The 229,047-nt window shown below is 71.8% G+C and carries 208 protein-coding genes and 1 tRNA gene (1 of these 209 only partly in view); 95 read left to right on the forward strand and 114 right to left on the reverse strand.

What is annotated here, in order from left to right; translation table 11 throughout:
• Nucleotides 1-165: 165 nt before the first annotated feature.
• From ASH01_RS06925 to ASH01_RS06950, 6 genes are read right to left on the reverse strand one after another with little or no spacing between them, the layout of a single operon-like run.
• The gene (locus ASH01_RS06925; RefSeq protein WP_056773450.1) at nt 166-492 is read right to left on the reverse strand and encodes a DUF4229 domain-containing protein; all 327 of its coding nucleotides are present in this window, start codon (nt 490-492) and stop codon (nt 166-168) included.
• 12 nt (nt 493-504) lie between these two features.
• On the reverse strand, nt 505-1,515 hold the full coding sequence (gene ccsB / locus ASH01_RS06930) for a c-type cytochrome biogenesis protein CcsB (RefSeq protein WP_056773453.1): 1,011 nt from the start codon (nt 1,513-1,515) through the stop codon (nt 505-507).
• Nucleotides 1,512-3,263, reverse strand: a complete 1,752-nt coding sequence (resB, locus tag ASH01_RS06935) for a cytochrome c biogenesis protein ResB (protein ID WP_082619577.1) — start codon at nt 3,261-3,263, stop codon at nt 1,512-1,514. Before resB ends, ccsB begins: the two co-directional genes overlap by 4 nt.
• Before the next feature lies 1 nt (nt 3,264).
• Nucleotides 3,265-4,008 (reverse strand): cytochrome c biogenesis CcdA family protein, encoded by a 744-nt coding sequence (locus ASH01_RS06940; RefSeq protein WP_056773456.1) that lies wholly within the window; start codon nt 4,006-4,008, stop codon nt 3,265-3,267.
• A 7-nt stretch (nt 4,009-4,015) separates the two neighbouring features.
• Nucleotides 4,016-4,630: a TlpA family protein disulfide reductase gene (locus tag ASH01_RS06945; protein WP_056773459.1), complete on the reverse strand. Its 615-nt coding sequence runs from the start codon at nt 4,628-4,630 to the stop codon at nt 4,016-4,018.
• Nucleotides 4,630-5,298: a histidine phosphatase family protein gene (locus ASH01_RS06950; protein ID WP_056773464.1), complete on the reverse strand. Its 669-nt coding sequence runs from the start codon at nt 5,296-5,298 to the stop codon at nt 4,630-4,632. Before ASH01_RS06950 ends, ASH01_RS06945 begins: the two co-directional genes overlap by 1 nt.
• 209 nt (nt 5,299-5,507) lie before the next feature.
• Here ASH01_RS06950 and ASH01_RS06955 point away from each other — a divergent pair, with 209 nt between their 5' ends.
• Complete coding sequence (locus ASH01_RS06955) at nt 5,508-6,125, forward strand: LysE family transporter (RefSeq protein WP_056773467.1); 618 nt, start codon at nt 5,508-5,510, stop codon at nt 6,123-6,125.
• 17 nt (nt 6,126-6,142) lie between these two features.
• On the opposite strand, the gene ASH01_RS06960 is transcribed toward ASH01_RS06955, so the two are convergent.
• The 9 genes from ASH01_RS06960 to ASH01_RS22435 all read right to left on the reverse strand — a co-directional run bounded on the left by ASH01_RS06960 (nt 6,143) and on the right by ASH01_RS22435 (nt 14,974).
• A complete protein-coding gene (locus ASH01_RS06960) occupies nt 6,143-6,763 on the reverse strand; it encodes a hypothetical protein (protein WP_056773470.1) in 621 nt (206 codons plus the stop codon).
• Between the two features lie 210 nt (nt 6,764-6,973).
• On the reverse strand, nt 6,974-8,311 hold the full coding sequence (hemL, locus tag ASH01_RS06965; RefSeq protein ID WP_056773474.1) for a glutamate-1-semialdehyde 2,1-aminomutase: 1,338 nt from the start codon (nt 8,309-8,311) through the stop codon (nt 6,974-6,976).
• Between the two features lie 44 nt (nt 8,312-8,355).
• Complete coding sequence (locus ASH01_RS06970) at nt 8,356-8,841, reverse strand: MarR family winged helix-turn-helix transcriptional regulator (RefSeq protein ID WP_056773476.1); 486 nt, start codon at nt 8,839-8,841, stop codon at nt 8,356-8,358.
• Between the two features lie 35 nt (nt 8,842-8,876).
• A complete protein-coding gene (hemB, locus tag ASH01_RS06975) occupies nt 8,877-9,842 on the reverse strand; it encodes a porphobilinogen synthase (RefSeq protein ID WP_056773478.1) in 966 nt (321 codons plus the stop codon).
• A gap of 12 nt (nt 9,843-9,854) precedes the next feature.
• Nucleotides 9,855-11,504 (reverse strand): uroporphyrinogen-III synthase, encoded by a 1,650-nt coding sequence (locus ASH01_RS06980; protein ID WP_056773480.1) that lies wholly within the window; start codon nt 11,502-11,504, stop codon nt 9,855-9,857.
• Complete coding sequence (gene hemC, locus ASH01_RS06985) at nt 11,501-12,469, reverse strand: hydroxymethylbilane synthase (RefSeq protein WP_056773483.1); 969 nt, start codon at nt 12,467-12,469, stop codon at nt 11,501-11,503. The genes ASH01_RS06980 and hemC overlap by 4 nt, the downstream gene beginning before the upstream one ends.
• On the reverse strand, nt 12,466-13,848 hold the full coding sequence (hemA, locus tag ASH01_RS06990) for a glutamyl-tRNA reductase (RefSeq protein WP_056773485.1): 1,383 nt from the start codon (nt 13,846-13,848) through the stop codon (nt 12,466-12,468). The genes hemC and hemA overlap by 4 nt, the downstream gene beginning before the upstream one ends.
• A complete protein-coding gene (locus ASH01_RS06995; RefSeq protein WP_020145048.1) occupies nt 13,845-14,528 on the reverse strand; it encodes a redox-sensing transcriptional repressor Rex in 684 nt (227 codons plus the stop codon). Before ASH01_RS06995 ends, hemA begins: the two co-directional genes overlap by 4 nt.
• A gap of 143 nt (nt 14,529-14,671) precedes the next feature.
• Entirely contained in the window at nt 14,672-14,974 is a 303-nt protein-coding gene (locus tag ASH01_RS22435; RefSeq protein WP_082619579.1) for a glutaredoxin family protein, read from the reverse strand.
• Nucleotides 14,975-15,139: 165 nt separating this feature from the next.
• Between ASH01_RS22435 and ASH01_RS07005 the strand changes: the two genes are divergently transcribed.
• Nucleotides 15,140-15,895, forward strand: a complete 756-nt coding sequence (locus ASH01_RS07005; protein WP_056773488.1) for an RNA polymerase sigma factor — start codon at nt 15,140-15,142, stop codon at nt 15,893-15,895.
• A 343-nt stretch (nt 15,896-16,238) separates the two neighbouring features.
• The gene (locus tag ASH01_RS07010; RefSeq protein WP_056773490.1) at nt 16,239-17,510 is read left to right on the forward strand and encodes a DUF5667 domain-containing protein; all 1,272 of its coding nucleotides are present in this window, start codon (nt 16,239-16,241) and stop codon (nt 17,508-17,510) included.
• A gap of 62 nt (nt 17,511-17,572) precedes the next feature.
• Here ASH01_RS07010 and ASH01_RS07015 read toward each other — a convergent pair whose 3' ends face one another.
• The 6 genes from ASH01_RS07015 to ASH01_RS07035 form a co-directional block, all read right to left on the reverse strand.
• Nucleotides 17,573-19,408: a 1-acyl-sn-glycerol-3-phosphate acyltransferase gene (locus tag ASH01_RS07015; RefSeq protein ID WP_056773492.1), complete on the reverse strand. Its 1,836-nt coding sequence runs from the start codon at nt 19,406-19,408 to the stop codon at nt 17,573-17,575.
• A complete protein-coding gene (locus ASH01_RS07020; protein ID WP_056775159.1) occupies nt 19,405-20,451 on the reverse strand; it encodes an NAD-dependent epimerase/dehydratase family protein in 1,047 nt (348 codons plus the stop codon). The genes ASH01_RS07015 and ASH01_RS07020 overlap by 4 nt, the downstream gene beginning before the upstream one ends.
• A 305-nt stretch (nt 20,452-20,756) precedes the next feature.
• A complete protein-coding gene (locus tag ASH01_RS22440; protein WP_003792170.1) occupies nt 20,757-20,855 on the reverse strand; it encodes a 30S ribosomal protein bS22 in 99 nt (32 codons plus the stop codon).
• Nucleotides 20,856-21,083: 228 nt separating this feature from the next.
• Nucleotides 21,084-21,284, reverse strand: a complete 201-nt coding sequence (locus tag ASH01_RS07025) for a helix-turn-helix domain-containing protein (RefSeq protein WP_056773495.1) — start codon at nt 21,282-21,284, stop codon at nt 21,084-21,086.
• Between the two features lie 184 nt (nt 21,285-21,468).
• Complete coding sequence (gene aspS, locus ASH01_RS07030) at nt 21,469-22,749, reverse strand: aspartate--tRNA(Asn) ligase (RefSeq protein ID WP_235509559.1); 1,281 nt, start codon at nt 22,747-22,749, stop codon at nt 21,469-21,471.
• 503 nt (nt 22,750-23,252) lie between these two features.
• The gene (locus ASH01_RS07035; protein ID WP_056773502.1) at nt 23,253-24,449 is read right to left on the reverse strand and encodes an acetoin utilization protein AcuC; all 1,197 of its coding nucleotides are present in this window, start codon (nt 24,447-24,449) and stop codon (nt 23,253-23,255) included.
• Nucleotides 24,450-24,499: 50 nt separating this feature from the next.
• Here ASH01_RS07035 and ASH01_RS07040 point away from each other — a divergent pair, with 50 nt between their 5' ends.
• Entirely contained in the window at nt 24,500-25,168 is a 669-nt protein-coding gene (locus ASH01_RS07040) for a potassium channel family protein (protein ID WP_056773504.1), read from the forward strand.
• Between the two features lie 94 nt (nt 25,169-25,262).
• On the opposite strand, the gene ASH01_RS07045 is transcribed toward ASH01_RS07040, so the two are convergent.
• From ASH01_RS07045 to ASH01_RS07060, 4 genes are all read right to left on the reverse strand, one after another.
• Nucleotides 25,263-25,790, reverse strand: a complete 528-nt coding sequence (locus ASH01_RS07045; RefSeq protein WP_056773508.1) for a GNAT family N-acetyltransferase — start codon at nt 25,788-25,790, stop codon at nt 25,263-25,265.
• A 92-nt stretch (nt 25,791-25,882) separates the two neighbouring features.
• Nucleotides 25,883-26,395 (reverse strand): GNAT family N-acetyltransferase, encoded by a 513-nt coding sequence (locus ASH01_RS07050; protein WP_056773511.1) that lies wholly within the window; start codon nt 26,393-26,395, stop codon nt 25,883-25,885.
• 15 nt (nt 26,396-26,410) lie between these two features.
• Nucleotides 26,411-27,217: a pyrroline-5-carboxylate reductase gene (proC, locus tag ASH01_RS07055; RefSeq protein ID WP_056773514.1), complete on the reverse strand. Its 807-nt coding sequence runs from the start codon at nt 27,215-27,217 to the stop codon at nt 26,411-26,413.
• A gap of 13 nt (nt 27,218-27,230) precedes the next feature.
• Nucleotides 27,231-28,181 carry a proline dehydrogenase family protein gene (locus tag ASH01_RS07060; protein ID WP_156415479.1) on the reverse strand — a complete coding sequence of 317 codons (951 nt, stop codon included), beginning with the start codon at nt 28,179-28,181 and terminating at the stop codon, nt 27,231-27,233.
• Nucleotides 28,182-28,367: 186 nt separating this feature from the next.
• Between ASH01_RS07060 and ASH01_RS07065 the strand changes: the two genes are divergently transcribed.
• From ASH01_RS07065 to ASH01_RS07120, 11 genes are all read left to right on the forward strand, one after another.
• Nucleotides 28,368-29,108 carry a hypothetical protein gene (locus tag ASH01_RS07065; protein WP_156415480.1) on the forward strand — a complete coding sequence of 247 codons (741 nt, stop codon included), beginning with the start codon at nt 28,368-28,370 and terminating at the stop codon, nt 29,106-29,108.
• Nucleotides 29,108-29,938 carry a maleylpyruvate isomerase N-terminal domain-containing protein gene (locus tag ASH01_RS07070; protein ID WP_056773520.1) on the forward strand — a complete coding sequence of 277 codons (831 nt, stop codon included), beginning with the start codon at nt 29,108-29,110 and terminating at the stop codon, nt 29,936-29,938. Before ASH01_RS07065 ends, ASH01_RS07070 begins: the two co-directional genes overlap by 1 nt.
• Before the next feature lie 85 nt (nt 29,939-30,023).
• Nucleotides 30,024-31,310, forward strand: coding sequence for a lactate 2-monooxygenase (locus ASH01_RS07075; RefSeq protein ID WP_056773523.1), 1,287 nt, complete (start codon nt 30,024-30,026; stop codon nt 31,308-31,310).
• A gap of 125 nt (nt 31,311-31,435) precedes the next feature.
• Nucleotides 31,436-32,188 carry an SAM-dependent methyltransferase gene (locus tag ASH01_RS07080; protein ID WP_056773525.1) on the forward strand — a complete coding sequence of 251 codons (753 nt, stop codon included), beginning with the start codon at nt 31,436-31,438 and terminating at the stop codon, nt 32,186-32,188.
• On the forward strand, nt 32,185-32,670 hold the full coding sequence (locus ASH01_RS07085) for a nucleoside deaminase (RefSeq protein WP_056773528.1): 486 nt from the start codon (nt 32,185-32,187) through the stop codon (nt 32,668-32,670). The genes ASH01_RS07080 and ASH01_RS07085 overlap by 4 nt, the downstream gene beginning before the upstream one ends.
• 282 nt (nt 32,671-32,952) lie before the next feature.
• Nucleotides 32,953-33,873 carry a hypothetical protein gene (locus ASH01_RS07090; RefSeq protein ID WP_235509560.1) on the forward strand — a complete coding sequence of 307 codons (921 nt, stop codon included), beginning with the start codon at nt 32,953-32,955 and terminating at the stop codon, nt 33,871-33,873.
• Between the two features lie 265 nt (nt 33,874-34,138).
• Nucleotides 34,139-36,757, forward strand: coding sequence for an ATP-dependent Clp protease ATP-binding subunit (locus ASH01_RS07095; protein WP_056773529.1), 2,619 nt, complete (start codon nt 34,139-34,141; stop codon nt 36,755-36,757).
• Between the two features lie 166 nt (nt 36,758-36,923).
• Nucleotides 36,924-37,817: an ABC transporter ATP-binding protein gene (locus ASH01_RS07100; RefSeq protein ID WP_082619580.1), complete on the forward strand. Its 894-nt coding sequence runs from the start codon at nt 36,924-36,926 to the stop codon at nt 37,815-37,817.
• Nucleotides 37,814-39,145, forward strand: a complete 1,332-nt coding sequence (locus ASH01_RS07105) for an FtsX-like permease family protein (RefSeq protein WP_056773532.1) — start codon at nt 37,814-37,816, stop codon at nt 39,143-39,145. Before ASH01_RS07100 ends, ASH01_RS07105 begins: the two co-directional genes overlap by 4 nt.
• 22 nt (nt 39,146-39,167) lie before the next feature.
• The gene (locus tag ASH01_RS07115) at nt 39,168-40,424 is read left to right on the forward strand and encodes an LCP family protein (protein WP_156415481.1); all 1,257 of its coding nucleotides are present in this window, start codon (nt 39,168-39,170) and stop codon (nt 40,422-40,424) included.
• Entirely contained in the window at nt 40,421-40,927 is a 507-nt protein-coding gene (locus ASH01_RS07120; RefSeq protein WP_056773539.1) for an amino-acid N-acetyltransferase, read from the forward strand. The genes ASH01_RS07115 and ASH01_RS07120 overlap by 4 nt, the downstream gene beginning before the upstream one ends.
• Nucleotides 40,928-41,104: 177 nt before the next feature.
• Here the strand turns inward: ASH01_RS07120 and ASH01_RS07125 are convergent, their stop codons facing one another.
• Genes ASH01_RS07125 through ASH01_RS07135 form a run of 3 tightly spaced genes read right to left on the reverse strand, consistent with a single transcriptional unit; the run spans nt 41,105 to nt 43,636 of the window.
• Entirely contained in the window at nt 41,105-42,037 is a 933-nt protein-coding gene (locus tag ASH01_RS07125; RefSeq protein ID WP_056773541.1) for an ABC transporter ATP-binding protein, read from the reverse strand.
• Nucleotides 42,034-42,849, reverse strand: a complete 816-nt coding sequence (locus ASH01_RS07130; RefSeq protein ID WP_056773542.1) for an ABC transporter permease — start codon at nt 42,847-42,849, stop codon at nt 42,034-42,036. The genes ASH01_RS07125 and ASH01_RS07130 overlap by 4 nt, the downstream gene beginning before the upstream one ends.
• On the reverse strand, nt 42,842-43,636 hold the full coding sequence (locus ASH01_RS07135; RefSeq protein ID WP_056773545.1) for an ABC transporter permease: 795 nt from the start codon (nt 43,634-43,636) through the stop codon (nt 42,842-42,844). Before ASH01_RS07135 ends, ASH01_RS07130 begins: the two co-directional genes overlap by 8 nt.
• 103 nt (nt 43,637-43,739) lie before the next feature.
• Here ASH01_RS07135 and ASH01_RS07140 point away from each other — a divergent pair, with 103 nt between their 5' ends.
• A complete protein-coding gene (locus ASH01_RS07140) occupies nt 43,740-44,129 on the forward strand; it encodes a PPOX class F420-dependent oxidoreductase (protein ID WP_056773548.1) in 390 nt (129 codons plus the stop codon).
• 218 nt (nt 44,130-44,347) lie between these two features.
• On the opposite strand, the gene ASH01_RS07145 is transcribed toward ASH01_RS07140, so the two are convergent.
• From ASH01_RS07145 to radA, 3 genes are read right to left on the reverse strand one after another with little or no spacing between them, the layout of a single operon-like run.
• Nucleotides 44,348-45,241, reverse strand: coding sequence for an A/G-specific adenine glycosylase (locus ASH01_RS07145; protein ID WP_056773549.1), 894 nt, complete (start codon nt 45,239-45,241; stop codon nt 44,348-44,350).
• A 26-nt stretch (nt 45,242-45,267) separates the two neighbouring features.
• Nucleotides 45,268-46,344 (reverse strand): DNA integrity scanning diadenylate cyclase DisA, encoded by a 1,077-nt coding sequence (gene disA / locus ASH01_RS07150; protein WP_056773551.1) that lies wholly within the window; start codon nt 46,342-46,344, stop codon nt 45,268-45,270.
• Nucleotides 46,345-46,399: 55 nt separating this feature from the next.
• Nucleotides 46,400-47,815, reverse strand: a complete 1,416-nt coding sequence (gene radA, locus ASH01_RS07155; protein WP_056773554.1) for a DNA repair protein RadA — start codon at nt 47,813-47,815, stop codon at nt 46,400-46,402.
• Between the two features lie 71 nt (nt 47,816-47,886).
• On the opposite strand from radA, the gene ASH01_RS07160 reads away from it, so the two are divergent.
• Nucleotides 47,887-48,105, forward strand: coding sequence for a hypothetical protein (locus ASH01_RS07160; RefSeq protein WP_056773556.1), 219 nt, complete (start codon nt 47,887-47,889; stop codon nt 48,103-48,105).
• A 259-nt stretch (nt 48,106-48,364) separates the two neighbouring features.
• Nucleotides 48,365-48,697: a histone-like nucleoid-structuring protein Lsr2 gene (locus ASH01_RS07165; protein WP_056773559.1), complete on the forward strand. Its 333-nt coding sequence runs from the start codon at nt 48,365-48,367 to the stop codon at nt 48,695-48,697.
• Nucleotides 48,698-48,833: 136 nt separating this feature from the next.
• Here ASH01_RS07165 and ligD (ASH01_RS07170) read toward each other — a convergent pair whose 3' ends face one another.
• A complete protein-coding gene (gene ligD / locus ASH01_RS07170) occupies nt 48,834-49,718 on the reverse strand; it encodes a non-homologous end-joining DNA ligase (protein WP_056773562.1) in 885 nt (294 codons plus the stop codon).
• On the reverse strand, nt 49,718-50,665 hold the full coding sequence (gene ligD, locus ASH01_RS07175) for a non-homologous end-joining DNA ligase (protein ID WP_056773564.1): 948 nt from the start codon (nt 50,663-50,665) through the stop codon (nt 49,718-49,720). Before ligD (ASH01_RS07175) ends, ligD (ASH01_RS07170) begins: the two co-directional genes overlap by 1 nt.
• An 18-nt stretch (nt 50,666-50,683) precedes the next feature.
• Between ligD (ASH01_RS07175) and ku the strand changes: the two genes are divergently transcribed.
• The 3 genes from ku (at nt 50,684) to ASH01_RS07190 (ending at nt 53,968) form a co-directional block, all read left to right on the forward strand.
• Nucleotides 50,684-51,640, forward strand: coding sequence for a non-homologous end joining protein Ku (gene ku, locus ASH01_RS07180; RefSeq protein WP_056773565.1), 957 nt, complete (start codon nt 50,684-50,686; stop codon nt 51,638-51,640).
• A gap of 124 nt (nt 51,641-51,764) precedes the next feature.
• The gene (locus ASH01_RS07185; protein ID WP_056773567.1) at nt 51,765-52,991 is read left to right on the forward strand and encodes an acetyl-CoA hydrolase/transferase family protein; all 1,227 of its coding nucleotides are present in this window, start codon (nt 51,765-51,767) and stop codon (nt 52,989-52,991) included.
• Between the two features lie 206 nt (nt 52,992-53,197).
• The gene (locus ASH01_RS07190) at nt 53,198-53,968 is read left to right on the forward strand and encodes an SDR family oxidoreductase (protein ID WP_056773569.1); all 771 of its coding nucleotides are present in this window, start codon (nt 53,198-53,200) and stop codon (nt 53,966-53,968) included.
• A 117-nt stretch (nt 53,969-54,085) separates the two neighbouring features.
• On the opposite strand, the gene ASH01_RS07195 is transcribed toward ASH01_RS07190, so the two are convergent.
• From ASH01_RS07195 to ASH01_RS07220, 6 genes are all read right to left on the reverse strand, one after another.
• Nucleotides 54,086-54,883, reverse strand: a complete 798-nt coding sequence (locus ASH01_RS07195; RefSeq protein ID WP_056773579.1) for a sugar phosphate isomerase/epimerase family protein — start codon at nt 54,881-54,883, stop codon at nt 54,086-54,088.
• Between the two features lie 70 nt (nt 54,884-54,953).
• Nucleotides 54,954-55,883, reverse strand: a complete 930-nt coding sequence (locus tag ASH01_RS07200; protein ID WP_056773581.1) for a Ppx/GppA phosphatase family protein — start codon at nt 55,881-55,883, stop codon at nt 54,954-54,956.
• A gap of 167 nt (nt 55,884-56,050) precedes the next feature.
• Nucleotides 56,051-56,785 carry an ABC transporter permease gene (locus tag ASH01_RS07205; protein ID WP_056773583.1) on the reverse strand — a complete coding sequence of 245 codons (735 nt, stop codon included), beginning with the start codon at nt 56,783-56,785 and terminating at the stop codon, nt 56,051-56,053.
• Nucleotides 56,782-57,543, reverse strand: coding sequence for an ABC transporter ATP-binding protein (locus tag ASH01_RS07210; protein ID WP_056773586.1), 762 nt, complete (start codon nt 57,541-57,543; stop codon nt 56,782-56,784). The genes ASH01_RS07205 and ASH01_RS07210 overlap by 4 nt, the downstream gene beginning before the upstream one ends.
• 10 nt (nt 57,544-57,553) lie before the next feature.
• Complete coding sequence (locus tag ASH01_RS07215) at nt 57,554-58,180, reverse strand: TetR/AcrR family transcriptional regulator (protein WP_056775172.1); 627 nt, start codon at nt 58,178-58,180, stop codon at nt 57,554-57,556.
• Nucleotides 58,181-58,189: 9 nt separating this feature from the next.
• A complete protein-coding gene (locus ASH01_RS07220) occupies nt 58,190-59,551 on the reverse strand; it encodes a hypothetical protein (protein ID WP_056773590.1) in 1,362 nt (453 codons plus the stop codon).
• Nucleotides 59,552-59,804: 253 nt separating this feature from the next.
• On the opposite strand from ASH01_RS07220, the gene ASH01_RS07225 reads away from it, so the two are divergent.
• From ASH01_RS07225 to ASH01_RS07235, 3 genes are all read left to right on the forward strand, one after another.
• Nucleotides 59,805-60,605: a hypothetical protein gene (locus ASH01_RS07225; protein WP_020145095.1), complete on the forward strand. Its 801-nt coding sequence runs from the start codon at nt 59,805-59,807 to the stop codon at nt 60,603-60,605.
• Nucleotides 60,602-61,300 carry a class I SAM-dependent methyltransferase gene (locus tag ASH01_RS07230; protein ID WP_056773593.1) on the forward strand — a complete coding sequence of 233 codons (699 nt, stop codon included), beginning with the start codon at nt 60,602-60,604 and terminating at the stop codon, nt 61,298-61,300. The genes ASH01_RS07225 and ASH01_RS07230 overlap by 4 nt, the downstream gene beginning before the upstream one ends.
• 162 nt (nt 61,301-61,462) lie before the next feature.
• The gene (locus ASH01_RS07235; RefSeq protein ID WP_056773597.1) at nt 61,463-62,578 is read left to right on the forward strand and encodes a flavin-containing monooxygenase; all 1,116 of its coding nucleotides are present in this window, start codon (nt 61,463-61,465) and stop codon (nt 62,576-62,578) included.
• A 72-nt stretch (nt 62,579-62,650) separates the two neighbouring features.
• On the opposite strand, the gene ASH01_RS07240 is transcribed toward ASH01_RS07235, so the two are convergent.
• The 6 genes from ASH01_RS07240 to ASH01_RS07265 form a co-directional block, all read right to left on the reverse strand.
• Nucleotides 62,651-64,291, reverse strand: a complete 1,641-nt coding sequence (locus ASH01_RS07240; RefSeq protein WP_056773600.1) for a LuxR C-terminal-related transcriptional regulator — start codon at nt 64,289-64,291, stop codon at nt 62,651-62,653.
• 52 nt (nt 64,292-64,343) lie between these two features.
• Nucleotides 64,344-65,228: a carboxylating nicotinate-nucleotide diphosphorylase gene (nadC, locus tag ASH01_RS07245; protein ID WP_056773602.1), complete on the reverse strand. Its 885-nt coding sequence runs from the start codon at nt 65,226-65,228 to the stop codon at nt 64,344-64,346.
• Entirely contained in the window at nt 65,225-67,051 is a 1,827-nt protein-coding gene (locus ASH01_RS07250; RefSeq protein ID WP_056773610.1) for an L-aspartate oxidase, read from the reverse strand. The genes nadC and ASH01_RS07250 overlap by 4 nt, the downstream gene beginning before the upstream one ends.
• A gap of 12 nt (nt 67,052-67,063) precedes the next feature.
• Nucleotides 67,064-67,498, reverse strand: coding sequence for an aspartate 1-decarboxylase (panD, locus tag ASH01_RS07255; protein ID WP_020145101.1), 435 nt, complete (start codon nt 67,496-67,498; stop codon nt 67,064-67,066).
• A 38-nt stretch (nt 67,499-67,536) separates the two neighbouring features.
• Nucleotides 67,537-68,436, reverse strand: a complete 900-nt coding sequence (panC, locus tag ASH01_RS07260; RefSeq protein ID WP_056775173.1) for a pantoate--beta-alanine ligase — start codon at nt 68,434-68,436, stop codon at nt 67,537-67,539.
• Between the two features lie 86 nt (nt 68,437-68,522).
• Nucleotides 68,523-69,431: a Rossmann-like and DUF2520 domain-containing protein gene (locus ASH01_RS07265; protein WP_056773613.1), complete on the reverse strand. Its 909-nt coding sequence runs from the start codon at nt 69,429-69,431 to the stop codon at nt 68,523-68,525.
• A 23-nt stretch (nt 69,432-69,454) separates the two neighbouring features.
• Here ASH01_RS07265 and ASH01_RS07270 point away from each other — a divergent pair, with 23 nt between their 5' ends.
• Nucleotides 69,455-70,447, forward strand: coding sequence for an SAM-dependent methyltransferase (locus ASH01_RS07270; protein ID WP_056773617.1), 993 nt, complete (start codon nt 69,455-69,457; stop codon nt 70,445-70,447).
• Between the two features lie 5 nt (nt 70,448-70,452).
• A complete protein-coding gene (locus ASH01_RS07275; RefSeq protein WP_056773623.1) occupies nt 70,453-70,986 on the forward strand; it encodes a copper resistance CopC family protein in 534 nt (177 codons plus the stop codon).
• Nucleotides 70,987-71,022: 36 nt separating this feature from the next.
• Here ASH01_RS07275 and ASH01_RS07280 read toward each other — a convergent pair whose 3' ends face one another.
• The gene (locus tag ASH01_RS07280) at nt 71,023-71,448 is read right to left on the reverse strand and encodes a VOC family protein (protein WP_056773625.1); all 426 of its coding nucleotides are present in this window, start codon (nt 71,446-71,448) and stop codon (nt 71,023-71,025) included.
• The gene (locus ASH01_RS07285) at nt 71,441-72,688 is read right to left on the reverse strand and encodes a cytochrome P450 (RefSeq protein WP_082619584.1); all 1,248 of its coding nucleotides are present in this window, start codon (nt 72,686-72,688) and stop codon (nt 71,441-71,443) included. Before ASH01_RS07285 ends, ASH01_RS07280 begins: the two co-directional genes overlap by 8 nt.
• A gap of 82 nt (nt 72,689-72,770) precedes the next feature.
• Between ASH01_RS07285 and ASH01_RS07290 the strand changes: the two genes are divergently transcribed.
• Together ASH01_RS07290 and ASH01_RS07295 are read left to right on the forward strand one after the other, a co-directional pair.
• A complete protein-coding gene (locus ASH01_RS07290; RefSeq protein WP_056773627.1) occupies nt 72,771-73,958 on the forward strand; it encodes an NADH-quinone oxidoreductase subunit D in 1,188 nt (395 codons plus the stop codon).
• 8 nt (nt 73,959-73,966) lie between these two features.
• The gene (locus ASH01_RS07295; RefSeq protein WP_056773630.1) at nt 73,967-74,197 is read left to right on the forward strand and encodes a hypothetical protein; all 231 of its coding nucleotides are present in this window, start codon (nt 73,967-73,969) and stop codon (nt 74,195-74,197) included.
• 11 nt (nt 74,198-74,208) lie between these two features.
• Here ASH01_RS07295 and ASH01_RS07300 read toward each other — a convergent pair whose 3' ends face one another.
• From ASH01_RS07300 to ftsH, 6 genes are all read right to left on the reverse strand, one after another.
• Entirely contained in the window at nt 74,209-75,177 is a 969-nt protein-coding gene (locus ASH01_RS07300; RefSeq protein WP_156415484.1) for a hypothetical protein, read from the reverse strand.
• A gap of 116 nt (nt 75,178-75,293) precedes the next feature.
• Nucleotides 75,294-75,785, reverse strand: a complete 492-nt coding sequence (locus ASH01_RS07305) for a DUF3180 domain-containing protein (protein WP_056773635.1) — start codon at nt 75,783-75,785, stop codon at nt 75,294-75,296.
• A complete protein-coding gene (gene folK / locus ASH01_RS07310; RefSeq protein ID WP_056773639.1) occupies nt 75,782-76,669 on the reverse strand; it encodes a 2-amino-4-hydroxy-6-hydroxymethyldihydropteridine diphosphokinase in 888 nt (295 codons plus the stop codon). Before folK ends, ASH01_RS07305 begins: the two co-directional genes overlap by 4 nt.
• A complete protein-coding gene (gene folP, locus ASH01_RS07315; protein WP_235509561.1) occupies nt 76,666-77,592 on the reverse strand; it encodes a dihydropteroate synthase in 927 nt (308 codons plus the stop codon). Before folP ends, folK begins: the two co-directional genes overlap by 4 nt.
• A 46-nt stretch (nt 77,593-77,638) precedes the next feature.
• Nucleotides 77,639-78,211 (reverse strand): GTP cyclohydrolase I FolE, encoded by a 573-nt coding sequence (folE, locus tag ASH01_RS07320; RefSeq protein ID WP_056773646.1) that lies wholly within the window; start codon nt 78,209-78,211, stop codon nt 77,639-77,641.
• Between the two features lie 3 nt (nt 78,212-78,214).
• Nucleotides 78,215-80,317, reverse strand: a complete 2,103-nt coding sequence (gene ftsH, locus ASH01_RS07325; protein ID WP_056773649.1) for an ATP-dependent zinc metalloprotease FtsH — start codon at nt 80,315-80,317, stop codon at nt 78,215-78,217.
• 346 nt (nt 80,318-80,663) lie between these two features.
• Between ftsH and ASH01_RS07330 the strand changes: the two genes are divergently transcribed.
• Nucleotides 80,664-82,829 carry a GTP-binding protein gene (locus ASH01_RS07330; protein ID WP_443081078.1) on the forward strand — a complete coding sequence of 722 codons (2,166 nt, stop codon included), beginning with the start codon at nt 80,664-80,666 and terminating at the stop codon, nt 82,827-82,829.
• A gap of 102 nt (nt 82,830-82,931) precedes the next feature.
• Here the strand turns inward: ASH01_RS07330 and ASH01_RS07335 are convergent, their stop codons facing one another.
• The 5 genes from ASH01_RS07335 to ASH01_RS07355 all read right to left on the reverse strand — a co-directional run bounded on the left by ASH01_RS07335 (nt 82,932) and on the right by ASH01_RS07355 (nt 88,457).
• Complete coding sequence (locus ASH01_RS07335; RefSeq protein ID WP_056773655.1) at nt 82,932-83,756, reverse strand: DUF1028 domain-containing protein; 825 nt, start codon at nt 83,754-83,756, stop codon at nt 82,932-82,934.
• A 15-nt stretch (nt 83,757-83,771) separates the two neighbouring features.
• Nucleotides 83,772-84,323 carry a hypoxanthine phosphoribosyltransferase gene (hpt, locus tag ASH01_RS07340; RefSeq protein ID WP_020145118.1) on the reverse strand — a complete coding sequence of 184 codons (552 nt, stop codon included), beginning with the start codon at nt 84,321-84,323 and terminating at the stop codon, nt 83,772-83,774.
• A gap of 249 nt (nt 84,324-84,572) precedes the next feature.
• On the reverse strand, nt 84,573-85,571 hold the full coding sequence (gene tilS / locus ASH01_RS07345; RefSeq protein ID WP_056773658.1) for a tRNA lysidine(34) synthetase TilS: 999 nt from the start codon (nt 85,569-85,571) through the stop codon (nt 84,573-84,575).
• Nucleotides 85,572-85,592: 21 nt separating this feature from the next.
• The gene (locus tag ASH01_RS07350) at nt 85,593-86,699 is read right to left on the reverse strand and encodes a zinc-dependent metalloprotease (RefSeq protein ID WP_056773660.1); all 1,107 of its coding nucleotides are present in this window, start codon (nt 86,697-86,699) and stop codon (nt 85,593-85,595) included.
• Between the two features lie 123 nt (nt 86,700-86,822).
• Nucleotides 86,823-88,457 carry a D-alanyl-D-alanine carboxypeptidase/D-alanyl-D-alanine-endopeptidase gene (locus tag ASH01_RS07355; RefSeq protein WP_056773663.1) on the reverse strand — a complete coding sequence of 545 codons (1,635 nt, stop codon included), beginning with the start codon at nt 88,455-88,457 and terminating at the stop codon, nt 86,823-86,825.
• 156 nt (nt 88,458-88,613) lie between these two features.
• Between ASH01_RS07355 and ASH01_RS07360 the strand changes: the two genes are divergently transcribed.
• On the forward strand, nt 88,614-89,132 hold the full coding sequence (locus ASH01_RS07360) for an inorganic diphosphatase (protein ID WP_020145122.1): 519 nt from the start codon (nt 88,614-88,616) through the stop codon (nt 89,130-89,132).
• Nucleotides 89,133-89,394: 262 nt separating this feature from the next.
• Here the strand turns inward: ASH01_RS07360 and ASH01_RS07365 are convergent, their stop codons facing one another.
• Together ASH01_RS07365 and ASH01_RS07370 are read right to left on the reverse strand one after the other, a co-directional pair.
• Nucleotides 89,395-90,903 carry an MFS transporter gene (locus ASH01_RS07365; RefSeq protein WP_056773667.1) on the reverse strand — a complete coding sequence of 503 codons (1,509 nt, stop codon included), beginning with the start codon at nt 90,901-90,903 and terminating at the stop codon, nt 89,395-89,397.
• An 8-nt stretch (nt 90,904-90,911) separates the two neighbouring features.
• Nucleotides 90,912-91,151, reverse strand: coding sequence for a hypothetical protein (locus tag ASH01_RS07370; protein ID WP_056773671.1), 240 nt, complete (start codon nt 91,149-91,151; stop codon nt 90,912-90,914).
• 231 nt (nt 91,152-91,382) lie between these two features.
• On the opposite strand from ASH01_RS07370, the gene ASH01_RS07375 reads away from it, so the two are divergent.
• The 4 genes from ASH01_RS07375 (at nt 91,383) to ASH01_RS07390 (ending at nt 94,046) form a co-directional block, all read left to right on the forward strand.
• A complete protein-coding gene (locus ASH01_RS07375; RefSeq protein WP_056773673.1) occupies nt 91,383-91,931 on the forward strand; it encodes a TetR/AcrR family transcriptional regulator in 549 nt (182 codons plus the stop codon).
• A gap of 106 nt (nt 91,932-92,037) precedes the next feature.
• Nucleotides 92,038-92,274, forward strand: coding sequence for a hypothetical protein (locus ASH01_RS07380; protein WP_056773676.1), 237 nt, complete (start codon nt 92,038-92,040; stop codon nt 92,272-92,274).
• An 87-nt stretch (nt 92,275-92,361) separates the two neighbouring features.
• Nucleotides 92,362-92,823 carry a MarR family winged helix-turn-helix transcriptional regulator gene (locus tag ASH01_RS07385; RefSeq protein WP_056773679.1) on the forward strand — a complete coding sequence of 154 codons (462 nt, stop codon included), beginning with the start codon at nt 92,362-92,364 and terminating at the stop codon, nt 92,821-92,823.
• Complete coding sequence (locus ASH01_RS07390) at nt 92,820-94,046, forward strand: MFS transporter (protein WP_056773682.1); 1,227 nt, start codon at nt 92,820-92,822, stop codon at nt 94,044-94,046. The genes ASH01_RS07385 and ASH01_RS07390 overlap by 4 nt, the downstream gene beginning before the upstream one ends.
• Nucleotides 94,047-94,131: 85 nt before the next feature.
• On the opposite strand, the gene ASH01_RS07395 is transcribed toward ASH01_RS07390, so the two are convergent.
• The 3 genes from ASH01_RS07395 to ASH01_RS07405 form a co-directional block, all read right to left on the reverse strand.
• Nucleotides 94,132-94,494: a hypothetical protein gene (locus tag ASH01_RS07395; RefSeq protein WP_056773686.1), complete on the reverse strand. Its 363-nt coding sequence runs from the start codon at nt 94,492-94,494 to the stop codon at nt 94,132-94,134.
• A 128-nt stretch (nt 94,495-94,622) separates the two neighbouring features.
• The gene (locus ASH01_RS07400) at nt 94,623-95,954 is read right to left on the reverse strand and encodes an MFS transporter (RefSeq protein WP_056773691.1); all 1,332 of its coding nucleotides are present in this window, start codon (nt 95,952-95,954) and stop codon (nt 94,623-94,625) included.
• A gap of 17 nt (nt 95,955-95,971) precedes the next feature.
• Complete coding sequence (locus ASH01_RS07405; RefSeq protein ID WP_056773693.1) at nt 95,972-97,420, reverse strand: NAD-dependent malic enzyme; 1,449 nt, start codon at nt 97,418-97,420, stop codon at nt 95,972-95,974.
• A 173-nt stretch (nt 97,421-97,593) separates the two neighbouring features.
• Here ASH01_RS07405 and ASH01_RS07410 point away from each other — a divergent pair, with 173 nt between their 5' ends.
• Nucleotides 97,594-100,089: an HAD-IC family P-type ATPase gene (locus ASH01_RS07410; RefSeq protein WP_056773696.1), complete on the forward strand. Its 2,496-nt coding sequence runs from the start codon at nt 97,594-97,596 to the stop codon at nt 100,087-100,089.
• A gap of 202 nt (nt 100,090-100,291) precedes the next feature.
• The gene (locus ASH01_RS07415) at nt 100,292-101,527 is read left to right on the forward strand and encodes a hypothetical protein (RefSeq protein ID WP_056773700.1); all 1,236 of its coding nucleotides are present in this window, start codon (nt 100,292-100,294) and stop codon (nt 101,525-101,527) included.
• Between the two features lie 152 nt (nt 101,528-101,679).
• On the opposite strand, the gene ASH01_RS07420 is transcribed toward ASH01_RS07415, so the two are convergent.
• The 3 genes from ASH01_RS07420 to ASH01_RS07430 all read right to left on the reverse strand — a co-directional run bounded on the left by ASH01_RS07420 (nt 101,680) and on the right by ASH01_RS07430 (nt 103,701).
• Nucleotides 101,680-102,156 carry a GNAT family N-acetyltransferase gene (locus ASH01_RS07420; protein ID WP_056773702.1) on the reverse strand — a complete coding sequence of 159 codons (477 nt, stop codon included), beginning with the start codon at nt 102,154-102,156 and terminating at the stop codon, nt 101,680-101,682.
• Nucleotides 102,153-103,283 carry a hypothetical protein gene (locus ASH01_RS07425; protein WP_056773706.1) on the reverse strand — a complete coding sequence of 377 codons (1,131 nt, stop codon included), beginning with the start codon at nt 103,281-103,283 and terminating at the stop codon, nt 102,153-102,155. Before ASH01_RS07425 ends, ASH01_RS07420 begins: the two co-directional genes overlap by 4 nt.
• Before the next feature lie 344 nt (nt 103,284-103,627).
• A tRNA-Thr gene (locus tag ASH01_RS07430) sits at nt 103,628-103,701 on the reverse strand.
• Nucleotides 103,702-103,950: 249 nt separating this feature from the next.
• On the opposite strand from ASH01_RS07430, the gene ASH01_RS07435 reads away from it, so the two are divergent.
• Complete coding sequence (locus ASH01_RS07435; RefSeq protein ID WP_200959145.1) at nt 103,951-104,877, forward strand: NADP-dependent oxidoreductase; 927 nt, start codon at nt 103,951-103,953, stop codon at nt 104,875-104,877.
• Between the two features lie 87 nt (nt 104,878-104,964).
• Here ASH01_RS07435 and ASH01_RS07440 read toward each other — a convergent pair whose 3' ends face one another.
• The 6 genes from ASH01_RS07440 to ASH01_RS07465 all read right to left on the reverse strand — a co-directional run bounded on the left by ASH01_RS07440 (nt 104,965) and on the right by ASH01_RS07465 (nt 113,209).
• Nucleotides 104,965-106,722, reverse strand: a complete 1,758-nt coding sequence (locus ASH01_RS07440; protein ID WP_056773713.1) for an alpha/beta hydrolase — start codon at nt 106,720-106,722, stop codon at nt 104,965-104,967.
• Nucleotides 106,653-108,470, reverse strand: coding sequence for an alpha/beta hydrolase (locus tag ASH01_RS07445; protein ID WP_056773718.1), 1,818 nt, complete (start codon nt 108,468-108,470; stop codon nt 106,653-106,655). The genes ASH01_RS07440 and ASH01_RS07445 overlap by 70 nt, the downstream gene beginning before the upstream one ends.
• Entirely contained in the window at nt 108,464-110,017 is a 1,554-nt protein-coding gene (locus ASH01_RS07450) for an alpha/beta hydrolase (RefSeq protein ID WP_056773720.1), read from the reverse strand. Before ASH01_RS07450 ends, ASH01_RS07445 begins: the two co-directional genes overlap by 7 nt.
• 189 nt (nt 110,018-110,206) lie before the next feature.
• Nucleotides 110,207-111,367, reverse strand: a complete 1,161-nt coding sequence (locus ASH01_RS07455) for a DNA polymerase III subunit delta' (protein ID WP_056773724.1) — start codon at nt 111,365-111,367, stop codon at nt 110,207-110,209.
• Nucleotides 111,364-112,023: a dTMP kinase gene (gene tmk, locus ASH01_RS07460; protein WP_056773727.1), complete on the reverse strand. Its 660-nt coding sequence runs from the start codon at nt 112,021-112,023 to the stop codon at nt 111,364-111,366. The genes ASH01_RS07455 and tmk overlap by 4 nt, the downstream gene beginning before the upstream one ends.
• Before the next feature lie 151 nt (nt 112,024-112,174).
• Entirely contained in the window at nt 112,175-113,209 is a 1,035-nt protein-coding gene (locus ASH01_RS07465; protein ID WP_056773734.1) for an aspartate-semialdehyde dehydrogenase, read from the reverse strand.
• Between the two features lie 192 nt (nt 113,210-113,401).
• Here ASH01_RS07465 and ASH01_RS07470 point away from each other — a divergent pair, with 192 nt between their 5' ends.
• Nucleotides 113,402-113,884, forward strand: coding sequence for a hypothetical protein (locus ASH01_RS07470; RefSeq protein WP_156415485.1), 483 nt, complete (start codon nt 113,402-113,404; stop codon nt 113,882-113,884).
• Nucleotides 113,885-113,976: 92 nt separating this feature from the next.
• Here ASH01_RS07470 and ASH01_RS07475 read toward each other — a convergent pair whose 3' ends face one another.
• Nucleotides 113,977-114,759, reverse strand: a complete 783-nt coding sequence (locus ASH01_RS07475) for a MerR family transcriptional regulator (protein WP_235509562.1) — start codon at nt 114,757-114,759, stop codon at nt 113,977-113,979.
• A 146-nt stretch (nt 114,760-114,905) separates the two neighbouring features.
• On the opposite strand from ASH01_RS07475, the gene ASH01_RS07480 reads away from it, so the two are divergent.
• The 9 genes from ASH01_RS07480 to ASH01_RS07520 all read left to right on the forward strand — a co-directional run bounded on the left by ASH01_RS07480 (nt 114,906) and on the right by ASH01_RS07520 (nt 123,102).
• On the forward strand, nt 114,906-115,880 hold the full coding sequence (locus ASH01_RS07480) for a LysR family transcriptional regulator (RefSeq protein ID WP_056773742.1): 975 nt from the start codon (nt 114,906-114,908) through the stop codon (nt 115,878-115,880).
• 48 nt (nt 115,881-115,928) lie between these two features.
• Complete coding sequence (gene ddaH / locus ASH01_RS07485; RefSeq protein WP_056773745.1) at nt 115,929-116,699, forward strand: dimethylargininase; 771 nt, start codon at nt 115,929-115,931, stop codon at nt 116,697-116,699.
• Nucleotides 116,700-116,771: 72 nt separating this feature from the next.
• Entirely contained in the window at nt 116,772-117,611 is an 840-nt protein-coding gene (locus ASH01_RS07490) for a TspO/MBR family protein (RefSeq protein ID WP_056775178.1), read from the forward strand.
• Nucleotides 117,612-117,779: 168 nt separating this feature from the next.
• A complete protein-coding gene (locus tag ASH01_RS07495; protein ID WP_056773747.1) occupies nt 117,780-119,027 on the forward strand; it encodes an NAD(P)/FAD-dependent oxidoreductase in 1,248 nt (415 codons plus the stop codon).
• Nucleotides 119,028-119,146: 119 nt separating this feature from the next.
• Nucleotides 119,147-119,839, forward strand: a complete 693-nt coding sequence (locus ASH01_RS07500; protein WP_056773750.1) for a fasciclin domain-containing protein — start codon at nt 119,147-119,149, stop codon at nt 119,837-119,839.
• 140 nt (nt 119,840-119,979) lie between these two features.
• A complete protein-coding gene (locus ASH01_RS07505; RefSeq protein ID WP_056773755.1) occupies nt 119,980-120,801 on the forward strand; it encodes a DUF4397 domain-containing protein in 822 nt (273 codons plus the stop codon).
• Between the two features lie 30 nt (nt 120,802-120,831).
• Nucleotides 120,832-121,599: a class F sortase gene (locus ASH01_RS07510; protein ID WP_082619587.1), complete on the forward strand. Its 768-nt coding sequence runs from the start codon at nt 120,832-120,834 to the stop codon at nt 121,597-121,599.
• A gap of 29 nt (nt 121,600-121,628) precedes the next feature.
• Nucleotides 121,629-122,195 carry an RNA polymerase sigma factor gene (locus ASH01_RS07515; RefSeq protein WP_235509563.1) on the forward strand — a complete coding sequence of 189 codons (567 nt, stop codon included), beginning with the start codon at nt 121,629-121,631 and terminating at the stop codon, nt 122,193-122,195.
• Entirely contained in the window at nt 122,179-123,102 is a 924-nt protein-coding gene (locus ASH01_RS07520; RefSeq protein WP_056773762.1) for an anti-sigma factor, read from the forward strand. The genes ASH01_RS07515 and ASH01_RS07520 overlap by 17 nt, the downstream gene beginning before the upstream one ends.
• A 3-nt stretch (nt 123,103-123,105) precedes the next feature.
• Here ASH01_RS07520 and ASH01_RS07525 read toward each other — a convergent pair whose 3' ends face one another.
• Entirely contained in the window at nt 123,106-123,549 is a 444-nt protein-coding gene (locus ASH01_RS07525; protein ID WP_235508700.1) for a MarR family winged helix-turn-helix transcriptional regulator, read from the reverse strand.
• A gap of 192 nt (nt 123,550-123,741) precedes the next feature.
• Here ASH01_RS07525 and ASH01_RS07530 point away from each other — a divergent pair, with 192 nt between their 5' ends.
• Nucleotides 123,742-125,844 carry an MMPL family transporter gene (locus tag ASH01_RS07530; protein WP_235509564.1) on the forward strand — a complete coding sequence of 701 codons (2,103 nt, stop codon included), beginning with the start codon at nt 123,742-123,744 and terminating at the stop codon, nt 125,842-125,844.
• Between the two features lie 301 nt (nt 125,845-126,145).
• Here the strand turns inward: ASH01_RS07530 and ASH01_RS07535 are convergent, their stop codons facing one another.
• Entirely contained in the window at nt 126,146-126,745 is a 600-nt protein-coding gene (locus ASH01_RS07535; protein WP_056773769.1) for a GNAT family N-acetyltransferase, read from the reverse strand.
• A complete protein-coding gene (locus tag ASH01_RS07540; RefSeq protein ID WP_156415486.1) occupies nt 126,745-128,151 on the reverse strand; it encodes a serine hydrolase domain-containing protein in 1,407 nt (468 codons plus the stop codon). Before ASH01_RS07540 ends, ASH01_RS07535 begins: the two co-directional genes overlap by 1 nt.
• Nucleotides 128,152-128,319: 168 nt before the next feature.
• Here ASH01_RS07540 and ASH01_RS07545 point away from each other — a divergent pair, with 168 nt between their 5' ends.
• Nucleotides 128,320-130,542, forward strand: coding sequence for an NADP-dependent isocitrate dehydrogenase (locus tag ASH01_RS07545; RefSeq protein ID WP_056773772.1), 2,223 nt, complete (start codon nt 128,320-128,322; stop codon nt 130,540-130,542).
• A 159-nt stretch (nt 130,543-130,701) separates the two neighbouring features.
• Here the strand turns inward: ASH01_RS07545 and ASH01_RS07550 are convergent, their stop codons facing one another.
• Nucleotides 130,702-131,406, reverse strand: coding sequence for a FadR/GntR family transcriptional regulator (locus ASH01_RS07550; RefSeq protein WP_200961776.1), 705 nt, complete (start codon nt 131,404-131,406; stop codon nt 130,702-130,704).
• A 158-nt stretch (nt 131,407-131,564) separates the two neighbouring features.
• Here ASH01_RS07550 and ASH01_RS07555 point away from each other — a divergent pair, with 158 nt between their 5' ends.
• Both ASH01_RS07555 and ASH01_RS07560 read left to right on the forward strand, forming a co-directional pair.
• The gene (locus tag ASH01_RS07555; RefSeq protein ID WP_056773778.1) at nt 131,565-132,095 is read left to right on the forward strand and encodes a gluconokinase; all 531 of its coding nucleotides are present in this window, start codon (nt 131,565-131,567) and stop codon (nt 132,093-132,095) included.
• The gene (locus tag ASH01_RS07560; RefSeq protein WP_156415487.1) at nt 132,092-133,486 is read left to right on the forward strand and encodes a GntP family permease; all 1,395 of its coding nucleotides are present in this window, start codon (nt 132,092-132,094) and stop codon (nt 133,484-133,486) included. Before ASH01_RS07555 ends, ASH01_RS07560 begins: the two co-directional genes overlap by 4 nt.
• Nucleotides 133,487-133,568: 82 nt before the next feature.
• Here the strand turns inward: ASH01_RS07560 and ASH01_RS07565 are convergent, their stop codons facing one another.
• The 5 genes from ASH01_RS07565 to topA all read right to left on the reverse strand — a co-directional run bounded on the left by ASH01_RS07565 (nt 133,569) and on the right by topA (nt 139,552).
• Nucleotides 133,569-134,780 carry an acyl-CoA dehydrogenase family protein gene (locus ASH01_RS07565; protein ID WP_235508702.1) on the reverse strand — a complete coding sequence of 404 codons (1,212 nt, stop codon included), beginning with the start codon at nt 134,778-134,780 and terminating at the stop codon, nt 133,569-133,571.
• Nucleotides 134,781-134,791: 11 nt separating this feature from the next.
• Entirely contained in the window at nt 134,792-135,259 is a 468-nt protein-coding gene (locus ASH01_RS07570; RefSeq protein WP_056773783.1) for an SCP2 sterol-binding domain-containing protein, read from the reverse strand.
• Nucleotides 135,260-135,313: 54 nt separating this feature from the next.
• Nucleotides 135,314-136,105 (reverse strand): PIG-L deacetylase family protein, encoded by a 792-nt coding sequence (locus tag ASH01_RS07575; RefSeq protein ID WP_056773787.1) that lies wholly within the window; start codon nt 136,103-136,105, stop codon nt 135,314-135,316.
• A gap of 12 nt (nt 136,106-136,117) precedes the next feature.
• A complete protein-coding gene (locus ASH01_RS07580) occupies nt 136,118-136,591 on the reverse strand; it encodes a GNAT family N-acetyltransferase (protein WP_056773789.1) in 474 nt (157 codons plus the stop codon).
• Between the two features lie 189 nt (nt 136,592-136,780).
• Nucleotides 136,781-139,552, reverse strand: a complete 2,772-nt coding sequence (topA, locus tag ASH01_RS07585) for a type I DNA topoisomerase (protein WP_056773792.1) — start codon at nt 139,550-139,552, stop codon at nt 136,781-136,783.
• A gap of 293 nt (nt 139,553-139,845) precedes the next feature.
• On the opposite strand from topA, the gene ASH01_RS07590 reads away from it, so the two are divergent.
• The 15 genes from ASH01_RS07590 (at nt 139,846) to ASH01_RS07660 (ending at nt 158,774) form a co-directional block, all read left to right on the forward strand.
• Nucleotides 139,846-140,625: a dioxygenase family protein gene (locus ASH01_RS07590; protein ID WP_056773796.1), complete on the forward strand. Its 780-nt coding sequence runs from the start codon at nt 139,846-139,848 to the stop codon at nt 140,623-140,625.
• A 322-nt stretch (nt 140,626-140,947) separates the two neighbouring features.
• Nucleotides 140,948-142,207, forward strand: a complete 1,260-nt coding sequence (locus tag ASH01_RS07595; RefSeq protein ID WP_056775188.1) for a toxic anion resistance protein — start codon at nt 140,948-140,950, stop codon at nt 142,205-142,207.
• Nucleotides 142,208-142,410: 203 nt separating this feature from the next.
• On the forward strand, nt 142,411-142,971 hold the full coding sequence (locus ASH01_RS07600) for a hypothetical protein (protein ID WP_082619589.1): 561 nt from the start codon (nt 142,411-142,413) through the stop codon (nt 142,969-142,971).
• A gap of 53 nt (nt 142,972-143,024) precedes the next feature.
• On the forward strand, nt 143,025-144,671 hold the full coding sequence (locus tag ASH01_RS07605) for an AAA family ATPase (RefSeq protein WP_056775191.1): 1,647 nt from the start codon (nt 143,025-143,027) through the stop codon (nt 144,669-144,671).
• Entirely contained in the window at nt 144,668-146,005 is a 1,338-nt protein-coding gene (locus ASH01_RS07610; RefSeq protein ID WP_056773800.1) for a hypothetical protein, read from the forward strand. The genes ASH01_RS07605 and ASH01_RS07610 overlap by 4 nt, the downstream gene beginning before the upstream one ends.
• Complete coding sequence (locus ASH01_RS07615; RefSeq protein ID WP_056773804.1) at nt 146,002-146,988, forward strand: glutamate ABC transporter substrate-binding protein; 987 nt, start codon at nt 146,002-146,004, stop codon at nt 146,986-146,988. The genes ASH01_RS07610 and ASH01_RS07615 overlap by 4 nt, the downstream gene beginning before the upstream one ends.
• Nucleotides 146,985-148,223 (forward strand): hypothetical protein, encoded by a 1,239-nt coding sequence (locus ASH01_RS07620; RefSeq protein WP_235509565.1) that lies wholly within the window; start codon nt 146,985-146,987, stop codon nt 148,221-148,223. Before ASH01_RS07615 ends, ASH01_RS07620 begins: the two co-directional genes overlap by 4 nt.
• Nucleotides 148,220-150,628, forward strand: a complete 2,409-nt coding sequence (locus tag ASH01_RS07625) for a serine/threonine-protein kinase (RefSeq protein WP_056773810.1) — start codon at nt 148,220-148,222, stop codon at nt 150,626-150,628. The genes ASH01_RS07620 and ASH01_RS07625 overlap by 4 nt, the downstream gene beginning before the upstream one ends.
• The gene (locus ASH01_RS07630; RefSeq protein WP_056773812.1) at nt 150,625-151,947 is read left to right on the forward strand and encodes a PP2C family serine/threonine-protein phosphatase; all 1,323 of its coding nucleotides are present in this window, start codon (nt 150,625-150,627) and stop codon (nt 151,945-151,947) included. Before ASH01_RS07625 ends, ASH01_RS07630 begins: the two co-directional genes overlap by 4 nt.
• Nucleotides 151,940-153,238 carry a VWA domain-containing protein gene (locus ASH01_RS07635; RefSeq protein WP_056773815.1) on the forward strand — a complete coding sequence of 433 codons (1,299 nt, stop codon included), beginning with the start codon at nt 151,940-151,942 and terminating at the stop codon, nt 153,236-153,238. The genes ASH01_RS07630 and ASH01_RS07635 overlap by 8 nt, the downstream gene beginning before the upstream one ends.
• Complete coding sequence (locus ASH01_RS07640; RefSeq protein WP_056773818.1) at nt 153,235-154,119, forward strand: FHA domain-containing protein; 885 nt, start codon at nt 153,235-153,237, stop codon at nt 154,117-154,119. Before ASH01_RS07635 ends, ASH01_RS07640 begins: the two co-directional genes overlap by 4 nt.
• 72 nt (nt 154,120-154,191) lie before the next feature.
• On the forward strand, nt 154,192-154,755 hold the full coding sequence (locus ASH01_RS07645) for an AAA family ATPase (RefSeq protein WP_082619591.1): 564 nt from the start codon (nt 154,192-154,194) through the stop codon (nt 154,753-154,755).
• Complete coding sequence (gene soxR / locus ASH01_RS07650) at nt 154,756-155,187, forward strand: redox-sensitive transcriptional activator SoxR (protein WP_056773821.1); 432 nt, start codon at nt 154,756-154,758, stop codon at nt 155,185-155,187.
• A 182-nt stretch (nt 155,188-155,369) separates the two neighbouring features.
• Nucleotides 155,370-157,961, forward strand: coding sequence for a hypothetical protein (locus tag ASH01_RS07655; RefSeq protein WP_156415489.1), 2,592 nt, complete (start codon nt 155,370-155,372; stop codon nt 157,959-157,961).
• A gap of 135 nt (nt 157,962-158,096) precedes the next feature.
• On the forward strand, nt 158,097-158,774 hold the full coding sequence (locus ASH01_RS07660) for a peptidoglycan recognition protein family protein (RefSeq protein WP_056773826.1): 678 nt from the start codon (nt 158,097-158,099) through the stop codon (nt 158,772-158,774).
• Between the two features lie 82 nt (nt 158,775-158,856).
• On the opposite strand, the gene ASH01_RS07665 is transcribed toward ASH01_RS07660, so the two are convergent.
• Both ASH01_RS07665 and ASH01_RS07670 read right to left on the reverse strand, forming a co-directional pair.
• Nucleotides 158,857-159,387, reverse strand: a complete 531-nt coding sequence (locus tag ASH01_RS07665) for a hypothetical protein (protein ID WP_056773829.1) — start codon at nt 159,385-159,387, stop codon at nt 158,857-158,859.
• Nucleotides 159,388-159,649: 262 nt separating this feature from the next.
• On the reverse strand, nt 159,650-160,189 hold the full coding sequence (locus ASH01_RS07670; RefSeq protein ID WP_235509566.1) for a murein hydrolase activator EnvC family protein: 540 nt from the start codon (nt 160,187-160,189) through the stop codon (nt 159,650-159,652).
• A 291-nt stretch (nt 160,190-160,480) separates the two neighbouring features.
• Here ASH01_RS07670 and ASH01_RS07675 point away from each other — a divergent pair, with 291 nt between their 5' ends.
• Both ASH01_RS07675 and ASH01_RS22885 read left to right on the forward strand, forming a co-directional pair.
• The gene (locus ASH01_RS07675) at nt 160,481-163,624 is read left to right on the forward strand and encodes an AfsR/SARP family transcriptional regulator (protein WP_056773835.1); all 3,144 of its coding nucleotides are present in this window, start codon (nt 160,481-160,483) and stop codon (nt 163,622-163,624) included.
• 101 nt (nt 163,625-163,725) lie between these two features.
• Nucleotides 163,726-163,881 (forward strand): hypothetical protein, encoded by a 156-nt coding sequence (locus tag ASH01_RS22885; protein WP_156415490.1) that lies wholly within the window; start codon nt 163,726-163,728, stop codon nt 163,879-163,881.
• 103 nt (nt 163,882-163,984) lie between these two features.
• Here the strand turns inward: ASH01_RS22885 and ASH01_RS07680 are convergent, their stop codons facing one another.
• The 3 genes from ASH01_RS07680 to ASH01_RS07690 form a co-directional block, all read right to left on the reverse strand.
• Nucleotides 163,985-166,111 (reverse strand): ABC transporter ATP-binding protein, encoded by a 2,127-nt coding sequence (locus ASH01_RS07680; protein ID WP_056773837.1) that lies wholly within the window; start codon nt 166,109-166,111, stop codon nt 163,985-163,987.
• The gene (locus tag ASH01_RS07685; protein ID WP_056773840.1) at nt 166,111-167,841 is read right to left on the reverse strand and encodes an ABC transporter ATP-binding protein; all 1,731 of its coding nucleotides are present in this window, start codon (nt 167,839-167,841) and stop codon (nt 166,111-166,113) included. The genes ASH01_RS07680 and ASH01_RS07685 overlap by 1 nt, the downstream gene beginning before the upstream one ends.
• 85 nt (nt 167,842-167,926) lie before the next feature.
• Nucleotides 167,927-168,673, reverse strand: a complete 747-nt coding sequence (locus ASH01_RS07690; protein WP_235509567.1) for a TetR/AcrR family transcriptional regulator — start codon at nt 168,671-168,673, stop codon at nt 167,927-167,929.
• A 169-nt stretch (nt 168,674-168,842) separates the two neighbouring features.
• Between ASH01_RS07690 and ASH01_RS07695 the strand changes: the two genes are divergently transcribed.
• The gene (locus tag ASH01_RS07695) at nt 168,843-170,408 is read left to right on the forward strand and encodes an OFA family MFS transporter (RefSeq protein WP_056773843.1); all 1,566 of its coding nucleotides are present in this window, start codon (nt 168,843-168,845) and stop codon (nt 170,406-170,408) included.
• 52 nt (nt 170,409-170,460) lie between these two features.
• On the opposite strand, the gene ASH01_RS07700 is transcribed toward ASH01_RS07695, so the two are convergent.
• Both ASH01_RS07700 and ASH01_RS07705 read right to left on the reverse strand, forming a co-directional pair.
• Nucleotides 170,461-172,047, reverse strand: a complete 1,587-nt coding sequence (locus tag ASH01_RS07700; RefSeq protein WP_056775199.1) for a DUF7059 domain-containing protein — start codon at nt 172,045-172,047, stop codon at nt 170,461-170,463.
• A complete protein-coding gene (locus ASH01_RS07705; RefSeq protein WP_056775201.1) occupies nt 172,044-172,415 on the reverse strand; it encodes an anti-sigma factor antagonist in 372 nt (123 codons plus the stop codon). The genes ASH01_RS07700 and ASH01_RS07705 overlap by 4 nt, the downstream gene beginning before the upstream one ends.
• A gap of 175 nt (nt 172,416-172,590) precedes the next feature.
• Here ASH01_RS07705 and ASH01_RS07710 point away from each other — a divergent pair, with 175 nt between their 5' ends.
• From ASH01_RS07710 to ASH01_RS07740, 7 genes are all read left to right on the forward strand, one after another.
• The gene (locus ASH01_RS07710; protein ID WP_235509568.1) at nt 172,591-174,918 is read left to right on the forward strand and encodes a DEAD/DEAH box helicase; all 2,328 of its coding nucleotides are present in this window, start codon (nt 172,591-172,593) and stop codon (nt 174,916-174,918) included.
• Between the two features lie 200 nt (nt 174,919-175,118).
• Nucleotides 175,119-175,337 (forward strand): DUF5818 domain-containing protein, encoded by a 219-nt coding sequence (locus tag ASH01_RS22890; RefSeq protein WP_056773846.1) that lies wholly within the window; start codon nt 175,119-175,121, stop codon nt 175,335-175,337.
• A gap of 201 nt (nt 175,338-175,538) precedes the next feature.
• Nucleotides 175,539-176,576, forward strand: coding sequence for a sulfate ABC transporter substrate-binding protein (locus ASH01_RS07720; RefSeq protein WP_056773848.1), 1,038 nt, complete (start codon nt 175,539-175,541; stop codon nt 176,574-176,576).
• Nucleotides 176,573-177,541, forward strand: coding sequence for a sulfate ABC transporter permease subunit CysT (gene cysT / locus ASH01_RS07725; protein WP_156415491.1), 969 nt, complete (start codon nt 176,573-176,575; stop codon nt 177,539-177,541). Before ASH01_RS07720 ends, cysT begins: the two co-directional genes overlap by 4 nt.
• Nucleotides 177,538-178,344 carry a sulfate ABC transporter permease subunit CysW gene (cysW, locus tag ASH01_RS07730; RefSeq protein WP_056773852.1) on the forward strand — a complete coding sequence of 269 codons (807 nt, stop codon included), beginning with the start codon at nt 177,538-177,540 and terminating at the stop codon, nt 178,342-178,344. The genes cysT and cysW overlap by 4 nt, the downstream gene beginning before the upstream one ends.
• Nucleotides 178,341-179,351, forward strand: coding sequence for a sulfate/molybdate ABC transporter ATP-binding protein (locus tag ASH01_RS07735; protein WP_056773855.1), 1,011 nt, complete (start codon nt 178,341-178,343; stop codon nt 179,349-179,351). The genes cysW and ASH01_RS07735 overlap by 4 nt, the downstream gene beginning before the upstream one ends.
• 379 nt (nt 179,352-179,730) lie before the next feature.
• A complete protein-coding gene (locus ASH01_RS07740; protein WP_028785748.1) occupies nt 179,731-180,195 on the forward strand; it encodes an RrF2 family transcriptional regulator in 465 nt (154 codons plus the stop codon).
• Nucleotides 180,196-180,276: 81 nt separating this feature from the next.
• Here the strand turns inward: ASH01_RS07740 and ASH01_RS07745 are convergent, their stop codons facing one another.
• From ASH01_RS07745 to ASH01_RS07780, 8 genes are all read right to left on the reverse strand, one after another.
• A complete protein-coding gene (locus ASH01_RS07745) occupies nt 180,277-180,657 on the reverse strand; it encodes an Rv3654c family TadE-like protein (protein WP_056773858.1) in 381 nt (126 codons plus the stop codon).
• Nucleotides 180,654-180,977 (reverse strand): TadE family type IV pilus minor pilin, encoded by a 324-nt coding sequence (locus ASH01_RS07750; RefSeq protein WP_056773860.1) that lies wholly within the window; start codon nt 180,975-180,977, stop codon nt 180,654-180,656. Before ASH01_RS07750 ends, ASH01_RS07745 begins: the two co-directional genes overlap by 4 nt.
• A gap of 41 nt (nt 180,978-181,018) precedes the next feature.
• Entirely contained in the window at nt 181,019-181,222 is a 204-nt protein-coding gene (locus tag ASH01_RS07755) for a DUF4244 domain-containing protein (protein ID WP_056773863.1), read from the reverse strand.
• Between the two features lie 74 nt (nt 181,223-181,296).
• Nucleotides 181,297-182,127, reverse strand: coding sequence for a type II secretion system F family protein (locus tag ASH01_RS07760; protein WP_156415492.1), 831 nt, complete (start codon nt 182,125-182,127; stop codon nt 181,297-181,299).
• Nucleotides 182,124-183,131: a type II secretion system F family protein gene (locus ASH01_RS07765; protein ID WP_056773867.1), complete on the reverse strand. Its 1,008-nt coding sequence runs from the start codon at nt 183,129-183,131 to the stop codon at nt 182,124-182,126. The genes ASH01_RS07760 and ASH01_RS07765 overlap by 4 nt, the downstream gene beginning before the upstream one ends.
• Complete coding sequence (locus ASH01_RS07770) at nt 183,128-184,468, reverse strand: TadA family conjugal transfer-associated ATPase (protein ID WP_082619594.1); 1,341 nt, start codon at nt 184,466-184,468, stop codon at nt 183,128-183,130. Before ASH01_RS07770 ends, ASH01_RS07765 begins: the two co-directional genes overlap by 4 nt.
• On the reverse strand, nt 184,465-185,253 hold the full coding sequence (locus ASH01_RS07775; protein WP_056773871.1) for a hypothetical protein: 789 nt from the start codon (nt 185,251-185,253) through the stop codon (nt 184,465-184,467). Before ASH01_RS07775 ends, ASH01_RS07770 begins: the two co-directional genes overlap by 4 nt.
• A gap of 702 nt (nt 185,254-185,955) precedes the next feature.
• The gene (locus tag ASH01_RS07780) at nt 185,956-186,912 is read right to left on the reverse strand and encodes a Fic family protein (RefSeq protein WP_082619595.1); all 957 of its coding nucleotides are present in this window, start codon (nt 186,910-186,912) and stop codon (nt 185,956-185,958) included.
• Between the two features lie 53 nt (nt 186,913-186,965).
• Here ASH01_RS07780 and ASH01_RS07785 point away from each other — a divergent pair, with 53 nt between their 5' ends.
• The 3 genes from ASH01_RS07785 to ASH01_RS07795 all read left to right on the forward strand — a co-directional run bounded on the left by ASH01_RS07785 (nt 186,966) and on the right by ASH01_RS07795 (nt 189,812).
• On the forward strand, nt 186,966-187,895 hold the full coding sequence (locus ASH01_RS07785) for a hypothetical protein (RefSeq protein WP_056773874.1): 930 nt from the start codon (nt 186,966-186,968) through the stop codon (nt 187,893-187,895).
• 162 nt (nt 187,896-188,057) lie between these two features.
• Nucleotides 188,058-189,218 (forward strand): tryptophan--tRNA ligase, encoded by a 1,161-nt coding sequence (gene trpS, locus ASH01_RS07790; RefSeq protein WP_082619596.1) that lies wholly within the window; start codon nt 188,058-188,060, stop codon nt 189,216-189,218.
• Nucleotides 189,219-189,269: 51 nt separating this feature from the next.
• Nucleotides 189,270-189,812, forward strand: coding sequence for a nucleotidyltransferase domain-containing protein (locus ASH01_RS07795; RefSeq protein ID WP_056773878.1), 543 nt, complete (start codon nt 189,270-189,272; stop codon nt 189,810-189,812).
• Here ASH01_RS07795 and ASH01_RS07800 read toward each other — a convergent pair.
• Nucleotides 189,776-190,639: a lysophospholipid acyltransferase family protein gene (locus ASH01_RS07800; protein WP_082619597.1), complete on the reverse strand. Its 864-nt coding sequence runs from the start codon at nt 190,637-190,639 to the stop codon at nt 189,776-189,778. The genes ASH01_RS07795 and ASH01_RS07800 overlap by 37 nt on opposite strands.
• Before the next feature lie 189 nt (nt 190,640-190,828).
• On the opposite strand from ASH01_RS07800, the gene ASH01_RS07805 reads away from it, so the two are divergent.
• The gene (locus tag ASH01_RS07805) at nt 190,829-191,881 is read left to right on the forward strand and encodes a hypothetical protein (RefSeq protein WP_056773880.1); all 1,053 of its coding nucleotides are present in this window, start codon (nt 190,829-190,831) and stop codon (nt 191,879-191,881) included.
• 101 nt (nt 191,882-191,982) lie between these two features.
• On the opposite strand, the gene ASH01_RS07810 is transcribed toward ASH01_RS07805, so the two are convergent.
• The gene (locus ASH01_RS07810) at nt 191,983-193,647 is read right to left on the reverse strand and encodes an alkaline phosphatase D family protein (RefSeq protein WP_056773883.1); all 1,665 of its coding nucleotides are present in this window, start codon (nt 193,645-193,647) and stop codon (nt 191,983-191,985) included.
• Between the two features lie 299 nt (nt 193,648-193,946).
• Here ASH01_RS07810 and acs point away from each other — a divergent pair, with 299 nt between their 5' ends.
• Together acs and ASH01_RS07820 are read left to right on the forward strand one after the other, a co-directional pair.
• On the forward strand, nt 193,947-195,932 hold the full coding sequence (gene acs / locus ASH01_RS07815; RefSeq protein ID WP_056773887.1) for an acetate--CoA ligase: 1,986 nt from the start codon (nt 193,947-193,949) through the stop codon (nt 195,930-195,932).
• A 292-nt stretch (nt 195,933-196,224) separates the two neighbouring features.
• Nucleotides 196,225-197,433 (forward strand): acyltransferase, encoded by a 1,209-nt coding sequence (locus ASH01_RS07820; protein WP_162263870.1) that lies wholly within the window; start codon nt 196,225-196,227, stop codon nt 197,431-197,433.
• A gap of 70 nt (nt 197,434-197,503) precedes the next feature.
• Here ASH01_RS07820 and ASH01_RS07825 read toward each other — a convergent pair whose 3' ends face one another.
• On the reverse strand, nt 197,504-199,309 hold the full coding sequence (locus tag ASH01_RS07825) for a CotH kinase family protein (protein WP_082619599.1): 1,806 nt from the start codon (nt 199,307-199,309) through the stop codon (nt 197,504-197,506).
• A gap of 251 nt (nt 199,310-199,560) precedes the next feature.
• Between ASH01_RS07825 and ASH01_RS07830 the strand changes: the two genes are divergently transcribed.
• The 10 genes from ASH01_RS07830 to ASH01_RS23910 all read left to right on the forward strand — a co-directional run bounded on the left by ASH01_RS07830 (nt 199,561) and on the right by ASH01_RS23910 (nt 211,460).
• Complete coding sequence (locus ASH01_RS07830) at nt 199,561-200,106, forward strand: NADPH-dependent FMN reductase (protein ID WP_235509569.1); 546 nt, start codon at nt 199,561-199,563, stop codon at nt 200,104-200,106.
• A gap of 273 nt (nt 200,107-200,379) precedes the next feature.
• Nucleotides 200,380-201,435, forward strand: a complete 1,056-nt coding sequence (locus tag ASH01_RS07835) for a trypsin-like peptidase domain-containing protein (protein ID WP_056773897.1) — start codon at nt 200,380-200,382, stop codon at nt 201,433-201,435.
• Between the two features lie 2 nt (nt 201,436-201,437).
• On the forward strand, nt 201,438-202,586 hold the full coding sequence (locus tag ASH01_RS07840; protein WP_056773900.1) for a hypothetical protein: 1,149 nt from the start codon (nt 201,438-201,440) through the stop codon (nt 202,584-202,586).
• Nucleotides 202,583-205,507, forward strand: coding sequence for an AAA family ATPase (locus tag ASH01_RS07845; protein ID WP_056773903.1), 2,925 nt, complete (start codon nt 202,583-202,585; stop codon nt 205,505-205,507). Before ASH01_RS07840 ends, ASH01_RS07845 begins: the two co-directional genes overlap by 4 nt.
• Before the next feature lie 39 nt (nt 205,508-205,546).
• Nucleotides 205,547-206,197, forward strand: coding sequence for a hypothetical protein (locus tag ASH01_RS07850; RefSeq protein ID WP_056773906.1), 651 nt, complete (start codon nt 205,547-205,549; stop codon nt 206,195-206,197).
• Nucleotides 206,198-206,383: 186 nt separating this feature from the next.
• Nucleotides 206,384-206,974, forward strand: coding sequence for a hypothetical protein (locus ASH01_RS07855; protein ID WP_056773909.1), 591 nt, complete (start codon nt 206,384-206,386; stop codon nt 206,972-206,974).
• A 69-nt stretch (nt 206,975-207,043) separates the two neighbouring features.
• On the forward strand, nt 207,044-207,616 hold the full coding sequence (locus ASH01_RS23365; RefSeq protein WP_200961777.1) for a hypothetical protein: 573 nt from the start codon (nt 207,044-207,046) through the stop codon (nt 207,614-207,616).
• 142 nt (nt 207,617-207,758) lie between these two features.
• On the forward strand, nt 207,759-209,528 hold the full coding sequence (locus ASH01_RS07865; protein WP_056775216.1) for a DEAD/DEAH box helicase: 1,770 nt from the start codon (nt 207,759-207,761) through the stop codon (nt 209,526-209,528).
• Between the two features lie 328 nt (nt 209,529-209,856).
• A complete protein-coding gene (locus ASH01_RS23370; protein ID WP_200961778.1) occupies nt 209,857-210,663 on the forward strand; it encodes a helix-turn-helix transcriptional regulator in 807 nt (268 codons plus the stop codon).
• 401 nt (nt 210,664-211,064) lie between these two features.
• Nucleotides 211,065-211,460, forward strand: a complete 396-nt coding sequence (locus ASH01_RS23910; RefSeq protein ID WP_327191913.1) for an AAA family ATPase — start codon at nt 211,065-211,067, stop codon at nt 211,458-211,460.
• Here the strand turns inward: ASH01_RS23910 and ASH01_RS07880 are convergent.
• The 11 genes from ASH01_RS07880 to ASH01_RS07935 all read right to left on the reverse strand — a co-directional run bounded on the left by ASH01_RS07880 (nt 211,454) and on the right by ASH01_RS07935 (nt 222,610).
• Nucleotides 211,454-212,539 (reverse strand): acyltransferase family protein, encoded by a 1,086-nt coding sequence (locus tag ASH01_RS07880; RefSeq protein ID WP_082619600.1) that lies wholly within the window; start codon nt 212,537-212,539, stop codon nt 211,454-211,456. The genes ASH01_RS23910 and ASH01_RS07880 overlap by 7 nt on opposite strands.
• Before the next feature lie 135 nt (nt 212,540-212,674).
• Nucleotides 212,675-213,940, reverse strand: coding sequence for a hypothetical protein (locus ASH01_RS07885; protein WP_156415493.1), 1,266 nt, complete (start codon nt 213,938-213,940; stop codon nt 212,675-212,677).
• Nucleotides 213,941-214,107: 167 nt separating this feature from the next.
• Complete coding sequence (locus ASH01_RS07890) at nt 214,108-215,028, reverse strand: type II secretion system F family protein (protein ID WP_056773919.1); 921 nt, start codon at nt 215,026-215,028, stop codon at nt 214,108-214,110.
• Nucleotide 215,029: 1 nt separating this feature from the next.
• A complete protein-coding gene (locus ASH01_RS07895; protein ID WP_056773921.1) occupies nt 215,030-217,018 on the reverse strand; it encodes a type II secretion system F family protein in 1,989 nt (662 codons plus the stop codon).
• The gene (locus ASH01_RS07900) at nt 217,015-218,412 is read right to left on the reverse strand and encodes a CpaF family protein (RefSeq protein WP_056773923.1); all 1,398 of its coding nucleotides are present in this window, start codon (nt 218,410-218,412) and stop codon (nt 217,015-217,017) included. The genes ASH01_RS07895 and ASH01_RS07900 overlap by 4 nt, the downstream gene beginning before the upstream one ends.
• On the reverse strand, nt 218,409-219,581 hold the full coding sequence (locus tag ASH01_RS07905; RefSeq protein WP_056773926.1) for an AAA family ATPase: 1,173 nt from the start codon (nt 219,579-219,581) through the stop codon (nt 218,409-218,411). The genes ASH01_RS07900 and ASH01_RS07905 overlap by 4 nt, the downstream gene beginning before the upstream one ends.
• On the reverse strand, nt 219,578-220,375 hold the full coding sequence (gene cpaB, locus ASH01_RS07910; protein ID WP_056773929.1) for a Flp pilus assembly protein CpaB: 798 nt from the start codon (nt 220,373-220,375) through the stop codon (nt 219,578-219,580). The genes ASH01_RS07905 and cpaB overlap by 4 nt, the downstream gene beginning before the upstream one ends.
• A gap of 45 nt (nt 220,376-220,420) precedes the next feature.
• Complete coding sequence (locus ASH01_RS22905) at nt 220,421-221,638, reverse strand: hypothetical protein (RefSeq protein WP_235509570.1); 1,218 nt, start codon at nt 221,636-221,638, stop codon at nt 220,421-220,423.
• Between the two features lie 44 nt (nt 221,639-221,682).
• Nucleotides 221,683-222,075, reverse strand: a complete 393-nt coding sequence (locus tag ASH01_RS07925) for a TadE/TadG family type IV pilus assembly protein (protein WP_056773938.1) — start codon at nt 222,073-222,075, stop codon at nt 221,683-221,685.
• A gap of 69 nt (nt 222,076-222,144) precedes the next feature.
• Nucleotides 222,145-222,315 (reverse strand): Flp family type IVb pilin, encoded by a 171-nt coding sequence (locus ASH01_RS07930; protein ID WP_056773941.1) that lies wholly within the window; start codon nt 222,313-222,315, stop codon nt 222,145-222,147.
• 124 nt (nt 222,316-222,439) lie between these two features.
• The gene (locus ASH01_RS07935; protein WP_020145236.1) at nt 222,440-222,610 is read right to left on the reverse strand and encodes a Flp family type IVb pilin; all 171 of its coding nucleotides are present in this window, start codon (nt 222,608-222,610) and stop codon (nt 222,440-222,442) included.
• Between the two features lie 246 nt (nt 222,611-222,856).
• On the opposite strand from ASH01_RS07935, the gene ASH01_RS07940 reads away from it, so the two are divergent.
• Nucleotides 222,857-224,026, forward strand: a complete 1,170-nt coding sequence (locus ASH01_RS07940) for a glycosyltransferase 87 family protein (RefSeq protein ID WP_156415495.1) — start codon at nt 222,857-222,859, stop codon at nt 224,024-224,026.
• Between the two features lie 92 nt (nt 224,027-224,118).
• Entirely contained in the window at nt 224,119-225,417 is a 1,299-nt protein-coding gene (locus ASH01_RS07945; RefSeq protein ID WP_056773947.1) for a hypothetical protein, read from the forward strand.
• On the opposite strand, the gene ASH01_RS07950 is transcribed toward ASH01_RS07945, so the two are convergent.
• Nucleotides 225,414-226,541 (reverse strand): acyltransferase family protein, encoded by a 1,128-nt coding sequence (locus ASH01_RS07950; protein WP_056773949.1) that lies wholly within the window; start codon nt 226,539-226,541, stop codon nt 225,414-225,416. The two genes, ASH01_RS07945 and ASH01_RS07950, sit on opposite strands and share 4 nt — an antisense overlap.
• A 278-nt stretch (nt 226,542-226,819) precedes the next feature.
• On the opposite strand from ASH01_RS07950, the gene ASH01_RS07955 reads away from it, so the two are divergent.
• Nucleotides 226,820-228,097 carry a hypothetical protein gene (locus tag ASH01_RS07955; protein WP_056773952.1) on the forward strand — a complete coding sequence of 426 codons (1,278 nt, stop codon included), beginning with the start codon at nt 226,820-226,822 and terminating at the stop codon, nt 228,095-228,097.
• Between the two features lie 60 nt (nt 228,098-228,157).
• On the opposite strand, the gene ASH01_RS07960 is transcribed toward ASH01_RS07955, so the two are convergent.
• Both ASH01_RS07960 and ASH01_RS07965 read right to left on the reverse strand, forming a co-directional pair.
• Complete coding sequence (locus ASH01_RS07960) at nt 228,158-228,892, reverse strand: methyltransferase domain-containing protein (RefSeq protein ID WP_056773955.1); 735 nt, start codon at nt 228,890-228,892, stop codon at nt 228,158-228,160.
• A 95-nt stretch (nt 228,893-228,987) separates the two neighbouring features.
• Nucleotides 228,988-229,047: the final stretch of a glycosyltransferase family 2 protein gene (locus tag ASH01_RS07965; RefSeq protein ID WP_235509571.1), read on the reverse strand. Its footprint extends 870 nt past the window's final position; 60 of the gene's 930 nt are visible here — the last part of the coding sequence; its start codon lies off the right edge, out of view — the gene reads right to left on this strand; it ends in the stop codon at nt 228,988-228,990.

Below are 229,047 nucleotides of genomic sequence, written 5' to 3' on the forward strand. Positions count from 1 at the left end.
AACTGCTCAACACCCGCCCCCGAGCCACCCTCGGCTTCCACACCCCCGCCCATAAACTCAACGAACTACTCAACGTTGCGCACACGCCCTGAAACCGCCTGGGACCGGTGTGACGGCGCACTCACTCGACTGTGGTTGGGCGCTCACTCGAGTGGGGGTCGGCGCTCAGCGGTCGGCGTTGCGGGGGTCCTCGGTGGCCGCGGCACCCGTGGTGTCGGCGTCGCGGAGCGGGCGCTCGTCCTCGAGGTCCTCGGCGAACTCGTCGCTCGTCGGGTCGACCGCGTGCTTCGCCTCGAGCTTGGCCTCGTGGCGCTCGACGAGCTTGGCCGTGATCTCGTCGCGCATGCCGCGCAGCAGGATGTAGGACGCGGCCGCCGAGGCGATCGCCGAGGCACCGAGCAGGAGCACGGGGTTGTTGCGCAGGCCGATGAGCCAGAAGAGGAAGAGGAACCCGAAGAAGATGAGGATGCGGAGCAAGGAGTAACGGACCATGTCAGATCACCGTCACATGCCCGAGTAGTTGTGCATGCCCACGAAGGTCGAGACGAGGTTGACCAGCGTGAAGTTGATGATGACGGCGACGTAGCCCGCGAGCGCGATGTACATCGACTTGCGGTGGTCGACGCCGGCCGTCGCGCGGCCGTGCATGTAGGCGGCGTAGACCGTCCAGATGACGAAGGTCCAGACCTCCTTGGGGTCCCACTGCCAGTAGGCGCCCCAGGCCTGCTTGGCCCAGATGGCTCCCGCGATGAGCGTGAACGTCCAGAGGATGAAGGCCACCATGTTGAGGCTGTATGCCGTCCGCTCGAGCGAGGCGGACGACGGCAGCGACTCGATGAAGTTCGGCTTGGCCGGCGGCTTCTCCTCACGGCGCAGGCGCACGAGGTAGAGCAGGCCGACCGCGAAGGCCAGCGTGAAGAAGGCGACGGCGAGGAAGGCCACAGAGACGTGGATGCCGAGCCAGTAGGACTTGAGGGCCGGCATGAGCTCGCCGGCCTCGGTGTAGAGCACCGTCAGGGCGAGACCGAGGACGAGGAGGATGGGCGTGACGATGAAGACGCCGAGCCACTGCCAGTTGTTGCGCTTGGCGAGCACGCTGTAGGCGGCACCGACCGCAGCCGTGGCGGCCGTCGCGAACTCGAACATGTTGCCCCACGGCGGGCGGCCCACGGCGAGGCCGCGCATGAGCACCGACGCGACGAGCAGCGCCGACGCGAGGTAGGTGAGCATCAGGGCGATGCTGCCCCGCTGGCGGCTCTTGAGGCTCTCCTCGAAACCCGGCCCGGCAGCGTACGGCGTTGCCGGACGTCGCTCGGCCGGGGTCGGGGCGCCGGCACCGACGAGGACGCCCTCGCGCTCGTTGGCGGCGACCTCGGCACGGGACTCGGCGACGGCCTTCGAGTCGGCCACCTTCGGTGCTCGCGCGGCCAGGTGCCAGGTGAAGGCGAGCATGGCGAGCGTGTAGACGATCATCGACGCGTAGAGCGCGGCGTTGGCGTTGGCTGCGAGGTTCACGAGCGGTCGGTCCGTTCTGCAAGGCGGTCGTGCACGCCGGTCGTGATCGCGGAGACGATCGCGGCGAGCCCGGGGTCGGAGTCCTTCGAGAGGCCACCGATGGTGACCACGGTAGCCGGTCGCCCGTCGGCGCCGGCAGGGCTGTCGAGCGTGCCGCCGTCGGGGCCGTCGCCCGTGGTGGCGGGGGCCGGCCGCACGCGGACGAAGACGCGGCGGCGCTTGATCGTGAGCCCGAGGATCAGGCCGAGCGTCGCGAGGATCGCGCAGACGAGGCTGATCGGGGCGCCGGGGTCGGTGCGCACGGACAGGCCGGCGAAGCGCTTGACGCTGTCGAAGGTGATCGAGCCGCGGTCGCCCGGGAGCTGGTAGGTCTGGCCGGGCTTGAGGCGGATCAGCGCGGGCGAGCCGTCGGCCTTGGTGACCTGCTTCATCTCGTCGGTGTTGAGCGTGTAGACCGACTGCGGCGCGCCACCCGGGAAGAGGTTGCCCTCCCAGACCGAGAGCGCCACCTCGGGGTTTTTGGTGTCGGGGAAGATCGACACCGGCCCGTTGGTGAAGCTCGGCTCGGCGGTCGGCAGGAAGAAGCCGGTGAAGCCGAGCTGCTTCGGCGAGGCCGACGGCACCTTGATGACGCCGACCGAGCGGTAGTTGCCGTCCTGCGGCAGGAACGGCGTCGCCTCGCGGTAGAGCACGGAGCCCTTGGCGTCCTTGACGGTGATGACGGGCGTGTAGCCGTTGCCGAGCAGGAAGATGTCGGCGCCGTCGACGGTGATCGGGTGGTTGACCGAGACGTTCTCGCTGCTCTTCGGGGCGCCGGGCGAGCTCTGCAGCGTCGTCTGCGCGTCGAAGAGGCGCGGCGTGCCGAACGAGCGGCCGGGCGTCTCGTTGAACTCGACGTGGAGCTTGTCGAGCGAGAGGACGAAGGGCGGCAGCGTCTCGGTGTCGACCCACGGGCCGGGCGAGATCGTGTTGTAGGTGCCCGCGGACGACGCGAACTTGTCGCCCTCGGCGAGGATGATGTCGCCGCGCCAGCCGAGCAGGTGGCCGACCGCCATGCCGATGATGATGCCGGTCAGGGCCAGGTGGAAGAGCAGGTTGCCGGTCTCGCGGAGGTAGCCGGACTCGGCGGAGACGCTCGTCGCGTCGTGCGAGTGCAGCCGGAACCGCTTGCGCTTCAACACGGCCCGCGCAGCCGAAAGCGCCTCGTCGGGCGAGAGGGTCGTCGTGATCTCGGCGTGCTCGTCGAGACGCTTGAGCCGGGCGGGGGCGCGCGGCGGCCGCGAGCGCAGGGCCGACAGGTGCACCTTCGTGCGCGGCACGATGCAGCCGACGAGGGAGACGAACAGCAGCAGGTAGATCGCCGAGAACCACGGCGACGCGTAGACGTCGAAGAAGCCGAGCTTGTCGAGCCACGGCGAGCTCGTCGGGTTCTGGGCGATGTAGTCGGCGACCCGGCCGGCGTCGATGTTGCGTTGCGGGAAGATCGAGCCCGGGACGGCGGCGATGGAGAGCAGCAGGAGCAGGAAGAGCGCCGTGCGCATGCTCGTCAGCTGGCGCCAGCCCCAGCGGAGCATCCCGATCGCGCCGAGGGTGGGAAGCGTCGGCTCCTGGCGGTCGGGACGCATCCCCGTGCGTATGCCGTCGCTGGGCGTCGCGCCGGCCGTGGCCTTCCGGGTTGCGGCCGCGTCGACGGACGTGTCGGCCGTGGCGGTGGCCTCGCCGGTGGCGGGGTCGGTGTCGGTGCTCATGTCAGATCGCCACCCGGAAGCCGTTGACGAGCCGCACCTGGAGCCAGACGATGACGTCCTCCCAGACCCCGGTCAGCATGAGCAGGCCCACGGCGACGAGGAGCAGGCCGCCGACGTTCTGGAGGGCGCGGCGGTGCCGACGCAGCCAGTCGCTCGCCGTGCCGGCGCGCTCCCACAGCGCCGCCATGAGCACGAACGGCAGACCCAGCCCGATCGAGTAGACGGCGGCGAGCGCGAGGCCGCGTCCGATCGAGCCGGACTCGGCCGAGATCGGAGCAGCCATGGCCTGGATGGCCCCGAGCGTCGGGCCCATGCACGGCGACCAGCCGATGGCGAAGGCGGCGCCGAGCAACGGTGCCCCCGCGAGTCCGGCACGCGGTCGCCAGCTCACCGGGGCGGCATACGAGCGGCCGAGCCCGAGGAAGAGCAGACCCATGAGCAGGACCACGGCACCGCCGACGCGCAGCAGCGCGCTCTGGTGCTCGCGGAAGGCGAGGCCGACGGCAGAAACGGCAGCGGCCGCGATGAGGAAGACGACCGTGAAGCCGAGGACGAAGAGCAGCGCCCCGACGACGAGCCGTCCGCGCGACCGCTTCTCCAGCGACACGTCGGACAGACCGGTGACGTAGCCGAGGAAGCCGGGCACGAGGGGCAGCACGCACGGTGAGGCGAACGAGACGAACCCGGCCACGAGGGCGACGAGCCCCGCGGCGAGGAGTGACCCGGAGGCGAGCTCGGTACCCACGAGGACCTCAGGCCTTCTCGGCGAGGACGTCGTCGATGAGGCCGAGCAGGGTCGTCGTCGAGACAGGACCGGAGACACGCGCCGCGATGCGGGCCCGGTGGTCGAGCACGAGCGTCGTCGGGGTGGCGGAGGCCTTGCCCTGGAGGGAGAGGATCGGGACGCCGCCGTCGTAGGCCAGCGACGGGTAGGTCACCTTGTTGGCGGTCTGGAAGGCGAGCCCGGTCTCGGGGCCCTCGAGCTTGTCGAGGCCGATGAACTCGACCTTCTTGCCCTTCGACTGCACGGTCTCCCAGGCCTTCTGCAGCGCGGGCGTCTCCTCGATGCAGGGTGGGCACCACGAGCCCCAGACGTTGACGACGAGGACCGTGCCGGCGCGCTCGGCGCTGCTCCACGGCTTGCCCTCGAGGGTCGTGCCGTCGAGCTTCACCGGCTCGCCGCGGTCGGTGGCGGGCAGCTGCTCGATGGAGCCGTCGCCGGCGACGTAGCCCTTGCGGTCACCCGAGCGGGCTTGGTCCGCAACGGAGTTCGGGTCGGACGAGCAGGCGGCCGCGAACGTCACGAGGCCCCCGGCCATGGCCACGGCGCCCCACCGCAGTGCGGTGCGTCGGTCGAGGTGGTCCATCAGGCGCCCACGCTCTTGCTCGCCCTCGCGAGCAGCTCGGCGGCCGGCTCGGAGTACGTGATCGAGGCGAGCTCGTCGCCCCGGTAGGTCAGCGACGTCAGCGAGGCGAGCGTGCACTCGCGCTTGCGCGGGTCGTGCCAGAGGCGCCGTCCCTCGAGCTTGTTGCGCACGGTCCAGACCGGCAGCTGGTGGCTCACGACGACGGCCTCGTGTCCGCGGGCGGCGTCGCGCGCGTCGGCGACGGCCGCGAGCATGCGGGTCGCGATGTCCTCGTAGGGCTCGCCCCAGGAGGGCTTCGTGATGTCGCGGAAGAGGTGCCAGTTGCGCGGGTGGAGCAGGTCCTTGGGGCTGACCGACCGGCCCTCGAACTGGTTCTCGGACTCGATGACGCGTGTGTCGGTGGCGATCTCGACGTCGTGGTCGACCGCGATGGGGGCCGCGGTCTCCTGGGCGCGTTCGAGCGGTGAGGCGACGACGTGGGTGATGTCGTTGGCTCGGAGGTGGGCCGCGACGAGACACGCCATCTCCCGGCCGAGATCGGAGAGGTGGAAGCCGTCGAGGCGCCCGTAGAGCACGCCGTCGGGGTTGTGGACCTCACCGTGTCGCATGAGGTGCACGACCGTGAGGTCGTCGGCGCCCGGCGCCACCCCGCTCGTGCTCTCACCCATGGGCGACAGTCTCTCAAACGTCGTGCTCAGGACCGAATCCGCATCCGAGCCTGTGCACCCCCTGTGACGTGCAGCGACACCGAGCGGTGCCCCGCTGACATGGCCCCACGCGTACGCCGTCGGTGGCGGTCCCCGACACCGGTGGCCGAGGTCACGCCGTCCGTGGGACGACCGGCGCCACGGACGGGGGCCGACCTACACTCCGTGACGTGTCGTGGTCACTCTGGCTGACGCTCGTCGCGACGGGCGCGCTCATCTCCTTCACCCCCGGGGCCGGCGCCGTCAACACGATGGCCAACTCGCTCGGGTCCGGCTGGACCCGCTCGATCTGGGGCATCCTCGGCCAGCAGGTCGCGCTGCTCGCCCACATCGCCGTCGTGGCCGCCGGCGTCGGCGTCCTCGTCGCGGGCTCACCGGTGCTCTTCAACCTCATCCGGTATGCCGGCGCCGCCTACCTCGTCTACCTCGGGATCCGCCAGTTCCGGTCGCGCGCCGCGGCGGCACGGGTGGGTGAGGTGCAGCGGGAGCCGGCGTGGTCGATGTTCCGCCGCGGTCTGCTCGTCAACCTCACCAACCCGAAGGCCGTCGTCTTCTTCCTCGCGTTCACGCCGCAGTTCATCCGGCCGGAGCAGCCCCTGCTGCCGCAGTACGCCGTGCTCGCCGCGACGGTGATCGCCATCGACGTCATCGTCATGTGGTTCTTCTTCGCCGCGGCGGCACGCGGGCTGGGGCGACTGACCCAGCGCGAGTCGGGCCAGCGCACGCTCAACCGCGTCTTCGGCGGGCTCTTCGTCGGCGTCGGGGTGCTCCTCGCCGCCGTCCACTAGCGCCCGGACGACCGGCGTCAGACGAGCTCGGGCACGTCGAGGTGCGCGATGGCGAGGGAGAACTCGCCGATCTGGGTGATCCTCATGCCGGTCTCCTGCACGAGGTCGGCCCGCAGGCCCATCGCCGCGTTGCGGGTCGCCATCATCGCCTGCGGTGAGTCGTACGTCGCGGTGACGCACGTCCGTCCCGCGGCCCGGTCGACGAAGAGGCTGGCGCTGCAGAAGCCCTCGAGCTGCTCGACCCGCGGCATGATGCCCATCCGGAAGGCGTCGAGCATCCGGTCGACCATGGCCGGGTCGCCGTCGGTCCACGTCACCCGGGCGGCGCAGCCGTCGGCCACGCGGTGGTCACGGTGGAGGTAGGCGATCTCCCACTCCTCGACGGTGGCCTCACCGCCGAGCAGGTCGGCCGCCTGCCGTCGGAGCGGGACGACGGTGTCGGCGGTGGCGCGCATCGCGGCATCGTCACGCCAGGCCGTCGTGACGATGCACTGGCCGCTGATGCGGTCGGCGACCATGGACAGGCCCACGCAGCCGTCCATCGCCCTGACCTGCGGCATCACCACGTCCTGCACGTGTGCGATGCCGCTCTCGATCATGCCGGGACGGCCCAGGACCGTCGTGGAGCGTGCGTGCACGACCCCACCTCCCTCGGTCGGGGCGGCACCCCGACGGCGCCGCCGTCACCGACCAGCGTCCTCCTCGTGGGTCGAGCCCACAATCCCCGCTTGCCGTATGCCGTGTCGCCCGGTCCCCACGCCCGTTCGAGGTGATCGCGGGCTGGCCCGTGGCGGCCGCGATCACCTCGAACCGGGGCCGCGCGAGGCGCCGGGTCGGCGGTCCGCAGGTCAGTCCGAGGTCGCGGCGGCCCGCGCTGCGGCCGGTAGGGCCGCGAGCACGTGGTCGACGGCCTCGTCGTCGTGCGAGGCCGAGACGAACCACGACTCGAAGGCGCTCGGCGGGAGGTGCACGCCCTGGCTCAGCATCGAGTGGAAGAACCGGCGGAAGGCGTCGCTGTCCTGGTCCCTGGCGTCGTCGTAGTTGGCGACGGCCCCGTCGCGGAAGAAGACCGAGAACATCGAGCCGGCCCACTGGATCGTGTGCGGCACCGAGGCCGCGGAGAGCTCGCTCGCGACGGCGTCGGCGATCGCGTGCGAGACGACGTCGAGGCGCTCGTACACGGCAGGCGTGCAGCCCTGGAGCGTCGCGAGGCCGGCAGCGGAGGCGACGGGGTTACCGGACAACGTGCCGGCCTGGTAGACGGGCCCCTGCGGGGCGAGGAGCGCCATGACGTCGGCACGACCGCCGAAGGCCGCGGTCGGGAAGCCGCCGCCCATCACCTTGCCGAAGGTGAAGAGGTCGGGCGCCCCTGTGGCATAGGGTCCCTCGAGGCCGTAGAAGCCTGACGCGCTGCACCGGAAGCCCGTCATCACCTCGTCGGAGACGAGGAGGGCGCCGTGCGCCCTGGTGACGCGGAGCAGTGCCTCGGTGAAGCCGGGAGCCGGCGGGACGACGCCCATGTTGCCGGCCGCGGCCTCCGTGATGACGGCGGCGATCTCGTGGCCGCGCTCGGCGAACGCGGCCTCGAGGGCCGGGACGTCGTTGTAGGGCAAGACGATCGTCTCGCCGGCGCTCGAGCGCGGCACACCGGCGGAGTCGGGGAGGGCGAAGGTCGCGACACCCGAGCCCGCCGAGGCGAGGAGGGCGTCGACGTGACCGTGGTAGCAGCCGGCGAACTTGACGATGACGTCGCGGCCGGTGAAGCCGCGGGCGAGGCGGATGGCCGACATCGTCGCCTCGGTGCCGGAGTTGACGAGGCGCACCTGCTCGACGGGCTCGACCCGCCGGACGATCTCCTCGGCGAGGCGCACCTCGTTCTCGCTGGGCGTGCCGAACGAGAAGCCGTGAGCGGCCGCCTCGGTCACGGCGGCGAGGACGTCGGGATGCGCGTGGCCGAGGATCATCGGGCCCCACGAGCAGATCAGGTCGACGTAGCGCTTGCCGTCGACGTCGGTCAGCCACGGACCGGTCCCGCTCGCCATGAAGCGCGGCGTGCCGCCGACCGCCCGGAAGGCGCGCACCGGCGAGTTGACCCCACCGGGGATCACCTCGCTGGCCCGTGCCAGGAGCGCGGCGGACGCCGGGGCGTCGGTGGTCGTCTGGACGGTGACGGGCTGCGAGCTCATGCACCCAGTCTCTCAACCGATGCTGGGTGCGCCCCGCCGGGTCGTCAGTGGCCGCTCGTGCCGTTCGGGTCGAGGTGGTCACGCACGATGGCCATGGCGTCGCCGATCGCCGTGAACTGCGTCGCCGTCATGATGTCGACGAGGTTGGCGCGCACGCTCTGCACGTGGACGCGCGCGATGTCGCCGACTGCAGCCAGACCGCCGGTCGTCAGGACGAGCTCGACGCCGCGCTTGTCGTCGGAGCACTGCTCGCGCGTCACCCAGCCGCGGTCCTCGAGCCGCTTCGCCGTGTGCGTCAGCCGGCTGCGCGACTGGACGACCATGGCCGCGAGCTCGGACATCCGGAGCCGGTGGTTCGGGCTCTCGGAGAGCATCGAGATGATCTCGTACTCGCTCAGCTGCAACCCGGCGTCGCCGAGCGCGTCGTCGAGCGCGCGCTCGAGCAGCCTCGTGCCGCGCAGGATGGCCCGCCACGACGCCTGCTCGGCGTCACTGAGCCACCGCACGCCGTCATCCCCTGTACCTGACATGTCAACCTCCTGCGATTGCACAGATGGTAGTGGTGTCAGGCGGTCCATTCGGCCACGTCGAGCGCGAAGTACGTCAGCACGACCTGCGCACCGGCGCGGCGGATCGAGGTGAGGGACTCGATCGCGGCGCTCCGGAGGTCGATCCAGCCGTTGGCCGCGGCCGCGTGGATCATGGAGTACTCGCCCGACACCTGGTACGCCACGACCGGCACCGACGCCCGCTCGGCAGCGGCCGCGACGACGTCGAGGTAGGACATCGCCGGCTTGACCATGACCATGTCGGCGCCCTCGGCGATGTCGAGGTCGATCTCGCGGAGGGACTCCACGATGTTGGCCGGGTCCTGCTGGTAGGTGCGGCGGTCGCCCTGCAGGCTCGACTGGACGGCCTCGCGGAAGGGCCCGAAGAAGGCCGAGGCGTACTTGGCGGAGTAGGCGAGGATCACGGTGTCGGTGAGGCCTTCGGCGTCGAGCGCCTCGCGGATGACGGCGACCTGCCCGTCCATCATCCCGGAGGGCGCCACGACGTGGGCGCCCGCGCGAGCCTGCGCGACGGCCATCTCGGCGTAGAGGAGGTTGGTGGCGTCGTTGTCGACGCGACCGTGCTCGTCGAGCACGCCGCAGTGCCCGTGGTCGGTGAACTCGTCGAGGCACGTGTCGGCCATGACGACGAGGTCGTCACCGACGGCGTCGCGGACGGCACGCAGGGCGACGTTGAGGATGCCGTCGGGGTCGACGGCGCCCGAGCCGGTCGCGTCCTTCTCCTGCGGCACCCCGAAGAGCATGATCCCGCCGAGTCCGGCCGCGACGCAGCGGTGGGCGACCTCGACGACGCTCTCGAGCGTGTGCTGGTCGACGCCCGGCATGCTCGTGATCGGGCGCGGCTCCGTCAGGCCCTCGCCGACGAAGACGGGCAGCACCAGGTCACGCGGGTGCAGCCGGGTCTCGGCGACGAGGGATCGCAGGACGGGGGTCTGGCGCAGGCGACGGGGACGCTCGATCATCGGGGCCTCGTCTCAGCGGGCGCGGCGGCGCGAGGCCGGACGCTTGTCGCTGGGACGCTGCACCGACTGGCCCGCCTCGGCCGCCGCGACGGCGAGCCCGACGCCGTGGCCGGCGAGCGCGTCGACGAGGCTGAGGGCCGAGGCCTCGGGCGCGAGGACGTCGACCCGGAGGCCGTGCTCCTGCGCCGTCTTGGCCGTGGCCGGCCCGATGCATGCGACGACCGTTGCGGCGTGGGGCTTTCCGGCGATGCCGACGAGGTTGCGCACGGTCGAGCTCGACGTGAAGAGCACGGCGTCGTAGTCGCCGCCCTTGATGGCGTCGCGGATCGACGCGGCCGGCGGGGCGGCGCGGACCGTCCGGTAGGCCGTGACGTCGTCGACCTCCCAGCCCATGTCGCGCAGGCCGGCGACGAGCGTCTCGGTCGCGATGTCGGCGCGGGGCAGCAGCACGCGGTTGATCGGGTCGAGGACCTCGTCGAACTCGGGCCACGACTCGAGCAGCCCGGCAGCGGACTGCTCGCCCGCGGGCACGAGGTCGGGGTTGATGCCCCACTCGCGGAGAGCGGCGGCGGTGACGCCACCGACCGCGGCGACCTTGAGGCCGGCGAAGGCCCGGGCGTCGAGCCCGAACTCCTCGAAGCGCTCGCGCACGGCGCGCACGGCGTTGACCGAGGTGAAGCCGACCCACTCGTAGCGTCCGGTGACGAGGCCCTTGACGGCCTTCTCCATCTGCTGCGGCGTGCGCGGCGGCTCGACGGAGATGGTCGGCACGACGTCGGCCGTCGCGCCGTAGCCGGCGAGCCGGTCGACCATCGAGCCGGCCTGGGCCTGGGTGCGCGGCACGAGCACCTTCCAGCCGAAGAGCGGCTTGGACTCGAACCACGAGAACTCGTCACGCAGCCCGACGTTGGGAGACACGACGGCGAGCGACACCTGCAGCGGCTCCTTGCCACCGAAGATCCCGTCGGCGTCGCCGAGGGTCGTCGCGACGGAGGACTGGCGCACGGTGGTGCCGTATGCCGTCAGCGCCACGAGGGCGTGCGCCGGACGTCCTGCAGCGCGCAGCGCAGCGAGGGCGGCCCGGATGCCTTCCGTGCCGCCGAGCAGCACGAGGGTGTCGGTGTCGGCCGCGTAGGCGGACCAGTCGACGCCGGAGCGGTCGACGCCAACGACGTGGACGGCCCCGGTCGACTTCGAGGTCAGGGGCACTCCGGCATACGTGGGCCCGGCGGTGAGCGCCGACACCCCCGGCACGACGTCGTAGGTGATGCCGGCCTTGCGGCAGGCACGCACCTCCTCGACGAGGCCGTTGAAGGTCGCGGGGTCACCGTCCATGAGGCGCACGACGAGACCGCCGGGGGCGACCGACTTCGCGGCCTTGACGACGAGCTTGGCGCGCACCGCGTGGGTGAGCTCCTGGCCCTGCTCGCCGTGGCCGGCGTCGATGATCTCGACGTCGGGGCGGGCGTGCTCGAGCACGACGTCGTCGCGGGCGATCCGGTCGAGGATCACGACGTCGGCGGCGGCGAGCAGGTCGCGGCCGCGCAGCGTCATGAGGCCGGGATCGCCCGGTCCGGAGCCGACGAAGGCGACACACGCCGGCGTCGTCGCGTGGGTGGGAGTCGAGTCCGTCTGCTCTGACGGCTGGCGGGAAGGAGTCACGAAACTTGCTCCGGTTGGTGTGGGGCGTGGTCTGGGACAGGTCCAGCTGACGTGGCGACCTGGAGGTCGGCGGCGCCGTCCTCCAGCAGGATCCGGGCGAGGCGCGAGCCGAGAACCACCGGCTCGTCGTAGGGCCCGACGAGCGAGCGGCGCAGCGGGGCGGTGCCGTCCTCCGCGCCGGCGAAGGCACGCAGCGACAGCTCGAGGCCGTCGTCGCCCTCGACGACCTCCGCGAGCGCCCCGACGGGTGCGGTGCAACCGGCCTCGAGCGTCGCGAGCAGCGAGCGCTCGGCCTCGACGCAGGCTCGCGTGTCGGGGTCGTCGAGGACGGACACGGCGGCCACGACGTCGTCGCGGTCGGACCGGCACTCGACGGCGAGGGCGCCCTGACCCGGTGCCGGCAGCACCTGGATCGGGTCGATGACCTCGGTGGCCTCGTCGAGACGGCCGAGCCGGGCGAGACCGGCGCGCGCCAGCACGACTGCGTCGAGCGCACCCGAGGAGACGAATCCGATTCTGGTGTCGACGTTTCCGCGGATCGGCCGGATCTCGATGCCGAGCCCGAGCGCCGCGATCTGTGCCGTGCGACGCGGCGAGCCGGTGCCGACGACGGAACCGGCGGGCAGCTCGCCGAGCGTCAGCCCGTCGCGCGCCACGAGCACGTCGCGGCTGTCCTCGCGCACCGGCACGGCGGCGACGACGAGACCCGGCTCGGGCGCCGTCGGGAGGTCCTTGAGCGAGTGCACGGCGACGTCGATGCGACCGTCGAGCAGGGCTCGTCGGATGGCCGCGGCGAAGACGCCGGTGCCACCGATCGCGGTGAGCAGCTCGCCCGAGACGTCGCCCTCGGTCGTGATCTCGACGAGCTCGACCTCGTGGCCGGCCTCGCGGAGGCGGTCGGCCACCCACCCGGACTGGGTGGTGGCGAGGGCCGATCGGCGCGTGCCGAGACGCAGGGCGGTCATGGCTGGGCCCGCTTCGGCGGCGTGGACACGTTGGCGACGTCCTTGGGCTCGAGGTCGAAGAGCTCGCGCAGGGCGGCGGCGTAGTCGTCGCCGCTGCCCTCCATCGCGAACTCCTTGACCCGCATGGTCGGCGTGTGGAGCAGCTTCTCGACGATGCGGTGCACGGCGAGGCCGACCTCGGCACGGGTGGCCTCGTCGAGGCCGGGCAGCCGCTGGTCGAGCCGCTCCATCTCGGTCGCGACGAGGGCGGCGGCACGAGCGCGCAGCGCGGCGACGGTGGGCGCCACGGACTTCTCCATGCGGCGCGTCAGGTAGTCGGCGACCTCACCGGTGACGAGCTCGCGCACACGGACGACCTGGGTCGTGTCGGCGCGGCCCTCGAGCAGGAGTCCCAGCGACTGGAGGTCGACGAGCGAGACGCCCGGGACGGCGTGCGGCCAGGAGACGACGGGCTCGACGTCGCGCGGGAGGGCCAGGTCGACGACGACCTGGGGTCGACCCCCGCGGCGGCTCGCGCTCGCGGCCAGCATGTCGGCCGTGATGACGTGGCCGACCGCCCCGGTGCACGTGACGACGAGGTCGCTCTCGGCGAGGACGTCGGTCAGGTCGTCCCAGGGACGGGCCACGCCGGACGTCGTGGCCGCGAGGCGCTCGGCACGCTCGGGCGTGCGGTTGACGATGGTGAGGGACCCGATGCCCTGGCGGCGGACGGTCGCGGCGGCGAGGCCGCTCATGCCACCGGCCCCGACGACCGCGGCGGCGACATCCTCGAGCGGGCCGAGGACCGCGGCCGCCTCCTCGAGCGCGATCTGCACGAGCGAGACGCTGTGCTGGTCGATGTCGGTCTCGGTGTGGGCGCGCTTGCCGACGCGCAGGGCGCCCTGGAAGAGCGCGTTGAGCGACTCCCCCACCTGACCCCGGCTCTGGGCCCCGGCGAGCGAGTCGCGCATCTGGCCGAGGATCTGGGCCTCGCCGACGGCCATCGAGTCGAGCCCGCAGGCGACGGTGAAGGCGTGGGCGACGGCGGCGTCGTCGTAGCGCACGTAGAGGTGGTCGGCGAGGGCCTCGGCACGGTCGGCGAGGGCGTCGGCCGGGTCGCCCGGCGGCAGGTCGGCGACGCGGCGCGCCCCCTCGGGCTCCTCGACCCCGGCAGCGAGGGCGAGCGCCTCACCGATGGCGGCGACGGCGGGGTGGAAGGCCGGCACCGACGCGTAGACCTCGAGGCGGTTGCACGTGGAGAGCACGACGGCCTCGGTGGCCGTGGCCGAGCTGAGCACGGAGGCGGCGATGGCCTCGGCACGGCCGGGACGCTCCGAGAGCGCCTCGAGCACCGACAGCGGGGCGGTGTGGTGGGACAGGCCGATGACGAGAAGGCTCATGGGGCGGCCACCGCCGACCGGAGGTCACCCGCGGCCAGCGACTTGCGCTGGGCGTGGAAGGCGAGGATCTGCAGCTCGGTCGAGAGGTCGACCCGGCGTACGTCCACGCCGCTCGGGACGGAGAGCACCGCGGGCGCGAAGTTGAGGATCGAGCTGATGCCAGCGCCGACGAGGGCGTCGCAAACGGCCTGGGCGGCGGGGGCCGGCGTCGCGATGACGCCGATGGCGATGGGATCGACGGCGTGGTGCTCGGTGAGCTCGGCGAGTGGGCGGATCGCCACCCCGACGATCTTCTCGTCGGCGAGCGCGGGGTCGTCGTCGTAGAGACCGACGATGCGGAAGCCCTTGGTGACGAAGCCGGAGTAGGAGGCGAGCGCGTGCCCGAGGTTGCCCATCCCGACGATGGCGACGGGCCAGTCCTCGGTCAGACCGAGGGCGCGGGAGATCTCGAGGGCGAGCGTCTCGACGTCGTAGCCCACGCCGCGGACCCCGTAGGAGCCGAGGTGGCTGAGGTCCTTGCGCAGCTGCGCCGAGCGCACTCCGACCTCGGCCGCGAGCTCTTCCGACGAGACCGACAGGACGCCGTCCTCAGCGAGGCGCGAGAGCGTTCGGAGGTACTCGGGAAGCCGCGCGACGGTTGCGTCGGGGATCTCGCGACGCAGTGCTGGGTCGGCGGACACTCTTGCTCACCGGCTCCTCTCGAACGAGGCGTTCTCCCACACGTGGAGCACGTGGGGACCCGATCAGGCTAGACGTTTGTGAACCCATGCACAAAGTTGACTTCGACGGCCTACCACGGCATGGGATGCGCCGGTGAGGCAGGTCACCGGAGCGCGGCGCGCAGGCGTGCCTCGTCGACCCGCCAGAAGTCGTGGCGCCGCCCGTCGACGAACGTCACGGGGATCTGCTCGGCATAACGCCGCAGCAGCTCCGGGTCGTCGTCGACGGACTGCTCCTGCCAGGCCACGCCGAGCTCGCCGGTCACCCGCTCGACGACGGCGCGCGCCTCGTCGCACAGGTGGCATCCGGCGCGTCCGAGGAGGACGACCCGCGGTGGGACCCCGGCAGCCGGGACAGCGGGAGGGTCTGGAGCGTCGAGGGGAGGCTCGCTCGTCATGCCGACCACTGTAGGCACGCTCACGGCGCCGCACGTCGGGTGCACCACAAAACGTCGTCGGGGTCCCATCCGCGGTCGCATTCCGACAGACTGTCCACAATGCGCGCGAACAGGACGTCGGGTCGCCGGCCCCCACCTGTCCTCGCACCGGGAACGACCCCGGGGCGGGCGTCGATGACGCCTGCCTGCCCGGCACTGCCGGGCACGGTCCCGGCGATCCTCGCGCCCACGGCATACGCCCCGCCGACGTGGCGCTCGGCGCTCGACGCCATCTGGTCGGCCCTGGCCGATGCAGGCGCCGAGGGTGGCGGACTGACCCGCACCTCCCCGGGCTCCCCCGGCTCTGCCGGGTGGCGGCGGCACCCGGAGCGCGACGCCGACGAGCAGGCCCGCATCGCGGCCCTCGTCGAGCTCGCCCAGGGCGGCGACAAGGAGGCGTTCGCCCAGCTCTACGACGTCTACGTCGACACGGTCTTCCGCTACGTGCTCGTCCGGGTCGCCAACCGCGCGCTCGCCGAGGACCTCACGTCCGAGACCTTCCTCCGGGCGATGCGCCGGATCGACTCGTTCACGTGGCAGGGCAAGGACATCGCGGCGTGGTTCGTCACCATCGCGCGCAACCTCATCGCCGACCACGTGAAGTCGGCGAAGTTCCGGTTCGAGGTGGCGACCGCCGACATGCGTGACGCCGACGAGCGGGTCGACGCCCCCGACACCGAGGTGCTGACCCGGCTGCGCGACCAGCGCCTCGTCTCGGCGATCAAGGAGCTCGGCTCCGACCAGGCCGAGTGCATCACCCTGCGCTTCCTCCAGGGACTCAGCCTCGCCGACACCGCGAAGATCCTCGACAAGTCCGAGGGGGCCGTCAAGCAGCTCCAGCTGCGCGCCACCCGGGCGCTGCGCAAGGCCCTCGAAGGAGTCGAGCTGTGATCCGCGTAACCCCACCGGCCCCCTCGTCGTTCTCATGGCGTAGGGACGGTGCGTGTGGGCCCGGACCGACGCTCGGCGCGCTGACCGGCGCGACCGTGGAACGTGTGAACGCAGGCGGCGGGGTGGCAGCGATGGCGGTGCTCCGGCCCCTGACGAACGACCCGCACCACCCACCCCTCGCCGCACCACGTGTCGTATGCCGTGCCGTGTCGTCCCAGCCGGGGCCGCCGGGTCGGGCGAGGGCACCCGGCACCCCCTGACGGGACGACCGACGAGGGGACCAGCACGACCAGCCAGCACACCGGCACCACGAACCAATGGACTCGAGAGACGGAGGAGGGACATGGACCTCGGTGCGAACGCCGATGGCGAGCTCCTCCAGCGCGCCCTCGAGGGCGAGCAGGTCTCCGAGCCCGGCATCCTCGAGCTCGTCGCGGTGCTGCACGCCGTGCAGGCCGTCGACCAGGCCGGCCTGGCGCCGCGGGCCGAGTTCGTCTCCGACCTGCGCGCCCGACTGCTGGCCGACGACGCCACCGCGGTCACTCCCCTCGTCCCCCTCCCACCCGCCGACCCGATCGACGACGACGGTCCGCGCGACGGCGGCACCGTGTCGATCCTCCGCGTGGCGGCGCGGCCGCTGAAGTTCATCGCCGCCGCGGCCGCCAGCATCCTCGTCATCGGCGGCGCCCTCGGCTTCGCGTCCCGCTCGGCCGTGCCCGGCGACGCGCTCTACGGCGTCAAGCAGCTGCTCGACCGGGCCGCCGTCCAGCTGGCGGGCTCCCGCTACGACGAGGGCCTGACCTACCTCGCCCAGGCGCAGGAGCACATCGCCGATGCCCGCGACCTCATCGACGGAGGCTCGCCGTCGACGCACGACCTCGACACGGCCTACGACGCCGCGACGGACGCGACCGGCCGCGCCCAGACCATCCTCATGGAGGTCTACCGCACCGAGCACCGCGCTGACGCGCTGACCGAGCTGGCCGACTTCTACACCCGCGCCATCCCGCAGGTCGACGCGATGCGACCCCGGGTGCCCGCCGACTCGCTCGCGTCCTGGCAGCGTCTGCGGGACCTGCTCGGCGCGGGCCAGGTGGCGACCCTGAGGGAGCTGGCCGCCTGCGGCGTGTGCGGCGACCGAGCCACCCAGGCCCGACAGGCCCTGGCACGACTGCCCGGTGCGGTCCGGCCCAGCAGCCCGGTGAGCGGCACGTCCGCCCCGGGCACCGCGTCATCTCGACCCGGGGCCACGACGACCCCACGGCCCACCGGCTCGGCACCGCGGCCCCCGGTGGTCTCGGTGCCCGTCCCGGGCGGCGTGCCGGTGCCCGGCGTCTCCGTGCCCGGCGTCACCGTGACCGGCGGCGTCACCCTCCCCGGCGGCACGATCAACCTGCCCGGCGTCGGGGTCACGAGCTCGTCCGTGGGTGTCGGTGGCGGCGGCGTCACGCTCCCCGGTGCCACGGTCAGCCTGCCGGGGGTGGGCGTCACGTCCTCGACGATCAGGGTCGGCGGCGGTGGCGTCACGCTGCCCGGCGCGACGATCCCGCTGCCGTCCGTGACCCTCGGCGCCCCCACGGTGCCGGTGCCGCTACCGACGAAGATCCTGCCCTGACCTGAACGCGTGTCGGTCTCCTCGCGGTTCCGTCGCGACCGGCGGTCACGGGCGGGCGCCGGTCAGAGGAAGACGGACTTGCGCTGCATGAGCAGGCTGTAGAGCGTCTGCTGGATCGTCTCGCGCACCTGGTCGGTGAGGTCGAAGACGAGCATGGGGTCGTCGGCGGCGTCGGGCCCGAAGCTCGTGGTCTCGATGGGCGGCCCGAACTCGATGAGCCACTTGCTCGGCAGCGGCACCATGCCGAGGGGGCCGAGCAGCGGGAACGTCGGCGTGATCGGGGCGTAGGGCAGCCCGAGCAACCGGGCGACGGCGGGCATGTTGCCGAGGATCGGGTAGATCTCCTCGGCCCCCACGATCGACACCGGCACGATCGGCACGCCGGCGCGCAGGGCGGCCGAGACGAACCCACCGCGGCCGAAGCGCTGCAGCTTGTAGCGCTCGCTGAACGGCTTGCCGACACCCTTGAAGCCCTCGGGCCAGACGCCGACGAGGGCGCCGCTGCTGAGGAGGCGCTCGGCGTCGGAGTTGGCCGCAAGGGTCGTGCCCGAGCGCCGGGCCATGGTGCCGATGAAGGGCATCTGGAAGACGAGGTCGGCGCCGAGCATCCGCAGGTGCCGGTTGCGTGGGTGCTCGTCGTAGACGGCCACCTGCGTCATGAGGGAGTCCATCGCGATGGTGCCGGAGTGGTTGCCGACGACGAGGGCTCCGCCGACGTCGGGGATGTTCTCGATGCCGCGCACCTCGACCCGGAACCACGAGCGGTAGAGCGGGCGCAGCAGCGGCAGGTGGACGTTGACGGTGTAGTCCTCGTCGAAGCCGAACTCGTCGACGACGTAGTCGCCCGTGAGCCGGCGCCGGAGGTAGGCGAGGGTCTCGGCGACCTGGCGCTCGACCTCCTCGGCGGGCACCCCGGCCGAGGTGGCGGCGGCGCGCAGCACGTTGACGGCGAGCTCGACGAGCTCGGCCGGGCCCGGGCGGGACTCCGAGCTGAGCTCGGCCCCGTCGAGCACCGCGCCGACGAGCTTCTCGGCCCGCGACTGCAGCCCCGACGTCAGCGCGTGCTCCCAGCCGCCTCCGTCTCCAGCGGGCGTATGCCGTGTCTCCGGCTCGGTCTCGGGGCGGACGCCGCGCTGGGCGACCTCCTCGACCGGCGGGACGGCACGCAGCCGGGCAGGCTCGCCCGCGCCCGCGCGACGGGGCGAACGCATCGACGCGCGGCTCGGCCTGGTCCGTGGCGGTGTCGGCTCGGCCGGAAGGGTGTCGGCGGGGTCCCCGGGCTCGGTGATGTCGGCGACCTCGAAGGCTTCGTCGGGCTCGGCGGACTCGAAGGCTTCGGCGGGTCCGGCGGCGTCACCCCCGTCGCTCGGGACCTCGTCGCGCGCGGACCGGCTCGACGGCGTCCGGACGGGGCGGGACTCGGGCTCGGTCGGGCCCTCGGTCACCGCTGCCTCGATGAGGTCGTCGGCGACGGTGTCGGCGCCCGCGCCGGTCGCGAGGCGTCGCGCGGCGCTCACCTCGACCGGCGCCGTGGGGATGAGGGGCGTCCCCGCGCGGCGCCGACGCTCGCCCGAGGCACGGGCCGCTCCGGCCGCGAAGGCTCCCCGGGCCGGGCGGCCCGAGGTAGCGACAGGCCTCTCGCTCGTGACCGTGGCCGGCTCGGCCTTCGTGGCCGGCGCGGTCCTCTTCGTCGTCTTCGGGGCCTTCGGGGTCTTAGGCGTCTTCGCCTTGGCCGGCTTCGCGGGCTTCGTCTTCGCCGACTTCGTCCCCGTCGGCTTCGTCCCCGTCGGCTTCTTCGATGCGCCAGTCGTGGAGGTCGACGGCGCGGCCGTGGCCTTCGTCGTCTCAGCCGCGTCGGACGTCGTCGAGTCGGCGGCCTTGCTCGGGTCGGCGCTCACGGCTGGATCCTGTCGAAGACGCGGGAGAGGGCTGCGGCGGTGCCACTCGCGGCGTCGCTGACGACCTCGCCGACACCTTCGACGCCGGGCACGGCGGGCCGCAGGTGACGCGCGTAGTCCTCGAAGGCCTCTCGCGTGGTGAAGTGGGGCTCGAACTCGAGGACGGAGCGCATCCGGGTCGTGTCGAGACCCCGGCCGAAGGCGAGGAAGGTCAGCTGGTCTGACGAGAAGTCGGCGAAGCCGCTGCGCTTGACGATGGTGCCGATGAGACCGGCGGCCGAGAGCGGCACCGGGACGACGGGGCGCCGCGCGATGGCGGTGCACTGCGTCACGGTGAGGAAACCGTCGCCGGCGACGTTGACGATCCCGGCGGGCGGTCCGGTGGTCGCGAGGATCATGGCCGCCGTGGCGTCGTCCTCGTGGATGAACTGGAAGCGGGCGTCGTAGCCCAGCGGGATCGGCACGAGTGGCAGCGAGAAGTAGTCGGTGATGGCCGTGTGGATGCTCGGTCCCACGACGTTGGCCAGACGCAGCATCGTGATCTCGACGTCGGGCCGGCGCCGCGAGAAGCCCCGGACGTAGCCCTCGACCTCCACGGAGTCCTTGCCGAATCCCGTGCGCGGCAGGGTCTTGGGGTTCATGTCCTCGCTGAACATCGCCGGGTCGCGGGGCGAGGAGCCGTAGACGGCAGCGGACGACTTCACGACGAGTCGCGAGACCGACTCGGACTTCTGGCACGCGGCGAGCAGCTGCATCGTGCCGATGACGTTGATCTCCTTCTGCGTCACCCGACCGCCGGAGTCCTTGGGCGTCGCGATGACGTTCATGTGCACGACCGTGTCGACCTCGGCCTGCGCCATGATGCGCCCGATCATCGGGTTGCGGATGTCGGCGCGCACGAACTCGGCCCGGCCGATGGAGTGCTTGGGCGGCACGACGTCGACGCCGAGGATGCGCTCGATCGACGGATCCGTCGAGAGCCTTCGGGCGTAGAGGCCACCGAGGTAGCGGGACACCCCCGTGACCAGGACGACCTTGGCCATCGGATCCTCCTGTCGTCGGTCGGTGCGGACGTCGTGCACGGGCGCTGCTCGATCGGGCTCGAGGATGGCGCGCGCTGCGGAGGAGTTCTCGCTCCCCCGCCCTCGCAGCCTACCGAGACCCTGCTCGATCCGTACCCGGGCGTGGCACCTGATGGTCGGATGTGTCGAGGCTCTCCATCGGCGCTCCCGTCGGCCCTCGTCGAGGCTCGGTGTCCGACTGACCCCGGGAACGCGAACGACCCCCACCGGAGGTGAGGGTCGAGAGCGTGCGGGGCGATCCCGCCGGTATACCTGAGCTGGTCAGGTCACTTCTTGTTGCGACGCTGGTGGCGCGTCTTGCGCAGCAGCTTGCGGTGCTTCTTCTTCGCCATCCGCTTGCGGCGCTTCTTGATGACAGAACCCATGTTTGTCCTTGTCGTGAGACGTGTCCTCGAACTGAGCTGGTGCCGACCTGCGTCGACACCCCTCGGAGAAGGGTAGGTCGAACTTCACGAGCCGAACAGGCTCACAGGGTAGCGCGTGCGGGCTCCCTAACCCAAAAGCGCGTCGACGCGCCCACCTGCGCCAACGCCGAGGGGGCGGCCGGACCGGGTGGTCGCGGCCGCCCCCTCGGGTGCGTGGTGACGCTGCTGTCACGCGGTGTCGATGAAGGACGTCTGGAGGTACTTGTGCACCGCATCCTCCGGAACCCGGAAGGAGCGGCCGACGCGTACGGCCGGAAGGTCTCCGCCGTGGACGAGCCGGTAGACGGTCATCTTCGACACGCGCATGATCGAGGCGACCTCGGCGACGGTCAGAAACCGCACCTCGGCGAGCTGGCGCTCATTCGACATGTGTTACCCCGATCTTCGGTGGGTTTGCACCCGCGCGTCGACGGCTTCCCCTCCGGCGAAACTGCACGCAGGTGCAAGAAGCAACATTAGGGGCAGATGTGACTGGAGGGGAAGCGAACGAGAGAACGAATCGATCACGCGCAACTCGACACGCCGGTGAGATCACGTTGGATCTCTCGGCTCGTCATGGCTCCAGGCGGTGCAGGTCACGCGGGAAGAGGGTCACCTCGCGGATGTTCTCGGCACCCGTCAGCCGCCCGACCCACCTTTCCAGACCGATGGCGAACCCGCCATGCGGAGGCATGCCGTGGGCGAAGGCGTCGAGGTAGCCGGCCAGGACCGCGGGGTCGGTCCCGGTGCGCTCCATCGCCGCGGCGTAGTCCGAGGGCCGGTGCAGGCGCTGCCCTCCGGTCGTCAGCTCGAGCCCGCGGAAGAGCAGGTCGAAGCTGTTGCTCCACCGCTCGTCGCCCGGCTGAGGGTGCGTGTAGAAGGGCCGCTTGCCCATCGGATAGCCCTCCACCGCAAGGAAGTCCGAGCCGTATGCCGTCTTGGCCCACTCGCTGAGCGCGCGTTCGTGCGCGGGGCTGAGGTCGGGCTCATCCGGGTCGGCGCCGACCTTCGCGAGGGCGTCGCTGAAGTGGATGACGGGGAACTGCTCCGGCACCTGCGGCAGCTCCACGCCCAGGAGCGCAGCGGCGTCGGCGGCATACTCCCGGATGCCCTCGACCATGCCCGCGATCGCCTCGCGCAGGACGGCGAGCACGTCGTGGTGGTCACGGATGAAGCCCAGCTCGGCGTCGAGCGAGGTGTACTGCGCGAGGTGGCGCACCGTGTCGTGCGGCTCGGCCCGGAAGACCGGACCGACCTCGAAGACCCGCTCGAAGACCCCGACGAGCATCTGCTTGTAGAGCTGCGGGCTCTGCGCGAGGTAGGCCGTGCGTCCGAAGTAGTCGACGGTGAAGACGTTGGCCCCCGACTCGGTGGCCGTGCCGACGAGCTTCGGGGTCGCGATCTCGGTGAACTCGAGGCTTCCGAGCGCAGCGCGGAAGCCTCGCATCGACGCGCTCGCGAGCTGCCAGGCAGCCCGGTGGCGCGGGTGACGCAGGGTCACCGCCGCGTGGTCGAGGTGCGTGGGCAGCCCGGCGCCGAAGGTCGGGCGCCACAGCTCGGTGGGTGGCGCGACCGCCGGCTCGGTGAGCGCGGTGATCACCGGTTCCACGAGCTCGGCACCGCCGGGGGCCGACTCGTTGGCCGACACGGTGCCGGTCACCTCGACGACGGTCTCCTCGGGCAGACCCGAGAGCTGGTCGACGGTCCCGCGGTCCTTGACGACGACCTGGGCCAGGCCCGAGCGGTCGCGCAGCACGAGGAACGTGACGCTCGCGAGGACGCGGCGCCGGTGGATCCAGCCGGCGAGCGTGACCCGCTCGCCGGGTTCGACGGACGCGAGGTCCCGCGCGAGCACGCGCGGAGCAACGGTCGTGGGTTGGGTTGGTTGCATTCCGTTCACCTCCAGAGGGTTGGTGCCCCGGAGGTGTGGGCGATGGGGAATGTCGCTGTGCCACCACACCTTCGCCGCCGCGGATTGCGGACGGCCTCTGGTCGTGCTCGGCTCAGGATCGTCAGGCCCGTCGTCGCCGTGCGCCAAGGGTAGGCGCTCAGCCCGCCGCCCACCAACCCGATTGTCAGGCCACGCCCGGCGCCGGCGTCCTCCCGGAGACAAGCAGCTACACGAGACGCAGACAACAGAGCCGCGGCGCCGACGTTGCCTGGACGCAGCGCAGCGAGCGAGGAACGAGCGAGCGAAGCGGAGGAAGGCAACGTCAAAGGGGCGCCGCGGCACGCGCCGCAGCGAAGCGAGGCGCCAAAGGCGCAGCGCAGCGAGCGAGGAACGAGCGAGCGAAGCGGAGGAAGGCGACGCCTGAAGGGCGCCGAGGCACGCGCGAAGCGAAGCGGAGCGCCAAGAACTCAGTCGAAGTGGACGTCGAGCCCGTGCAGCGGGAAGACGGCCGTGCGCGTCGCCATGACGGCGCGGTCGACCTCGCTCGCGGGGTCGTAGCCCATCTCCCACGAGCGCCACCAGAGCGGCCCGTCCTCGGCGGTCAGGTCGCCCATCCGTCGCGGACCCGGACGGCCGAAGATCTGCTCGACGTGGGCACGCCAGTCCTCGGGGACCGGGGTGCTCGTCGGGATCGGGGCGTGGGCGGCGATGGCCGTCAGGTGCGTCCACGTGCGGGGCACGACACCGATCACCTCGTAGCCGCCACCTCCGAGGGCGACCCAGCGGCCCTCGCACACCTCGTGCGAGAGGCGGTGGAGCGCGTCGGCCGCGGCCCGCTGCGCGTCGACCGTGACGGCGAAGTGCGCGAGGGGGTCCTCCGCGTGGGTGTCGCACCCGTGCTGGGTCACGAGCACGTCGGGCTTGAAGGCGCGGATGAGCGGCATGGCGACGGCGTGCAGGGCGCGCAGCCAGCCGGCGTCGCTGAGGCCGGGCGGCAGCGCGACGTTGACGGCGGTGCCCTCCGCGTCGGGACCACCGATGTCACTGGGCCACCCGGTGCCCGGGAAGAGGGCCCGGCCGGTCTCGTGGACCGAGATCGTCAGCACCCTGGGGTCGTCCCAGAAGATCCGCTCGACGCCGTCGCCGTGGTGCACGTCGACGTCGACGTAGGCGACACGTTCGGCGCCGTGGTCGAGGAGCCACTGGATGCCGACGGCGATGTCGTTGTAGACGCAGAAGCCACTCGCCTTGCCCCGCATCGCGTGGTGCAGGCCGCCCGTGAAGTTCACGGCGTGCTCGGCCTCGCCCTCCCAGACGGCGCGACAGCTGTCGACCGTGCCGGACACGACCCGGGCGCTGGCATCGTGCATGTCGACGAAGGCCGGGTCGTCCTCGGTGCCGAGGCCGTACGCGTCGTCGGCAGCGGAGGGGTCGGTCGAGGCGGCCTTGACCGCGGCGACGTAGTCGTCGTCGTGGACGGTGGCCAGCAGCTCGTCGGTGGCCACCTCGGCGCCGACCACCTCGACGCCGTCGACGTCGAAGACACCGAGGGCGTCGCAGAGCCGGGCCGTTAGGTCCAGGCGAGCGGGCGCCATCGGGTGGGTGGGGCCGAAGTCGTACCTCGTGAAGGAGGAGTCCCAGACGACCCGGGCCTGAGTTGGCATGATTGAGACGCTATCGCGGAAACGCGCCACGGACGACGGAGGTAACACCCATGGGCCGCAACCGGCTCTTCGACGACGACGTCATCGTCATCGGGCTGGGACGCTTCGGCTCGGCCGTCGCTCTCGAGCTCACCAAGCTCGGCCACCGGGTCATCGCCGTCGAGCGCGACAACGCCATCGCCGAGAGCTACGTCAACAAGGTGGCCAAGGTCGTGCACGCCGACATGGCGCAGTCGACGGCACTCGACATGATCCGCCACGCGCAACCGCGGATCGCGATCGTCGGCATCGGCTCGTCCGTCGAGTCGTCGGTCCTCGCAGCGGCCAACCTCGTCGACGCCGGCGTCCCCTCGATCTGGGCGAAGGCCCTCTCACCCGAGCACAAGCGCATCCTCGACCGCATCGGGGTGCACCACGTCATCTCGCCCGAGGCCGACTCCGGTCGCCGCGTGGCCCACCTCGTCAACGGCAAGATGCTCGACTACATCGAGTTCGACGACGGCTTCGCCATCGTCAAGCTGAAGCCGCCGGCCGAGACGATCGGCTTCACGCTGGAGCAGAGCCAGATCCGCCGCAAGTACGGCGTCACCGTCGTCGGCGTCAAGGCACCGGGCGAGGACTTCACGTATGCCGTCCCGCAGACGAAGATCTCGGCGCACCACATGCTCATCGTCAGCGGGCCCGTCGAGCTCATCGAGCGTTTCGCCGCGCGCCCCTGACGCCGGGCTCGTTTCCGGCACAGACGAACCCACCGTCCCGAGCGCGGGGACGGTGGGTTCGTGAAACGCATTGCGGCCGGAGCGCGCCGCCGGCTCAGAGGCGCAGCGTCGGTCCGTGGTCGACGCCGAGCGGCAGGACCATGGCGATCTCCTCCTCGCCGTCCTCCTCGCTGACGACACCCATCGGCCGGCGGTAGTCGGTGGGGCGGAAGCCCATGCCGCTCGCGAAGGCGACGGCACGGCCGTTCTCGGTGCCGACCCAGTAGACGAGGTGGGAGTGACCGCGCTCGGCGGCGAGGGAGGCGCCGTCCTTGACGAGGTGGGTGGCGACGCCCGAGCCGCGGGCCTCGGGGCGCACCCACAGCCCGAAGAGCTCGCCGGCCGTGCCGTCGCTCTCCTTGGCGGTGCCGATGCTCACCACGCCGACGGCGCGGCCGCCACGCTCGGCCACGAGCCGTGCGGAGCGCTGCATGCGTTCACGCCAGAAGTTCTCGCCATAGGACTCTTCCTCGTCGACCGAAGCCACGAACGCCTCGGGCGATTCACGCAGTGCGGCGAGGCGGACGGAACGGTAGTCCTCCCAGTCGTCCTCGCCGAGGGGACGCACGGTGATGTCGCTCATGGGTCCACCTTCGCACGACAGCCTGTCGGACCGCACCCGCGGGGCGGTGAACGTTCGGGTGCGCCTCGGGACCGACTGGCCGACAGGGTGACTCAGAAGCGGTGGACCATCTCGATCTCGCGCAGGTCCGGGCGCCGCGGGTGGTCGTGGACCGCGCCGCTGCGCACGAACCCGCACCGCGCGTACAACCCCTCGGCGACCACGTTGGAGCTCGTCACCTCGAGCACGACCTCGGTCTTGCCGAGGCGCCTCGCCTGCTCGAGGACGGCTCGGACCAGGGCCTCGCCGACACCACGCCCGCGGGCCTCCGGGGCGACGTACATGCCGAACAGCGTTGCGGTCGTGGCCCGCTCGGGCTCCCAGTGGGAACCGAGCCCCGCGCTGCCGAGCACCCCCGAGGCGTCACGGGCCTGCACGAGCCAGGCGCCCTCGATCCGCTGGCGCCAGTCGGCCTCGTCGTAGGCGGCCTCGTCGGCATAGGTGAACCAGAAGGCGTCGGGGGCCTCCTGGAGCATCGCGAGCCGGACGTCGCGGTGCGACTCCCAGTCCTCCGGCGAGACGGGGTGCAGGTGGAGGCGCTGGTCGTGGGTGTGGGGCTCGGCCATCACCCCACGATGCCCTCAGACCTGCCCGGACGCCAGCTGTTTCGAGCGGGCCGCTGCGGCCTCGATGGCCGTGACGAACGCGGCCCGGACCTTGTGGTCGTCGAGCTGGCGCAGGGCCGCCACCGTCGTGCCGCCGGGCGAGCTGACCTGCTCGCGCAGGACCGTCGGGTGCTCCCGGGTCTCCTTGAGCATCGTCGCCGCCCCGTAGAGCGTCTGCACGACGAGCTCGGTGGCCGTGGCCCGCGGCAGACCGAGCACGACGCCGGCCTCGATCATCGCCTCGACGACGTAGAAGATGTAGGCGGGGCCGCTGCCGGAGATCGCCGTGACGGCGTCGAGGTGCTTCTCGGCGAGCCGGACGACCCGGCCGCACGAGCTGAGCAGCGCCTCGGCCTCGGCGAGGTGGTCGTCGGTGCAGTGGCTGCCGGGCGAGATGCCGGCCATCCCCTGGTCGACGAGCGCCGGGGTGTTGGGCATGACGCGGATGACCGACGTGCCCTCGGGCAGCCGCGACTCGAGGAACTCCGTCGTGATGCCGGCAGCCAGCGAGATGACGGCGTTGCCGGGGGCGACGTGGTCGTGGATCTCGTCGAGCAGCGCCGCCATGTCCTGCGGCTTGACGCACAGCACGAGCGTGTCGGCGACGTCGGCCGCCTCGGCGTTGGCCAGCACCCGCACCCCGTGGCGCTCGGCGAGGGCGTTGACCTTCTCCGGCGTGCGTCCGGTGACGACGAGGTCGCCGGGCGTGCGGCCCGAGCGGATGAGGCCGGAGACGAGGGTCTCGCCCATGACCCCCGCGCCGAAGATGGCCGTCGTCGTCATCGTGGGTCTCCGCTCAGCTCTTGGTCGCGACGCCGCGCAGGAAGAACATGACGTTGGCGGGCTTCTCGGCCATCCGGCGCATGAGGTAGCCGTACCACTCCTGGCCGTAGGGGATGTAGACGCGCATCTGGTCGCCGCGGTCGGAGATCCGCTTCTGCTCCTCGGGGCGGATGCCATAGAGCATCTGGTACTCGAACGACCTCGGGTCGCGACCGGCCTGGCCCGCGAGCGCGCCGGCGATCTCGATGAGCCTCGGGTCGTGCGAGGCCACCATCGGGTAGCCCTCGCCCTGCATGAGGATCTTGAGGCACCGGACGTAGGACTTGTCGACGTCGGCTCCGGACTGGAAGGCGACCGACTCGGGCTCCTTGTAGGCGCCCTTGCAGAGCCGGACACGGGACCCGGCGTGGGCGAGGTCCCGGCAGTCGGCCTCGGTGCGGTAGAGGTAGGCCTGCACGACGGCGCCCACGGTCGGGAAGTCGGCCCGCAGCTCGCGCAGGGCGTCGAGGGTCAGGTCGGTGGTCGTGTGGTCCTCCATGTCGAGGGTCACGGTCGTGCCGCCCTGCTTGGCCAGCTCGCAGATCTCACGGGCGTGGTCGAGGGCGATGGCGTTGCCGTCGCCCGGCAGCGCCTGCCCGAGCGCGCTCAGCTTGAGCGATACCTCGACGGAGCCGCCCTCGGTGAGGCCCTGGTCGCGCAGCGCCGTCAGCAGCGAGAGGTAGGCGTCGCGCGTGTGCCGGGCCTGGGCGAGGTCGGTCGTGTCCTCGCCGAGGTAGTCGATCGTCGAGAGGCGGCCGGACGCCGCGATCTCGGAGGCGGCCCCGACGACGTCGGCACGCTCGGCACCGGGCACGAAGCGCTTGACGACCGAGCGCGACACGGGCGCCTTCTCGATGACGTCTCGGATCTTCTCCTGCTTGGACAGCTGCAGGAGCGAGTTGCGCAGCAGGTCGCTGGCGTCCACGGGGGCCTCCGGGTGGTGCTCGGGATGTCGCTCGGGTCACGGCGGCGGACGGTGGTGACCGTCCCGCCGGGCAAATCTACCGCCGCCGGCAGCCAGCGCCCGCCGGTCCCCTCCGCTCCTGCGGCACGCACGCCGCCCGCCCGGTCCCTCGGGGTCCTCCTCGGGGCATGCGGCAGACTCGCTGCCATGGCTCGCCCGACCGCCACCCGACGACCCGTGCCCGCCGCCCTCGCGGCCGCAGCGCTGCCTCTCGTGCTCGCCGCGTGCGGCCAGCCGGTCGCGACGCCGTCCGCTGCCACCCGCCCGGCAGGCGCGACCGGAACGGCAGGCGCCACCGGCGCCCCGACGAGCCCAGCCGCTGACGACGCGCCGCTCACGCCGCCCTCGAGCGTCGTGCCACCCCGCGTGCACGCCACCGCCGTCGTCGCCTCCTACCTCCGTGGCCACGACCTCAGGGGGCTCACCCGCACGGACGACGAGTCGGTGACGGAGGCCGTCCTCACGTCGTGCCCGAACGGGCCCACCGTGGCCCGGGACGTCGGCCAGACGGCATACGCCCGCTCCTGGGAGGGGCCCGGAGGAGTCCGCGCCGACGTCGCCGCGATCACCTTCCCCGACCTCTCGTCGGCCGCGAAGGCGGCCGAGCCGCTGCTCGTCGCGGCGCAGGTGTGCCGGGCGCCCCGGCCGGCCAAGGGCGTCACGACGACCATCGCCAACCAGCGCCGCGACGTGGCGGAGGGTATGCCGCTCGGCCGGGTCGACGTGACCCTGACGTCCCCGGACGAGACGCGCCACGACTACGTGGGCGTCGTGCAGGTGGGCAACGTGCTCGTGCGCCTCACCTACTCGTCCGGCGACGCGAAGGTCGCCACCGACGAGGGGTCGACGGCGCTCGCGCTGCTGGCCCGGGACGTGCAGGGACTCTGATGTCCACGATCGACGACGCCGCCCTCGCCGCGCCCGGACCACTCGGCCTGAGCCTCGACGACCTCGGCGAGGCCCTCGGGGGTGCCGCGACCGTGCTGCGCGCCAACGCGATGGCTGCTGGCCTCGACGCACCCGTCCCCACGTGCCCCGACTGGACGGTGCTCGACCTCGTCGCCCACCAGGGCATGGTCCACCGCTGGGCCGCGAGCCACCTGCGCGGCGAGCCCGTCGAGCCGGAGCCGCTCGAGCGCGAGGGGCGCCGGTCCGCCGACGTGCTCGGCTGGTTCGACGACGGGGCGACGGCGCTGCTGCAGGCGATCGTCGATGCGCCGGACGACCTCGACGCGGTCGTGTTCCTCAAGGACGCGCCAGCCCCGCGGCTGTTCTGGACGCGCCGGCAGTGCCACGAGACGACGGTCCACGCCGTCGACGCGCTCGGGGCCCGGCTCGGACGGCCCGCGCGCGCCGACGAGACGTGGATCCGGCCCGCCGTCGCGCTCGACGGCATCGACGAGCTGCTCGTCGGCTTCGTCACCCGCCGCAAGGAGGGAGCCTCACCCGGCGCCCCGACCCGGCTGCTCGTGCGCCCCGACGGCGCCGACGTCGCCTGGCTCGTCGACCTCGACACCGGCCGGCCGATCCGGACCAGCCGGGTCCGCTCGGGGTCCGGTGGTTCGGGTGGGGCCGACGCCGACCACGTCCTGGCCGGCGACCCCGTCGACCTCTACCTGCGGCTGTGGAGCCGCGGCGCTGCCGAGCCGGTCGAGCCCACGCGGCCCGTCACGGAGCTCGAGCGCTGGTGGCGCGAGAACATCTCGATCTCGTGGTGACCCCCGGGTCGACCACATAGCAGGATGGGCGCAGCACCCGGACCGCACCGTCGCGGCCCGGGCCCGTGCGACCAGAGGAGCTCGTATGCCGCAGGAGGGCATCGGACGGACCGTCCAGTCGGCCATCTACCGGGCCGGTGCCTTCGGCCGCCGCCCGGCGGTCCCGACCGACGGCACGCAGCTCGAGGTGGCGGCCCGCAAGGTCATGTCGAAGCGCGGGTTCGCCTACGTCGCAGGCTCGGCCGGCTCCGAGGCGAGCGCCGACGCTAACGTCTCAGCCTTCTCGAGGTGGCGCGTCGTGCCCCGGATGCTCGTCGACACGACCGAGCGCGACACGTCCGTCGAGCTCTTCGGGCGTCGCCACGAGAGCCCCTTCCTCGTCGCCCCGGTCGGGGTCCTGTCGATGGCCGACGACGAGGCCGACCTCGCCGTCGCCCGCGGCGCCCGCGAGCAGCGCGTCACCCAGATCCTCAGCACCCAGGCCTCGGTGCCGATGGAGGACGTCGCGCGCACCCTCGCCGGCTCGGGGCACTGGTACCAGCTCTACTGGAGCAGCGACGACGACCTCGTCGAGAGCCTCGTCTCGCGCGCCGAGGCGTGCGGCAGCGACGCCCTCGTCGTCACCCTCGACACGGCATACCTCGGCTGGCGTCCACGCGACCTCGACCTCGGGCACCTGCCGTTCGCCCGCGGCGAGGGCATCGCCCAGTACACGTCGGACCCCGTCTTCCAGCGGCTCGTCCGCGAGCGGGTGGCGGCCGCCGGGCCGGCGGTCCGACCGCGACCCACGCCGGCCGCGGTCGCGACGCTCGTGTCGATGAGCCGCAACCACCCGGGCGACACCCGGCACAACCTCACGGCGCCCGAGCCGCGCGCCGCTGTCGAGACGTTCCTCGACGTCTTCAGCCGACCCTCGCTGACGTGGGACGACCTACCGCGGCTGCGGGCCATGACGAGCCTGCCGATCGTGCTCAAGGGGATCCTGCACCCCGACGACGCCCGACGCGCCGTGGACGCCGGGGTCGACGGCGTCTACGTCTCCAACCACGGCGGCCGGCAGGTCGACCGGTCGGTCGCCGCGCTCGACGCCCTGCCCGGCGTCGTCGAGGCCGTGCGCGGCGCAGGGTCGGACGCGCCGGTGATCTTCGACAGCGGGATCCGTTGCGGCGCAGACGCGTTCGTCGCCCTGGCGCTGGGCGCTTCGGCCGTCGGCATCGGGCGACCACACGTCTACGGTCTGGCCCTCGCCGGCGCCGACGGGGTGTCGGAGGTGCTGCGCAACCTGCGCGCCGAGCTCGACCTCCAGCTGGCGCTCACGGGGTGCACGTCGCTCGCCGACCTCACCCCGGGGCGCCTCGTGGCCGCGCCCTGACGCGACAAGGCGCCGCGCCGACCGTCGACGGGCCACGTGCGGCAGCCCGGTCACGGTCGAGAGGCCGCTTCTCGCCGCATGGAACCGGGTCGACGCCATCGGGGTTCGTCCCGGAGGATCGGGTCATGCCAGCCCTCGACCACCTGACCCGCGACGCCTACCCGAAGTCGAACGGCTACGACGCGAAGTGGCTCGTCGACCTCGACATGGGCCCCCACCCGCTGTGGCTGCTCGAGGACCTCGCCGCCGACCTCGACCTCCGGCCCGGCATGCGCGTCCTCGACCTCGGCTCGGGGCTGGGCGCGACGTCGGTCTTCCTCGCGCGGGAGTACGGCGTCAGCGTCGTGGCCGCCGACCTGTGGGTCGACCCCACCGAGGCTGCCGCGGTCTTCCGCAAGGAGAACGTCGACGACCGCGTCCTCGCGATGCGGGTCGACGCGCACGCGCTCCCCTTCGGCCGGGGCTCGTTCGACGCCGTCCTCAGCATCGACGCGTGGGAGTACTTCGGCACCGGCGACCACTACCCGCCCTACCTCGCGACCTTCCTCAAGCCGGGCGGCCAGCTCGGGGTCGCGACGCCCGCCCTGACGACCGAGGTGCGCGAGCTCGGCGAGATCCCCGAGCACATCGACCGCGTCGTCGGCGCCGAGTCCGCGGCCTGGCACACGGCGGACTGGCTGCGCAGCCAGTGGGAGTTCAGCCGCGCCTTCACGACCGTCACGGCCCGCAACCAGCCGGACGCGTGCGCGAACTGGCTGCTGTGGGAGCGCGCCGTCATGGAGCTCAAGGGACAGGCCGGCTCGGCGGTGCAGGGGATGCTCGAGGCCGACGGCGGCGCCTTCGTCACGTTCGCCCTCGTCACCGGGAGGGTCGCATGAGCCTCGACGCCACCGACCTCGAGCACCTGCGCCGGGCGGTCTTGCTCGCGCGCCTGGCCCTGGAGCGTGGGGACGAGCCGTTCGGCTCCGTCCTCGTGTCGGGCGACGGCGAGGTGCTCTTCGAGGACCACAACCACGTCCTCGCGCTCGAGGCCACCCAGCACCCCGAGTTCGCCATCGCGCGCTGGGCGGGTGCCCACCTGACCGCCTCGGAGCGGGCGGCCGCGACCGTCTACACCTCGGGCGAGCACTGTCCCATGTGCTCAGCAGCGCACGCGTGGGTCGGCCTCGGCCGGATCGCGTATGCCGTGAGCTCGGCCCAGCTGACCGCGTGGCGGTCGGCGTGGGGCTCGGCCCCGTCCCCGGTCGCGGCGCTGTCGATCCGCGACGTCGTGCCGGGCGCGGTCGTCGACGGGCCGGCCCCCGAGCTCGAGGCCGAGGTCCGCGACCTCCACGACCGTTTCGCCCACCGAAAAGCCTGACCCCGCCACGAGGCGTACGCCAACCCAGCCAAGGCGCAGCTCTCGCGCCGACCCCCACCTTCGGGCGCCGCGGCCCCCAAACCGACGGGGTCAGGCGCCAAACCCCGCACCTCCGGGCGCCGCGGCCCCCAAACCGTCGGGGCGCGCACCCTTGCGGGCCGCGGCCCCCAGGCCGACGGGATCAGGCGCCAAACCCCGCACGCTCAGGCGCCGCGGCCCCCAAACCGACGGTGCTGTGGAGAGCGCGGGCAGGGGTCCTCGCCCTTGGGAGATGGTCGGGCCATGACCCTGAACGAGGGACGGCCGTTTCTTCGGTCCGAGGCGAGACACCTGTCGGACGGCCAGCTGCGCCGCGGCTACCGGGCGCTCTTCCACGGGGTCTACGTCCGACATCGAACCCCGGTGGGCGACCTCGAGCTCGCCGAGGCCGCATTGCTGGTCGCCGAGCAAGGAAGCTACGTCTCGCACCACACGGCTGCCCGGCTCCTGGGGGCAGTGGCGCCCGACCACCCCGACGTCCATGTGACCTCGCGTCGGTTGCGGGTCAAGGGAGCCGGGTTGACGGGGCACCGGGCGAAGGCGGAGCAGCAGGTGGTGCTGTGGCGAGGCATCCGGATGACGTCGCCGGTGCAGACGTTCCTGGACCTGGCTCACTGCCTGACCCTCGTCGACCTGGTCGTGCTGGGTGACTCCTTGGTGCGGCGCCGACGGACGACCCCGGATGAGCTCGTGTCGGCTACCCGTGCCCGTCGAGGGCCGTACTCCCGACTGGCCCGCCGGGCAGCGGCGCTCGTCCGCGCGGGTGTCGACTCACCGATGGAGACGCGCCTGCGGCTGCTCATCGTCCTCGCCGGGCTTCCCGAGCCCGAGGTGGACCACCGGGTGCACGACGACGGCGGGACCTTGCTGCGGCGCTACGACCTCTCCTACCTCCCCTTCCGACTGATCATCGAGTACGACGGCAGGCAGCACGCCGAGTCGGACGAGCAGTGGCTCAGCGACATCGGCCGCGACGAGGCGCTGGACGACGAGCAGATCCGCCGGCTCGTGGTCGTGTCCCGGGACATCTACTCGACACCGACGAACACGCTCGCGATGATCACGCGGGCCATGCGCCGAGCAGGTATGCCGGTGCCCCGGCTCCGGCACGAGTGGCGCCGACACTTCCCGAGCAGGTCGGGCGACCTCGCCCTGCCGGCATGACCCGACCTCGGCGACCCGTGCGAGACGGATGTGAAACGCGCCGGCAACAGTGCGGGCGGACACTGGGCGGGTACGACACGGCATACGCAAGGATCACGACACGCCTCACGGCATCTGTCCGCTCACGGCGAACAGCGGCTGAACCTGAGCCGATCACGCTCAGGATGGGGAACAGGAGGGACACCACCGGCGTTGGTCGGGGTGTGCTCGTCCACAGCGGGCACAGATAGCATCGAGATGTCTCTCGATCAGTCAGGAGAAGAACATGTTCGAACGGTTCACCGACAGGGCCCGAAGGGTGGTTGTCCTCGCGCAGGAGGAAGCTCGCCTGCTCAACCACAACTACATCGGGACCGAGCACATCCTCCTGGGTCTGATCCACGAAGGCGAAGGCGTCGCCGCGAAGGCCCTCGAATCGCTCGACATCTCGCTCGAAGCGGTCCGGGCCCAGGTCCAGGAGATCATCGGCCAGGGGCAGCAGGCCCCCACCGGTCACATTCCCTTCACGCCCCGCGCGAAGAAGGTCCTCGAGTACTCGCTCCGCGAGGCGCTCCAGCTCGGCCACAGCTACATCGGCACCGAGCACATCCTGCTCGGCCTGATCCGCGAGGGCGAGGGCGTCGCCGCCCAGGTCCTCGTCAAGCTCGGCGCGGAGCTCAACAAGGTCCGCCAGCAGGTCATCCAGCTGCTCTCCGGCTACCAGGGTGGCCAGGGCGGCGAGAAGGCCGGCGCCGGTGTCGGCCAGAGCCAGGCCGAGGGGACGCCCGCGGGCTCCCTCGTGCTCGACCAGTTCGGTCGCAACCTCACGCAGGCTGCCCGTGAGGGCAAGCTCGACCCGGTCATCGGCCGTGAGAAAGAGATCGAGCGGGTCATGCAGGTGCTGTCCCGCCGCACCAAGAACAACCCCGTCCTCATCGGCGAGCCCGGCGTCGGCAAGACCGCCGTCGTCGAGGGTCTCGCCCAGGACATCGTCAAGGGCGAGGTGCCCGAGACGCTCAAGGACAAGCAGCTCTACACCCTCGACCTCGGCTCGCTCGTGGCCGGCAGCCGCTACCGCGGTGACTTCGAGGAGCGGCTCAAGAAGGTCCTCAAGGAGATCCGCACCCGCGGCGACATCATCATCTTCATCGACGAGATCCACACGCTCGTCGGTGCAGGTGCCGCCGAGGGCGCCATCGACGCCGCGTCGATCCTCAAGCCGATGCTCGCCCGTGGTGAGCTGCAGACGATCGGTGCGACGACGCTCGACGAGTACCGCAAGCACATCGAGAAGGACTCGGCCCTCGAGCGGCGCTTCCAGCCGATCCAGGTGCAGGAGCCGACGCTGCCGCACGCGATCGAGATCCTCAAGGGTCTGCGTGACCGCTACGAGGCCCACCACCGCGTGACGATCACCGACGGTGCGCTCGTCGCGGCCGCCAACATGGCCGACCGCTACGTCAACGACCGCTTCCTACCCGACAAGGCCATCGACCTCATCGACGAGGCGGGCGCGCGACTGCGCATCCGTCGGATGACGGCTCCGCCGGACCTGCGCGAGTTCGACGAGAAGATCGCCGCGCTCGTGCGCGAGAAGGAGTCGGCCATCGACGGGCAGGACTTCGAGCGCGCGGCCCGCGTCCGCGACGACGAGAAGCGCCTGCGCCAGGAGAAGGCCGCCCGTGAGGCCCAGTGGAAGTCGGGCGACATGGACGTCGTGGCCGAGGTCGACGAGGAGCTCATCGCCGAGGTCCTGGCGGCCAGCACCGGCATCCCGGTCTTCAAGCTGACCGAGGAGGAGTCGAGCCGACTGCTCCACATGGAGGACGAGCTGCACAAGCGCATCGTCGGCATGGACGACGCCGTCAAGGCGCTGTCCCAGGCGATCCGCCGCACCCGTGCAGGCCTCAAGGACCCGCGTCGTCCGGGTGGCTCCTTCATCTTCGCCGGCCCCACCGGTGTCGGTAAGACCGAGCTCGCCAAGACGCTCGCCGAGTTCCTCTTCGGCAGCGAGGACGCGCTGATCCAACTCGACATGTCCGAGTACTCCGAGAAGCACACGGTGAGCCGCCTCTTCGGCTCGCCTCCCGGCTACGTCGGCTACGAGGAGGGCGGCCAGCTCACCGAGAAGGTGCGCCGCAAGCCGTTCTCCGTCGTGCTCTTCGACGAGGTCGAGAAGGCACACCCGGAGATCTTCAACTCGCTGCTGCAGGTGCTCGAGGACGGCCGCCTCACCGACTCGCAGGGTCGGATGGTCGACTTCAAGAACACCGTCATCATCATGACGACCAACCTCGGCACGCGGGACATCTCCAAGGCCAACATGGGCTTCTCGGCCGGACCCGACAGCCGCTCGGACTACGAGCGGATGAAGGCGAAGGTCACCGACGAGCTCAAGCAGCACTTCCGACCCGAGTTCCTCAACCGTGTCGACGACACCATCGTCTTCCCGCACCTGAGCCGCGACGAGATCATCCAGATCGTCGACCTCGAGATCGCCAAGCTCGACAAGCGGCTCAAGGACAAGGACATGGGCATGGAGCTCACGCAGTCCGCCAAGGACCTGCTCGCCAAGAAGGGCTACGACCCCGTGCTCGGTGCGCGTCCGCTGCGCCGCACCATCCAGCGCGAGATCGAGGACGCCCTGTCGGAGCGGATCCTGTTCGGGGACTTCGCTTCCGGCCAGTACGTCAAGGTCGACACCGAGGGCGAGGGCAAGGCGGAGACGTTCACCTTCTCCGACATGGCCCACCCGGACGCCGCGCACCGGCCGGCCGACGACCTCCCGGAGCTTCCCGAGGGCGCCGCCCTCGACGAGGCGCTCGGGGTCAACATCACGGCCGGCCCGCCCGTGCCCGACGACCAGGTCTACCCCGACGCGGGGCTGACCGGCACGGAGCGCTGACCGCAGCGATCCGCCAGCACGGCCGAAGGGGCCGGGGACACCACGTCCCCGGCCCCTTCGTCGTACGCCCGCGTCCCGGTCGTCATACCGGGGTCGTATGCCGTCCCGCCCGGGAGGCGACCACGGCCCGATGTGAGACCCGGCCCACCGCGGCGAGGCTGGGTCCATGAGCTACTACGACCCAGCCCGTACGCCGTCCGGTGCGCCCGAGCGCCCAGCCTTCCCAGCCTCCCCCACCCTCGCCCCACCTGTCAGCCCCACCGTCGGCCTCACCGGCGCCCAGGCCCCCTCGCGTCCGGCAGGGGCGCCGTCGCCCGACCCGGCCCGCGACCTCGTCGCCCGGGACCTCGTCATGACCTACGGCCGCTCCGGGGCCTCCGCCGGACCGCCCGCGCTCGGCGGCGTCGACCTGACGATCCGCGCCGGCGAGAGCCTCGCCGTCATGGGGCCGTCCGGATCCGGCAAGACGACCCTGCTGCACGTGCTCGCCGGGATCCTGCGACCGACCGGCGGCCAGGTGCTGTGGCGCGGCCGGGACATCGCACGGATGTCGGACCGCGAACGCACCGTGCTGCGCCGCGAGGACTTCGGCTTCGTCTTCCAGCAGGGAATGTTGCTGCCCGAGCTGCCGGCGATCGAGAACGTGGCCCTGCCGCTCATGCTCGGCGGGGTCAGGCGGTCGGAGGCGACGGCGCGGGCCGCGACGCTCTTCCACCCGCTCGGCCTCTCGGGGCTGGAGAAGCGCCGTCCGGGCGAGCTCTCGGGCGGCCAGGCGCAGCGGGTCGCCATCGCCCGCGCCCTCGTGGCCCGACCCGGGGTCGTCTTCGCCGACGAGCCGACCGGTGCGCTCGACCAGTCGACCAGCGCCGAGGTGATGCACCACCTGACGCAGCTCGCGGCGCACACCGGAGCCTCGCTCGTCGTCGTGACCCATGACGAGAACGTCGCCCGCTGGTGCCACGGCGTCGTGCGGGTCCGCGACGGTCGGATCGCTGGTGCAGACGCCGACGACCACGTCGCGGCCGGCCCGGTCCAGGCTGCGACCGCGGTGGCCAGGTGAGGGCCGCGACCGAGCTGTGGTGGCGCCTGCGGCGTGCGGGCGCGGCCGACAACCGGGTGCCCGGCATCCTCGCGGTGGTCTCGTTCGCCGTCGCGACGGCGGCCCTGCTCGTCTGCGTCGCCGGGCTCCACGCGTTCGAGGCGCGCAACCCCCTGCCGCCAGGCGGGCTCGAGGGCCACCTCAGCGACGAGGCGGCGCTCGGCAACCTCTACGTGACCCTCGCCTGGATCGCGACGACGTGCATGGTCATCCCGATCCTCACCCTCGGCGGCGTCGCGGCGCGTCTCGCGATCGCCCGCCGCGACCAGCGTCTGGCCGCGCTCCGTCTCGCCGGTGCGACGTCGGGGCAGGTCACCCTCATGACGCTGGCCGAGGCGGCCGCCCAGGCCGTCGTCGGTGCGCTCACAGGCGTCGTGCTCTACCTCGCCGTCCTCCCCCTCGTGGCCCGGGTGAGCTTCCAGGGCCGCCCTTTCGAGCTGCGCGAGCTGGTGCTGCCGCTGTGGCAGACGCTCGCCGTCGTCGCGGCAGTCGTCGTCGTGGCGGTCGTGTCCGGCGCGTCGAGCCTCGCCCGGGTGGCGATCAGCCCGCTCGGCGTGGCTGCCCGCACGAGCCCGAAGCGCCTGAGCGTCCTGCGGCTGCTCGTCGCCCTGGCCGCCGGAGCTGCGTGGGTGCTCGTCATCACCCCGATGAAGGAGCCGCAGCGGATGACGATCGTGCTCGTGCTCGGCGCGATGATCCTCGCCGTCAACACCGTCGGGCCGTGGGTGGTCATGGTGGCCGGCAGAGCCGCGGCCCGTCTCGCCCCGACCGCCGCGACGCTGCTGGCGGCCCGGCGCATCGCCGATGACCCGAAGAGCACGTGGCGCGCGGTCGGCGCCCTCGGCCTCGCCGTCGTCGTCGTGGGCTTCACGAGCCTCGCGCAGGTCGACGAGCCGACGACTCCGCTCGAGCGCTACCTCGCCGACGACCTCGGCACGGGCGCGCTCGTCACCCTCGTCATCATCACCATCGTCGGCGCCACGTCGACGGGGGTCGTCCAGGCGGCCCGGGTGCTCGACCAGCGCGAGCAGTACCGCGCGCTGGCGCTCGCCGGCACGAGCGAGCGCTCGCTCCACCGGGCCCGCGCGCTCGAGGTCGCGCTCCCGCTGTCGATGACGATCGTGCTGTCGGCCGGCTTCGTGCTCGTGCTCATGCTGCCCTTCACGAGCGCCCTCGACAGCGGCCTCGTCGTGCGTTTCGTCGTGACCTCGGCCGTCGCCGGGGCGGTCGTCCTGGCGTCGGTGCTGGCGTCCCGGTCGCTCGTGCGGACGGCCTCCCGCGTCGCCTGAACCGGTCGTCTACGGTGGGGCGGTGACCTCCCAGCACCGCCCCACCGACGTCCGCCAGCGGTCTGCGATGGCCGCCGACACCCGTCGTCCGGCCCGCACGCGACGGTCCGTGGTGGCGCGCGCCGGGGCCGTTTCGGCGGCCGCAGCGTTGGCCCTCGCCGGTTGCTCGACGGGTGCGCCGAGCGGGGCCGGCTCGCCGGCCGGAGTGTCCGCCTCGGCCGACGGCGCCGCGTCCGGGTCCGCCCCCTCCTCGGGGGTCCGCGTGAGCGGGGCGCCAGGGCCCTTGGCTGCGCTGGTCTCGACGGTGTATGCCGGGGGCGACCTCACGCGTACGTCCTCCCCCTCCGCCGCGGCTGCCCTGAAGACGCGCAAGGCGGCCCCCGGCCCGGTCACGGCCAAGGCCGAGGTCGGCTCGTGGATGGGCACGCCCGTCGCCGTCGTCACCGCCGGCGACGACGTGACGCTCGCCGTCGGGCCGACGTGGAAGGTCGTCGGCGGCTGGTGGCCGTCGCTCGGGGTCGCGAAGCCGAGCCTCGGCGGCGGGCCGCGCTGGGTGCTCGCGATCGGCTCGGACGCCCGCAAGGGCCAGCCGCTCGAGCGCACCCGCGCCGACGTGCTCCAGGTCATCGGCATCGACGGCAAGGGTGGCGGCGGCGTCATGGGGATGGCCCGCGACCTGTGGGTCCCACTGGCGACCGGCGGCAAGGGCAAGATCAACTCGGCCATGGTGTTCGGCGGCCCGCGCGCGCAGATGAGCACCGTCAGGTCCGTGACCGGCCTTCCCGTCGAGGGCTACGTCGTGCTCGGCTTCAGTGGCTTCAAGAAGATCGTCGACGACCAGGGCGGCGTCCCGATCGTCATCCCCAAGACCGTCGTGGCCTCGCATGCCAAGAATCTCGTCATCAAGGCCGGCGCCCAGACCCTGTCCGGCGCCGAGGCCCTCGCCTACGCCCGCGAGCGGAAGACGTTGCCGGACGGGGACTTCGGCAGGTCGCGCCACCAGGGAGAGGTCATCCTCGCCGCCGCGATCAAGGCCAAGCTCGCCGGGCCGATCGCCATCCCGTCGGCGCTGACGAGCTTCAGCACGGTCGGTCGGAGCAACCTCTCGGCCGAGCAGATCCTCACCTTCACCGCCGGTCTCCATCAGCTGAGCCCGCTCCAGGTCGGCCGGGGCGTCGCCCAGGGCGCCTTCGGGTGGGCCGGCCAGCAGTCGATCGTCGTTCTCGGCAGGCAGGCCCGCACCCTCTTCGCCGAGTTCCGCGACGGGAACCTCTCGTGAGCGGCGGCGCGCCCGTCCTCCGGCGGGCCCGAACGTCCGACGTCCGCGCCATCCGGGGCCTCGTCGCGCCGCTGGCCGAGCGTCGGGTGCTCGTCAGCAAGGAGGCGGTCACCTACTTCGAGAGCCTCCAGGAGTTCCGCGTCGCCGACCTCGACGGCCGCGTCGTCGGCTGCGGCGCGCTTCACGTGATGTGGGAGGACCTCGCCGAGATCCGCACTCTCGCGGTGGCTCCCGACCAGCTCGGCACCGGTCTGGGCGGGCGCCTGCTCGAGGCGCTCGTCGAGGACGCGCGCGAGATCGGCGTCGAGCGGCTCTTCTGCCTGACCTTCGAGACCGACTTCTTCGTCCGGCACGGCTTCGAGGTCATCGAGGGCCAGGCCGTCCCGATGGACGTCTACGCCGAGCTGCTGCGCTCCTACGACGAGGGCGTCGCCGAGTTCCTCGACCTCGAGCGCGTCAAGCCCAACACCCTCGGCAACACCCGGATGCTCCGCACCCTCTGACCCCGCCCGCCGCTCCAGCACCCCTGCCGGGCGACGACCTCACTCGAGTGGCCACCCGGTCCCACCCGTCACACGACTGAAGTGGCACCTGAGGTCACGGGGCCACTCGACGGGTGGGACGGCATACGCCCGTGGGCCGGGAGTGGGCACGGGGCCACTCGACGGAGGGGTGGGGTGTCAGGCGCGGCCAGAGGCGGCGTAGATGCGGCGCACCACGTCCTCGATGTCGGGCTCCTCGATCGTCAGGTCGCGCACCTCGTGGCGTGAGGAGACGTGGGCGAGCACGGCCGCGACCGTCGTGGCCTCGGCGTCGAACGAGAGCCGCTGTCGCAGGCCGTCCGACTCGCTCTCGACGAGGGTCGCTCCCGGGACGTCGTGCAGGTCCGGCGTGGGCTGGGCGAGGTCGATGACGAGGATGCGCTGCGCGCCGACGGTGCCCGCGAGCCCGGTCAGGGTGCCGTCGAAGGCGAGCCGGCCGCGGTCGACGACGAGGACCCGGTCACAGAGCCGTTCGATGTCGCCCATGTCGTGGGTGGTCAGCAGCAGGGTCGTGCCCTGCTCGCGGCGCTCGGCGACGAGGAACTCGCGCAACCGCTGTTTCGAGAGCACGTCGAGGCCGATCGTCGGCTCGTCGAGGATGAGCAGCTCCGGCGAGTGGAGCAGGGCGGCGGCGATCTCGGCACGCATCCGCTGGCCGAGCGACAGCGAGCGCACCGCCGTGCCCAGCTGCGGGCCCATCTCGAGCTGCTCGACGAGCAGGTCGGTGCGCGCCCGCGTCGCCGCCTCGTCCATCCGGTGGATCGCCCCGAGGATCGCGAAGGAGTCGCGCAAGGGCAGGTCCCACCACAGCTGCGAGCGCTGGCCGAAGACGACTCCGACCCGGCGCGCGACCTCGACCCGCTGTCGCATCGGGTCGAGCCCGCACGTGCGCACGTGACCGGAGGTCGGCTTGAGGATGCCGGTCAGCATCTTGATCGTCGTCGACTTCCCGGCACCGTTGGCGCCGATGTATCCGACCGCCTCGCCGGGCTCGACCGAGAAGGTCATCCGGTCGACGGCGCGCGTCTTCTTGAAGTCGCGCACGAGGTCGCGCGTCTCGATGATGCTCATCCGCCTGCTCCTTGGTAGTGACGAGTGCCGAGGCGCCAGCACGTGGCGGCGATGCCCCAGGCCAGCAGCCCGGCGACGGGGGTGAGCCACGCGAGCCAGGTTGGCGCGAGCGGGTCGTCGAGGCCGAGGATCGCGACGGCCGGGATGTAGGCGACGAAGGCCGTCGGCACGACGAACGTCCAGAAGATCCGCAACGGGTCGGGGAAGACCTGCTGGCTCTGCTGGGCGGCATACGACCCGCCGTAGGTGAAGGCGTTGGTGAACTCGGCACCGTCGACGAGGAAGAACTGGAGACCGCCAGCGGCCGTGAACAGGGCCGAGAAGATCGCGGTGCCGCTGACGACGGTGAGCACGATGAGCGCCACGGTGGCCGGCGACCAGGCGATGTCGGCGGTCGTCAGGGCGACGCCGAGGGCGACGAGGGCGACGGACAGCCGGCCGACTCTCCGGAGCGACAGGTCGCTCGTCATGAGCTGGGCCAGCAGCGGCAGCGGACGCACGTAGAAGGCATCGACCTGGCCGGCCCGGATGTAGCGCGGCAGCTGGTCGAGGTGACCGACGAACATGTCGGCGAGCGAGAAGGACAGGTTGGACAGGGCGAAGACGAGCAGGGCCGCCGTGAAGTCGAGCCCGCCGAGCACGTCGACGTTGTGGAAGATCACCCACACCTCGGCGAACTCGGCGAGGCCGACACCGACGGTGCCGAGGATGTCGGTGACGAACGAGGCGCGGTACTGCATCTGCGCCCGGGCACGGGACGCGAGCAGCACCCGGTAGGGGCGCAGCCGTTGGGAGAGCGTCGTGTCAGCCACCCTGCACCTCCAGCCGCCGACGGCCCGCGCGCAGCACGACCTGACCGAGGGCGAGCAGCGCGACGGCCCAGAAGACCTGCACCCCGACGGCCGACGCGATGTCGTCCCCGACGACGCGTCCGGCGAGGATGTCGATGGGGTTCTGCAGCATCGACGGGAAGGGCGACCAGTTGGCGATGGTGCGCAGCCAGTCCGGGAACCACGGCACCGGCAGGTAGAGACCGCAGAGCAGGCCACCGGTGATCATCCACAGCAGCGTGATGCCACGGATCTCGACGAGCCAGAACGCGAGCAGGTTGATGACGAAGTTGCCCGAGAAGGCCACGACCACGGCGAGCAGGATGGACACGGCGCCCGCGACCCAGCTGACGGCGGACGGTGGCCACGCCATGTCGAAGAGGAGGGCACCGAGCAGCAGCGCGGGCACTCCGCGGCCGATGAGGTTGATGCCCGCACGCCCGAGATCGCCTGCGAGATAGGCGATCTGCGGGTCGACCGGCCTCAGGAAGTCGACGGCGATGTCACCGGTGCGGACCCGGTCCTTGACCTCGGCGAAGCCCCAGAGGTTGACCGTGCCGAGCAGCGCCTGACCCCACCAGACGAACGCGATCGTCGTCGGGGCGTCGTAGCCGCCGATGGCCGTCCCGGCCGACGCGAGGGCGGCGAGCAGGATCGAGGCGCGGATGAAGCCGAAGACCGAGTTCGTCGTCATCCCGGCCAGCAGCGCCAGCCGGTACGTCGAGTGCCTCCTGAAGCCGGCTCGGACGAGCAGCCAGAAGGTCTTCACGACGCACGGACGGGGGCAGGCACAAGGGGCCACGCTACCGACGAGGCGGCCCGGGATCAACGCGAGGCGCCGGTGACATGCCGGCTCTCGTAGTCTGTCGCCCGTGGCCACCCTTCCCCGCGACCTCTCCCCCGAGGCCCTCGAATTCATGTCGGTGCGTCACCTCGCGACGCTGACGACCCTGCGGCCGGACGGCTCGCCCCACGTCGTGCCGGTCGGCTTCACGTGGGACCCCGAGATGTCGGTCGCCCGCGTCATCACGAGCCGCGGCAGCCGCAAGGCCCGCAACGCGCTCGCCGGGTGTGCCGCCGTGCTGTGCCAGGTCGACGGGCGCCACTGGCTCTCGCTCCAAGGCACCGCCCGCATCCTCGACGACCCGGCCTCGGTCACCGACGCCGAGCAGAGGTATGCCGCCCGCTACCGCGAGCCTCGCCCCAACCCCGAGCGCGTGGTGATCACGATCGACGTGCGCTCCGTCCTCGGCAACGTCTGACCCCGTCGCCCGTCCCACTCGAGTGAGCGCCCCGTCCCACTCGAGTGAGCGCCCCGTCCCACTCGAGTGGCCGCCACGTCCCACGCGTCACACCCGTGCTGTGACCACGGGGCCACTCGACGATGAAAGGTGTGGGCGGTTGGGGCTCGTGGGACGGAGGGGCCACGCGAGTGGGGTTGGGCGCTCACTCGACTCGGCGGGTGGGCGGGTGGAGTCCCTCAGGCGGGGAGGCGGAACCTCTGCCGCGACAAGGGCTCCACGAGGCCGTCGGCGACGAGCGAGTCGAGGCAGCGCATCACCTGCACGCGGTCGTCGGCGGAGTCCTCGAGACGGGTGAGCGGCAGGGCCGCGTGCGCGGCGCGCAGGCGGCGCAGCAGCTCACCGCGCACCTGCCGGTCGGTGCCGTGCCAGGCCTGGCCCCGCCGGGGCGGTCCGTCGTAGGCCGGCCGGCCCGCGACGTTCCAGGCGCACAGGTCGGCGACCGGGCACTCGTCGCAGTGTGGCCCACGGGCGACGCAGACGAGAGCCCCGAGCTCCATCACGGCGACGTTCCACGTGTTCGCGGCACCGCGGTCCGCCGGCATCGAGTCGGCGGCGAGTAGGGCCTCGGCGCGGTTGAGCGTGAGGTTCGGGAAGGCCTTGCCCTCGACCGTGCGGGCCAGCACGCGCCGGACGTTGGTGTCGACGACGACCTCGGGGATGCCGAAGGCGAAGCACGACACGGCGGCAGCCGTGTAGGCACCGACCCCGGGGAGCGCCAACAGGCCCTCCGGTGTGTTCGGCACCTCGCCACCGTGACTCTCGACCATGACCCGGGCCGCCTCGTGCAGCCGCAGGGCGCGCCGGGGGTAGCCGAGCCGCCCCCAGGCGCGCACCGCGTCACCCGGCGCAGCGGCCGCGAGGTCGGCCGGTGTCGGCCACCGCTCCATCCACTCGCGCCAGATCGGCTCGACGCGGGCGAGCGGGGTCTGCTGCGACATCACCTCGGAGAGGAAGACGCCCCATGGGCTGGCGTCCGGCGCCCGCCACGGCAGCTCCTTGCGCCCGGACTCGGCGTACCAGGCGTTGACGCGCTCGTGGAGCAGCGACAGCGGGACCTCGCGGGACGGCATACGGAACGATGCGGCGGCGGAGCCGGTCAGACGTAGCGCTCGAGGATGCTCGACTCGGCGAGCCGCGACAGGCCCTCGCGCACGGCGCGGGCACGGCCCTCACCGACGCCCTCGACGAGCATGAGGTCCTCGATGCCGGCGGCGAGCAGGCGCTGGAGCGACTCGAAGTGCGACACGAGCCGGTCGACGATCGCGGTGGGCAGGCGCGGCACCTTGGTCAGGAGGCGGTAGCCCTGCGGCGACACTGGGGCGTCGAGGCTGTCGCCGACGACCGAGAAGCCGACGGCGCGGGCACCTGCCGCGAGGTCGAGCAGCTCGACGGAGTTGAGGGCCTGGAGGTTGGCGAGCGCGTCGCCGACTGTGAGGCCCGACTTGGTCGCCGGGAGGTAGTCGCGGATGACGAGCTCGCGGTCGTTGCCGAGCCCGCCGACGAGCTCCTCGAGCTGGAGGCTGAGGAGGCGACCGTCGGTGCCGAGCTCGACGACGTAGTCCTGGATCTCGGCCGAGATGCGCCGCACCATCTCGAGGCGCTGGAGCACGGCGGTGACGTCGCGGATGGTGACGAGGTCCTCGATCTCGAGCGCGGACAGCGTGCCGGTGACCTCGTCGAGGCGGGCCTTGTAGCGCTCGAGGGTCTGGAGGGCCTGGTCGGCGCGCGAGAGCGTCGTGGGCGAGCCCTCGATGACGTGCCGGAGGTCGCCGACGTAGAGCGCGACGACGCCCATCGACTGGCTGACGGAGATGACGGGGAAGCCCGTCTGCTTCGCCACGCGCTCGGCCGTGCGGTGACGCGTGCCGGACTCGGTGGTCTCGATGCGGGAGTCGGGCACGAGCTGGGTGGCGGCGCGCAGGATGCGGGTGCCCTCGCGGTCGAGCACGACGGCGCCGTCCATCTTGCACAGCTCGCGCACGCGGGTCGCCGAGAACTCCATGTCGAGCACGAAGCCGCCCGTGCAGATCGAGTCGACCACGCGGTCGAAGCCGAGCACGATGAGGGCTCCGGTGCGTCCACGGAGGATGCGTTCGAGGCTGTCGCGCAGCTCCGTTCCGGGTGCCACGGCGGCGAGGGCCGCACGCAGCAGCAGCTCGTCGTTCCGGTCCATCACTTCCCTGTTCGCAATGGGGGCGCCGAGCGCGTCCACCCCGGTCGGTCGCAGTCTAGACGGTGCCGACGGCCGGTGCGCTCGTTGACCGTCCACCGGCGAGGCGTCCCATCGCCTCGATGGCCCGTGGGACGTCGGCGACCTCGACGGCACGGATCCCGGCGGGCACGGAGGAGTCGGACAGGCTGCCCGCGGGTACGAGGGCGTGGCGGAATCCGAGGCGGGCCGCCTCGGCGAGACGGCGGTCCAGACCGGTCACCCGACGGACCTCGCCGGCGAGGCCGACCTCGCCGAAGGCGACGACGTCGCTGGCGAGGGGCTTGTCGATGACGGACGACGCGACGGCGCAGACGATGGCGAGGTCGGCAGCGGGCTCGGTGATGCGCACCCCTCCGACGGTTGCCGCGAAGATGTCGCGCGAGCCGACCGGCGCCCCGGCCCGCTTGTCGAGGACGGCGATGATCATCGCGAGCCGCGAGGCATCCAGACCGCTCGAGGTGCGTCGCGGCGACGGCAGCGTGGACGGTGCGACGAGCGCCTGCACCTCGGCGACGAGCGGTCGGCGACCCTCGAGGGTGACGGTGACGCAGGTGCCAGGCACCGCGTGGTCACGCGTCGACAGGAAGAGCCCGCTCGGGTCGGCCAGCCCGGTGATGCCGACGTCGGACAGGTCGAAGCACCCGACCTCGTCGGTGGGGCCGAAGCGGTTCTTGACGGCGCGTACGAGGCGCAGGCGCGAGTGCCGGTCGCCCTCGAACTGGATGACGACGTCGACGAGGTGCTCGAGGACCCGGGGGCCGGCGATCGACCCGTCCTTGGTCACGTGGCCGACGAGGAGCACGGCGGTGCCTCGCGCCTTGGCCGCCGCGATGAGGGCACCGGCGACCTCGCGGACCTGCGAGACGTTGCCGGCCTGGCCCTCGACGTCGGCACTCGCAATGGTCTGGACGGAGTCGACGACGAGCAGGCCCGGCGAGCGGGCCTCGACGTGGCCGAGCACGGTCGCGAGGTCGGTCTCGGCTGCGAGGTAGAGCGTGTCGGCCATCGCCGAGATGCGTTCGGCGCGCGTGCGCACCTGCGCGGCCGACTCCTCGCCGCTGATGTAGAGGACCTCGGAGCCCGACCGGGCCGCCCGGGCGGCGACGTCGAGCAGCAGCGTCGACTTGCCGACGCCGGGCTCCCCCGCGACGAGGACGACCCCGCCGGGGACGAGGCCACCGCCGAGCACGCGGTCGAACTCCGCCACGCCGGTGGGTCGCGCGGCCGCCCGGGTCACGTCGACGTCGGCGATGCGCAGGGCCGGGGTGACGACGGAGGCCGCCGTGGTGCGGGCGGCCGTGGGCGCACCCGTCTCGGCCACGGTGCCCCACGCCTGGCACTCGCCGCACCGACCGACCCACTTGGCGGTGGTCCACCCGCACTCACCGCAGCGGAAGCCGGGGGTGCGTCGGGTCGTCGTCCTCGTAGCCATGGCACGACCGTACGGTGGCGGTGCGACAGCGCTCGTGAGGGGCGGCCGTGGCGCCGTGAGAAAATGTCGGCATGGAATCGGTCATGCCCTATCTGCTCGCCATCGTCCCGACGGTCGGTGTGGGCGCGCTCTTCTACTTCGTCATCAAGAGCATCCTCGAGGGAGACCGTCGCGAGCGCCTCGCCCAGGCCAGGTGGGAGGCCGAGCACGACCGCCGCGAGGCTGCCGCGAACGAGGCGTCGCAGGCCGCCGCGCCGGGCGCCGAGGCCACCCCGACGACGGAGCGCTGAGCCCCGGAGCCCCGGAGCGCCGAGCGCCGAGCGTCGAGCGCGTGTCGACGACCGCGCGTCGACAAAGGACCCGCCACGGCAGGAACACCGTCTTTCCGTCATTCCTGCACGCGTCGGTGCATCTCTTTAGCGGTCGACCGCGCCATTGTTTTCGATGGAAATGCATTTACGGACTCTTCGCGCTAAATTGATCGTGCCCCGCGAGTCGCGTATTCGCGGAATCCCCTCCGAATTAGCGAACAACTTCAGATGGAGAAACATGGCTCAGCGTGTCGAAGTGGTGTTGATCGATGACATCGACGGTGGAAAGGCTGCCGAGACGGTGACCTTCGCGCTCGATGGCGTCACCTACGAGATCGACCTGTCCGACAAGAATGCCCGCAAGCTTCGCGACGACCTCGCGACGTGGACCGGTCACGCACGTCGGGCGGGTTCGGCCAAGGCCGCCTCGCGTCGTCGCGCGGGCGCCGCCTCGGCCAAGCGCAGCGACCTCGGCGCGGTCCGTGAGTGGGCCCGCGCCAACGGCCACACCGTCTCGGACCGGGGCCGCATCTCGGCCGACGTCCAGGCGGCCTACGACAAGGCGCACTGACCCCGGTCGGCGACGCATCCGAGAGGGCCCGGCACTCCGACGTGCCGGGCCCTCTCGCACGCCACGGGGAGGGCGTATGCCGTCACGGCCTCGCGCGGGCGGGCCCCCTCGCCTCCCGGCTCGACCACCGCAGCGGTCAGCCCGTGATCTCGGCTGCCAGGTCGCCGTCCCGGGCCACGCGGTCGAGCACCTCGTCGGCGGTCAGCTGCTCGAGCTCGCCGCCGTCGGCGCCCGCCTCGATCTCGTCCCACGACCGCGGCGCCGCCACGGTCGGGCGGTCACGGCCGCGCAGGGAGTAGGGACAGACCGTCGTCTTGGCGGCGACGTTCTGGCTCCAGTCGAGGAAGATCTTGCCCGGGCGCAGCTCCTTGGCCATCTTCCACACGACGAGGTCGGGGTGGGCCTTGGTCAGCTCCTGCGCGAGCTGTTGCACGGTGTCGCGGATCTCGTCGCTCGTGTGCGCGCCGGGCAGGACGGCATACAGCTGGAGTCCCTTGCTGCCACTCGTGACCGGGACGGTGTCGAGCCCGATGCGGCCGAGACGTTCGCGCACGACGAGCGCGACGCGGGCGCACTCGAGCAGGCCGGTGCCCGGCCCGGGGTCGAGGTCGATGACGAGCCGGTCGGGGCCCCGCGGCACGGCATCACGCCCCTCCCCCTCGTAGCGCCACTGGTGCACGTGCAGCTCGAGCGAGTTCAGGTTGGCGAAGAACGTCAGCCCGGCGAGGTCGTCGATGAGCGGGAAGACGGGGTCGCGCCCAGCGCGCCGGATCCACGCGGGCGTGCCGGCCGGGATGTTCTTCTCGAAGAACTGCATGTCGCCGACCCCGTGCGGGAAGCGGATCCGCGTCACTGCGCGGTCGCGGAGGTGGGGAAGGATCACCGGCGCGATGCGCGCGTAGTAGTCGATGACCTGGGCCTTGGTCGTGCCGGCCCTCGGGTACATCACCTTCTCGAGGCTCGACAGCTTCATCCGTCGGCCGTCGACCTCGACGGTCACCTTGGTCGGCACGTACGCCATCACTCACCGTCCCCGTGGTCGTCGACGTCACCGGGCGTGAGGTCGCTGCGCAGGCCCTTGTATGCCGGCTGGCGCAGTCTCCCCTGACCGCTCAGTCCCAGCGACTGCACGTCGGCGACAAGCACCGGGTGCACCCACGTCGCGCCGTTCGAGTCCTCGGGGGGGACGTCTGTGGCGAAAGGCGACTCGGCCGCCGTGAGAGCCTGGAGGTCGCGCATGAGGGCCTGCCCCGTCTTGCCGGCCAAGCCGGACCCGACGCGCCCTAGATAGCGCAGGCCGCCCGGCCCGGGGACCCCGACGAGGACGGCACCGAGACGGTTCGACACGGTCCCCGTGGCCTCGGGCCGCCAGCCGCCGATGACGACCGAGACGGTGCCGCGGTGGGGCGACTTGAGCCACTGGGGAGAGCGGAGCCCGGGCACGTAGACGGAGTCGACGCGCTTGGACACGATGCCCTCGAGGCCCTGCTCCTTCGTCGCGGCGTGCAGCGTCGTCCCGTCGGCGAACGTCGGCGGCGTCTGCCAGCGCGCGGCGGCGAGCTCGAGTCGCTCGAGCGTGGCGCGCCGGTCGGTCCACGTGCGCGGCATGAGGTCGACTCCGTAGAGCCGCAGCAGGTCGAAGGTCATCAAGGTGACCGGCGCGGCCTCGGCGAGCATCGCGGCCCGGCGGGCGTCGGTGACGTGGAACCGCTCGGCCATCGCGGCGAACGACGGCACGCCGTCGCGCATCGAGACGATCTCGCCGTCCAGCAGCATGTCGGCGTACTCGTTCGCGAGCCCGCGCAGCTCCGGGAACGCGACGGTGACGTCGCGTTCCGTGCGGGAGAAGAGGCGCATCTCGCCGTCCACGACGTCGGCCAGCACCCGCATGCCGTCCCACTTGACCTCGTGCTGCCAGCGGTCGCCGACCGGAATCGTCGTCGTCGGCGTCGCGAGCATGGGGCGCATGGGTGCATTCTTGTTCTCATGCGAGCCATCTGGAAAGGCGCCGTGTCGTTCGGCCTCGTCAATGTGCCGGTCCGACTCTTTTCGGCGACCGAGAACCACGACGTGCAGTTCCGGCAGGTCCACGAGAAGGACGGCGGCCGCATCAAGTACCAACGCGTCTGCTCGATCGACGGCGAGGAGGTGCCCTACTCCGACATCGCCAAGGGCTACGAGGCCGCCGACGGGCAGATGGTCGTGCTGACCGACGAGGACCTCAAGAGCCTTCCGACGCGGTCGACGAAGGAGATCTCGATCGAGAAGTTCGTGCCGTCCGAGCAGATCGACCCGCTGCTCTTCGACAAGAGCTACTACCTCGAGCCCGACAAGACGGGCCTCAAGCCCTACGTGCTGCTCCGCGACGCGCTCGAGAAGGCCGACCGGATGGCGCTCGTCACCGTGTCGGTGCGCACCCGGATGACGCTCGCCGTGCTCCGCGTGCGCGACGGCGTCATCGTGCTCCAGACGCTGCTGTGGGCCGACGAGGTCCGCGCCCCCGAGTTCGAGTCCCTCTCGGAGGAGACGCACGCGACGGCCAAGGAGCTCGCCATGGCGTCGTCGCTCGTCGACTCGCTGTCGGGCGACTACGAGCCCGACGAGTTCGAGGACGACTACTCCGAGGCCGTGACCCAGCTCGTCGCGACGAAGATCGAGGGCGGCGACATCACCGAGATGCCCGAGGCCAAGGGCGAGGAGACCGAGGTCGTCGACCTGCTCGCGGCCCTGCAGCGCAGCGTCGACAAGGCCAAGGCCGCCAAGACCGGCGGCTCGAGCGCCTCCGACGCCGACTCCGACTCCGAGAAGCCCACGAAGAAGACCGCTGCGAAGGCCACGGCCACGAAGGCCACGACGCAGAAGAGCGCGGCGAAGAAGACGACGGCCAAGAAGTCGACGGCCAAGACCACGGCGAAGAAGGCGGCCACCAAGAAGGCCAGCTGACCCGCCGGCTCCGCCCCGTCGCCGACCGCCCCGACCCCCGCCACGCGCGAAGGGTCGGGGCGACGTTCGTCACGCCGGACGGCATACGCCCTCGCGGTGGCGCGCGCTGCGCGAGGATGAAGGAGTGCGGACGGCGACGATCGACGAGCTCACCCAGCGGCTTCGAGCGCTCCCGGAGAACCCCCGTGTCGTCGTCAGCGGCAACATGGCGGTCCCCTGGGAGGCGGTCCGGGCGCTCGACGCGGCCCAGCCGAGCTACGTGCTCCACGCGCTCAACGCTCCCGCCGGACTGCCCGACCGCGACGGCGTGACCGTCGAGACGTGCTTCGTCGGACCGGGTATGCGTCGGCACCCCCGGCTGCGCTACGTTCCCTCGCGCCTGTCGCTCGTGCCGCTGCTCTACGGCCGGGCGCTGCCGCCGGACGCCGTGCTGCTCCACTGCGCGCCGCCGCGCAACGGCCAGGTCAGCCTGGGACTCGAGGTCAACGTCCTGCCCGCGGCCCTCGAGGCGTGCCGGGCCCGGGGCGGGCTCGTCGTCGCGGTCGTCAACCCGCAGATGCCCTACACGTTCGGCGACGCCCAGGTGCCGCTCGAGCACGTCGACCTCGTCGTCGAGGTCGACGCACCGCTGCCCTCGCACGCAGCGACCGAACCCGACCCCGAGAGCCGGCTCATCGGCGAGCGCGTGGCGGCCATGGTCCAGGACGGCGCGACGATGCAGCTCGGCATCGGCGCGGTGCCCGACGCGACGCTGTCCGCGCTGACCTCGCGCCGCGGCATCCGGATGTGGACGGAGATGTTCTCCGACGGCGTGCTCGCCCTCGACGAGGCCGGCGCCCTCGACCCGGACCACCCGCTCGTCACGTCGTTCAGCTTCGGCTCGACCGACCTCTACGCGTGGCTCGACGGCAACCCGCGCGTGCGGATGATGCGCACCGAGAAGACGAACGACCCCGGCCTCATCGCCTCGCAGCGGCAGATGACCTCGGTCAACACCGCCCTCGAGGTCGACCTCTTCGGCCAGGCCAACGCCTCGCGCATCAACGCGCGCATCCACTCCGGTTTCGGCGGGCAGACCGACTTCATCGTCGGCGCGCTGCACTCCGCGGGCGGCCAGTCGTTCATCGCGCTCCGCTCGTGGCACCCCCGCGCCGACGTGTCGACGATCGTGCCGCTGCTCGACGAGCCGGTCACGAGCTTCCAGCAGAGCGCGATCGTCACCGAGCAAGGGGTCGCGCCGCTGTGGGGTCGCAGCGAGACGGACCAGTGCCACGACATCATCGAGAACTGCGCCCACCCGCGGGTCCGCGACGACCTCTGGGAGGAAGCCCAGGCCCTCGGCCTCGCCTGAGCCCGCGCCTGCCCGACCGAGGCCATATGCCGGCCCCCACCACACTCGAGTGAGCGCCCCCACCGTCCCCGTCGAGTGAGCGCCCCGCAACGGTCGAGTGAGCAGCCCGCCACACCAGCCCTGCGGATCGTGGGACGGAGCGCTCCCTCGAGTGGGACTGAGCGCTCACTCGAGCGAGGCCGGGGTGGCGCTCGTAGGGTGGCGGGATGAGTTCTGCGCCCCCGCGTGACGCCCCCGCTCCCGCCACCGACCCGGACCGGCGGCCGGTCGCGGTCGTCACCGGCGGCACGCGCGGCATCGGGCTCGCCCTCGTGCGCGACCTCGCCCCGACCCACCACCTCGTCGTCGGCGGGCGCAGCGCCGAGTCGGTCGCGGACGTCGTCGCCTCGCTCCCGTCCGCCGAGGGGCTCGTCGCCGACCTCGCCGACTGCTCCCCCGGCGGGTCGCTCGACACCGCCCTCGCGGCCCTCGTCCCACGCCTGCCTCGGGTCGACGTGCTCGTCCACTCGGCCGGCGTCCTGCGCAACGGCACCGTCGCCGGCTCGCCCGTGCAGGACTGGGTCGACTCGATGACCGTCAACGTCGTCGCCGTCGCTGCCGTCACCCGAGCGCTCCTGCCTGCCCTGCGCGTCGCCCACGGCCTCGTCGTCACCGTGAACTCGGGCTCCGGCCTGACGGCGACCCCTGCCTCGGGCGCCTACTGCGCCTCGAAGTTCGCCCTCCGAGCGCTCACCGACTCGCTGCGGCAGGAGGAGGGCGAGCACGGCGTCCGCGTCACGTCGCTCCACCCCGGCCGGGTCGACACCGACATGCAGCGCGAGCTCGTCGAGTTCGAGGGCGCCGAGTACGACCCGGGCTCCTACCTCGACGTCTCCTCGGTCGTCCGGGCCGCGCGCCTGGCCATCGACGCCGGCCCTGACGCGAGCGTCGACATGGTCTCGGTGCGCCCTCGTGGCTGGCGCCCCGCGACCGCCTGATCCTCCCGACGTCCCCGGAGAGGCCCCTTCCGGGCAACACACCGAGCAGGTCACAACCCACCGGGATCGGATCGCGGTGGGTTGTGACCTGCACGGTGTGTTGCCGGGTGGAGGCGGTCAGATGCGGCTGGCGCCTCGGGTCGGGACGAGGGAGAGCCGGGCGAAGGCCAGCGCCTCGGCGAGATCGACCTCGCGCTGGTCCCGCCTCACCTTGCGCGTCGACACCTCGACGACGACGTCGCCGCCCCAGCCGCTGTCGGCGAGGTGCTCGAGCACGGCGCCGCACGGCTCGCCACCGCGCCCGGGGACGAGGTGCTCGTCGAGGAACGAGCCGAGTCCGTCGGCGAGGTGCAGGTGCGCGAGTCGCGACCCGAGCGACTGCGCCATGAGCAGCGCGTCGGAGCCGGCGGTCGCCGTGTGCGAGAGGTCGAGCGTCACGTTGTCGTAGGGCTGGCCCACCGGGTCCCAGTGCGGGAGGTAGGCCATGACCTCGCGCCGCGCCGTGCGCCACGGATACATGTTCTCCACCGCGAGCCTGATCCCCGACTCGTGCTCACGCAGCGCCACCCCGTCGACGAACCCGGCGGCATACTCCCGCTGCCAGCGGAAGGGAGGGTGCAGCACGACGGTGCCGGCACCCACCTCGAGCGCGAGGTCGATGGAGCGGTCGACCTTGCCCCACGGGTCGGTCCCCCACACGCGCTGGGTCAGCAGCAGGGTCGGCGCGTGCACGGAGACGATCGGCAGGGCGTGCAGCTCCGACAGCGCCCGCAGGGCACCGGCCTCCTGCGTCACGGGGTCGGTCCAGACCATGACCTCGATCGCGTCGTAGCCGAGCCGCGCCGCGGTCGCGAAGGCGGTCGCCGCGTTGTCGGGGTAGAGCGAGGCGGTCGACAGGGCGACCCGGATGGTCATGCGGCCATTCTGCGCCACGCGCCCGGGGCGGGTTCGGGCCGGGCCGTGCGTCCGCTGTGGATCCGGTGCGTCACGACGTCAGGTGGTCGAGGCGACGGAGGATGAGGCCCTCGCGCAGGGCCCACGGGCAGATGTCGAGCTGCTCGACCTGGAGCAGGTCGAGCGCGGCCTCGGCGACGAGCGCCCCCGCGTAGAGCTGGCGGGCGCGACCCTCGGAGACCCCGGGCAGGTTCGAGCGTGCGGCGGTGTCGAGCCGTCCGACGCGAGCCACGATCTCGTGGAGGTCGTCGCGCGAGAGCGTCCGCGGCACGAACGGGCCCTCGGCGCGCGGCGCGGCACCCGCGATGCGAGCGAGCGAGCGCATCGTCTTGGAGGTCCCGACCGCTCGGTCGGGGCTCCCGGCCGTCAGCAGCGGTCGCACGTGCTCGGCGAGGGTCGACCGGACGTGCGCGCGCAGCTCGCGAGCGGCCAGCTCCGAGGGCGGGTCACCGGGCAGCCGCTCGCGGGTCAGGCGTCCGGCACCCAGCGGCAGGCTGAGGGCCACGTCGGGCTCCTCGTCGAGACCGCACGCCAGCTCGAGCGAGCCGCCGCCGATGTCGACGACGAGCAGGCGCCCGCTCGACCAGCCGAACCAGCGACGCACGGCGAGGAACGTCATCCGCGCCTCGTCCGCGCCGCTCAGTGCCTCGAGCTCGACGCCGGTCTCGGTGCGCACCCGCTCGATGATCGCCTCGCCGTTCGGCGACTCGCGCAGCGCCGACGTCGCGAAGGCGAAGAGGTCGCTGACGCCCTGGTCCTCCGCGACGTCGAGGCACTCGCGGATGAAGGCGACGAGCCGGTCGGCCGTCGCGTCGCTGACCCGGCCGTCGGCCTCGAGGCTCTCCGAGAGGCGCAGCTCGGTCTTGTGCGAGAAGGCGGGCAGCGGCTGCGCGCCGGGGTGTGCGTCGACGACGAGCAGGTGGACCGTGTTGGACCCGATGTCGATGACGCCCAGGCGCATGCCCCAACCCTAGTGCCGGGCCCGGCCGCGCCCTCACCCTCGGCCCTCCCCCGCCGAACGCGGCGTTCGACGGCGAACGCGCTGGCAGAACACTGAGTTCGCGACCGAACGCGGCGTTCGGTCGGGGCGGAGGGGGCGTCTTCCGTCGACCGAGGGGGCGTATGCCGTCAGGCCGAGCGGCGGCTCAGCGTGAGCGAGGCGAGGGCGAGGGCTCCGGCGATGAAGGCCGCGACGATGCCGAGGTCGCCGAGCACCGCGGTCACAGGGTCGGCATTGCGCGCGATCTCCTTCATCGCGTCGACGGCGTAGGAGAGCGGCAGGACGTTGCTGACCCACTCGAGGACGGTCGGCAGCTGGTCGCGCGGGATGAGCAGCCCGCAGAGCAGGAACTGCGGCAGGAGGAAGGCGGGCATGAACTGCACCGCCTGGAACTCGGTGCGCGCGAAGCCGCTCGCGAGCAGGCCCAGCGCCGTGCCGAGGACGGCGTCGAACACCGCGACGACGACGAGCAGCCACACCGGCCCGGCAACGCCGAGACCGCACACCCAGACCGCGAATCCCGTTGCGATCACAGCCTGCACGACGGCGAGCGCTCCGAAGGCACCGGCATACCCGAGCATGAAGTCACCCTTGCCCATGGGCGTGGTGAGGAGACGCTCGAGCGTGCCGGACTGGCGCTCACGCAAGGTCGCGACGGAGGTGACGATGAACATCACGACCATCGGGAAGACACCGAGCAGGGCCGGGCCGATCGCGTCGAAGACGGGCGTGCCGGTGTAGATCCACGCGAGCAGGCCGAGCAGGACGCACGGCACGACGATGATGAGGCCGATGGTGCGGTGGTCGGTGCGCACCTGGCGCAGGACGCGGCCGGAGGTGGCCGCGGTGAGTCCGGCGTTCACGACGAGCTCCTCTCTCCGGACCGGGCGGTCTCGGCGTCGATGAGGGCGAGGAAGGCGGCGTCGGCATCGACGGCGCCCGTCTGCTGGAGCAGCTCGGCAGGCGTGACGTCGGCGAGGACGCGACCCTCGCGGAGCAGCACGAGCCGGTCGCAGCGCGTCGCCTCGTCCATGACGTGGCTCGACACGACGAGCGAGTGTCCGCGGTCGGCGAGGTGGCGGAAGAGGTCCCACAGGTCACGGCGCAGGACCGGGTCGAGGCCGACGGTGGGCTCGTCGAGCACGAGCAGGCTCGGCCGGCCGACGAGTGCGGCGGCGAGGGAGACGCGGGACTCCTGACCACCCGAGAGGTCCTGGACGAGCTGGTCGGCGTAGGACACGAGGTCCACCTCGGCGAGGGTGCGGTCGACGGCCTCGCGCAGGGAGGCGCCGCGCAGACCGATGGCCCGACCGAAGTAGGTGACGTTGTCGCGGACGCTGAGGTCGGCATAGACGCTGGGACTCTGCGTGACGTAGCCGACGCGGTCGCGCAGCGTGGGCGAGCCCGCCGGATGGCCGAGGACCGTGACGGTGCCCGACTCGACGATCTGCACGCCGACGATGCAGCGCATGAGCGTCGACTTGCCCGAGCCGGACGGCCCGAGCAGGCCGACCACCTGGCCGGCGGGGATCTCGAGGTCGAGGCCCGGGATGACCCGCCGCTTCCCGCGCACGACCTGCAGGCCGCTCACGGCGACCGCCGGACCACTGTTATTCATCATGTGATGAAATCTACTCCTGCTCGGGCACCCTGTCCACGAGATGGTGCTGGAGGACGGGTCCGATGCGCTCGACGAGCTGCTCGCGCGTCGCGTCGGCCAGCGCCGGCACCCGGATGACGTAGCGCGCCACGACGAGCCCGATCATCTGCGACGCGGCCAGGGCCCCGCGCAGCTGCGGGTCCGAGGCCCCGGTGCTCGCGGCTATGCGGCCGAAGACCTCGCGCCCGAGGAACTCCCGAAGCATGCGCGCGGCCTCCTCGCTCGTCATGCTCGACCGGACGAGCGCCACGAGGGCGTCACGCCGCTCCGGCGGCTCCCAGACCGTCAGGAAGGTCTCGACGATCCGCCACCCGAGCCGGTCGACGTCACCCGACGTGATGCGCGCGATGAGCTCGGCAGGATTGACCGGTACGTCGAGCGTGGCCGCGAACAGTCCCGCCTTGCCCTCGAAGTAGTGGTGCACGAGCGCAGGGTCGACGCCGGCCTCACGGGCGATCCCGCGCATGCTCGCCTTGTCGTATCCCTTGGCCGCGAACGACTTTCGAGCGGCGTCGACGATCACCGCGCGCGTGTCGGTGCCGCCGGGACGGCGTCCGCGCCCCTTCGGCGTCGTCTCGCTGCCGGCTCTCGACGTCATGCCCACACGCTAGTCCTCGCCCGCGTCGACCCCTGGCGTATGCCGTCCGGCGGCGTCGCGCAGCACCGCCGCGGCCCGCTCGCCCCTGGCCCAGAGCGCCCAGCGGTAGGGCGTCGTGCCGTGCATCGCGTCGACGACGGTCGGGTCGGCGCCGACCTCGAGCAGCGCGGTGACGAGATCGACGTCGTCCATGAACGCCGCCCGGTGCAGAGCCGTGCGCCCGTCGCGGAGGCTATCGACGCGAGCACCGGCGGCGACGGCGGCGCGGACGGCTTCGGGCGTGGCCGCTCGGTGGATGTCAGGCACCCTCGGGTCACCCGGCCACGGGCCGGTGACCGGGATGCCGTCGCCCACGACATCGCCCGGTGCAAGGTGCTCGGAGCCCTCTGTCGCCAGACCGTGGGCGACGAGGAGCTCGAGGCGGTCGACGAAACCATGGGCGCGCGCCCAGTCGACCTGACGAGCGACCATCTCCTCGAGGGTCTCGGCGGGCTCGCCCGTGCGGCGGGCCCAGACGTCGGAGGAGGGCCGGCCGAGCCCGTGCTCGAGGAGCAGCTCGAGGTGGCTGTCGTCGCGGTTGAACATCCGGTTGTAGAGCGCCTGCCGGTCGTTGGGGTCGGCGCCGCGCTCGAGGAGCAGCTCGCCGAGAGCCCGCCACTGCGGGTGCCGGGGCTGGCGGCCCGGTCCCATCTCGCCCTCGCCGAAGACGCCGGTCAGCGCGGTGAAGGCGGTGGGCAGCCCCTGCCAGAGGTAGCCGCTGTCGGGGTCGGCCCCGGCATCGAGCAGCACCCGCACAGAGGAGACCGCGTCGCCCTGCGGCATCCGCGAGTAGACGACGTAGAGCAGGGGCGGCCATCGGAAGGGGCCGCCCTCTCGGGTCGCCGCTCCGCGGTCTGCGGCGACGTGCGATCGCAGGGCCTCCGCGTCGCCGGCGGCCGCCGCGACGAAGACGTCGCGGTTCACGAGTTCCGGATCGTCCGCGAGCAGCCGCGCTGCACGGGACCAGCGCTCGGGCTCGTCACGCTCGGTGTACGTCAGGCACGCGAGCGCAGCTGCGAGAGAGGCGAACTCGCCGGCGTCGACTGCGGTTGATGCCTCCGGCGCCGGGTCGAGAGCGGCGGGGTCGCGGCTCAGGTCCGCGGCGAGGTACGCGCGAAGCCGCGGCCAGCTCGCGAAGCCGAGCCGTCGCGCCACGACGAGCTGCGCGTCGGCCAGGGCGAAAGACGCCGTCTCGGCGGGCAGCCCCTCGGGATGAAATCGGGACACCAGGCTCAGTGCGACCGGTTGGGCGGACCGGACGGCGCGCTGCAGGCTGCGTGCATCGCGCCGCAGGTGCTCGAGGTCGGGGTTGGCGGGCAGGGACAGGGCCATGACGGCCTCCTCTCGTCGTGCCCGCGTGCGCTCGTCGGGCCGAAAGGAGGTCGGACCGCATTGCTGCCGTGCCCCAGGGAGGCTGAGCCCCTTCCCGCGCACCGGAGGCGACCTGGACGCCACGGTCAGCGTACGCCGCCGCCCGCACCCGGGGAAGCACACGGCATACGCACGCAGGGCCCGCTCGCGACGCACCATCCACGGGGTGGGCGTCGTCGGCGCGGTGGAAACGTCGGCGGCATAGGGTGAGCCGGTGGCTGAAGCACCTCTGGACCTCCCCCGCGTCTGGGTCGAGTTCACCGACCCCGCCGACACGAACCAGCGCTACCGGTGTGACCTGACCTGGCTGACGAGCAGCTGGACGTGCATCTTCGGCAGCGGCTGCCAGGGCATCTACGCCGGCCGGCCCGACGACGGGTGCTGCACCCTCGGCGCCCACTTCACCGAGAAGGACGACTGGAAGCGCGTCGCCAAGGCCGTCGAGGACCTCGGCGAGGACGAGTGGGAGTACCACTCGGTCGGCCGCGCCACGGGGAGCAAGGACGACTGGACCGAGAAGGAGGACGGCGCGCGCAAGACCAAGGTCGTCGACGGCGCCTGCATCTTCCTCAACCGACCCGGCTTCCCGGCAGGCGCCGGGTGCGCGCTGCACCAGCACGCGGTCCTCACGGGCGTCGAGCCGCACACCCTCAAGCCCGACGTGTGCTGGCAGCTGCCGATCCGCCGCACCTTCCGCACCGTCGAGCTGCCCGACGACTCGAGCTACCTCGAGGTGACGATCACCGAGTACGACCGCCGCGGCTGGGGCCCCGGCGGCCACGACCTCGACTGGTACTGCTCCGGCAACTCCGAGGCGCACGTCGGCCGCGAGCCGGTCTACCGCTCCAACGCGCCCGAGCTCACCGAGCTCATGGGACCGCTCGCCTACGCCGAGCTGGCGATCCGCGCCGAGGCGCACCTCGCCCAGGTCAAGGCTGTCCGCGCGCGCGGCGTGCGCAAGCTGCTGCCGCTGCTCGTGCACCCCGCCACGATCGAGGCGCAGCGCAACCCATGAGCGACGAGTCCGGGATCATCCCCTCCCCCAACATCTGGGAGACGCCCGACGTCTACGAGGTCGAGAACCGCGGCGTCGACCGCGCCCACGTCATCGAGGACGCGATGCGGTCGGTCCTCGACTGGTCGGGTCTCGACGTCGTCGACATCGGGTGCGGCACGGGCTACCACCTGCCGTTCTTCGCCCGCGATGCACGCTCGGTCGTCGGCGTCGAGCCGCACCCACCGCTCGCTTCGCTTGCGGCACAACGCGTCTCGGGTATGCCGTCAGTGACGGTCCGCGAGGAGGGCGCCGCCGCGATCGTGGTGCCCGACGGGTCGTTCGACGTGGCGCACGCGCGGTGGGCGTACTTCTTCGGGCCCGGGTGCGAGCCCGGTCTCGCCGAGCTCGACCGCGTCATGCGGCCGGGCGGAGCGGCGTTCGTCGTCGACAACGACGCGACCCGCTCGACGTTCGGTCAGTGGTTCCGCCGGGCGCTGCCGGGCTACGACCCGCGCGCGGTCGAGCGGTTCTGGGAGCGGCAGGGCTGGCAGCGCGAGCGCCTCGACATCCGGTGGGACTTCGACTCGCGCGAGGACTTCGAGGCCGTCGTCGGCATCGAGTTCGCACCCGAGCACGCCGACCTCATCCTCGCCGAGCATCCCGACGCCACCGGCGTCGACTACGCCGTCAACCTCTGGCACCGACGCTACTGACGCCCGTCGAGAGGCCGGCTCGGGCCGCCCCCGAACCGTCGAGAGGCCGGACCCGACGTGGTCATTCCTACCCATGCCCTGCGTCGGGGATGGGCACCGCTGCCGACGCGGTGACCGCCCTGCCCTTCCTACCGTCGAGACATCGACCACCGGGAGGACACCATGGAGACCATCGAGACCGTCATCGTCGGCGCGGGCCAGGCAGGGCTGGCCATGGCGCACGAGCTCGCCGAGCGGGGGCGCGAGTGCGTGCTCCTCGAGCGCAACGAGGCCGTCGGGGACGGCTGGCGCCAGCAGTACGACTCGCTCCGGCTCTACTCCTCCGTCCGGCACGACTCCCTGCCCGGGATGCCGTTCCCGGGCGACCCCCGGTCGTTCCCCGGCAAGGACGAGGTCGCGGCCTACCTCCAGTCGTATGCCGCCCGCTTCCGTCTGCCCGTTCGCCTCGGCGTGCGGGTGGAGCGGCTTGCAGCCGCGCCGGCGGGTGACGGATTCGTCGTCACGACCGACCGCGGCAGCATCGCCTGTCGCAACGTCGTCGTCGCGACAGGGACTTTCGGGCGGGCGCCGCACGTGCCGGCCTTCGCGGCCGACCTCGACGCGTCGATCCTCCAGCTGCACTCGAGCCAGTACCGGCGGCCCAGCCAGCTGCGCGACGGGTCGGTGCTCGTCGTCGGCGCCTCGCACTCCGGCTGCGACATCGCCTACGAGCTCGCCGAGGGCCGGCGCACCGTGCTGGCCGGGCGTGACTGCGGCCAGATCCCCGTGCGCTGGGACACCCCCGCCGTGCACGTGGCGTTCCCCTTCCTGCTCTTCGCCTGGCGCCACGTGCTGACGCGCCGGACCCCGGTCGGCCGGAAGATGATGGCCGAGATCCGCCACCACGGCGGACCGATGCTCCGGGTCAAGCGGGAAGACCTCGCCGCGCGTGGTGTCGAGCGCCAGGTGCAGCGCGTCACCGGCGTGGCCGACGGACGCCCGACCCTCGACGACGGGACGGTCCTCGACGTCGCCAACGTCGTCTGGGCCACGGGGTTCGAGCAGCGCTTCGACTGGATCGACCTCCCCATCATCGGCGAGGACGGCTGGCCGCGGGAGTACCGCGGTGTCTCCACGGACGTGCCCGGCCTCTTCTTCTGCGGACTCGCCTTCCAGTACGCGTTCGCCTCGATGGTGCTGCCCGGCGTCGGTCGCGACGCGGCTCACGTGGCGGCCCACATCGCCAGGAGGTCGGCCGCACCCACCACGCCGATCGAGGTGGGCGCCGCTGCCGGGTGAGACCACCAGGGAGGTGCGGTGCCGGACCGGTCGAGGGCCTCGACCGGTTCGGTTCTCAGTGGTTCGGCGAGGTCAGGGCTGACGGCGTACGAGGTCGTGCTCGAAGGCGAAAGCCGCTGCGGCCGTGCGGCTCCCGACGTCGAGCTTGGTGAAGATGTTGCTCAGGTGGCGGGCCACGGTCCGGTCGCTCAGCACGAGCGCGGTCGCGATCTGGGCGTTGCTCCGACCCTCGGCGACGAGGCCGAGCACCTCGACCTCGCGCTCGGTGAGGCCCGCGGGTCGCGTCCCGGGTGAGCCCAGCCGGTCGAGCGCGTCGACGTCGGGTCGGGCCCCGAGCGCCACGAGCACCTCACGCGCCGACGCCAGTGACCGCCGGGCCGACTCGTCGTCGCCCAGCGCGAGGAGCGCCCGCCCGCCGGCCGCCTGGGCGAGCGCGGCCTCGTGCGGCACGTCGAGGCGCACCCAGGCCTGGTGCGCCTTGCGCAGGTAGGGCAGCGCACCCGCCGGGTCGCCGGCAGCCAGCTCGACGCGGCCCCAGGCCGTGGCCGCCGTCGCGGCGAGCACCTCTGACCCGAAGGACTCCGCGAGGCCGTCGAGCTCGCGAGCACCGTCCCGGGCTGCGTCGACGTCGTTCGCGGCAAGCAGGACGTCCACGGCGGCCGGCAGGATCCGGCTGCGTCGCACCGCCGGTCCCGGCTCACCGAGCAGCCTGCGCACCGCCGCGAGCGCGGCAGCCGTCCTCCCCCGGGCCAGCCAGAGCAGGGCCGACCCCGGCTGTGGGTCGTAGCCGTGCTCCGCACTCAGCTGGTAGGCCGCGTCGGCGGCCTCGAGGTCGCCGCGTAGACGCAGCAGGTCGCCGCGTTCGCAGGCGGCCTGCCCGACGGCGTCGGTGGCACTCGCCAGCCGATAGCGCTCGATGGCCGCCGTGAGCTCGTCGAGCGCGGCGTCCCAGGCGCCGTGGGCGCGCATCACCTGGGCGCGGTGCAGGCTGCACTGCCCGGTGAAGGTCACGAGGCCTGGCTGGTCGGTGCACCAGCGGTGCAGCAGCTGCGTCCACTCGACGACGCGACGTAGGTCGGAGACCTCCTGACAGCCCTCGATGGCCGTGCAGTACACGTGCCCGAGCATGACCGGGGCCAGGGTCCGGGTCGTCGCCTCGAGCATCGACTCGTCGAGGAGGGAGAGACCATCGGTCACGCGGTCGCCGTAGATGGCCATCCGACCCTGAGCGCACAGCCCGGTCGCCAGCAGGCCTGCGTCGTCATGGCGTCGTCCGGCCTCGGTCGCCTCGAGCGCGCACGCGTGGGCCTCCGCGAAGCGACCCGCACCGAGGTGCGTGAACATCCGCGCGAACGCGACGTAGCCGGACTCCAGGCTCCCGTCGGGCAGTGCCGCGACGAGGCGCTCACCGCGGCTGAGCCACGCAGCTGCCGCAGAGTGGTCTCCGCTCGTGCGGCCGATCATCGACAGGTGGAAGGCGCACCGAGCGGCCCCTGCGGTGTCGTGCTCGGAGAGCCTGCCGTCGAAGGCCCGCCGATAGCGTTCGACGGCGTCCGTCATGCGTCCGAGCAGATGCGCTGCGGCGGCGGACGACTCGAGGTCGTCGGCCGTCAGCCCCTCGGGCTCGACCGCGGACCACCGGTCGAGGGCGGCCGACCATTCACCGCGCTCGAACTCGGCTCTGGCGCGCACCAGCTCGTCGACGACACCCACGGCACCCTCCTGCCCCGCAGGCTACGCCCGCCGACGTGGCCTTTCGACGGGTTCAGTCGGTGAGGTCGAGGGCGATGTCGACGATGGGTGAGCTGTGCGTCAGGCCGCCGACCGACACGAAGTCGACCCCGGTCCCGGCGTACTCCCGCACGACCTCGAGCGTCAGACCACCGGTCGCCTCGATCTCGACGGGCTCGCCGGCGGCGCGGAGCAGGCCGACCGTCTCGCCGAGCACGTCGACGCTCATGTTGTCGCACATGATGAAGCGCGCCCCGGCGTCGTAGGCCTCCTGCGCCTCGGCCGGCGTCGTCACCTCGACCTGCACGTCGACGTCGGGGAAGCGCCCGCGGACGAGCGCATACGCCGCCGCCACCGAGCCGGCCGCGAGCTTGTGGTTGTCCTTGATCATCGCGACGTCGTAGAGACCCATGCGCTTGTTCGTGCCGCCGCCGCAGCGCACGGCGTACTTCTCGAGCCAGCGCATGCCCGGCGTCGTCTTGCGCGTGTCGAGGACCATCGTCGACGTGCCCTCGAGCGCGTCCGCCCAGCGACGGGTGTGGGTGGCAACGCCCGACAGCCGGCTCAGGATGTTGAGGATCGTCCGCTCGGCCACGAGGATCACCTGGGTGGGCCCGGTCAGCCGCGCGATGACGTCGCCGCGCTCCAGCCGCGAGCCGTCGTCGCCCACGACCTCGACCGTCGGCACGTCACGGCCGAGCTGCTCCGCGACCGCCGCCAGCACGAGGCCGATGACCGGCACGCCTGCGACGACGCCCGGCGCCCGCGCGACGATCTCGGCCGTTCGCGTCTGGTCGGAGGGGATCGTCGCGAGCGTCGTCACGTCGACACCCTCGGGACCGAGGTCCTCACGGAGCGCGACCGTGACGAGCCCACGCGCCCACTCGTGCGGGAACCCGCTCAGCCCGTCGCCGCTCACTGCGTCTCCTCCGTCGATCCCACCCGTTGCGTATGCCGTCCAGCCCCGTTCGCGGGTCGCGCCCCGTCCGCGCGGTCCTCGTCGAGCACGTCGAGCGGCACCGAGCCGTCGAGGTCGAGGCCGTCGAGGTTCGAGCGGGGCACGGGCACGACCGTCCCCTCGAGCACGCCAGAGCCGGAGCGCTGGAGGTGCACGTGGTGCAGGAAGTGCGCGTCGTCGCGGGCCGGGAAGTCCTCGCGCACGTGACCGCCACGGGTCTCGTCACGCAGCGCGGCGGCATACGTCAGCGCGCGTCCGAGGTGGAGCAGGTTGGTCGTCTCCCAGCTCTTGGGACCGCCCTGCTTGTCGGCGTCGTCGGCGACGGCGCGCGCCGCGAGCGCCGCGAGCGTCTCCTGCGTCGCGGCGAGCGACGCGGCTGAGCGCACCGTTCCGGCCCCCGACGTCATGGCGCGCTGCACGTCGAGGCGGCGCTTGCCGCGGATCAGCTCGGGCTCACCGACCGGTGCGACGGGCGTCGTCTCGGGGAGCTCGCCGGCGCCGAGCCGGGCCGTGAGGTCGTCGGCGATGCGGCGCGCGAAGACGAGCCCCTCGAGGAGCGAGTTGCTGGCGAGGCGGTTGGCGCCGTGGACGCCGGTGCACGAGGTCTCGCCGCACGCGTAGAGGCCCTCGAGCGAGGAGCGGCCGCGCAGGTCGGTGCGCACGCCACCGCTCGCGTAGTGCTGCGCGGGTGCGACCGGGAGCAGCTGGGTCGCAGGGTCGAAGCCGAGCTCGCGGCAGCGCTGGACGATCGAGGGGAAGCGCTGCTCGAGGAACTCGGCGCCGAGGTGGCGGCAGTCGAGGTAGACGTGGTCGGTACCGGTCTCGCGCATCCGGGCGATGATGGCGCGGGCCACGACGTCGCGCGGCGCGAGGTCGGCGAGCGGGTGCTGGCCCTGCATGAAGCGCTCTCCCGCCTCGTCGACGAGGAAGGCGCCCTCGCCGCGGACCGCCTCGGAGATGAGCGGCTGCTGGCCGCGCGAGCCCTCGCCGAGCCACAGGACCGTCGGGTGGAACTGGACGAACTCGAGGTCGGCGAGCACGGCGCCGGCCCGCAGTGCGGCCGCCATGCCGTCTCCGGTCGCGACGGACGGGTTCGTCGTCGAGGCGTAGATCTGGCCGAGTCCACCGGTGGCGAGCACGACGGCACGGGCGTGGGCCGCGCCGACCCCGTCGACCTGCCCCTCGCCGATGACGTGGAGCGTCACGCCGCACACCCGGGCGTCCGCGTCGGTCAGCAGGTCGACGACGAGGGCGTGCTCGATCACCTCGATGCCGGGGTCGTCGCGCACGCGGTCGAGGGCGGCGATGAGGGCGCGGCTGATCTCGCGGCCCGTGGCGTCACCACCGGCATGGAGGATGCGGTCGCGGTGGTGCCCGCCCTCCCGGGTCAGGGACAGTCCGCCCGTGTCGCCACGGTCGAACTCGGCCCCGAGGGCGATGAGGTCCCAGACGGCGTCGGTGCCCTCGCGCACGAGCGCCTCGACGGCGTCGACGTCACAGAGGCCGACACCGGCGACGAGGGTGTCGTGGATGTGCTCGGCGGCACTGTCCTCGGGCGACATGACGGCGGCGATGCCGCCCTGCGCCCAGGCCGTCGAGCCCTCGTCGAGGACGGTCTTGGTCACGAGGAGCACGCGGTCGACGCGGCGCCTCAGCCGCAGGGCCGTCGTGAGGCCGGCGACGCCGGAGCCGACGACGATGACGTCGGCGGTGGCCGTCCAGCCGGGCGCGGGCGCACGCAGCCGCCGGGGGACGGTCACGTCGGGGAGCCCGCTCTGCGGCATACGGCTGGCCTCTCAGTCCTGGTACTCGTGGTGTCGCCCGGTGACGGCGGAGGTCATGAGACCGAAGCCGTCGGGCACGTCACCTGCATCGTGCCCCACCTCGACGACGCGGTTGTCGTCGTCGACGAAGACGACCTGCGGCTCGAAGGTGCGTGCCTCGGCATCGTCCATCGCGGCGTACGCGATGATGATGACCGTGTCACCGGGCGAGATGAGCCGGGCCGCCGCGCCGTTGATGCAGACGATGCCGGTGCCGCGCTCGCCCTCGATCGCGTAGGTCGTCAGGCGGTTGCCGTTGTCGACGTCGACGACGTCGACCTGCTGGCCCGGCCACAGGTCGGCGGCGTCGAGCAGGTCGCGGTCGATCGTCAGGGAGCCGACGTAGTGCAGGTCGGCCTGCGTCACCGTGGCCCGGTGGATCTTCGAGTGGAGCATGAAGCGCTGCACGGCAGGGTTCCTCGGAATCGTCTGTGGTGGAGGGGGACTCAGGGCTGGGAGAAGGTCTCGAGCGCGCCGCCACCGGGGCCGACGAGCACCGGCAGGTTGTCGATGAGACGAGTCGTACCCACTCGGCCCGCCACGGCGAGCAGCGCCTCGCCGCGATACCACTCCGGCACGTCCTCGAGCGTGTCCGGGTGGACGAGCACGAGGTAGTCGACGAGCGCGAGCGGCTCGCGCACGAGCACGGCCCGGGCGGCACGACGGACGGCCGACGGGCCCTCGGGAGCGGCGTCGGCTCCCGCCCGCAGCGCGGCCGACAGGCAGAGGGCGGTCTCGCGGTCGGAGTCGGTGAGGTAGGTGTTGCGGCTCGACATCGCGAGGCCGTCGGGCTCGCGGACGGTCGGCACCGCCACGACCCGCACCGGGAAGTCGAGGTCGCGGCACATCCGGCGGATGAGGAGCAGCTGTTGGGCGTCCTTCTGCCCGAAGTAGGCGGCGCTGCACCGGGTCAGGTGCATGAGCTTGCCGACGACGGTGAGCATGCCGTCGAAGTGGCCCGGTCGCGACTGGCCCTCGAGGACGTCACCGAGCGGGCCGGCGGAGACGCGGACGCCCGGGTCGCCGTCGGGGTAGATGACGTCGGGAGTCGGGGCGAAGACGACGTCGACGCCCGCGGCCGTGCAGATCTCGAGGTCGGCGTCGAAGGTGCGCGGGTAGCGCGAGAGGTCCTCCTTGGGCCCGAACTGGAGCGGGTTGAGGAAGATCGTCACGACGACGTGGCGGTGGGTCTTGCGTGCCTGGTGGATGAGCGTCGCGTGCCCCTCGTGCAGCGCGCCCATCGTCATGACGACGGCGACGTCGTCGTCGTCGAGCGCCGACCGGGCCTCGCTCAGCTCGTCCCTCGTCCGCGCCACCACGGGCGACGCGGGCCGCGTGTCGGTGATGACGGCGGAGTCGGCGGTGTGGTCGCCGGCGCCGGTGGTCTCGCCGGTGGTCGTGCCGGGTGTCGTGCCGGTGGCGGTGGTGTCAGTCACGGTTGGTCCTCCTCGTGCGCGAGCAGCTCGAGCAGCGGGCCGGCGTCGGAGGCGCGGAGGCGTCCGCTGAGCAGCGCTCGCTGCGCCGTCGCGCGGGCCAGGGCGAGGTAGGTCGGGCGAATGTCCGGGGCGACCTTGCGCAGCATCGCGACGTGCCCGGCCACGGTACCGGCATCGCCGCGCGCGACCGGACCGGTGAGGGCTGCGTCACCCCGGCGGAGGGTGTTGGAGAGCGCGGCGGTCAGGAGCGGTTCGAGCACGCGCGCCGGGTCGTCGACGCCGGCCTCGCCGAGCAGCTGCATCGACTGGGCCACCAGTGTCACGAGGTGGTTCGAGCCGTGCGCGAGGGCCGCGTGGTAGGTGACGCGGTCCTCCTCGGCGATCCACACCGGGTCGCCGCCCATCTCGATGACGAGCGCCTCGCCGAGGGGCCGCGCGAGGTCGAGGGTCGTCACCCCGAAGCAGCAGTCGTGGAGCCGGTCGAGGTCGAGCTCGGTGCCGGTGAACGTCATCGCCGGGTGGATCGCGAGGGGCACGATGTCGCTGCCGGCCGCCGCCTCGAAGACCGAGATGCCGTGCGCTCCCGACGTGTGCATGACGAGCTGTCCGGGCGTGAAGGTGCCCGTGGTGCTGAGACCCGCGACGAGGTCGGCGAGGGCGTCGTCCGGCACGGCGAGGACCACGAGGTGGGCACCCGAGACGACCTCGGGGATCGGCTTGACCGGTACACCCGGCAGCAGCGTGGCCGCCCGTTCGCGGCTCTCCTCGCTCACGGCCGAGACGCCGCTGACGACGTGACCGGCTCGTGCGAGGGCGGCTCCGAGGACGGCGCCGACGCGACCGGCGCCCACGACGCCGACGTCGAAGCGCGCGGGACGCTCGTGCGGGGTGCTCACCCACGGCACGCTATCGCCTACAGTCGGCGGTCGTGGATCCCCTTCCCTGGCGCGAGGCGTGGCACGCGGCGTTGTATGCCGCCGGGCAGGGTTTCTACGTCACGCGCGGTGGGCCCGCGGCGCACTTCACGACGGCCGCGCACGGTCCGACGGGCGCGGCCCTGGCCCGGGCCCTGCTCAGACTCCCCGAGCACCCCGTCCGAGTGGTCGTGGACCTCGGCGCCGGACGCGGCGAGCTGGCCACGCACCTCGTCGAGGTCATGGACCCGACCGAGCCCCGCGCTCGGCGCACCCCCGACACCACGAGGGTGGTGGCGGTCGACGTCGTCGACCGGCCGGACGGGCTCGACGACCGGGTGGACTGGGTCCGCTCCCCCGGGGGCTCGGTCCTGCCGCCCGAGCTGACCGGCCTGCGCGACGCCCTCGTCATCGCCCACGAGTGGCTCGACGTCGTGCCGTGCACCGTCGCCGAGGTCGACACCGACGGCGTCCTGCGCGAGGTGCTCGTCGACCCGACGACCGGCCTGGAGTCGCTCGGCCCCCGGCTCCGCGACGCCGACCGGCGCTGGGCCGAGGCCCACTGGCCCACGAGCACGCCGGGCGACCGCCTCGAGATCGGCCTCGCCCGCGACGAGGCGTGGGCCGACCTCGTCTCCCGGGTCGAGGACGGGACGCTCATCGCCGTCGACTACGGCCACACGGCGACGGAACGCCCGTCCGGGGGGACGCTCACGGCATACGCCAGCGGTCGCCTGACGACGCCCGTGCCCGACGGCTCGTGCGACGTGACGGCCCATGTCGCGATGGACACCCTCGACGCCGACGAGGTGCTGAACCAGCGCGAGGCGCTGCAGGCGCTCGGGCTCACGGGCACCACGCCGCCGCACACGGTCGCGACGACCGACCCGCTCGCCTACCTCGCCGCGCTCGAGCGGGCGAGCATAGAGGCACGGCTGCTCGCCCGGGACGGCTTCGGCGGCTTCCGGTGGGCGGTGAAGCGCGTCCGCGGGCACGACGTAACCTGAACGGCATGCGTCGTCTCGCCTCCGCGCTGCTCGCCCTCGGACTCCTCGTCGCCGTGCCGACCACCGCCTTCGCGCACGACGTCCTCGAGCGCACGAACCCCGCCGACGGCACGAGCGTCACGCAGCTGCCGGGCACCGTGGTGCTCACCTTCTCCGAGGACCCGCTCGAGATCGGCACCCAGGTCGTCGTCACCGGGCCGGCGGGACCCGTGTCGTCCGGCAGCCCGACGATCGAGGGCCGCGACGTGACGCAGGCGCTCGCGCCGAACGCGCCCGGCGGCGACTACACGGTGTCCTACCGCGTCACCTCCGACGACGGCCACCCCGTCACCGGCACGTTCTCCTTCCACGCGGCGATCGGGCTCGACGGGTCGACCGCCACGGCCGGTGCGACCGTGCACGTCAAGCCCGCCGCCGGCACCGACGACGCCCAGGGCTCGACCCTCGTGCCGATCCTGCTCACCATCGTGGGCACCGTCGTGCTGCTCGGGGTCGGTGGCTTCCTCGTGCTGCGTGGCCGCGAGCCCGACCGCGCCTGACGCGGCCTGACGCGGCCTGACGCGGCCGGTGAGCCGTCAGTCGGGTTCCGGCAGCGACTCCGGCACCGGCTCGTGCTCGGGCAGGGGCTGGTTGAGGAACCAGCGGTGCCCGAACGGGTCGTGGAAGACGGCGAGCCGGCCGATCGGCGGGTTGTCCTCGGGTGCGCGGTCGACGGTGGCTCCCGCGTCGTGCACCCGGCGGCAGAGGGCGTCGACGTCGCTCACCGTGAGGTGCAGCGTGACGGCGTTGCCCCGGCCCGGGTCCGGCGGGGCAACTCCGGCGGACTCGAACGCGTCGGACATCATCCACCGGGCGCCGTCGACAGCCAGCTCGCAGTGCCCGACGTGCCCGTCGTCCATGACGATCGGGTCGACGACGACCTCCGCGCCGAGGTGGGCGCGGTACCACTCGATCGCGGCCCGCGAGTCGGCCACGCAGATGTACGGCGTCAGCTCAGCCATGTCGTTCTCTCCCTCGGTCGGTGCTCCGGTCAGGTCCTGCGCTCGGCGCGACGACGAGCCGCTCGTAGCCGCGCAGCACGAACGTCGGTCGCCGCACCGCGTCGACGACCTCGATCGGCCCGAGCCGTTCGAGGAGGGCTCGGGTCGAGATCTGCAGCTCCATCCGTGCCAGCGGCGCCCCGAGGCAGAAGTGGATGCCGGCGCCGAAGGCCAGGTGCGGGTTGGGCTCGCGCGATGGGTCGAAGCGGTCGGGGTCGGCGAAGACGGCGGGGTCGCGGTTGGCGGCCCCGAGCAGCGCCGCCACCTTCTGGCCGGCCCGGACCGTGACCCCGTGGAGCTCGGCGTCGGCCGTGGCGGTGCGCTCGAAGAGGTGCAGCGGTGAGTCGTGCCGGAGCATCTCCTCGACGAGCCGCTCGACGGAGGCCGGGTCGTCGAGGACGTTGAGCACCGCGTCACGCTCCCCCGCGTCGGCGAGCAGCGACGCCAGACCGTTGCCGAAGCCGTTGACGCTCGCCTCGTGCCCGGCGTTGAGCAGCAGCACGACCGTCGCGACGAGCTCGCGCGGCGAGAGGCGGTCGCCGCCGTCCCGCTCCTGGACCAGCGAGGTCAGCAGGTCCTCGCCGGGCGCGGCCGCCCGCTCCGCCGTGAGCGCGTCGACGTACGAGGCGAACTCGTCGCAGGCGCGCTGGGCGTCCCGCTGGGACTCGGGGTCAGGGTGGACCTCGTACATCCGGACGATGGCTTGGGACCAGTCCCGGAGCACCTTCCAGTCCGCGGTCGGCACACCGAGCAGCTCACAGATGACGAGGACTGGCAGCGGCTCGGCGTAGGTGGAGATCACGTCGACCCGGCCGTCCCGGTCGAGGACCCGCTCGACGTCGTCGAGCAGCCCTGCTGCGATCTCCTCGACCCGCGGACGCAGCCGCGCGACGTGCCCCCGGGCGAACGCGCCGGCCACGAGGCGGCGCAGCCGCGTGTGCTTCGGCGGCTCCGAGTCGAGGATCGAGTCGGCGTGCAACCAGTCGAACGTCGTCCACGCGTCGTCACCCTCGGAGCGCGGCCGCAGGATCCGCCCGAGCCGCCGGTCACGCAGGACGTCGTTGGCAGCCGCGTGGGTCGTCGTCACCCAGAGGCCCAGACCCTCGTGCCACAGGACGGGCGCCTGCTCTCGGGCGGCGGCGAGGGGCCCGTAGGGCTCGGTCACGAAGGCGGGGTCGCGCAGGTCGAACAGGGCGGTCACCCCCACACTCTGCCCGACCGGGCGTGCCCCGGGGAGGGGCCACACGGCATACGCCCTCCGCATGGGCCGTAGGCTCGGGGCCATGACGGAGACCACCGCCTCGTCGCCGAGCCGGCGTCAGGCCCTGACCGTCGGCATCGGCGCGGGCGGGCTCGCGACCGCCGACATGGTGCTCAACATCGGGCCTCAGCACCCCGCGACGCACGGCGTCCTCCGCCTGCGCATCGTCGTCGACGGCGAGCGGATCATCAGCGCCGAGCCGATCGTCGGCTACATGCACCGGGGCGCCGAGAAGCTCTTCGAGGTCCGCGACTACCGCCAGATCATCGTGCTCGCCAACCGGCACGACTGGCTCAGCGCCTTCTCCAACGAGCTCGGCGTCGTGCTCGGCGTCGAGCAGATGCTCGGCATGGAGGTGCCGGAGCGGGCCGTCTGGGCGCGCACCGCCCTCGCCGAGCTCAACCGCGTGCTCAACCACCTGATGTTCCTCGGCTCCTACCCCCTCGAGCTCGGCGCCATCACGCCGGTCTTCCACGCGTTCCGCGAGCGCGAGGAGCTCCAGGCCGTCATGGAGGAGGTCTCCGGCGGGCGCATGCACTACATGTTCAACCGCGTCGGCGGGCTCAAGGAGGACCTCCCGGCCGGCTGGATGGGCCGCGTCGACAAGGCGATCGCCAACGTCCGCAAGCGCCTTCTCGACCTCGAGCGGCTCATCGTCGGCAACGAGATCCTCGAGGCCCGCACCCGGGGCGTCGGGGTGCTGCCGCTGGCCACCGTCCAGGCCTACGGCGTCTCGGGCCCCATCGCACGCGCCAGCGGCCTCGACGTCGACCTGCGCCGCGACGCGCCCTACCTCGCCTACGGCGAGCTCTTCGGCGACAAGGGCCCCGGCCGCGTCGTGACCCGCACCGCCGGCGACTGCCTCTCGCGCCTCGAGGTCCTGCTCGAGCAGGTGCACGTGTCGCTCGACCTCGCGCAGGCCTGTCTCGACCGGCTCGTCCAGCTGCCGCAGGGCCCGATCAACGTCAAGCTCCCCAAGGTGCTCAAGGTGCCCGAGGGCGAGATCTACTGCGCGACCGAGAACCCCCTCGGCTTCAACGGCTACTACCTCGTCTCGCGCGGCGAGAAGACCCCGTGGCGCCTCAAGCTGCGCTCGGCGTCGTTCAACAACGTCAGCGTGCTGAGCGAGATGCTGCCCGGCCAGCTCATCGCCGACATGGTCGCGATCCTCGGTTCGATGTTCTTCGTCGTCGGGGACGTCGACAAGTGAGGGGTCGTATGCCGTCCGCCCGGGTCTCGCGCGCGACGCTCCTCCGCGCCGCCGCCGTCACCGTCATCACCGCGACGGTGACGCTCGCGGCGGCCTGCTCCGACGAGGACACCGTGGACACGATCCCGCCGCCGTGGCCCGTCCGGACGACGACACCGGACGGGCCGCCCCGGCCGCCGTCGGTGTCGACCACGACGCCGGCACCCACCTCGACGATCACCGTCGCCGGCACCACGTAGGGCCCGGCCGCTCAGAAAGCCGGCACCCCGAGCACCCGCGGCCTGCCCGAGGCGATGTCGATGACCGGCCGCGTGCCGAGCGGCTGCGCCAGGTGCAGCCGTGCGGGGCGCGACGCGTAGTCGGCGGTGCAGGCCGTGTCCTTCGGCAGCGGCGGCGTCGTGCCGCCGACGACCACCATGTCGTCGAGCTCGACGACGTGCGCGACGAGACCCTCGTCGCAGCCTCCCCCGGCGATGCCGACGTCGACGGTCGAGTCCTCGACGCGCCTGAGCGAGTCCGCTCCGTGCAACCCGACCGGCACGTCGGGCAGACCGGGCAGCGGCCCCAGGTGTTGAGGCTGCGCGAACACCCCGTCGGCGACGGCGATCACCGAGATGGGGTGAGCGAGGCCGTCGACGGTGAGGCGCCAGACCGGCACGGTCGCGTCTCCCCCGCTCGTGCGCACCGCGGCCTCGACCAGTACCGCCTCGGACACGACGAGCCGGCACTGCGCAGCGGGGATGCCGTCACAGTCCCTGGGCTTGCTCAGAGCACCCTCGAGAGCACGGTCCAGGGCCGGGCGCACTCCGACGAGGTCGACCGGTCGAGACGATCCGTCGGGCAGCCGGAGGGTCCCGGAGCCTGCGACAGCCTGGTCGACGGCCGGCGCGAGCGTGACGTGCCCGTAGGTCCACGCGACCTTCTGCTCGCCCGTGTCGAAGCCCTCGAGGAGCGCCCAGCTCGACAGGAGCACGGGTCGGGTGGGGACCGGCGGCGGGCCGGCGCGGCGCACGGCATCGGCGACCACCTTGGCGCGGTCGGCGAACTCGGCCGACGGAGCACGGACAGGCAGCATGCCGGGGTCCGGGCTCGGCAGGGGCGGCACCGGTGCCGAGGCCGTGGCATCGTGTGCCGGCACGCTGGTGCCGACGCCACCGTCCGCACGACCCGGAGCATCGGCCGAGCCGCATCCCGTCAGCAGCACGAGCCCCAGGGCCAACGTGCCCATCCTCGATACCGCGCGACGAGAGCCCCGTGACGTCATACCTGTGATGACAGCACGGGAACGCCGATCGTTGCATCCAAACCCGTCACGATCCGGCCACGCGTCACGCGTCAGCGGCGGGTGTCCGCCTCGCGCTCGTCCTCGTCCTCGTCGTCTCGCGGGCGGAGGCGGCACCAGTTCTGCACGACCATGCCGGCGACGGCGAGCAGCAGCGCGACGACGGCGTGCAGCACGAACGGCAGGATGCGGCCGCGCTGGGAGTCGACGTCGGCGTCGGGCAGCAGGACGAGGGCGTTGGCGAGGTACCAGCCGACGAGCACCGAGCCCGTGAGCGCGCCGGCCTGTCCGAGCACGAGCGTGCGGGCCGCGCGGAGCGGCGTGACGGCGGGGTTGGGCGCGCCGTCGCGGACCTTGCGCACCTGCCAGCCGGCGAGGACCAGCCCGCCGGTCAGGAAGAGCATCGCAGCGGCGCCGACCCAGCCGGGCTCGGGCACGGCGCTGCCGCCGGACATCATCCAGCGCAGCGCGAGCCACGCGACCACGGTCATGGCCAGTCCCGCGAGCACGAGAGTCGTGACGCGGATGCCGGAGTGTGGTCTCACTGCTGCTCCCATCGGGGGCCGGGACGCACGCCCGATCGGTCGAGGTCGGCCAGCAGGTCGACCACCGGGCGTATGCCGTGGACACCCTCACCGACGCGCAGCGTGGCTCGCGGGTCGGCGTCGAGCCACGGCACGAGCACGAACGCCCGCTCGTGGGCCCGGGGGTGAGGAAGCGTGAGGCGCTTGTCGTCGCTCGTGACCTCGCGGTGGCCGCCGGGGTGGCCGTACTGGACGAGGTCGAGGTCGAGCGTCCTGGCGCCCCAACGCACCTCACGCGTGCGACCATGATCGGCCTCGATGCGGTGCAGCTCGGCGAGCAGGTCGGTGGGATGCAGCAGCGAGCGGCCCACGACGACGGCATTGAGGTACTCGGGCTGCTCGGGGCCACCGACGGGGTCGGTGGCCACGATGTCGGACACGCGGGTGAGGGTGAGCCCCGGTAGGGCGGTGAGGGCTGCGATGGCGTCGGTCAGCGTCTGGCCGCGGTCGCCGAGGTTGGTGCCGAGCGCGATGACGACATGGGCGGCGTTGCTGCGTGAGACCTGCACCTGGACGTCCGTGAACGGGTGACCGACCGGCGCTTCGGGCTTGTGCACGACGACCTCGACAGCGTCGACGAGGTCGTAGCGCAGGACGTCGTCGGCGATGACCTCGGCGAGGCGCTCGATGAGGTCGAACGAGGGACCCGTGATGCGGGCGACGACGTCGCTCGCGACCGCGGCGTAGTTGACGGTGGCGGCGAGGGCGTCCGTGCGACCGGCGGGCTCGAGGTCGAGCGTCATCGTGACGTCGACGAGGAACGTCTGCCCGTCGCGCTTCTCGGCGTCCAGCACGCCGTGGGTGCCGCGGGCGGAGACGCCCTGCAGCACGATGCGGTCGGTCATCGGTGAAGGCCTTCCGGGTCTGCAGAGTCGTCTGATTCGGGGTCGTCGGCCAGGTCGTCGGGGGCGTGCTCGAGTGCGGCCTGGACGACGGTCAGCGCGCGCACCGTGGAGGCGACGTCGTGGACGCGGACGCACCAGAGCCCCGCCATGGCGGCCATGACCGACGTGGCCGTCGTCTCGATGTCGCGCGCGGCCGCAGGCCGAGGGGCCTCACCGTCGTCGCGTCCCAGCCGTCCGAGGAAGGTCTTGCGCGAGGCGCCGAGCAGGATGGGCTGGCCGAGCTCGTGCAGCGCGGGGAGCGCGGCCATGAGGGTCCAGTTGTGGTCGGAGTTCTTGGCGAAGCCGAGACCCGGGTCGAGGACGAGGTGCTCCTGCGCGATGCCCCCTTCGAGGAGGGCGTCGCGCCGCTCCCCCAGCTCGCGCAGGACGTCCTCGACGACGTCGTCATAGACGGCGCGCGACTGCATCCCGGTGCTGTGCCCGCGCCAGTGCATCGCGATGTACGGCAGGCGGTTGGCGGCCACCCACGGGACCATGTCGGGGTCGGCGAGGCCACCCGAGACGTCGTTGACGATGGAGGCACCGGCGTCGACCGCAGCACGCGCGACCGAGGCGCGCATCGTGTCGACGGAGACCACGGCGCCGTCGGCGGCGAGGGCGGTCACGACGGGCACGACCCGGCGCAGCTCCTCCTCGACCGACGGGCGTTCGGCGCCGGGGCGGGTGGACTCGCCACCCACGTCGACGATGTCGGCGCCGGCCGCGAGCACGTCACGTCCGTGCGCGATGGCGGCGTCCTGCTCGAACCACTCCCCACCGTCGGAGAAGGAGTCGGGCGTGACGTTGACGACCCCCATGACGATCGTGCGGTCGCGCACGCCGAGCAGGGAGGTCGCGTCGAGGTCGGGACGGCGCGCGGTCATGGCCGCCATTGTGTCGCGGTCGGTGGTTCGGGTGTCGGGCCGTCGGTCACTTGTTGCCCTCGAGCATGAGCGCCATGGCCTCTGCTCGAGTGGCCGGGTCGCGCAGCTGGCCGCGCACCGCCGAGGTGATGGTGCTCGCGCCGGGTTTGCGGATGCCGCGCATCGACATGCAGAGGTGCTCCGCCTGGACGACGACGATGACGCCCTGCACGTCGAGGTGCTCGACGAGCGCGTCGGCGATCTGCGTCGTGAGCCGCTCCTGCACCTGCGGGCGCCGGGCGAAGACGTCGACGAGACGAGCGAGCTTGGACAGTCCGGTGACCCGCCCGTCCTTGCTCGGGATGTAGCCGACGTGCGCCACCCCGTGGAAGGGCACGAGGTGGTGCTCGCACGTGCTGTAGAGCTCGATGTCCCGCACGATGACGAGCTCCTGGTGGTCGATCTCGAACGTCGTGCGGAGCACGTCGGCCGCCGTCATGTCGAGGCCGGCGTAGATCTCGGCGAACGACCGGGCCACCCGGCCCGGGGTGTCGAGCAGGCCCTCGCGGTCGGGGTCCTCACCGATGGCGAGGAGCAGCTCCCGGACGGCCGCCTCGGCGCGCGGCTGGTCGATCGACACGCGTCAGCTCTTCTCGGTGGGGTTGACGGGGCGGTCGTCCGGCACCTCGATGACCTGCTCGGCGGGGTGCTCCTCGGCGAGGGGGTGCGCGCCGACGGCGGCCGCCTCGTCGATCTTGTCCTCGATGACGCGGTCGGCGGGCACCGGCGGGGGCAGGTGGCCGTTCTGGCCCGAGCCGTTCTGCGCGGCGATCTCGGCCGGCGTCAGGACCGGCGGACGGTCGCCGAGCTGGCGCGTCTGGGACGAGAGCCACGTCGGACGGGACGGCTGCTTGACGACCGGCTTGAAGAGCTCGGCGAGCTCGTGGACGTTGAGCGTCTCCTTCTCGAGCAGCTCGAGGACGAGGTGGTCGAGCAGGTCGCGGTTGGCGTTGATCGCCGCATACGCCTCGTCGTGGGCCGCGTCGATGAGCGAGCGGACCTCCTCGTCGACGATGCGGGCGACCTCCTCGGAGTAGTCGCGCTGGTGCCCCATGTCGCGACCGAGGAAGACCTCGCCGGTGCTCTGGCCGAGCTTGATGGCGCCGACCCGCTCGGACATGCCGAACTCGGTGACCATCTTGCGGGCCATGCCGGTGGCCTTCTCGATGTCGTTGCTGGCACCGGTGGTCGGCTCGCGGAAGACGATCTCCTCGGCGACGCGGCCACCGAGGGCGTACGCGAGCTGGTCGAGGATCTCGTTGCGCGTCGTGGAGTACTTGTCGTCGATCGGCATGACCATCGTGTAGCCGAGGGCCCGTCCACGCGGGAGGATCGTCACCTTCGTCACCGGGTCGGTGTGGTTGAGCGACGCGGCGACGAGGGCGTGGCCACCCTCGTGGTACGCCGTGATCTTGCGCTCCTTGGCCGACATGATGCGGGTGCGCTTCTGCGGGCCGGCGATGACGCGGTCGATGGCCTCGTCGAGGGCCTCGTTGTCGATGACCTTCTTGTCACCGCGGGCGGTGAGCAGGGCGGCCTCGTTGAGGACGTTGGCGAGGTCGGCGCCGGTGAAGCCGGGCGTGCGGCGGGCGACGGCGAGCAGGTCGACGTCGGCCGTGACGGGCTTGCCCTGGGCGTGCACCTCGAGGATGCGGTGCCGGCCGATCATGTCGGGCGCGTCGACGGCGATCTGGCGGTCGAAGCGGCCCGGACGCAGCAGAGCCGGGTCGAGGATGTCGGGGCGGTTGGTCGCCGCGATGAGGATGACGTTGGTCTTGACGTCGAAGCCGTCCATCTCGACGAGCAGCTGGTTGAGCGTCTGCTCGCGCTCGTCGTGGCCGCCGCCCATGCCGGCGCCGCGGTGGCGTCCGACGGCGTCGATCTCGTCGACGAAGACGATGGCCGGCGCGTTGGCCTTGGCCTGCTCGAAGAGGTCGCGGACGCGGCTCGCGCCGACACCGACGAACATCTCGACGAAGTCGGAGCCGGAGATCGAGTAGAACGGCACGCCGGCCTCACCCGCGACGGCGCGGGCCAGGAGGGTCTTGCCGGTACCGGGCTGGCCGTAGAGCAGCACGCCCTTGGGGATCTTGGCGCCGACGGCGAGGAACTTCGCCGGCTCCTGGAGGAACTCCTTGATCTCCTGGAGCTCCTCGATGGCCTCGTCGCAGCCGGCGACGTCGGCGAAGGTGACCTTCGGGGTGTCCTTGGTGGCGAGCTTGGCGCGCGACTTGCCGAACTGCATGACGCGGTTGCCGCCGCCCTGCATCTGGCCCATGAGGAACCAGAAGAGGCCGAGGATGATGATGATCGGCAGGATCGAGAAGAGCAGCGAGCCGAACCAGCTGGGCTCGTCGATCTGGTCGTCGACGCCCTGTGCCGGCGGCTTGGCGTTGAGGGCCTCGACGACGTCGGTGCCGCGGGCGTCGACGTAGTAGGCGTAGACCGACTTGGCGTCCTTCACCGTGCCGTCGGGCGAGGTGTAGGGGGTCTTGAGGGTCAGCTCCATGCGCTCGTTGTTGAGCAGCTTGGCCGACTCGACGTTGCCGTCGGTGATCTGCTTCATGGCAGCCGAGGTGTCGATCCGGGGCGGGCCGGACTCGGAGAACATCATGCCGAAGACGAGCGCGCTGATGAGGACCAAGATCCACAACAGTGGGGTGCGCAGAATCCGCTTAGCGTCCATGTACGTGCGGGGCCTGTGGGGCCCCGGTCCTCCTGCTCGTCCGGTGAGTTTGTCCACCGGCACAACGTCCGGCGGACTACCAGTGTTCCGCATGCGGCGGGCCGGTGACGAACCAGCCCACGCAGGGTTGGACGCTCCCGTCCGCGGGCGGGCGCCGCTCGCGTATGCCGTGTGCCGTGCTCCCGGCCCAAAACCGGTTGCCGCACGCTCCTCCGCCTTGCTGCACTGGAGCGGTCGACGGTCCCGTCGACGTCAGGCACGGCCGAGGAGAGAGGCACCGGGATGCGCCGCAGCTTCATGTCACCCGAGCAGGTCACCCACACCTACGCACAGGACATGGAGCACCTTGGACACCCCACCCACCCCACCCGTGCGTCCCGGACGCACCCTCGGCCTCGGGATCCTCGCCCACGTTGACGCGGGCAAGACGAGCCTGACCGAACGTCTGCTACTGCACGCCGGAGTCATCACCGAGCTCGGCAGCGTCGACGACGGCAGCACGCAGACCGACACCCTCGCGCTCGAGCGCGCCCGCGGGATCACGATCAAGGCCGCCGTCGTCTCCTTCGAGCTCGGCGGCCCCGACGACCCGGTCACGGTCAACCTCGTCGACACCCCGGGCCACTCGGACTTCATCGCGGAGGTCGAGCGCTCGCTGGCGGTGCTCGACGGAGCCGTGCTCGTCGTCTCCGCCGTGGAGGGCGTGCAGGCCCAGACCCGCGTGCTCATGCGGGCCCTGCAGCGGCTGCGCATCCCGACGGTGCTCTTCGTCAACAAGGTCGACCGCTCCGGCGCCCGCACCGACGCGGTCCTGCAGGAGGTCGTCGACCGGCTCGGCGTCACGCCGGTGCCACTCGTCCGGGTCGTCGACGAGGGCACGCGCGGCGCCGCCGTCGTCCCGGACGGCCTCATGGCCCTGGGCCTGGCGGCGCGGGGGCCGGCCGAGCGCGAGGGCGCGGACCGGGCCACCGCAGCTGCCCGCGAGCGCGTCGTCGAGGCGTTGAGCCGGGAGGACGACCGCCTGCTCGCGGACTGGCTCGATGCCCCGCACCGGGTCGACGGCTCTCGGCTGCGAGCAGCCCTCGGTGAGCAGACGGGCCGAGGTCTCGTGTGCCCCGTGCTCCTCGGCTCGGCGATGACGGGGGCCGGCGTCGAGGAACTCGCCGTGGCCCTGCCGCACCTGCTGCCGGCGCGGACACCCGACCCCGAGGCGCCGCTCGCGGCCACCGTCTTCGCGGTCCAGCGCGGCGGCGCCGGTGAGAAGGTGGCCCTCGTCAGCGTCACGTCGGGCTGCCTGGCGGTGCGCGACCGGGTGCTCGTCCACGACGGTCGCACCGTCGGGACCATTGCATCGGACCCGGGCACACGGCATACGCCCTCGGTCTCCGGCGACGACGACGCGCGGTGCCGCGAAGAGCGGGTCACCGGTCTCTCGGTGCACGCGCGCGGCGGGGTGCAGCGCGTCGCGCGGGTGCCCGCTGGGCGCATCGCGCGGGTCGTCGGGCTCGAGCGGGCCCGGATCGGCGACCTCGTCGGCGACGCCGCCCTCGCGCGGCCCCTCGTCCACGAGTTCTCGCCGCCCACCCTGGAGACGGTCGTCGAGGCGTGCGACGCCGCCGAGCGCGCGACCCTGCACACGGCGCTGACCCGGCTGGCGGAGCAGGACCCGCTCATCGACCTGCGGCACGACGAGGTGCGCGGCGAGACCCACGTGTCGCTCTACGGGGAGGTGCAGAAGGAGGTCATCGGCGCGACGCTCGAGGCGGAGTACGCCGTGACGGCGAGGTTCAGCACGACGACGGTCATCTGTCGCGAGCGGGTCACCGGTTCGGCGGCCGCGTTCGAGGTCATCGACGTGGCGCCGAACCCGTTCCTCGCGACGGTCGGTCTGCGCGTCGACCCCGGCCCTCCGGGCAGCGGCGTCTGCTTCGCCCTCGAGGTCGAGCTCGGCTCGATGCCGGCGTCGTTCTTCACCGCCGTCGAGGACACCGTCCGGGCGACGCTCGGACAGGGGCTGCACGGGTGGCCGGTCAACCACTGCGTCGTCACGATGACGCACTCGGGCTACTGGCCGCGGCAGAGCCACATGCACCAGAAGTTCGACGCGTCGATGTCGAGCACGGCCGGCGACTTCCGTGCCCTGACGCCGCTCGTGCTCATGGAGGCGCTGCGTCTCGCGGGCACGGCGGTCGAGGAACCGGTGCACCGATTCGACCTCGAGGTGCCGAGCGACGTGCTCGGTGCGGCGCTCTCGATGCTCGGCCACGTGCGGGCGACCCCACGCGACACGGCCGTGCTCGGCCCGGTGACGCGGCTGCAGGGCGAGGTGCCGGCCGGGCGGTTGCACGAGCTGCAGCAGCGGGTGCCCGGCCTCACGAGCGGGCTCGGCGACCTCGTGACGGCGTTCGACGGCTACCGGCCCGTCGTCGGACCGGCGCCGACCCGGTCACGCACCGACCTCGACCCGCTCCACCGTCGGGAGTACCTCCTCCGCCTCGCCCGCAAGCTCTGACCCGCCGCGCCTCCCTCGACCGAACGCCGCGTTCGGTGCCGAACTCAGCGTCCTGACCGTGAGTTCGAGATCGAACGCGGCGTTCGGTCGAGCTGGGTGGGGTCAGGGGATGGCGGCGCGGAGGGCCTCGAGGACCCGGCGGTCGATGCCGTCGGGGCTCAGGCGCGCCTCGTAGTTCGCGTTGCCCGCCCAGTCGGCGAGAGCCGTCGCGACGTCGGCGTCGGTGAACCCGGCCTGCGCCAGCCTGCCGCGCACCTCGTCGGCGAGCTCGCCCTCGAGCGGCGCGACGTCCTCGGGCCTGCCGAAGTACATCTCCCAGTCGGAGAGCAGGCGCCCGAGCTCGGTCACGGGGTCGGCGTGGTCGTCGACGCGCAGGTCGGCGAGCACCCCGCACGCGTCGTAGCCGGAACCCGGCTCGACGGCATACATGGCTGCGCTCTGGCGTCCGCGGGAGTCGCCACCGGCGGCGTCGCCGGCCACGAGGGCGGCGAGCAGACGCCGGGCGAGCGGCTGCCCTGCCGTCTCGTGCCAGGCGCGCTCCATCTCCTCGACGACCTCGGGCCCGGTGAGGATGTTGCCCTGGATGGCGTATGCCGTGTGGCCGTCGTCGCGGGCGACGCCGCCGGCCCAGTCGTTGCACTCCGAGCCCGTGAAGGTCGCGGCCGAGGCGAGCCCGACGACGCCCACCTGGCGGGTCTCGCGACCCTCGTCGAGCGCGGTCGCGGCCGCGAGCGCCTCGTCCGCGGGCTCGCCGGCAGCGAGGCGGCCGAGGAGCTCGTCGAGGTAGGCGACCCGGGCGAAGGACTGCGTCGCGACCGCGCCCACGCCGAGACTGGCGGCCGGGACGACCGCCCCGACCGCGAGGAACTTGCTCGCGACGGCGATGCCGTGGGCGTCACCCTGACGGGCGACGATCGAGAAGGTCACCGGAGGCCGCCGCGGTCAGGCGTAGACGTGCGGGGCGAGGGTGCCGACACAACGCAGGTTGCGGTACTTCTCGGCGTAGTCGAGGCCGTAGCCGACGACGAACTCGTTGGGGATGTCGAAGCCGACGTACTTGACCGGGATGTCGACCTTGACGACGTCGGGCTTGCGCAGCAGCGTGCAGATCTCGACCGAGGCGGGCTTGCGCGACTCGAGGTTGGACTTGATCCACGAGAGCGTCAGGCCGGAGTCGATGATGTCCTCGACGATGAGCACGTGGCGGCCGCTGATGTCGGTGTCGAGGTCCTTGAGGATGCGCACGACGCCCGAGGACTTCGTGCCGGAGCCGTAGGACGAGACCGCCATCCAGTCCATCGGTGCGGTGCCGGGCAGGGCGCGCATGAGGTCGGCCATGACGACGACGGCGCCCTTGAGGACGCCGACGAGGAGGAACTCCTTGCCCTCGTAGTCCCGCCAGATGTCGGCGGCGAGCTCGGAGAGGCGGGTCTGGATCTGCTCCTCGGTGAGCAGGACCTTGGCCAGGTCATCTCCCATGTGCTCGTGGTCCACGAAGGCTCCTCAGTGCGTTGCGGGGGGTGGTGCAGGGTCGTGCGGGGCGGGTCCATTCAACCGCACGCGGCTGGGTGCCGTCGCCGCCGGGGAAGCAGGCCGGGCCTGTCAGCCGAGCGGCCGCTCGAGCCACTCCTCCAGGCGGGCGTATGCCGTCGGCTCCGTCACGACGACGCCGCGGTCGCGCGCCACGGCCCCCCACACCGTCGGGTGGTGACGGGGCGGCCCAGCGGCTCTCGCGCACCGGGCTCAGGCGTTGGCGGTCTGTCGCAGCGGGCTGAAGACGATGGCCCCACCGGTGCGCGCGACGGCGATGCCGCCGGGCACGTGGAGCGGGCCCTGTCCGTGCCACGAGGTGAGGAGCGCGTCGAGCGACTCGACATGGGCGGCGCTGACGTCGGCGAGCGGTGCGCCGGCCTCGGCGGCGAGGATCCGCCAGACGCGCGTGCGGATCGCCCGTGGCAGGGCCGCGAGCGCGTCGAGGTCGACGCCCTCACCGCCAGGACCGCCGGGCAGGTCGGCCCGGGCCCGGACGGCCAGGCTCTCGAGGTAGTCGGCGTCCTCGCGCAGCAGGTCGGCACTGCGGGCCAGGGCTGCCCCGAAGCCGGGGCCGAGGTCGGACTCGAGGGTGGCGAGCAGCCGGCGGGCGCGGACCCTGCGGAACGAGTCGTCGCTGTTGTGCGGGTCGTCCCACGGGTCGATGCCGTAGGCCGCGCAGGCGGCCAGCGTCGTGGCGCGCGGCAGGCCGAGGAGGGGACGGACGAAGCGGTCGCGGCGCACCGGCATACCGCTCAGCGACCGCGCACCCGACCCGCGGGACAGGCCGAGGAGCACCTGTTCGGCCTGGTCGTCGCGGGTGTGGCCGATGAGCACCATGGACGCGCCGACGCGGTCGGCCGCGCCCTCGATGGCGGCGTAGCGGGCCGACCGGGCGTCGGCCTCGAGTCCGGCACCGCTCGTGCGCACGTCGGCGCGGACGACCTCGACGGGGTCGAGACCGATCTCGCGGCACAGGGCTGCGGCGTCCTCGGCGACCTGGGCCGAACGGTCCTGGAGGCCGTGGTCGACGACGACGGCACCGGCACGCACACCGGAGCGCGGCGCCTCGAAGGCGAGGGCTGCGGCGAGCGCCACGGAGTCGGGGCCGCCCGAGCACGCGACGAGGACGACACCGCCCTCGGGCACGTCGGCAAGGTGCTCACGCACCGCGAGCCGGGTGGCGGCGACGGCGGGGTCAGGACCGGGCATGTCTGCGGGACCTCGCATCGCTCACCCGTGGACCCGGCGCACCCAGGCGCCCGGATCGAGGATCTCGGCGGCCCGGGGCAACGTCTCCGGGGAGGACCACACGGCGTTGAAGCCGTCGCGGCCCACCTGGTCGGTGACGGCCCGGACGAAGACGGCGCCGTCGCGGTACTGACGCATCTTGGCCTCGAGACCGAGGAGCTTGCGCAGCAGGCGGTCGATGCCGACCGAGCTGCTGCGGCGCTCGTCGAACTTGCGGCGGATCTCGCCGACGCTCGGGATGACCTGGGGACCGACCGCGTCCATGACGACGTCGGCATGGCCCTCGAGCAGCGACATGACGGCGGTGAGCTCGGCGATCTGGGCCTTCTGCTCCGGGGTCGCGAAGAGCTGGCCGATGCCCTCGCCGGAGCTGAACACCTCGGGGAGGTTCTTCGTCAGCTGCTCGAACCGCTTGGAGAGGTCCTCGGGGGTCGGCGCGAGGTCGACGGCGAGCGCCTGGGTGCGGGCCACCATGTGGTCGCGCAGCCACGGCACCGCGGTGAACTGCACCCGGTGCGTCTCCTCGTGCATGGCGACCCAGCGGCGGAAGTCGGTCGGGTCGACCTCGAGGCGTCGCTCGGTGGCGACGATGTTGGGGGCGACGAGGAGGAGCCGGGGCGTGCCGCCGGGTGCGAGGTCGTACTGTCCGAGCACCTTGCTCGACAGGAAGGCGAGCAGCCCGCCCATCTCGGCGCCGGTGACCTTGCCGCCGATCGCCGCGGCGGTGGCGTTCGTCGACGACTTCTTCGTCGCGTTGAGCTTGTCGACGACCGGGTCGAGCATCGACTTGAACGAGTCGACGTTGGCGCTGATCCAGCCCGCGCGGTCGACGACGAGGGGCGCCGGCGCGTCGGCGGGCGCGGTCAGCGCGCTCGTCTCGGCAACCGGAGCCACGGCGGACGCGGCGGCTGCACGCAGGTCGGCGACGATCGCCGCGGCCTCGTCGCTCGAGACCTGGGGGCCCGGGTTGACGATCGCCCGACCGGTCCGCTTCGCGAACTCGTAGTCGACGGACGCGGCCGGTGCACCACCCCTCGAGCCATCGGGACGTCCGGCGTCCACGGGGGTCGGGAGGGTCGTGTCGGTCATGCCAGCCCTTTCGGTGCCGTGACGGTGTCGACGTCGCGCGAGGTGTCTGGGAAGCCCAGCCGGCAACACGGAGAGGTCACGACCACCGTCGCTCACCAGGACCCCGAGCGGCCCACCGGCCCGTCAGCGGCACCCGCACGAGGCGATCGCCGCTACAAAACGGTCCAACGCCGCTCGCGCGTCGTTGGTTCCCACTCCGGCGACCATACCCACGAAGACGAGGAGCCGACCGTCGTCGTCGACGACGCTCCCGGCGAGGGCGTTGGCCCCGGTCAGGGTGCCCGTCTTGGCCCGGGCACGGCCTGCGGCGTCGTGCTGGGCGCCGGTGAACCGGTCCGCCAGGGTGCCGGTCAGGCCACCGATCGGGAGTCCGTCGAGGGCTCGCCGCAGCACGGCGTGCTTGCCGTCGTAGCCGAGCACGAGCACGTCGGACAGGAGCGAGGCGCGGACCCGGTTCTCGCGGGAGAGACCGCTCGCGTCGGAGAGGGTCACTCCGGCCGTGTCGAGGCCGAGCGCGGCCACCTGCGACACGACCCACGCGCCGACCCCGGCGAAGTCGGTGCCGGCGCCGGAGCGGTAGGCCGCTTGGCGGGAGAGGATCTCGGTCAGCGCGTTGTCGCTGTCGGTGAGGGCGAGGGCCAGCTGCTCTCGCACGGGCGCGGACTCGACGCTGCCGAGGACCGCTCCCGGGCCGCTCGCGGGCGCCGTCGGCGTCGCGGCCGCGGTCGTCGGGGCCCGCGCGCCGTCGGGCGTCGCCCCCTCGGGCGGCGTGGCCCCGCCGGACGGTGAGGCCCCGTCGGACGGTGTGGCCCCGTCGGACGGTGCGGCGGACGCTCCAGCGTCGGCAGCCGGCGTCGGCATCGGCGACCCGGGGACGCCGGGTGCCTGACCTCGCGCGGCCAGCCTCACGTCGATCCCGCGCCCCTCCAGCTGCCGGGCGAAGGCCGACCGGACCGAGGCGACGGGGTCGGCCGGGCCGGGCGCCCCACCATGGGCGCGCTGGCTCGACAGCCCGAGCATCGCGACCGCACCGGTGATGCCCGAGCTGCGGAAGGTCGACGCCCACGTCGGCGCCGTCGTCGGCCCGGCGGCATACGTCTCGTCGACGTAGAGGGTGACGCTGGTGGTGCCGCTGCCCTTGAGGGCCGTGGCCACCTGCCCGGCCAGGTCGCGCAGTCCGGCTCGGCCGGCGACCGCGTCGGGGTCGCCCGTGCCGGGGTTGAGCAGGGAGTCGCCGCCCGCCACGAGGACGATCTCGTCGGGCGTGTCCCCCTCGCGCACGACGGTGCGCAGCGTCTCGTCGGGTGCGAAGGTCTGGCCGATGGCCGCGGCGGAGAGCAGCTTGGTCGTCGAGGCCGGGATGCGCAGCTCATCGCCGCCCTGGTCGAGCAGCACGTCGCCGGTCTGCCCGTCACGGACGACGAGGGCTGAGTCGCGCAGCGCCGGCAGCGCACGCACCGACGCGAGCGCCTGCTCGATGCCGGCGGCGGACGGCGCGGCGGTGTCGCCGGCGAGTGAGGGCAGCGGCGGCGCGACCGAGGTCGACAGCGTCGGCTGCGGGACCGAGGGCAGCGTCCGCGCCGCGACCGTCTCGGTGGGCGCGGGCGGCGGCAGCGGCCGCACCGTCAGCGCACCGGGCGCGGCGTCGGCGACGTCGAGGACGGCATACCCCAGCAGGATCGCGAGGACCGACCACACCGCGGCCATCCCGTAGGTCAGGCGGGGACCGCGCCGCCCCGGCTGCGTCTCGTGCGCCACGTCGCGTCACCCCCTGTCCGTCGTCCGTCGCTGTTTCGCGCAAGGACCGCCCTTGCTGACACACTGTCGCGGACGATTCTGTCAGCCGCCGACGGGTGCTCCGGCACCCGAGCCGCACCCGAGACAGCACCCGAAGACCGTGAAGAAGGGGAAGACGTGGAGTTCGACGTCACCATCGAGATCCCGCGCGGACAGCGCAACAAGTACGAGGTCGACCACGAGACCGGTCGGATCCGCCTCGACCGCTACCTCTTCACGCCGATGGCCTACCCCGCCGACTACGGCTACATCGAGGACTCGCTCGGTGAGGACGGCGACCCCCTGGACGCGCTCGTGCTGCTGCCCGAGCCGGTCTTCCCCGGCGTCGTCGTCGAGGCGCGCCCGATCGGTGTCTTCCACATGACCGACGAGGCCGGCGGTGACGACAAGGTGCTCTGCGTGCCCGTCGACCCGCGCACCGCCGACGTCCAGGACATCTCTGACGTCAGCACGTTCACCCTCGACGAGATCCAGCACTTCTTCGAGCGCTACAAGGACCTCGAGCCCGGCAAGCACGTCGAGGGCTCGGACTGGGGCAACCGCGAGGCCGCCGAGAAGATCATCGGCGAGGCCTTCGACCGCGCCAAGGAGCAGGGCACCTCGACCGCCCGCTGGGCGATGCCGCAGGGGCACTGAGCCTCCCGCAACACCTGCCCACACGCGTTCGTATGCCGTGTGCCTGACCCCCGCCGCCTGTCCCGGTCGCGGGGGTCAGCCGTCTCCGGCGGCGGGTGCGGCACCAGGGTGGGCCTGCACGTGAAATGCGCGATGGACCGGCGTCCGGTGGGGTGATCACCCCACCGGACGCCGGTCCATCTGCTGTTCGATCTAACGGGCCGGGCCGGGCCGGGTCGGGTCGGGCCGGGTCCGGCCGGGTCCGGTCAGGCCGCAGGTGCCCTCACTGGGCCTCGGCGCCGTCTGCTGCGGCGACGGCCACCGCCTCTCGAGTCGGCTCACGGGTCGGCTCGGACGATGCGGTCACCACCTGGGCCGGGCGCGGCCGGAGCACGAACGCCGCGACGAGCAGCGCCACGAGGGTGAACGTCGCCGACGTGAGGAACGCCGGCTCGACGCCCGGCACGAACTGGCCCGGGACGGCCTGCGACGCATAGACGCTGACGATCGCGGCGAGCCCCACGGCGCCACCGAGCTGCTGCGCGGTCTGGAGCAGCCCGGAGACCGTGCCGGCCTGGGCGCGGTCGACGCCGCCGAGGACGACGACCGTGACCGGCATGAAGACGAGCGCGGCCGACACGCCGTTGAGCACCAGCGCACCCAGGAGGTGCGCGGCATACGTGCTCGTCGTCGACATGGTGCTCAGCCACACGAAGCTGGCGGTGAGGCCCAGCGTGCCCACGAGGAGCATCGGCCGGGGGCCGACCTTGGCGACGAGGCGGGCGCTGACCCGCGACGTCGCGAAGATCGCGAGGCTGAGCGGGAGGAACGCGGCGCCGGTCGCGACCGGGCTGAAGCCGAGGACGAGCTGGAGGTACTGCGTCACGAGGAAGAACGTCGAGAACTGCGCGCCGACGACGAGCGCCATGAGCACGAGGGCTCCCCCGCGGGTGCGGTTGCGGACGAGCGCGAGCGGCAGCAGCGGGGAGCTGACCCGACCCTCGGTGCGCACGAAGAGCGCGATGAGGAGCACGCCGACGACGAACGAGCCGATCGTCACGGGCGACGCCCAGCCGCGGTCGGCCGCACTGATGAAGCCGTGCACGACGGAGACGGAGCCGAGGGTGGCGGTGATCGCGCCGACCACGTCGAAGCGGCCTCGGATCCTCGGCGTCTCGGTCACGTAGCGGCGCGCGAGGACGAGCACGACGGCCCCGATCGGGACGTTGACGAAGAGCGTCCAGTGCCAGCTCACGTAGTCGGTGAGGATCCCACCGAGGAGCAGGCCGATGGACGCGCCGGCGGACGACACGGCCGTGAAGAGCGCCAGCCCGCGGTTGCGCGCGGCCTCGTTCGGGGCGCTCGTCGTGACGAGGGCGAGGACGCTCGGCGCGGCGAACGCGGCACCGACTCCCTGGAGGGTGCGCGCGGCGATGAGCCAGGCGGGGGACGTGGCGAGGCCACCGAGCAGGCTCGCGACGGTGAAGATCGCCAGGCCGATCTCGAAGATGCGCAGTCGCCCGAAGACGTCGCCGAGGCGCCCGCCCAGGAGCAGCAGTCCGCCGAAGGCGAGGGTGTAGGCGTTGAGCACCCAGGAGAGGCCCGCGGGCGTGAACCCGAGGTCGGTCTGGATGTGCGGGAGCGCGACGTTCACGACGGTCGCGTCGAGCACGAGCATGAGCTGGGCGACGAGGACGACGCCGAGGCCGATGGCGCCGCGTCGGGCGGCGCGCTCCCTCGTGGAGCGCTCGGGTTGTCGGGTGACGGGTGATGCGGTGGTGCTGGTCGACATCTCTGACCTCAGGATTCGTGGTGCGTGAACGGGCGGTGCGAGCTCTCGTCGGTGAGGTCGCGGGCCATGGGCGTGAAGGAGGTGGCGCGGGTGCGGCGTCGGCGCTCGCCGTCGCTGGCACCCTGCGTGCCGTGCGTGCCCTCGGCTCCGTGGGTGCCGCGGGGCACGAGCGGGGCACGGTGGGTCGTGGCGAGGTGCGACAGGTGGACGCGTCGGGCCTGTCGGGTGGGCTGGATCGTGGTGGTCATGGGTGCCGGACTCCTCTGTGACGACGATCGGCGCTACGATTAGCGGAGAACCACTCCGGTTCTGCCTGACCCACAATACGGAGACTGTCTCCGTTTTAGCAAGGGAGATTTCTCGTGAGGCCTGCCGAAGCTGGCAGTGCGACGCTCGAGTCGTCGCCGGGATCTGTTGCCACCCAAGGGGATTCGGCTGACGGACCGGCTCAGGAGAGCCCCGAGAAAATGCCTCGCCCGATGCGCGCCGACGCCAGGCGCAACTACGACAAGATCCTCGCGACCGCCCGCATCGTCTTCACCGAGCGCGGCACTGACTCCTCGCTCGACGAGATCGCGAAGCGGGCCGGGGTGGGCCCCGGCACGCTCTACCGCCACTTCCCCACCCGCGAGGCCCTCGTCGACGCCCTCATGCAGGACTGGACCGACCGCGTGTCCGCCGACGCCGACGCCGCCATCGCCACGGGGCAGCCCGCCCGGGAGATGCTGCTCGGCTGGTTCGAGCACTTCATCGACCACATCACGCTGCACCGGGGCGCGGCCAGCAAGATCTGCGCCGCCATGGACGACCCCGCCTCCCCGATGTACCGCAAGTGCCGCGTCATGGGCGAGGCCAACCGCCGCGTCATCGACCACCTCGACGCCGGGGGCCAGCTGCGCCCGGGCGTCGACGCCGCCAACGTCATGCGCCTCGTCAGCGGCGTCGCGAGCGTCGCCGACACGAGCCACGCCGACCTCGACGTCAGGCCCATGCTCGAGGTCGTCGTCGACGGGATCGTCCGCGGCTGACGCGTCGTTGCAGGGGCAGGACCGTCGACCAGGCTCGTGAGACGTCGACGATCCGGCTCGGCACGTTTGGCACGTCCGCCACCTTCCGCCTGCCCGGCAGGTCGCGGTGATCACCGGACCCTGGACTGCCGAGCCCGGGAAGACCTTCAGCCACAACGGAACCCACTACCCCGTCATCGACTCCCCCGCTCTCGCGACGCCGGTGCAGGCTGGTGGCGTGCCGATCATCATCGGTGGTGGCGGCAGGCCGCACACCCCGGCGCTCGCCGTGAGGCATGCCGCCGAGTTCAACGCGCCGCCGACGGCGTGCTCCGCCAGCCCAGCTGAGTCCCCAGTCGAGTGAGCGCCCCGTCCCACTCCAGTGAGCGCTCCGCCCCAGTTCCCTGAGCTCGACTTGATATGCATAGGTTGTCTATGTAAATTGGAGCGAGTGACCGAACCGACCACCCTGGGCAACGACCTGCTGCGCTCGGCCGCGCGACTCTCGCGCTGGGCCAGCCGCCACGCGTCGTTCGACGTGCCCTTCGCGCAGGCCCGCCTCCTCGCCCTGCTCGACGAGCTCGGACCCTCCCGCGTCAGCGCCCTCGCGGCCGCCGATCACAGCAGCCAGCCGACTATCACCACCCAGCTCCAGCGCCTCGAGGCGTCGGGCTGGGTGCACCGCGCGTCCGACCCCGACGACGCGCGCGCCACGGTGATCTCCCTCAGCGACGAGGGCCACGCCGCGCTCGAGACCGTGCGTCGGGCCCGACTGGCCGTCCTGTCCCCCGCCCTCGACCAGCTCGACGGACCGGCCCTCGACCGCGTCCGCGTCGCCATCGACGTCATGGACGAGCTGCTGGCCGCCGCGGCGGACGCCCCTGTCCCGCACCCCACCCGAAAGGACGGATGACCACCACCATGTGGCGCCAACCCAAGACCGTCTGGTCGATCGCCTTCGCCTGCGTGATCTCCTTCATGGGCATCGGCCTCGTCGACCCCATCCTCAAGCCGATCGCCGACGAGCTCGGCGCAGGCCCGTCGCAGGTCTCGCTCCTCTTCACCAGCTACCTCGCCGTCATGGGCATCGCGATGCTCGGCACCGGCTGGGTCAGCAGCCGCGTCGGTGCCAAGCGCACCCTGCTGCTCGGCCTCGCCCTCATCATCGTCGGCGCCGCCTTCGCCGGCAGCCAGGACACCGTCGGCGGCATCGTCGCCTTCCGCGCCCTCTGGGGCCTCGGCAACGCGCTCTTCATCGCGACCGCCCTGGCGACGATCGTCAACGCGGCGTCCGGCTCGGTCAAGCAGGCGATCATCCTCTACGAGGCCGCTCTCGGTGTCGGCATCGCGACCGGCCCGCTGCTCGGCGGCTGGCTCGGCGGCATCTCCTGGCGCTGGCCGTTCTACGGCGTCGCCGTGCTCATGGCCGTCGCGTTCATCGCGACGCTGACCACGCTGCCGAAGACCCCGCCGGCCGAGAACCCCACCTCGATCACGGCGCCCCTGCGTGCCCTCGGCCACCGTGGCCTGCTCACGGTCGGCATCACGGCGCTGCTCTACAACTTCGGCTTCTTCACCCTGCTCGCCTTCACGCCCTTCCCGCTCGCCATGGGGGCGCACGAGATCGGGTTCATCTTCTTCGGCTGGGGCGTGCTGCTCGCCATCACGTCGGTCTTCGTCGCCCCGATGATCCAGCGCCGCTTCGGCACGCTGGCCGGCATCGTCGGCGCGCTGCTCGGCTTCGCGGTCATCCTCGCCGCCATGGCGATGTGGACCGAGAACAAGACCGTGCTGGTCGTCGGCGTCATCCTCGCCGGCGCCTTCCTCGGCGTGAACAACACGCTCATCACCGAGACGGTCATGAAGGTCTCCCCCGTCGAGCGCGGGGTCGCGTCGGCGGCCTACTCCTTCGTCCGCTTCAGCGGCGGCGCCGTCGCTCCGTGGCTCGCCGGCAACCTCGGCGAGAAGTCGATCCACCTGCCCTTCTGGGTGGGCTCGGCCGCGGTCGTGCTGGCCGTCCTCGTGCTCCTCACCGCTCGCCGGATCATCAGCGCGCTCGACGAGGCGCCCGGACACGGCGCCGAGGAGGTCACGTCCCGCACCGAGGCCGAGGCCCTCACCGTCGGCGACGCCTGAGGCCCCCACCCTCTCCAACCGTCGAAAGGCCACGAACCGGGCCGCCCCCGCAGGGCGAGAACCCGGTTCGTGGCGTTTGGACGGTTCAGCCCAGGAGGTCGGCCAGGTCGGTGTCACCCCGCCGGCGGCGCCCGCCGCGGATGTCATAGGAGTCGACGAGCAGCGCCGCGAGCTCAGCCCGGTCGAGGCGGTCGAGGCGCGCCCACATCGTGACGCGGTAGCGGAACGTGTCGATCCGCACGAACGTGTCGCGCCGGTCCGCGAGCGCCTGCTCGGTGTCCATCTCGCCGGTCCACACCTGGACGAGCTCGCGCCCGTCGTCGTCCCAGCGCAGACGAGCGAACGTATGCCGTCCGGCGTGCCAGGCGGGAGAGCCCTCGTGGGCGACCCCGAGCACCGCGCCGGGCAGGCGCCCGGCCAGCTCGTCCACGTCCGCCCACGTCGCCATCGCTCCTCCTCCCGAGCAGGCTAGACCGCAGAACGTGGCCTTTCGACGGGTCGGCACCCACGAAACGTGGCCTTTCGACGGGTGCGGACCCGCAGAACGTGGCCTCTCGACGGTTGAGAGGGGGTCCGTCAGTGGAAGGTGACGGAGCGGCCGGCCTGCATGGCGGCGTACGCGTCGGGGTCGGCCTCGAGGGCCGCTCGCCTCGCCTTGTGGCGGTAGCGCAGGATCTGCACGATGCCGAGGGCCCACACGGGGTACTGCACCGTCATCGCAGCCCGGAAGGCGTCGACGTCCCACGTCGACGGGCCGCCCGGAGCCACCCGGTCGAGCACGACACCGACGAGCGCGACCGCCGTCAGCGTCGCGATGAACCCACCGGTGTTGACGATGCCTGACGCGCTGCCGATGCGGGTCGGCGGGTTGAAGGTGCGGGCCAGGTCGAAGCCGATCATCGAGCCGGGTCCGCCGATGGCGATGAGCACGACGAGGACGACGAGCATCCACAGCGGCGCGCGCCCCGGCCAGAGCAGGACCACCGTCCAGGCGGCGATCGCGGCGGCCACGATCCACAGCACGAGGGTGCTGCGCGAGAACGGGTAGCGCATCGTCAGCGTGCCGATGACAGGGCTCGAGACGACCGTCGTCACGACCATGAGCATGAGCAGCACACTCGCCGTCGACGCCGAGACTCCTTGTCCTGCAACGAGGAACGGGAAGCCCCACAACATCGTGAACATGTTGGCGGCGAACTGCGACGTGAAGTGCGACCACAGCCCGAGCCGGGTGCCCGGCACGAGCCACGCCGCCCGCAGGGTGCGCGCGATGGCCCGCAGCCGCAGCTCGTCGCGGTGGTGGTCGACGTAGGGGCTGTCCTTGACGACGACGACGAGCGCGACCCCCGTGAGCACGCCGACCGACGCCGCGACGGCATACGACGGGGTCCAGCCGAAGTGGTCGAGCGCGGCCGCGAGCGGCCCGGCGGCGGCGAACGCCCCGAGCTGCCCGAGGACGCCGGTCAGCTGCGTCACCATCGGCGTGCGGCGCGGTGAGAACCACAGCGCGACGAGGCGCAGCACCGAGATGAACACCATGGCGTCGCCCATGCCGAGCAGCACCCGGCAGAGCAAAGCGGCGGGGAAGGCGTGGACGAACGCGAAGCCGAACTGGGCCACCGTCAGCAGGGTGAGCCCGACCCCGAGCATCCGCTTGCTGCCGTAGCGGTCGAGCAGCGCCCCGACCGGCAGCTGCATCGCCGCGTAGACGAAGACCTGGACGATCGTGAAGGTCGACAGCTGCGAGCTGCTGATGCCGAAGCGGTCGGCGGCCTCGAGACCGGCGACACCGAGCGAGGTGCGGTGGAAGACGGCGAGGACGTAGACCGAGATGGCGGCCGCCCACACCGCCCAGGCGCGGCGGCCGTCGAGCGGGTAACGCTGTCCGGGATGGGTCGTGCTCGTCATCCGGTGGGTCGTGCTCCTCAGTTGGCGCCGGTCATCGGGATGTTCTTCGCCGGGGCCTTGGGCACGCAGTCGACGATCGCCTTGGCGACGGTCTTGCTCATGTCGGGCTGGAAGACGCTCGGGATGATGTAGTTCGGGTTGAGCTGCTCGTCGGTGACGACCGAGGCGATGGCGTCGGCGGCCTTGATGAGCATCTCGGTCGTGACGTCGGTCGCCCGGGCGTCGAGCAGACCGCGGAAGACGCCGGGGAAGGCCAGCACGTTGTTGATCTGGTTCGGGTAGTCGCTGCGGCCCGAGGCCACGACGGTGGCGCGCTGCGTCGCCTCGTAGATGTCGACCTCGGGGTCGGGGTTGGCGAGCGCGAAGACGATGCGCTTCTCGGCCATCTCGTCGATCCACTCGGGCGCGAGGATGTGGGGTGCGCTCACGCCGATGAAGACGTCGGCGCCCTGGAGGCCGTCGCGCAGAGTGCCGGTGAGGCCGCGCGGGTTGGTCTTCTCGGCGAGGTCGCGCCACGCCGGCGTCAGGGACTCGTCGTCCCGGTTGAGCAGGCCCGGACGGTCGGAGACGGTGACGTCGACCGCACCCGCGGCGAGCAGCAGCTGGACGATCGCCGACCCGGCCGCGCCGCCACCGGAGACGACGATGCGCGCGTCGGGCAGCTGCTTGTCGATGCAGCGCAGCGCGTTCTTCAGCGCGGCGAGCACGACGATGGCCGTGCCGTGCTGGTCGTCGTGGAAGACGGGGATCGACAGGCGCTCACGCAGCTTGGCCTCGATCTCGAAGCAGCGCGGGGCGGCGATGTCCTCGAGGTTGATGCCGCCGAAGCCGGGTGCGATGAGCTCGACGGTGCGCACGATCTCGTCGACGTCGGTCGTGTCGATGCAGATCGGCCACGCGTCGATGTCGGCGAAGCGCTTGAAGAGCGCCGCCTTGCCCTCCATGACCGGAAGCGCCGCCATCGGGCCGATGTTGCCGAGCCCGAGCACGGCCGAGCCGTCCGTGACGACGGCGACCGAGTTGCCCTTGATCGTCAGGCGCGGCACGTCCTCGGGGTGCTCGAAGAGGGCCTGGCTCACGCGGCCGACGCCGGGCGTGTAGGCCATCGCGAGGTCCTGGCGGTTGCGCAGGTTGACCTTGGACTCGACGGAGATCTTGCCGCCGAGGTGCAGCAGGAAGACGCGGTCGGAGACCTTGTGGACGCGGACGCCCTCGAGCGTCTCCACGGCGTCGACGACCTCGGTCGAGTGCTCGGCGTTGCTGGCGGAGCAGGTGAGGTCGATGACGAGCCGGTCGGGGTGCGAGTCGACGATGTCGAGCGCCGTGGTGATGCCGCCGCTCTCGGCGACCTTGACCGCAAGGGCCCCGATGACCGCCGGGTCGGTGCCGGCGTGGATCCGCATCGTGATCGAGTAGGAGGCAGTGGTGGCGCGGGCACGTTGGATCGACTCAGTCACGCGCCCCATCGTCCCACGACCCGAGAAGCGCCCCGGACCTCGTCCGAAGACCGATCAGTAACCTTTGTCCACCGCCGCGCGACGACGGTCGTATGCCGTCGCGCCGCCCTCCCGAGACGCCTCCGCAGCGCTCGCGCGCGTTCCACCGCGGAGGCGAGCACCCGGCATACGACAATGGGCCGGTGACGACAGACGGGGCGACACACGGCCCGACACACGGGACGACGGACGGCAGGACCCCTGGCGGGGCGACCCTGACCCGGCCCGAGGGGCTGACGGGTGCCGAGGTGGCCGAGCGCGTCTCGCGTGGCGCCGTCAACGAGCTGACCGAGCGGACGTCGCGCTCGATCGGCGAGATCGTCCGGGCCAACGTGCTGACCCGCTTCAACGCGATCCTCGGCGCCCTCTTCGTCCTCGTCATGGTGACGGGGTCGTTCGCCGACGGGCTCTTCGGGATCGTCCTCGTCGTCAACTCCGCCATCGGCATCGTCCAGGAGTACCTCGCCAAGCGGAAGCTCGACCGGCTCGCGCTGCTCAACGCCCCGACGACGCGGGTCGTGCGCGACGGCGAGGTGCGGGTCGTGCCGACGACCGAGGTGGTGCAGGACGACCTCATCGAGCTGCGCACGGGCGACGAGGTGCCCGCCGACGGCACCCTCCTGGCGAGCGCCGGGCTCGAGCTCAACGAGGCGAACCTCACCGGCGAGTCCGATCCGGTGCCGCACGGCGAGGGCGACGACATCATGTCGGGCACGAGCGTCGTCGCGGGGTCGGGCCGCTACCACGCGAGCCAGGTCGGTGCCGACGCCTACGTCAACCGGATCGCCGCTGACGCAAGGAAGTTCACGCGCACGCGCTCGGAGATCCAGGACTCGATCCACACCCTGCTGACCTACATCACCTGGGTCATCGTCGGCGCCCTGCCCATCGCCATCTGGTCGCAGTGGCGCACCGTCGGCGACCAGGGCTGGCGCGAGGTCGTCCTCCGCTCGGCGGCGGGCGTCGTCGGCCTCGTGCCCGAGGGTCTCGTGCTCCTCACCTCGGTCGCGTTCCTGCTGTCGGCGGTGCAGCTGACGCGCCGCAACGTCCTCGTCCAGCAGCTCCCGGCCGTCGAGGGCCTCGCCCGGGTCGACGTCGTCTGCCTCGACAAGACGGGGACGTTGACCGCGGGCGAGATCGCCTTCGAGGACGCGCACACCCTCGACGGGCAGGACGCCGACGAGATCCGTTGCGCGCTGGGGGCGCTCGCCGACGACCCGAACGCCAACGGCACCCTGACCGCCGTGGCCGCGGTCATCGAGGCGCCCGGCTGGGAGCGCACGCAGACGATCCCGTTCAACTCCTCCCGCAAGTGGAGCGCGGCGTGCTTCGCCGAGCGCTCGACGTGGGTGCTCGGCGCGCCGGAGGTGCTGCTCGCCGCGGACCCGCAGCCGTCGCCGCCTGAGGTGCTCGAGACGATCCGGGCACGGGTCGCCGCGCTCGCGGACTCCGGGCGACGCGTCGTCCTGCTCGCCCGGAGCGAGGCGCACCTCACCGAGGCGACGCTGCCGGCCGACATCACCCCGGCCGCCCTCGTGACCCTCACCGAGCAGGTGCGCCCGGACGCCAAGGCGACGCTCGACTACTTCGCCGAGCAGGGGGTCGCCATCAAGGTCATCTCGGGCGACAACCCCGTCACCGTCGCCGCCGTGGCCCGGACCGTGGGGCTCGACGTCGGTGATCCCGTCGACGCGCGCACCCTGCCCGACGACGAGGACGCCCTGAGGGAGGTCCTCGCGACGCACACGGTCTTCGGCCGGGTCACCCCCGAGCAGAAGCGCGCCTTCGTGCACGCGCTCCAGGCCGACGGTCACGTCGTGGCGATGACCGGAGACGGCGTCAACGACGCGCTCGCCCTCAAGGACGCCGACATCGGCGTGGCCATGGGCAACGGCGCCCAGGCCACCAAGGCGGTGGCCGAGCTCGTCCTGCTCGACGGGCGGTTCTCGCACCTGCCCGACGTGCTCGCCGAGGGACGCCGCGTCATCGGCAACGTCGAGCGCGTCGCCAACCTCTTCCTCGCCAAGAACGCGATGAGCCTCGTCGCCATCCTCGCTGCAGCGCTCATCGCCGTTCCCTTCCCGTTCCTGCCGCGCCACCTGACGCTCGTGTCGGCCGTGACCATCGGCATCCCGGCGTTCTTCCTCGCCCTCGGACCCAACAAGCGCCGCTACCTCTCCGGCTTCCTCGGACGCATCCTGCGTTTCGCCGTGCCGTCCGGCGCCGTCGCGGGCGTCGCCGTCATCACGTCCTACCTGCTCGCGGGCAGCAGCTACGGCGTGCCGCCGGACGAGTTCTCGACCCGGTGTGCCGTCGAGACCGGCGCGAAGACCGTCGCCGACGTCGAGTGCTGGCAGCCGGGCAGCGGAGCGACGATCACGCTCCTCACCGTCTTCTTCTGGATCCTCGTCGTGCTCGCCCGGCCCTTCCGGCTGTGGAAGGCCGTCCTCGTCGCCGCGATGGTCGGGCTCGCCGTCACGGCGTTCGTCTGGCCGTTCGCCGCCACCTTCTTCAACCTCGACGCGCCCCTGCCGCTCGTCTGGCAGTCGCTCGCGGTCGGTGCCGTCGGCGCGGGGCTGGTCGAGGTGATCTACCGGCTCTCGCCGTCGGTGCGCCAGGCCCACCACATGCGCGACTGACGCACCTGGGCGGATCGTCGCCGCCCGCCGCCCTCCGCCCGCCGCCCTCCGCCCGCCGCCCGCCCCGGCCGGTGAGCAGCGACCGGGGTCCGGTCCGCGACGCCCTACACTGGGAGGTGCACAGGGATCTGGCGTGACCTGTTGGGCGGGTAGGCACGCACCCGTAGTCGCGTACCCCGCGACCAGATCCGGAGCTGCTCACGTGTCACCCATCGACTCCTACCGCCACCTCTTCGGCCTCACCGGGCGCACCTACATCGTCGTCGCCTTCCTGGCTCGTATGCCGCTCGCGATGAGCCAGCTGGGCACCCTCCTGCTCGTGTCGTCCGCCACCGGCAGCTACGGCGCGGGCGGCTTCTGCGCCGGCGCCCTCGCCGTGGCCAACGCCGTCGGGGCACCCTTCTGGGGTGCCCGGGCCGACCGGCTCGGCCAGCGCCGGGTCGTCGCCTTCCAGTCGCTCGCCGGGGCGGCCGGCCTCGTCGGCATCCTCCTCGTCGTCAACGCCGGACTCCCTTGGGGCGTGGCCGCGGTCGCCAGCGCGGTCGCGGGTCTCCTTCTGCCGCAGATCGGTCCGCTGGCCCGCGTGCGCTGGCGCCCCATCACCGCCGAGACCGGTGCCCGCCAGCACCGGCTCGTCGACGCCGCCTTCTCCTACGAGGGCGCGGCCGACGAGGCCTCCTTCGTGCTCGGCCCGGCGCTCGTCGGGCTCGGCGTCTCCCTCGCCAGCCCCACGGCGGCCTTGGCGCTGGCGGCCGCGGGCCTCGCCGTCTTCGGCACGTGGTTCGCCCTGCACGAGACCGCAGCGGTCACGCACGCCGCGACGTCGCGGACGACCGGCGCCGTCGGCCGGCTGATGACACCCGCCGTCGTCGTCCTGTGCGCCGCCCAGCTGCTCGTCGGCACCGTCTTCGGGTCGGTCCAGACCGGCACGTCCGTCCTCGCCACCGCTGCGGGCTCCCCCGGCCTCACGGGCTACTTCCACGCCCTGCTCGGCGTCGGCAGCGTCATCGCCGGTCTCGCCGTCGCAGGACTGCCCGCGCGGTTCGCGCTGTCGGCACGGCTGCGGTGGTTCGCCGTCGGCCTGCTCGCCCTCTCGGCGCCGCTCCTGCTCGTCGGGTCGCTGCCCGCTCTCGTCCCCGTCCTGCTCGTGCTCGGCCTCACGGTCGCGCCCTACATGATCACGACGTTCACCCTGGGCGAGCGCGTCACTCCGCCGTCACGCACCGGCGCCGCGATGACGGCCCTCGCCGCGGCCACCGGGCTCGGCTACGCGCTCGGAGCCGCGCTGGCCGGGCGCCTCGCCGACTGGGGCGGGCACACGCCGGCGTATGCCGTCACGGTCGGTGCCGGCGCCGCAGCCGTCCTCGTGTCGTGGGGATTCCGGCGGGTCATCGAGCGCGCCCAGCCCCACGAGGCCGCGCCAGCGCCCGTCCCCTGAGCCGGGAACGGACCGGTGCGCGGTCGCACCACGAGTGCGCCCTCGACGTGCGGGTGCGCGGTGCACCGCGCACCTCTGGGGCGAGGGCACACCCCTGGCGCCAGCCAGCACCCCCGGCCACCTCGGCGCCGCGGCCCCGAACCGGCGGTGCGTCAGCGGTCGAGGCGGAGGCGCATCGCGGGCCAGGCCGTCGGGGTGAAGCCGAGCTCCTCGTAGAGCCCTGCCCCCTCCCCCGTCGCGAAGAGCTCGACGACCGTCGCCTCCGTCTCGTCGCGCAACCAGTCGAGGACGCCCACGACGCACGCCCGGGCCAGCCCCTGCCGGCGCGCCCGAGGGTGGGTCGCGACGTTGTTGACGAGACCCCAGACACCGTTCGGGTTGACCGGCGAGGGGGTCTCGAAGCGGAGCCCCGCCATCGCCCCGGCCACGACCTCACCGTCGGCGTCCTCGGCGACGACCACGCAGGCACGTCCGCCGTCGAGCTCCCGCTCGAACCACGTGGTGGCCGCCTGCTGCCAGCCCGGGTCGTCGACGCCCGGCACGCCCATCGCCGAGAACATCAGCGCCCGCAGCCCGACCACGACCACAGCATCGGCGGCGGTCGCCCGCCGGGTCGTCCAGGCGGTCACCGGAACGCACCACCGGTGAACGCGGGGGCGAGCGGCACGTCGGTGGCGGCATACGTCGTCTCGACGGCACGCGCCAGGCGCAGCGCGACCTCGGCGAGCTCGGGCAGCGCCCGACCGGCCGCCGCGGTGCGCAGGAAGCGGAGCACGCGGTCGGGCATGCGCGGCATCGGCTTGACCGGGTTGACCCGCTGCGGCTCCCCGTCGACGAGTCCGGCCAGGCACCAGCTGCCGGCGAGCCAGGCCCAGGCCTCCGTCGCGAGGTCGAGGTCGTGGTCGAAGTGGGAACCCAGCACCTCGGGCCACTCCACCGCCACGGCGTCCCGCCATCGCCCCAGTGCCACCTCCGCGGCAGACGTCTCGAGCGACCAGGCGCACCAGCACGTCGGCCACGGCACCCTGAGGTAGGCCGCGTCCCAGACGATCGGTCGCCACAAGGCGAACTCGAAGTCGAGCAGGACGAGGCGGGTGTCGCGGACGAGGTTGTTGTCGGGGCACATGTCGGCTGCGGACAGACTGCAGGCGTCGACCCGGAAACGTTCCGGCACGCTCGCGAGCACGTCGAACGTCCCGTCAGGCACAGCGACGTCGAGGGCAGCGGCGAGGCGGTTCCACACCGAGACGGCCTCGGCGAGATGTGCCGGCAGGTAGTCGACGTCGACCGGCTGCGACGAGCGGGCCAGCACACCGGCCTCGAAGGTGTCGCGCACCTGGTGCCCGGCCCGGTGCAGACCGGCCACCGCTGTGGCCCACCCGGACAGCGTGGCCGCGGCCCGGTCGGCGTCGTCACCGAGGAGCGCGTCGGCCGGGTGGGTCCCGTCCCCGAGGTCGTCCATGACGACGAGGCGCGGGTCGCTGGACTCGGCCACGAGCGTCGGCGTCTGAGCGACCCCGGTCAGCGCCTCGAGCGCGGACGCCTCGCGGGCATACGCCTCCCACCCCTCCTCGCTGAGGTAGCGCTTGACCACGAACGAGCGGCCCGACGGGTCGACGGTTCGCACGACGAGCGTGCGACGACTGCCGGGGAAGGGCTGACCCACCGCTCGCAGCGGGCCCCCGACGAGGCGGCCCGCGACGGCCAGCGTCTCGGCCAGGACGTCCTGGTCCACGTCTGCCGGGGTCGCGCTCACCGGGTCACTGTGCCAGATCGACGACGGCCAGGGCTCTGCCGGGGATTGTCGACAAAAGCCCCACGACCCACCATTCCAAAACTTCTCGGCACAAATTTGTCGAAAGTCCGTACACGTGGCTACAGGTTCATTACTGTCACACCTGTAACACCCCCACGGCTGGCACGCACCCCCCCCATCCGCACCAGCCTCGAAGGAGCCCGTCCTGCGCGCGCAGGTGGGCTCCTTCGTCATTCCCGGGAGTATGCCGTCCCGCGGGCCATGGGGCTCGGCGCCGTCGCGTGTCGGGGCACGGAGAAGGCCCCGCCTCCTGCGACGAACGCAGGTGACGGGGCCTCGAGCCGAGCCGCTTATCGGAATCGAACCGATGACCTATTCATTACGAGTGAATCGCTCTGGCCGACTGAGCTAAAGCGGCTGGTCGTGAGGGCCGCGACGAGCGCGACCGGACACGGAGGTTGAGTATACGCACGACCCCTGCCGGAGAAAAATCGTGTCCCGAGAAGGCCTTCGGCACGTCGTCACCGGCCGCGCCCGTGCCGTTCGCGACCCTCGGGAATGCCGCGCCGACCCCGTGGCCTTGACCTCCAGGAGACCGCGGAAACCCCCACCGGCCACTCCCTCAGGAAGGACCACGATGACCGAGTCGAACGCCTCGACCCCGACCATGCGCGCCATGACCTACGACACCTACGGCGGACCCGAGGTGCTCGCCCTCACCGAGCAGCCGCGCCCCAAGGTCGGGCCCGGAGAGGTGCTCGTGCGAGTGCGGTCGGCGTCGGTCAACCCCGTCGACTGGAAGCTCATGTCGGGCGGCCTCGACGCCGTCATGGACGTGCGGTTCCCCGTCGTCCCGGGCTGGGACGTGTCCGGGGTCGTCGAGGCCGTCGGCTTCGACACCCCTGAGTTCTCGCCCGGCGACGAGGTGCTGGCCTACGCCCGCAAGGACTACGTCCACGGCGGCACCTTCGCCGAGCTCGTCAACGTGCCGGTGCGCGCCGTCGCCGCCAAGCCCGCGTCGATGTCGTGGGACGAGGCGGCCGGCCTGCCGCTCGCAGGCCTCACCGCCCTGCGCCTGCTGACGCGCCTCGAGGTCGGCGAGGGCGACACCGTGCTCGTGCACGCAGCGGCCGGTGGCGTCGGCTCGCTCGCGGTGCAGATCGCCCGGTCGCTCGGTGCCCGCGTCATCGGGACTGCGTCGGAGCGCAACCACGACCGCCTGCGCGAGCTCGGTGCCGAGCCGGTGACCTACGGCGACGGCGTGGTCGAGCGCGTCCGCGCGCTGGCTCCCGACGGCGTGGACGCCGTCGCGGACTTCGTGGGCGACGTCCTCGACGTGACGACGGCCGTGCTCGCCGACGGTGGACGCCACGCCTCGATCGCCGATGGGTCGGTCACCGAGGCCGGCGGCCACTACGTCTGGGTGCGGCCGGACGGCGCCGAGCTGGCCCGCCTGACCGCGCTCTTCGAGGGAGGCACGCTGACGGTGCCGGTCGCGCAGACCTTCCCGCTCGAGGATCTGGCGGACGCCTTCCGGCTCAACCAGGAGGGGCACACCGCCGGCAAGATCGTGGTCCGGGTCTCGACCGACTGACCGAGCCGGCATACGCCATCACGACGTCGAGGGGCACTCTCCGCGTCGGAGAGTGCCCCTCGACGTATGGTCCTGGGCCCTGCGGCGTCAGGCGTCGCAGAGCTCGCCGTTGCGGGGCGCGAGCCCCTGCACGAGGTAGTCGTCGACGATCCCGTCGGCGCAGTCGTTGCCGTTGGCGTAGACGCCGTGGCCGTCCGCGTCGACGAGCACGAGGCGCGACCCGAAGATGCCGTGACCCATCTCGCGCGTGCCGTCTGGAGGGGTCGTCAGGTCGCGCTCGTTGGCGAGGACGAGGACCGGCGAGGTGGCGTCCACGGTGAGGATGAGGTTGGTGCGCTGGGTGCCCACCCAACCCTCGCAGGAGTCCGTCGCCACGCCGTGGAGGTGCGCGTAGACCGGGTGCTCGTCGAGGACGGAGGCACTCGGCTCCATCTGCGACGTCGCGTCGAGCGGCCAGTCCGCGCAGTGGATCGGCAGGTGGCTCGCCTCGTAGCCACCGACGTACGACCCGTCGTCGTCGCGCATGACCGTGTCCATCGCGGCCCACACGAGGTCGGTGCCGTCACCGTCCTCGAGCGCCCCGTGGAGCGCATCCTCGACGTCCTCCCACGAGTCCGGATAGAGGAGCACCGAGTTGACGGCCGTCACGGCCCAGCCCTCGGTGAGGCGCGGGATGCCCTGCGCGTCGCTCGGGAGCGGCTTGCGGTCGAGCCGGTCGAGGAAGGCGAGGAGCCGGGTGCGTGCCGTGTCGACGTCGTCACCGAGAGCACAGTCACCCTGGTCGACGCAGTCCTCCAGGAAGGCGTCGAGCCCGTCCTCCACCGTCGCGGCCTCCTCCTCGGCCCAACCGTCGACGTCGCCCTGCGACGCCGAGTCCGCCGCGACGTAGTCGGGCGAGACGGCCGAGTCGATGACCATGAGCCCGATCCGGTCGGGGAACTGGGCGCCGTAGAGCGCCCCGATGAGCGTGCCGTAGCTGATGCCGTAGTAGTTGAGATGGGCGTCGCCGACGGCATCGCGCATGACGTCGAGGTCGCGCGCCACCTGCTCGGAGCCCATGTTGCGGGCGAGCGCACCGCCTCGGGTCAGGCAGCCCTGGAGCCGAGCGGTCCGTGACGAGGCGGCGGCCGCCTTCTCGGCCTGGGTGTCCGGGGTGGGGTCGGCGGCGTACATCGCGTCGAGGTCCTTGCTGCGCAGGCAGGCGAAGCCGCCCGACTCGCCGATGCCGCGCGGGTCGAAGCCGACGACGTCCCAGACCTCGCGGACGTCGTCGGAGAAGAAGTCCCGGGCCTCCATCGCGAACTCGAGGCCGGAGGCGCCGGGACCACCCGGGTTGATGAAGAGCGTGCCCTTGCGTGCCTCGGGGTTGCCGGCCGGAACCTTGCGCAGGGCGATCTCGACCGTCTCACCGCGAGGGGCCAGGTAGTCGACGGGGACGCGCACCGTGCCGCACCGGTCGTCGGCTGAGCCCCGGCCGTCGCCCGTGACGTCGCAGGGGCGCCAGCTGATCGTCTGGTCGTAGAAGACGTCGAGACCCTGGGCGGGCTTCGACGTCGGTGTCCCGAGCTCGACTCGGTCACGCGGCGGCGCGTCGCCGTCCGCCCCGGCGGGCAGGTGCGAATCCGTGCCCGACGACCCTGGCTCCGGGGAGGCCGGCGAGCCGGCGGCGACCGCGCCACCGGGCACCGTCTCACCCGGCCCGTGGGCCGGGCTCGCGGCGAGCAGAACGAGTGCCGCGAGGACCGCGACGGAGACGAGGGGCGCGAGCAGTCGGCTCAGCAGGTCGTGCCGTCGGCCGGCGCCGTTCCCCTGAGCAGGTACCCGTCCACGGCGGAGTCCACGCACGAGTTGCCAGCGTAGTAGGTGCCGTGCCCGTCGTGGTCCGAAGTGAGCAGAATGCCCGAGGCGAGGTCCTTGGCGAGCTGCTTCGTGCCGCCGATGGGCGTCGCGGGGTCACGCTCGTTGCCGATGACGAGGATCGGGTCGGCGCCGGCCGCGAGCGTCGCTCCCTTGGGAGTGCGCCCAGCCGTCGGCCACGTGCGGCAGTTGTCGTAGAGCTCACCGGTCATCCGGGCCCACAGCGGGTGCGCGGCCTTCGCCTTCTTCTGCTCCGCCGCCAGGGTGGGGTCGGCCGTCGACCGCGGCCAGTCCGCACACCGCACCGGGATCATCGCCTGCAGGTAGGTGCTCGGCGCGTAGTCGCCGCCGATGCCGCGCTCCACGACCGACATTCCCTTGGCGAGGAGGATGTCGCCCTTCCCGGTGAACGCCTGCGCGAGCCCCTTGTCGAGCGTCGGCCAGGACTGGTCCGAGTAGAGGCACATGAAGATCGCAAAGCCGACCCAGCCCTCGCCGATCCGGGTCAGACCCGGCTTGGTCGTCGTCAGGCCGTTCTTCTCGACGCTGTCGAGCAGGTCGACGATCTTCTGGCGGGCGCCGGCCTTGTCGCTGCCGAGTGCGCAGTCGGGCCGGCCGACGCACCAGTCGATGAAGGCGTCGATCGAGGACTCGAAGCCCTGGATGTCGTAGGTCATCTCCTGCTGCTCGGTCTGGTTCGGCGACATCGCTGAGTCGAGCACCATCCGGCCGACCTTCCTCGGGAAGGTGTCGGCGTAGATCGCGCCGAGGAACGTGCCGTAGGAGCCGCCGAAGAAGTTGAGCTTCTCGTCGCCGAGGAGCACCCGCAAGACGTCCATGTCGCGGGCCACCTCGGTCGTGCTCATGTGCATCGCCCGGTCGCCGCCGCGCGCCGCGCAGCGCTTTGTCACCCCGTCGACGTCGGCGAGCAGCGTCCAACGCTCGGCCGCCGAGTCGGGTGTCGGGTCGGCGCTGAAGAGCAGGTCCATGTCGGAGTTGCTCAGGCACCGCACGGGGCTCGACGCCCCGATCCCCCGCGGGTCGAAGCCGACGATGTCGTATGCCGCTCGCACCCCGGGAGAGAAGACGAACGACGAGTACTGGGCGTACTCCACCCCGGAGCCGCCGGGCCCCCCGGGGTTGATGACGAGCGAGCCGAGCCGCTTGGACGGCTGGGTCGCCGGGGCCTTGCGCAGCGCCAGGGTGAAGCGGTCGCCGGTCGGCTTGGCGTAGTCGACGGGCACCTCCATCGTGGCGCACTGGTGCTTGGCGTTGTCGGCGCACGGCGACCAGCCGAGTTGCTGGGTGTAGAAGGGCGCGAGGGCGGCCGGATAGTCCGCCGTGACGGTGCCGTTCGGCGCCGGCGTCGCGGGCGCCGGGTCCGTGGCGCTCGGTGCCGGCGAGCCCGACGCCGGTGCCGTGACCCGGGGCTGGGCGACGGTCGGCGGGTTGCCGATGCGCCAGACGGCGAGGACCAGGGCTGCGACGACGGCCACCACGGCGACGGCCGCGAGCACCGGTCGCACCGACGACCGGCGCGGCCGGCCCGTCCCGGAGCCCCGAGAGCCCCAGGCCCCTCCAGAGCCCCGGGCCCCTCCGGATCCCCAGGACCCGCCGGGCCCGCCCGCGTCACCGCTCCGGGCACCCGGCGCGGGCGCCGGGTAGGAGGGCGGCAGGGCGGCATACCCCGTCGGTGCGTCCGGAAGGTCGTCGGGACGCGGGTCCTCGTTCAGCACTTGAGTCCGTCCTTGGGCACGCGCCCCTGCACGTAGTAGGCGTCGATGGCGCTGTCGACGCACGTGTTGCTCCGACCGTAGGCGGTGTGGCCGTCGCCGTCGTAGGACACGAGCACGGCGTTGTCGAGCTGGTCACGCAGCCGCTTGGACCACTCGTAGATCGTGGCGGGGTCGCGCGTCGTGCCGACGACGACGATCGGGTCGCTGCCGGGGGCCGCCACCGTGTGCGGGCCCACGGCGGACTTCACCGGCCACACGCCGCAGGGCAGGGCGCCCCACGCGAGGTTGGCGCCCCACGTCGGCGCCTTGGCCGAGAAGTCCTTGGCGTAGGTCTCGTAGGCGGACACGTCGGGGCTGTCCGGTCGGTCGAGGCAGTTGACGGCGTAGATCGACTCCATGAGGTTGCCGTCGTAGCCGCCACCCGGACGTCGGCCTGCGTAGGCGTCGGCCAGCTGCATGAGGGACTGGCCGTTGCCGGACTTGGCCTCCCGGAGGGCGTCGGTGAGGAAGCCCCACGAGCCCTGGTCGTAGAGCGCGACGGCGACGCCGAGGCGGGCCCAGCCCTCGGTGAGCAAGGGGGCGCTGGGGTCGCCGGTCGGCAGGGGCTGGCGGTCGACCTGGCGGAAGAAGTCGTCGAGGCCCTTGAGTGCGGCCTGCGGGGTCGAGCCGAGGGGGCACTCCTCGGTGACGCAGTCCTCGACGTAGGCCTGCGTCGCGATCTGGAAGCCCCGGGCCTGGCCCTCGCCGAGCTCGGCGCTCGTCAGGTCGGGCGGCACGACGCCGTCGAGGACGACACGGCCGACGCGCTGCGGGAAGAGGTCGGCGTACGTCGAGCCGAGGAACGTGCCGTAGGACTTGCCGAGATAGTTCAGCTGGGTGTCGCCGACCGCGGCCCTGAGGATGTCCATGTCGCGGGCGGCGTCGGCGGTCGAGAGGTGCTTGACGAGGTCGGGGTTGTCCTGCTGGCAGCCGTCGGCCATGGCCTTGGCCTGCGTGAGGAGCGCCTGCTCCTCGGTGGCGTCGTCGGGCGTCGGGTCGGCCGCGAGGAAGCGGTCGAGGTCCTTGTCGTCGAGGCAGTCGATCGGGTCGGAGCTCGCGACGCCGCGCGGGTCGAAGCCGACGAGGTCGTAGTAGCGGCGCACCTCGGGGCCGCCGATCGTCTCGGCTCCACCGCGGACGTAGTCGATCCCCGACGCGCCCGGGCCGCCGGGGTTGACGAGCAGCGACCCCAGGCGCTTGGCCTGGTCGCGGGCCTTGACCCGGGCGACCTTGATCGTCAGGTCCTTGGACGGGTCCGGGGCCGTGTGGTCGAGCGGGACCCGCAGGTCGGCGCACTCGAGGTCGCCGCACTTCTTCCAGTCGAGCTTCTGGGTGTAGTAGGGGGCGAGCGCCGCGCTCGGCGCCGCCGTGGCCGGCGGGAGACCGGTCTTCGAGGTGGGCCCGACCGGTGGCTCGCTCGTCGTGCAGGCCGCAGCAGCCAGCACCAGCGCCAGGGTCGCCACGGTGGTGGTGAGGGCGCGGGAGATGGCGGCAGGGCGTGTCGTCATGCCCGAAACCGTAACCGGTCGACCTGTAGGCGGCCGCCACGGACGACAGGTCGTGACCGCATCGAGGCCGTATGCCGTGTCGCCCGACCCGTCGGCCGCGCGGGCTGCCGCACGGGGCGGCTCGCGGGCCCGCCGGGCGCTCCCCCGTCACGCATGAAGAACCTCACACCGACGCCGCGCGCGAGTGGGTCAGATGCCGAGGTCGCGCGGGACCCGGAGCTGCAGGGCCATCGCCTCGAGCGCGAGCAGCGGCGACACGTTGGCGTTGATGCGGTCGCGGGCCTCGTTGATGGCGTCCATGGCGGCGAGCAGCTGCTCGGGGCCGAAGACGCCGGCGAGCGCGCGCACCTTGTCGACGGCGTCGGGGTTGACGAGATCGACGTCGGAGCGCAGGCGCAGCACGAGCGCGTCGCGGTAGATCGAGGTGAGGTCGATGAGGGCCCGGTCGACGACGTCGCGGGCCGATCGGGTGGCGCGCGTCTTCTGCTCGCGCTCGAGCGCGGCGACCTGCGAGCGGATGTGGGGCGGCTGGGTGCGCGCCGTCGGGTCGGCGCCGAGCGTCTCCATGAGGTGCGCCCGCTCGGCGGCGTCGCGCTCGGCGCTCGAGGCAGTCGACTCCTCGTCGGCGATCTGGGCGAGGTCGGCGGCCGCGCCGATGGCGTCACCGACCCCGAGGATCTTCGTGGCCATGGCGATGACGTCACGACGGCGGATGCGGGCCTGCTCGTCGCGAGCCAGCCGGCGCGCGAGGCCGACGTGCGACTGGGCGGCGCGAGCGGCATACAACGCCATGGCGGGGTCGACCCCGTCGCGTCGCTGGAGCAGCTCGGCGACGGCCTCGACCGGGGGTGTGCGCAGACGGACGTGTCGCGACCGCGAGCGGATCGTGACGATGACGTCCTCGAGGCTCGGCGCGCAGAGCATCCAGACGGTGCGCGGCGTCGGCTCCTCGAGGGCCTTGAGCAGCGCGTCGGCCGGGGCGTCTGTGTAGGCGGTGAGACGGTCGGCGTCCTCGATGATGATGATGCGCCAGCGGCCGACCGACGGGCGCAGCGCGGCCTCCTGGACGAGCGCCCGGGCCTCGGCGACCTTGATCGACAGGCCCTCGGTGGCGACGACCTTGACGTCCGCGTGGCTGCCGTCGAGGGCCGTGCGGCACTCGCGACACTGACCGCAGCCACCGTCGGGGCACTGGAGGGCGGCGGCGAAGGCGCGGGCTGCGGTCGAGCGACCCGAGCCCGGCGGACCGGTGAAGAGCCACGCGTGCGTCATCGCCGACTCGTCGCTCACGGCTCGAGAGAGCGTCTCGATCGTGGGCTCCTGGCCGACGAGGTCGGCCCAGACGGTCATCGGCGGCCCGCCATGACGCGGTCGACGCCGTCGACGACGCCGCCGTGGAGCCGCTCGACCGACTCGGTCGCGTCGAGGACGAGGTAGCGCTCGGGGTCGGCCGCGGCGAGCTCGAGGTAGCCGCGGCGGACCGCGGCGTGGAAGGCGTCGGCCTCGGACTCGAGCCGGTCGTGCACGGTGCCGCGACGCGCGCGACCCACCTCGGGCGAGACGTCGAGGACGATGGTCAGGTCGGGCAGCAGGCCGCCGACGGCCCAGTGCTGCAGGGCGGTGATCTCGTCGCGGCCGAGCTCGCGGCCGGCCCCCTGGTAGGTGATCGAGCTGTCGACGTAGCGGTCGGTGATGACGACGGCACCGCGCACCAGCGCCGGCTTGATGAGCTGGTCGACGTGGTGGGCCTTGTCGGCCGCGAAGAGGAGCGCCTCGGCGCGCGCCGCGACGTGGTCGCCGTGCAGCACGAGCTCGCGGATCTGCGCGCCGAGCGGGGTGCCTCCGGGCTGGCGGGTCACGACGACCTCGCGCCCTTGCTGCTCGAGCGCCTCGGTGAGCAGGCGCACCTGGGTCGACTTGCCCGCACCGTCGCCGCCCTCGAAACAGACGAAGAGCCCGGGGGCGGTGCCCTGTCGATGGGTCGCGGCCGCGAGGTTCTCCGTCACGCCCCGACCCTATGCCAGCGTCCGGACACCAGCCCTGCGTCCCCGACCCCTCACACCGCAACACACCGAGAAGGTCACAACCCACCGCGATCGGATCGCGGTGGGTTGTGACCTGCACGGTGTGTTGCGCGGTGGAACGGGCGCCCACGCCTCAGCGACGGGCGACCAGGGCCTCGGCGATCTGGACGGCGTTGAGGGCCGCGCCCTTGCGGAGGTTGTCGCCGACGACGAAGAGGACGAGCCCCTTGCCCTCGGGCGCCGCCTGGTCCGCGCGCACGCGGCCGACGAAGACCTCGTCACGACCGACGGCCTCGAGCGGGTTGGGCACGTCGGTGACGATGACGCCCGGGGCGTTCTTGAGCAGGTCGAGCGCCTCCTCGGGCGAGATGTCCTCGGCGAACTCGGCGTGGATCGCGAGGCTGTGCCCCGTGAAGACGGGGACGCGCACGCACGTGCCCGAGACCCGGAGTTCGGGGGCGTGCAGGATCTTGCGCGACTCGTTGCGCAGCTTCTGCTCCTCGTCGGTCTCGAGCGAGCCGTCGTCGACGATGGACCCCGCGAGGGGCACGACGTTGAAGCCGACCGGGACGGCATACAGCTGCGCCTCGGGGACGGCCACCGCGCGCCCGTCGAGGGCGAGCCCGGTGGGGTCGCCCGCGGCATACGCACCCTTGAGCTGGCGGTCGAGCTCCTGGACGCCCACGCCGCCGGAGCCGCTCACGGCCTGGTAGCTCGAGACGTGCAGGCGCACGAGGCCCGCCCTGTCGTGGAGCGGCTTGAGGACCGGCATCGCGGCCATCGTCGTGCAGTTGGGGTTGGCGACGATGCCCTTGGGGATGTCGTCGAGGTCGGCGGCGTTGACCTCGGAGACGACGAGCGGGACCTCGGGGTCCTTGCGCCAGGCGCTCGAGTTGTCGACGACGGTCGCGCCGGCGGCGGCCACCTTCGGCGCCAGCTCTCGGCTCGCGGCGCCGCCGTTGGAGAAGAGGGCTATGTCGATGCCGGCGAAGTCGGCCGTCGCCGAGTCCTCGACCGTGACGTCCTCGCCCTTGAACGGGAGCGTCGTGCCGGCCGAGCGCGCGGACGCGAAGAACCGCACCTGCGTGACCGGGAAGTCCCGCTCCTCGAGAAGGGCGCGCATGACGCCGCCCACCTGACCCGTTGCACCGAAGACACCAACTCGCATGGCCCAAGGTTACGGCGGGCGGCGACCGGGCACCGGGCCCCGTTCAACTGGTGGGCGCCCGGACCTCGCGGGCTGGGAGGTGGCTGTGATTCCCCCGTTCCACCCACCTGCCCTGCGGAGTGGGAGCACCCTCGACAGGGGGCCACAGTCCCTCTCGGGGGCCACAGGAACACATCTTCAAGGGAGAGTCGTATGAGCCGACTCAGCATTCGGGCCACCTGCGCGATGGCCGCCGTCGCACCACTTCTCGTCGTCAGTGCCGTGTCCGCCGGTGCCGGCGGCAGGGGAGCCGTCACGTTCACCGACAACCAGCACTCGGTCGTCGACGTGTTCCACGACATGAACCCGTGCACCGGGGACCCGGGCACGGTCAGTGCCGTGGAGAACCAGATCTTCCACGGCACCATCAACAAGACCGGCTCGTGGTTCACGGGCACGGTCGAGGGCAAGTTCACGTTCACGCCGGACGACCCGTCGAAGATCACCTACACGGGACACTTCGCCACGTGGTTCGGCGACGAGAACAACCTGCGCAACGGCGTGGAGCACAGCACGTTCAACGTCAACGCGACGGGCACGGACGGGTCCCACCTGCAGTTCCACGACAACGCCCAGGCCACGCTCAACGCGAACGGCACCGTGACGGTCTCGTTCGACCACATGTCCTGCGCCTGAGCGGGTGCGTCGCGCACCACCGGGCACAGCGGCACACCGGGCCCATCGGGCCGGGCGGCGCAGCGGTCGCCCGGCCCGGTGGGCCCCCGGCGTCACTCGCGGTGGCGGTCGGCGTTGGCGTGGATGGCGTCGCGGACGTATGCCGCGAGCCCGGGTGCGAGGTCCTCGTACGTCTTCGTGAAGCGGGGGTCGGCGACGTACATGTCGGCGAGCCCGCGGTGGAAGGTGTGGTCGAGGTCGTAGAAGCGGTCGTCGATGTGTCGGCGGTGCTGCTCGGCGGCGTCCATGGCCGCCTCGCTCGTCGCGGGCGCGCCGGAGTGCAGGGCTGCGACGAAGGCGGCGTTGACGGCGTCGGCCTCCTGCTTGACCTGCTCCCAGTCGGCCTTCGTGTAGCGCCTGGTGCGCGAGCGCGACTGCTTCCAGGCGTCGGTCTCACCCCAGCGCTCCTGGGCCTCCTGCTCGTACTCGTCCGTGAAGCCGTCGCCGAAGAGGTCCTTGAGGTCCTCGGTCGAGGCGGGCTGGTCGTTCATCGCTCTCTCCAGTGCTCGGTCGATGGCCGAGATGAGCTCGCGCAGCTCGTCCAGCCGGGTCATGACGGTGGCGCGCTGCCGGCGCAGGTGGTCGGCTGCGTCCTCATTGCCGCGCAGCAGGGTCGCGATCTCGTCGAGCGGCATCTCGAGCCGTCGGTAGACCACGACCTGCTGCAGGCGCGTGAGGTCCTCGTCGGTGTAGAGCCGGTAACCCGCCCGCGAGCGCTCGCTCGGGACGAGCAGCCCGATCTCGTCGTAGTGGTGCAGTGTGCGCACCGTCACGTCGAGGAGCTCGGCGACCTGCCCCACCGTCCAGGTGGTCATCTCCTGCGTCCTTCCGGTCATGGGATCGAGCGTGACGCCTCACGCGACGTGAGGGTCAAGCCCATTGAAGCGCCGATGGGCGCGGAAAGTGCCGGGAGGTGCTGAGGTGCCGGGAGGCGCCGGACGTCCCGGGTGGCGCCGTCGGGCGTGCGGCCTACTCTCGATACGTGGAGCTCGAGGTCCGTCACCTGCGCGTCGTCGCGGTGGTCGCGCAGCAGGGCAGCATCCCTGCCGCCGCGGCTGCTCTCGGGGTGTCCCCGGCGACCCTGGGGTCCGAGGTCGGCCGCATCGAGCGCGCCCTCGGCTGCGCGCTGTTCCGGCCGAGCGGTGACCGGGTCGCGTGCACCGCGATCGGCGAGCGCGTCGTGTCGCGGGCCCGCACCGTCCTCGACGAGGTGGCGGCGCTGCGTGAGGACGTGCGCACGCACCGCGCGAGCGACGCCCCACTGCGCATCACGTCGGACTCGATGCGCTACTTCACGTCGTTCGTCAGCGCTGCCTACGCGACGGACATGAGCCGGCCGCTCATGCCGGTGCCCCCGCTGGCCGGAGGCACGACGACCGAGGCGATCAGTGACGGCCGGGTCGACGTCGCGGTCGTCATCGCGCTCGTCGCCGACCGGCGCGAGGAGCGGGCGCGGTCGATGATCGGCGAGCGCGTCATCGTCGAGCGCGAGCCGCTGCTCGTCGCGCTGTCGGCGTCGCACCCGCTGGCGGCGCAGCGGTGCGTCGACATCAGGGAGCTCGCCGGCGAGGACTGGATCCTGCCGCCGACCGAGGTCGATCCCGGGTCCGAGGCGACGAGCACCGTGCTCGCCCGCCTCGGCGTCACCCTCCGCTCGTCCTACGGACCGCACGACCTCGGGCCGCTGTGGCCGGCGGTCGTCGCCGGCCGGGCCGTGTCCTTCGCCGTGCCCACGGCGTCCGCGCCGCCGGGCGGGGTGCTGCGGCCGCTCTGCGACCAGCCGATCACGGCCCGACGCCTGCTCCGTTGGCGGCTGGGGGCGCTCGACGACGAGGACGTCGAGCGGTGCGTGCGCGCGGCGGGCTCGGCCTACCGGGAGCAGCTGACCCACACGGCGCAGACCCAGGGCTGGTGGCCGACGGCGCGCTCCGACGAGAAGCCGATCCTCGCGCCCTGACGGGCCGCGACCTCCGACCGGTGGGCGCCGCGACCCTAGAGTGAGCGCGTGCACCGTCGCCTCGCGCTCGTCCGTCGACCCTCCCCTCGTCTCGCGGACGGGATCGTGACGCACATCGGGCGCTCGGCATCCGTCGACGGCGAGCTGGCCCTGCGGCAGTGGCAGGAGTACGTCGACGTGCTCCGTCGTCGCGGCTGGTCGGTCGTCGAGGCACCTCCGGTCGACGACTGCCCCGACGGCGTCTTCATCGAGGACCAGGTCGTCGTGCACGGCGACGTCGCGGTGCTGTGCCGCTCCGGCGCCCCCGGACGCCGCGGCGAGCGCGCGGGGGTGGGCGAGGCCGTCGAGGCACACGGCTACCGGGTCGTCGAGGTCGAGGAGCCCGGCACGCTCGACGGTGGGGACGTGCTCAAGCACGGGCACGTCGTGTGGGTCGGTGTCGGCGGCCGCACGAACCTCGCCGGCATCGAGCAGCTGCGGCGTGCGTGGGAGGGCCATCGCGTCGAGGTGGTGGCGGTGCCCGTGTCGAAGGTCCTGCACCTCAAGTCGGCAGTCACCGCGCTGCCCGACGGGACCGTCCTGGGCTACCCGCCGCTCGTCGACGACGTGAGCACGTGGCCCCGGTTCCTCGCTGTGCCAGAGGAGTCCGGCGCCCACGTCGTGCTGCTCGGTGGCATGTCGGTGCTCATGTCGGCGTCCGCGCCGCGCACCGCGCAGCTGCTCGCCGCCCGTGGTCACGACGTGACGACCGTCGACATCTCCGAGTTCGAGAAGCTCGAGGGCTGCGTCACCTGCCTGTCGGTGCGCCTGCGGGGATAGACCCGTAGCGGCGCCACCCTGTTAGGGTCGCTAACTGGATGAGCAATCTCCCGAGCGACTGAGGTGATCGACATGCCCGGATCCACCACCACGCCGGCGGCCGCCCTGACCAGCAGCGACCAGGTGCGTCGCGTGGCCGTCATCGCCGCCGAGATCTTCTGCGTGGTCGGCACACTCGTCGGCGTCGGCGTCCTCGGCACGCGCGTCGAGGAGTCCTCGGGAGGAGCCCTGGCCGCGACCGCGACCCTCATCGCGCCCGCCGGCCCGGCCTTCTCGATCTGGACCCCGATCTACCTCGGCCTCCTCGCGTATGCCGTGTGGCAGGCCCTGCCTGCCAACGCCGTCCGCGAGCGGGTGCGCAGCACCGGGTGGCTCGCCGCTGCGTCGATGGTGCTCAACGCGACGTGGCTCCTCGTCACGCAGCAGGGCTGGATCTGGGCGAGCGTCGTCGTCATCGTCGTGCTCGCGCTGACCCTCGGCGTCCTCCTGCGCCGCCTGACCCGTGAGCCCGCCAGGTCGACGTGGGAGCAGGTCATCCTCGACGGCACGTTCGGCCTCTACCTCGGCTGGGTCGCCGTCGCCACGTGCGCCAACATCACTGCGGCACTGGTGGACTCGGGCGTGGACCTCGGCGCCACCGCCAACCAGGCGGCGGCGGGGGTCGTCCTGGCCGTCGCGGCCGGACTCGGCATCGTCTTCGCCCGTCGCCTCGGTGGCCGCTGGTCGATCGCCGCCGCGATGGCCTGGGGGCTCGCCTGGATCGCCGTCGGCCGCCTCGGGGACGAGCCGAGCTCCGTCGTGACCGGCATCGCGGCGGTCGTCGCCGCCGTGGTCGTCGTCGTCGCCGCCCGGCGCTGGCACACCCGACGGCCGGCGACGCCGGAGACGTCGCGACGGCTGCACACCGTCTGACGGGCCTCGGCGCCGCGCCGTCGGAACGGCGTGTCGCGACGGTCCCGCGGCGCGTCGCGAACCGGCCGGGTGCCCGCCTCGGATACGGCCCTCGCAGCCACCCCGCGACCGACCCGTGAGGTCTACGCTGCGACGGGGGCCGGACTCGAGCAGTGGGGTGATCCTTTCGTGGACGCTGACGTCGTCATCGTCGGGGCAGGGCTGGCAGGGCTGCGGTGCGCGCGACGACTGACCGAGCTCGGTCACGAGGTCGTCGTCCTCGAGTCGAGCGATGGGGTCGGCGGGCGCATCCGCACCGACGTCGTCGACGGCTTCCGCTGCGATCGTGGCTTCCAGGTGCTCAACCCCGCCTACCCGGCGGTGCGACGGTGGGTCGACGTGTCGACGCTCGATCTCAAGCCCTTCGGCTCCGGCGTGCTGGTCAGACGCACGAACGGCCTGCAGGTGCTCGCCGACCCGATGCGCGAGCCACGCCTGCTCGCCCAGACGATGCGCAGCGGCTACCTTCACCCGCGCGAGCTCGCGGGCGTCACACGGTGGACCGCACGCGTCATGGCTGACCCGAAAACCGTTCTGGCCCAGAAGGACTCGACCCTCGCCGAGTCTCTCGACGAGGCCGGCGTCACGGGTCGGCTGCGCCGAGAGGTGCTCGACCCCTTCCTCGCCGGCGTCCTCGTCGACAGCCACGGCGGCTCGTCGGCCAACTTCACGAAGCTGCTCGTGCGGATGTTCGCGCTGGGCCGCCCGGCCGTCCCTGCGACGGGCATGCAGGCGCTGCCCGAGCAGGTCGCGAAGCCGCTCGGCGACCGCGTGCGGCTGAACAGCCACGTCGAGTCGATCACGCCCGTGCCCGGGGGCGTGGACGTCATGGTCGACGGTCAGTGCCTCAGGGCCCGCAGCGCCGTCGTCGCCACCGACCCGATCGGCGCGGCCACCCTCACCACCTTGCCCGAGCCGCCGACCAAGGGCCTCGTCACGTGGTGGTTCGACGCACCGGAGCCGCCCCACTCCCTACCGCTCGTGGCCGTCGACGGACGCCGCCACGACTCCGTCCCGCCCGGCCCGGTGTGGAACACCGCCGTCATGACGGCCGCGGCCCCGAGCTATGCCCCGCCGACGAAGCACCTCGTCGAGGCGACGTGCCTGCTCGACCGTCCCGACGGCGACGCGTCCGAGGCCGACGTCCTGCGCCACGTCGGCGAGATCTACGGCTGCGACACGACGGACTGGCGCGTCGTGACACGACACCGCGTCGACGCGGCACTGCCCGCCATGACACCGCCGCTCGAGGTGCGGTCACCGGTCATGCTCGGCGACGGCGTCTTCGTCTGCGGCGACCACCGCGACACCGCGTCGATCCAGGGCGCGCTCGTCTCCGGCCAGCGCGCGGCCGAGGCGGTCAACGCGCACCTCTGACGCGGCACGCCCCCCAGCGCGAGAAGAAAGTTCGCGGCAGGTGCATCCCTGCCCGGCACGTCCTCGGAAGTAGGGGCAGACGGCACACGACGCCGTCGCTCCCGAAGAGAGGACAGACCGTGAAGAAGCGTCATCTCGTCCCCGTCGTCGCGGCCCTGGCCGGCGCCCTCGCCGTCCCTGCCGCTGTCGCCGCCCCTGCTGCATCGAGCGCATCGAGCGCATCGCGCACCCAGGCATCGGTGGTCGCCGCAGCCACCCCGATCGGAACCACGAGCCTCGCCGACGTGCTGCTCGCGGACGGCAACCAGTTCGACGGCAACTGGTACGACTACGACATCGTCACCGAGGCGGTGCTCGCCGTGCTCGCGGCCAAACCGAGCAGCCCTGTCGGCCTGCTGACCAAGGGCGATGTGGCACTGACGGCCTTCATCCCCAACGACCGGGCCTTCCAGGTCCTCGCCGCCGACCTGACGGGGCGCTGGTACGGATCCGAGACGAAGGTCTTCCAGGCGCTCGCCGGCGCCGTCGGCATCGACGCCCTGGAGCGGGTCCTGCTCTATCACGTCGTCCCCAGCGGCACCGTCACCTCGTCGCAGGCCCTCCGGTCCGACGGCGCGATGCTGGCGACGGCGCTTCCCGGCAAGAGCATCAAGGTCGACGTGCTGTCGCGCTGGCTCAAGCTCGTCCGCCTCGTCGACGGCGACCGCAACGATGCTGACCCGCTGCTCAACCCGCGGGCGCTCGACATCAACAAGGGCAACCGGCAGATCGCGCACGGCATCGTCCTCGTCCTGCGACCCGCCGACCTCTGACGCCCTCTGACGCCCTCTGACGCCCTCCGTGCGGCCCCCGAGGTCCGCACCGCACACCACCGCTTCCCCTCCCGGATTCACCTCCACCCGAGCGCGGCCCCGTCGCACTCGAGCACTCACCCCTCTGGAAAGGAACGACCATGAAGTCGCTTCGCATCGCCGCCGCCACGACCCTCGCCCTCGCCCCGGCCGCCTTCCTGGCGGCCCCGGCCCACGCGGCCGACGCCACGGTCTCGATCCTCCACGCCGTGCCCGGCGCGACGGTCGACGTCTACGCCAACGGCAAGGCCCTCCTGACGGACTTCAAGCCGGGCACACTGACCGATCCGCTGATGCTCCCCGAGGGCACCTACGACCTCAAGGTCACGCAGGCCGGCGCGGGCGCCGGTGGCGCAGCCGTCATCGAGGCCAACGACGTCAAGGTGCCGGGCGGCGCCAACGTCACCGTCGTCGCGCACCTGTCCGAGGCCGGCAAGCCGGTCCTCACGCCCTTCGTCAACGACACGTCCAAGATCGATGCCGGCAAGGCGCGGATCACCGTGCGCCACACGGCCGCCGCCCCCGCGGTCGACGTCCGGGCCAACGGCACGGTGGCCTTCAAGAACCTCACCAACCCGAACGAGGCCAAGGCCGACCTGCCGGCCGGCACGATCTCGGCCGACGTCGTCCTCGCGGGGACCGACACCGTCGCGATCGGCCCGGCCGACCTCGACCTCAAGGAGGGCACCAACACGATCGTGTACGCGTGGGGCAGCGCCGCCGACAAGAACCTCGAGCTCGCGGTCCAGACCCTCTCCGGCATGCACTCGGCCCCGGGTGGCGTCCCGGCCGGGGCGGGCGGCCAGGCCGCCGCGGCCCGGGAGTCCTCGGAGGTGGCTCGCTACGCGGCCGTCATCGGTGCCGCTGCCGCCGCGGGCGGGCTCGTCCTCGTGTCGCGCCGGCGCGCCACCGGGGTCCGCTGACCCGCTACGCACCCGTCGCCAACGACCGAGATGAAACGCACCGTCGACCCCGGACCGGGTCGCTCCCGGGCCCGGGCGTCGAGCCCGTCCAGGGGGGTGGCCGCCGCGCTCGCGGCCGCCCTCCTGGCGGGCGTGGGCGTGGCGTGGCTGACGCGCGCCTCGGACACCGCCCTCCCCGCGGCGTCCGGGGCGGGCGTCACCAGCACCGCCGCACCCGCAGCCGGCGCCCCCACGACCCCTGCCCCGCAACCGGGGTCGCCGGGGTCGCCGGGGTCGCCGGCCGGGACGGACGGCTCGGCCGGTCCGGCACAACCGGGGGTCCGCCCGGCGACGCAGCAGGCGGGCCCGACCGCGGCGGCCCCCGACCGCCTGACGATCCGCCGTCTCGGCATCGACATGCGGGTCGTTCCGGTGGGCGTTGCCCGTGACGGCGAGATGGCGCTGCCGGAGACGCCGGCGCAGGTGGGCTGGTACCGCTACGGCCCGCGGCCCGGCGACGACGCCGGGTCGACGGTCCTCGCGGCGCACCTCGACATGCCGGGCTACGGGATCGGCCCCATCGCGGCCGTCGAGGAGCTGCGCACGGGCGACGTCATCACGGTGCGGTCGGGCGAGGTGAGCAGGAGGTATGCCGTGACGTCGGTGACCCAGGTCCGCAAGACGACGCTGGACCTCGCCGCCCTCTTCGCCCGCGACGGACCTGCACTGCTCCACGTCGTGACCTGCGGGGGCGACTTCGACCGCGAGCAGCGCCGCTACGACGAGAACGTCGTCGTGACCGCCGAGCCGCTCGCGTGAGCAGGACGTGGTTAGGTGGGTCCGTGCACGTGCACGACGACCCAGACGTCGAGTCCGCCGAGCTCGCCGTCCGGTTGGTCGGTGGGGACCGCGAGGCCCTCGCCGAGATGTACCGCCGCTGGTCCCCCCTCGTGCACACCATCGCCCTGCGCGCCCTCGGCACCAGGGAGGACGCCGAGGACGTCGTCCAGCAGGTGTTCGTCGCCGCCTGGCGGGGACGCGCCACTCTCCGACCCGACCGTGGGTCGCCGGCGGCGTGGCTCGTGGGCATCACGAAGCACCGCGTCGCCGACGTGCGCACGCAGCGCTACCGCGCCCACCGCAACCTGCAGGCGCTCGCGTCCGAAGTGGTCACCGAGCCGACGACCACGCACGACTCCGACTCGGCCGAACGACTGCTCCTCGTCCACGAGCTGGAGCGCATGGGCGATCCGCGGGCGACCGTGCTCCGAATGGCTTTCATCGAGGACCGCACGCACGATGACATCGCCCGCATGCTGCAGATGCCCCTCGGCACCGTGAAGAGCCACGTCAGGCGGGGACTGCTCGAGCTGAGAGACCGACTCAAGGAGGTGGAACGTGTCGCATCCGACTGACGACGAGCTCGTCGACCTCGCCCTGGGCGAGCCCGTCGACGCGAGTCGTTCTGCCCACGTCGAGGAGTGTGCCGTCTGCTCCGCGTCGGTGGAGCAGCTGCGCCGCACCCTGCGCCTCGCCTCAGGACCGCTGGCGTATGCCGGCTGGCAGGCTCCCGACGACGCCGTCTGGGCGCGCGTGACCGCCCAGATCGACGCGGAGCCCGACGCCCCGGTCGATGCCGGGCCGACCCCCGCGACCGTGGCGGGTCCGGACGCCGGACCTGACGCCGGACCCGCGCCCACTCCTCCGGAGACCCCCCTGCCTCGCGACGAGCGACCGTCAGGGACGGACGCCGCCGACCGACCTGACCGACCTGACCGACCCGCGAACCCGACCGGTCCCGCGGCGACGGCGGGGACGGCATACGCCCTCGAACCCGTCCCCGCGGACGCGACGGTCACGCCGATCACGGCGGGCGCCGCTCGTGCGACGCGCCGACGTGCCGCGGCGTGGGGCGCCGCTCTCGTGGCGGCCAGCCTCGTCGTGGGACTGCTCGCCGGGCGGGCCATCTGGAGCCCGAACGAAAGCGGGAGCGTCTCGCAGGTCGCCCTGAAGACCCTCGACACGCGCCAGCGCGAGGGAGAGGCCTCGGTCGTGCGGGTCGGGGACGGGCTCGACCTCAACGTCGTCACCGATCGTCCGCTCGACGCCGGCGACGGCTACCTCGAGGTCTGGCTCATCAACGCCGACGGCAAGCGGATGGTCTCCGTCGGGGTGCTGCGACCCGGCGAGACGGGCACCTTCCCGATCAGCCAGGCGCTCATCGACCAGGGCTACGTCGTCGTCGACATCTCCAAGGAGCAGTTCGACGACAAGCCGGCGCACTCGGGCGACAGCCTGCTGCGGGGCCAGCTGCCCGCCTGAGACTCAGGTCATGAGGTTCTTCATCGCGGCGGTCGCGCCCCTGAGGTATCGCTCGACGACGTCGCGGTCCCCCTCCGACAGGGTCGCGTCGAGGGCGGCGAGGCTCTCGAACATCGGCGTCATCCGGGCGAGCACCTCGGCGCGGCCGCTGTCGGTGATGACGACCTCGGTGCGGCGGCCGTCGCCGGGGTGTGAGCGACGCTCGGCATGACCGTGGCCGACGAGACGGTCGACGACGCCTGACGAGGCGGCCGACGTCACGCCGAGCACCTTGGCGAGATCGACCGGGCCGATCGGGCCGCGCATGAGGTGCCGGAGCGAGTGCAGCTCAGACGTGCTGAGGCCCGCCTTGCGGGCCACGACCGACGGAACGGCCTCCGAGACCTCGACGAGCTCCTGCAGGGCCGAGAGCGTGGCGGTCGTGCGCCATCCGGGCACCCCGGGCACGAGGCCCACCTCGGGCGGCCCGTCTCCCCGAACGGGCTGCCCTTCATCGACGGACGCATCCTTCGGGGCGCGGGCACGCCTTGGGGCCGGCTGTTGGCCGACGGTCTGTTTGCTGCTAATGTCACTCACCAACTTAGTAATCTACTGAGTAACCCGATGAACCATCTTAACTGGAGGTGTGGCGTGCGTTCGGTGACCGACAGGATCACGCGCAAGTGGTGGGCAGTGGCGATCGTCGTCCTGGCCCTGGCAGGAGCGATGGGCGTCGTGAGCGCTGTGGGCGAGGCGCAGCGCACCTCGGCCTCGACCGACGCCCTGCCGATCGGCTCAGACAGCGCAGCGGCGCTCGAGATGCGCGACCGGCTGCCGGAGGCCGAGGGCTCCACGGCCGTCGTCGTCTTCAGCAAGGACTCGGGCACGCTGACCGACGCCGACCTGAGGGCCGTCGAGGGACGCGTCGCCCAGGTCCCCGGTGCCGGCCGCGCCCCGCTCCAGCGCAGCGAGGACGGTACGGCCGCGCTCGCGATCGTGCCCGTCGACGCCACGGACGCGACGGACACGGCAGCCCTCGTGGGCGACATCCGCGAGGTGGTCAAGGCCGACCTTCCCGAGGGCGTCACGGCACAAGTGACCGGACCCGCCGCGGTCCAGGCCGACCTCGCCGCGGTCTTCGAGGGCGCCAACACCCGCCTGCTCATCGCCACCGCCTCCGTCGTCGCCCTGCTGCTCGTGCTGACCTACCGCAGCCCCATCCTCTGGATCTTCCCGCTCCTCGTCGTCGGCGTCGCGGACCGACTCGCAGCCGTGGTCGCGACACACACGCTCGCGGCATTCTCCATCGTCTGGGACGAGTCCACCATCGGCATCCTCTCGGTCCTCGTCTTCGGCGCCGGCACCGACTACGCCCTGCTGCTCATCTCGCGCTACCGGGACGAGCTGCGCAGCCACGCCGACCGGCGCGAGGCCATGGCCTTGGCCCTGCGCCGCACGTCCGAGGCCGTCCTGTCGAGCGCCGTCACCGTCGTCATCGGCCTGCTGACCCTGCTGCTCTCGCTCTTCCCGGCGACGCGGGGACTCGGTCTCGCCTGCGCCGTCGGCGTCGTCGTCGCCGCGGCCTTCGTCCTGCTCGTGCTGCCCGCGGCGCTCGTCGTCTTCGACCGCTGGATCTTCTGGCCGAGGGTGCCCCGCGAGGGCGAGGCGGCTCTCGCGGACGGCCACTCGCTGTGGCGCCGCGTCGGCGACCGCGTCGCCGCCCACCCGAAGCGCATCATCAGCGTGACGCTCGTCGTGCTCGCCGTCATGGCGGCCGGCATCGCGGCGATCGACACCGGACTCAAGCCCGCCGACCAGTTCCTCAGCAAGCCCGAGGCCATCGCCGCGAGCGAGCGCCTGGCCCAGTCCTTCCCCGCCGGCAGCGCCGACCCCGCCGTCATCGTCACGACGGCCGACCCGCAGTCCGTGACGACCGCCGCCGAGGACGTCCCCGGCATCGCCGGCGCGCGCATCGTCAAGCAGGCCGGCGGCGTGGCCGAGGTGGACGCCGTCATCCAGGCGGCGCCAGGATCGGACGAGGCGACCGACACCGTGCGCTCCCTGCGGGCCGCACTCACCCAGCTCCCCGACAGCCACGTCGCGGGCACCGAGGCCGTCGCACTCGACCAGGCGGAGGCGTCGTCGCGCGACCGCCTCGTCATCTTCCCGATCGTGCTGGCTCTCGTCCTGCTGGCCCTCGGACTGCTGCTCCGATCTGTCGTCGCCCCGCTCGTGCTCGTCTCGACGGTCGTCGCGACGTTCCTCGCGAGTGTCGGCGCCTCGTGGTGGATCTTCACGAAGATCTTCGGCTTCTCCGGCCTCGACGACAGCGCGCCGCTCTTCGCCTTCGTCTTCCTCGTGGCGCTCGGCGTCGACTACAACATCTTCCTCGTCACGAGGGCGCGCGAGGAGTCACGCCTGCACGGCTCCCGCCAAGGGATGCTGCGGGGCCTCGCCGCGACGGGCGGCGTCATCACGAGCGCCGGCATCCTGCTCGCCGCGGTCTTCGCGGTGCTCGGCGTCCTGCCGCTCGTCGTCCTGGCCCAGATCGGCGTCATCATCTGCGTCGGCGTCCTGCTCGACACCCTCGTCGTGCGCACGCTCCTCGTCCCGGCCATCGCGGTCGTCCTCGGCGACCGCTTCTGGTGGCCCCGCCGAACGCACCCCTCTGTGTCGGACCGGTCGGCGACCGAGGACGCCGCCCCGGCCGCCCCTGCCGATGCCGATGCCGATGCTCTGACGAAAGTCGGGACAAACTCTTGACATCGAGCGGCCGCCGCCGTTGAATCGGGAGTGCCAACATTAGACAAACCATGGACAAACAGGGCTGATGCCCCAGGCGAAACCCTCGTCCATACCTCGCATCCCCCATCACCGTTCACGCCGCCACCCCCTCGACAGCCCGTGCGGTCTCGATCGACTCCCTCCCCGTCGATCGAGGCAGACCGTGGGCCACGCGCCGGACTCCCTTCCGGCGCGTGGCCCACATCTGCGTGTGCGGGAGTCGCCTCGACCGCCGGATCCGACGCGGACGGCATACGCCATCTGCGTCGCGCTGCTCGGCTCAGACCGGCCATTCCTCGCGGAGCAGGGCCCACGTGTTGTCGTCGAGCCACGTACCGTCCTTGCCCAGCGACTTCGCCCGGATCGTGGCCTCGTGACGCATCCCGATGCGGCGCAGGACGCGGTTCGAGGCGATGTTGTCGGCGTAGGCGTCGGCCGTGATCCGGCGCAGCCCCAGGTCGCGGAAGCCGATGACGAGCAGCTCGGCGGCCGCCTCGGCCGCCAGCCCGCGGCCCTGGGCGTCCGGATGCAGCGCGTAGCCGATCGTCCCCTCCCACTCCTGTGCCGGCGCGCGGCCGATGCTGTGGCACGGCTCTAGCCGCAGCATGACGTCGCCGACGACGCGACCCGTGCGCCGCTCCTCGACGGCCAGCCCGAGCAGTGGCTCGGCAGCACCGAGGCGTCCCCGCTCGATGCGCTGGGCGATGCGCTCGCGCACCTGGTCCTGGGTCAGGACGTCATGACTCAGGTGGACGACGACCTCGGGCAGGCAGCGGTAGGCGTGCACGGCATCGACGTCGTCGAGCGCCAGCGGACGCAGCAGGAGGCGATCGGTGAGCCGCGGCCACACGAGCCGGGACAGGTCCGGGGACGCCGGCACTAGCGCCAGCCGCCCGCGGCGACCCCGCCGGGCACGTCGCCGGCCGGGTCGTAGGGCGTGCGTGTGAAGCGGAACGACGCGAGGTCGAGGTGCGACGGCGTGCCGTCAGCGGCGCGCACGACCCGAAGCGGCTCACCCGTGTAGTAGCCGTCCAGCCCCACCCAGGCGTCGGGGCCCTCCGCGGCGAAGCGCGAGCCCCGGGCCTGGCCGGGCTCACCGAGCACGAGGTGCTCTCCGACGACCTTCGCCGTGGACACGGACGGCCCCCAGTGCCATATGCCGACGAGCTCGAGCGCCGACGGGTCGCCCGACGCGAACCACGGCTCCGGTGGTCGCGGCTCGCGCTCGACGAACGCCGAGAGCAGCTCGGGGGCGATCTGGCCCATCCCGCTCGTCGTATTGGTGACGACGACGACACCGTCACCGCTCTCGACCTCGACGCGCAGCCCCGCGAGGAAGCCAGGCATCGAGCCGCCGTGGCCGGCACACCTCGTGCCGTCGACGTTCCAGACCTGCCAGCCGAGCCCGTGGGCCGTGGTCCAGGGCTGGCCGGGGTTGTCGTTGACCGTGTGGGGCTCGTACATCTCGGCGAGGGTGTCGGGCGACAGGAGCCCGCCGGTGTCGCCCCCGGCGAAGGTGGCCCAGCGCGCCAGGTCCTGCACCGTGGTCCAGAGCTGTCCGGCCGGGGCCATCGCGCCCGCGTCGTGCTCGGGTTCGGGCAGCAGGACGTCGGCGAAGGGGTGCACAGCGAGGCCCTGCGCGGCGCGACCGCTGGGGCGGGTCGTCGTCCGGGACATGCCGAGCGGGTTGAGCAGGTCACGCCGGACGACCTCGAACCAGTCGACCCCGTGCGCCCGGGCCAGGAGCTCGCCGAGGGCCGCGAAGCCGACGTTCGTGTAGTGGAACCGCCGACCGGCCCGGAAGCGCTGTCCCACAGGCGATCCCGCGATGGAGCCTGCCAGCGACTCCCAGTCCCCACCGGGCGTGCGCTCCCACCACGGGCCGTTCGTCTCGGCCTGCACCCCGGCCCCGTGCGAGAGCAGCTGGGCGATCGTGGCGCCGCCCAACCGCGAGCCGGGCACGTGGTCCTCGAAGCGGTCGAGCAGGTCGAGCCGTCCGGCATCGCGCAGTCGCATGACGGCCACTGCCACGAAGGTCTTCGTGATGGAGCCCATCCGGTACTGCGTGTCGGTGTCGGCCGGCTGCCCGCCGAGGCGCCCGTCGAGCGTGCCGATGGCGTCGGACCACACGAGCGTGCCGTCACGCACGACGCCGGCGGCGACCGAGGGCAGGCGCCCGCGACGCTGCTCGGCCGCGAGCAGGTGGTGGAGGTGGCGGGCGGTCACGGGGTCGATCTCGCCATCGGTGGCCGGGACGTCGGCGTCGCTGCGCGGGTCGGTGCTCACCCGCTCCAGCCTAGGCCGGGGGTCTCTGGCGTGGCGCAGGCCACCCCGGCAGGATGGGACGGCGGCCCCACGGTCGCCCCGCATCGGATATCTTGACATCAAGATTTATTCGGGGATCCTCGAAGACCGGATCTCGGCACGAACAGCAACCCGAACGGAGCACCCGCGTTGGACTCGACAATCATCTACACGCACACGGACGAGGCGCCCGCCCTGGCCACGGCCTCGCTGCTGCCCATCGTCTCGGCCTTCGCCAAGCAGGCCGGCGTCGAGGTCGAGACGCGTGACATCTCACTCTCGGGTCGCATCATCGCCGCGTTCCCCGACGCCCTGAAGCCGGAGCAGCGGATCGGTGACGCCCTGGCCGAGCTCGGGGCGCTCGCCAAGGCGCCCGAGGCCAACATCATCAAGCTCCCCAACGTCTCGGCGTCGATCCCGCAGCTCAAGGCCGCCGTCGCCGAGCTCCAGGCCGCGGGCTACGCCCTGCCCGACTACCCCGACAACCCGTCCACCGACGAGGAGAAGGCGGCTCGGGCGGCGTACGACAAGATCAAGGGGTCGGCCGTCAACCCCGTTCTGCGCGAAGGCAACTCGGACCGCCGCGCCCCGGCGTCGGTGAAGAGCTACGCGCGCAAGCACCCGCACTCGATGGGCGCCTGGAGCGCCGACTCCAAGACCAACGTCGCAACGATGGGTGCCGACGACTTCCGCCACAACGAGACGTCGGTCGTCCTGCCTGCCGACGACACGCTGCGCGTCGAGCTCGTCGGCGCCGACGGGTCCACCACCGTCCTCAAGGAGTCGATCCCCGTCCTCGCCGGCGAGGTCGTCGACGCGACGTTCATGGATGTCGCGAAGCTGCGTGACTTCCTCTCCGAGCAGGTCGCCCGCGCCAAGGCCGAGGGAGTCCTCTTCTCGGTGCACCTCAAGGCCACGATGATGAAGGTCTCCGATCCGATCATCTTCGGTCACGTCGTGCGCGCCTTCTTCCCCGACGTCTTCGAGACGTATGCCGGCGCGCTGGCCTCCGTGGGCGCGTCCCCCAACGACGGGCTCGGCGCCGTGCTCAAGGCCGTCGAGGGTCTGCCCGCCGACGAGCGCGCCGAGGTCGAGGCCGCCGTCGCCAAGGGCTTCGAGGACGGCCCGGCCATCGCGATGGTCGACTCGAACAAGGGCATCACCAACCTCCACGTGCCGAGCGACGTCATCGTCGACGCATCGATGCCGGCGATGATCCGCACGTCGGGTCACATGTGGGACCGCGAGGGCGGCGAGCAGGACACGCTGGCCGTGCTGCCCGACAGCTCGTACGCCGGCATCTACCAGGTCGTCCTCGACGACTGCCGCGCCAACGGCGCCTACGACCCGTCGACGATGGGCTCGGTCTCCAACGTCGGGCTCATGGCGCAGGCGGCCGAGGAGTACGGCAGCCACGACAAGACGTTCGAGATCCCGGCCGACGGCACCGTGCGCGTCGTCGACTCCTCGGGCGCAGCGCTGCTCGAGCACGCCGTCTCGGCGGGCGACATCTGGCGCGCCTGCCAGACCAAGGACGTGCCGATCCGCGACTGGGTCAAGCTCGCCGTCACGCGTGCCCGCGCCACGGGGACGCCGGCGATCTTCTGGCTCGACGCCGACCGCGCCCACGACGCGAACCTCATCACCAAGGTGAACGAGTACCTCACCGAGCACGACACCGACGGCCTGACGATCGAGATCATGAAGCCGACCGACGCGATCGCCTACTCCCTCGGGCGCATCCGCAAGGGCGAGGACACGATCTCGGTCACCGGCAACGTGCTGCGCGACTACCTCACCGACCTCTTCCCGATCCTCGAGCTCGGCACCTCGGCCAAGATGCTGTCGGTCGTCCCGCTCATCAACGGCGGTGGCCTCTTCGAGACCGGCGCCGGCGGCTCGGCCCCGAAGCACGTGCAGCAGCTCGTCCAGGAGAACTACCTCCGCTGGGACAGCCTCGGCGAGTTCCTCGCCCTGGCCGTCAGCTTCGAGCACCTCGCCGACGTCACCGACAACGCCCGCGCGCGGGTGCTCGGCGAGACCCTCGACCGGGCCACCGGCACGCTCCTCGACGAGAACAAGGGACCGGCGCGCAAGGTCGGCCAGATCGACAACCGCGGCAGCCACGTGTGGCTGGCCCTCTACTGGGCCCAGGAGCTCGCCCGGCAGACCGACGACGCCGCGTTGGCCGAGACGTTCGGCCCCGTGGCCCAGGCCCTCGCCGACAACATCGGCACGATCTCCCAGGAGCTCGTCGACGCCCAGGGACACTCGGTCGACATCGGCGGCTACTACCGTCCCGACGCGGCCAAGGTCGCCTCGGTCATGCGTCCGTCGAAGACCTTCAACGAGATCATCGACGCGCTCGCCTGACCGCGTCCGCCCGCAGCACGTGCCCACCCGACTCACGGAGTCGGGTGGGCACGTCGCGTATGCCGCCACGCACGTCGGACGCCGGACGATTCGTGAGCACGGGGCCGGCGGAACGACATACTCCACAACGTCGACTGCTGACGAGAACGCTTGTGGCAGTTAGCTGTCCGCGTCGCGCAGGGCGTCACTGGCCTCGGTGATGATGGCCTGCATGGCAGCCGCGGCGGCAGCACCGTCGCCGGACTGGACCGCCTCGGCGACGTCACCGTGCAGGCGGACCGCGAGGGGGTTGGGCGTGGCAGGCATGAGGTCGTGGTGGGTGCGGCCCGCGAGCACCTCGCCGACGACGTCGGACAGCGCTGCGAGCATCTCGTTGCCGGAGGCGGCGAGCAGGGTCGAGTGGAAGAGCTGGTCGGCCACGAGGTAGGCCTCGAGGTCGCCCGACTTCGCGTGCACCGCCATCTGCATGACGGCGCCCATGAGCGCCCCGCACTGGTCAGGGGTCGCCCGGGCCGCGGCGAGCTCGGCCGCGACGGGCTCGACTCCTCGACGCACGTCACCGAGACTGAGCAGCTGCTGCTCACGACCCGGCCCGTCGAGGCGCCAGCGGATGACGCGCGGGTCGAAGACGTTCCACGACGTGCTGGGCAGGACGCGCACACCGACGCGCTTGCGGGCCTCGACGAGTCCCATCGAGTCGAGGACGCGGACGGCCTCGCGCACGACGGACCGGGACACCCCGTAGCGCTCGTCGAGCTGGTCGATGCGCAGCACGGTGCCCGGGACGAGCTCGCCAGTGGCGACCTGTCGGCCGAGGTCGTCGAGCACGCTCGCATGCAGGGCGGGGCGACGGTCCGTGGGCACGGACCCAGCCTGACACACGGCGGTCGTCATCTAGCCCGGCCGGCATTAAAACCGTTTTAATCGTCATCGTGTCTTGATAAGACGCCCTTGTTGCTGCACCCTAGTGCGAGCGACTCGACGAAGACGTCGTTCGAGCCGGACGAAGGAGTCACGGAGACATGCAGCACCACCCACCTCCCCTGGTCGTCGTCATGGGGGTGTCCGGCTCGGGCAAGACCACCGTCGGCGCGGCCCTCGCGCAGCGCCTGCGCGTCCCCTTCGCGGACGCCGACGACTTCCACCCCAAGGCCAACATCGACAAGATGTCGGCCGGCATCCCGCTGACGGACGACGACCGCGGCCCGTGGCTCGCGACCATCGCCGCGTGGCTCGGTGAGCACGCGGAGAGCGGTGGTGTGGCGAGCTGCTCGGCTCTCAAGCGCGCCTACCGCGACGTCCTCGCAGCCGCGGCGCCCCACGTCTTCTTCGTGCACCTGCACGGCGACCCCGACGTCATCGCCGCCCGCGTCGCCGGCCGGCCCGGACACTTCATGCCCACAGCCCTCATCGAGTCGCAGTTCGCGACGCTCGAGCCCCTCGAGCCGGGCGAGCGCGGAGCCGTCCTCGACGTCGACCAGCCGGTCGACGACCTCGTCGGCCAGTCCCTCACCCTCATCGATCCTCGCGACCCGGAAGCGACCCGCTCATGACCTCCGACCTGCTCTCGATCCTGCCCGTGTCGGCGCTCGCCGCCGACGACCTCCCCGCCATCCCGGCCGGACGGCTGGTCCCCGCGGCCCTGCTCGGCATCGCCGTCCTCGTGGTGCTCATCGTGCGGTTCAAGCTGCACCCGTTCCTGTCCCTGACACTGGGCTCGCTCACTGTCGGGGCGGTCGCGGGCGTCCCGATGGCCGACGTGCTCGAGAGCTTCACCAAGGGCTTCGGATCGACCGCCGCGGGCGTCGGCATCCTCATCGCCCTCGGCGCGATGTTCGGCAAGCTGCTCGCCGACTCCGGCGGTGCCGACGAGATCGTCGACACGATCATCGGCCACAGCGGTCCGCGCACCCTGCCGTGGGCGATGGCGGGCGTCGGCGCCCTCATCGGCCTGCCGATGTTCTTCGAGATCGGCCTCGTCCTGCTGATGCCCGTCATCTTCCTCGTCGCGCGCCGCTCGGGACTGTCCCTGGTCCGCGTCGGCATCCCGGCACTCGCCGGCCTGTCGGCCATGCACGGCCTCGTCCCGCCGCACCCGGGCCCGCTCGTGGCGATCGACGCCCTCAAGGCCGACCTCGGAGTCACCCTCGGCCTCGGCATCCTCGTCGCGATCCCGACGATCGCCGTCGCGGGCCCGTGGTTCGCCCGCGTGGCCGCCCGCTGGGTCGACGTCCCCGCGCCCGAGCTCTTCGAGTCGCGTGAGTCCGAGAGCGGACCGCGTCCGTCGTTCCCCGTCACGCTGCTGACCGTCCTGACCCCCGTCGCCCTCATGATGGGCAAGGCGCTCTCCGACATCCTCACCGCCGACGGCACGGCCGTCCGCACCGTCCTCGACTTCCTCGGCACGCCGCTCATCGCTCTGCTCATCGCCGTGATCCTCGCGATGTTCACGCTCGGCCGCGGCGCCGGCATGGGTCTCAAGGAGGTCGGGTCGTCCCTCGAGGCCTCCCTCGGTCCGATCGCCGGCATCCTGCTCATCGTCTCCGCCGGTGGCGGCTTCAAGCAGACCCTCGTCGACACCGGCATCGGCCAGCTCGTCGCCGACTGGATCGCGCAGAGCGGCCTGTCCGTGCTGCTGCTGGCCTGGCTCGTCGCGGTCCTGATCCGCCTCGCGACCGGCTCGGCCACCGTCGCCACCGTCACGGCCTCCGGCATCCTCGCTCCGCTCGCGGCCGGGATGCCCACGGCCCAGGTGTCGCTCATGGTGCTCGCCATCGGCGCCGGCTCGGTCTTCTTCTCCCACGTCAACGACGCCGGCTTCTGGCTCGTCAAGGAGTACTTCGGGCTCAAGGTCGGCCAGACCATCAAGTCGTGGTCCGTCATGGAGACGATCCTGTCGGTGACCGGTCTCGTCCTCGTCCTGCTCCTCGACCTCGTCGTCTAGCCGACTCGGAAGCCCAGCACACCCCACCTGAACCGTCGAGAGGCGCAGACCGTGGCCTCTCGACGGTTCAGGGTTGGGCGGGTCAGCGGATGCGGACGCCGCTGATGGCCCTCGCGATGACGAGTCGCTGGATCTCGGACGTGCCCTCGAAGATCGTGTAGATCTTCGCGTCGCGCGACCACCGCTCGACGGGGTGGTCGGTGACGTAGCCGGCCCCACCGAGGATCTGCACCGCCTTGTCGGTCACGGCGACCGCGACCTCACCCGCCTTGAGCTTGCTCATCGAGCCCTCGGCCGCGGTGAACGGCTGGTTCGTGCGCCCCATCCACGACGCCCTCCAGACGAGCAGCCGGGCCGCGTCGATCTCGGTGCGCATGTCGGCGAGCGCGAACGCGATCGCCTGGTTCTCGATGATCGGCCGACCGAAGGCGACGCGGCCCTTGGCGTAGTCGAGGGCGTACTCGTATGCCGCCCTGGCGATCCCGAGCGCCTGCGCACCCACCGTGGGGCGCGAGATCTCGAACGTCCGCATGGCCGCCTGTCCGCTCGACGACCCTCCCTCGCGGGCCCGGGCGAGGCGCTCGTCGAGCTTGTCCTTGCCGCCGAGCAGGCACGAGCCCGGCACGCGCACGTCGTCGAGGAAGACGTCGGCGGTGTGCGAGGCGCGCAGGCCGAGCTTGCGCAGCTTCTTGGCGCCCTCGAGCCCCTTCGTGCCGGGCGGGACGACGAAGGCGGCCTGCCCGCGCGAGCCGAGGTCGGGGTCGACGACGGCCGTCACGACGTGGACGTTGGCGATGCCGCCGTTGGTGATGTAGGCCTTCTGGCCATTGAGGATCCACTCGTCGGCGGCCTCGTCGTAGCGGGCCCGCGTGCGCATGGCGCCGACGTCGGAGCCGGCCTGCGGCTCGGTCGTCGCGAAGGCCCCGAGCTTCGGGTCGTCGGCGTCGCCGTAGCACTGCGGCAGCCACTCGACCATCTGTTCGGGGGTGCCCGAGCCGTAGATCGCGGCCACCGCGAGGGTCGTGCCGAAGATCGACATCCCGATGCCCGCGTCACCCCAGAAGAGCTCCTCGTTGGCGAGGTTGATCGAGATGCCGGTCGGGTCGGACCAGCACTGGGCCAGGAACTCGAAGCCGTAGAGGCCGTTCCTGGCCGCCTCCTGGATGACCGGCCAGGGCGTCTCCTCCCTCGCGTCCCACTCGGAGGCGGCCGGGCGCACGACGTCGGCGGCGAAGCCGTGCACCCAGTCGCGCAGCTCGGTCTGGTCGTCGTTCAGGGCGAGCGAGAACTCCACCACGACGTGCCTCAGGCCTTGGGGATGTCGAAGAAGTTCGCGATGTTGGCTGCGAGCCCGAGGTCGCCCTTGGCCTTGATCTTGCCGGTCATGAACATCATGACCGGGTTGCCGCTCTTGGTGATGACCTTGGTGAAGTCGACGGGCGACATGGCGAGCGACAGCGTCGAGTCGCCGTCGTGGCCGGGCACCGACGTGCACGTGCCGTCGGCGAAGCGCACGGTCCACTCGTCGGCGCCGCCGTCGGGACGGCCGGTGATGCTCCAGTGCGTCGTCGCGGTCGTCGATCCGGCGCGGTCGGGGCGGAAGAGCTCAGGCATCCGACGGAAGATCGCGTCGACGATCGGGCCGCGGTTGGCGCTCTCCATGACCTCCTTGACGTCCTTGTCGGACATCTCCTTGACGATGCGGATGAACTCGCCGGGCTCGACGGCGGCGAGCTCGTCGGCGGTGGCGGTCGTGAAGTCGATCTCGGGCATCGGGGGTCCCTCCGGAGGAAACGGCATTGTTACCGCGAGTAGGTTACCGGACGGTCACCCGTCGAGGAACCAGCCGGCCACCATCCCGTCGGGACGGCCGGGCTCGATGTAGTGCTCCCACGCGAAGGCCACGGCGAACATCTCGACCGGCATCTGGAGCATCCCCTGCGCGTCGGACTGGCTCGCGTGCGCCTTGAGCGCCGATCGCTTGACCTCGAGGAACTCGCTGACGTCGCAGGCCCAGTGCAGCTCGCTCTCGAGGCTGCCGAGGGGGTTGCCGTCGTCCATCGGCTGGCTGGGGTCCCACTCCCCCATGTCGAGGCCTGCGGCCATCGCGGCCTGGTGCGAGCGGATCATCGCGTCGCGGTTCATCGAGCCCTCGAGGTAGCGGGGCGTGCCGGCGAGCTCGGCGGCACGCTTCGTCACGGCGTGCACCTTGACGTGGTCGGGGTGGCCGTAGCCGCCGTGCCAGTCGTAGCCGACGACGACGTCGGCCGCCTCCTCGCCCAGGACGGCCGCGAGGCGCTGCGCCGCCTCCTCCGTGTCGGCCCGGGCGAAGCTCTCCTCGTGGTCGTTCTGGGCCCACCCGGTCATGCCGGAGTCGGCGTAGCCGAGGAACTCGACGCGATGGGTGCCGATGACGGCGTTGGAGGCCGCGGCCTCGGCCCGGCGCCGCTCGACGACGGTCTCGCCGTCGGCCAGGTCGTCGGGGGCGTCGCCGTGGTCACCGTTGGTGGCGACGACGAGCACGACGCGGTGGCCCTCGCTGACGGCCCGCGCCATCGAGCCGGCGGACTGCGAGGCCTCGTCGTCGGGGTGGGCGTGGACGAAGACAACGGTTGACATGGGATCAGCCTCTCACCGCGGGCCGACGTTCCCGTCACCAGCGCCACCGGGCGCGACCGGCAGCGTGTAGACGACGTAGCCCTCGAACGTCGCGACCTCGTCGTAGAGGCGGCGGGCGAGGGCGTTCGACTCGTGGGTCTGCCAGTAGACGCTGCCACAGCCGTGCTCGCGTGCCCAGTCACGCACGGCCGCGATGAGGGCGCTCGCCACGCCGCGACCACGCACCGCCGGGTCGGTGAAGAGGTCCTCGAGGTAGCAGAGGTCGGGCTCGCTCGAGCTGGGGTGCACGAGGAAGTGGGTGATCCCCACGAGCTCGCCGTCGAGCCATGCCCCGAGCCCGTGCAGTCTTGTGTCAGAGGCGATCTCGCGCCACGCCCGGTCGTATGCCGTCTGGCCGAGCTCACGCTCGTAGAAGCGGATGTACGCGCGGAAGAGCGTCTCCCACCGGTCCCGGTCGGTGGGTTCCAGACGTCGGGTCTCGATCACGACCCGACGCTAGCGCGACGGCACCGTCCCCGGCAGGGCCACCTCACGGCATACGCGATGAGCCACTCGAGTGAGCGCCAAACCACACTCGAGTGAGCACGCGGTCACAGACGAGCGAGCGCCCCACCCCACGAAGGTGGGACGGGGCGCTCACTCGAGTGGGACGGAGCGCTCACTCGACGTGGTGGGTCAGGCCTTCTTGGCGGTGGCCTTCTTCGTCGTGCGCGTCGTCGCCTTCTTCGCGGTCTTCTTCGCCGTCTTCTTCACGGCGCGCTTGCGGGTCGTCGGGCCCTTGGCGCGCTTCTCGGCGAGCAGCTCGAAGCCCCGCTCCGGCGTGATCGCCTCGGGGTCGTCGTCCTTGCGCAGCGTCGCGTTGGTCTCGCCGTCGGTGACATACGGACCGAAGCGGCCGTCCTTGACGACGACGGGCTTGCCGCTGACGGGGTCGGCGCCGAGCTCCTTGAGGGGCGGGGCGGCCGCGGCACGACCGCGCTGCTTGGGCTGGGCGTAGATCGCGAGCGCCTCGTCGAGCGTGATGTCGAAGAGCTGCTGCTCGGTCGTCAGCGACCGCGAGTCGGTGCCCTTCTTGAGGTACGGGCCGTACCGACCGTTCTGCGCGGTGATCTCGACACCTTCGGCGTCGGCACCGACGACGCGCGGCAGCGAGAGCAGCTTGAGCGCCGAGTCGAGGTCGAGCGTCGCGAGCTCCATGTCCTTGAAGAGCGAGGCCGTGCGCGGCTTGACCTTGGCGGCCTTCTTGGCCTTGGGCTTGTCGGCCGCGGCGGCGTCGTCGTCGTCGATGACCTCGGTGACGTAGGGCCCGTAGCGCCCGGCGCGCGCGATGATCTCGCGGCCGGTCTCGGGGTCCTTGCCGAGCACCTTGCCGTCGTCGGCGGCGACCTCGAGCAGCTCGCGCGCCTTCCCGGGCGTCATCTCGTCGGGCGCGATGTCGTCGGTGATCGTCGCGCGGCGCGGCGTCGACGGCACCTCGGCGCCGTCCGCGACCTCGCCCGTCGCGAGGTCGACGCCCGCGGGCACGAGCTCCTCGACGTAGGGGCCGTAACGGCCGACGCGCACGACCATGCCGTCGCCGATCGGGATCGTGCTGATCTCCTTGGCGTCGATCTCGCCGAGGTCCTCGACGAGGTTGCGCAGACCGGCGGCCGAGGTGGCCTCCTCGCCGAAGTAGAACCGCTTGAGCCACGCGACGCGACCCTCGTCGCCGTTGGCGATGCGGTCGAGGTCCTCCTCCATCGAGGCGGTGAACTCGTAGTCGACGAGGTTGCCGAAGTGCTCCTCGAGCAGCCGGGTCACGGCGAAGGCGAGCCACGTCGGCACGAGGGCCTGGCCCTTGGTGAAGACGTAGCCGCGGTCCTGGATCGTGCCGATCGTCGAGGCGTACGTCGAGGGGCGGCCGATGCCGCGCTCCTCCATCGCCTTGACGAGGGTGGCCTCGGTGAAGCGGGCGGGCGGGCTCGTCTCGTGGCCGTCGGCCTCGGCGCGCACGACCTCGAGCGGGACGCCGGCGCTCAGCTTGGGCAGGCGACGCTCCTCGGCGGCGGCGTCGGCGCGGGCGGCGGACTCGTCGTCCCGGCCCTCCTCGTAGGCGGCGAGGAAGCCCTTGAAGGTGATGACGGTGCCGCTCGCGCTGAACTCGACCGACTGGGCGCCCTCGAGCGCCGTGTCGACAGCGAGCTTGACGGTGGCGGTCGAGCCGCGGGCGTCGGCCATCTGCGAGGCGACGGTGCGCTTCCAGATCAGCTCGTAGAGCGCGAACTCCTCGCCGCGCAGCGACCCGGCGACCTGGGCCGGGCTGCGGAAGCGGTCGCCGGCGGGACGGATGGCCTCGTGGGCCTCCTGCGCGTTCTTGACCTTCTTCTCGTAGCGGCGCGGGCTGTCCGGAACGTACTCGGCGCCGTACATGTCGCGTGCCTGGCTGCGCGCGGCGGTCATCGCGGCGTCCGACAGCGTCGTGCTGTCGGTACGCATGTAGGTGATGTAGCCGTTCTCGTAGAGCCGCTGCGCCACGCGCATCGCGTTCTTGGACGACATCCGCAGCTTGCGGGACGCCTCCTGCTGGAGGGTCGAGGTCGTGAACGGGGCCGACGGGCGGCGGGTGTAGGGCTTCTCCTGGACGTCGGTGACGCGCGCTGTGAGGGGCAGGCACGCCTCGGCGATCCGGGTCGCGAGGGCCTCGTCGAGGTGGACGACGCCCTTGCCGGTCAAGCGGCCGTCGTCGGCGAAGTCGCGACCGGTGGCGACGCGGACGCCGTCGACGGAAGACAGTCGTGCCGTGAACTGCTGGCTCGCACTGTCGGGGGTGAAGTCGCCCTCGACGTCCCAGTAGGAGGAGCGGACGAACGCCATGCGCTCACGCTCGCGCTCGACGACCATGCGGGTCGCGACGGACTGGACGCGGCCGGCCGAGAGGCCCTGGCGGACCTTGCGCCACAGGACCGGGCTGACCTCGTAGCCGTAGAGGCGGTCGAGGATGCGGCGGGTCTCCTGGGCGTCGACCATCGCGGTGTCGATCTCGCGGGTGTCGTTGACGGCCCGCTGGATCGCCTCGCGGGTGATCTCGTGGAACACCATGCGCTTGACAGGGACCCGCGGCTTGAGCGCCTCGAGCAGGTGCCACGCGATGGCCTCGCCCTCGCGGTCCTCATCGGTGGCGAGGTAGAGCTCGCTGGCGTCCTTGAGGAGCCGCTTGAGCTCGGCGACCTTCTTCTTCTTGTCCGGGTCGACGACGTAGTACGGCTCGAAGCCGTTGTCGACGTCGACGGCGAACTTGCCGAACGGGCCCTTCTTCATGTCGGCCGGCAGCTCGGAGGGGTTCGGCAGGTCACGGATGTGACCCACGGACGCCTCGACCTCGAAGTCGCCTCCGAGGTAGCCGGCGATGGTCTTCGCCTTGGCGGGCGACTCGACGATGACGAGCTTGCGGCCCTTGCCTGCGGCCATGGTGCACCTTCAACTTCCCGCATCTCACGTGCAGCGGATTCGTCGCTGCCCCGACGTGGACGCGGACCGACCGTAACAGCCCGCGCCGAGTGCGGTCTCACGACATCCACCGGAGAGGGGCGTATGCCGTCCGCCGCAGCCCGGGTCCGCGGGCTCGCTCGGGTGGCGGGTGCGGTCACCTGCCGCGGGTGCGGCGAAAAGGGGCCACCCGGCATACGCCCTCGGGAATGATGGCGATCCAACGCTCGTTCCCCATGATAGTTTAGACTTCAACAACTTCGGAAGGAACCGCCATGTCCGCCCCCGTCCTGTACCTCAGCCACGGCGCCCCGCCGCTCGCCGACGACGAGCGCTGGACGGCCGAGCTGGCCGGATGGTCCGCGGACCTGCCGAAGCCCACGAACGTCCTCATGGTCTCCGCCCACTGGGAGGACGCACCGACGACGCTCGGCTCGACGACCGGCGCACCGCTGACCTACGACTTCTGGGGCTTCCCGCAGAAGTACTACGACGTGACCTACGACGCCCCTGCCGCCCCCGGGCTCGCCGACGACGTGACCAGGCTGCTCACGTGGCCGGGCCACCAGGTGCACCGCGACGAGGCGCGCGGCCTCGACCACGGCGCGTACGTCCCGCTCAAGGAGATGTTCCCCGACGCCGACGTGCCGGTGCTCCAGATGTCGATGCCGACGCTCGACCCGCGCGGCCTCTTCGAGATCGGCCGACGCCTCGCACCCCTGCGCGAGCAGGGCACGATGATCGTCGGCTCCGGCTTCACGACCCACAACCTGCGCTGGTTCAACCCGCACGCCGGCGCCGACGGCCTACCCCCGCGCGCCAGCGCCGAGTTCGACCACTGGGCCCAGGAGGCCATGAAGGCCCAGGACGTCGACAGCCTGCTCGACTTCCTCGACAAGGCCCCGGCCGCCCACGAGGCCCACCCCCGCACCGAGCACTTCGCCCCGCTCTTCGTCACCCTCGGCGCCGCCTACGAGTCCGGCGGTCTCGACAACAAGAGCGTCATCGACGGCTTCTGGTTCGGGCTGAGCAAGCGCTCCTGGCAGTTCGACTGAGCCGTCGGAGGCCCCCGGTCGCGGGGGCGGGAACCGGTGGGTAACCCCATCCGTTCTTCGGATGTGGGTGCCCCACGCACGCGGCCGCGGCTCGTAACCTCCCCTGACTCCGAGCCGCGGCCGCTCCCTCTCCGGAGGGGTCGTCCGAGCGACGGAACCCACGCGTTCGCCCACCCGTCGCAGGCGCACGGCACGTAGAGTGGCCGTACGCCCGACGAGCGCGCCGCAGGCGGGATTCGTGCGCCGTCCGCGGTGCCGACGGGCGAGGGACTTCGGTCGCGTCGCCGACGTGGCCGGCACGCGAGGGAAGGACCCGCTCCACATGACTGACCAGCCCGCCGCCCAGGCAGCCGCGCCCGCCCAGGTCGCGCCCCTCGAGCCGCCGCCCGGCGACGCGTTCATCCTCACGGCCCCCGCGCCGACGGCCGCCGTCGCCGAGACCGCCGCGCCGAAGATGGCGCCGGCCGTTCCGGACGCCGCCCTGCCCGGCCTCGACGCCAAGGTCGACACCTACCTCGACTCCCTCACGAAGGCCGCGGCCCGCTCGCCCGAGTGGGAGACCAAGGCCGCCGACGTGCGGATGATGGGCAACGACGAGGTGCGGTTCGCCGCCGAGTCGTCCAACCGGATGCTCCAGATGCCGGTCAAGGCGCTCAACGAGGGCGGCCTGTCCGGCAACTCGAAGGTCGGCAAGACCCTGCTCGACCTCCGGCGCACCGTCGAGGACCTCGACCCGGGCCAGGCCGCAGGCGCCAAGAAGTTCCTCGGCATGATCCCCTTCGGCGACAAGGTCACCGACTACTTCCGCAAGTACCAGTCGGCCCAGAGCCACCTCAACGGCATCCTCCACTCGCTCCAGTCGGGGCAGGACGAGCTCGTCAAGGACAACGTCGCCCTCAACCTCGAGAAGAAGAACCTCTGGGAGTCGATGGGCCGGCTCAACCAGTACGTCTACGTCGCCGAGCGGCTCGACGCCAAGCTCGCCGCCCAGGTCGCGACCCTCGAGACGACCGACCCCGAGCGGGCCAAGGCGCTGCGCGAGGACGTCCTCTTCTACGTGCGCCAGAAGCACCAGGACCTGCTGACCCAGCTCGCGGTCTCGATCCAGAACTACCTCGCGATCGACATCATCATCAAGAACAACATCGAGCTCATCAAGGGCGTCGACCGCGCGACCACGACGACCGTCTCGGCCCTGCGCACCGCCGTCATCGTGGCCCAGGCGCTCAACAACCAGCAGCTCGTCCTCGACCAGATCACGGCCCTCAACACGACGACCTCGGGCATCATCGAGCGCACGTCGGAGGCGCTCAAGCAGAACTCCGCCCGCATCCAGGAGCAGTCGGCGAGCGCGACGCTGTCGATCGAGTCGCTGCAGAAGGCCTTCGCCAACATCTACGAGACGATGGACACCATCGACCAGTTCAAGGTGCGGGCGCTCGACAACATGGCCGCGACGATCGGCACCCTCGAGACCGAGGTCGCCAAGTCGCGCACCTACCTCGACCGCGTGTCCAAGCAGGACGCCCGCCGCGCCGAGAACGCCGCTCCCGGGCTGCTCGACCTCGGCTCCGGCCGGTGAGGGTGGCTGCGCCTGGAGGCCCGACCGGGAGCCGGTGACGGGCCCGCGACGCGGGTGAGGTGAGGCGGGATCGCCGTGGCGCGACCCGTGGAGCAGGATGTGCGTGGCCGGCCGACGGTCGGCGCGCGGGACACACCAGAGGGGACAACGCAGTGGGAATCCGGTCGTGGTTCGGGTTGGACAGGCCCGAGGCACCCGAGCCCGTGCGCTCGGGGCCACCGACCACCGAGCAGCTCCTCGGGGCGCTCGACGCCATCGAGGCCCAGGCCCGCGAGGGCAAGGTGCCCGGCGTCGTGCTCTCGCGCCTGCTGCGGGTCACCCGGATCGTGCGCCAGACCCTGCCCCGCCTGTCCAACCTCGGCCTCGGCAGCAGCCAGGGCTTCAGCGTCATGGCCACCGCCACCGACTACCTGCCGGTCGCCATCGGCAACTACCTGCGCCTTCCGCGCGACTGGGCCGACACGCGCCCCATCGCGGCGGGCAAGAGCTCGGTCATGCTCCTCGTCGACCAGCTCGACCTGCTCGGCACGACGATGGACAAGGTCTACGACGCCGTGTGCCGTGCCGACGCCGAGGCGATCATCGTGCACGGGGCGTTCCTCGAGCAGAAGTTCGGCCAGGCGTCGGGCGGTGGCGTGCTGGGTCTCGGTCCGGACCCGGTGCGGGTCGCCCCACCACCCGGCACGGGCTCGTCGGGAACCGCGGACCCGTCCGGTGCCGTCAGCACGTCACCGTCCCCCCACCCGCTGGCCCCGCCGGAGTGATGCATGAACGCCGACCGTGAACGCCGACCCCAGTGCCGACCTGAGTGCGGATCATGACCACTGACGAGTCACGCCTCGCCGAGAGCCTGGAGCAGCTGAGCGACGTCGCCGCGGAGGCAGGACTCGACCCCGCCGCCGCCCGCGACGAGGGGCTGCGGGTCGCGGCCGCGCTGGCCGAGGCCGTGCCCGGGGCGGCCCCAGCCTGGGCCGAGGTCGCGCACCCCGGCCTCACCGACGTCGCCCGCATCAACGAGGCGTTCTTCGACGCCGCCTCGTCCGGGCGTCGCTGGCGCGGCGCCCCGACCGACCTGCTCGACGCCCTCGTCGCCTCCCGGCACTCCCTCGCCGCCGAGTACGCCGAGGCGCTGACCGAGGTGGCCTCGTCCGCCGTCATGCTCGGCACGGCGCCGATCTGGGTCATCGCCAACGCGTCCGCCGCCTCGGGCGCCTACCTCGCCGCGGCGCGCCTCCCCTCGCACGGGCTGCCCGGCTTGCCCGGTGGCCCTCTCGGCGGCGTGCCCGGGATGGGCTTCGGCTCCCCCGACACGATGCGTCCGAACGTCCCCGGTCCGATCGACCCCCGCCTCCTCGAGCTGGTGCTCCCCGGCAGCACTGGGGCGCAAGGCGACCCAGACGGCGTCCCCACCCCCGGCGCGACGGCCACGGCCGCCCCCGCCGAACCGCCGGCCGGACCCGGGAAGGCCGCCGAGCCCGAGAAGTCGGTCGAGGAGCTCCTCGCCGAGCTCGACGCGATGATCGGGCTCGCCCGGGTCAAGAAGGAGATCCACCGCCAGGTCGCCCTGCTCAGTGTCGAGAAGATGCGCACCCACGCCGGCCTCAAGGCCCCGAAGATGAGCCGGCACCTCATCTTCGTCGGCAACCCCGGCACCGGGAAGACGACCGTGGCACGGCTCGTCGGTGGCATCTACAAGGCGCTCGGCCTGCTCCCCACCGGCCAGCTCGTCGAGGTCGACCGCAGCGAGCTCGTCGCCGGCTACGTCGGGCAGACCGCGTTGAAGACCGCAGAGGTCTGCGCCAAGGCCACCGGCGGCGTGCTCTTCATCGACGAGGCGTACGCCCTGACCGGCGACCAGTACGCCGAAGAGGCGGTCAACACCCTCGTCAAGGAGATGGAGGACCACCGCGAGGACCTCGTCGTCATCGTCGCCGGCTACCCCGACCCGATGGTCCGCTTCATCGCCCAGAACCCCGGTCTGGCCAGCCGGTTCACGACGACGATCGAGTTCGACGACTACTCCGACGACGAGCTGCTCGACATCCTCGACTCGATCGCCACGGGCTCCGACTACGAGCTGACCACCGAGGCCCACACCCGCGTGCGCCACATCCTGCAGGCCACGCCGCGCACCTCGGCCTTCGGCAACGGCCGCTTCTCGCGCAACCTCTTCGAGCAGGCTGTCGGCCGTCACGCATGGCGGCTCAAGGACGCGACGGAGCCGACGCGCGACGAGCTGCGTCTACTCACCGCAGACGACGTCACCGACCAGCCCGACGACGCACCCGCCGGCGCGCCAGCCGAGCCAGAGGGGGAGGCACCGGTTGCACCGGAGGCGACTCCGGAGGATCCGGCGGCGCTCAGGGCAGACCCTGATGGTCCGGCGGGCACCGATGAGGCAGTCTCGAACGAGCACGACGAGCAGGACGACACGAGCGCGACCGAGCACGAGGACACCGCATGAGCGCACCGACGACGAACATCCCCGTCGCCATCCCGGCGGGTGCGTCGTCCGGCGCGCCCGCGGGCCAGCATCCGCGCACCATCGCCGGCAGCCTGTCCGGCGGCGTCCCCGGCGCCCGGGGCCTCGCGAGCCGGCTGCTCCACGGCACCCCGGGCCGGATGCGCCTCTTCGGCCTCCTCGGCGTCCTCGCTGCGCTCCTGCTCGGCGCGATCAGCGTCAACGCGCTGCTCGCGTCGCAGTCCGCGGTCGAGCGTGCGGCCAACAACAGCGCCCAGGTGGTCCTCGCCCAGTCGATCCACGTCGACCTGCTGCGTGCCGACGCCGTCGCCACCAACGCCTTCCTCGTCGGCGGTCTCGAGTCACCCGAGTCACGCGCCAAGTACGAAGGCGCCATGGGGCGCGTCGCCGCGGGCATCGCCAAGGCAGCCGCCGCCCAGCCCGCCGACGGCAACGCTCTCGGGGTGCTGTCCCAGCGCGTGCAGACCTATGCCGCCCTCGTCGAGCAGGCTCGCTCCAACAACCGACTCGGTCTGCCCGTCGGCGCTCAGTACCTCACCCAGGCGAGCACCGGGCTCCGGGCCGATGCGATCCCCATCATCACGCAGGTGGTCGAGGCCAACGAGGAGCGGGCGACGATGGAGTTCGAGCGCAGCAACTCGAGCGTCCAGCTCCTCGTCGGCGTCGTCTCGCTCATCGGTCTCGTGGCCCTTGCCGTGTGGCTCGCCAGGCGCACGCGCCGTTACCTCAACCCGTCGCTGACCGGGGCGATCGCGCTGCTGCTCGTGGCCCTCTTCGTCACCGCCACCGTCATCACGGGCATCAGCACGGCGACCCGTGACGTGTCCGGCGGCGACTACGAGCGGGCCGTCGCCCTCGCGAACGTGACGACGGCGGCCAACGACGCCCGCGCCAACGAGAGCCTGACCCTCATCAAGCGCGGGTCCGGCGCGGCCAACGAGGCCGCGTGGAAGACCAACCGCACCGCCGTCGACGCCGGCCTCGCGAAGACCGATCATTCCGGCGAGCTGACGCGGTCGTGGCAGGCCTACGTCGACGCCCACGTCAAGGTGCGGACACTCGACAACGGCGGCCATTGGGACGATGCGGTCAAGCTCTCGACGAGCACGGCCGACGGCGGGGCCGCCAACACCTTCGACACCTTCGACGTCGCCGTGACGCAGGCGCGAGACAGCGCCGGCAAGGCCACGGTCACGACGCTCGAGGGGCTCGGCGGCAGCGCACCGCTCGTCGCCGTCGTCGTCGCCCTCGTGGCCCTCGTCGCGTCGTGGCTCATCGTCCGAGGAGTCGGCCAGCGGATCGAGGAGTACCGATGAGCACCATCAGCTCGACGCTGCGGCGCCGCCTCTCCACCCTCGTCGCCGTGGCCGGGCTGGGCGCCCTCGCCGGCTGCTCCGGTGTCACGTACGCCGAGACCCAGCTGCCGACGACCCCGGCACCGAAGCCGTCGAGCAGCGCGCCTGCCGTGGCCGCACCGACGTGCACCAACGCGACGCAGTCCTACGACCCGCTGCCGAGCCTGCCGACCCGTGCCGACATCAGCGACGGCACGATGCGCAAGATCCTCGACAAGGGCTTCATCACCGTCGGGGTCTCGGCCGACACATACCTCTTCGGCGCCCGCAACGCGTTCACCGGCGGCATCGAGGGCTTCGACATCGACATGGCCAGGGCCGTCGCCAAGGCGATCTTCGGCGACGCCTCGAAGGTCCAGCTTCGCGTCATCACGGCCGACGACCGCAAACCCCTGCTCAAGAACCGCGAGATCGACATGGTCGCACGCAACATGTCGATGACGTGCGATCGCTGGAACGACATCGGCTTCTCGGCCGAGTACTACCGGTCCGGCCAGAAAGTCCTCGTCAGCAAGGCCCTGCCCGGCGCCAAGGACCTCACGCTCGCCGACCTCAAGGGCAAGCGGGTGTGTGCCCCGAACGGCACGACCTCCCTGGCCAAGCTGCAGCAGGTCAAGGGGCCGGTCGTCGTGACGGCCGGCACCCACACCGGCTGCCTCGTGCTGCTCCAGCAAGGCAAGGCGGACGCCATCACCGGTGACGACACCGTGCTCGCCGGCCTCGCCGCGCAGGACCCCAACACCGTCATCACGAGCGCCAAGGCGATCACCGTCGAGCCCTACGGCCTCGGCGTCAACAAGGCCGACGTCTACCTCGCGCGCTACCTCAACCGGGTCATCGCCGACCTCGAGGCCGACGGCGAGTGGAAGACGATCTACAACCGCTGGCTCGCAGCGCCGCTCGGACCCGCGCCCGCACCCCCGACCCCGGTCTACGGACGATGAGCGCAGTGCCGCAGAGCCACCCCGACCCGGGCACCGTCGCACCGACGGCGCCCGGGCGGCTCGGCGTGCCCGTCCAGGCCGGGGAGGCCCAGACCTACCTCAACGCGTTGCGCGAGTGGGTCGCCCAGCGTCGCGCCGACCTCGGCGAGGTCGACCGCGCGGTCCTCAAGCTGTCTCAGGCCGAGCAGGTCGCGATCACCACCGACCTCACCGTGGCGCTGACCTTCTGGAAGGCCGTCAGCGACCGCCTCACCCTCCTCGAGACGACCTTCGACGGAGGCCGCGTCGGTCCCGTCGAGGCCGAGCGGCTCTCGACCCTCATCCACGGACGCCTCGACTCCAACACGACCGAGCACCTCTCGCTGCCGTCGAGCGGCTCGCTCGCGGTCAGCCTTCCGGAGGCGTGCCGGCTGCTCGACTCGCTGACCCGCACCCTCCAGGCACGAGCCTCCCTCGCCCCCGGGGCGGCCGAGGCGACGCAGCGGATCACCGTGGTGCGGGCCGGGATCGAGCGCACCCGCGACCAGATCCCGCTGGTCCCGGCCGGCACGCAGCGGGACGACGCCACCGAAAAGCTCGCGCGGCTCGACCGCCGGATGGACGACCTCGTGGAGCGCGCCCGTCGTGGCGCCGACGTCGGCGGCATCATCGGCCCCCTCGAGATCGACGTGGCCGTGCTCGAGCGCGACCTCATCGTCGCCGCGGCCGAGCGCGCCTCCGCCGCCCGCAGCCGGGTGCGCACCCAGCAGCAGGTCGAGGAGCTCGACGCGCGCGCCGCCGCCATCCGCGCCCTCGAACGCGCCTGCCTCGAGGCGATCACGCCGGCACCGCATCTCGCGATCCCCAACGTCCGCGCGCTGGGACCGGTGCCGCAAGCGGCAGCCGAGCTCACGGCGTACCGCGACAAGCTCGAGCGGGTCTCCCGGGCGCTCGACCTCGCCCACGAGACGTATGCCGCCGGGCTGGCCGAGCGCGACGAGGTCGTCGGCCTCGTGGGTGCCGTCGGTGCCATGGCCGCCGCGGCGACGCTGACTCCCGAGGCGGGAGCCGACGTGGCCGAGCTGCGCCGCCGCCTCGACGAGACGCTCGCCGCCCGCCCGCTGCCGATCTCCCGTGCCCGGGCCCTCGCCGCGGCCTTCTCGGCCTACGTCGACGCGGCCACCCGCCAGCAGCCCCGTGCCGGTCGCGCCGCCCCCCGTCCGTCCGCACCCCGACCCCAGAGGCCCCGCCCATGAACTGCACGCAGCCGGGCTGCACCGGAACGATCGTCGACGGCTACTGCGACGTGTGCGGCATGGCCGCCGGCTCCGCCCCCGCCGCCGCCCTCAGCGCACCTGCACCGGCTGCGGCCGCCGCCGGTCCGTCCATCCCCGAGGGTGGCGCCTGCCAGCAGCCCGGATGCGCGGGCACGATCGACGCGGGCTACTGCAACGTCTGCGGCACCCCGGCCGACCAGCTCGGTGTCGCCGGGTATGCCGCCCCCTCCGCGCCGTCCGCCGCTGCCGCCACGGCCGGCGCCGCCGCGGCGACAGGGGCCACCGGTGGTGTCGGCCCCGAGATCTCCACGCGCTCGGCTGCCTCGAGCAACCTCGCGTCGGCAGCGTTGGGCTCCAAGCGTGCCCGCGAGGCCGGGTCCATCGCCACGCGTCGCACGGGGGGCTCACAGCGCCTGCGCTCGGCCCGCCTCGGTGGCGGCATCACCTCGGTGCGCCCGGCACCCGAGATCGACGCCGAGAAGGCCCTGCTCACCAACCCGTCCGTGCCCGAGAACAAACGCTTCTGCCCGAAGTGCGGCGAGCCCGTCGGCCGCGGCCGCGACGGCAAGCCGGGCCGGACGACCGGCTTCTGCGCCAACTGCCGCCACCCGTTCTCCTTCGACCCCAAGCTCAAGGCAGGCGACCTCGTCGCGGGCCAGTACGAGGTCGCCGGGTGCTTGGCCCACGGTGGCCTCGGCTGGATCTACCTCGCGCGCGACAAGAACGTCTCGGATCGGTGGGTCGTGCTCAAGGGCCTGCTCAACTCGGCCGACCCCGATGCCCTCGCGGCGGCGATCGCCGAGCAGCGCTTCCTCGCGCAGGTGTCGCACCCGAGCATCGTCGAGATCTACAACTTCGTCACGCACGACGACGCCGGCTACATCGTCATGGAGTACGTCGGCGGCACCTCGCTCAAGTCGATCCTCAAGCAGCGCCTCCAGGCCGCCGGGAGGTACGACCCGCTGCCCGTCGACCAGGCCCTCGCCTACATCCTCGAGATCCTGCCGTCGTTCCAGTACCTCCACGACCTCGGGCTCGTCTACTGCGACTTCAAGCCCGACAACATCATCCAGGTCGGCGACGAGGTCAAGCTCATCGACCTCGGTGGCGTGCGCCGCGCCGACGACGACGACTCGGCGATCTTCGGCACGGTCGGCTACCAGGCCCCGGAGGTGGCCGAGCTGGGTGTCTCCGCCGCGTCCGACATCTACACGATCGGGCGCACGCTCGTCGTGCTGACGATGGAGTTCCGTGGCTACCAGACGACCTTCCTCAACACCCTTCCGGCCCAGGACACCGTGCCGGTCTTCCAGCGCTACGACTCGTTCTACCGGCTCGTCGCCAAGGCCTGCGCGCCCAACCGTGACGACCGGTTCGTCTCGGCCGACGAGCTGCGCTCCCAGATGGTCGGGGTGCTCCGTGAGGTCGTCGCCCTCGACCGGGGGTCGGGCGCCGCGGCGACCACCGTCAGCTCGCTGCTCTTCGACGTGCCGACGCCGGGCGTCGAGCCCGACGACTGGCGCAACCTCCCGGCCATGCGCCGCGACCCGCACGACCCGCAGACCGGCTGGCTGACCACGGTCTCCGGCTCACCGGAGGAGCGCCTCGCGACACTCAAGCGGGCCGCCGTGCGCACGACGGAGGTGCTCCTCGAGCAGGCCCGCACCGCGCTCGACGCCGGCCAACCCGACGTCGCCGAGTCGACGGCCGGCGAGCTGCTGAGCGCCGACCCCTGGGAGTGGCGGGCGGTGTGGATCCAGGGCCTGGCCGCGCTCGAGCGTGGCGACTCACGAGCCGCGCAGGCCGCGTTCAACGCCGTCTACGGCCAGGTGCCGGGGGAGCTCGCGCCCAAGCTCGCGCTCGCGCAGGCGTCGGAGCAGGCCGGTGACGACGCCGTCGCCGAGAACCTCTACGTCGCGTGCGCGCGCACCGACGCCACGTACGTCCCCATGTCGGCCTTCGGCCTCGCCCGCATCCGGGCCGCGCGGTCCGACGTCGAGGGGGCCGTGGCGGCATACCGGCTCGTCCCGGTCCAGTCGAGCGCCTACCGCACGGCACGCGCGGGCCTCGCCGAGCTGCTGACCAAGGCGAACCGGGGGCTGCCCGACCTCGCCGAGGCACTGCGCACGCTCGACGACACCTCGCTGTCGGCGCGGCGCCGGGCCGAGCTCACGACGCTGATCTACCGTGAAGCGCTCGTCACCGTGGAGAAGAGTGGCAACAAGGCCGATGTCCGCCTCGGCGAGCACAAGGGCACCCCCAACGGCCTGCGTCTCGGGCTCGAGGAGGCCCTGCGCGAGCTGGCCAAGCGCACCCCCGACCTGTCCGAGCGCGTCCCCCTCGTGGACGAGGCCAACGCCATCCGACCCTGGAGCCTCTGGTGACCGACATCCCGACCACGGGAGCAGCAGAGCCCGCTCCGCTGCCCGCTCCCTCGTCCGCGTCCGCGTCCGCGTCTTCGCCCTCGTCCTCGTCCTCGTCCTCTGCCATCGCCTCGCGGGACTGTCCCGCCTGCGGCACGGCCAACCAGGCCGACTCGACCTTCTGCGAGGCGTGCGGCGCCGACCTCGTCGTCGCGGCCCGCGCCTCGAACGGGGACCAGCCGCCGGCCGACGTCTCGGACGGCACCGTGCTCGCCTCGGCGACACCGCAGACCGCGCCCGCCGGCGAGGAGTCCCCGCTCGACGTCGGCTGGACGGGGGCCGTCCCGTCGGCGGCCGTCGCCCCCGTGGCGGACGACCTCACGTGCCACGCCTGCGGCGAGGGGCACATCGTCGACGGCTACTGCGACCACTGCGGCACTCCGCCGCCCAACCCGCGCGACCACCTCGTCGAGTCCCCGACGGCCTGGGTCGGCGGCGTCTGCGACATCGGCAGGCGCCACGCCCGCAACGAGGACGCCATGTCGCTCAGCGCCAGCGAGCCGGCAGGGTCGCGCGCGGTCCTCGTCGTCTGCGACGGCGTCTCGATGGCCACCGACTCGCACATCGCCTCGCTCGCGGCCGCGACGTCCGCCCGGGCGGTCCTCGACCAGCCCTTCCCCAAGGGCGTCGGCACCCCCGACGCCTGGGCGGCCGGCGCCGGGCGCGCGCTGACGAACGCCGTCACCCGCGCCAACGAGGCCGTCGCGGCCTCGGTCGTCGAGGACGTGCCCAACCCGCCGTCGTGCACCTTCGCGGCCGCGGTCGTCGAGGACGACGTCATCGTCGCGGGCAACGTGGGTGACAGCCGCGTCTACTGGCTGCCCGACGACACCGAAGAGCCCGCGCGCCAGCTCGGCCGCGACGACTCCTTCGCCCAGGAGCAGATGGCGGCGGGCGTCCCGAGGCTCGCGGCCGAGACCGGACCGCACGCGCACTCGATCACGCGCTGGCTCGGCAAGGACGCCCCCGACGACCTCACTCCGCACCTGACGACGCTGACGGCGACGCCCGGCTGGCTCATGGTCTGCTCAGACGGGCTGTGGAACTACTGCTCCGAGGCCGAGGCGCTGCGCACCCTGCTGACCGACGCCGCAGCCCGGCTCGACGACGCCACCCCCACGACGGTGGCCCAGGCCCTCGTCGACTTCGCCAACGAGCAGGGTGGACGCGACAACATCACGGTTGCCCTCACCAGACTGGCTAGGCGAGGATCGAGCACGACGACGACCGAGGTGACCGCAGCGGCGGCGCCGGTGGAAGGGGACCCGACCGATGGCTGACTTCACGGCAGAGGTGTTCCAGAACGAGTTCCTGCCCGACGGGGGCACCGACGTGCACGCGATCGTCCGCGTGACCTCGACCGGCGCCTCGGCAGGTGCGTCGGCCGGTGCCTCGGCCGGGCTCGCCGACCCCGGCTCGGCGGCGGAGGTCATCCTCATCGACACCTCCGGCTCGATGGGCCGCCGCGGCGTCCAGGCTGCCGGCGAGGCCGCCAAGGCAGCCCTCGCCGAGATCGTCGACGGCACGCTCTTCTCGATCGTGTCCGGCAACGGCACGGCGCAGATCGTCTACCCCTACAGCCACCAGGGCGCGCTCGTGCCGATGTCGGCGCACACCCGCGGCGAGGCCAACCGGGCCATCGATGGCCTGCGCGCCAACGGCGGCACGGCGATGGGCACCTGGCTCACCCTCGCCCGGCAGATCTTCGAGACCGTGCCGCACGTGACCAAGCGCCACGCGATCCTGCTCACCGACGGCGTCAACGAGGGCGAGACGCCCCAGTCGCTGCAGGCCGCGGTCCGCAGCAGCGTCGGCGCCTTCCAGTGCGACTGCCGCGGCGTCGGCGACCAGTGGCGCGTCGACGAGGTGCGTGGCATCGCCTCGGCGCTGCTCGGCACCGTCGACCTCATCCCGGCGCCCGAGGAGATGGCCGCCGAGTTCGAGGCCATGATGCGTGCCTCGATGTCCCGGGGCGTCGCCAACTCCGAGCTGCGCGTCTGGGTGCCGCAGGGTGCCGAGCTGCTCTTCGTCAAGCAGGTGTCGCCGACGCTCGAGGACCTCACGTCGCGACGCACGGTCGTCAACCCACTCACCGGCGCCTACCCGACCGGGGCGTGGTCCGACGAGAGCCGCGACTACCACGTGGCCGTCCGCCTCCCGGCTCGCACGCTCGGCCAGGAGCAGCTCGCGGCCCGCGTGCAGTTCTCGCTCGGCGGCGACCCTGTCGCCCAGGCCCTCGTCAAGGCGAAGTGGAGCAACGACGACTCGCTGACGACCCGCATCGACCCCGCGGTCGCCGCCTACACCGGGCAGGCCGAGCTCGCCACCGTCATCCAGGAGGGACTCGCGGCCAAGGCCGCCGGCCAGGACGACGTCGCGACCTCGAAGCTCGGTCGGGCCGTCCAGCTCGCCGACCAGACCGGCAACGAGGAGATGACCTCGCGCCTGCGGAAGGTCGTCGAGATCGACGACGCCGACACCGGGACCGTCCGGCTCAAGAAGGGGGCCTCGAAGATCGACGAGATGTCGCTCGACACGGCGTCGACGAAGACGAGCAGGGTGCGCCGGTGAGCGCTGTCTGCCCCAACGGGCACACGTCCGAGGCCGAGGACTACTGCGACACCTGCGGCTCGCCCATCGACGCGAGCGCCCAGCCGGCGGCAGGCGGCGGTGTCGGGGCCGGTGCCACCGACCCGACGGGCGGCCCGTCCGAGGCGGCGAACGGCGCTGGGACGTCCGGCTCCTCGCTCGACCTCGACCCTCCGGCCCCGGCAGCCCCCGCGACCCCGGCTCCCGCCGACCCGGCTGCACCGGTGGGTCTCGTGTGCCCCAACTGCCAGACGGAGAACCCCGACGGCGCGCTCTTCTGCGAGGCCTGCGGCTACGACTTCACGACCGGCGCGATGCCGCGTGACCCGTCGGCCGGTCCGGGCGACCTCGCCGACACCGAGCCCGACGGTGAGGCCGTCGACCCCGCGGCTGCCGGCTCTGCCGGCGTCGCCGCGGGTGCCGCCGCAGGCGAGCAGGCGTCCACCTCCTTCGAGTGGCTGGCCGAGGTCTGGGTCGACCCGGACTGGTACCAGACCCAGGAGGCCGAGGACCCTTGTCCCTCGCCCGGCCTGCCGACGATCATGCCGCTGCGCCACCGCAGCGTCCTGCTCGGTCGCGTGTCCACGAGCAAGAACACCAACCCCGAGATCGACCTGTCGTCCGACCCGGGCGTCAGCCGTCGACACGCCCAGCTGACCACCGACGGCTCGCGCTGGTTCGTCGAGGACCTCGGCAGCTCCAACGGCACCTTCGTCGGCCCCGCGTCCGGACCGCTCCCCCAGCGCGCCATCGCGGTCGGCCCGAAGACCGAGCTCGGCGACGACGACCGCCTCTACGTCGGCGCGTGGACCCGCGTCGTCGTGCGTCGTGCCACGCCCGACGAGGTCGAGGCCTACGCCTGACGCCTGCCCGCTACCTGAACGTCACATGAACTCTGACGACTTTTCGCCCGGGGGCGCCTAGGGTGGTGCGATGTGAGCGACCGGGCCCTCCACACCGCCGTCGACATCCCGCAGGTCATCGTCGTCACCGGCGTCATGGCTGCGGGCAAGTCGACCGTCTCCCAGCTCCTCGCGGAGCGCTTCACGCGCGCGGTGCACCTGCGCGGTGACGAGTTCCGCCGCGTCGTCGTGCGCGGCCGCGTCGACATGTCGCCGCACGGCGACCCCGAGGCCGAACGACAGCTCGCGCTGCGCCACGCCATCGCGGCCCACTCCGCCAACGAGTACGCCGCGGCCGGCTTCACCGTCGTCGTCCAGGACCTCTTCGTCGGCACGACCCTCCAGCCCTTCCTCGACCGGCTCACGGCGCGACCGCTCAGCCTCGTCATGCTCGCGCCCGACGTCGGCACCGTGATGCAGCGCGAGTCCGAGCGCGTCAAGGTCGGCTACGGCGACCTCTGGTCGATCCGCGACTTCGACCACAAGGTGCGCACCGAGACGCCGCACATCGGCCTCTGGCTCGACAGCTCGCAGCAGACGCCGGACGAGACGGTCGAGGAGATCCTCGCCCGCCTGACCGAGGCGAGGATCGCCTAGGTGTCGGGCCTGACGATCGGGCAGGTCGCCGAGCGCACCGGTGCGGCCACCTCCGCGCTGCGCTACTGGGAGGACCTCGGGCTCATCGCCTCGGTGCGCACGACGGGCAACCAGCGGCGCTACGAGCGGGCCACGATCCGGCGGGTGTCGTTCATCCGGGCGGCCCAACGGGTCGGGCTGTCCCTCGAGGAGATCGGGGCAGCACTGTCCACCCTCCCGGACGCCCGCACCCCCACCGCGTCGGACTGGGCCCGCCTCTCGCGCGCCTGGCGCGGCCGGCTCGACGAGCAGATCCGCCGCATCGAGAAGCTACGCGACCAGCTCGACTCCTGCATCGGCTGCGGCTGCCTCAGCCTGCGCACCTGCGCGCTCAACAACCCGTCCGACGTGCTAGCGGACCACGGCCCCGGGGCCGTCCTCCTCGAGCCCTGAGCCCGTCGCCTGGTCGGACCGAGGGCGTATGCCATCCGCCGGGCGATGACGCCGGCGTCCCGCGGTTCGTCCGGCACGTGCCTCGAGCAGGTTTTGTCGTTCTTGTGCGCATGCTCCTCGTACGCGGGACCATCGAGAGGACACCACGATCGCCGGACGGGACCGAGCGAACAGGGGACACCGTGGAGACGCACATCGGCCGAGATCGTCGCACGCGCCGCGCGCTAGGCACTGCGACGCTGCTGCTCCTGCTGACGCTTGTGGGCGCGTCGGCGTCCAGCGCCCGAGCAGCCCCCCCGACGCCGAGCGACTGCGGTGCTGCCGCGGCACTCGTCAAACAGGGACTACCGCAACGAGCCCTCGAGCTCGCGGTCGGGTGCGTCAAGGAGGCGGCCCTGGCCCGCACCGAGACACAGACCGCCGTGTCACTCGCGACCAAGGCCGAGGAGGAGCTCCTCGCCGGCAAGGTCGACTCGGCGGGCGACTACGCGACCGCCGCACTCGCGCACGACAAGGAGAACGCGGAAGCGGCAGCCGTGCTCACCGATGTCGCTGCCGCAGAGCCGACGATCGCCCGGCTCCAGCATGAGTGGAACGCGTTCGTCGACGAGCAGCTGTCGCCCCTCGGTGGGCTGCTGCTCGTCGTGCTCACCGTTCCGCTGCTGCTCCTCGTCGTGGCAAGACTGACAGCCCTCGCCGTCCGGGAGTGGCCCGATGCTGACGACCTCCCGAACGACCGTCTCCGCGGCGCCGTCCTTCGCGCCGGATTGGCGCTCATGCTGGCCGCCGCGGTGCTCGCCTCGCTCGCCGTTGCAGACGCGGCCACGCCGCCGACGTCGAGGCTCATGACCTGGACGGTGTTCGGCACCACGATGATCGGGTCGGTCGCCGCCGTGCTGGCGGCCCGACGAGCCGACCAGCGCAAGCTCGACGGCTCCAGCGCGCTTCTGCTGCTCGCCACGCTCACCGGGGGCCTGGCGCTCGTCGGGCTGGCGGTGCGTCTGCTGTGGGGGGACAACCAGCCACCCGCGGTCGAGCTCGCCTCGGTGATCGGTCTCGCCGCGCTGGCCGCAACCCTGTCGGTCTGGCTCACCTCCTGGTGGCTGGCCACCCGGATCCGCCTCAACGTCACCGGTCCCAAGGACGCGGCGGAGATCGGGACGGTCGTCGCCCTGCTCAGCGAGCTCGGCGCGGAGGCGCCGAAGGGACTGGAGGTGCCGCGGGGCGCTGACGTGACGGCTCTCGACGGTGCCTTCTCGACCTTGCCCGACAACCCCGTTCTCAAGGTGCTCAAGGACCTCGTGCGCAGCCTCTCCGGAGTGACGCCGTGGACCGCGACGATCGAGGGCGACTCAAGCGCTCGCGTCGTCACCGTGGTCCGCAACGGTCGCTCAGCGGGCTCGGCGATCATCGATCCGATGGTCCTGGGTCTCGTCGCCGAATCCCCACCGACCCCTGCCGCAGCGTCGTCAGAGGCGGCATCCGGGGACTCGGACGCGACGCCCGACGGCACCCCGGACGACCCCACCCTGCGGATGGCGGCCGCGTTCGTCCTCGTCACGATGGCCTCCAGCCATCGATCGATCAGGCGCGGCCTGGCGGGGACCTCGTCGTGGAAGAGCCTTGGCTACCACTACATCGGCACCACGCTGCCGCAGACCGGTCGTGACGTCTCACGCTCCGGCGAGCTGCTCGGCCGGGCCCTTTCGGACGACCCGGGCAACCTCGCCGCCGCGCTGGCCTTCCGTCACACCCAGCAGCGGGGCACGGACGACCTGTCGACGTTGCGCGACTACGAGAGCTTCCTCGTCCACTACCGCCGGCGGCTCGTCGGTCTCGAGGGCGAGCTCGACATCGATGCGCTCGCGCTCCGCGCCGAGTACACGCGCGCGCTCACGCTCGTCAACGCGGCATACGCCCAGCACAACCTCGAGGTGACGGTCCTGCCGTCGCAGGACGACTACCGAGTCACGGCCAAGACGGCGCTCGAGGAGTTCTCGGTCACGGTGGAGCCCGACCCGGCCGACACCGACGGCATCAGCGCGTTCAAGGCCCAGTACCGTGACGACATCAAGGGCTCCCTGAGGCTCATGGGACTGCCGAGGTCCACCGCGGACGCGGAGGGGCCAACGGGGATCTACGGCATCTACAACGAGGCCTGCACGTTCGCGTCCCGCAACGACCTCATGTGGTCAGGCGCACCCGGTCTGGGGTACGACGTCGATGACCTACAGGCCGTGAGGCTGCTGCAGCACGTCGCGTTCGCCGGCAAGCTGAAGGACTGGGCGGAGCATGACCCCCAGCTCACCGCCTTCAAGCTGCGCCCGGCGTACCGGACCGCCTTCCTCAGCCCCCCGCGAACGAACTGGTTCGAGCTGACCACGGTCGAGCCCTTGGCCGACCGCCTCAAGGCCATGGGCTACGGCACGCCCCGGGTCGTCGCCCGCGCCACGGTCGGCAAGCTCTGCGTCGACACCTACGCCCCGCTGGCTGCATGCGCGGCAGTACGCGAGCTCGCGTGTCTCCACGAGGGACTCACGCAACGGTCGGTGGCGCTGAGCACGTGGTCGATCGAGATCCTCGACGACCTCGACCGTCGAGGGATGGCCCGTCTCGCCCTCCTCGCGTCCCTGACGAAGACCGAACGTGCTGCTCTTGCCACCGATGTGGCAAAGAAGGTCGTCCGCGCATGCAGGCCAGCCGCTGACACCGATGCCACCGCTGAGACCGGGCTGGCCAAGCACGTGCGGGCCTGGTTGTGCCGTCCGTACTGACACGGCCGGTGCGGCCACCGGAGACACCTGAACGCCATGGGCCGACGTCCCGAGCGGGTTAGCCCGTTGTTACTGGGAGTTGGGATCGTCGGGTCGTGACCGGACCGCCCGGTCCGCACCCGAACGGAGACCTCCATGCGCACACTGCCGCTCGGTGGGTCCGGGGCCGCGAGCGACGACGCTGCCGGCACCGGGCCCACCCCCTCGCCAACGGAGCCGGAAGCCGGCCCGGCCCGGCAGGAGACCGGAGCTCTGACGTGGTTGGCGAAGGCTCTGCGCGACGCAGGCCTCGTCGTGCACGAGTCCTCGGGCTGGACGACGCGCACGCGTCCGGGCGACTTCGCTCCCCGCGGAGTGCTGCTGCACCACACCGCGGCCTTCGCCACGACGTCCGACCCGCACCCGTCGCTCGACGGCCTCGTCGACGGACGCTCCGGCCACGTCGGGCCGCTGTGCCACGTCCTCGTCGACCGGAACGGCGAGGCCTGGGTCGTCGCCGCCGGACGCGCGAGCCACGCCGGCCGGGCCGACGCGAGCGGCCCGCTGCCCGAGGGAGACGGCGACGCGGTCTACGTCGGCATCGAGGTCGAGTACGCAGCGACGGACCACGAGCCCACGCAGTACGCGACGAATCTGCAGAAGTCGAACGCGATCGTCGCCGCAGCGGCGATCGTCGCTCGCCTGGGTCGGGACCAGCACCACGTGCGTGCCCACCGCGAGACAAGCCCGACCGGCGCCATCGACCCCTACAACTGGGACATGGTCTCGATCCGGGACTCGGTGCGCCAGGCCCTCGAGCGCACCGGACGCTAGTCCTCGCGGGTCGCACGCACGACAGGACGCAGCGCCCGCCCCTCCTCGGGGCGGGCGCTGTCCTGTCAGCCGGCGACCGGCGTCAGTCGCGGATGTTGTTCGCGCGGCGGGCGAGGTAGCCGGCGTAGGTGCTGAGGTTGGCGATGCGGTGGTTCATGTCGCTCGTGGAGTTGGACTCCTCGTAGAGCCAGAACTGGGTGTGGTCGGCGTTGGCCCACTTCTGGAAGAGGACCGTGTGGTTGCCCGGGTCGACGAGGAAGTCGCCGGCCTTGAGGTTGGCCCGCGAGATGCCGAAGCTGTAGGTCGACGTCGCCAGGGCCGAGGTGTTCGGGGCGCTGAGCCCGGTGGGGCCGAGCTTGAGGGCCATCGAGACGAAGCCCGAGCAGTCACGCCGCCAGCTGTAGACGCCGTCGGGCCCCGTGGCCGTGCCGGTCTGGCTGTACTGGACGTTGCGGTCCATCCAGTTCTGGGCCCGGGCGATGACGTCGGCCCGGCTGATGGGGTCGTTGGGGGCCGCGCTGGCCGGCGCCGCGGGTGCCGCGGTGACGGCAGCGGCGATCATCGTCGTGGCCAGGGCCGATCGGAGCATGGTGCGGCGGGACATCGTCGGCATTTCTTCGTCTCCTTATCCGGTGCCGTCGCGAGTCCTTCTCACGATGCGGCTTCAGGTTTCTGATGATGCACAAAATGCTATTCCCGACTAACAATCCGGTAATAGCCGAAATCCCGTCGAGAACGGTCGCGAACGAGCTGGAGAAAGACCTCCACGAAACGTCGTATGCCGCCGGGCGGGGCTCGCCATGCACGAGCCCACCCAGCGGCATACGCCGTCGGACGCGTCTCCCGCGAGACCCCTGAGCCCGCGGGAGCACCGTTCAGCAGTTGGTGCGGGTGAAGTAGTCGGTCGTGTAGTAGGCCACCCACGTGCTCGTGCCGAACTTGATGCTGACCGGGCTGCCGTCGGCGCGCTGCTCGTAGTGCAGGTGGGACGTGGCCTGGCCACCGGACTTGCCGACGGTGCCGATCGTCGTCGTGTCGGCGACGTTCTGTCCGACGCTGACGTTGATCGAGTTGAGGTGGGCGTAGAGCGTGCTCCAGCCGTTGCCGTGGTCGATGATGATGCGGTTGCCGTAGCCGCTGCCCACGTTTCCGGCCGCGGAGACCCGGCCGCCGGCGCTCGCCTTGACGGCCTTGCCGAGGTCGAAGTCGCCGGACCCCTGGTTGAAGTCGATGGCGCGGTCGGGGTTGTGGCCCTGCCACGTCTGGCCGCGCCACTCCTGCTGGCACGTGAAGGGCACCTTGAGCAGCGGGCGCGTGCCTGCAGCGTCGGCGTTGACGGCGTTGACTGCCGTGCCGGCTCCGACGGCGGCGAGCGTGGCGACGGCGACGGCGGTGCGCTTCATTCGCGTGGACATGTTCATGACATTGACTCCTTCATTTCCTGGCGGTCCCCGGGGGCTGGTTCCGCGACGACTCGACCGGGCGGACGAGAAAGGTGCGGGGGCGTGGGGCGACGGGTTTCGCCCCACCGCCAGACGCGCTCGGGGATGACCGCGCCGTGGCTTGGGATGAATGTCCACGGGGGCGCTAACAATTCGTTAACCCCCTTTTCCGGCACGGTGTCGTGAGGTGAATTCTCGGGGCCTTTCCCTAAGACGACGCCCTCGTGGTGGGCGGCCACGGCCGAGGTCGGGTTCAATGGCCCTGTGCAGTTCCGGGTGCTCGGGCCGGTGGAGGCCCTCGACGACGACGGCGCCCCCATTCGGCTGGGCAGCGGCCGCGAGCGGCTCGTCCTCGCCCTCCTGCTCGTCGGCGCCGACCGGCTCGTGCCCACGGAGCAGCTCATCGACTCCCTGTGGAACGAGCCACCGCCGACGGCCCGCCAGCAGCTGCAGAACCTCATCGCGGGCTTGCGGCGCAGGCTGGCAGCCCACGACCCGGCCCTCGTGACGACCCGGCCCTTCGGCTACGAGCTGCGGATGACGCGGCACGGGCTCGACCTCGCCGACTTCCGCAGCCTCTTCATGCAGGCCCGGGCCCAGCGCGCCGCCGGCGACGAGGACTCGGCCCACACCATCGCCCGCGCCGTCGAGCTCTGGCGGGGCGCGCCGCTCAGCGACGCCGTCCCGGCGAGCTCGGACACCGGCACCGAGGCACTGATCCAGGGGCTGTCCGAGGAGCGGATCGCCGCCGTCGAGCTGCTCCTCGAGTCCCTCGCCGCCGGTGGACGCCACGAGGAGGTCCTCAGCGCAGCCTCGCAGCACCTGCAGGCCGACCCGTGGAACGAGCGGCTGCACGAGCATCGCATCCGGGCGCTCGAGGCCACCGGGCGCCGGCAGGAGGCCAGCGCCACCTACCGCCAGGTCCGTCGCCAGTTCCTCGACGAGCTCGGGGTCGAGCCGGGCCGTGCCCTGCGCGAGCTCAACACCCAGATCCTCGGCGGCGCTCCACTGGCGCCCACCCGGCCGCGGCCACGGACCGTGCCGCGCGAGCTGCCGGCGATGACCTGGACCCTCGTGGGACGCGAGCCCATCCTCGGCTCGGTCCTGGCGCAGCTCACCCGGCGTCGCGGGGACGCCCCGGCGTCAGCCCCGCCCGCGATCGTCGTCCTCGCCGGCGTCGGCGGGGTGGGCAAGACGGCCCTCGCCGTGGCCGCCGCCCACCAGCTCGCCGACGCGTTCCCCGACGGGACCCTGCACGCCTCGCTCGGGGCCGGCCCATCGGGCGTCGCCGACGGCCACGAGGTCCTCGGCCGTTTCCTCCGGGCCCTCGGCGTGGAGCACGCGTCGATCCCGGCCGACCCGGACGAGCGGGTCGCGCTCTACCGCAGCACGGTCGACCGCAAGCGCGTGCTCGTCGTGCTCGACGACGCCTCGAGCGAGGCCCAGGTGCGCCGGCTCCTCCCGACGTCCGCCGGGTCGGCAGCCCTCGTCACCTCGCGCAGCAAGCTGGCCGGACTGCCGGGTGTGCACCGGCACACGATCCCCCCGCTGCTGCCCGAGGACGCGACGTCGATGCTCGCCGAGCTGTCGGGGACGCAGGACGTCGACGGGGCCGGGGTCCTCGTCCAGATCGGCACGTTGTGCGGGCACCTGCCGCTCGCCCTCTGCGTCGCGGCCGCGAAGCTCGCGACCAACGAGCACCTCCGGCTGGAGGACCTCCGGGACCGGCTCAGCGACGAGCACGCCCGGCTCGACGAGCTGTCGGTCGGCGACATCGACGTCCGGGCGAGCATCACGACGTCGGTGACGGACCTGTCCCCCGCCGCCGGTGTCCTCTTCCGTCGCCTCGCGCTGGCCCCCTCCGGCGACTGGCCCGGGTGGGTGCCCGCCCTGCTCCTCGAACGCGGCTCGGCCCCGTCCGGCTCAAGGGTCAGCGGAAGCGTCGGCGGCAGGCCCACCGCCCCGGACGGTGTCCACGGTGGTGGCCGGGGTGGTCGCGGGGCACGCGCCGGTGGGGCTGCCCGAGCGCTCGACGAGCTCATCGACCGCCACCTCGTCGAGCCGACCGGGCGGGACACGGCGGGGCAGCCGCGCTTCCGCGTGCACAGCCTCGTCGCAGAGCTCGCCGCAGAGGCCCTGGCCGACACCGAGCCGGTCTCGGACTCGGACGCGCTCGCCATCGAGCTGGCCCGGCAGTGGCTCGCCCTCACCGACGTCGCCGACGCCCGGCTGGACCCCGGCGGAGTCCGGGATTCCGACGACCCGGCGGGTCCGACGACCGACGCCGCGGTGCGCGCCGCGTCGGAGTCGCCGGCCGACTGGTTCGAGTCCGAGCGGCTCAACCTCGTAGGCGCCGTCCACGCGGCCGTCGCCCGCGACGACCGCGAGCTCGCGGCACGCATCGCGCTGGCCATCCGCACGTTCCTCACGATCCGGGCCTACGACGACGAGCGCGAGCGGGTGCTGCGCATCGCGCTCGACGACTATCCGGAGGAGGCCGACCAGCGTCTCTCGGCGCAGCTGCTCGCCGCCCTCTTCGGCGTCCTCGCCCAGGAGCACCGCCACGACGAGCTGCCCGACGTCGCGAGACGCTTCCTCGACGCGGCTCGGCGCGTGGGCGACGGACCCCTCGAGCAGCGCGCGCTGTCGCAGCTTGGGTGGGCGGCCATGGTGCGACGGGACTTCGCGGCCTCGCTGGGCTGGTACGAGCAGGCAGCCGAGCTGGCCGTCGCTCGCGATGACCGCGCGGCGCGCACCACCGCCGATGCCCACCGCGGCGTGCTCCTGCGCAACATGGGGCTACCCGCCGAGGGTGACCCGCTCCTGGCCGCGATGGTGGCCGAGTCGCGCGAGCTGGGCTCCCGCCGCTCGACCTGCATCTGGCTCGTCACCCGCGCCGAGGGACTCGTCGACCTCGACCTCTTCGACGAGGCCCAGGCCCTGCTCGACGAGGCCCTCGCGCTGGCCCGCGAGGTGCGCGATGACCTGGGCGAGGCACACTGCCACCTGGCTCTCGCGCGGGTGCACCTCGGTCGTGGAGCGCTCGTCGACGCCACCACGGAGTACGAGTCGGCGCGGCCGCGGCTCGACGCCCACGCCCGGTCGGGTGAGGACCTCGACGTCCTGCGCCTGAGGGTCGACCTCGACACCGCGGCGGGACGGTGGCACGACGCCCGCCCTCGGGTGGAGCGACTGGTGGCCGGGCGGCGGGCGGCGGGCGACCCGCTCGAGCTGGCCTGCGACCTGGCTCGCGAGGCCCGGTGCGCCGCGCACCTCGATGCCGCCGAGCCGGCCGACGGAGACCCGGCGAGCGGTGACGACCCCACCCGGACCGAGTGCCGGGCCATCCTCGAGCGGCTCGACCTGGAGCCCGGTGCGCTGCGCCTGCCGGCCCATCTCCGGCACTGACGCCGCCGTTGTTAGCCGTTTGTTGGCGCACCCTCCGTAAGGTCGGTTGCACCAGGAAGGGCCCTCACCCGACGGGCCTCGAGAACCAGGGGAGCCACCTCATGAAGCTTGTCGCTCGCGTCGCCGCCGCCGTCGTCGTCACCGGTCTCTTCGGGATGACGGGTGCCTCCGTGACCGCCCAGGCCGCGCCGCCCAGCTGGTGCGCCTTCCAGAGCGTGGACGGCTCCTGCCACCCCACGCCGCCCCAGACGGCCTGACCCACCCCACCGGGTCTGACGCCGGACGCAACGGCCGCGCCGACCTCGTGGTCGGCGCGGCAGTCGTGTCCGTGCTCGCGGGCCCACGTGGGCCCGTGACGGCTCAGCTCGTGGGACCCCCGTCCGCCGGCACCGCGGAGTCGGGCGTCGGGACGCCGGGTCCGCCGGCCGGCCCGGGCGCACCGGCCCCGACACCCGCCATCTCGGGTATGCCGTCCGGCGCGCCGGGTGCCCCCGCCGTCTCGTCGAGGTCGGCCGCGGCACCCGCGAACTGGGCGGCATACAACGTCGCGTAGGCGCCTCCGGTCGCGAGCAGCTCGGCGTGCGTGCCCTTCTCGACGATGCGTCCGTCCTCCATGACGAGGATGAGGTCGGCGTCGCGGATCGTCGACAGGCGGTGCGCGATGACGAAGCTCGTCCGGTCGGACCGCAGCGCCGCCATGGCGTGCTGGACGAGCAGCTCGGTGCGCGTGTCGACCGAGCTCGTGGCCTCGTCGAGGATGAGCAGCGCCGGGTCGGAGAGGAAGGCACGGGCGATCGTGACGAGCTGCTTCTCGCCGGCCGAGATGTTGGACGCCTCGTCGTCGAGCACGGTGTCGTAGCCGTCGGGCAGCGAGTGCACGAAGCGGTCGACGTAGGTCGCCTTGGCGGCCGCCATGACCTCCTCGTCGGTGGCACCGGGACGGCCGTACGCGATGTTGTCGCGGATCGTGCCGCCGAAGAGCCACGTGTCCTGCAGCACCATGCCGATGCGCGCGCGCAGGTCGTGGCGGGTCAGGTCGCGGATGTCGACGCCGTCGAGCGTGATGCGTCCGCCGTCGAGCTCGTAGAACCGCATGATGAGGTTGACGAGCGTCGTCTTGCCGGCGCCAGTCGGGCCGACGATGGCCACCGTCTGACCGGGCTGCACCGAGAGGTCGAGGTCCTCGATGAGCGGCTTCTCGGGCGTGTACGAGAAGGCGACCGACTCGAAGGCGACGGCTCCGTGCGGGTCGTCGATGCGCGCCGGTGCGGCGGCGTCAGGCTCCTGCTCGTCGGCGTCGAGCACCTCGAAGACGCGCTCGGCAGAGGCGACACCGGACTGGAGCACGTTGGCCATCGACGCGACCTGCGTCAGCGGCTGCGTGAACTGCCGGGAGTACTGGATGAAGGCCTGGACGTCGCCGAGGCTCATCGTGCCCGACGCGACGCGGAGGCCACCGACGACGGCGATCGCCACGTAGTTGAGGTTCCCGACGAACATCATGACCGGCATGATGATGCCGCTGATGAACTGGGCGCCGAAGGATGCCTCGAAGAGCTCGTCGTTCTTCTGCTTGAAGTTCGCCTGGGTCTCCTTCTGGCGGCCGTAGACCTTGACGAGCCCGTGCCCGGTGAAGGTCTCCTCGACGATGCCGTTGAGCTCGCCGGTGTTGCGCCACTGCTGGATGAAGAGCTTCTGCGAGCGCTTGGCGATGAGGGCCGTCACGACGATCGAGATCGGGATGGAGACGAGCGCGATGAGCGCGAGCTCCCACGAGATCCAGAACATGATGCCGAGCACGGCGATGACCGTGAGCAGCGAGGTGAGCAGCTGCGACATCGTCTGCTGGAGGGACTGGCCGACGTTGTCGATGTCGTTGGTGACGCGGCTCAGCAGCTCACCGCGCGGCTGGTTGTCGAAGTAGGGCAGGGGCAGCCGGTTGAGCTTGGCCTCGACCTCCTGGCGCAGGTCGTACATCGTGCGCTGGAGGACGCCCTGGAGGATCCACCCCTGGAGCCACATGAGCAGCGACGCGGCGACGAAGAGCGCGACGACGAGCAGCAGCACGCTGGCGACGGCGTCGAAGTCGATGCCCACGCCCGGGGTGAAGTCGACGTTGCTCAGCAGGTCGGCATACGTCGTCTGGCCCTGCGCACGCAGGCTGTCGACGACCTGCTCCTTGGTGGTGCCGGGCGGCGCCTCGATGGTGCCGCCGATGGCACCGGCGAAGATGAGGTCGGTCGCGCGCCCGAGGATCTTCGGCCCGATCGAGCTGAGCGCGACGCTCACGACGGCCAGCACGAGGACGACGACGACCTTGACGCGGTGCGGCCGCAGCCGGCCGAGCAGGCGCTTGGCCGACGGGCCGAAGTTGAGCGACTTCTCGCCCGGCTGGCCCATCTGCATGTGGGGCGGGCCGCCCCGGCGTGCGGGTCCGCGGCGGACCTCTGCGGCCTTCTCCTCGGCCGTCTTGACTCCCTCGGCCATCAGGCCGCCTCCTCCGCGCTGCGCTGGGACTCGACGATCTCCTGGTAGGTGACGCAGGAGTCGAGGAGCTGGTCGTGCGTGCCCTGGCCGACGACGCGGCCGTCCTCGAGCACGATGATGTGGTCGGCGTCGACGATGGTCGAGACGCGCTGGGCCACGATGACGACGGTGCTGCCCAACGTGGCCGGCCGCAGGGCCCGGCGCAGGCGTGCGTCGGTCGACAGGTCGAGGGCCGAGAACGAGTCGTCGAACAGGTAGATGTCGGGACGCTTGACGATGGCCCGGGCGATGGCGAGACGTTGGCGCTGGCCGCCCGAGACGTTGGTGCCGCCCTGCGCGATGGCCGAGTCGAGCCCGCCCATCGCCTCGACGAAGTCCTGGCCCTGTGCGATGCGCAGGGCGTCCCACAGCTCGTCGTCGGTGGCATCGGGGTTGCCGTAGCGCAGATTGGTCGCGACGGTGCCGCTGAAGAGGTACGGCTTCTGCGGGACGAGCCCGATCTTGCTCCACAGGTCGTCGAGCTCGAGGTCGCGCACGTCCACGCCACCGACCCGCACCTTGCCCGCGGACGCGTCGAAGAGACGCGGGATCAGGCCGAGGAGCGTCGTCTTGCCGGCACCCGTCGAGCCGATGATGGCCGTCGTGCGACCCGGGTCGGCCCGGAAGCTGACGTCGTGGAGCACGGCCGCCTCGGCTCCCGGGTAGTGGAAGTCGACACCGACGAGCTCGAGGCCCGCGGCGGCGGGCGCCATCCTCAGGGGCTGCACGGACTCGACGACGGACGACTCGGTGTCGAGGACCTCCTGGATGCGGCCGGACGAGACCGCGGCACGCGGGATCATCGTGGCCATGAAGGTCGCCATCATGACGGCCATGAGGATCTGGACGAGGTAGGACAGGAAAGCCGTCAGCTCGCCGATCTGCATGTCGCCGGACGCGATGCGGTGCCCGCCGAACCACATGACGGCCACGGTCGAGAGGTTGAAGATGACCATGACGATCGGGAAGACGAGCGCCATGAGGCGTCCGACCTGGAGGCCGGCGTTGGTCAGCAGGCCGTTGGCCTCGGCGAAGCGGGCCTCCTCGTGCTCCTCGCGGACGAAGGCGCGCACGACGCGGATGCCGGTGATCTGCTCGCGCATGACGCGGTTGACGCCGTCGAGCGAGGTCTGCATCCGCCCGAACCACGGCACCATCCGGGAGATGACGAGGCCGACGACGAGGCCGAGCAGGGGCACTGCGACGGCGACGAGCCAGGACAGCCCGACGTCCTCGCGCAGGGCCATGATGATGCCGCCGACCATCATGATGGGCGTCGTGACGAGCAGGGCGAAGCCCATGAAGACGACCATCTGGACCTGCGTCACGTCGTTGGTGCTGCGCGAGATGAGCGTCGGGGCCCCGAAGCGCGTCACCTCCTGCGCCGAGAAGTCGACGACGGTGCCGAAGACGTTGCCGCGGATGTCGCGGCCCATCCCCATCGCGACGCGGGCCGCGAGGAAGGTGGCGGCGATCGACGCGGCGATCTGCACGAGGCTGACGGCGAGCATGATGCCGCCGTGGCTGATGATGAAGGCCGTGTCGCCCTTGGCGACGCCCTGGTCGATGATCTCGCCGTTGAGGCTCGGCAGGTAGAGGGAGGCCATGGTGCTGACGAGCTGGGCCAGGCAGATGAGCACGATCTGGCCCGAGTAGGGACGCAGGTGACTGCGGAGCAGTCGGATCAGCATGTCGGTGCCTTTCGGTGCGCGACGGGTGGTGTGGTGTCGCTCGGGAACGCTAGGGACTCACGTGGGGTGAGGGTCAACTGGTCTGTCACGGCCGCGACCCCTCGTCGGCGGTGAGCACCTGCGGGTCGCCGCCGAGCTGCGCGTGGAGCTCGGCGATCGACAGGCCGCTCTCTGTGGTGCTCGGCCGCCGCATCAGGCCGAAGAGGACGGTGTCGACGATCTCCTCGGGGGTCAGGACCTGTCCGTCGGCGATGCCGGGGTGGCTGCCCGAGAAGGTGAGCAGCCGGATCCGGTGGACGAGGTCGGCGGCCGGGACGACGAGCCGGTCGTCGTCGTGGACCAGGTGGTGGATGGTCTCGAGGAGGGGCTGGTGGGCGGCGACGTGCTCCTCCTCCTCGTCGGCGTGCCCGCGCAGGTGCCGCCCCGCGTCGTAGCAGGCCTGGTGCGGTCCGCGGTTGGGCGGCTGGGTCAGGCCCAGGGCACCCATGAGGCCGAAGACCTCCGTGAAGCGCAGCTGCATGATGCGGGTGAAGTCGACGAGCCGGTCGCGCAGCGACCCCTCGGGGTCGATGGCCGAGATGCGCCGCCGGACGGGGGCGGGGCAGAACGCCGCCTGCACGGCCTCGTTCTCGAGGACCTCCTTGGTCGGGAAGACCCGGAAGATCGTGCCCTCGGCGACGCCCGCCTCCTGGGCGATCTCGCTCGTCGTCGGCTTGCGCCCCTCGCGGTGCGCGAGCCGGACGAAGACCTCGATGAGGGCGTCCCGGCGGTCGTCGGGGTTCATCGGGGCGGCCCGCTGACCGGGTCGCTGGCCCTCCACACGTGTCGACACGCTGTCCATCATGAATGAGTGAGCGCTCACTCACAAGTGGTTTCGGGAACATCACGACACATTTCGCCCCGAACCCGGGTATGCACCCCTCCGGACCCCTCGACCGTCGCGGTTCGCCTGCGTGCGGTCCCACGCCCACCCGTCCCTCTCCTCCCGATCCGAGGTCCGCATGACTGCAACGACGCAGCGCACCGCCACGACCACCAGCTCCCCGGGATTCCTCGACCGTCGTCGCACGGTCGCCCCGCTCGGCTTCAACCGCTGGCTCATCCCCCCGGCCGCCCTCGCGGTGCACCTGTGCATCGGCCAGGTCTACGCGACGAGCGTCTACAAGACCTCCCTCGTCGCACACTTCGACACCTCGCAGACGGCGATCGGCATCATCTTCTCGATCGCCATCGTCATGCTCGGCCTGTCGGCCGCGGTCTTCGGCACGTGGGTCGACCGCAACGGGCCGCGCAAGGCGATGTTCGTCGCGACGGTCTGCTGGGGCACCGGCTTCCTCGTCGGCGCGGCCGGCATCGCCACGAGCCAGCTGTGGCTGCTCTACCTCGGCTACGGCGGCATCGGCGGCATCGGCCTCGGCATCGGCTACATCTCGCCGGTCTCGACGCTCATCAAGTGGTTCCCGGACCGTCCGGGCCTCGCCACCGGGCTCGCGATCATGGGCTTCGGCGGCGGCGCGATGGTCGCGAGCCCCCTCTCGCGCCAGCTGCTCAGCGCCTACGACCCCGGCTACACGCCGTCGGACTCGACGTCGACGGCCGACGGGCACGCGCTGACGCTCCTCTTCGTGACCCTCGGGATCGTCTACGCCCTCGTCATGCTCATCGGCGTCTTCAACATCCGCGTCCCGCACCCCGACTGGAAGCCCGAGGGGTGGACCCCGCCGGCGAACGCCCGCGACACCGCCACGCTCGTCACGACGAAGTCGGTCTCCGCGGCGAGCTCGATCCGCACCCCTCAGTTCTGGCTGCTCTGGGTCGTCCTCTTCTGCAACGTCACCGCCGGCATCGGCATCCTCGAGCAGGCCAGCCCGATGATCCAGGACTTCTTCCGCGAGAACGGGTCGTCGGCCGTGACCGTCGCTGCCGCAGGCGGATTCGTCGGTCTGCTCTCGCTCTTCAACATGGCCGGCCGCTTCGTCTGGAGCTCGACGAGCGACGTCATCGGTCGCAAGCCGATGTACATGGTCTACCTCGGCGTCGGCATCCTCGCCTACATCGGCCTCGCCCTCGCGGGGCATGTCGCCATCGGGCTCTTCGTCCTCATCGCCGCGGTGCTCATCTCGTTCTACGGCGGTGGTTTCGCGACGGCGCCCGCCTACCTGCGCGACCTCTTCGGCACCTTCCAGGTCGGCGCCATCCACGGCCGGCTGCTCACGGCCTGGTCGGCGGCCGGTGTCGCGGGTCCGCTCATCATCAACGGCTTCCTCGACGCCCAGGGCAAGCCGGGCACGCTGACGGCCGACGCCTACACGCCGGCGCTGCTGACGATGGTCGGCGTGCTCGCCGTCGGCTTCGTCGCCAACCTCCTCGTGCGCCCGGTCGCCGACCGCTTCCACGAGTCCGACGACGTCGTCGAGGCGGCCAAGCCGGCTCCGGTCGAGACGGGCGAGGGCTCCTCGCGCCTGCCGGGGACCGCGCGCGTCGTCGCACTCTGGGCCGTCATCGCCGTCATCCTCGCCTACGGCGTCTTCCAGACGGTCACGACGGCGGCCAAGCTCTTCGCCTGACCGGGCACCACCGACCGAAGCGCGGGATCCCTGGTGGCGGCGGCCTGCTCGTTCAGACGAGCAGGCCGTCTGCCGCGAGGTCGCGCACCTGCGGGAGCACCTCCGCACGCACGTCGGCGGCGTCGAGCCCGAGCACCGTCGCAATGGCGTCGAGAGCCACCCCCGCCGTCAGCTCGCCGTCGGCCACGCCGAGGTATGCCGCCAGCAGCGTCCCTGCGCGGACGACGCGTCCCAGCCCTCCGCCCTGCCGGACGAGGATCACGCTCGGGTCCTCGGCACCCGGGACCCCGTGCCGCTCCTCCGTCACGTCGGGGGCGCACGACCACGCGACGTCGAGGACGTCCTCGTCGGAGTGCTCGGCGAGCCACGTCCGGGCCCGCAGCCCCGCGTCGACCGCCGGTCCCATCGGGGCGGCGACGGGCCCGTGGGCCTCGTCGAGGGAGCGCCACGTGCCGCGGTCGGCGGCCGGCCGCTGGAGCGTGACGACCCCGAACCCGACGTGCTCGACACCGCGCGAGGCGAAGTCACGCAGCCACGCGGCATACATCAGCGAGTGGGACTCGCTGCCGGGCTGGGCACCGCCGTCGCGGGCCCACAGCTCGGCGTACTCGGCGGGGTCCTGCGACTCGCGCTGGATGACCCAGGCGTCGAGCGCGACCCCGTCCCGGGCCTGCTCGTCGAGCCAGTCACCCCAGACGTCGCGCCACGTGCGCCCGGCCGGGACCTCCCAGTTGCCGAGGAACTGGGCGACGCCTCCGGGCTCGAGCACCGAGCCGACCTGGCGCACGAGGGAGCGGACGAGGGTGTCACCCGCCCGACCACCGTCGCGGTACTCGTAGAGCGGCACGCCCTCGTCGCGGGGTGTGATGACGAAGGGCGGGTTGCTGACGACGAGCGAGAACTCCTGCCCCGCAACGGGATCGAGCAGATCTCCGGAGAGCAGCTGGACGTCGGGGACCGCACCCACGCCTTCGGAGGCAGCGAGCGCGAGGTTGAAGCCGGCATACGCGAGCGCCCGCTCCGAGATGTCGGTGGCGACGATCGCGCCGACGTGTCCGGTCAGGTGCAGGGCCTGCACGCCGCAGCCGGTGCCGAGGTCGAGCGCGCGGCCGACCGGGCGCCGGACGGTCCACGACGCGAGGGTCGTCGAGGCGCCGCCGATGCCGAGCACGTGGTCGGGCCGCAGGGGCCCACCGACGACGAGCTCGGAGAGGTCGGAGGCGACCCACCAGTCGTGGGCGTCGTCGCCGTACGGGCGCAAGTCGCACGTCGCGACGACGTCGCGCTCGGGCGGCGCCCACCGGTCGGCGGCGAAGCCGGCGCGGCCGCCCTCGAGGCGCACGAGCCCGAGGCGTACCGCCCCCTCGACCCCGAGCGAGGGCAGGGCGGCGCCGAGGGCCGACGCGCGCACGGGTCGACCGAGGGTGAAGAGGCGCACGAGGACGCCGCACGCATCGTCCACCGACGTGGCGGAGGACTCCGTCGCGAGGAGAGCCGGCAGCGGCTGCTCACGGTGCAGGGCCGCGGACGCCACCGGGCCGAGCCGGTCAGCGACGCCGTCGACGGTGAAACGAGCCGCCGAGAGGTCCGCACGCAGCAGCGCGACGAGCGACCGGTCGACGACGGGGGTGTAGTTCAGGACCCCTCGCCCGGCGCGCTCGCCCCGGCCGCGCTCGCGGCGAGCGCCGCGTCGAGGGTCGGGTGGATCTCGAAGACCTTGTCGAGACCGGTGATGGAGAAGACCTTGAGGACGCGGTCGTCGGTGCCGACGAGGCGCATCGAACCGCCTCTCGTGCGGGTCAGCTTGAGCCGCCCGACGAGCACCCCGAGCCCTGTCGAGTCGAGGAAGGTGACGTCCGTGAGGTCGACGACGAGCTGCGTGCGCCCGCCCTGGATCTGTTCGTCGAGCTTCTCGCGCACGAGTGGCGCGGTGTAGACGTCGATCTCGCCGCCGAGGTGCACCACGGTCTGCTCGCCGTGGTCGGCTCGGGTGATCGAGAGATCCACCTGTGCCCCTTCCTTGTGCCCACACGTGCACAGCTTCTGGTCGCGGTTTCGCGGGTCCGGTCCTGACGTCGTGCTGACCGTTCCCCATCCGTCACGTTCCCCCCGCGTGACCGACCGCGCAGTAACATGCCCCGCTCGTCGGTTACCGTACCCCGACGGCATACGGTTGCTCCACATGAACGGGGAGTCAGCGCCCGCGGGACCCGTGCCGGAGGACCTCCTGCGCACGCTCGTCGGCGACCATCCCGAGCGGCTCGTGCACGTGCACGAGGTGCCGGCTCGCCGCGCCGTGCTCGGGGCCTGGCCAGAATGGGTCGACCCGACACTCCTCGGCTCCCTGCTCGCCTCCGGCATCGAGGCGCCGTGGTCGCACCAGGTCGAGGTGGCACAGGCCGCCCACGCCGGACATCACGTCGTCGTCAGCACGGGCACGGCCTCCGGAAAGAGCCTCGGCTACCACCTGCCGATGCTCAGCGACATCATCGCCGGCGCGACCGCACCCAACGGCCGCGGCGCCACCGCGCTCTACCTCTCCCCCACGAAGGCGCTCGCCGCCGACCAGCTGAGCCGCATCGACCGGCTCGCGCTGCCCGCCGTGCGGCCCGCGACGTACGACGGCGACACCCCCACCGACGAGCGGCGCTGGATCCGCGACCACGCCAACCTCGTGCTCACCAACCCCGACCTGCTCCACCACTCCCTGCTGCCCGGGCACGAGCGGTGGAGCTCGTTCCTGCGGGCGCTGCGCTACGTCGTCGTCGACGAGTGCCACGTCTACAAGGGTGTCTTCGGCGCCCACATGGCCGCGGTGCTGCGACGACTGCGGCGGGTCGCCGCGCGCTACCGCTCCGAGCCGACCTTCGTCTTCGCATCCGCCACCGTGGCCGAGCCGGAGGAGCACGCCTCCCGACTCCTCGGTATGCCGGTGACCCCGGTGACGCGGGACGGCTCGCCCCGCGCGTCGATGACGTTCGCCCTCTGGGAGCCCCCGCTGCTCGTCGACGAGACCGGGCAGCCGTCGAGGGTCAGCACCATCACCGAGACGGGCGAGCTGCTCGCCGGGTGCGTGCGCGAGCACGTGCAGACGGTGGCGTTCGCGCGGTCGCGGGCCGGCGTCGAGGTCGTCGCGCGGATCGCGAAGGAGCGGGTGCCCGTCACGGACGAGCACCGGGTCGCCGCCTACCGCGGCGGCTACCTCCCGGAGGAGCGACGCGAGCTCGAGCGGTCCCTGCGCGCGAAGGAGCTGCTCGGCCTCGCGGCCACGAACGCGCTCGAGCTCGGTGTCGACGTCAGCGGCCTCGACGCCGTGCTGCTCGCGGGATGGCCGGGCACGCTGTCGTCGCTGTGGCAGCAGGCCGGGCGGGCCGGCCGCTCCGGAGAGCGGTCGCTGGCCGTGCTCGTCGCCGCCGACGACCCGCTCGACACGTTCGTCGTGCACCACCCGGAGGCGATCTTCGGCCGCGGCATCGAGGCCACCGTCGTCGACCCCGACAACCCGCACGTGCTCGGTCCCCACCTGGCCGCGGCGGCCGCTGAGCTGCCGGTGACCGAGGCCGACGTCGAGATCTTCGGGCCGCAGACGCGCGTGCTGCTCGACGCGCTCGTCGCCCGCGGCATCCTCAAGAAGCGTCCGCGGGGCTGGTTCTGGGGGCGTGAGGACCGGCCCGCCGACCACCTGTCGCTGCGTGGGGCCGGCGAGCCCGTGCGGATCATCGAGACCCGGACCGGGCGCGTCGTCGGCACCGTCGACGACTCGAGCGCGCACTCGCAGGTGCACACCGGCGCCGTGCACCTGCACCAGGGCCAGACGTGGGTGATCACCGAGCTCGACCTCGACGACCATGCCGCCTTCGCGGTGCGCGGTGACCCCGGCTGGACGACCCAGGCGCAGTCGGTCAGCGACTTCCAGATCGTCCACGAGACCGAGCACGAGGAGTGGGGGCCGCTCCGGTGCTCGTTCGGCCACGTGACAGTCCGCCACCAGGTCACCTCGTTCCTGCGCCGCCTGCCCGGCGGAGAGGTGCTCGGCGAGCACCCCCTCGACCTGCCGCCCCGGTCGCTCGCGACGAAGGCGGTGTGGTGGACGATGCCCGTCGAAGACCTCACGGCGGCCGGGGTGGCGGAGGACGGCATACCCGGGGCGGCGCACGCGGCCGAGCACGCGGCCATCGGGATGCTCCCGCTCTTCGCCACCGCTGACCGCTGGGACATCGGCGGTGTTTCCACCGCGCTGCACCCGGACACCGGCCTGCCGACGATCCTCATCTACGACGGACACCCCGGCGGTGCGGGCTTCGCCGAGCGCGGCTACCGACGGATCCGCCCGTGGCTCAGCGCGACCCGCGACGCCATCGACTCGTGCGAGTGCCCAGAGGGCTGCCCGTCGTGCATCCAGTCCCCCAAGTGCGGCAACGGCAACGAGCCCCTCGACAAACGCGGCGCCGTGGCCCTGCTCGACCTCGTCCTGCGTCACGCGGGCCCGGGGGCCGGGGGCGCGCAGTGAACCGGCCACCGGGCGGACCCGGACGTCCGGGGCGTCCGGGGCGTCCGGGCCCGTCTCGGCCGCCGGGCCCGTCCGGCCCGTCCGGGTCGTCCGGGTCGTCCGGGTCGTCCGACGCGCAAGGTCCTCCGGCGGACGCCGGCGCCGGACCGTGGGTCGGGATCACGGGGGGCGCCGCCGGCCGGCCTGCCCCCTCGGTCGTCGTGCGCGGGACGCTGCGCCGGGTCGAGGTCGAGATGCAGCCGCTCGTGCTGGACGCCGACGACGGGACGACGTGGGAGCTGCTGCTCCCGCCCGGGTGGGCGATCGACGCCGAGCCGGGCACCCGGGTGACGGTGAGCGGGGACGCCCCCACCGACGTCGCCACGGTGTCGATGGTGGGGCCCGTGCTGCGCGTGCGCTCCCTGTCGCGAGGCGACTGAGTCCGGCGTCCGTCGGACCGGACCGCGGAGCCGGACCACACTTTGAGACATAATGCCGAGTTATTTGACCGGTAACGCATCGCTATTCGAAACTCCCATGCAACGGATAGGAAAGCAGCCACCCGTCGACTGCCGACCGACCCGGCCCGCCGCACCCCGCGGCGCGACCCCGATCCGGACCGCACCCCTCAGGAGCCCGACATGCGCCGCCCCTCGATCGCCCTCGCCGCCATCGCCGTCACCGCGACCCTCGGTCTGACCGCGTGTGCAGGTGGCGGGGCCAGCGACACCGCCGCGGGACCGGGCACCGCCGCCGCCGACGGCGCCGCGACGAGCACCATCAACCTGTACGCGTATGCCGTCCCGAAGGTGGGCTTCGACGTCGTCATCCCGGCCTTCCAGAAGACGAAGGCCGGCCAGGGCGTGCAGTTCCAGCAGAGCTACGGCGCCTCGGGCGACCAGAGCCGCAAGGTCGCTGCCGGCGCCGAGGCCGACTTCGTCAACTTCTCGGTCGAGCCCGACATCACGCGCCTCGTCGATGCCGGGCTCGTCGACCCGAACTGGAATGCCAACGAGCACCAGGGGATTCCCTTCGGCTCCGTCGTGACGATCGTCGTGCGCAAGGGCAACCCCAAGGGCATCAAGGACTGGGACGACCTGCTCAAGCCCGGCCTCGAGGTCGTGACGCCCAACCCGTTCTCGTCCGGCTCGGCCAAGTGGAACCTCCTGGCCCCGTACGCCGCCAAGAGCAACGGCGGCGTCGACAAGGCCGCCGGCCTCGCGTACGTCTCGGCGCTCGTCAAGGACCACGTGAAGGTCCAGCCGAAGTCGGGTCGCGAGGCCACCGAGACGTTTCTGCAGGGCAGCGGCGACGTGCTCCTCAGCTACGAGAACGAGGCCCTCTTCATCGAGAAGAACGGCGACCCCGTCGAGCACGTGACCCCGCCCACGACCTTCAAGATCGAGAACCCCGCCGCCGTGCTCAAGGGCAGCAAGAACCTCGCCACGGCCACCGCGTTCAACGACTACCTCTACACGCCGGAGGCGCAGAAGCTGCTCGCCGAGGCCGGCTTCCGGCCGGTCGACACCACCGTGGCCCAGGAGTACGCCTCGAAGTTCCCGGCCCCGACGAAGCTCTGGACGATCGCCGACCTCGGTGGCTGGAAGACCGTCGACAGCACGCTCTTCAAGAAGGACGTCGGTGACATCGCCAAGATCTACGACCAGGCGACCCAGTGACGTCTGACACCGACCAGCAGCGCAGGGGCCCGCATCCGGAGACGGACGCGGCGCCCCTGCCGCCGCGTCCGGGCGCGACCGCGCCGGACGGCATACGTCCTCGGGGCGACGACGCACCCCACGGTGCGGGGTCCGGTGGCGCGGCGCGACGCACACGCCACGGCAAGGGCCTGAGGGGGCTGCGCCGACCGCTCGGCATCGGCATCGTCACGCTGTGGCTGAGCGTCATCGTCCTGCTGCCGCTCGCGGCGCTGACCGTCGCGGCGTTCGACGAGGGCCTGGCCGGGTTCTGGGAGGCGGTCACCGCGCCCGCCGCGCTCGCGTCCCTCTGGGTGACCGTGCTCGTGTCGGCCGTCGTGGCGCTCATCAACGCCGTGCTCGGCACGCTCGTCGCGTGGGTGCTCGTGCGCGACGAGTTCCGCGGCAAGCGGTTCGTCAACGCCGTCATCGACCTGCCGTTCGCGCTGCCGACGATCGTTGCCAGCATCGTGCTGCTCTCCCTCTACGGGCCCAACAGCCCCATCGGGGTCGAGCTCAACGCGACGCGCTGGGGGCTCGTCGTCGCGCTGCTCTTCGTCACCCTGCCGTTCGTCGTCCGGTCGGTGCAGCCCGTCCTCATCGAGGCCGACCGCGAGGTCGAGGAGGCCGCGGCCTCGCTCGGAGCCACGACCTGGACGACGTTCCGTCGCATCGTGCTGCCGACCCTCGCGCCGGCGATCCTCAGCGGCACCGGACTCGCCTTCGCCCGCGCGATCGGCGAGTACGGCTCGGTCGTGCTCATCGGCGGCAACATCCCCCGCGAGACCCAGGTTGCCTCGCAGTACATCCAGCAGCAGATCGAGATCGACCGACCGCTCAACGCGGCCGCGGTCTCGGTCGCGCTGCTCGCCATCGCGTTCGTCACGCTGCTGCTGCTGCGCGTCGTGTCGAGCCGCAGCCAGCGGCGCGAGGAGCGTGACGCATGAGGGTCTCCCGGGGCACCCGTCTGTCGCTGCGCGTCGTCGCGCTCGGCTACCTCTTCGTGCTGCTCGCCGTGCCGATCGGCGTCATCCTCTGGCGCACCTTCGAGCCGGGGCTCTCGGAGTTCATCGCCTCGATCTCGACACCGGCAGCGAAGTCGGCGCTCAACCTGTCGCTGCTCATCGTGGCGATCACCGTCCCGGTCAACGTCGTCTTCGGCGTCGCGACCGCCCTCGCGCTCGTGCGCGGACGCTTCCGCGGACGAGGGCTGCTGCAGGCCGTGGTCGACCTGCCGTTCGCGGTGTCACCGATCGTCGTCGGCGTCTCGCTCATCATGCTGTGGGGCGCGGGCGGGTGGTTCGGTGCGCTCGACCGGGCCGGCTTCCAGGTCATCTTCGGCATCCCGGGCATGGTGCTCGCGACGATCTTCGTGACGCTGCCGTTCGTCGTGCGCGAGGTGGAGCCGGTGCTCCACGAGATCGGCCAGGAGCAGGAGCAGGCCGCCTCGACGCTCGGGGCCAACGGGTGGCAGACGTTCTGGCGCATCACCCTCCCGGCGATCCGGTGGGGCCTGACCTACGGCGTCGTGCTGACGGTCGCGCGGGCCCTCGGCGAGTTCGGCGCGGTCATCATGGTGAGCTCCGGCTTCCCCGGGGTCTCGCAAACCCTGACGCTCCTCGTGCACTCCCGCTACATCGACGACCACAACACCTACGGCGCGTATGCCGCCGCCACCCTGCTCATGGGCATCGCGCTCGTCGTGCTGCTGCTCATGACCCTGCTCGACCGCAAGAGGAGCGACCGATGATCACCGTGACCAGCGCCCGCAAGGACTACGGCTCGTTCACCGCGCTCGACGACGTGAGCCTCGACATCCCGAGCGGCTCGCTGACCGCGCTGCTCGGGCCGAGCGGCTCCGGCAAGTCGACGCTGCTGCGCGCGATCGCCGGCCTCGAGGAGCTCGACTCCGGCATCGTGACGATCGAGGGCCGCGACGTCACGGACGAGCCGCCGCAGCGGCGCGGGATCGGCTTCGTCTTCCAGCACTACGCCGCGTTCAAGCACATGACCGTGCGCGACAACGTCGCCTTCGGACTGACGATCCGCAAGCGCCCCAAGGCCGAGACGGCCAAGAAGGTCGACGAGCTGCTCGAGATCGTCGGGCTCGACGGCTTCCAGCACCGCTATCCGGCGCAGCTCTCCGGCGGTCAGCGCCAGCGGATGGCGCTCGCCCGGGCTCTCGCAGTGGACCCGCAGGTGCTGCTGCTCGACGAGCCCTTCGGCGCCCTCGACGCGAAGGTGCGCACCGACCTGCGCCAGTGGCTGCGCCGGCTGCACGACGAGGTGCACGTGACGACGGTGCTCGTGACGCACGACCAGGAGGAGGCGCTCGACGTCGCCGACCGGATCGCCGTGCTCAACAAGGGACGCATCGAGCAGGTCGGCGACCCCGTCACGCTCTACGAGCGCCCCGCCAACGACTTCGTCATGGGCTTCCTCGGCTCGGTCGCGCACCTCGGCGGGCAGCTCGTGCGACCGCACGACATCGCGCTCGAGCGCGACCGCGCGACGGCGCTCGCCCTCGACGCCAAGGTGCCCGACTCCCCCGGGGTCATCGACGCCGTCGTCGAGCGGGTCGTGCCCCTCGGCTTCGAGGTCAGGGTCGACCTGCGGGCCGACTCGGGCGAGCGGTTCGCTGCGCAGATCACGCGGCGCGACGCCGCCGAGCTGCAGCTGCGGGAGGGGGAGACGATCCACGCGCGCGCCGTCGGGCGCTCGAGCGTCGTCGACCACGACCCGGCCCTCGCGATCTGACGCCCGACCGTCCAGCTCCGCTGCACCAACGTGGGACAGATCTCGCACGGGCGCAGACGACGGCATAACGTATGTCGTGAAGCCCCTCTCGTCGCCGAGCGACGCGGGCGGGCAGCTCGGGTCACCGAGTGAACTGAGGCGGCGAGGGGACGACACCTCGCCGCCTCAGTCGCACCCGGTGCGTCGCCCCCCGTCGACTGTCCCCGTCGTCACACCCGGACCATCGAGTGGTCCCGTCGTCACACCCCGATGCTTCGCCACCCATCGAGTGGTCACGTCCTCACTTCTTGTCGTCCCGCCGCGGTCCCGGACATCGGCGCCACGTCGCCGGTGGGCCCGATTGGCGCGGAGGTCACCGCGGGTGCGGCAGACTGCATGGGTGGACATCTCGGCACGAGTCGACTACGCGGTCCGCGCGATGCTCATCCTCGCCGAGTCGGACGCGGAGGGCTCGGGCCCGATCAGCATCGACAGCCTCTCGACCCGGCAGGAGCTGCCGCGCAAGTTCCTCGAGGCGATCTTCGCCGACCTGCGCCGCGGCAACCTCGTCCTGAGCCGTCGCGGTGCCCGCGGCGGCTACGTGCTCGGGCGGCCGCGTGGGGAGATCAGCGTCGGCGACATCTTCCGCGCCGTCGACGGTCCGCTCGCCGAGGTGCGCGGACTGCGACCGCACGAGACGGAGTACCAAGGTGTCGCCACCCACCTGCCGAGCCTCTGGGTGGCGGTCCGTGCGAGCCTGCGCGAGGTGCTCGACGACACCTCCCTCGAGGACCTCCGCACCGGCGACCTGCCGGACCGGGTGCGTCAGCTGCTCACAGCCCCGGACGCCTGGCAGAACCGCTGACGTCCGACCGTCACTGTTCGACCGTCACTGTTCGGCAGTCAGTGCTCTGCCGTCATCGTGCCGGACGTCAGCCCCCAACCGTCAGCGTTGGGGACCCGCACGGGCGCGGGCCGTGGCAGGCTCGGGCCACAGCCGGGCCCGGACAGTGACGCGCAGCTCGACGTCTGCCCCCATCGACGAACACGACTGTGTCGCAGCACCGTTCGCGCGATCCACCTGGTGCGCCACCGCGCACGCCTGAGCCGAGTCCGCACCGTCCTGCATCGCCGATGCGGCGGCCAGGGAGCCGAGGTCGGCGGCCACCCGAGCCCGGTGGCTGGCGACCACCACGGAGGCCACCACGAGACCGCCCATGGTGAGGACCAGCACCACGGCCACGACCGACAGCGCGAGGACGCTCGCCGCGCCACGCTCGCCCTGGGGACGTGTCGGCCCGACCCGCACGATCGGCACGGTCGTCATGACGGCGACTCGACGGGTGTCACGGCTGAGGCGCTGAGCTCCCAGCCGGGCAGCAGCCCCCAGCCGCCGGTGCGGGCCGAGACGACGACCCGGACTCCCCCACCGACGCCGGAGACCTGCACGCGAGCGCCCGTGGGCGCCGTCTCGACGGCGAGGTCACGGACCCGCGCCGGGTCGTCGCCACGGGCCGCCGCTCGTGCGGCGACCCGGGCAGCGTCGACGCACCGGATCTGGTCGACGGCGGCGTTGACCGCGACGAGACAGAAGCCGAGGAGGAGCACGACCGACGGGATGGCGACGGCGAGCTCCGCCGTCACCATCCCGCGCTCCCGACCCGGTGCGGGTCGAGGGCGTCGCGACCTCACCCCGCGATCCCCAGGGCGCTCTGGACGATGCCTGCCAGGGCTCCGCGCACCGCGTCGGACTTGACGACTCCGAGCAGCACGAGCGCGAAGGTGCAGGCCGCCATGATGCCGACGGCGTACTCCGCCGTCGTCATCCCGCGGTCGCGGCGTCCGGAGGTCACCCGGCGACGCGTGAGTCGTCGGATCAGCTGATGGGTCATGGGTTCTCCTCTCCTCGCCCGGGCGGGGTGCCCGGGACGCTGGGTCCCCTGGGGGAGGGGTGCTCGGTGCCACGTCAGACCGCCAGCAGGTCGCCCGCGAGGGCGATGACGAGCGGCGCCACCGTGGTCAGGCAGAACGCCGGGAGCAGCACGAGGCCGAGCGGGGCGACGAGGCGGACGCCGACCTTGGCCGCCGAGACCTCGAGGCGTTCGAGCTCAGCGGAGTGCAGGTCGTCCGAGGCAGCGAGCAACATCGCTCCGGGCGGCACGCCTGCCTGGTGGGCGATGGCCACCGCGCGTGCGGCCGGCGACCACGTGGGCCCGACGGAGGCCCAGGCATCGGCCTCCGTCGCTCCCCACCTCAGGGCAGCCGCGACCTGCCGCAGGTCCGTTGACGCGCGCCCGGGCAGCCCGGTGGCCACCGCCTCGAGCACGTCCCACGTGGGCAGGCCCGACCGGTACGCCAGGGCGAGCAGAGCGAGGGCAGAGGACACCTCGGCGTCGGTGGCCCGCCTCCCGTCGTCCTTCGTGCTGCCGGACGGGGGCGGCACAGCGCCGCCACGGTGCGCGGCTGGGGAGCGGTCCATCGAGCCGATGCCGTGGGTCGAACCGGTCGGGTGGGTCGAACCGGTCGGGCGGCTTGCCTTGGTCGAACCGGTGGGATCTGTCGAGCGGGCCGGGTCTGTCGGACTCGACCCGACGGCGATGCTCGGCGTCTCGTGGCCGGCGCCGACGACCGGGTGACCGCGACCGCCGAGCAGGACGAGCACCGCACCGGCAGCGAGGCCGGCTGCCATGACTCCGAGAAGACGCCCGCCGAGGACCACGTCGGTGAGGGCAACGGCTTCGGCGATCGCCTCGACGACGCCAGGATCGGCGGCAGGAGCAACGACGAGTGCGCTCATGGCCGCACCGCCCGACGGACCATCCGGGAGCACCAGACCCGACCGACCCAGACGAGAAGCACCCCGGCCACGACGGACACCGTCGCGATCGGAGACCCGAGGTAGAGCGTCGCCGGGTCGATGCCGCAGGCCAGCCCGAAGATCGGGCCCGTCAGCGGCAGGAGGGTAAGGACGGTGACCGTGGCCCGAGGCCCGGCCACGGCGACCGCGACCTTGCCCCGACGGGTGCGAGCGTCGAGGAGCCCACCCACCGCACGGTCGACCGCGGAGGCGAGCGGGGCGCCGGTGTTCTCGGACAGGCGCCAGGCAGCCGCGACGAGTGCCAGCTCAGCGGATGCGCTGCGGGCCGCCCATTCGGCCCAGACCGGCGAGGTCGGCTCGGCGCGGTGGCTCGCGTGGAGAAGGCTGCCGACGAGCCGGTCGATGTCGGCGGCCGGCCGGTCATCGCCGCGTGCGGTGCCGCCGGACGACCACGGTCGGCCGGGAGCCGAGAGGGAGGCCGCGTGCCGGCTGTTGCGCGCGCGGGACCGTTGGTCCTGTCGGGCATGGTCCTGTCGGGCATGGGCCTGTCGGGCCAGCTGGACCCGCTCGGCACCGAGCGTCGAGGTGGCCGCGAGCTCGATGGCGCGGCTCGGCGTCAGGCCCGCCCCGAGGGCCGGACCGATGCCGCGCAGCAGGTCGAGGACGTCGTCGACGAGCGCTCCCGGCCGTCGGCGAAGTCGCCAGCGCCGGTAGAGGTCGACCGGGTCCTGACGCCACAGGCTTGCTCCACCCTGGCCGGCTGCGAACCCGTCGGTTGCCGAGCCGAGTGCGGCGTGCCGCCCGGGCCCACCACCGTGCCCGCCGGCCAAGCCACCGGAGAGCCGGGCGCCCGCCTCACCTCCGGGAGACTCACCTCCCCAGAGGTCGACCGCGGTCGCCCGAGCGGACACCCCGCTCGGCCACAGGAGCACGGCCAGACCGAGCAGGAGCGCGGCCAGCGCCCCGACGGCACCGGCGTTCACGACGCCTCCGCGGCCGAGGCCGGGATCGGTGGCGCGGCCGGGGCCGTTGGCCGCGAGACCGGGTCCGGCGGCGGGGCCGATGCCGTTGGCCGCGAGACCGGGTCCGGCGGCGGGGCCGATGCCGTCTGCGGGGTCGAGGTCAGAGCCGGGGGCGCCATCACGGTCGGCCGAACGAGCTCCGACTCCAGCCCGAGCCGGCCGGCGAGCGCCGGCCACGCCGGACCGCATCGGGGCTCGTGACCGGGGCCGTCCCACTCGAGCGCGGGCACGATGCAGGGGTTGCCGTCGCGACGGAAGAGCGCCGCCACCGAGGCGACGCGCCGCCCTCCGTGGTCGCGCGTCACGTGCACGACGACGTCGATGGCAGCCGCCAGCTGGGCCCGGACCGCATCGGGCCCCAAGCTCGCCAGGGCACCGAGCGCCTCGAACCGGGCCACGACGTCGGCCGGGGCGTTGGCGTGGACCGTGCCGCACCCGCCCTCGTGGCCGGTGTTGAGCGCGGCCAGCAGCTCCCGCACCTCGGCCCCCCGGACCTCGCCGACGACGATCCGGTCGGGGCGCATGCGCAGCGCCTGCCGCACGAGCGTCGTCAACGTGACCTCGCCGGCGCCCTCGACGTTGGCCGGTCGGGCCTCGAGCCGGACGAGGTGAGGGTGGTCGACCGTCAGCTCGCGCACGTCCTCGACGACGAGCAGCCGCTCCACCGGGTCGCTGCAGCCGAGCAGTGCCGCCAGGAGGGTGGTCTTGCCGGCTCCCGTGCCGCCCGAGACGACGAACGCGAGCCGCCGGGCGACCACGGCGCGCAGCACGGGCTCCCACTCCGGGGGCATCATCGCGCGWCCGCAGAGCTCGGTCAGGGAGACCGGCTCCCCGGGCGGCACCCGGATCGTGATGTGCGGGCCACCGTCGACGAGCGGCGGCAGCATCGCGTGGAGCCGAGCGCCGGACGGGAGCTGCCCGTCGACCCAGGGACTGGCCTCGTCGAGGCGGCGCCCCGCGATGCCGGCCAGGCGAACGGCAAGACCTCGGGCGTCGTCGGAATCGAGCCGCTCGCCCACCCACTCCATGCCGTGCCCACGGTCGACCCAGATGCGTCCGTCGCCGTTGACGGCGATGTCGGTGACGCCCGGCTCGGCGAGCCAGGGGTCGAGCGGTCCGGCGCCGAGCACCCGCGAGGCCAGCGCCGACCGGGTCTCGGCGACACGGTGGGCTCCGAGCGCACCACGCTCCTGGGTGGCCACCTCGGCCACCGCCGCGCCGTCGGGACCGATGCCGTCGCGGACGCGCTGCCACACCGCCGGCGTGAGCGAGCCGCCGGGCCGTGGCTGGACGCTCATGCGGCGACCGCCTGGTCGGTGAGCCGCAGCAGCAGCTCGTCAGCGGCACGCACGACTTCGCCGCGTCCCCGAGCGCCCGGCGGCAGTCCTTCGGCCACCTCGGAGACGAGGCGCCGGTCGTCGCCGACCGTGGCCACGAGCGGCACGTCGAGGCCGTCCATGACGAGGTCCTCGAGGTCGGGCTCGGTGTGGGCACCGCGCAGGACGACCCACGGCTCGATCGGCAGGAGGGGCTGGGCCTCCCACGCCCGCCCGGCGTCACGCAGACCGCGGAGCAGGCCGCGCACGCCGGACACGACGGAGGCAGTGGCCGCGAGCTGCGGCACCTGGGTGCCGGACACGACGACGACCGCGTCGACGAGCAGCCCGACGCGGGCCAGCACGGACGGGTCTCGGGACAGGTCGAGAACCGTCAGGTCGTGCGCGTCGGCCAGGCCGGCCACGACGTCGGGCAGGCTCTGCGCCCACCCGTCGTCGGTGTCGTCGAGCGGACCCACCCACCCGGAGCCGCCGCTCCCCGAGAGCACGGGCACCCCGCACGAGACCGGGAGCTCGTCGGCGAGCCCTAGCCCGTCCACGACGCCCGCCACGTCGGCCAGCTCCGGCCAGCGCCACCCCGGCTCCTGCTCGAGGCCGAAGACGACGTCGAGAGACCCTGAGACGCGGTCGAGGTCGACGGCCACGACCGAGCGCCCGGCCGCGGCGGCGCGCACGGCGACCGCAGCCGCGAGGGTCGAGGACCCGACCCCACCAGAGGCCGGCACGAAGGCGATGACGTTTCCCATGCGCCCACCGTCACGCACGGGACGGAGCCGGCCCAGCGGCATACGCAAGCCGGTGGATACCCGGCCCTGCGCCCGAGGGGATGTGGACAAGCCGACCCAGCCGCACGCGCCCGAAGGCAACCGGCCCGGAAAATAGTGGTGGCCTTCGTCCGGGGGAAGACGAAGGCCACCTCACGAGACTGGCACCGGGGGGGAGGGGCCAGATCGCGTCGGTGCTCGACCCATGAGGGGAGCACCACCAACAATGCTGGACGCTAGTCCTTCGGATTGCAAACCGAGAAGTCACGACACGCGGTGATTTCTCGCGATTTGTCACGACACGACAGAAACGTTCAACTCCGAAGGCGCCGACAGATCTTCCCACACAAGGCGGAGGCCCCCCGACCAACGGTCGGAGGGCCTCCAGAGAAGCTCCGGGCTACCAGGCGTGCATTCTCGATAGTGTCGCCCCGGTTGTGCGCCCGGGGGTGGACTGTTCCAAGGGAACTGCTCTCGCGTGGGTACTCGGCCTCTTCTCGAGACATCTGTTCTGCGTGGATCCGGATCTACGCCTCTCGGCGATGTGGTTCCTGACTCCGTTCTACTCCACGCCGTCGGCGTGGCGACACCCCCCTCGTCGCCGCGGCGGCAAGAAACTGTCCACCCCGGTGGACATCCCGCACGAATCGCCGCTCCCGGCCTGTCAGCCAGGGCTCAGATGACTCAGGTGAGTCGTCCCGCCCGCACCGCGTCGCTGATCCGCTCCCCCTCCGCGGCCCCGCGGACCATCGCTTCTCCTGCCTGGGCGAGCCAGAGGCCGACGCCTGCGGCGCCACCCTGGGCGTATGCCGTGAGCGCACCGAGGTAGGCCGGCCCACCGTTCGCCACGTGGCCGGCTTCGGGGACGGCGACTCCGGTCGGGTCGAGCCCCAGGGCCTGGACGAGCGCGCGCTCCATGGCCCGGGCCACGAGCCCGTTGCCGTGGACGAAAGGGCGGATCGCGGCGATCTCGGCGTGCACGAGGGCCGCCACGACGGACGCCGGGACGCGGTTGCTGCCGGCCGCGGCGACGACGACGTCGGAGAGCGAGGCGAGGCGTGCGGCGACGACGGTCGGTGGCGGGGCCGGCCCGAGGTCGACGAGCTCGGTGCATCCCTCGTCACCGATGCGCGGACGGCCGAGGGCGTCACCGCTCACGACCGGCGACGCGGCGGCGACGTGGAGCCGAGCCAGCGCCTGGAGGGGCGCGGTACGCACGAGCGCGACGACGCGCTCGCTCTCTGCCGTGGCCGAGACGGCGCCCTTGAGGGTGCGCAGACCGGGGTCGAGGTCGTCGGGCCAGTCGCGCGCGCCGCTCATCAGCTCGCGCACGACCTCGACGGGGAACTCGGCACCGTCGAGGGCCGCACTCGCCTGGGCACCCCGCACCCGGGACTCGGCCGATGCCTCCGGGATGCGTCGGCGCAGGGCCTCGTGGAAGCGGAGCCTCGTGCAGGCGTCCCGGGCTGCGTCGGCGCGGGCGCGCACGTCGGGCAGGTCGGTCAGCGCCGCGAGCTGGTCGAGCAGCACGCTCTGCTGGGAGGACGGGCTGGAGGTCGTGCTCGAGGGGGTCGCGCCCGGGGTCGGGCGGCTCGAGGTGGGGAGGCTCGAGGTCGGGCGGCTCGGGATCGGGTCTGGCACGCCTGTCAGCCTAGATCTGTCGAGGGGCCGACCCTGCCTGTCACGATGAGACGGTGGCCACTCCCCCCGTCATCGACTGGCTGCTCGCCGGCGACGTGGCCGCGGCCTACGTCACGACGCGCGACCTGCTCGGGCGCGAGGACCCGGGCCTCCAGGCCCGCATCGCCACGGAGGGTGTCGGCGCAGCGCTGCTCGCCGCGCGGGCACCCGACGGGCACTGGGGTCGAGGGTTCTACCGGCCGAAGTGGACGTCGAGCCACTACACGCTGCTCCAGCTCGGGCAGATCGGCCTGGCCCCGCAGAACGCGGAGGCCCGGGAGACGGTGGGGCTCATCCTCGACGGCTGCAAGGCCGACGACGGCGGCGTCAGCCCGTCGCCGCCCGCCAAGCCGAGCGATGCCTGCATCAACGGCATGGCGTTGGGCTACGCGAGCTGGTTCGGCGCGTCCGAGGACGAGCTGCGCAGCGTCGTCGACCTGCTGCTGCGCGAGGTCGTGGCGGACGGGGGCTTCAACTGTCGGCACAACCGTCCTGGTGTTCGAGTCACGCACTCGTCCGTGCACACGACCGTGTGCGTCATCGAGGGCATCACCGCCTACCTCAGCGCCGGGGCCGCCTACCGCGCCGACGAGCTGGAGCGGGCCCGGTCGTCGGCCGCCGAGTTCCTCCTGCGTCACCGGCTCCTGCGCAGCGAGCGCACCGGCGAGGTGATCCGTGCCGAGTTCACGGGTCTGCACTACCCGGCCCGGTGGCACTACGACATCCTTCGTGGCCTGGATTCCCTTGCAGCTGCAGGCATCCCGCGCGACGAGCGGATGGACGAGTCGCTGTCGATCATCCACGCTCGGCGCCGGGCCGACGGCCGCTGGACACCGAGCCGCGCCTACCCCGGCCTGACCCACGTGCCCAACGAGCGGGTGGGTGCGCCGAGCCCGTGGGTCACCCTGATCGCCGAGCGCGTGCTCCTCGCGTATCCTGACTGACATGAGTTCGACCGTCGCACCGACCCGCGCGTGGTGGCTGCCCAGCTGAGGCGGCCCGTCGAACCAACCCGAGATCCGGAGCCGCCCACGGGCGGCTCCTCGCATGTCCACGACGTGCGGCGAGGTCTCTCCCGTGGGCCACCCACCACACCAGGAGAGACCATGACCAGCACCATCACCAGCAGCACGACCCGCTCCGCCACACCGCCTGCCCCCGGCGACGCCGACGAGAGGGCGACGTATGCCGTGGCCCTGGAGCGCAGCGCCGTCCTCGACGCGCTCATCGACGAGCACGCCACCGATGCCGCCAAGGACGCCGAGGACGCCGAGGACGCCGCACGTTTCCGGATGCTGACCGGCGACCGTCCCACCGGTCCGCTTCACATCGGCCACTACCTGGCGAGCCTGCGCAACCGGGTCCGACTGCAGGAGAAGGGGGTCGAGACGTTCGTCGTCATCGCCGACTACCAGGTCATCACCGACCGCGACTCGGTCGGCGAGATCGGTGCCAACGTCCAGGGGCTCGTGCTCGACTACCTCGCCGCCGGCCTCGACCCGGCTCGGACGACGATCTTCACCCACAGCGCGGTGCCGGCCCTCAACCAGCTCATGCTGCCGTTCCTGTCCCTCGTCACCGACGCGGAGCTGCGCCGCAACCCGACGGTCAAGGACGAGCTCGCCCTGTCCGACGGACGGCCGCTGTCGGGCCTGCTGCTCACCTACCCGGTGCACCAGGCAGCCGACATCCTCTTCTGCCACAGCCGGATCGTGCCGGTCGGCCGGGACCAGCTGCCGCACCTCGAGCAGACCCGAGCCATCGCGCGCCGTTTCAACCAGAGGTATGCCGCGGGGCACAGCGTCTTCGCCGAGCCCGAGGCCCTGCTCAGCGAGGTCCCACTGCTGCTCGGGACGGACGGCACGAAGATGAGCAAGAGCAAGGGCAACGTCATCAACCTGCGCGACAGCGCCGACGAGACGGCCGCCCGGGTGCGGGCCGCGCGGACCGACTCGGAGCGACGGATCACGTTCGACCCCAAGGGCCGTCCTGCCGTGGCGAACCTGCTGACGATCGCGGGACTGTTCCTCGACGAGGCACCGGAGGCGGTGGCCGAGCGGGTCGGCGACGGCGGCGCCCAGGCCCTCAAGCGCGTCGTCACCGATGCGGTCAACGAGTCCCTTGCCGGGCACCGGGCGCGGCGGGCCGACCTCGCCCGCGACCCGGCATACGTCACCTCGGTGCTCCACGAGGGGAACGCGCGCGCCAACGAGGTGGCCGAGCGGACGCTGGCGACCGTGCGGGCGGTGATGGGGATGAGCTACTGAGACCCGCGAAACCACATCGCGTGCCCGGCCCCGACGGCCCTAGCCTGAGCCATGGAGAACGACACGCAGCCGGGCGATCTCGCCGGCGCGACACCGCAGGAGCAGCTCGCGGCGATCGCCGATGTGGGCCGGCTCCTCGACGGTGCCGGTGTGCAGCACTGGCTCTTCGGGGGTTGGGGTGTCGACTTCTGGGTGGGCCGCGTCACGCGTCCACATGACGACGTCGACCTGGCCGTCCGGCGCGACGACGGCTCCGCGCTGCACGCTGCCCTCGTCGGAAACGGTTGGCTGCACACGCCGTTCGAGGACGAGGTCGTGGGCACGCGCTACGTGCGTGCCGGGGTGCTGCTCGAGCTGACCTTCGTGGTCGACGAGGGCGGGAGGGTCGTCATCCCGTTCGAGCCCGAGGCCGCCGTGTGGTCCGAGCAGCCGTTCGGGGACGCACGGCAGACACTCGACGGGGTCACGGCGCGGGTCCCGGCTCTCGAGATCATGGTTCGCGACAAGAGGCGGCCCCGCGTCGACGACGAGCACGACGAGGCCAAGGACCGAGCGGACTACGAGGCGCTCTCACGGATCGACGGGGGCGCCTGAGCGCCACCCGTCGTGACTCGACTGCGCCGGATGCGACGCAGGCGGGCGCGCTTGCGGGAGCGCTGGATCCGCGCCTCGGCTGCGAGGTCCGCCTGGCGCATACCCTCCTCGTCGAGGCGCAGACCCTCCTCGGGGCCCGGCGCCGTGCCCCCGCGGGAGGCGGGGATCCACCAGCGGTCGGCGTCGTCCTTCGGCTGGTCGGGATAGGCGTCCATCGCCTCGGTGAGCACGACCTGCAGGCGGTCCCGCAGCTGCTCCGAGACGGCATACGGCTCGGCGTCGGGCGCGGGACTCAGCGGCTCGCCCACGACGATCGTGACGGCCGTGCCCCGGCGGAGGCTGAACCGACCACCCACGGTGAGGATCCGCTGGCTGCCCCAGACGGCCACCGGGATGAGCGGCACCTGGCACCACGTCGCGACCGCGGCCGCGCCGGGACGAAACGGCCGCAGCTGCCACGAGTGCGAGATCGTCGCCTCGGGGAAGAGACCGACGACCTCACCGGCCCGGGCCCTCGCGACGGCGTGGCGCAGCGAGACCTCACCGTGTGCGCGATCGACGGCCACGTGCCCCATCGCCCGCATCGCGGCGCCGACGACCGGTGGTGTGAAGACGCCCTGCTTGGCGAGGAAGCGGACGAAGCGACCCCGCTGTCGTCCGACGAGGCCGACGAACAGGAAGTCGAGGAAGCCCACGTGGTTGGCGGCGAGCACCGCGCCACCCTCGCGCGGCAGGTGCTCGGCGCCCCGTACGTCGATGCGCAGCCCGAGCGCCGCGAAGACGCCGAGGGCAGCGCGGATGACGAGGCGATAGGTCCGGTCGGTCACACCCCATCTTCGTCGCAGGACCGCCGATCGGATGGGCAGCGACACGTCGGCGGCGCCGCGTTCGGGCGCGGCAGCCGAGCCCTCGGGCCGGTCGCAGCGGACCGGCGTATCACCCGGTCGCGCCGGGCCGTCTGTCCCGATGGAAGGCGGCACCGGCCGCCTCCGCGGGGACCATCTGGGAGGACCGACATGGCACAGGCGTCGGTGGGACTGGCGGTGACGCCTGCCGCGCAGCGCGGGTCGTCGTGGCGCCCGGCCCTGCTCTGGGTGCAGGACCACGTGACCGGGCGCGACCGTGAGCTCGCCCGGTTGGACTGGCAGATCGAGAGCGTCCGGGCGCGCTTGGCGGGACAGCCCTGGCGGGCCTCCGAGGCGTGGGAGGGCCGGGACGACGCCCGGGACCGCCCGGACCCGCAGGACGAGGTGCTCCTGCTCCTCGACAAGGCAGCCGTCGCGCGCGAGCAGCACGACGCCGGCAAGGGGTGGGCCCTGGTCAGCCGGGCCGAGGAGCTCGAGGTCTCGTTCCTCGGGCGTCACCAGCTCGAGGCCGCCCGGCACAGCCTCCGGTGCGAGATCGCGCTCGACGAGGAAGCCGGCTGGTGGCGTGAGGCCGCGCTCGACCTGTTGCGCCGGATGTCGGCCGGACCTACGGGCCCTACGGGCACCGCGGGCTCCACGGGCTCCACGGGCACGGCGGCGACGGGTGCCAATGACCCGGGTGCGGAGCCTCCCGCCCGCCGGGCGACACCGTCGGACCTTCGGGCGGACCGGGAGTACCTGCGCGAGGCGCGGCGGATCCGCAACGACCTCAACAGCAGCCGCTACACCGCGATGGAGGCCAACACGGCCCAGCGCATCTGGCTGTCGGTGATCCTCCTCGGGCTGCTCGCCGTCGCCGGCTGGCTCATCTGGGCCCACCTGAGCACCCGGTCGCCCGCGCTCGACACGCCGTGGCTCGCCTCGTCGGCGGCCGTCGCCGGGACCATCGGCGCCGTGACGAGCGCGATGCAGCGCCTGTGCGCCCGCCCGCGGGCCCAGCCTCCGTCGCACCTCGGGTCGCTGACCACCGCCGTCGTGCACGCCCTGATCGGCTCGGTGGCGGCGCTGACCTTCTACTTCGCGGCGGCCGGTGGCCTCATCACCCTCCCCGGTGCGCACGCCGACCTGCTCATCGTGCTCGGCGCCTTCGGGTCCGGGTTCCCCGAGCGGCTCGTCGTCTACGTGCCGCGGAACAAGTCCTGAGCGGGTACGGTCCCGGCACGGGCCGGGACCGCTCCCGACCTGGGTGAGGCGCCGGGTGTGGCGGCGGGGCCACCTGACGGGCCACCCGACGGGGTGGGCGCTCAGGCGCTGCCGTGGGTCTCCTCGCGGATCGTGTCGGCGACGATCTGCTCCTGACTCGGGGTCGAGCGCCGCAGGGTCGTCGTCGGCAGCGGGTGGTCGGCGGTCTGCCGCAAGCCGCGGATGCCGTCGTCGATGACGAACTCCGCGCGGGTGAACGCCTCCGCGCCGGGTGTCGTCACGACCGGCACGCACCGGAAGCGCGCCGTCAGCTCGGACGGGGTGATCGTCGTCGAGACGTAGCCGCGCAGGTTGGTCCAGAAGCGCAGGTTGGGGTTCCACGTGGCCCACGGGTGCTGGCCGGTCGGGCTGTCGTAGCCGTTGCCGCCCGACGTGATCGAGCTCGTGATGAGCTCCGATCCGACGACCTCGCCGGGCTGGTCCCAGTCGAGGTAGAGGTCCGAGGCCCAGTGGGCGTGCACGTCGCCGGTCAGCACGACGGGGTTGCGCACGCCGGCATCGAGCCAGCCCTGGGTGACCCGCCGACGCGACGCGCGGTAGCCGTCCCACGCGTCCATCGACACGGTCGTCCGCGCCGTCGCGTCGTTGTCGCGCTGCCCGAAGAAGACCTGCTGGCCGAGCAGGTCCCACCGCGCCTCCGACTGCCGGAAGCCGTCGAGCAGCCACTGCTCCTGCTCCATCCCGGGCAGCGAGCGCGTCGGGTCGTCCGCCGCGGGACAGTCCTTGTAGCCGTCGCCGCAGGCCTGGTCGGAGCGGTACTGGCGCGTGTCGAGCATGTGGAAGTTCGCGAGCCGACCCCACCGGACGCGGCGGTAGAGGTCGAGGTTCGGGCCGTCCGGCACCGACGAGCGGCGCAGCGGCATGTTCTCGTAGTACGCGCGGTAGGCCGCGGCCCGGCGCTGGAGGAACGTCGGCGTCTCGGCGACCTTCTCGGGGACGTCCCCGGCGTAGTTGTTGTCGACCTCGTGGTCGTCCCAGACGGCGAGCCACGGCGCAGCGGCGTGCGCAGCCTGGAGGTCGGGGTCGCTCTTGTACTGCGCGTAGCGCTGCCGGTAGCCGGCGAGCGTCGTCGTCTCCGGGCCGGCATGGTTGCGGCCGACGCCGTTGCCGCCGCCCTCGTACTGGTAGTCGCCGAGGTGCAGGATGACGTCCGGCCGCTCCTCCGCGAGGCGCCCGTAGGCCGTGAAGTAGCCCGCGGGGAAGTTCGAGCACGAGACGAACGCCATGGCGAGCGCCGACGGGGTCTCCCACGGGTTCGGCGCGGTGACCGCCCGACCGGGCTCGGAGAGGTGCTTGCCCAGACGGAAGCGGTAGAAGTACTCCCGGCCCGGTCGGAGGCCGTGGACCTCGACGTGCACGGAGTGGGCCCAACCGGGCTGTGCCGCAACCGATCCCGCCTTGACGACGTCGGCGAATCGGTCGTCCGACGCGACCTGCCAGTTCAGCTGGTAGGTCGCGCACGGCATACCACCGAGTCCGTCGGCGGCGAGCGGGTCGAGGGCGAGGCGCGTCCAGAGGACGAAGCCGTCGGGCTCGGGGTCGCCGCTGGCGACGCCGAGGGTGAAGGGGTTGGCGGCCGGGACGACGGCCGCCGCGCTGGGACGGCTGTCGAGGACGACGCCGGCCCCGGCGAGGGCGACGGTCCCGGTGGCGAGGCCACCACGGAGAAGGGTTCGGCGAGAGGGCAGCTGGTGAGTCGTGTCCATGTCGTCCACATTTGTGACTCCGCGGCCGCCGCAGCCCACCACGCGGAGAACCTCAGGTGAAGCGTTGGGGCCGGATGGCGTATGCCGTGGTCCCCCCGCGGGTGCCCATGGGCCCGACCGCTCGTCCTCGGACTCGGACCGCTCGGCGGGCTACTCGTCGGTAGCGATGAGACCCGGCTCACTCCGCCCTTGAAGCGCGAACTAGCCTGCGTTTGAGTTGTGCATCAACCACGTCGACCCCGCCGACACGTGCGCGGGCGGCGCGACCGCACCATCGTCGATGCGAAAGGGTGACACCAGTGAGCGAAGAGCCGCTCGAGAACCTCGTCCATGAGGGACTGACCTTCCCGCCGCCGCCCGAGTTCGCCGCGCAGGCGAACGGCACGGCCGACCTCTACGACCAGGCGGCCGATGACCACGACGGCTTCTGGGCCGAGCAGGCCCGCACCTACCTGACGTGGAGCACGCCGTTCACGCAGTCGCTCGACTGGAGCAACCCGCCCTTCGCGAAGTGGTTCGCCGACGGCGAGCTCAACGCGTGCGTCAACGCCGTCGACCGCCACGTCGAGGCGGGGCGGGGCGACAAGGTCGCGATCCACTTCGTCGGTGAGCCCGAGGGCGACACCCGCGACATCACGTACGCCGACCTCCACGCCGAGGTGCAGCGCGCGGCCAACGCCCTCGCCGACCTCGGCGTCGGCAAGGGCGACACCGTCGCGATCTACCTGCCGATGATCCCCGAGGCCGCGGTCGCGATGCTTGCCTGTGCCCGACTCGGCGCCCCGCACTCCGTCGTCTTCGGCGGCTTCTCGGCCGAGGCCCTGCACTCGCGCATCGACGACGCCAAGGCGAAGGTCGTCATCACGTCCGACGGCGGCTACCGCCGCGGCGCCCCGTCGGCCCTCAAGCCCGCGGTCGACGCGGCTCTCGACCACGACGACACGTCGGTCGAGCACGTGCTAGTCGTCAAGCGCACCGGCCAGGACACCGCGTGGAACGACCGCGACGTCTGGTGGCACGAGGCCCTCGAGAAGGCCGCGCCGACCCATGAGGCGCAGCCCTTCGAGGCCGAGCACCCGCTCTTCATCCTCTACACGTCGGGCACGACCGGGAAGCCGAAGGGCATCTTCCACACGACCGGCGGCTACCTGACGCAGGCGGCCTACACGAACGCCGTCGTCCACGACGTCCACCGCGACACCGACGTCTACTGGTGCACCGCCGACATCGGCTGGGTCACCGGTCACTCCTACATCGTCTACGGGCCGCTCACCAACGGCGTCACGCAGGTGATGTACGAAGGCACCCCTGACACGCCGCACCAGGGGCGCTGGTGGGAGATCGTGCAGGACTACAAGGTCACGATCCTCTACACGGCTCCGACGGCCGTGCGCACCTTCATGAAGTGGGGCGCCGACATCCCGGCGAAGTTCGACATGAGCTCGCTGCGGCTGCTCGGGTCGGTCGGCGAGCCGATCAACCCCGAGGCGTGGCTCTGGTACCACAAGCACATCGGCGGGGGACGCGCCCCGATCGTCGACACGTGGTGGCAGACCGAGACCGGCGCCATCATGATCAGCCCGCTGCCCGGCGTCACGACCCTCGAGCCCGGCTCGGCGCAGAAGCCGATCCCCGGCATCAGCGCCGAGATCCTCGACGACGAGGGCAAGCCGTTCACGACGCCCGAGCAGGTCGGCTACCTCGTGCTGACGAAGCCGTGGCCGTCGATGCTGCGCGGCATCTGGGGCGACCCGGAGCGCTACAAGGAGACGTACTGGTCGCGGTTCGGCGAGAAGTACTACTTCGCCGGCGACGGCGCGAAGTACGACGCCGACGGCAACATCTGGCTGCTCGGCCGCGTCGACGACGTCATGAACGTCTCCGGCCACCGCCTCTCGACGGCCGAGATCGAGTCGGCCCTCGTGTCGCACCCGAAGGTCGCCGAGGCCGCGGTGGTCGGCGCCAACGACGAGACGACGGGCCAGGCCGTGTGCGCGTTCGTCATCCTGCGCCAGGAGTTCGTCGAGGAGGCCGACGAGGTGGGCGAGGGCAAGGACCTCGTTCAGGAGCTGCGCAACCACGTGGCCAAGGAGATCGGCCCGATCGCGAAGCCGCGCTCGATCATGATCGTCAGCGAGCTGCCCAAGACCCGCTCCGGCAAGATCATGCGGCGGCTCCTGCGTGACGTGGCCGAGGGTCGCGAGGTCGGCGACGTCACGACGCTCGCCGACAGCTCGGTGATGGAGCTCATCAAGACCGGTATGTCGACGGTCTCCTCCGACTAACCCATCGATCACCGGCGCCCAACCCGATGCCGATGCCGCCCACTCCCGCGCACCTGCGGGAGTGGGCGGCGTCGGCGTGAAGAGGCCCGAGAGGCCGTGTGCCTGTACCCTGCGGTGGCGTGGCCCCCCGGCTGTACCCGGCGCGCCACACCAGGGCCCGGTCGTCCGCCGCTGCGCCGGGTTCGAGCCCCCACCCCCACACAGCACCTCGTCCATGGAGTCCCGTGCGCCCCACTCACCCACAGCCCGTCCCCCGTGCATGCCGCGCACACGTCGACCTGCGGACGTGCTGATGAGCACCTCTGCACACGGGGGCCGGCCCGAGCTCGTCGACCCGTCGCGCCCAGACGTCGCCGTCCTCGTCGGAGATTCGGGTCAGAGCGTTCACGCGGTCGTCGAGGATGCACGCACCAGCGTCCAGACGCACGCGACGCAGGCGCGTCCCCGACCGGACCTGGCGTGGATCTCATGGCTGCGGTTCGTGGCCATCGCCGCAGTGGTCACGATCCACACTGTTGGCTACAACGCGCTGGAGCCCGGGGCCCGGGGCACGCTGCGTGGCACCACGGCCATCTACCTCGACGTCCTGGGGGTCTTCGCGGTCCCGGTGTTCGTCATGCTGAGCGGCGCCCTGCTGCTCGACCCTGCCCGCTACCAGGGGCCGCGTGAGTTCCTCCGCAAGCGCGCCCTCCGGCTCCTGCCGGCCATCGTCTTCTGGCACGCCTGGTACTTCCTCGTGCGCGTGCTCCTCCTCGACCAGGACCTGGGGCTGAGCGACGCCGCGGCCCAGGCACTGAGCGGCAAGCTCTACGGCGCCCTCTACTTCTTCTGGATCGTGCTCGGCCTGGCGGTGCTCACACCGTTCCTCATTCCCTTCGTGGCACAGGCGACGCGCAACCAGATGCTGGTCGTGGGCACGCTCGGGTGCCTGATGACAGCCGTGAGCCAGGCGACGGCGCAGTGGCGCGACACCCCCGACGTGTTCGTCGAGACGGCCTGGACGTGGTGGGTCCCCTACCTCGGCTACTTCCTGCTCGGCTGGGCGCTGCGCGGCGTCGTCCTGCGAGGCCGAGCGCTGGCCGGGTCGCTCGTCGTGGTTGTCGCGCTGGGAGCACTCATGCCGTGGCAGTGGCGCAACCCCGACGCACCGGAGTGGCTCGAGACGATGAGCCCGGCCTGGTACTACAGCATCACGGCGATGGTCTACTCGGCGGCGCTGTTTCTCCTCTTCCAAGGAGTGATCCGGCGCGACGGACCGCTGCACCGTCTCGCCTCGCCCCGGATGAGCTCGCTGGCGCGAACCCTCGGTGACGCGACGATGGGAGTCTTCGCGCTCCACCTCACGATCCTGTTGTGGGTCTTCGAGTGGCCCGTCATCGGTGGCGAGCACACGGCGGGGAGCACGGTGGTCCTGCTCATGCGCATCGCGGCCGTGCTCGCGTTGACGTACGTCATCGTCCTGCTCCTGCGACGCGTGCCGGGAGTCAAGCGCCTGCTCTGACGCGGTTCCGCCTCCCGCCCGAAGCCGGACCCTGGACGCCCTGGGTCCGGACGTCCGGTCGTGGTGACCGTCACTTCCTGACGATGCGGATCTGCAGCGCCTCGAGGCGCAGCGAGCGCCCGGTCGTGCCCGCCGTCGCGCCGTTGGACACCCAGCCCATCCAGCCGATGTTCTGCACGTGGACGCGATAGCTGATGGTGTAGCGCGTCGCGAGGTTGCCCGTGAGCTTCAGCTGGATCGCCTCCATGCGGAGCGACCGCCCCACCGTGCCGATGACGGCGCCGGGAGCCTGGTAGCCCATCCAGCCGATGTTCTGCACGTGAGCGTTGCCGACGACGGACCCGGTCGTGGTCGTGTTGGTGTCGGTGATCTTGATCGCCTCGGCGCGCAGGGACCGACCCGTCGTCCCGGTCATCTGACCGGTCGACACGGTGGGCTGCCAGCCGATGTTCTGCACGTGGGCGGAGTAGCGCAGGACCGGCACGTTCGCACCGTAGGCATGGGCGAGGTACGAGGCGCGCTGCGCAGCCCACGAGCGGAGCAGCGCCACCTCGGCGGCCCAGGTCGACGTGATCGGCGAGTGCCCGCCGTTGAAGGCGATCACCGAGGTCTGGCCGAGGATGTTGGGCCAGACGACGAAGTTGTGGGCGGCCGACTGCAGCAGCTGCGTCTGGTAACCGTCGATCGTGGAGGGCACGTCGTTGACGAAGGGCTTCAGCGTCGCGTACGTCGCGTTGGCCTGCGCCGCGAACGCCTGGTTGCGGAAGAGCTGCGTCCACCAGTCGAAGGGGCCGTTGCCCTTGATCGTCAGGAGCTCGTTCTTGACGTAGTCCTCGGTGGGGTTGCCGCCGCGGTTGGTGGTGGCGTAGTTGCCGAGGGAGATGTCGTAGTCCCAGACCGGTCCGGCGTGCAGCTTGTCGGTCGGGCCGTCCTTGTAGAAGAAGACGCTGGACAACGCGACGTCAGGGTTCTCGACGAACTCCGAGACGAAGTAGTACTTGACGAACGAGTCGACGTCGATGAGGGCGCTGATCTTGGTCCAGTCCGGATTCCGTGCGTAGAGGAGCCCCTCGAGGGTGTTGATCGTGCTCTGGACGTCGTCCCACCCGGCCTGGGTGTCGGCATCGAGCACCACTCCCGGGTCGTTCTTGAACCCGACATAGGAGTCCTTGAGCGTGAAGATCGACCTGCTCCTGGCCGTCGTGAAGTGGATCGGTTCGGCGGCGCCGAAGTGGCTGTCCATCTCGACGAGGACGCCCTGGGGGCTCGTCAGCGCGACGTGGCTGTCCGGCTTGGTCGGGTCGAACTTCGTGACGGTCACCTTGTCGGTCAGCAGGTAGCTGCCGAGATCCTGGCCATTGACGACGAGGTCGACGAACCGCGACTCCGGGGTGGCGACCATGCCGAACTGGCGGGCGAGCTCGAGCGTCGCCTTGTTGCGCATGAGTGACGGGTCGGCCCGGTTGGCGATGAGGATCCACGTCTTGCCCGGCAGCATGCCCAGGATCGCGGTCTTCTTGTCGAACTTCAGCTGGTAGGACTTCTTGTCGAGGGTCCAGGTGAAGTTGCCGTGGCCCTTGATGGTCGGGCAGCCGACGCCGAGGGGCGCGACGTCCGTGGGCAGTGTCGTGCACGCGAGCGTCTGGGTGGTCGTGCCGTCGGCGACGTCGACCTGGCTGGCGACGGGAACGTCCTTGTTGGCATGGATGAAACTCAGGGAGTCCTTCGCGGGCAGGTCGGTCAGCGTCACGTAGACGGTCGGCAGGTCCGTGACCGTCGCGGGTGGCGTGGGCACGGCCGCGGTCGCGGCCACGGCGGGCCCCACCAGGGCCAGCGTCGCGAAGAGCGACAGGCTCGCAACTCGAAGGTTTCTCATAAGCAAAGAATGCAGCTACTAAAGGCGTGCGAGATCGGTTTGGGAATTGTCGACCTTTAGTCGCAAGTGCAATTCATGACAATGCGTTTCTTTTCCCATTTGTTTATCGCAAGTCTGAAATATCGTGCATTCCCGACGTTCAATCGCCGCACTCCGACCCACAGGACCACCGACCGGCCCTGTGGCATGGGTCACAGCCGCAGCACCGGGGCGTCAGGAATGCCCGACGACCCGTGATAGTTGGTTGAACCGTGAAGCAACTTCGTATCGTCGTGTCCTCCACCCGCCCCGGCCGCATCGGCCCGAAGGTCGCCGAGTGGGTGGCCGCCCAGGCACCCGCGAGCGAGTGGGAGGTCGAGCTGCTCGACCTGTCGTCGCTGCCCTTCTTCGACGAGGAGGACATGCCGCGCAACGGCAACTACGCCAAGCCGCACACGAAGGACTGGGCCTCCAAGGTCTTCGAGTCCGACGCGATCGTCGTCGTGACGCCGCAGTACAACCGCAGCTTCCCGGCGCCGATCAAGAACGCCATCGACTACCTCTTCGCCGAGTGGGACGCCAAGCCCATCGCCCTCGTCGGCTACGGCTGGAGCGGCGCGAGTGACGCCACCGCCGACCTCACGAAGGTCCTCCAGCACGTCAAGGCCGACGTCGTCGGCTCGACGGGCCTCGTCTTCACCCAGGACGTCTCCCCCGCCGGTGAGCTCGACGTCACCGACGAGCGTCGCGGCGAGCTCGGCGCGCTCCTCGACGCGCTGGCCGCCAAGGTCGACGAGCCCGTCGGCGCCACCGCCTGACCCCAGCACACGCACTCCCGACGGGGGCCGCCCACCACGGGCGGCCCCCGTCGTCGCTCCCCGATGGCGTATGCCGTCACTCCGCCGGGCTCCCCCGCCGCCGGGGCGTCTGCCGGAGTATCAGACCCGCCCCCACGCGCTCCGTCTGACAGGTACGCCGTTCGGTCGATTCGCCTGAAGTGAGGCGTGCCCGGTGCTTGACTGGATGGGCGCCACGGATGGGAGGGCGGTTGTGATGGGCACACAGCTGCGCGGGCCGGCAGAGGTCGCGCCATGACCCATGTCCTCGACGCGCTCCCGCTCGACTTCACCGACCCGAAGGTGCAGCAGCTGGAGACCGCGCTGATCCAGACCTTTCCGACGGCGGGTGACCTGCGAATGGTCCTGCGCAAGTCCGGCATCTCCGAGGCGTACGTCAACCTCCTGCAACCGACGGCCGCCGCATGGCAGGAGGTGCTCGACGTCGCCCGCAAGCAGGACCGCCTCAGGGTCCTTGTCGCAGTGGTGATCCGCGAGCCGAACTCGGCCGCGATCCGGCCCATGCTCGAGGCGCTCCTCGCCGACACACTGGCAGCGACACCGAGCGCCGAGGCACCTCCTCCCGACGAGCCGATCGCCTGGAAGAGCGACCCCACCCCCGACGGGCTCGAGCGCCAGATCGGGGCCCAGTCGACCCTGCTCGACGTGTCCTTCCTCCAGCGCGGCATCGAGATCAGCCCGTCGGTCGTCAAGCTCGTCGTCACGCTGAACGACGAGATGCGTTACAACGGGACGGGATTCCGCATCTCCGACGACCTGCTCCTCACCAACCACCACGTCCTCTTCGACGACCAGGGTCCGGCCACGACCGTCGAGGCCTGGTACGGCTACGAGCGGTCGTTCGCAGGGGCGACCCGCGAGCCACAGGTCATCGCCTGCGACCAGGGCACGATCGTGGGGCGCAAGGACCACGACTGGGCAGTCGTCAAGGTCGCGAGTCCCCTTCCGGCACAAGCGCGCCCGATCGAGATCGCGGGGGCACCGACGCCGGCGGTGGCGGACCGGGTCTACATCATCCAGCACCCCGACGGGCGGGTGAAGCAGATCGGGATGGTGCACAACACCGTGGTCAAGGTCGACGACGACAGGATCGGCTACCTCACCGACACCGAGGGCGGCTCGTCGGGCTCGCCGGTCTTCGACGAGCAGTGGCGCCTCGTCGGGCTGCACCACCGGTGGGAGACGGACGTCGTGGGCGGCCGACGGCGCATCTACAACCAGGGAGTCCGCATCGAGCGCGTCGTCGAGGGCCTGGCGGCCGCAGGCGTCGTCCTGGAGGGGGCGGCCTGATCATGGGCTACCTCGACCACCGGTTCGACCCCGGCACCCCGGCCGGGCAGTACGTCGTGGAGCGACTCGGGTCCCGCTACTTCGAGAAGCAGCCGATCCAGGAGCTGGCCCTGGCGGCCGGCGTGCAGCGCGACCAGATCTTCTGGGAGCAGAAGGCATCGCAGCTGTGGATCGACGTGCTCGAGACGGCGTGGAAGCAGCAACGGCTGCGTCTGCTCTTCATCGCCATCTCCCAGGACGCCGGCGCCGACCGGATCTTCCAGGACCTCGCGGCGGAGCCGACCGATCACGAGGTCGTCGAGATCCCGCCCCAGTCGGGTCAGTCGCAGCCGGTGGTGGCCGGAGCCGTGGCCGCCGTCACCGAGGCGGTCGGGGCGATGTTCACCGCCGCGGTCCTCTGGGACGACGTGCCGCTCATCGACCGCACCGACCTGCGCGGCCACGTGCAGCGGATGCTCGGACCCGGCGGTAGGCGGGCGCTGCTCGTCAGAGGCCCCAGCGGTGCCGGCAAGACCCACACCCGCCAGTTCATCCGCTACGTATCCGAGAACGCCGTGCCACCGAACGGCACGAAGGCGAAGGTCAGCCCCGTCGACGCCGCCCGCCGCGCCGGCAGCCCGATCGACGTCCGTGAGCTGGCCGACACGGTCGCACGCTTCGTCGTCGGCGAGCCCGCGCCGAACTTCGACCCGACCGCCCAGCCGCAGACCGTCGTGTGGCTCTTCAAGGACTGGCTCGTGGCAGAGGTGGCCGCCAAGGGCGACATCCAGGACTGCTGGCTCGTCTTCGACGGCTTCGACCGGACGACCGCCACGGCCGCGGCGCTGCAGCTCGTCATGGAGCTGGCGCAGTCGGCCGCGGTCCGTGACCTCGGGCCGGTGCGCGTCATCGTGCTCGGCTACGACGACCCCCTCTCCGAGCCGGATCAGGCCCTCGTCGAGCCCCTCCGCCACCCCGGCGACGACGACGTCAAGGCGTTCATCCGCGCGTACGCGACACGGGCGCAAGGCATCTCACCCGGCGCTGACGCGGTCGACGCCGTCTTCGACGAGCTGGTCAGCGACGGCGGTCCCATCTCTGACCGCCTGCTGGTCGAGCTCGGTCCGAGCGCGTTCGCCCTCTGTCTCGACGTGTTCGGGGCGCTCCCGTGAGCGGGTCCCCGTCCGGGCGGACCCCCGTCGTCACGGCCGAGGACGTCCGGGCCCGGCTGGCCCAGCGGGCGTCGGCACGGTCGGCACCGTCAGCCTCGAGGCCCCGGCCCACCGCGCCGGAAGCCTCGGGGGCAGCCGCCGCGCCCTCGTCGACGAGGGACGTCGAGCCTGCCGCGACGGGCCCCACCAGTGACGCAGCCGCCCCGGACCCCGCTCGGCAGCGCCTGCGCGAGCGGGTCGCCTTGCTCGACTACTTCACCGTCGACGCCCTCGAAGGCCGTACGACGCGAGAGACCCCGCGACACCAGGAGATCGACGGCTTCATCGGCACCGACTGCGAGCTCGTCACCACCAGGTCAGGAGGGGGCGCATGGCGCCTGCGGCCCGAGGTGCGCGCCGACGTCCTGAGGTCACTCGGCCCCGGCCGGGCAGTCGCGCTGACGACCGGGCGGTGGGCCGTCGCCCCCGCACCCGACGACGTGACCCACCGGATGGCTGTCCGTCTGATCCACGGGGACACGACGCTCCGCGCGCTCGCGCCGGCCGAGCTGACCGGCATACTCAAGGCCGCCGTCTGGCTGGAGGGTCTCGGGCTCGACCTGCCGGCCGCCGCGGACGTGCAGTCGGCCCTCGACCTCGCCAACGTCCTCACCCCGCTGCGGGCGGTGTCCACGCCGGACTTCGTCGGACGCGAGGTCGAGCTGGCCCAGCTCGAGGCCCACGTCATGGGTGGACCCGGAGGCCTCCCCCTCGCCCTCCACGGCCCCGGCGGCGTCGGCAAGTCGACCCTCCTCGCGACCTTCGTGCTCGACCACATCGAGGGGACGGACGCGCGCCCCCCGATGCCCTTCGCATACCTCAGCTTCGAGCGGGCCGAGCTCGACCCGGAGTTCCCGATCGGGCTCATCGCCGAGGTGTGCCGTCAGCTCGCTCTCCAGTCGACTGACCTCGCCGGGCCGCTCGGCGAGCTGCGCCGGGAGATCGTCGCCGTCGTCGAGGCGGAGGCGGCGCTGCAGCGCGAGACGTCGAGCTCTCGTGGGCTCGGCACCAAGGACGCCGTGCGTCGGCACGTCGACGAGGACTCGTTCCTCATGGAGCTGAGCCAGCGGCTGCGGCGCGCCTGGGGCAGCAAGCCGGTGCTCGTCGTCCTCGACACGTTCGAGGTCGCGCAGCGGCGGCGCCGCTCGACCCTGGGCCGGCTCAACCGCACGCTGCAGAGCCTCCAGCGTCAGCTGCCGTCGCTGCGAGTCGTCGTCGCGGGTCGGGCCGAGGTGACCGAGCTTCAGGTCGAGAACCGACCGCTCGAGGGGCTCGACGACACCCAGGCGAGGCAGTTCCTGCGCCGCGCGGTCGCCGACCTCGCGGTGACCGACGCTCTCGTGGACTCCGTCGTCGAGCAGGTCTCGGGCAACCCGCTGAGCCTGCGGCTCGCCGCCGACCTCATGCGCCGCGAGGGTCCCTCCGTGCTCGCCACGAAACGTGGTCGACGGCGTCTGCTCTTCGACCTCCGGGCGGAGCAGGTGCAGGGCGTGCTCTACCGCCGGATTCTCGACCACGTGGCCCGCCCGATCCGGCCGCTCGCCAACCCGGGGCTCGTCGTCCGGCAGATCACGCGTGAGGTCATCAGCGACGTCCTGGCGGTGCCGTGCGGTCTCGGCGAGCTCGCGCCGGAGCGGGCGGCCGAGCTCTTCGAGATGCTGCGCGGAGAGGTGTCGCTCGTCACGGAGTCGCGGCCCGGCGTCCTCGTGCACCGCGCCGACGTCCGCCAGGAGATGCTGCCGCTGCTCGACGCGGAGAGCCCGGAGCGGGTCGCCGAGATCCACCGCCGCGCCGTCGCGTTCTACGGTGCCCGCTCCGGCACCGACGACCGCATCGAGGGGCTCTACCACCGGCTCATGCTCGGCCAGGCCTCGTCGACGCTCGACGCCCACTGGGACCGCGGCGCCGGGCCGTTCCTCGAGCCGGCGATGAGCGAGCTGCCGCCGTCGTCGCGGGTCTACCTCGCCGGCAAGCTGCGGCTCGAGGTCGACGCCGCCGACCTCGCCGAGGCCGACTACACCGCCTGGGCGCGGCAGGCCACGAAGCAGGCCAGGTCGCTGCTCGACTCCGGTCGCCCGGCCGCCGCCTGGGACCTCCTCGCCGCCGACGACCGCCGGCCGCGCCTCGTCGAGGTCAGCCGACTGCGCATCGAGGCGCTGGCCACCCTCGGCCGTCACGAGGAGGCGATGGCCGAGGTCGACGCGGCGGTGAGCGCCGCCGAGGAGCGTCCCCTGTCGCTCGACTACATCGAGCTGTGCATCGTCGGCGGCCGCGTCGCGGAGGACGCGGGCGACCTGGACCGTGCGGCCCGGCTCTTCGTCGACGCCCGGGAGAGCGCCACCGACTTCGGGGCGCGGTCCGCGGCGCTGACGGCCGGCGTCGGCGTCCTGCGGATGGTCCGGCGCCAGGGAGGCCTCGGGTCGCAGTCGGCGACCCGCCGTCTGCGCGGTGAGCTCATCGCCGAGGCGGCCGGGCTCACCGAGCAGGACAAGGCGAGCCACCCCGGTCTCGTGCGCGAGCTCGCGGCAGAGCTCGGGGACGCCGTGCCGAGCCTGCTCGCCGACGCCTCCCTCCACGTCGGGGTCACCTCGGCCGGCGACGACGCCTCGGGCCACGACGCGAGCACCCTCGACGTCATCCAGGCCAACATCCGCCGGACGATCGAGAGCGACCCCACCATCGGGCCGACCGACCGAGACCTCGACGAGGACGAGGAGGAGACCGCACCCGACGTCGGCGACCTGTCGTCGGCGGTGCAGGGCCACGCGCTCGCCGAGGCCGTCAAGGCCCTGCCCGACGACCTCGACCTGCGCGAGTCGGTGAAGAAGTACTGGCAGGGCGAGGCCGACCGTCCGTCGTTCGACTACAACGCCGACAGCTGACCGCTGACGGGCCACCGCATCACGCGAGAGGGGACGTCAATGCCCACGAAGCCGAAGGCCGATCCGCCGGACCCGAAGCCCGATCCCGCGCCGGGTCCGGCACAGCCCGGGCCGGCGGAGCCGGACCCTGCGCCGGCGCCCGCGCCGCCGACCAGCGCCTCCGCAAGCGGTGCGAGCTGGCGCTGGCTCTTCTGGGCCGCCATCGCGATCGTCTTCGCCTACGTCGTGTTCGTCCTGCTCGCCTTCGTCCGCGCCGACGACACGCTGCCCGAGACGGACTGGAGCCGGTCGGTCTACGTGCTGCTCGGTGTCGAGGCCCTCGCGTTCACGGCCGTCGGCTGGCTCTTCGGCCGCGAGGTGCACCGCGGTGAGGCGCAGGAGGCGCAGAAGCACGCCGACGAGGCGAAGCACGTCGCGACGCTCGAGAAGGACCGCGCCGACACCGCGAAGGACGCCGCAGCACAGGAACGTTCGCGCGCGGACGCAGCCCAGACCAAGGGCCGGATCCTCGCGAAGGCGGTCCACTCCCTCACGGAGCCGGAGGTGACCGGCGGCGGTCCCGGCAGCGGTCCCGGCGGCGGGGACGAGAGGTCGCCTGCCGGCGGTCGCACCCGCGGCATCGACGGCCCGGCCGCCGGCTCGACGCAGGCACTGCGCAACATCGCCGACGAGCTCTTCCCGTCGGACTGACGCCGGGGTTTGTCGAGGCGATGGCGTATGCCGCCCTCCCGCCGTCGGGCGCGTGAGGCCGGCTTTCGCGACCGTTTCGCCGACGAGCCGTCCGATCCGGTGATACAAAGCGGGCATACAGGGCATACGTGTCGTTCCTGAAACAGCCCGGGACGCGGCCGCCCCCCGCCACCACCCGGAGGATGCATGTCTCACGACGACGCCAACGCGTCTCACAGCCCGAGCCGACGCACGGTCGTCAAGGGTGCCGCCTGGACGATGCCCGCGGTGCTCGTCGCCGCGCCGGCACCGGTGGTGGCGGCGTCCGTGGCCCCGCTCACCTTCAGCGGATCCGCCTGCAAGCTCCCGGGCGGCTCGTCGGACACGTACAAGGGCTACGTCTTCGAGCTCGTCGCCACGAGTGCCGGCGGTTCCGACAACACGGTCACGGTCATCACCGGGGTGACCGTCGACGGGATCGCTGAGCCGCACTACGCCGTGTCGGTCAAGAGCGGCTCCTGCACGTGCTCCTCGTGCGGCAGCGCCCCGACGAACCACCAGTGGTGCACCCAGAGCGGCGCCGGCACGCAGCGGGTGCTGCTCTACACCGACGGAGCGGCGAGCGGCACGAGCTCCAACAGCGAGGTCTGCGTCACCTACACCCGCTACCGCTGCGACTGCTCGCCCGTGGTCGGCTCGCAGCCGGTCACCATCTGCAGCGGTCGGCGCTCGACGCCGCCGATCACGGGCGGTGGCGGCGCCTGCCGGATCTCCGACGTCTTCCCCCTGCCCGCCTGACCCACTCACGGACACCGGCAGGGCGCGATGCCATCATCGCCACGAGGTGGGCGAGGACAGGGGTTCGGGATGGATGGACACGTCCGACGCCCCGTGCCGGCTGCTCTGCGACTGGCGGCTCTGTGTGTCGTGGCCGGGTCGCTCGGGGCGTGCGGCTCTGCCACCCCGCCACCCGCCTCGCGACCGCTCACGACGGGAGCGGGCGTCGTCGTCGAACCGCCCGCGACCGCTCCGTCCACGACACCCTCCGCGACACCCTCCGCGACACCCTCGGTCGCCGTCCCGGCCGACCTCACGATCCGACGGAAGACCTGGGGCGGCCTGTGCCCGGGCGGTCCCTGCGGCTCCAGCCTCGTCGTCACTGCGTCCGGTGCATGGGTCCTGAGCTCCGAGGGCGCCACCAGGACCGGCGCCCTCCCCCGGGCCCGCGTCGTGGCCCTGGCCCTGGCTGCGCGCTCCAGCCATCTCGACACCGCCACCGGCACCCCGGACTGCGCCGCGAACCACGACGGCACGTCGGTCGCCTACTCCTGGACCATCGACGGCGTCACCCGATCGGCGTCCTCGTGCGACCACCCGATCGACCGCAGCGACCCTCTCGCGGTTCAGGTCGAGCGGGTCGCGCGGAGCATGAGGGCCTGACCGGATCGGTCAGCCGAGGGCGTCCTCACGCCCGCTCCGGGGCGGGCTGGTTTCGGCGAGCGCTCGGACGCACTACCGTCGAGTCGTGAGCGAGCCGAGTGTCGAGTCCCCCGTCAACGAGTCCCCCGAGGACGGGCCGCAGATCGCGGACGCCGCTCCCGAGCCCGAACGCGTCTCGTTTGCCGACCTCGGTCTCGACGACAAGGTGCTCAAGGCGCTGCGCGACGTCGGCTACGAGTACCCGTCGCCGATCCAGGAGGCGACGATTCCGGCCTTGCTCGACGGGCGCCACGTCGTCGGGCTCGCCCAGACCGGCACGGGCAAGACGGCGGCGTTCGCCCTCCCCATCCTCAGCCGGCTCGACCTCAAGCAGAAGAGCCCGCAGGCGCTGATCCTCGCGCCGACGCGTGAACTCGCCCTGCAGGTCTGCGAGGCCTTCGAGCGGTATGCCGCCCACCTCAGGGGCGTGCACGTGCTGCCCGTCTATGGCGGGCAGGCCTACGGCGTCCAGCTGAGCGCGCTGCGCCGCGGCGTCCACATCGTCGTCGGCACCCCCGGCCGCATCATGGACCACCTCGAGAAGGGCACGCTCGACCTGAGCGAGCTGCGCTTCCTCGTGCTCGACGAGGCCGACGAGATGCTCAAGATGGGCTTCGCCGACGACGTCGAGACGATCCTCGCCGACACCCCGGACGACAAGCACGTCGCGCTCTTCTCCGCGACGATGCCCGCGCAGATCCGGCGCATCTCGAAGAAGTACCTCCAGGACCCGGTCGAGATCACCGTGAAGACGACGACGTCGACGGCGCCGAACATCACGCAGCGCTACCTCACGGTGAGCTACCCGCAGAAGGTCGACGCCCTGACCCGCATCCTCGAGGTCGAGAACTTCGAGGGGATGATCGTCTTCGTCCGCACCAAGAACGAGACCGAGACGCTCGCGGAGAAGCTCCGGGCCCGAGGCTTCTCGGCGATGGCGATCAACGGCGACATCGCCCAGAACCAGCGCGAGCGCACCGTCGACCAGCTGAAGTCCGGCAAGCTCGACATCCTCGTCGCCACCGACGTCGCGGCCCGCGGGCTCGACGTCGAGCGCATCAGCCACGTCGTCAACTACGACATCCCGACCGACACCGAGTCCTACGTGCACCGCATCGGGCGCACCGGCCGGGCCGGCCGCAGCGGTGACGCCATCTCGTTCGTCACGCCGCGCGAGCGCCACCTGCTCAAGGCCATCGAGAAGGCGACCCGCCAGTCGCTCACCCCGATGAACCTGCCCACGGTCGACGACATCAACGCGACCCGTCTCACCCGGTTCGACGACGCCATCACCGAGGCCCTCTCGACCGACAAGGTCGACTTCTTCCGCGACGTCATCGCCCACTACGTCAACGAGCACAACGTGCCCGAGGCGGACGTCGCCGCGGCACTGGCCGTCGTGCTCCAGGGTGACGAGCCGATGCTGCTCGACCCCGACCCGGTCCGTGCCGCACGGACGTTCGACGACCGTGGCCCGCGCGACCGTCGTGACGACCGCGGTGACCGCGGAGGTCGGCCGGGTCGCAACGACCGGAGCGACCGCGGAGACCGAGGCGACCGGGGACCGAGGCGCGGCACGTCCGGCCCGATGGCGACGTACCGGATCGCGGTCGGCCGACGACACAAGGTCGAGCCGCGCCAGATCGTCGGCGCCCTCGCCAACGAGGGTGGTCTGGGGCGCCAGGACTTCGGGCACATCGACATCCGCGCCGACCACTCCCTCGTCGAGCTGCCGGCGACGCTGCCGCCCGGCACGTGGGACAAGCTGCGCTCGACGCGCATCTCGGGTCAGCTCATCGAGCTGAGCGAGTCGCAGGAGCGCGGCAGCCGGCCGGCGCAGTCCAAGCCGTACCGCAAGGGCCCGCGCGACTGACCCCACCGAGCGGCCTCGTCGGCCCTCGGCGTCACCGTCCGGCCGTTGACAGCGGAGCGCTCGGTCGAAGGGGCTCCCGACGGCGCACGGTGCGCTCCCCCCTGTGCAGCACACCCTGCCGTTCCGTCAGCCCGTGCCGGGCCCCGGCTCCCTGAACGCCGACGAACCTCCACGAACTCGTCCAACCCCCACCCTCGTCGTGCCATTCTGAAGGCCGGAGCGGATCACTGTCGAGTGTCGTTTCAGACACCTTGACGGCGACCGCGCTCGGCTCTTCGCAGGGCTTCGGCTGACGGCGGCGGCACTCGCCCTCGTTGGAGGAGGAGACGTGGTGCTCAGTCGACAGGTGGCGTCCGCCAGCGTGGCGCGAGACCTCGCTGTGGCTGCCGCGCGCGGCGAGCCCTTGTTGCCGTTGCTGCCCGCCGTCGTCGAGGTCCTCCGAGCCGACACGGGCGTGGGGCTCACCCGCCTACGTCGGACCGGCCAGGGCATCGACGTGTCGGTGGATGTCGCCGGTTCGGCCCCGATCACGCCGGCCATGGGTCGCCTCGCCGCCGAGGTCGCCGACCGGCACCCGGCGATCCCCGTGCTGTCGACCGCCGGAGCGGTCCGGGTCAGCGACCTCGTCCCGATCAGGGACTTCTGGCACACGGACGTCTACGAGCGGATGCACGGACACGTCGGCGGGCGATACCCGGTGGCGATCATGCTCCACAGCTCCGCGACCGACGTCGTGTTCCTCGGCGCCCACCGCGGCACCGTCGACTTCAGCACGGAGGACCTCCTGCTGCTCGAGGCGATCCAGCGCCCACTCGTGGCGGCGCTGGCGTTCCGGGCCGCGCTCGACGAAGCCATCGCGGTGCTCAGCGACGACGGGATGGCGCTGAGCTGCGGCTCCCTCAGCGAGGACCTGGCGCCGATCGCCGCCCTCTGCACCGCCTACCGCCCCACCCAGCGCGAGGCGGAGGTGCTGAGCCTCGCTGCCGCCGGGTGGACCAACCTGCGCATCGCCCGCCGGCTCGGCATCACCGAGCGCACGGTGCGCAAGCACCTCAGCTCCGTCTACGAGCAGTCGGGTCGCCGCGGCAGAGCCTCCGCCGCGGCATGGTGGGCGGCCCAGCAGGACCACGGCTGAGCGATGGCGTATGCCGTCCGCTCCGGCCCGCGCGCCCCGACCTTCTCGTAGGGTCGGCACATGGGGGACGACTTGACCGCACCACTGCCGGTGCGGCGCGTGCGACGGTCGACCGACGCCACGCTCACCCCCACACAGTGGCCGGCGACCCTCGCCCCAGTCGCGCACGTCCTCGACGGAGGCCTCGACCTCGCGCCCGCGACGATCGTCGTCGGTGAGAACGGCACCGGGAAGTCCACGTTCGTCGAGGCGGTCGCGGTGGCATACGGCCTCGCTCCCGAAGGCGGCTCAACAGGCGCCCTGCACGCCACGCGTCCGACGGAGTCGCCTCTGTCACAGTCGATCTCACTGGACGGGGTGCGGGCGCCTCGAGGTGGGGCTACTTCCTGCGCGCCGAGACGATGCACGGCCTTTTCACCTACCTCGACGACAACCCGTCGCGTCGCCCCGAGCCGCGCTTCCACGAGCTGAGCCACGGAGAGTCGTTCCTCGCGATGCTCAACTCGGACCGCTTCACCGGTGAGGGCTTCTTCGTCATGGACGAGCCCGAGGCCGGACTGTCCTTCCACGCACAGCTCGCGCTCGTCGGGGCCCTGATCCAGCTCGTCTCGCAGCCCGGCGTGCAGGTCCTCATCGCGACCCACTCGCCCGTCGTGGCGAGCCTGCCCGGTGCGCTGATCCTCGAGTTCGACGAGGACGGCATCCACGAGCGGGCCTGGGACGACCTCGACGTCGTCGACCACCACCGCCGCTTCCTCGAAGCGCCAGAGCGCTACCTGCGACACCTCCGCTACTGAGCCGGCGCGACGGTCTCGACGGGGACGACCGGAGTGGGCCGCCCACCAACCGGGACCAAGCGACGCAGTCGCATCGATGGCCGCTCGACGAGCAGCCACGAGGCCCATGCGACAGGCACGGTGATGGCGACGGACAACACCGCGAACCAGACCGAGCCGACTGATGCTGCGACCCCAGCGATGATCATGAGCTGCTGGAGCGGATAGGCGAAGAGATACAGCCCGTATGAGATGTCGTGACGCGTGCCGACGCGTAGCGGCAGACGCGCACCGAGCCAGAGCAGGGCAAACGCGAGCGGCAAGGGGGCGACAGCGAGGTAGAGCGTGTGGTTGGACGCCAAGCACCCAGTCACGACGCCGGCGGCGGCAACCGCCATCCATGGCGACGACGGCAGCCGCTCGCGGATGAACCACAGCAGCACCCCCGCCGCGAAGAAGGCCCAGAGGCGGGCCAGGTCGGGGTCGAAACGTGGCGCGACTCCCGCGCCGAACTGCATCGTCGTCAGCACGGACAAACCGATCAGAATGCGGGATGCAGTGCGCGCCCCGAAGCCAGGCAAAGCCACGAGGAGTCCGAAGAAGAGGTATGCGCCGGCCTCGAAAGTGAGCGTCCAGAGCGGCCCGTTCCACAGACCCGCGTAGGGGACGCCGTGCGGGCTGCCGCCGATGCCGAGGATCGGCGTGACGAGCATGGAGTTCCATGTGACGTACTTGCCCGCCTCGTCCCATGCATACGGGGAGCTCGTGATCTTTGCGGAGACGGGCGCCACGACCAGAGCGGTGAACAGGAGAACCGCCCAGTAGGCGGGCACGATCCGTAGGGCTCTTCGCCAGAGATATGGCCGCATGCCCATCCTCGTGCGACTTCCGGTGATGAGGAAGCCCGAGATGGCGAAGAATCCGTCCACCGCGAAGCCACCGGCATACGGCATCGGTCCACCCGGACCGTGGACCAGCGAGTAGGAGTGCTCCAGGATCACGATCGATGCGAGAACGAGGCGCAGGGCGTTGAGGGCGTTGTCACCCCCAGTGAGACCCACGTGCAGTCGCTCGGCTCCCCCGCTCCCCCTAACTGGCATGGGGCCAGCGTGCACGAGCCACGACAACGTGACAGATGAACGCGAAATCCCTTGGTATCAAGGAGATTCGATAACATCCCAAATGGTCACGAATGGGACCGGCTCAGGGTCGACGTGCGATCTGTCGGCCGCGCCTCATTCTTCCAGGAGGACGTAGTCGGCCGTCTGGCTCACAAGGTGCCAGACGCCGGAGGCACGCATGGCTGGAACGACGGAGGCGTCTGATGGCAGGACGGCATGGGTGCAGCCGACCTGGGCGGCATAGTCCTGCCAACCCGGCTCGGCGGCGACGAAGCCGAGGTAGGTCCTGATGCGCTCCACGGTGTAGAGCTCGACGCGGGTGTCCATCGTGGGACGCAGTCCGGGATGGCGGAGCATGAGCCACCCACCGTCAGCCTGGTCGTTGCACACGACAGTGCCGGCAGGGAGCCGGTCGAGCGCGGCGTCCAGCCCGTTCGGTCCGATCCCGGGCGAAGCCGCAGCCACCGGGGCGAGGACGGCCGCCAGCACGAGGCTCAGGCCGCTCGAGAGCAGCACCGCGAGCCGCTCACTGCGCGGGACGGCGGAGCCGTTCTGTCGGGCCAGTCGTTGGAGTGCCAGGGCGGCCAACGGCGCCAGCACGACCGCGGCAAGCCCGGTGGTTCGGGACCACGTGACTGCGAGCACCAGGCCCAGGACAGCAAGCAGCGCGACCGTCCACTCCCCACGGCCGCGGACGACCTGGTCCACGACCACCACGGCTACGAGCAGCAACGCCGCGAGCATCCCCGGGCTAGTCAGGCCCGGGGCCTGCCACTCGTTGATCAGCCCGGTCACACCACTCACCTGGAAGGGCGAGATGAAGAGTCGAGGTCCCACAGGGGTCAAGGCACCGACGGCCACTGAGAGCACCGGCACCGCGGCGAGCCGCGCCGCCTCGCCAAGGGAGAGGCGTCGCTCGAGGAACATCCCGACCACGACAACGCCACCGAGGACGGGACCGATGAACCACATGCCGTGGCTGCACGCCCAGAGCCAGGTGAGCGGTACAAGCCACCAGCGAGCACGTCCGTCCTCGCGGGTCAGGAGCCACGCGCTCGTCGTGACCGCTGCCAGAGCGAACGTGACGAGCTGGGGTCTGGGCGAGAGGCTCCCGCTCAGGGCGACGAAGGTCACCGCCAGAACGAGAGCCGAGACGAGGGCTGACGAACGGCGCCGGCACGCGGCATACACAGCGACGCCGACGAGCAGCGAGCCGAGGCAGAGCAGCCATGCGATGCCAGGGAGGCCGTATGCCGCGTGCGCCCCGTGCATGAGCACCTCGGGCAGCCACTGGTTGAGGATCCACACCTTCTCGGTCGCGGCGCCGAAGGGGTCATCGAGGACGAACTGCCTTGTCTGCGTGAGGTGCTCGCCAGCCACGATGTGCCAGTACGCGTCTGGGTCCTTGAGCGGTCCGAGCGGTTTGAGGGCGAACAGTGCAAGGACCAGGGCGGGCAGGAGCCAGCCGAGCCGAGCCGCCGGTGAGCTCGGCCCGTGATCTTGGGCCGCACCGGGCCTCGGGTCCGTGACAACGGCCACGGTGTCGGTCAGCCGCCGCTGAAGGCCTGCATCATGCGGATGCCGCCTGGGCCGATGATGACGATGAAGAGCGCCGGCAAGATGCAGAACATCAGCGGGAAGAGGATCTTGATGGTGACCTTCTGGGCCTTCTCCTCCGCCTTCTGGCGACGGACGAGGCGCATGTTGACGGTCTGCTCGCGCAGGACGCCCGCGATAGGCAGACCGAGACGGTCAGCCTGGACCAGGGCGGTGATGAAGTTCTTCACCTCGGGCAGGGTGACCCGGTCGCCCATCGAGCTGAAGGCCTCGCCGCGCGACTTGCCGATCTGGATCTCGGACAGGACGCGGGCAAACTCGCCGGAGATCGGGCCTTTGACGTTTCGCGCCACCTGGAGCAGCGCTGAGTCGAATCCCTGCCCGGCCTCGACGCAGACGCTGAGCATGTCGAGAGCGTCGGCCAGGCTCTTACTCGTCTCTTCCTGCCTGCGCAGGGCGACATTCTTGATGAGCAGGTCTGGAAGGAAGAAGAGGGCGGCACCGCCGATCACGGCGAAAAGGAGGGCATTGGGCAGCTGGAACTTGCCGTAGAAGGCCCCGAGGACGACACCGATCAGGAGGGCTGCGCCCTTGATGCCGAGGATGCGCTCGACGGTCCAGCCCGCGGGGTTGCCCGCTTGGTCAAGAAGCTTCGTGTATCGGTCGTCCGCGCCTCCCGGCGACAGCGCTCGGGCCAGACCCTTCGTGCGCTCGAGGATGGGTGCCACCAGCCGGTCCTTGGCCGCAAGGTCGGTCGTGACGACCTCACGACGGTCGACCGAGGCGTCGATAAGCATGAGGGACTTGGCCACACCACGTGGCTCACTACTGCTGAAGCTGACGCTCAGCACTGCCACGAGGACACCGACTGCGAAGAGGCCCGCGGCGACGTAGACAGGGTTCAGGTTCACGTCACACCTCGATCTTCACGACTTGACGCATCCAGACGATGCCGACACCAAGGGAGATGAGTCCACCGACACACATGAAGAGACCCACGGTCGTCGTCCACAGGAGGCTGACGTACTCGTAGTTGACGCGCGTCATGTAGATGAAGATGAAGATGGGCAGCGCCACGAGGATGTAGGCCGATAGCCGACCCTCGGCGGAGAGGGTAGCTACCTGCCGGTGGAGCGACTCCCGCTCCCGGAGCGTGCCCGCGGTCGTGCGGAGCGTGTCGGCGAGGTTGCCGCCGACCTCGCGCTGGATGCGGATCGCCATGACCGTCCAGTGCATCGAGGTGCTCTCCATGCGGTCGGCCACCCGCTCGAGGGCATCCGAGATGTCGGTGCCGATGCGCGTCTCTGCGAGGGCTCGGCTGAACTCCTTGCCCGCAGGCTCGGCGGCATCCCGGGCCACGGCGTCGAGGGCCTGCGGGAGTCCGAAACCACTGCGGAGGCTCGTCGAGATCAGGAGAAGGATCTGCGGCAGCTGGGCCTCGAACTTGCGGGCCCGTCGAGAGGCGGCGAAGCGCAGCCCGATTGGCATGATCAGCACGCCGAGGACCGCGCCGAAGATGAGGCCGACGACCTTCGCCTGCCCTGCGAGGACCAGGCCCAGAGCCATGGCGACAATGACGGCAACGACGCGGAGCACGAGCCACTCCCCTGCACGGAAGGGCAGGTCGGCTCGCTCGATGAGAGCCATCGTCTTGCTCGTCGACTTGCGGTCCTTCATGACGCGGTCGCCCATGTCGAGCAGCTGCGCCGTGATGGTGCTCTGCGCGGCCTTCATCTCCTGGCGCGAGAGCGTCACCGTGTCGCCGACGACGTAGGAGTCGATCGAGGCGACGCGGCGCTCGCGCTTGGTCTGGAGCGTCGGCATGAGCGATGTTGAGAGCACGACGAAGAGGGCCAGCGCGAGCAGGCCACCCGCGATGAAGGGCGTACGGTCCGTGATCGGGACCGGTCCCAGGCTGAGGCCCGCGGCCTGGGGCGCGGGGGCCGCGACCAGCGCGGGTGGCGACCCAGAAGGCCTCGGCGCCGTCGCCGGCGCCGCGAAAGTGACCTCCCGCGCGAAACCGAAGACGGTGCTGCCGGCGACGCCGGAGATCTCGTAACGGTGAGGACCGTTGAGCGGCTTGGGGATTGCTGACGAGAACTGGACCTGGCGGTTGAGGGCCTGCGCCGACGCCGCGAACGCAGCACTCACGCCGGCCGTGTTGTCGGCGGCCACGACGGTCCCGCCGTTGGTGTCGGCGAACGCCTGAAGAGCCTTCGTCGCCTCGGGGTCGTTCGTGTTGAAACGCACGACGTCGACGCGGATGCCACCGGCCTTGAGCTTCGCGACCGCGTTCTTGAGGGCGAGAGCCTTGTTGTCGGCCACGGTGTCGGCACCATCGCTGAGGAGGACGATGCTCCGGTCTCCCGTCCCGCTCAGCGCGGCTGCGGCACTCTGCATGGCGGCATACAGGCTCGTGTCGCCGCGCGAGTCGAGGCCATTGATGACCCGCTGGGCTGCAGTTCGGTCGACGGTCGGCGCCAGATCGACGCCCGCGGTGTTGGCAAAGGAGGCGATCCCGACCTTGACGTCAGTCGGCACCGTCTTGAGGTAGGTCGCCGACGCCTTGCGCACCGTCGACATGCCCTGGGCACCCATCGAGCCGCTCGTGTCGATGACGAGCATCGCCCGCCGGTCGAGCTTGGCGGCCTGCTTGACGGTCGCGGGGAACGGCTCGTCGTCGACCTTCAACTTCAGTGTCTTGGGGTCGAGCTGCACGTCCTCCTTGCTGCGCAGCGTGATGACGCCGGTGACGGTCGAGCCCGAGCCCGACGAGGTCGCCTTGACATTGCTGAGCCCCACGGAGACGTCGTCGGCCCTCGCGATCCCGGCAGGCAGGACCACCAGACCGACCACGAGGGCGGTCAAACCGGTGACGAGACGACGGGTCGAAGGGCTCATAGCGCCGACCGTGAGAAGAGGTTGACGGGCAGCTCGACACCCACGTCGGCGAGGTCTGAGGTGAACTTCGGGCGGATACCCGTCGGCATGAGGCCGCCGAGGAAGCGTCCGTTCTCGTCACGGCCGGCGCCGTAGTTGAAGGTGAAGATGTCCTGGAGCGTGATGACGTCCGACTCCATACCGACGACCTCGGAGATCGCGACGATGCGGCGCGTGCCGTCCTTGAGGCGCGACTGCTGAACGATGAGGTCGACGGCGCCGGCCACCTGCTCGCGGATGGCGCGGACGGGGAGCTCGACGCCGGCCATGAGCACCATCGTCTCAAGACGAGCGAGGCTGTCTCGGGGCGTGTTGGCGTGGACCGTGGTGATGGATCCGTCGTGACCGGTGTTCATGGCCTGGAGCATGTCGAGGGCCGCGCCGTCTCGGATCTCGCCGACGATGATGCGGTCGGGACGCATACGCAGCGTGTTCTTGACGAGCTCGCGGATGGAGACCAGACCGCGACCCTCGATGTTGGCCGGACGGGCCTCCAGTCGAAGCACGTGCTGCTGCTGCAGCTGAAGCTCGGCGGCGTCCTCGATGGTGACGATCCGCTCGTCGTGGGGCAAGAAGGAGCTGATCACGTTGAGGGTCGTCGTCTTGCCCGAGCCGGTGCCGCCGCTGATGATGATGTTGCGTCGGCCCTTGACGCAGGCGCTGAGGAAGTCCCGGACGTTCTCTGTGAACGTGCCGAACGAGATGAGGTCGCGGTCGGTGAACGGGTCGGCCGAGAACTTACGGATCGTCAGCATGGACCCGTCGAGCGCGATGGGCGGCACGACGGCGTTGACACGCGAACCGTCAGGCAGACGGGCGTCGACCATGGGACTCGACTCGTCGACACGACGACCGACGCGGCCGACGATCTTGTCGATGGTGCGACGCAGGTGGCTCTCGTCGGAGAAGCGGGCGTCGACGGGGAAGATCTTGCCGGCGCGCTCGATGTAGATGTCCTCGGCGCCGTTGACCATGATCTCGGAGACCTCTGCATCCCGCAGGTATGGCTCGAGAGGACCGTGGCCGAGGATGTCGTCGGAGACGTCCTGGGCGATACGGGTGCGGTCGGAGTGCGAGAGCGGCGTCTGCTCGGAGTCGATGACCTCCTGCAGCGTGGTGCGCACCTGTGACGCGAGCTCGCTCTCGCTGAGGTTGGGGTCGTAGAGCCGTGGGCCGAGCGAGGCGACAAGGGCTTGGTGCACGCGCTCCTTGACGCCGGCAAAGGGGTCGACGCCGCGGCGGCGCACGGGTGCAGCGCCGTTCGTGATGCGGACCTGTCCGTTGGTGCTCGGCGCGGGCTCGTTGATCTGCGTCGACTGGCGGGCCCGCTCGAGGCGGTCGGCGAGGTTGCTCATCTCTTGCTCCCGAAGAGTCCGAAGCTGCGCTTGGCGCCGTTCTGCAGGTCCTCGCCGAACCGGCGGCGGATCTCGTGGTCGGCGAGGTCGCGGATCGCGAGTGACACGGGGTTGCGCGGGTCGTCGAGGACGAGCGCGACGCCGCGGTTGACCGAGGCCGGCACCGTGAGGCTGTTGGGCACGTTCGCCGAGATGGGCGCCTTGAGGGCGGCCTCGACGTCGTCGGGCTTGAGGCCGACCTTGGCGTCGGAGCGGTTGAGCACGATCGTGCGTGCCTCCCGCGAAGCGCCGAGCGTGTCGAGGGTGTTGATCGCGATGCGCAGGTTCTTGACCGCGGGGATGTCCAGCGTCGCGATGAGGACCGTGAGGTCGCTGACGTCGAAGGCCGCGAGGACGTGCTCGGTGAACGACGGCGGCGTGTCGACGAGGACATAGTCGTACTGTCCGCGCGCGACGCGGAGAAGTTCGATGATGACGTGTGACGGGACGCGGTCTGCGTCGGCCGGGTCTGCCGGCGCCGCTATGACGTCGAGTCCGCTCTCCTCGTGACGTGTGACCACCGACTGGACGCCCTGGTCGTCGAGGTGCCCGCTCATGGCGACGACGTCTCGCACCGAGCCATGCGGCTGGAGCTGGAGGCTGATCGCGACGTCGCCGAACATTAGGTCGAGGTCGACCAGAAGCGTTTTGGCTCCGACGGAGGCGAGATAGACGGCGAGGTTGGTCGACATCGTCGTCTTGCCGACGCCGCCCTTGGCGCTGAAGACGGTGATGATCTTGCCGTCACGCCCTCCGACTGTGGTCCCGTGGCCGCTGAGCTGCTGCGTCAGCGCAACTGACCGGCGAACCGCGTCGGCGAGCGCCGTCTGGTCGTCGGCCTGGACGACCTCGCGGACGCCGCTGCGCAGGGCCTGCGCGAGCGCTGTCACGTCGAGGCGGTGCCGGAGCAGGATGACGCCTAGCTCTGGACGGTCGATGCGCTCGCGCTCCGCGAGCTCGCACGCCGAGTCGAGGTCGATGTCCGGGCCGATGACGACGAGCGACTGGTTGCGGTCCTCCTCGAGGGCGCGGCTGACGCGCGGCGCCGAGTTGAGGTGGAGAGCGTCGCCGCCGAGGGCGAAGCGGTAGGTGTCGACCGCGGCAGGGTCGTAGTCCCAGAGGATCGTCATTGGCCACTCACCGCATCTCGCAGCTGGAGGTCGGTGACCTCGAGGGACGGGTCGACCTTCACGTCAGAGCCGCGCAGCGCGCCGTAGAGCTGCCGGTTGTTGATGCCGTGGATGAGGATCGGCGCATCCGCTGGCTTGATGGCCACAGTCACGAGGTAGTTGCCGCTTGCCCCGGCCGCCGTCGCCGGCTGGCCTTCGGCTGCCGGCTGCGCGGCCTGGCCTGAGAGCGGCGCGTCACCCATGGCGATGACGAGGACATCCGGGAGCAACAGGCTCGTCCCATGAATGTCGTTCTCGTTGAGGATCTTTGCCTCAGGCGTGTCCCGGAGATCCTTGATCTTGTAGCTCTGGTACAGCGCGATGTGAGACCCCGGTGTGACGAACTTGCCAACGCGGGCGGGGTCTGTGAGGGACAGCGAGACGGCAAGCATGCCGGTCGGGACCTCGATCGCCTTGGTGCCGGCAGGCGTCGTGCCGAAGCGGGCCGCGAGGAGGTACTCGCCCGCCGGGATGTCGGAGGTCGCAAGGAGGGCGTTGTTGTCCGCGTTGATCTCCTGAAGCGCTCCCACGGGGACGGCTTTGGCGCTCACAGAGGTCTGGGCGATGAGGCCAGTGCGCTGGGCGTCCTTGAGGGTCGTGCCGGCCGGGACCGGTTGCTGAGCCACCCAGACAGGTGCCGGCGAGGCCTCGGCGATGGCCCGAGCGTCGGCGTTGCGCGCGTACATAATGACGAGCGCACCGCCACCGATGGCGAGGGCCAGCGCCACGACGATGGCAAGAATGCGACGGTTCATGCGGAGATCCCCCCAGAGAAGAAGTTCATGGTGTTGCGGTGTGCGTCATCCAGCCGGCTTCACGATGGTGATGCCGTAGTTCGGGTTGGTCGTTGTGGGAGTCACGAAGTCGCCGGCCGGGATGAGGTCCTTGAGGAACCAGCCGGACAGGCATCGCTCCGAGTTGCTCGTGCCGCAGAGCGCATTCGGCGGCCTGATGCTGTTCTGGTCGCCCTTCGTCAGGCGCCAACCGCTGAGGTAGAAGGCCGCGAAGCCGGAGATGTGGTACCACGTGTTGCTGCCGCTACCGGCGTTGCACGGGTCGGTCGAGATCGGCTCACGACCCAGGTTGCTGGCCGCCTTGCAGTCGAAGACCGGCACGTAGATGACGGTGCCCCGCAGCGGGTTGAACACCGAGGTGTCGCAGCCGTCGGCGCCTGTGTCGCCATGGATCCACGTGGTGTCGCTGACGACACCGGTGCACGAGGTGATCATTCCGTCGAGCCACGCGAAACCGCCCGGAGCTGTACCTCCAGGGCTGGACGTGTCGCACGTCGTGTCGTTGCCCTTGGAGTAGATCGCGTTCTCGCTTGTCGGCCAGTCCGGTCGCGCGTCCGAGTTGGAATAGCCGGGCCACGTGCCGGATGGGCCGGATGGATAGTTGGTTGCACCGGGATAGCCAACCTGAGTGGCCCAGTCGCACTCCGACATCGCCAGTGGCAGAACGGTGAGCGAGGCCGGCCCGCCCGGACCCCAGGCAGCGCGGGAACAGGCGGTGTCCTTGGTTCCGCCGGTGACGGCCTGGGAGAAGATGCCCGGCAGGAGGGTGTTGTCAGAGGCACTCGACTTCGTCTGGACGTAGGTCTCGACGTATCCCAGATCCTTACCTACTCCCGAGACGTAGTAGTCGCTCAGCGGAGGGCAGAGACCCAGATTGTTCAGTGCAGCAGTCTGTTGGGCTGCAGTAGCAGAGGACGAGGCGCATGCAGGCATGCCGGTGAAGGTGACACCTGTCGGGGGCCTCGCGCACTGGCCGTTCGTCCCGATCGCCGTGTTGAGCTGCGAGGCATTGTCAATCGCATTGGCGCTGGCGAGCGTGTTCAACGAGGTGACACTCGTCGTCGCGTTGCACGTCGTGGCGTCGTTGGCACACATCTGGGCGAGTGCCATGGATGTCGCGTCCGACCCGTTCTGAAGCTGGCGACGCTCGAACATGATGTTGCCGATGTCCGCGCTCAGGGCCAGAGCCGGCAGCGCGATGAACGTGACGACAAGAGCAGCCACCACCGCGGTGGCGCCCCGATCCCGTCGTCCGGCCCATATCCCGATCAGCCGCCGCATTTCATCACCGCCGTCGATGAGAGGACGTTGCCTGCGCCCCAGGTGCCGCCCATAATTTTGATGGCCGGCCCCATGACCAGCCACTGGAAGCTTGCCTGCGCGGTCACCGAGGCGTTGGTGGTGCCACACGTGACCATCCCGGGAAAGCTGAGGTCCGCCACGGGGATGCCGCCAACGGCGGCCTTGGCCCGGTCTTCGATCTGAGTGGTCGACAGCGTGCCTACCACGGCAGCGCGCACGCCCTCTCGAGCGGCGTTCGCTAGCTGGATCTGGTAGAAGTACGCCCGGCCGAAATCGACGATCCCGGCGATGATGAGAAACAGCACAGGGAGGACGATCGCGAACTCCACGGCCGATGCGCCGCGCTCAGTTCTGGCCATGCCAGATCGCCCTCCCCAAAGTTGTGCGGTTTCGTCCGTGGCCCCCCGGCGTGGACGTCGTACGAAGTGTCAGACCTGCGCTGCGACGTTGTTGAACGTCGTCGACAGGTTGTTGCCGAGCAGCGAGACGGCGGCGATGATCACGACGGCGATCAGGGCGACCATGAGGCCGTACTCGACGGCGGTCGCGCCGCGCTCGGAAGCGAGTCGGCTCTGGATCTTGGCAGCAAGCTTGATCATTTGATTCTCTCCCTGGTGATGAGGCACTACGCCCGAACTGTGTGAGTTGGAGCTCGTAGGACCCCTCCACGAGCGAGTCACGGGTGCGAAGCCGTACCCCCGGCCTCGCACCCGCGGTCGATGCTCAGACCTTGGCGGCCACGTTGTTGAACGTCGTCGACAGGTTGTTGCCGAGCAGGGAGACAGCAGCGATGATCACGACGGCGATCAGGGCGACCATGAGGCCGTACTCGACGGCGGTCGCGCCGCGCTCCTTGTTGAGCAGCGTCTGGACCTTGGCAGCAATCTTGGTCATGGTGAAGGGTTCCTCCCAGTGATGCAGGGCCACCCGAATGTGCCCCCCGCTGATCGGAAGAGTAGGCGGGCGCCGACAGCGTGTCTTGAAAATGCTTGAACTTCACAACACCTTCCCAATCTGCGCCTTTCGGACAGGGAGAGATGGCACGGTTGGAGACATCCTGCACCCGCCCGATCGGGGGTCCGAGAACCCCGTTCTGGACACGTGCAGTCGGATTTGATCGACCAGAAGTGGAGAGTATGTATGGCGGCCCAGGGCACGCTCATCGCAGCCAAACGCCGCCTGCGGCCACCGCCCGGTTCCGAGGTCGTCGTCGGCTGGATGGTCGTGGCCGCGGCCCTCTATATCCGCTGGAGCGCCTCTGCCACATGGAATTTCGTTGATCTCACCGACTTCTACTACGGCGGTGTGTCAGTTCTCGAGGGTGTCGACGTCTATGCGCCAAGACCAGGCGTCCTCGCCTTCAACTACCCTCCGTTCGCCGCCGTCGCGTTCGTGCCACTCGGCATCGTCGGGCTATCCGTGTCGAAGGTCGTCTTCACCATGGCGACCCTCGTCGCCTACGTCGTGAGCCTCGTTGCCATCCGGCGGGCCCTCGGTGCTCGCTGGACCACGACGATCCTGCTCGGGGCAGCAGGTCTGGCCCTCGAGCCTGTCGTCCGTACTCTGGTCCTCGGCCAGATCGGCATCATTCTCATGGGGCTCGTACTCGCTGATCTCTATCTCATGCCGGCGCGCTTCCGGGGTGTCCTGATCGGGCTCGCGGCAGGGATCAAGCTCACGCCCGCGGTCTTCGTCCTCTATCTCGTCCTTCGCCGCGACTGGCGTGGAACCGTCCTCGCGATCACCACTGGCGCGGCAACTCTCGCCGTGGGCTGGCTTGCAGCGTCAGGCTCCTCGCACAGGTACTGGTTGGGAGGCTTCGACAAGTTCGATCGTTTCGGCGACCTGGCTTTCTCACCCGTGAACCAGTCCGTGCGTTCGTTTGTGTCGCGCGTCGCGCCTGAGGCGCCGACTGGGGCGCTGTGGGTCGCGATCGCTGCGTCGGGAGTGCTGGCCTTCTCGACGGCAGCTCTCCTCGGCCGACGAGGCAACTGGGCCAGCGTCGCCCTCAGTCTGGCAGGAGCCACACTGTTGCTCTCGCCGATCTCCTGGACACATCACTGGGTCTGGGTCGTGCCCGCACTCGTCGCCCTTGTCCACGCGGGGAGCCGCATCACTGCGGCCCTGATCGCGCTGGTGTTCTACGTGGCCCCGATGTGGGCCGTCCCGGAAACGGGACCGTTAACAGCCGGTCAGCTCCTCTTCGCGTATGCCTACCTCTGGGTGGCCATCGGGCTCCTGCTGACGTCTGCCGCCACCGCCGTTTCGGACCTGCATCGCTCACCATTGAGCCGAGTTGGGGCATCATGACCAGGACATCCGCGGGTGAACGCCATGCGCACACACGCAGAGCCGCTTCCACGTCAACGCTCGTCGTGGTCGCTCTAGGTGTGGTGGCTTGTGTGATCGCTTGGCTGTCCGTGGTCGGCTCCGATGCCCTGTGGCTGAGCGCTCTCGGTGACACGATCCGCGCCGATCGCCAGATTCCGGCAGGCGTGCCGTTCGCCGCTGCGCCCTCGCAGGGTTGGGTCAACACGACGGCACTCGGGCAGGTGCTCTTCTCGTTCATCCATGTCGCAGGCAGCCTCGGCGTCGTCGCGGCACAGGTCGTCGTAGTTGTGTGGACCCTCTGGATCCTCGTCTCGTCCGCCCGGCGTCGCGGTGCGCACGTGATCGGCCTCGTATCGGTGCTGCTCCTCGTCCTGGTCGGTGGCGCCGCACCGTTGCTCGTCGCGCGTGCACAGCTGTTGTCGCTGGTGCCCTATGCCGCGCTGGTCGTCCTGCTGCGGATGGAGCACGATCGCCCTTCGAGGCTCATCTGGGCGACCGTCCCACTCATCGCCCTGTGGGGAAACCTTCACGGCGCAGTACTGGTCGGCGTCGCGGTCCTCGGCTGCTACCTGTCCTTCTCGCGCCTCCGCGTCGACCCCTGGACGGCCGTCGGCGTGGGACTAGCCTCGCTCGCGGCTGCCTGCCTCAACCCCGGGCTACTCCAGGCGCCGCACTACTATCTCGGCGTCTTCGGCGGTGCCGCCACCAAGGACGACTCCGGGATGTGGAGCCGCCTCAGCCTGTCCAACCCGTTCGACCTCATGCTGCTAGTGGCATCGATCTACTTGGCCTACATGACGTTTCGCCACCGTCGACCACTCTGGGAGTATGCCGCCGCACTTGGTCTCGCTGGAGCGACCCTCGTCGCCGCACGCCACGGCATCTGGCTCCTGCTGTTCCTGGCCGTCCCCGCAGCCCTGTCTCTGAAGATTCCGCGTCGTCGCGCTGAGGAGGCACCGCCACGCCGGGCCAACTTGGCGCCCGCAGCGGCTTGCGTCGCCGGCCTGGTAATGGTTGCCGGCCTGCTCGCGGCCCGAGCTCCGACCTTCCACGCTGCCGATGCTGAGGCGTCGCAGCTCGCCGACGCCACACGCGGGCAGGTCGTGCTCGTCGCCGAGCCGCTGGCGGAGTCCATGGCTGCCGCAGGTGCCACCGTGTGGGTGAGCAACCCGCTCGACGCGTTCGACCACGCCGACCAGACGGCATACCTCGCCTTCATGGATGGGGACGCGACAGGTGCCGCACGCGCCTTCGACCAGGCGGGTGTCGTCGTGGCTCGACCCGGCTCGCCGTCGGCGCGAGCGGCGCTGGCCAACGGCTACACCGCGCGGCAGGTGGTCGGCGTGCACGTGCTTCTTCGTCGCGGCTAGTTAGTCGCGATCGCGGACGCACGGCCGACCAGGGTCACGGCCGCGTCGACATCGTCGATCACGGTGGCGCCGGAGGCGCGCACGTCGCCCGCGCCGCGGAGCCGTCGCTCCAGCGGTCGCTCGACGAGGGCGTGGAGCACGAACGAGACACCGACGACAGCCAGCACGACCAGCGCGCAGCCCAGCAGCGACCCGAAGACTCCGGCCGATTCAAGGAGCGGCTGCGTGAACCCCATGACCAGCGGGTGAGCCATGTAGATGCAGAAGGACCACTGACCGAGGCTCACCAACGTCCGCCCTTGCAGCGGTGATGGCGCACCGACGAGATCCACGCGGGCATTGACTGCGATGAGCATGACGAGACTCGGAACCATGGCCAGCGACAGCGCCCACCGATCCTCGAAGCGGTAGCCGATGGCCACTGGGAGCACGAGCACGCCGAGGTAGGAGACGACGACGAAGACGCCGGCCCACCGCACACGCAAGCGCGGCACCCAGCCCCGCGTCATGGCCATGGCCGCCAGCGATCCGGCAACGAACTCGACCATTCGGAAGGCCGGTAGGTGGAAGAGCAACGCGCCCAACTCGGGGTCGTGATGCTGCATCGCGACGCCCACCGCGAGGGCCAGCGCGATGGACGCCGCACCGACCACCAGAGGGCGGCGGACCCAGCGCCAGATCAACCGCACGAGCAATGGAAAGGTCGCGTAGAAGAAAAACTCACACGACAGCGACCACGAGACTCCGGAGAACGACCTGGTTACTGCGTCATCCGGCGACCACGCCTGTAAAAGGGCGAGATTCACAGGAAGGGCGCCCCAGTTCGGCGCCGCGGCCCAAGGCACCATCGCGAGGGCGATGAAGAGGAGGTGTACGGGATAGATCCGAGCGAGCCGACGACGATAGAAGCGCACAGCAGTGGCGTCGATGTCCCACGAGTAGGTCAGCACGAAGCCGCTCAGCACGAAGAAGAACGTGACGCCGACGTAGCCAGCGGCTGCAAGGCGTCCGAAGCCCGCCAACCCCGGCGCAACCAAGGACAGATGGAAGACGACGACGAGCAGAGCTGCGGCGAAGCGCAGGCTCGTCAGAGAGCGCAGATGTGCACTCGGTCCAGCGTTCATGACTCCCCCAACCCGTGAGCGCTGGCCCACGACCACGGCGACCCTGGCCCCTCGCCAGTCGCCTCCCCGAGGGCGACCCTAGGGCTGAGGAGTCACCTGCCGGAGGGATTTCCGAAAGGTCCGGTTCGTCATGCACCCGCACGTGCCGTCGCTGGAGGTCCTACCGGGGGTCAAATCGGCAATCGACTGTCCTGTCCGTTTCGTCGCGATATCGTGACCGCGCGAGCGCCCGGACGATCGGCGGGGGCGCAGACGGCCAAGGAACGGGGACGCACGAGATGACTCGACTACCGGTCAGCGGCGGTGGGCCGCAGACCGAGCGAGAGCGTCTCGCCAAGGTCGCTCCGGTCGCGTCGGCAGACGCATTTGCCGGGCGGTGGTGGATCTGGCCGCTCGCCATATACGCGGTCAACCGCATCATCAACGGCATCATGATCGCGGTCGCGAGCTCCTCGTCCATCTCGCTCGAGGACTTCGTCGGGATGGGCGGTCGGCACTACGGGACCGACGCCGGCACAGCACCACCTGGCTACCTGACCAGCGCGACGCGCTGGGACGGTCAGTGGTACTGGGAAATCGCTGCCCACGGCTATCCGTCCGACCTGCCTACGGACGCAGCGGGCAATGTCCAACAGAACCCCTGGGCCTTCTTCCCGCTCTACCCGTCCGTCATCAGAGGCGTCATGTTCGTGACGCGCCTCGACTTTCCTGTCGCCTCGGTCGCCGTGTCGCTCATCGCGGGCGCCGTGGCGATGCTGCTGCTCTATCGCCTCGTCGTGCGGCACAGCGATCACCTCGGGGCCTGCCTCGCCGTCTTAGGTGTCAGCACATTCACCGTTTCACCGGTGTTCCAGATCGCCTACACAGAGGGCCTCGCGCTCGCACTCATCCTCGCGGTGCTCCTGAGCGTGAGTCGAGAGAAGTGGCTCCCTGCCGCGCTCCTGCTACCCCTGCTCAGCCTGACACGTGGCGTCGTGGGCGCGATGGCGGCCTTGTTTGCCGTTCTGATCGCGGTCACGTGGCTCAAGGACAGAAGGTTCACCACGAATCTTGTTCCTCTTTTTGTGTTGACCTTCTGGTCCGCATTGCTGACGTTCGTGTGGCCTGTGACTGCGGCCATCGTCACTGGCCGCCCGAATGCATACGTCGAAACCCAGCGCTCCTGGTTCTCAGAGGTGACCACAATTCCGGTCATCCGCTTCATCGCTCGCAACGCCCCATCGATGGGCTCTGAGCTTACGGCGTGGGTCGTTGCCCTTACCTGGACGGTGCTTCTCATCTGGGTCGTTACGCTACGACAGCCGAATCTGCTGCTGAGGACGTGGAGCGCTATCTACGTCGTCTACTTACTAGCGGTGACGGACTGGAACTGGAGCAACGTCAGGTACTTCATTCTGGCATTGCCGGTGCTTTGGCCGCTCACCCGGCCGGATTCAGGAACCGCACGGCAACGAGTGACCGTTGGGGCGATATTGGCCATCATCGGAATTGCGAGTCAGTGGTGGTACATCCGGTACTGCATTACGATAAGTCCGCAGCTGGTTCAGGTGCCATAGGGCCGACTGACGCCATTCTTGTGCACGAGCCGCAAGGATCAGGCTCGCTCCGACATGAAGCTAGCTGGCGATCGTGCCGCCGAAACGAGTGCGTAGTCGCAGGAGCGCGGTCCAGTAGGGCAATATGACGCGCTGGTAGCGCTGGGCGGGCAGCACCCTCAGCGCGACTCTCAGTGGGAGGCGGGCCACGCGATGGCCCAGTCTCATCAGGTGGGCGATCTGTGCGACTTCAGTCGGGTCAGGAAGATGCGCTCCTTCGCCGCCGCGGCGGACTCCGGCGAAGTAGAGGTCAAACGACGTCGGCAGGTACCAGAAGCGGTAGGCGCTGAACAACTCCTCCAACGGGAGCCCGCCGAAGTCCTGCTCACTCAGATTCTGGTAGTAGTCGATGCCCTCTGCCTGGGTACCCGGGCTTTCTACCGCCCGCGACCGGATGGTTCCATGCTCGGGGCGACCCGTAGATGCGCACGTGAACGCCACTAATCCTCCGGGGCGCGTGAGCCTCGCCATGTTGGAGAAGGTGTCCTTCCAATGCGGGTCGTGCTCGAAGCACTCACCGGAAAGAGCTGCGTCAAAGTGGCTATCGGGGAGGTTGATGTCGTGACCGAACGAGACGATGTCGACCCCTGGCCCCGCCACAAGATCGACGCCCACGTAATCGCGTGCGGGAAAGAGTGAGCGAATGCTTCCGTTCACATCGTAAGAGCCGATCTCGATCAGCCGTCCGTCCGCCAGTAGGCCGCGGTTGGCCCGCGCCACGGCTGCGAAGAAGGCCAGTTGCTCTGGGTGGCTCATGACGACGAATCCTAGGGCGAAGCCGGCCAACTGCCGGGAAGCTGATCGGGAATGCGCGGCGTGCCTTACGTGGCACGAGGCGTGGTCTTTCTCTTTCAGTCCGTCAAGGCCACGACGGGCATCCCAGGGACGACCGGTTTCGACGAGACGCTGGT

The organism is Terrabacter sp. Soil811 (assembly GCF_001429655.1).
Classification (GTDB): domain Bacteria; phylum Actinomycetota; class Actinomycetes; order Actinomycetales; family Dermatophilaceae; genus Terrabacter.

Excerpts from the sequence above, each read along its gene's own strand:
- ASH01_RS06925 (WP_056773450.1), bottom strand. The coding sequence starts at position 492 with ATGGTCCGTTACTCCTTGCTCCGCATCCTCATCTTCTTCGGGTTCCTC.
- resB (WP_082619577.1), bottom strand. The coding sequence starts at position 3,263 with ATGAGCACCGACACCGACCCCGCCACCGGCGAGGCCACCGCCACGGCC.
- ASH01_RS06945 (WP_056773459.1), bottom strand. The coding sequence starts at position 4,630 with ATGGACCACCTCGACCGACGCACCGCACTGCGGTGGGGCGCCGTGGCC.
- ASH01_RS06950 (WP_056773464.1), bottom strand. The coding sequence starts at position 5,298 with ATGGGTGAGAGCACGAGCGGGGTGGCGCCGGGCGCCGACGACCTCACG.
- hemL (WP_056773474.1), bottom strand. The coding sequence starts at position 8,311 with ATGAGCTCGCAGCCCGTCACCGTCCAGACGACCACCGACGCCCCGGCG.
- ASH01_RS06970 (WP_056773476.1), bottom strand. The coding sequence starts at position 8,841 with ATGTCAGGTACAGGGGATGACGGCGTGCGGTGGCTCAGTGACGCCGAG.
- hemB (WP_056773478.1), bottom strand. The coding sequence starts at position 9,842 with ATGATCGAGCGTCCCCGTCGCCTGCGCCAGACCCCCGTCCTGCGATCC.
- hemC (WP_056773483.1), bottom strand. The coding sequence starts at position 12,469 with ATGACCGCCCTGCGTCTCGGCACGCGCCGATCGGCCCTCGCCACCACC.
- hemA (WP_056773485.1), bottom strand. The coding sequence starts at position 13,848 with ATGAGCCTTCTCGTCATCGGCCTGTCCCACCACACCGCCCCGCTGTCG.
- ASH01_RS07005 (WP_056773488.1), top strand. The coding sequence starts at position 15,140 with ATGACGCCTGCCTGCCCGGCACTGCCGGGCACGGTCCCGGCGATCCTC.
- ASH01_RS07010 (WP_056773490.1), top strand. The coding sequence starts at position 16,239 with ATGGACCTCGGTGCGAACGCCGATGGCGAGCTCCTCCAGCGCGCCCTC.
- ASH01_RS07020 (WP_056775159.1), bottom strand. The coding sequence starts at position 20,451 with ATGGCCAAGGTCGTCCTGGTCACGGGGGTGTCCCGCTACCTCGGTGGC.
- ASH01_RS22440 (WP_003792170.1), bottom strand. The coding sequence starts at position 20,855 with ATGGGTTCTGTCATCAAGAAGCGCCGCAAGCGGATGGCGAAGAAGAAG.
- ASH01_RS07025 (WP_056773495.1), bottom strand. The coding sequence starts at position 21,284 with ATGTCGAATGAGCGCCAGCTCGCCGAGGTGCGGTTTCTGACCGTCGCC.
- ASH01_RS07035 (WP_056773502.1), bottom strand. The coding sequence starts at position 24,449 with ATGCCAACTCAGGCCCGGGTCGTCTGGGACTCCTCCTTCACGAGGTAC.
- ASH01_RS07040 (WP_056773504.1), top strand. The coding sequence starts at position 24,500 with ATGGGCCGCAACCGGCTCTTCGACGACGACGTCATCGTCATCGGGCTG.
- ASH01_RS07045 (WP_056773508.1), bottom strand. The coding sequence starts at position 25,790 with ATGAGCGACATCACCGTGCGTCCCCTCGGCGAGGACGACTGGGAGGAC.
- ASH01_RS07050 (WP_056773511.1), bottom strand. The coding sequence starts at position 26,395 with ATGGCCGAGCCCCACACCCACGACCAGCGCCTCCACCTGCACCCCGTC.
- proC (WP_056773514.1), bottom strand. The coding sequence starts at position 27,217 with ATGACGACGACGGCCATCTTCGGCGCGGGGGTCATGGGCGAGACCCTC.
- ASH01_RS07065 (WP_156415480.1), top strand. The coding sequence starts at position 28,368 with ATGGCTCGCCCGACCGCCACCCGACGACCCGTGCCCGCCGCCCTCGCG.
- ASH01_RS07070 (WP_056773520.1), top strand. The coding sequence starts at position 29,108 with ATGTCCACGATCGACGACGCCGCCCTCGCCGCGCCCGGACCACTCGGC.
- ASH01_RS07075 (WP_056773523.1), top strand. The coding sequence starts at position 30,024 with ATGCCGCAGGAGGGCATCGGACGGACCGTCCAGTCGGCCATCTACCGG.
- ASH01_RS07080 (WP_056773525.1), top strand. The coding sequence starts at position 31,436 with ATGCCAGCCCTCGACCACCTGACCCGCGACGCCTACCCGAAGTCGAAC.
- ASH01_RS07085 (WP_056773528.1), top strand. The coding sequence starts at position 32,185 with ATGAGCCTCGACGCCACCGACCTCGAGCACCTGCGCCGGGCGGTCTTG.
- ASH01_RS07090 (WP_235509560.1), top strand. The coding sequence starts at position 32,953 with ATGACCCTGAACGAGGGACGGCCGTTTCTTCGGTCCGAGGCGAGACAC.
- ASH01_RS07095 (WP_056773529.1), top strand. The coding sequence starts at position 34,139 with ATGTTCGAACGGTTCACCGACAGGGCCCGAAGGGTGGTTGTCCTCGCG.
- ASH01_RS07100 (WP_082619580.1), top strand. The coding sequence starts at position 36,924 with ATGAGCTACTACGACCCAGCCCGTACGCCGTCCGGTGCGCCCGAGCGC.
- ASH01_RS07125 (WP_056773541.1), bottom strand. The coding sequence starts at position 42,037 with ATGAGCATCATCGAGACGCGCGACCTCGTGCGCGACTTCAAGAAGACG.
- ASH01_RS07145 (WP_056773549.1), bottom strand. The coding sequence starts at position 45,241 with ATGCCGTCCCGCGAGGTCCCGCTGTCGCTGCTCCACGAGCGCGTCAAC.
- disA (WP_056773551.1), bottom strand. The coding sequence starts at position 46,344 with ATGGACCGGAACGACGAGCTGCTGCTGCGTGCGGCCCTCGCCGCCGTG.
- radA (WP_056773554.1), bottom strand. The coding sequence starts at position 47,815 with ATGGCTACGAGGACGACGACCCGACGCACCCCCGGCTTCCGCTGCGGT.
- ASH01_RS07160 (WP_056773556.1), top strand. The coding sequence starts at position 47,887 with ATGGAATCGGTCATGCCCTATCTGCTCGCCATCGTCCCGACGGTCGGT.
- ASH01_RS07165 (WP_056773559.1), top strand. The coding sequence starts at position 48,365 with ATGGCTCAGCGTGTCGAAGTGGTGTTGATCGATGACATCGACGGTGGA.
- ligD (WP_056773562.1), bottom strand. The coding sequence starts at position 49,718 with ATGGCGTACGTGCCGACCAAGGTGACCGTCGAGGTCGACGGCCGACGG.
- ligD (WP_056773564.1), bottom strand. The coding sequence starts at position 50,665 with ATGCGCCCCATGCTCGCGACGCCGACGACGACGATTCCGGTCGGCGAC.
- ku (WP_056773565.1), top strand. The coding sequence starts at position 50,684 with ATGCGAGCCATCTGGAAAGGCGCCGTGTCGTTCGGCCTCGTCAATGTG.
- ASH01_RS07190 (WP_056773569.1), top strand. The coding sequence starts at position 53,198 with ATGAGTTCTGCGCCCCCGCGTGACGCCCCCGCTCCCGCCACCGACCCG.
- ASH01_RS07195 (WP_056773579.1), bottom strand. The coding sequence starts at position 54,883 with ATGACCATCCGGGTCGCCCTGTCGACCGCCTCGCTCTACCCCGACAAC.
- ASH01_RS07200 (WP_056773581.1), bottom strand. The coding sequence starts at position 55,883 with ATGCGCCTGGGCGTCATCGACATCGGGTCCAACACGGTCCACCTGCTC.
- ASH01_RS07210 (WP_056773586.1), bottom strand. The coding sequence starts at position 57,543 with ATGATGAATAACAGTGGTCCGGCGGTCGCCGTGAGCGGCCTGCAGGTC.
- ASH01_RS07215 (WP_056775172.1), bottom strand. The coding sequence starts at position 58,180 with ATGACGTCGAGAGCCGGCAGCGAGACGACGCCGAAGGGGCGCGGACGC.
- ASH01_RS07220 (WP_056773590.1), bottom strand. The coding sequence starts at position 59,551 with ATGGCCCTGTCCCTGCCCGCCAACCCCGACCTCGAGCACCTGCGGCGC.
- ASH01_RS07230 (WP_056773593.1), top strand. The coding sequence starts at position 60,602 with ATGAGCGACGAGTCCGGGATCATCCCCTCCCCCAACATCTGGGAGACG.
- ASH01_RS07235 (WP_056773597.1), top strand. The coding sequence starts at position 61,463 with ATGGAGACCATCGAGACCGTCATCGTCGGCGCGGGCCAGGCAGGGCTG.
- ASH01_RS07250 (WP_056773610.1), bottom strand. The coding sequence starts at position 67,051 with ATGCCGCAGAGCGGGCTCCCCGACGTGACCGTCCCCCGGCGGCTGCGT.
- ASH01_RS07275 (WP_056773623.1), top strand. The coding sequence starts at position 70,453 with ATGCGTCGTCTCGCCTCCGCGCTGCTCGCCCTCGGACTCCTCGTCGCC.
- ASH01_RS07280 (WP_056773625.1), bottom strand. The coding sequence starts at position 71,448 with ATGGCTGAGCTGACGCCGTACATCTGCGTGGCCGACTCGCGGGCCGCG.
- ASH01_RS07290 (WP_056773627.1), top strand. The coding sequence starts at position 72,771 with ATGACGGAGACCACCGCCTCGTCGCCGAGCCGGCGTCAGGCCCTGACC.
- ASH01_RS07295 (WP_056773630.1), top strand. The coding sequence starts at position 73,967 with ATGCCGTCCGCCCGGGTCTCGCGCGCGACGCTCCTCCGCGCCGCCGCC.
- folK (WP_056773639.1), bottom strand. The coding sequence starts at position 76,669 with ATGACCGACCGCATCGTGCTGCAGGGCGTCTCCGCCCGCGGCACCCAC.
- folP (WP_235509561.1), bottom strand. The coding sequence starts at position 77,592 with ATGACCGCGCGCCGTCCCGACCTCGACGCGACCTCCCTGCTCGGCGTG.
- ftsH (WP_056773649.1), bottom strand. The coding sequence starts at position 80,317 with ATGGACGCTAAGCGGATTCTGCGCACCCCACTGTTGTGGATCTTGGTC.
- tilS (WP_056773658.1), bottom strand. The coding sequence starts at position 85,571 with ATGCCCGGTCCTGACCCCGCCGTCGCCGCCACCCGGCTCGCGGTGCGT.
- ASH01_RS07350 (WP_056773660.1), bottom strand. The coding sequence starts at position 86,699 with ATGACCGACACGACCCTCCCGACCCCCGTGGACGCCGGACGTCCCGAT.
- ASH01_RS07365 (WP_056773667.1), bottom strand. The coding sequence starts at position 90,903 with ATGTCGACCAGCACCACCGCATCACCCGTCACCCGACAACCCGAGCGC.
- ASH01_RS07370 (WP_056773671.1), bottom strand. The coding sequence starts at position 91,151 with ATGACCACCACGATCCAGCCCACCCGACAGGCCCGACGCGTCCACCTG.
- ASH01_RS07375 (WP_056773673.1), top strand. The coding sequence starts at position 91,383 with ATGCGCGCCGACGCCAGGCGCAACTACGACAAGATCCTCGCGACCGCC.
- ASH01_RS07390 (WP_056773682.1), top strand. The coding sequence starts at position 92,820 with ATGACCACCACCATGTGGCGCCAACCCAAGACCGTCTGGTCGATCGCC.
- ASH01_RS07395 (WP_056773686.1), bottom strand. The coding sequence starts at position 94,494 with ATGGCGACGTGGGCGGACGTGGACGAGCTGGCCGGGCGCCTGCCCGGC.
- ASH01_RS07400 (WP_056773691.1), bottom strand. The coding sequence starts at position 95,954 with ATGACGAGCACGACCCATCCCGGACAGCGTTACCCGCTCGACGGCCGC.
- ASH01_RS07405 (WP_056773693.1), bottom strand. The coding sequence starts at position 97,420 with ATGGGGCGCGTGACTGAGTCGATCCAACGTGCCCGCGCCACCACTGCC.
- ASH01_RS07435 (WP_200959145.1), top strand. The coding sequence starts at position 103,951 with ATGCGCGCCATGACCTACGACACCTACGGCGGACCCGAGGTGCTCGCC.
- ASH01_RS07450 (WP_056773720.1), bottom strand. The coding sequence starts at position 110,017 with ATGACGACACGCCCTGCCGCCATCTCCCGCGCCCTCACCACCACCGTG.
- ASH01_RS07455 (WP_056773724.1), bottom strand. The coding sequence starts at position 111,367 with ATGACCGTCTGGGCCGACCTCGTCGGCCAGGAGCCCACGATCGAGACG.
- ASH01_RS07465 (WP_056773734.1), bottom strand. The coding sequence starts at position 113,209 with ATGCGAGTTGGTGTCTTCGGTGCAACGGGTCAGGTGGGCGGCGTCATG.
- ASH01_RS07470 (WP_156415485.1), top strand. The coding sequence starts at position 113,402 with ATGAGCCGACTCAGCATTCGGGCCACCTGCGCGATGGCCGCCGTCGCA.
- ASH01_RS07475 (WP_235509562.1), bottom strand. The coding sequence starts at position 114,759 with ATGACCGGAAGGACGCAGGAGATGACCACCTGGACGGTGGGGCAGGTC.
- ASH01_RS07490 (WP_056775178.1), top strand. The coding sequence starts at position 116,772 with ATGCCCGGATCCACCACCACGCCGGCGGCCGCCCTGACCAGCAGCGAC.
- ASH01_RS07505 (WP_056773755.1), top strand. The coding sequence starts at position 119,980 with ATGAAGTCGCTTCGCATCGCCGCCGCCACGACCCTCGCCCTCGCCCCG.
- ASH01_RS07510 (WP_082619587.1), top strand. The coding sequence starts at position 120,832 with ATGAAACGCACCGTCGACCCCGGACCGGGTCGCTCCCGGGCCCGGGCG.
- ASH01_RS07555 (WP_056773778.1), top strand. The coding sequence starts at position 131,565 with ATGCAGCACCACCCACCTCCCCTGGTCGTCGTCATGGGGGTGTCCGGC.
- ASH01_RS07560 (WP_156415487.1), top strand. The coding sequence starts at position 132,092 with ATGACCTCCGACCTGCTCTCGATCCTGCCCGTGTCGGCGCTCGCCGCC.
- ASH01_RS07570 (WP_056773783.1), bottom strand. The coding sequence starts at position 135,259 with ATGCCCGAGATCGACTTCACGACCGCCACCGCCGACGAGCTCGCCGCC.
- ASH01_RS07575 (WP_056773787.1), bottom strand. The coding sequence starts at position 136,105 with ATGTCAACCGTTGTCTTCGTCCACGCCCACCCCGACGACGAGGCCTCG.
- topA (WP_056773792.1), bottom strand. The coding sequence starts at position 139,552 with ATGGCCGCAGGCAAGGGCCGCAAGCTCGTCATCGTCGAGTCGCCCGCC.
- ASH01_RS07590 (WP_056773796.1), top strand. The coding sequence starts at position 139,846 with ATGTCCGCCCCCGTCCTGTACCTCAGCCACGGCGCCCCGCCGCTCGCC.
- ASH01_RS07595 (WP_056775188.1), top strand. The coding sequence starts at position 140,948 with ATGACTGACCAGCCCGCCGCCCAGGCAGCCGCGCCCGCCCAGGTCGCG.
- ASH01_RS07605 (WP_056775191.1), top strand. The coding sequence starts at position 143,025 with ATGACCACTGACGAGTCACGCCTCGCCGAGAGCCTGGAGCAGCTGAGC.
- ASH01_RS07610 (WP_056773800.1), top strand. The coding sequence starts at position 144,668 with ATGAGCGCACCGACGACGAACATCCCCGTCGCCATCCCGGCGGGTGCG.
- ASH01_RS07615 (WP_056773804.1), top strand. The coding sequence starts at position 146,002 with ATGAGCACCATCAGCTCGACGCTGCGGCGCCGCCTCTCCACCCTCGTC.
- ASH01_RS07620 (WP_235509565.1), top strand. The coding sequence starts at position 146,985 with ATGAGCGCAGTGCCGCAGAGCCACCCCGACCCGGGCACCGTCGCACCG.
- ASH01_RS07625 (WP_056773810.1), top strand. The coding sequence starts at position 148,220 with ATGAACTGCACGCAGCCGGGCTGCACCGGAACGATCGTCGACGGCTAC.
- ASH01_RS07635 (WP_056773815.1), top strand. The coding sequence starts at position 151,940 with ATGGCTGACTTCACGGCAGAGGTGTTCCAGAACGAGTTCCTGCCCGAC.
- ASH01_RS07660 (WP_056773826.1), top strand. The coding sequence starts at position 158,097 with ATGCGCACACTGCCGCTCGGTGGGTCCGGGGCCGCGAGCGACGACGCT.
- ASH01_RS07665 (WP_056773829.1), bottom strand. The coding sequence starts at position 159,387 with ATGCCGACGATGTCCCGCCGCACCATGCTCCGATCGGCCCTGGCCACG.
- ASH01_RS07670 (WP_235509566.1), bottom strand. The coding sequence starts at position 160,189 with ATGTCCACGCGAATGAAGCGCACCGCCGTCGCCGTCGCCACGCTCGCC.
- ASH01_RS22885 (WP_156415490.1), top strand. The coding sequence starts at position 163,726 with ATGAAGCTTGTCGCTCGCGTCGCCGCCGCCGTCGTCGTCACCGGTCTC.
- ASH01_RS07680 (WP_056773837.1), bottom strand. The coding sequence starts at position 166,111 with ATGGCCGAGGGAGTCAAGACGGCCGAGGAGAAGGCCGCAGAGGTCCGC.
- ASH01_RS07685 (WP_056773840.1), bottom strand. The coding sequence starts at position 167,841 with ATGCTGATCCGACTGCTCCGCAGTCACCTGCGTCCCTACTCGGGCCAG.
- ASH01_RS07695 (WP_056773843.1), top strand. The coding sequence starts at position 168,843 with ATGACTGCAACGACGCAGCGCACCGCCACGACCACCAGCTCCCCGGGA.
- ASH01_RS07710 (WP_235509568.1), top strand. The coding sequence starts at position 172,591 with ATGAACGGGGAGTCAGCGCCCGCGGGACCCGTGCCGGAGGACCTCCTG.
- ASH01_RS07720 (WP_056773848.1), top strand. The coding sequence starts at position 175,539 with ATGCGCCGCCCCTCGATCGCCCTCGCCGCCATCGCCGTCACCGCGACC.
- cysW (WP_056773852.1), top strand. The coding sequence starts at position 177,538 with ATGAGGGTCTCCCGGGGCACCCGTCTGTCGCTGCGCGTCGTCGCGCTC.
- ASH01_RS07735 (WP_056773855.1), top strand. The coding sequence starts at position 178,341 with ATGATCACCGTGACCAGCGCCCGCAAGGACTACGGCTCGTTCACCGCG.
- ASH01_RS07745 (WP_056773858.1), bottom strand. The coding sequence starts at position 180,657 with ATGACGACCGTGCCGATCGTGCGGGTCGGGCCGACACGTCCCCAGGGC.
- ASH01_RS07750 (WP_056773860.1), bottom strand. The coding sequence starts at position 180,977 with ATGGTGACGGCGGAGCTCGCCGTCGCCATCCCGTCGGTCGTGCTCCTC.
- ASH01_RS07755 (WP_056773863.1), bottom strand. The coding sequence starts at position 181,222 with ATGACCCATCAGCTGATCCGACGACTCACGCGTCGCCGGGTGACCTCC.
- ASH01_RS07760 (WP_156415492.1), bottom strand. The coding sequence starts at position 182,127 with ATGAGCGCACTCGTCGTTGCTCCTGCCGCCGATCCTGGCGTCGTCGAG.
- ASH01_RS07775 (WP_056773871.1), bottom strand. The coding sequence starts at position 185,253 with ATGGGAAACGTCATCGCCTTCGTGCCGGCCTCTGGTGGGGTCGGGTCC.
- trpS (WP_082619596.1), top strand. The coding sequence starts at position 188,058 with ATGACCAGCACCATCACCAGCAGCACGACCCGCTCCGCCACACCGCCT.
- ASH01_RS07795 (WP_056773878.1), top strand. The coding sequence starts at position 189,270 with ATGGAGAACGACACGCAGCCGGGCGATCTCGCCGGCGCGACACCGCAG.
- ASH01_RS07805 (WP_056773880.1), top strand. The coding sequence starts at position 190,829 with ATGGCACAGGCGTCGGTGGGACTGGCGGTGACGCCTGCCGCGCAGCGC.
- ASH01_RS07810 (WP_056773883.1), bottom strand. The coding sequence starts at position 193,647 with ATGGACACGACTCACCAGCTGCCCTCTCGCCGAACCCTTCTCCGTGGT.
- ASH01_RS07820 (WP_162263870.1), top strand. The coding sequence starts at position 196,225 with ATGAGCACCTCTGCACACGGGGGCCGGCCCGAGCTCGTCGACCCGTCG.
- ASH01_RS07825 (WP_082619599.1), bottom strand. The coding sequence starts at position 199,309 with ATGAGAAACCTTCGAGTTGCGAGCCTGTCGCTCTTCGCGACGCTGGCC.
- ASH01_RS07835 (WP_056773897.1), top strand. The coding sequence starts at position 200,380 with ATGACCCATGTCCTCGACGCGCTCCCGCTCGACTTCACCGACCCGAAG.
- ASH01_RS07840 (WP_056773900.1), top strand. The coding sequence starts at position 201,438 with ATGGGCTACCTCGACCACCGGTTCGACCCCGGCACCCCGGCCGGGCAG.
- ASH01_RS07850 (WP_056773906.1), top strand. The coding sequence starts at position 205,547 with ATGCCCACGAAGCCGAAGGCCGATCCGCCGGACCCGAAGCCCGATCCC.
- ASH01_RS07855 (WP_056773909.1), top strand. The coding sequence starts at position 206,384 with ATGTCTCACGACGACGCCAACGCGTCTCACAGCCCGAGCCGACGCACG.
- ASH01_RS23365 (WP_200961777.1), top strand. The coding sequence starts at position 207,044 with ATGGATGGACACGTCCGACGCCCCGTGCCGGCTGCTCTGCGACTGGCG.
- ASH01_RS23910 (WP_327191913.1), top strand. The coding sequence starts at position 211,065 with ATGCACGGCCTTTTCACCTACCTCGACGACAACCCGTCGCGTCGCCCC.
- ASH01_RS07880 (WP_082619600.1), bottom strand. The coding sequence starts at position 212,539 with ATGCCAGTTAGGGGGAGCGGGGGAGCCGAGCGACTGCACGTGGGTCTC.
- ASH01_RS07895 (WP_056773921.1), bottom strand. The coding sequence starts at position 217,018 with ATGAGCCCTTCGACCCGTCGTCTCGTCACCGGTTTGACCGCCCTCGTG.
- ASH01_RS07900 (WP_056773923.1), bottom strand. The coding sequence starts at position 218,412 with ATGAGCAACCTCGCCGACCGCCTCGAGCGGGCCCGCCAGTCGACGCAG.
- ASH01_RS07905 (WP_056773926.1), bottom strand. The coding sequence starts at position 219,581 with ATGACGATCCTCTGGGACTACGACCCTGCCGCGGTCGACACCTACCGC.
- cpaB (WP_056773929.1), bottom strand. The coding sequence starts at position 220,375 with ATGAACCGTCGCATTCTTGCCATCGTCGTGGCGCTGGCCCTCGCCATC.
- ASH01_RS07925 (WP_056773938.1), bottom strand. The coding sequence starts at position 222,075 with ATGGCCAGAACTGAGCGCGGCGCATCGGCCGTGGAGTTCGCGATCGTC.
- ASH01_RS07930 (WP_056773941.1), bottom strand. The coding sequence starts at position 222,315 with ATGATCAAGCTTGCTGCCAAGATCCAGAGCCGACTCGCTTCCGAGCGC.
- ASH01_RS07935 (WP_020145236.1), bottom strand. The coding sequence starts at position 222,610 with ATGACCAAGATTGCTGCCAAGGTCCAGACGCTGCTCAACAAGGAGCGC.
- ASH01_RS07940 (WP_156415495.1), top strand. The coding sequence starts at position 222,857 with ATGGCGGCCCAGGGCACGCTCATCGCAGCCAAACGCCGCCTGCGGCCA.
- ASH01_RS07950 (WP_056773949.1), bottom strand. The coding sequence starts at position 226,541 with ATGAACGCTGGACCGAGTGCACATCTGCGCTCTCTGACGAGCCTGCGC.
- ASH01_RS07955 (WP_056773952.1), top strand. The coding sequence starts at position 226,820 with ATGACTCGACTACCGGTCAGCGGCGGTGGGCCGCAGACCGAGCGAGAG.
- ASH01_RS07960 (WP_056773955.1), bottom strand. The coding sequence starts at position 228,892 with ATGAGCCACCCAGAGCAACTGGCCTTCTTCGCAGCCGTGGCGCGGGCC.